Source organism: Pseudomonas sp. NyZ201, assembly GCF_049860765.1.
GTDB classification, from domain to species: Bacteria; Pseudomonadota; Gammaproteobacteria; order Pseudomonadales; family Pseudomonadaceae; genus Aquipseudomonas; species Aquipseudomonas bharatica.
Genome location: NZ_CP187557.1, coordinates 5,923,639 through 6,150,372 on the forward strand (window position 1 = coordinate 5,923,639; position 226,734 = coordinate 6,150,372).

Here is a 226,734-nt window from a genome sequence, read left to right on the forward strand (position 1 = left end):
GCCGGCAGGTACACCTCGGCATGGGCGAGGAAGGCATCGAGCACAGCCAAGTGAGTCTGCGCCTCGTTGCGGAAGATCTCCAGCAATTGCGTGTCGAGGGGCTCGGCGTGCTCGCCATCGGCGTCGGCGTCGTTCATCGCCAGCGCGTGCAGGTGGCTGGCCAGGTGCTCGACGTGGGCATGGGCATGCACCTCTCCGGTGGCGAACTCGTCGACCAGCGGGGTCATCAGGGTCATCGCCTGGCCGATCGCCTTGAGTACTTCGGCGCCGCTGCCAACGCGGCCTTCGAGCATACGGTTGAGCAAGTGCTCGCCGGCCCAGGCCAGTTCGGCCAGGACCGTGGCGCGGACCATCCGACCGCTGCCCTTGAGGGTATGGAATCCGCGGCGCAGCTCGATCAGGGCCTCGCGCGGATGGCCTTCGCCGCGCCAGCGCAGCCAGTCCTCGTCCATCTGGCCGAGGACTTCCTCGGCTTCTTCGAGAAAGACTTCGCGCAGTTCATCGTCCACCGGCTTCGGCGCAGCGATAGTGATCGGTGCCGGGTGCAGTGGCCGCGCCAGTACCGGAAAGCCCAGCGCACCGAGTGCACGCCGGGCACGGGCCAGCAGCGGCTCGACATCGGCCTGGAGATCGATGCTCAGGGACTGCAACGCATATTCCAGGCTGCCGACCACCTCGGCGAGGTGCTCCAGCGCGGCGCTGTCGGGCAGGCTCTCGGCCTGCAGGACATGGGCGTGAAGGTAGTCGGTACAGCGCTGCACCACGGCGGCCGGATGCGGCAGCATCAGCATGGCCAGGGCGCCACGGATCTGTCCGAGCAGGTCGGGTAGCGGTTGCAGGCGCACCCGATCCCAGCCGGCTTCGAGGCAATCGGCGATCAGGTCGCGGGCCTGCAGCAGCACGCCGTGGGCCTCGTCCAGGACCAGCTGGCGGATCTCGTTGATATCGGTGCCGGTAGGCGGGGTCTGGCTGCTGGTTTCGATGGCGCCGACCATGCCGCTGAGGGTTGCCTCGGCGTACTGCAAGGCGGCGGACACGTCGATCAGCAACGCCTCCTGGGGCGCTTCCTTGAGCATCGACTGCAACACCGCGACCTGGTCAAGAATCACCCGGCGCGGCTGGTTGAAGCCGAGCACGGCGAGGGTATCGGCGATTTGTCGCAACGGCGCCAGCAATGGCTCCAGGCTTTGGCCCTCGCCACGCGCGGATTGCTCGACGCGCTCCTTGATTCGCAGCAGGTCCTCGCTCAGCGCCGCCACTACCGAGCGCATACCGTCACGGTCGGGCAGGCGGCCTTGCAAGGCATCCAGCGACAATTCGAAGTTTTCCCCGCTACCCGGAGCGTTAACCCCCAGTGCGCTCTCGCCCAGGGCCTCGACGCCGCGGGCGGCACGCAACTGGTTGAGCAATGGCAGGGCCAGCAACGGCAGGTCGCGCCGGGCAATCCGCAGGCGATCCAGATACAGCGGCAGCTGGCTCAGTGCGCGGAACAGCGCCCCTTGGGCATTGGCCTGGCCGTCAGCCAGAGCCCGGGCCATGGCTTCCATTTCCTGGGCCAACAGGGCCGCCCCCTTGAACTCAAGGAGTACCAGGCAACCGTGCACCTGGTGCAGCACCTCGACACAGGCGCCCAGCGCTTCGCCTTCGCCATTGGCGAACTGCTCGAGTGCCTGCCGCGCCTGGGCGAGGCTTTCTTCGATCGCCTCCCTGACCCAGGCCAGGGCGACGAAATCATGCCGGTCAGCCATGTCTACTTCTCATAAACTCATTGGTTTACGCGGACCTTGTGGGAGCGGGTTCACCCGCGATTGCGATGGTGAACTCACCGACGTCATCGCGGGTGAACCCGCTCCCACAGGGTCCGTGTCGATTCAGCGGGACTCTGGATTCGGCGGCAAGGTAAAGCCCGAAACCGACCGCCGCATCTCGCTGGCCATGCGCGCCAGGTTGCCGATGCTTTCGGCGGTGGCAGTGGAGCCGGACGAGGTCTGCGAGGTGATCTGCTGGATGATCGCCATGGTATGGGAGATCTGCCCGGCCGACGACGTCTGCAACTGGGCGGCATCGGAAATGCTCAGGATCAGCTCGGCCAGCGTCTGCGACACCCCTTCGATCTCGGCCAGGGCCACGCCGGCGTCCTGTGCCAGGCGTGCGCCACGCACCACCTCGGCGGTGGTCTGTTCCATGGAAATGACCGCTTCGTTGGTATCGACCTGGATCGCCCGAACCAGCGCCTCGATCTGCCGGGTCGCCGAGGACGAGCGCTCTGCCAGGCGCTGCACTTCGTCGGCGACCACGGCAAAGCCGCGCCCGGCCTCGCCGGCCATGGAGGCCTGGATGGCCGCATTGAGCGCCAGGATGTTGGTCTGGTCGGCAATGTCGTCGATCAGGTTGACGATATCGCCGATTTCCTGGGAAGACTCGCCCAGGCGCTTGATCCGCTTGGCGGTGTCCTGGATCTGCTCGCGAATGTTGTCCATCCCGTGGATGGTGTTGTGCACCACCTCGTTGCCCTTGTTGGCGATGGCCACCGAACGTTCGGCCACCTTGGCCGATTCGTAGGCGTGGCCGGATACCCGGTCGATGGACTCGGCCATGTCGCCCACCGCCATGGAAGCATCGGCGATCTGCTGGGCCTGATGCTCGGACGCCTTGGCCAGCAAGTGCGCGGTGTTCTGCGTGTCTTCCACGGCGGCGGCGACCTGCTCGGCGCTGAGGTTGATGGTCGCCACCAGGTCGCGCAGCTGGTCGATGGAATAGTTGATCGAGTCGGCGATGGCCCCGGTGAAATCCTCGGTAACCGACGCGGTGACGGTCAGGTCGCCATCGGCCAGGTCTTCGATTTCGTCGAGCAGGCGCATGATCGCCTGCTGGTTGCGCTCGTTCTTCTCGGCCGTTTCACTGAGCTGGCGGTGGGTTTCACGGACCATCACCGAACCGATCAGGATGATCGATGCCAGGGCCAGCAGGCCCAGCACATAGCCGCCGACGGTGTCGAGGGTGCGTCCACCGGCGAGGTTCTCGAAGCCGGTGGCCAGGCGCGAGGCTTCATCGAGCAAGGTCTGGGACAGGCTGAAAATGTTTCCGGCGGCCTCGCGCACGCGAAACAGCTCGGGCGAGGTTTCCAGGATCTCGTCCACGGAGCCGGCGACGAACTGGAACAACTCGGCGATTTCACCGAGACGGGCGCGGGCGTCCGGGTCTTGCACGCGGGTAACCTGGATCGCCGGGTTGCCGCCGAGCATGCCCTCCAGGACCTGACCGAAGCGATTGGCGTCACGACCGAAGGCATCGGCGGCCTGCACCGAGGCGTCGTCGCCGGCCAGGACGGTATTCACCGAACCGAGGATGCGCTCGGCCAGCAATGCCTGGCGCTGGGCCACCGCCACCTGGGCGGCCGGCGCGCCGCTTTGCAGGAGGATTTCCACCACCTTCTCGTACTCGACCTGCAACTGCGGCACGGTCTCGGCCAGGGTGGCGGCGACCTGGTGCAGGGACAGCACGGTCTGTTCGCTGGCAAGGATCACGTCGGTGTTCTTGCGCAACGTCTCCCAGTCGCGCTGCACGGCCTCCATCTCGCTGCGCACCGCCGCTGGCGCCGAGGGCAGGCCGGTGGCGGGGTCGCCTTTCTTCAGGTAGCTCCAGCGCTGCTCGAAATCGTTGCGCGCCTCGCTCAGCAGGCGGAACGCCACGGTCTTGCCGGACGCCGCTTCGGTGGCGTTCTTGGCGATGCGCTGCGACAGCACGCGCAGTTCGCCGGCGTGCCCGATGTACTGCTTGTCGTGGTTGGCCTGGGTGTTGAGGTAGGCGAAGTTGGCGAACAGCAGGATGATCGACAGGATCAGCACGACGAACAACGCCGCAATCTGCGCGCTGCTGCGCGATCCTTTGAGCGAATTGACGGGCTTGGTCTGGCTCACGGTTCTGGCGTTCCTCTACTACAGCGCGACATCGAGAAAGCCCGGGGACTGGGCCAGGGCGAACGGGCTGAAAATCCCCCAGCAGTGCTCGCGCTGGAAGTGCCCCTGGATAAAGGGAGCCGCGCTGCCCAGCAAGGGCGACGGCGGCGCCAGATCGAGACCGTCGAGGGCGAAATGCTGGAGACCAAGCACTTCGTCCACCTGCAGGCCGGCGAGCAGTTCATCGTGATCCACCACCAATACCCGACGCTGCTTGCGGCCCTGGTTCGCCTCCAGGCCGAGAAAACCGCCGAGGTCGGTGACTGGCAACAACTGGCCACGCAGGTTGGTGACCCCGGCCACCCATGGCTTGACCCCGGGAATCCGGCTCAGGCGCGGGGCCGTCAGCACTTCGGCCACTTCGCCCATGGGGGCTACGAAACAATGCTCGCCCAGACGAAAGCCGATACCGCTCCAGGTCTGCAGGCGGGTTTCCTGCAACGGCAGGTCGGCGGCCAGCAGGCGGCAGCGCCGGTCGATGTCCAGCAGCAGCTCGAAGGCGGTCAGCGATTCGCCCATGGTGATGCGGTTCAACCCTTCAGGACGCTGTCGAGCACCCTGGCCAGGTCGTCTTCTTCCACCGGCTTGACCAGGTAGGCCTTGGCGCCCTGGCGAGTGCCCCAGACCTTGTCGGTTTCCTGGTCCTTGGTGGTGACGATGATCACCGGGATGTCCTTGGTCGCGGGGTCGTTGCTCAACCTGCGGGTAGCCTGGAAGCCGTTCATGGTGGGCATGACGACATCCATCAGCACCGCATCGGGCTTTTCCTGGGACGCCAGGGCCACGCCGTCGGCGCCATTGGCCGCCTTGAGCACCTGGTGCCCTTGCTTCTCGAGCATCTGGGTGAATCTGTGGGTCTCGGTCGGCGAGTCGTCGACGATAAGAATTCGGGCCATGCTGTTCCTCGTATAAGGAAAGACGCCAGCGCTTGCAGGCCGGCGTCAGGGTGCGTGTTGTTCTTCCGCCGTGAAGCCCGGCACATGGGCGCGGATGGCTTCCAGCAGTTCTTCCTTGCCGAACGGTTTGGTCAGGAACTGATCGCAGCCGACGATCCGCCCGCGGGCCTTGTCGAACAGGCCGTCGCGGGACGACAGCATGATCACCGGAATATCCTTGAAGGCGCTGTTGTGCTTGACCAGGGCGCAGGTCTGGTACCCGTCCAGGCGCGGCATCAGGACGTCGACGAAGATGATGCCGGGGCGATGATCGACGATCTTGGCCAGGGCATCGAAACCGTCGATGGCCGTGATCACCTCGCATCCCGCTTCGGCGAGCAGCATCTCGGCGGTGCGGCGAATCGTCTTGGAGTCGTCGATCACCATCACTTTCAATGCCGTGTCGGGCTGAACCATATTCGCTCTACCATTGCTGTCGGATAGCGCCATGCCGGCCACATGCCCGCATTTTTAGCATACTCAAGGGGTGCATACCATCGAGCCACGCCGGGCCCGGGCTGCGCTGCGTTTTTCCCTTGACCGCCAGCGTCCCGGGCGCCACCCTGAGCCACTTTTCCTTGCAACCACCGCGGCCCCGGGCCGCCGAGAGGATTTACCCCCCATGAGCGTTCGCCTCGGCATTGTCATGGACCCCATCGCGTCCATCTCCTACAAGAAGGACAGCTCGCTGGCCATGCTGCTGGCCGCACAGGAGCGCGGCTGGGAGCTGTTCTACATGGAACAGAAGGACCTTTACCTGGGCGCTGGCCAGGCCCGCGCGCAGATGCGTGCATTGAAGGTGTTCGCCAACCCCGAGCGCTGGTTCGAACTGGACGCCGAGCAGGACGCACCGCTGGCCGACCTCGACGTGATCCTGATGCGCAAGGATCCGCCCTTCGACATGGAGTTCGTCTACAGCACCTACCTGCTGGAGCAGGCCGAGGCCGAAGGCGTGCTGGTGGTCAACCGCCCGCAAAGCCTGCGCGACTGCAACGAGAAGCTGTTCGCCACCCGTTTCCCGCAGTGCATGGCACCGACCCTGGTCAGCCGCCGCGCGGATATCCTGCGTGAATTCGCCGCAACCCATGGCGACGTGATCCTCAAGCCGCTCGACGGCATGGGCGGCGCCTCGGTGTTCCGCCACCGTCCGGGCGACTCGAACCTGTCGGTGATCCTCGAGACCCTGACCCAGCACGGCGCCCAGCAGATCATGGCGCAGGCCTTCCTGCCGGCGATCACCGACGGCGACAAGCGCATCCTGATGATCGACGGCGAGCCGGTGCCCTACTGCCTGGCGCGGATTCCGGCCAGTGGCGAGACCCGCGGCAACCTGGCGGCCGGCGGCCGTGGCGAAGCCCGCCCGCTGACCGACCGCGACCGCTGGATCGCCGCCCAGGTCGGCCCGACCCTGCGGGAAAAGGGCCTGCTGTTCGTCGGCCTCGACGTGATCGGCGACTACCTCACCGAGATCAACGTCACCAGCCCGACCTGCATCCGCGAGATCGATGCGGCGTACAACACCAATATCGGCGGGCAGTTGATGGACGCCATCGATCGCCAGCTCAAGGCACGCTGACCGACGACAAGAGGAAAGCCTGCGCAGTGGGTTATGATGCCGGTCCCTTTTCGACCTGGCTTCCCCGCTTCGCCGGCCTTCCCCGGCTGCTGGACTACCGATGACGCTTCCCGCCGATATCCCTGCCGACTTCGTCCCGCCCCGCGTCCGCCCGGCGGACCGCCTCGGCTTTACCCTGTTCGTGGCGGCGCTGCTGCACCTGGCGCTGATTCTCGGGGTGAGCTTCAGCTTCGCCAAACCGGAGGAAATCCGTCGTTCCATGGACATCACCCTGGCGATGTTCAAGAGCGAGGTAAAGCCGCAGAAGGCCGATTTCCTTGCCCAGGAAAACCAGCAGGGCAGCGGTACCCTGGACAAGGCGGCAGTACCGAAGACCACCGAAGTAGCGCCGTTCCAGGACAGCAAGGTCAACAAGGTCACGCCACCCCCGGTATCGCGCAAGGAAGAGGTGCCGCCACCGCCGGCCAAGGCGGCGGTCACCACTGTCGCACCCAAGCCGCAGAAAGTGCAGAACGCGCCGAAGGAAGCCAAGCCACAGCCGGCTCCCAAGGCCGAAACGCCGGATTTCGACAGCTCGCAACTGTCCAGCCAGATCGCCAGCCTCGAAGCGGAACTGGCCAACGAGCAGCAGCTGTACGCCAAGCGCCCGCGCATCCACCGCATCAGCGCCGCCTCGACCGCACGGGACAAGGGCGCCTGGTACAAGGACGAATGGCGCAAGAAGATCGAGCGCATCGGCAACCTGAATTATCCCGACGAAGCCCGCCGCCAGCAGATCTACGGTAGCCTGCGGCTGATGGTGTCGATCAATCGCGACGGCTCGCTCTACGAAGTGCTGGTGCTCGAGTCGTCCGGGCAACCGCTGCTGGACCAGGCAGCGCAGCGCATCGTGCGCCTGGCGGCGCCTTTCGCACCGCTCACGGGCGACCTTGCCGACGTCGATCGCCTGGAAATCGTCCGCACCTGGCGCTTTGCCCGCGGCGACCGCCTCTCCAGCAATTAACGACGCTGCAGCTTGTCAGCCCGGCCCCTCGCCGCCACACTAGCCGGTATGAAAAATTTCAGCCCGAGTTACCTCAAGCATCAGTTCCTGATCGCCATGCCCCACATGGCGGACCCGAATTTTGCCCAGACCCTGACCTACATCGTCGAACACAACGAGAACGGTGCCATGGGCCTGGTGGTCAATCGCCCGCAGGAGCTGAACCTGGCCGATATCCTCGAACAACTGCGTCCCGAGGAAGAACCCTCGCCGCTCAGTGTCAACGTGCCGATCTACATCGGCGGGCCGGTGCAGACCGACCGGGGCTTCGTCCTGCACACCAACGACCGCACCTACCAGGCCACCATCCAGCTCGACGGCCTGGCCTTGTCCACCTCCCAGGACGTGCTGTTCGCCATCGCCGAGGGCAATGGTCCGCGGCAGAGCCTGATCACCCTGGGCTACGCCGGCTGGGAAGCCGGGCAACTGGAGGCGGAGCTGGCCGACAACGCCTGGCTCAACTGCCCGTTCGACGCGGAAATCCTCTTCGCTACCGATACCGAGCTGCGCCTGAACGCCGCCGCCACGCGCCTGGGCATCAACCTGAGCCTGCTGACCAGCCAGGCGGGGCACGCCTGATGGCCGAGCTTCGTCTGCTGCTGGGTTTCGACTACGGCAGCAAGCAGATCGGCGTCGCCGTGGGCCAGGTCATCACCGGCCAGGCCCGCGAGCTGTGCACGCTGAAGGCGCAGAACGGCGTGCCGGACTGGAACCAGGTGGAAAAGCTGATCAAGGAATGGAAGCCCGACGCCATTGTCGTTGGCCTGCCGCTGAACATGGATGGCACCCCCAGCGAGATGAGCGAGCGTGCCGAGAAGTTCGCCCGGCGCCTGAATGGCCGCTTCAACCTGCCGGTACACACCCACGACGAACGCCTGACCACCTTCGAAGCCAAGGGCGAGCGCATGGCCCGCGGCGGCCAGCGTGGCAGCTATCGCGACAACCCGGTCGATGCCATCGCCGCCGCCCTGCTGCTGCAAGGCTGGCTGGAGGCCAACGCCGCACAGTCGTAACTCCCCGATCATCGGTTATGAACCGGCCCTTTCCAGGAGCAAGCATGAGCCTACCCAATCCCGCCGAACTGATCCGGCAGATGGCCGTCGACCTACGCGCCCATCTGAGCCGCCGCGCCATCACCGAGCCACGCTACATCGGCATCCGTACCGGTGGCGTCTGGGTGGCCCAGGCCCTGCTCGACGAGCTGGGCAGCCAGGAGCCCCTCGGCACCCTGGACGTATCCTTCTACCGTGACGACTTCAGCCAGAATGGCCTGCACCCGCAGGTGCGTCCGTCGGAGCTGCCGTTCGAGATCGAAGGCCAGCACCTGGTGCTGGTGGACGACGTGCTGATGAGCGGTCGCACCATCCGCGCTGCCCTCAACGAGCTGTTCGATTACGGCCGCCCGGCCAGCGTGACCCTGGTCTGCCTGCTCGACCTCGATGCTGGCGAGCTGCCGATCCGCCCGAACGTGGTTGGCGCGACCCTGTCGCTGGCCGCCCACGAACGAGTAAAATTGACCGGCCCCGCGCCGCTCGCCCTCGAGCGCCAGGACCTCGCCCCCGCTTCCGCCCTTTAAGAGTCCCCCCGCGATGACGCCAATCGACGCCAAGCGCCCGCTGCAGCTCAATGACCAGGGCCAGCTGCGCCACTTCCTCTCGCTCGACGGCCTGCCCCGCGAGCTGCTCACCGAAATCCTCGATACCGCCGACTCCTTCCTTGAAGTCGGCGCCCGGGCGGTGAAAAAAGTCCCGCTGCTGCGCGGCAAGACCGTGTGCAACGTGTTCTTCGAGAACTCCACCCGTACCCGCACCACCTTCGAACTGGCCGCCCAGCGGCTGTCGGCGGACGTCATCACCCTGAACGTGTCGACCTCCTCGACCAGCAAGGGCGAGACGCTGTTCGACACCCTGCGCAACCTCGAGGCCATGGCCGCCGACATGTTCGTGGTGCGCCATGCCGACTCCGGTGCCGCGCACTTCATCGCCGAGCACGTGTGCCCTGAGGTGGCGATCATCAACGGCGGCGACGGCCGTCACGCCCACCCGACCCAGGGCATGCTCGACATGCTGACCATTCGTCGGCACAAGGGCGGCTTCGAAAACCTCTCGGTAGCCATCGTCGGCGACATCCTGCACTCGCGGGTAGCGCGCTCGAACATGCTGGCACTGAAGGCCCTGGGGTGCCCGGACATCCGCGTAATCGGCCCGAAAACCCTGCTGCCGGTCGGTATCGAGCAGTACGGCGTGAAGGTCTACACCGACCTCGCCCAGGGCCTGAAGGATGTCGATGTCGTCATCATGCTGCGCCTGCAACGCGAGCGCATGGCCGGCGGCCTGCTGCCGAGCGAAGGCGAGTTCTATCGCCTGTTCGGCCTGACCACCGCGCGCCTGGCCGGCGCCAAGCCGGATGCCATCGTCATGCACCCGGGGCCGATCAACCGTGGCGTCGAGATCGAGTCGGCGGTGGCCGACGGTGCCCATTCGGTGATTCTCAACCAGGTCACGTACGGTATCGCCGTGCGCATGGCGGTGCTGTCCATGGCCATGAGCGGGCAGAACGCCCAACGTCAATTCGAGCAGGAGAACGCCCAGTGACCCTCAGTATCCTCGGCGCCCGGGTCATCGACCCCAACAGCGGCCTGGACCAGGTCACCGACCTGCACGTCGAAGGCGGCAGGATCGTCGCCATCGGCGCCGCCCCGGCCGGATTCAAGGCCACGCGCAGCATCGACGCCGCCGGCCTGGTGGCCGCGCCGGGCCTGGTCGACCTCAGCGTCGCCCTGCGCGAGCCGGGCTACAGCCGCAAAGGCACCATCGCCAGCGAAACCCGCGCCGCCGCTGCCGGTGGCGTGACCAGCCTGTGCTGCCCGCCCCGCACCAAGCCTGTGCTGGACACCTCGGCCGTGGCCGAACTGGTCATCGACCGCGCCCGCGAGGCCGGGCATGCCAAGGTGTTTCCGATCGGCGCCCTGAGCAAGGGCCTGGAAGGCGAGCAACTGGCCGAGCTGGTGGCCCTGCGCGATGCGGGTTGCGTAGCCTTCGGCAATGGCCTGGAAAGCTTCGGCAACACCCGCACCCTGTGCCGGGCGCTGGAGTACGCGGCGACCTTCGACCTGACCGTGATCTTCCATTCCCAGGATCGCGACCTGGCCGCCGGCGGCCTGGCCCACGAAGGTGCCATGGCCAGCTTCCTCGGCCTGCCGGGCATCCCGGAAACCGCGGAAACAGTGGCCCTGGCCCGGGACCTGCTGCTGGTGGAACAAACCGGCGTACGGGCGCACTTCAGCCAGTTGACCAGCGCCCACGGCGCGCAACTGATCGCCCAGGCCCAGGCCCGCGGCCTGCCGGTGACCGCAGACGTTGCCCTGTACCAGCTGATTCTTACCGATGAAGCGCTGGTGGACTTCTCCAGCCTGTACCACGTGCAACCGCCGCTGCGCACCCGCGCCGACCGCGACGGCCTGCGCGAAGCGGTGAAGTCTGGAGTGATCCAGGCGATTTCCAGTCATCACCAGCCGCATGAGCGGGATGCCAAGCTGGCCCCGTTCGGCGCAACAGAGCCGGGCATCAGCAGCGTGGAACTGCTGCTGCCGCTGGCGATGACCCTGGTCGCCGATGGCCTGCTGGACCTGCCGACCCTGCTCAAGCGTTTGTCGGCCGGCCCCGCTGCGGCGCTGCGCCTGCCGGCAGGCGAGCTGAAGACCGGCGCCGCCGCCGACCTGGTGCTGTTCGACCCGCAAGCCTCCACCGTGGCGGGCGAGCAATGGCGCTCGAAGGGCGACAACTGCCCATTCATCGGCCACTGCCTGCCGGGTGCCGTGCGCTACACCGTGGTGGATGGGCATATCAGCCACGAGGGCTGATCCCAGACCTGCACATCTCCCCTGTGGGAGCGGGTTTACCCGCGATTGCGATGGTGGATTCACTACTGCAATCGCGGGTGAACCCGCTCCCACAAGGTCCGCGCCGCTCTCTTGCTCTTCAGACCAAGGTCGCACCACCCGTCCCCCAAGGTTGAAATCCTTCCCTGCACCCCCATATGAGTCTGCACAGGCATTTTCGCCCCGCTGCGTGGAGACTCTCCCTTGACCACCATCGTTTCAGTTCGTCGCCACGGCAAAGTCGTCATGGGCGGCGACGGCCAGGTTTCCCTCGGCAACACCGTGATGAAAGGCAACGCCAAGAAGGTCCGTCGCCTGTATCACGGCCAGGTCATCGCCGGTTTCGCCGGTGCCACCGCCGACGCCTTCACCCTCTTCGAGCGCTTCGAAGGGCAACTGGAAAAACACCAGGGCCATCTGATCCGCGCCGCCGTCGAGCTGGCCAAGGAATGGCGTACCGACCGTTCCCTGAGCCGCCTGGAAGCCATGCTCGCGGTCGCCAACAAGGACGCCTCGCTGATCATCACCGGCAACGGTGACGTGGTCGAACCCGAGGACGGCCTGATCGCCATGGGTTCCGGTGGCGCCTACGCCCAGGCCGCCGCCCGCGCCCTGCTGAAAAAGACCGACCTGTCGGCCCGGGAAATCGCCGAGACCGCCCTGAACATCGCCGGCGACATCTGCGTGTTCACCAACCACAACCTGACCATCGAGGAGCAGGACCTGGCCGAGTGATTCAGCTGTTCTGGCGCCCGGATACACCGCCGGGCTTTTCCACGCTGACACCACCGCCACGGGACCACCACATACCATGTCCATGACCCCCCGCGAGATCGTCCACGAACTCAACCGCCACATCATCGGCCAGGACGACGCCAAGCGCGCCGTCGCCATTGCCCTGCGCAACCGCTGGCGGCGCATGCAGCTCCCTGCCGAGCTGCGTGCCGAAGTCACCCCGAAGAACATCCTGATGATCGGCCCGACCGGCGTCGGCAAGACCGAGATCGCCCGCCGCCTGGCCAAGCTGGCCAATGCGCCGTTCATCAAGGTGGAAGCGACCAAGTTCACCGAAGTCGGCTATGTCGGCCGTGACGTCGAATCGATCATCCGTGACCTCGCCGATGCGGCGATCAAGATGCTCCGCGAGCAGGAAATGATCCGCGTGCGCCACCGCGCCGAAGATGCCGCCGAGGACCGTATCCTCGACGCCCTGCTGCCACCGGCCCGCGCCGGCTTCAACGAGGACGCCGCGCCAAGCGCCGACTCCAACACCCGCCAGCTGTTCCGCAAGCGCCTGCGCGAAGGCCAACTGGACGACAAGGAAATCGAGATCGAAGTGGCCGAAGCCATGGGCGTCGATATCTCCGCGCCGCCGGGCATGGAAGAGATGACCAACCAGTTGCAGAGCCTGTTCGCCAACATGGGCAAGGGCAAGCGCAAGAGCCGCAAGCTCAAGGTCAAGGAAGCGCTCAAGCTGGTGCGTGACGAAGAAGCCGGACGCCTGGTCAACGAGGAAGAACTCAAGGCCAAGGCCCTGGAAGCGGTCGAGCAGCATGGCATCGTGTTCATCGACGAGATCGACAAGGTCGCCAAGCGCGGCAACGTCGGCGGTGCCGATGTCTCGCGCGAAGGCGTGCAGCGCGACCTGCTGCCGCTGATCGAAGGCTGCACCGTCAACACCAAGCTGGGCATGGTCAAGACCGACCACATCCTGTTCATCGCTTCCGGCGCGTTCCACCTGAGCAAGCCGAGCGACCTGGTTCCCGAGCTGCAAGGCCGCCTGCCGATCCGCGTCGAGCTCAAGGCCCTGAGCCCGGAAGACTTCGAGCGCATCCTCAGCGAGCCGCACGCTTCGCTGACCCTGCAATACAGCGAGCTGCTCAAGACCGAAGGCCTGCATATCGAGTTCGCCCCGGAAGGCATCAAGCGCCTGGCCGAGATCGCCTGGCAGGTCAACGAGAAGACCGAGAACATCGGTGCCCGTCGTCTGCACACCCTGCTCGAACGCCTGCTCGAAGAAGTGTCGTTCAGCGCCGGCGACCTGGCCGCTGCCCACAGCGAAGCGCCGATCCGCATCGACGCCGACTATGTAAACAGCCATCTCGGTGAACTGGCACAGAACGAAGACCTGTCGCGCTACATTCTGTAAGCCTCGATACGCTGCGGGCTGGACGTCGCCGATGTCCAGCTTGTAGCGTGCGGCCCTGTAGCCAAGGAGCCCGACATGTCCCGCCTGCCCACCGCAATCAACCTGCACAAAGCCTCGAAGACCCTGAGCCTGACCTACGGCCCGGGCGAGGTCTATCACCTGCCCGCCGAGTTCCTGCGCGTGCACTCCCCTTCCGCCGAGGTCCAGGGCCACGGCAATCCCATCCTGCAATTCGGCAAGCTTGGCGTCGGCCTGGACAAGATCGAGCCCGCCGGCCAATACGCACTGAAATTGACCTTCGACGACGGCCACGACAGCGGACTGTTCACCTGGGAGTACCTCGAACAGCTGTGCCTGCGCCAGGACGAACTTTGGGCCGAATACCTCAAGGATCTCGCCGCTGCCGGCAAATCCCGCGACCCGTCCGAGTCTGTCATCAAGCTGATGCTCTAGCCCGGCACTCTGCTGTTTTAGAGCGCATTTTCTAAACCGATCTGCTTGAATGCCTGCGGCACCGGCCATCATCTGGCCGGCTTGCGCATTGATGGAAAGTCGGGTAACCAATGGACCTGGCAGGTTCCCTGCATCCTCTGCACGGAGAAAGGGAACGGGCCGGGATGCCGAGAAAGCGAGCGAAAGCAGGCAGTCTTCTCGATGCGGACAGTACCCGCAACGCTCAACGCCCCTCTCGGCCGGCCGCAGGATCGCAACTCGTTATCATTGGTCACCCGAGCAGCAGTACCGGCATTGGTCTGGTAGTCGCCAGTCGCCGAGCGGTACTCGTCTCAGGACAACGGAGCGTCGTAGATGAGCAACAAGAGTAACGATGACCTGCAGCGCCAAGCCTCGGAAAACACGCTGGGTCTGAACCCGGTCATAGGCTTGCGCCGCAAGGATCTGCTGACTTCTGCCCGCATGGTGCTGCGCCAGGCCATCCGGCAACCGCTGCACAGCGCCAAGCATGTCGCGCACTTCGGCATGGAGCTCAAGGACGTGATCTTCGGCAAATCCAGCCTGCAGCCGGAAAGCGACGACCGTCGCTTCAACGATCCGGCCTGGAGCCAGAACCCCCTTTATCGCCGCTACCTGCAGACCTACCTGGCCTGGCGCAAGGAGCTGCATGACTGGGTCGGCGCCAGCAACCTGTCCGACACCGATATCAGCCGCGCCCACTTCGTCATCAACCTGATGACCGAAGCCATGGCCCCGACCAACAGCATGGCCAACCCGACGGCGGTCAAGCGTTTCTTCGAAACCGGTGGCAAGAGCCTGCTCGACGGCCTGGCCAACCTGGCCAAGGACATGGTCAACAACGGCGGCATGCCCAGCCAGGTGAACATGGAGGCCTTCGAGGTCGGCAAGAACCTCGGCACCAGCGAAGGCGCCGTGGTGTACCGCAACGATGTACTGGAACTCATCCAGTACGGCCCGATCACCGAGCAGGTCCACGAGCGTCCGCTGCTGGTGGTGCCGCCGCAGATCAACAAGTTCTACGTCTTCGACCTCAGCCCGGAAAAAAGCCTGGCGCGCTTCTGCCTGCGCTCCACGGTGCAGACCTTCATCATCAGCTGGCGCAACCCGACCAAGGCCCAGCGCGAGTGGGGCCTGTCGACCTATATCGACGCGCTCAAGGAAGCGGTCGACGTGGTGCTGGAAATCACCGGCAGCGATGACCTGAACATGCTCGGCGCCTGCTCCGGCGGCATCACCTGCACCGCGCTGGTCGGCCATTACGCCGCGCTGGGCGAGCGCAAGGTCAATGCCCTGACCCTGCTGGTCAGCGTGCTCGACACCACCCTGGATACCCAGGTGGCACTGTTCGTCGACGAGCAGACCCTCGAAGCGGCCAAGCGCCACTCCTACCAGGCCGGGGTGCTGGAAGGCCGCGACATGGCCAAGGTCTTCGCCTGGATGCGGCCCAACGACCTGATCTGGAACTACTGGGTCAACAATTACCTGCTGGGCAACGAGCCGCCGGTGTTCGACATCCTGTTCTGGAACAACGACACCACGCGCCTGCCGGCTGCCTTCCACGGCGACCTGATCGAGATGTTCAAGAACAACCCGCTGACCCGCCCCAATGCCCTCGAGGTATGCGGAACGCCCATCGACCTCAAGCAGGTCAGCACCGATATTTTCTGCGTCGCCGGAACCGCCGATCACATCACGCCGTGGCAGTCCTGCTACAGGTCGGCGCAATTGTTCGGCGGCAATGTCGAATTCGTGTTGTCCAACAGCGGACACATCCAGAGCATTCTCAACCCGCCGGGCAACCCCAAGGCACGCTACATGACCAGCAAGGAGATGCCTGCCGACCCCAACGCCTGGCAGGAAAACTCCAACAAGCACACCGATTCCTGGTGGCTGTACTGGCAGAACTGGCTGAGCGAGCGTTCCGGCGAACTGAAACCGGCGCCGGCCGTGCTCGGCAACAAGGCCTATCCGGCGGGCGAGGCGTCGCCGGGCACCTACGTCCACGAGCGTTGAAACCGCCGCGCCGCCGGCCTGAAACCGGCGGCGCCTTATTCGCACACAGGGTCCGCGCATGCCGCAACCGTACGTTTTCCGAACCGTCGACCTGGATGGCCAGACCATCCGCACCGCGGTTCGCCCCGGCAAGCCGCACTTGACGCCGCTGCTCATCTTCAACGGCATCGGCGCCAACCTCGAGCTGGTATTTCCCTTCATCCAGGCCCTGGACCCGGACCTCGAAGTCATTGCCTTCGATGTGCCCGGGGTCGGGGGTTCGTCCACGCCCAGGCATCCCTATCGCTTCCCCGGCCTGGCCAAGCTGGCCGCGCGCATGCTCGACTATCTCGACTATGGCCAGGTCAACGCCATCGGCGTGTCGTGGGGCGGCGCCCTGGCCCAGCAGTTCGCCCACGACTATCCGGAGCGCTGCAAGAAGCTGGTACTGGCTGCCACGGCCGCTGGCGCAGTGATGGTCCCGGGCAAGCCCAAGGTGCTGTGGATGATGGCGAGCCCGCGGCGCTACGTGCAGCCTTCCCACGTGATCCGCATCGCCCCGCTGATCTACGGCGGCGCCTTCCGCCGCGATCCGGACCTGGCGCTGCACCATGCCTCCAAGGTGCGCTCGGGCGGCAAGCTCGGCTACTACTGGCAGCTGTTCGCCGGCCTCGGCTGGACCAGCGCCCACTGGCTGCACAAGATCCAGCAACCGACCCTGGTGCTGGCCGGCGACGACGACCCGCTGATCCCGCTGATCAATATGCGTTTCCTGGCTTGGCGAATCCCCAATGCCCAGCTACACATAATCGACGATGGACATTTGTTTCTGATTACCCGTGCCGAGGCGGTGGCGCCGATCATCATGAAGTTCCTCCAGGAGGAACGCCAACGCGCCGTCATGCACCCCCGGCCCGCCCCGAGCGCCTGAACCGCCCCTCATCGCCCGCACTTTCGACAGGAGCGTCGAAGCATGCGGGCGCGCTGGTCGAGGTGGAGTCGCTCATGAATCCTGGTTCAGTTTGTCGATGGCCCGACGACGGAGTGTTGCCCGATGAAAGACAAGCCCGTGAAGGCGGTAGCGCCTACCCCCTCCACCTATATCAATGTGCAGAGCGCGATCACAGGACTGCGCGGGCGCGACCTGGTCTCGACCCTGCGCAACGTCGGTCGCCATGGGCTGCGCCATCCGCTCTACACCGCACGCCACCTGCTCGAACTGGGCGGCCAACTGGGCCGCGTGCTGCTGGGCGATACCCTGCACCAGCCCGGTTCGCGGGACAATCGGTTCAAGGACCCGGCCTGGAGCCTCAACCCCTTCTATCGCCGAGGCCTGCAGGCCTACCTGGCCTGGCAGAAACAGACCCGCCAGTGGATCGATGAAAGCAGCCTGGACGAGGACGACCGCGCCCGCGCGCACTTCCTCTTCACCCTGCTCAACGATGCCGTGTCGCCGAGCAATACCCTGCTCAACCCCGAGGCGGTCAAGGAAGTCTTCAATTCCGGCGGGCTGAGCCTGGTACGCGGCCTCGGCCACCTGCTGGACGATCTGCGCCACAACAACGGCATGCCGCGCCAGGTGGCGAAGGACGCCTTCGAGGTCGGTCGCAACCTCGCCACCACCCCGGGCGCGGTGGTGTTCCGCAACGAGTTGCTGGAGCTGATCCAGTACAAGTCGATGAGCGAAAAGCAGTACGCTCGGCCGCTGCTGATCGTGCCGCCGCAGATCAACAAGTTCTATGTGTTCGACCTCGGCCCCGGCAACAGCTACGTGCAGTACATGCTCAAGAACAACCTCCAGGTGTTCATGATCAGCTGGCGCAATCCCGACCCGCGTCATCGCGAATGGGGTCTGTCGAGTTACGTGGCGGCGCTGGAGGAAGCCTTGAACGTCTGTCGCTCCATCACCGGCAGCCGCGACGTCAACCTGATGGGCGCCTGCGCGGGCGGCCTGACCATGGCGGCGTTGCAGGGTCACTTGCAGGCCAAGCGGCAACTGCGCCGGGTACACAGCGCCACGTACCTGGTCAGCCTGCTGGACAGCCAGATGGAAAGCGCCGCCAGCCTGTTCGCCGACGAGCAGACCCTCGAGGCGGCCAAGCGCCGCTCTTACCAGCAAGGCGTGCTCGACGGTGGCGAGATGAGCCGGGTGTTCGCCTGGATGCGCCCCAACGACCTGGTGTGGAACTATTTCGTCAACAACTACCTGCTCGGCAAGACCCCGCCGCCGTTCGACATCCTCTATTGGAACAACGACACCACGCGCCTGCCCGCCGCCTTGCATGGCGACCTGCTGGACTTCTTCAAATACAACCCGCTGGCCCATCCCGCCGGGCTTGAGGTATGCGGCACGCCGATCGACCTAGGCAAGATCGGCGTCGACAGCTTTCATGTCGCCGGGCACAACGACCACATCACTCCGTGGGACGCGGTGTACCGCTCGGCCCTGCTGCTCGGCGGCGAGCGACGCTTCGTGCTGTCCAACAGCGGCCATGTGCAGAGCATCATCAACCCGCCGGGCAATCCCAAGGCGCACTATGTGCTCAACGCCAAGCTCAGCAGCGACCCGAGGGCCTGGTACTACGATGCCGAAAAGACCGAGGGCAGTTGGTGGCCGCTGTGGCTGGAGTGGATCCAGGGGCGTTCCGGCGCCCTGCGTGAAACCGGCACCAGCCTGGGCAGCGCCAGCCACCCGGCCATGGACCCTGCACCGGGCCAGTACGTGCTGGTGCGCTGAGCAGAGGACCGGATGAAGACCCGCGACCGCATCCTTGAATGTGCCCTGCTGCTGTTCAACGAGCAGGGCGAGCCTAACGTCTCGACCCTTGAGATCGCCAACGAACTGGGGATCAGCCCTGGCAACCTGTATTACCACTTCCACGGCAAGGAGCCGCTGGTGCTCGGCCTGTTCGAGCGTTTCGAGGAGGAACTGACGCCACTGCTCGATCCGCCGTTGGAGGTGCGCCTGGATGCCGAGGATTACTGGCTGTTCCTGCACCTGATCGTCGAGCGCATGGCGCAGTACCGGTTCCTGTTCCAGGACCTGTCGAACCTGACCGGGCGCCTGCCCAAGCTGGCGCGGGGCATCAGGAACCTGCTCAACGGACTGAAACGCACCCTGGCCACGCTGCTGGCCAATCTCAAGGCGCAGGGGCAGGTGGTCAGCGACACCCGGGCGTTGGGGCAACTGGTGGAACAGATCACCCTGACCTTGCTGTTTTCCCTGGATTACCAGCGGGTACTGGCCAAGGAAGCGGAGGTGGGTGTGGTGGTGTACCAGGTGATGATGCTGGTGGCACCGCACCTGGAATTGCCGTCGCGGCATGCGGCGGAGCAGCTGGCCTTGAGGTATCTGGAAGGCTGATGGCCCTATCGCCGGCAACGCCGGCTCCCACAAGGTTCGCGCAGACCCCGGAAGCATCTGCAAGGTTTGATGGCCCTATCGCTGGCAGTTTCGGCACCCCACAGGATCGGGCGGTGCACGCCATACCTGTGGGAGCCGGCGTTGCCGGCGATGAGGCCCGAAAGGATAAAACAAAACGCCCGGCACTGAGCCGGGCGTTTTGTTTGCTGCCGCCTGTGATCAGGTCTGGCTGGTCGGCGTGGCCGGTGCCGATGGCGCCGGAGCGCTGCTGGCGGCCGCTGCGGCGCTGGCTGCTGGAGCCGCGCTGGCAGCCGGAGCCGCAGGCTTGGCAGCAGCAGGCTTCGGCGCCGCGGCTTTCTTCACAGCGGGCTTCTTCGCCGCAGCCGGCTTGGCTGCCGGTTTGGCCGCTGCGGGTTTCGCTGCTGGCTTGGCCGCAGGCTTGGCAGCCGGTTTCGCAGCAGCGGTTTTCGCCGCCGCCGGTTTGGCTGCCGGCTTGGCCACCGCAGGTTTCGCCGCAGCTGCCTTGGCTGCAGGTTTGGCCGCCGCGGTTTTCGCCGCAGGCTTGGCCGCTGCCTTGGGTGCAGCCTTGGCCAGCGGCTTCGCAGCAGTCGCCTTGGCCGCCGCAGGCTTGGCCGCGGAAACCGGCGTCACCGATTTACCGGTCAGCTTCTCGATCTGCTTGGTCAGCGTATCGACCTTGCTGTGCAGTGCCTTGACCTCGTTGCGGCTCGGTACGCCGAGACGCGAGATGGCACTGTTCAGGCGCTTGTCGAACGCTTCCTCCAGTTCACTCCACTTGCCCAGCGCGCGGTCCTTCACATCACCGACACGGGAGGTCGCCGACTTTGCGGTCTCCTTGGCCGTGTCGACGCTGCTCTTGGCCTGCTTCTCGGCTTTCTCGCCATCCTTGACCAGATCGTCGAAGAGCTTGGTGCCGTCCTTGTCGATCTTCGAATAAATACCCAGGCCCGCCAGCCAGATCTTGCGGGAGTACTTCTCGATTCCCCCGATCCAGGAGCTGCCTTCTTTCTCAGTAGTCTTCTTGCCAGCCATCCCGCTCTCCTTATTGTTTGCCCGCGACACGTTCGAGCAATGCCGTCAGCTCATCGAGCTTGGCGGAAAGTGTCTCCACGTCATGTTTAGACGGAATGCCGATGCGATTCAAGGCGCTGGCGACCCGCGCGTCGAAAGCCTTTTCGATTTTGTCGAGCTGAACTTCGACTTTGCCCTTGACGCTGCGCAGCTCCTGCCGGGCCGAATCGATCTCGCCGTTGGCCGCGTCGAGCTCGCGATCGATGCGTTTCTTGCCGCGTTTTTCCACGGCTTCGCCGGCCTTGATCAGGTCCTTCACGTAATCGGCACTCTCCTGGCCGACCCGGGTATAGGCGCCCAGGCCCGCCAGCCAGATCTTGCGCGCATAGCCGCGCACTTCACCCAGGCTGCCCTGGACATCGTCTTTTTTCTTCAGGATCACTTTGGCCATGTTCTGCACCTCGCACTCATTGAAAGGAATGGAAGAACTACCCACGGATCGGGGATTGCAGAGCACGTTACGGAGAAAAATTAGAATCGACACCCTAAAGACCGGGACGCATTGCACGCCCCGGTCGCAGGATTCAGGCCAGCGCCTTGTCCAGCGCCCGCTCGATCTCGGCCTTGATGGTGCCGCCCATGATCGACAGCATCATGCCCAGCTTGAGCTCCACCCGGATGCTGTCGTCGCCGATCTCCACGCTGCCATTGGCACCGCTGCGCTTGACCTCTACCCGGTCACCCTTCCATTGGGCCTTCAGGTCGTACTCGCGGGAGAGCTTTTCGACCAGGGCTTCGGCCTTCTGACGGGCGGCGTCGCGGCCGAGGCTGTGTTTACGTTCAACGCTGATCTGGGTCATTCATGAGGTCCTGGCTGCAAGGGCATACTGGCGCATTATGCCCCCGCCTCCAGCCGCGACAACCCCGCCAAGACAAATGCAGCCACACGCCCTAGAATGGCGAGTAATTTTTCCCGGTGAAGCGATATGAACGACCAGCGCAAAGGCGATAACGCCGAACCCACCACTCATTTCGGTTACCAGAGCGTCCCGGAAAGCCAGAAGGCGGAAAAAGTCGCCGAGGTCTTCCATTCGGTGGCTGCCAAATACGACCTGATGAACGACGTGCTTTCCGGCGGCATGCACCGCCTGTGGAAACGCTTCGCCATCGAGCTGTCCGGTGTGCGCAGCGGCAATCGGGTCCTGGACATCGCCGGCGGTACCGGCGACCTGACCCGCAAGTTCTCCCATCTGGTCGGCCCTACCGGCCAGGTCGTGCTGGCCGATATCAACGCCTCGATGCTCAAGGTCGGCCGTGACCGCCTGCTCGACCTGGGCGTGGCCGGCAATGTCGAGTTCGTCCAGGCCGATGCGGAAAAACTGCCGTTCCCCGACAACCACTTCGACTGCGTGACCATCGCCTTCGGCCTGCGCAACGTGACGCACAAGGACGACGCCCTGCGCTCCATGCTGCGTGTACTCAAGCCCGGCGGTCGCCTGCTGGTGCTGGAGTTCTCCAAGCCGACCAGCAAGCTGATGTCCAAGGTCTACGACGCCTACTCCTTCGCCTTCATGCCGCTGGCCGGCAAGCTGATCACCAACGATTCGGAAAGCTACCGCTACCTGGCCGAGTCGATCCGCATGCACCCCGACCAGGAAACCCTCAAGGCCATGATGGTCGACGCCGGCTTCGACCGCGTCACCTACCACAACATGACCAACGGCATCGTCGCCCTGCATCGCGGTATCAAGCCCTGATGCTGGTCGCCGGCCTTCTCGCCAGCGTCGAACACGGCATCAACCGTGTCCTGCGCCTGGACAGCACCGCGCTGCCGCGCCTGGCCCCCCTCGATGGCAAGGTGATTGCCATCGACTGCCGCCAGCCGGCCCTGCAACTGTTCATCCTGCCCAGCGACGAAGGCCTGCTCCTGGCCAGCCAGTGGGCCAATGCCCCCGACTGCACCCTGCGCGCCCCGGCCAGCAGCCTGGTGCAACTGGCCCTGAGCCAGGACAAGACCGCCGTATTGCACAGCCCGCAGGTCGAACTGGACGGCGACAGCACCGTATTGCTCGACCTGGTCGGCGTACTCCAGGACCTGGAGCTGGACTGGGAGTACGAAGTCTCCCGCTGGCTCGGCCCGGTCGCCACCCAGTTGCTCGGCAGCCACTTGCGCAGCCGCGCGCGCTGGACCCGCAGCAGCCTGTCGAGCCTGGGCCGCACCGCCTCGGAGTACCTGGCCGAGGAATCGCGCACCCTGGTCGGCCAGCGTGAAGCCGAAGCCCGCTTCGCCGAACTCGATACCCTCAAGCTCGACATTGAACGCCTCGAGGCGCGCATCGAGCGCCTTGCCCGATCCCTTGAATCCAGCGATAACGCATGAAGCTGCTCGCCGTACGCCGTCTGTTGCGCATCCAGCGCGTCGTCATCCGCTACCGTCTCGATGACCTGCTGTTCGACCTGCCCCTGCCCTGGTGGCTGGCCTCGCTACGCCTGCTGATGCCGTGGCGCTGGCTGCCGCGCCGCACGTCCGCGCTGAGCCGTGGTGCGCGCCTGCGCCTGGCCCTGCAGGACCTCGGCCCGATCTTCATCAAGTTCGGCCAGTTGCTTTCCACTCGCCGCGACCTTTTGCCGGCGGACATCGCCGACGAACTGATGCTGCTGCAGGACCGCGTCCCGCCCTTTGACCCGCAAAAAGCCGTGGCGCTGATCGAGGAGCAACTGGGCGCCAAGGTCAGCGAAGTCTTCTCGCGCTTCGACGTCGAGCCGCTGGCCTCGGCTTCGGTGGCCCAGGTCCACGCCGCGCGCCTGAAGAGCGGCGAAGAAGTGGTGGTCAAGGTGGTGCGTCCCGGCCTCAAGCCGGTGATCGCCCAGGACCTGGCCTGGCTGTTCCTGATCGCCCGCGGCGCCGAGCGGGTATCGGCCGACGCGCGCCTGCTGCACCCGGTGGACGTGGTCAGCGACTACGAAAAGACCATCTACGACGAACTCGACCTGCTCCGCGAGGCGGCCAATGCCAGCCAGTTGCGGCGCAATTTCGAGGGCTCGGACATGATGTACGTGCCCCAGGTCTATTGGGACTGGTGCCGGCCTAAAGTGCTGGTGATGGAGCGCATCTACGGCATCCAGGTTACCGACCTGGAAAGCCTGGCCGACCAGCGCACCGACATGAAGATGCTTGCCGAGCGCGGCGTGGAGATCTTCTTCACCCAGGTGTTCCGCGACAGCTTCTTCCACGCCGACATGCACCCCGGCAACATCTTCGTCAGCACGGTGAAGCCGTGGAGCCCGCAGTACATCGCCATCGACTGCGGCATCGTCGGCAGCCTGACCCCGGAAGACCAGGACTACCTGGCCCGCAACCTGTTCGCGTTCTTCAAGCGCGACTACCGCCGCGTCGCGCAGTTGCACATCGATTCCGGCTGGGTGCCGGCGCAGACCAAGCTCAACGAATTCGAAGCGGCGATCCGCACCGTGTGCGAGCCGATCTTCGAGAAGCCGCTCAAGGATATTTCCTTCGGCCAGGTGCTGATGCGCCTGTTCCAGACGGCGCGGCGCTTCAACATGGAGGTGCAGCCGCAACTGGTGCTGCTGCAGAAGACCCTGCTGAACATCGAAGGCCTGGGCCGCCAGCTCTACCCGGACCTGGACCTGTGGACCACCGCCCAGCCGTTCCTGGAACGCTGGATGCGCGAGCGGGTGAGCCCGAAGACCCTGCTGCAGAACCTGCACAGCCAGGTCGAGCAGGTGCCGCACCTGGCCAACATGACCCGCGACCTGCTCGAACGCATGTCGCAGCCGCACCTCAACGACCCGCCCGCCCCGTGGAAGCAGCAGGACCACTGGGCCCTGCGCCTGGTCGGGGCGGCCCTGCTCGCAGGCGGCGCAGTCGTCGCCAGCACGGCCGGGAACCTGGTCGCCACCAGCGTCTGGCCGGCCTGGCTGATGCTCGCCGCAGGGCTCTACCTGGTGGTGCGCCGATAGCCACGACGGCTCGCGGCTGGCACACTAGCCGCCGGCATCGGCGCGGGGCCGTGGCCTGACTTGGGAGTCGAACATGAAAGACTGGCTGGACGAGATCAAGTGGGACAGCAACGGCCTGGTACCGGCCATCGCCCAGGACCACAAGACCGGGCGCGTATTGATGATGGCCTGGATGAACCGCGAATCCCTGGCCCTGACCGCCGCCGAGCAGCGCGCCATCTACTGGTCGCGCTCGCGTGGCAAACTGTGGCGCAAGGGCGAGGAGTCCGGCCACGTGCAGAAGCTGCATGAACTGCGCCTGGACTGCGACGCCGACGTGATCATCCTGATGGTCGAGCAACTGGGCCACATCGCCTGCCACACCGGGCGCGAAAGCTGCTTCTACCGCGTCTTCGAAGACGGCCAGTGGAAAATCGTCGATCCGGTCCTGAAGGACCCGGACGCCATCTACAACGCAGGACACTGAACATGAGCGACACCCTGAGCCGCCTGGCCGAAGTACTGGAAGCGCGCAAGGGCGCGGCCCCCGACAGCTCCTACGTGGCCAGCCTGTACCACAAGGGCCTGAACAAGATTCTGGAGAAGGTCGGCGAAGAATCGGTGGAAACCATCATCGCCGCCAAGGACGCCGCCGTCAGCGGCGACTGCAGCGATGTGATCTATGAAACCGCCGACCTGTGGTTCCATAGCCTGGTCATGCTCAGTGCCCTGGGCCAGCACCCGCAGGCCGTGCTGGCCGAGCTGGAACGCCGCTTCGGCCTGTCCGGCCATGACGAAAAAGCCGCTCGCCAGCCATCGGCCTGACTGACATTCATTCGAGGAGAGCACCATGGGTATTTTTGACTGGAAACACTGGATCGTCCTGCTGGTCGTGGTCGTGCTGGTCTTCGGCACCAAGAAGCTCAAGAACTTCGGCAGCGACCTGGGCGAGTCCATCAAGGGCTTCCGCAAGGCCATGAACGAAGACGACAAACCGGCCGATCCGAACGTGCAGGCCGCGCAACCCTCCCAGCCGGTACAACCGCAGGGCACCCCGCTGAACCAGCCGCAGACCATCGACGGCCAGGCGCAGAAGGTCCAGGAACCTGCAAGGAAAGAGTGATCCCATGTTCGGCATCAGCTTCAGCGAGTTGCTGCTCGTCGGCCTGGTCGCCCTGGTGGTGCTCGGCCCCGAGCGCCTGCCCGGCGCGGCGCGTACCGCCGGCCTGTGGATCGGGCGCCTCAAGCGCAGCTTCAATTCCATCAAGCAGGAAGTGGAGCGCGAGATCGGCGCCGACGAGATCCGTCGGCAGTTGCACAACGAGCACATCCTCTCGATGGAGCAGGAAGCCCGGCGCATTCTCAATCCGCAGAGCGTGACGCCGGATCCGTCCGCCACGCCGGGCAGCCAGCCGGCCCCGGTGACTGAAGCCGCGCCCGTGCAACCCGTGACGCCTGCGCCTGAACCGGCCACCGTCACCCCGCCGTCCACCGAACCGACCCAACCGCCGCGAGCCCCATGAGCGAGATTCCGGAACACGACCAGCCCATGCCGCTGGTGTCGCACCTCACCGAACTGCGGACCCGCCTGCTGCGCTGCGTGGCGGCGGTCTTCCTGATCTTCGCCGGGCTGTTCTCCTTCGCCCAGCAGATCTACACCCTGGTCTCGGCGCCGCTGCGCGCGCACCTGCCGGCCAACGCGACGATGATCGCCACCGACGTCGCCTCGCCGTTCCTCACGCCGTTCAAGCTGACCATGATCGTTTCGCTGTTCCTGGCGATCCCGTTCATCCTGTTCCAGATCTGGGGGTTCATCGCGCCGGGGCTGTACCGCCATGAAAAGCGCGTGGCGATCCCGCTGCTGGTTTCCAGCATCCTGCTGTTCTACGCCGGCATGGCCTTCGCCTACTTCCTGGTGTTCCCGCTGATCTTCGGCTTCTTCGCCAGCGCCACCCCTGAAGGCGTGTCGATGATGACCGACATCGCCAGCTACCTCGACTTCGTCATGACCCTGTTCTTCGCCTTCGGCGTGGCCTTCGAGATTCCGGTGGCGGTGGTGCTGCTGGTCTGGATCGGCGTGGTCGATGTGCAGTACCTGCGCAAGATCCGCCCGTACGTGATCATCGGCTGCTTCGTGGTCGGCATGATCCTGACCCCCCCGGACATCTTCTCGCAGACCTTGCTGGCCGTGCCGATGTGGATGCTGTTCGAGATCGGCGTGCTGTTCGGCGGCCTGGTGCGCAAGCGCCGCCAGGAAGAAGAAGCCAGCGACGATACCCCGGACGACCAGCCGCCAGCGACCCAGCCGTGAACCTGCTGCTGCTCGAGGAGGCCGATTTCATTGCGGCCGACCGCGCGGTCCTGAGCGACCGCCGTTTCACCCATATGCAGGAGATCCATCGCGTCGCGGTGGGCGACAGCCTGCGCGTCGGCCGGATCGGCGGGCTGATGGGCCAGGCGCGGGTCGAGCGCCTGGAAGGCCATGAAGCGGAACTGTCCCTGAGCTTCGACCAGGCGCCACCGGCCAAGCTGCCGCTGACCCTGGTCCTGGCCCTGCCGCGCCCGAAGATGCTGCGCCGGGTATTCCAGACCATCGCCACCATGGGCGTGGCGAAATTGGTGCTGGTCAACAGCTACCGGGTGGAAAAGAGCTTCTGGCAGACGCCCTTCCTCGAACCCGAAACCATCCGCGAAAACCTCATCCTCGGCCTGGAGCAGGCCCGCGATACGGTGCTGCCCGAGGTCGTGATCGAGAAGCGCTTCAAGCCTTTCGTCGAGGACCGCCTGCCGGCCATCACAGCCGGCACCCTGGGCCTGGTCGGTCATCCCGGCAACCATCCGCCCTGCCCGCGCGGGGTCGAGGGGCCGGTAACCCTCGCCATCGGCCCGGAAGGCGGCTGGATTCCCTACGAAGTCGACCTGCTGGGCAAGGCCGGGCTGGCCCCGGTGCAACTGGGCGAACGCATCCTGCGCGTGGAAACTGCGGTCACCGCCCTGCTGGCGCGCCTGTTCTAACAGCGTTCATACGACTAACGGCTACCTCTTCGGCCCCCGTTTGGGCGCTTTTGCCTCCTTCAGTTTTGCCATCCCGGGCCGATTCAGACGAACAAGCAAAATAAATCTGCCTCGCCTGACAGAACCGGAGTTACCGCATGTACCGTTGGATGGCCCAGCACCTGGGGAACGTGAGCGTCAATCGCAAATTGGGGATCGGCTTCAGCATCGTTCTGCTGCTGACCCTCGCCATTACCTTCACCGGTTGGCAGGGCCTGAGTGGCGTGATCGGCCGGGGCGACAAGCTCGGCGAGATTTCCGAGGTGTACCAGGGCACCCAGGCCCTGCGGATTGCCAGGCAGACCTACGAACACAACCGTGACGCGGCTTCCACCGCCCAGGTGGAAAAGGCCCTGGCGACGCTCGGCGCGACCCTGGAGCGGGTGAGCAAGGGCGTCAAGGAGCCCGAGGACAGCCAGCGCCTGGCCCAGCAAAGCCAGGCATTGCGCGGCTACGAGAGTGCCTTCGCCGACCTCAAGCGCGCCGCCGATGCCCGCGAAGCCGCCCGCGCCATTCTCGGCAGCAGCGCCGACAAGGCCGCCGCGCTGCTCGACCAGGTGCAGCAGGGCCTGCTGCAGAACGGCGACATCGTCATCTTCAACAACGCCGTGGAAACCGCGAAGCTGCTGCAGCAGGCGCGCTTCCAGGTGCGTGGCTACACCTACAGCGGCAAGGAAGAATTCCAGGCCACCGCGCTGACCGCTATCGACGAGGCCCTGGCGCTGATAAAAGCGCTGCCCGGCAAGGTACCTGCGGACCATCAGGCCAATTTGGGCACGGCTGCCGAGGCGCTGGGCGCCTACCGGGGCGCTGTGGTCCAGATCGGCAACGCCCAGCAGGCCAGCGACAAATCCCTGGCCGAAATGGGCAAGCTGGGCAATCGCCTGCTCGACCTGAGCATGGAACTGACCCAATCCCAGACCCGGATCCGCGACGACGAGACGCAGCACGCCAAGTCCATGCTCGGCCTGGCCACGCTGCTGGCCCTGGCCTTCGGTATCCTCGCCTCCTGGGCCATCACCCGGCAGATCGTCGTGCCGCTACGGCAAACCCTGAGCGCCGTGGACCGTATCGCCAGCGGCGACCTCAACCATGACCTCACCGACCAGCGCCGCGACGAGCTGGGCCAGTTGCAGCGCAGCATGCAACGCATGACCCTGAATCTGCGCGAGCTGATCGGCGGCATCGGCGACGGCGTCACCCAGATCGCCAGCGCTGCCGAAGAACTGTCGGCGGTCACCGAGCAGACCAGTGCCGGGGTCAACAACCAGAAGGTCGAGACCGACCAGGTTGCCACTGCCATGAACGAAATGGCGGCCACCGTGCATGAAGTCGCGCGCAATGCCGAAGAGGCTTCCGAGGCGGCGAAGATGGCCGACAACCAGGCCCGCGAGGGCGACCGCGTGGTGGCCGAGGCCATCGCCCAGATCGAGCGCCTGGCCAAGGAAGTGGACAACTCCAGCGCCGCGATGAATGACCTGAAGACGGAAAGCGCGAAAATCGGCAGCGTACTGGACGTGATCAAGTCGGTGGCCGAGCAGACCAACCTGCTGGCCCTCAATGCCGCCATCGAAGCGGCCCGGGCCGGCGAGGCCGGACGCGGCTTCGCCGTGGTCGCCGATGAAGTGCGCAGCCTGGCGCAGCGCACCCAGCAGTCCACCGAGGAAATCGAGGAACTGATCGCCGGCTTGCAGAACGGCACCCAGCAGGTAGCGACGGTGATGGACAACAGCCGCAGCCTGACCGACAGCAGTGTGCAACTGACCCGCAGCGCCGGGGTTTCGCTGGAGACCATCACCAAGACCGTGTCGTCGATCCAGGCGATGAACCAGCAGATTGCGGCGGCGGCAGAGCAGCAGAGTGCGGTGGCGGAAGAGATCAACCGCAGCGTGATGAACGTGCGGGATGTATCGGATCAGACGGCGGCGGCGAGCGAGGAAACGGCGGCATCCAGCGTGGAGCTGGCGCGGTTGGGGACGCATTTGCAGTCGCTGGTATCGCGGTTCCGCCTGTAATTCCAGGCCGGACACCTGACCTGTGGGAGCGGGTTCACCCGCGATTGCAATAGTGGATTCACCACCGCAATCGCGGGTAAACCCGCTCCCACAGGATCCGCGTCGCTTTTACAGGACCTGGCGCAGGAAAGCCTGGGCCCGCAGGTCCTTCGGCGCAGTAAAGAACTGCTCCGGAGGCGAATCCTCCAGCAGCTTGCCGTGATCGAAGAACAGCACACGGTCTGCCACTTCCCGGGCAAAGCCCATTTCATGGGTCACGCAGACCATGGTCATGCCTTCCTGGGCCAGGGTCTTCATCACGTCCAGTACCTCACCGACCATTTCCGGGTCGAGCGCCGAGGTCGGCTCGTCGAACAGCATGACCTTCGGGTCCATCGCCAGCGCCCGGGCGATCGCCACCCGCTGCTGCTGGCCGCCCGAGAGCCGCGACGGGTATTCGTTGGCCTTCTGTCCGATCCCCACCTTCTCCAGCAAGGCTTTCGCCTTGGCTTCGCGCTCGGCCTTGCCGCGCTTGCGCACGACCTTCTGCGCCAGGCACAGGTTCTCCAGCACGGTCATGTGCGGGAACAGGTTGAAGTGCTGGAACACCATGCCGACTTCACGGCGATAGGCATTGATATCGGTCTTCGGGTCGGCCAGTTGCAGCCCGTCGATGGCGACGCTGCCGGCGTCGAAGGACTCCAGGCCGTTAAGGCAGCGCAGGAAGGTCGATTTACCCGAGCCCGACGGGCCGAGCACCACCAGCACTTCGCCACGGGCGACCTGGGTGGTGACGTTATCCACGGCGCGTACAACCATGCCGCGCGTATCGAAGACTTTGGTCAGATCACGGACTTCAATCACTTTGCGCAAGCCTCCGCTCGAGCCGGCTGGCGAAGTGCGACAGCGGCAGGTTGATCAGCAGGTACAGCCCGGCGACGCAGAACCAGATCTCGAAGGTGGAGAACGAGGTAGTGATCGCTTCGCGGCCGCTCTTGGTCAGTTCGGTGATGGCGATCACCGAGACCAGCGAGGTGTCCTTGACCAGGCTGATGAATTGCCCGGCCAGCGGCGGCAGCACGCGCTTGAACGCTTGCGGCAGGATCACGTGGCGCATCGACTGCGAAGCGTTCAGGCCCAGTGAACGTGCCGCCTCGCCCTGCCCCTTGGCGATGGACTGCACGCCGGCCCGGACGATCTCGGCCACATAGGCGCCGGTGAACAGCGCCAGCGCCGCCACCCCGGCGAACTCCCGGGACAGGTTGAGCACGGTGCCGATGAAGAAGTAGAAGATGAAGATCTGCACCAGCAGCGGCGTACCGCGAACCAGCTCGACATAGACGGTGGACAGGTCGCGCAGGGTCGGATTGCTCGACAGCCGGCACAGCCCGGCGAACAGGCCGATCACCAGGCCGGCGATGCCTGACGCCACGGAGATCCAGACGGTGGTCCACAGCCCCCAGGCCAGCGGGCCGGCGGCCCAATGGTGGGTCAGGCCGATCAGGTCGCCTTCGGCCACATCATCGCCTTGGGACAACTGCACGCTGGCCTGGTCGACTTCCAGCACCTGGTCGTTGCCGTCTTCGTCACGCAGGGTCACCACGGCGCTGTCGCCCTTGCGCACGATCTCCTGCACCGTGCCGTAGCCGGCAGCGCGATGGGCTTCTTCGGCCTGGTAGGCGAAGTACTGCGGTACACGGTTCCAGCGCCACTCGTAGGAAATCATCGAGGTAGCGAAATACAGACTCAGCGCCAGTCCGACCAGGACCAGCGCGGTCAGCCCGTGCCAGGGCCACTGGGCTTTCTTGTGTTTGATCACGTTGAGGGTTCCGTAAATGCGAACGCGCAGGACAAGCCTGCGCGTCGGGTTTCAAGCCTGGGCGTGGAGCCTGGGCCTTATTCCATGTCCTTCAGCCATTCGGTCTTCTTGAACCACTTGTCGTGGATCCGGTCGTAGGTGCCGTCGTGCTTGATCTGGTGCAGGAAGTTGTCGATGAAGTTGAGGCTGTCGTAGTCGCCCTTCTTCAGGCCGAAGGCCAGCGGCTCGTAGGTGAACGGCTCGTCCAGGTAGACCAGCTTGCCGTTGCCGACCTTGGTCAGGGCGACGACGTTGTAAGGCGCATCGTAGACGAACGCGTCGGCCTTGCCGTTGACCACGTCCAGCACGCCTTCCTGCTCGTTGTCGTAGCCGTGGTACTGGGCCTTGCCGATCAGTTTCTTGGCGATCATCTCGCCGGTGGTGCCCAGCTTGGAGGTCAGGCGGTATTCGGCGCTGTTCAGGTCCTTGTACGACTTGATCTTGCCTTCCAGTTCCTTGCGGATCAGCAGGGTCTGGCCGACGACGATGAAGGGCTCGCTGAAGTTCAGCTTGAGGTTGCGCTCCTGGGTCAGGGTCATGCCGCTGCCGATCATGTCGAACTTGTTGGTCATCAGGGCCGGGATGATGCCGTCGTAGGCAGTGGACACCAGCTCCAGCTTGACGCCCATGGACTTGGCCATGGCCTTGAGGATGTCCACTTCGAAGCCGATGATCTCGCCACGCTTGTTGGTCATCTCGAAGGGCATGTAGGTCGGGTCCATGCCGACGCGCAGGGTGCCGCGCTTGACCGCGTCATCGATCGCACCGGCGTGTGCCGAGCCCACCGCCAAGGTGGCCGCGACGCCGGCCAGCAGCATCGACAGATACTTTTTGAACATCACCACTTCCCCCAAAACAGGAAACCGCTCGAATTTTATTGTGCGCGCGAAAAGTCCTACAGACGACGCGCCATAGTCGGGGTGGGATGCTAACGCATGAGCGGCACGGGACCTAGCGTCCGTGAAGACTTTGTTACTCATTGATACCAGAAAACGCGAACGGGGCGACGAATGTCGCCCCGTTGCGGGTCAGGCGTTGGCCAGGGCCGGCTGCGGCGCCGGCTCGGGATGCAGCGGCAGCAGCGGCGAGTGCGGATCGCTGGCGATCGACTTGCGCCATGGGTCCAGCCAGGCCGCGTTCTGCTCGGCCCAGACCTGTTCGTGCAGGCGGGCCAGGGCCACCGGATCGCTGAGCAGGGCCAGGCGGGTATTGCCGTCCAACCCGGACGGGCCGACCTGCAGGGCCTTGGCGATACGCTCGGCGCGCAGCGCCTCGATCGGTTCGACGGTGCGATGGCGGGCAGTCGCCAGGGCACAGGCCAGGGCGTTCTGCTTCGGATCGACCACGGCGCGGACGAAACCGTCCTTCAGCGCGTGCCAGCGGTTCTCGTGGGTGTACTGGTCGGTCGCCAGCAGTTCCTGGGGCGTCGAGTACTCCTCGGGAATCAGGAACAGCTTCTCGTCCTTGGCGCGCAGCCCCAGGTTGACCCGGCTGGAGATCACCGAGACCGGAATCGACAGGGTCAGCGAACCGACGATAGGCACCAGCCACCACAGGAAGCTCGGGTTCAGCCAGGCCACCAGCAGGGCCCAGGCCACGCCCAGCAGGGTCTGCGGGCCATGCCTGCGCACCGCTTCGCTCCACGGCGTGGAATCGTCGTCACGCTGCGGCGAGTTCCAGGTCGCGGCCCAGCCGAGGAAGGCGGCGAGCACGAAACGGGTGTGGAAGATCATTCGCACCGGCGCCAGCAGCATGGAGAACAGCATCTCCAGGAACATCGACAGGGTGACCTTGATACGCCCGCCGAACTCGGTCGCGCCCTTGGCCCAGATCAGGATGACGCTGAGCAGCTTGGGCAGGAACAGCAGCACGATGGTGGTGGAGAACAGCGCGATGGCCTTCTCCGGATGCCATTGCGGCCACAGCGGGTACAACTGGCGTGGTTCGAGGAAGTACTGCGGCTCCATCAGGGTGTTGGTCGCCAGCAGTGCCGTCGACAGCACCAGGAAGAAGAACCACAACGGCGCCGACAGGTAGGACATCACCCCGGTCAGGAACACCGCGCGGTGCACCGGGTGCATGCCCTTGACCAGGAACAGGCGGAAGTTCATCAGGTTGCCGTGGCACCAGCGACGGTCACGCTTGAGCTCGTCGAGCAGGTTCGGCGGCAGTTCTTCGTAGCTGCCCGGCAGGTCGTAGGCGATCCACACGCCCCAACCGGCACGGCGCATCAGCGCGGCTTCGACGAAGTCGTGGGAGAGGATCGCACCGGCAAAGGCGCCCTTGCCCGGCAACGGCGCCAGGGCGCAGTGCTCGATGAAGGGCTTCATGCGGATGATCGCGTTGTGCCCCCAATAGTGCGACTCGCCCAGTTGCCAGAAGTGCAGGCCGGCGGTGAACAGCGGGCCGTACACGCGGGTAGCGAACTGCTGCATGCGCGCATACAGGGTGTCCATGCCCGACGCCTTCGGCGCGGTCTGGATGATCCCGGCGTCCGGGTTGGCCTCCATCAGGCGCACCAGGCTGGTCAAGCATTCGCCGCTCATCACGCTGTCCGCGTCGAGTACCACCATGTAGCGGTAGTCGCTGCCCCAGCGACGGCAGAAGTCGTCGAGGTTGCCGCTCTTGCGCTTCACGCGGCGACGCCGGCGGCGGTAGAAGATCCGCCCGAAACCGTTGGTTTCGCGGCAGACATCCAGCCACGCCTGTTGCTCGGCCACGGCGATGTCGGTGTCGTTGGTGTCGCTGAGGACGAAGAAGTCGAAACGGTCCAGGTCACCGGTGGCGGCGACGGACTCGAAGGTGGCGCGCAGGCCGGCGAACACCCGTGGTACGTCTTCGTTGCAAATCGGCATGACCAGCGCGGTGCGCGCGCCCTTCTCGATCGGCTCGTTGCCGGCGCTGCTTCCGGAAATGCGGTACTTGTCGCGCCCGGTGAGCAGTTCGAGGAAGCCCATCAGCGCGGTCCAGAAACCGGCCGAGACCCAGCAGAACAGGATGCCGAAGAGGATCAGGATGCTGGTCTGCAGGGCATACGGCCAGACCTGCGTTGCAGTCTGCAACAGCGGCTGGTGCATGACCTCTTCGAGATCGACGAAGGACCAGCCCTGGTACGGCAGGATGCCTTTCATGTACCAGCCGGCGACCAGCGTCTGGCCGATCATCAGCGCCAGCAGGATATAGCGGCGCATGGAGCCGACCCAGCGCCAGCGCGCCGCCGGCAGCTCGCGTTTTTCCGGGGCCGGGGCGTTGGTGCGCCCGGTCAGCCGGCGCCAGCCGCGCACGAGGATGTTGGTCCGCCACGGCTCGGGCACCACCCGGGTGCGCCGGATCGGCGGGGTCGCCTTGAGGCAGACCCGGCCGTTGGCGTCGAGGCCGAGCATCTCGACCTCCTCCATATCGGTAGCCGTGAGCAGGTTCAGCCGGCTGCCTACCGAACCCTGGGTGGGTTCGGCATTGGCAGGGGCCGGGTGCGCCGACAGGCGCTGGTGCAACTCGCTGAACGAGTTGCAGCTGGCGAGTTCCGCCCGCTGCTCGTCGCTCAGTGGAAGGTGGGCCAGATACTCGACGAGTGGTTCCGGCCGTGCTGAAGAGTTACTCATCGGCAGGCAACTGATAGCTCCAGGTCTCGGTCAGCACCTGTTCGGTGGTGGCCGGGGCCTCGGTGGTGGGCGCCGCTTCAGCGGCAGGCTGCTCGGCAGGTTGCTCGGCCTTGGCGGTTTTCGCCGCAGCCTTGTCATGCTTGGCAGGTTTTTCCTGTTTCTTCGGCTCTTCCTGCTTTTCAGGCTTGGCCGGCTCGACCGGTACATCACGAACCAGGGCGGCGCGCATTTCCACGGCCTTGCCCGGATCCTTGACCTTCATCCGCAGGGTCAGGCGCCAGCCCTTGATTTCAGGGTTGTAGCGCAGGTTGTTTTCCACCAGCTCGGCGTTGTCGTCGAGACTGACCTGGCTGCGCACCGCGGTGTCTTCCGGGAGCTTGGCGAGGGCGGGGCCTTCGAAATCGACCAGGAAGGCCACGCTGCCGTCAGGCTGGCGAATCAGGTTGGATTGCTTGACGTCGCCGGTGGAACGCATGGTCTGCTTGACCCAGCCGAGGTCTGGCGAGTGGAACTCCGACTCGTCCATGGTCCAGTGCAGGCGGTATTCGTATTCGATCGGGGTACCCGGCTCCGGCAGTTTTTCCGGGCTCCAGAAGGCCACGATGTTGTCGTTGGTTTCGTCGGCAGTCGGGATCTCGACCAAGTCGACGGTGCCCTTGCCCCAGTCGCCCTTCGGCTCGATCCAGGTGCTTGGACGCTTCTGGTAGTTGTCATCCAGGTCTTCGAAGAAGCTGAAAGCGCGATTGCGCTGCAGCAAACCGAAGCCACGCGGGTTTTCCACGCTGAAGTTGCTGACGGCCAGGTGTTTCGGGTTGTTCAGCGGACGCCACAGCCATTCGCCGTTGCCGGCATGGATCGACAGGCCTTCGGAGTCGTGCAGCGAAGGACGGTAGTTCGGCACGCGGGACGGCTGGTTGCTGCCGAACAGGTACATGCTGGTCAGCGGGGCGATGCCCAGGCGGCTGACGTGGTCACGCAGGAAGACTTTCGACTGCACATCGACGATGGTGTCGGAACCCGGACGCAGGATCAGCTTGTAGGCGCCGGTGGAGCGCGGCGAATCCAGCAGGGCGTAGATCACCAGGTGCTTGTCGTTGGGGTTCGGGCGCTCGACCCAGAACTCGGTGAAGCGCGGGAATTCTTCGCCGGACGGCAGCGCGGTGTCGATCGCCAGGCCGCGGGCCGAGAGGCCGTACACCTGGCCCTTGCCGACCACGCGGAAGTAGCTGGCGCCGAGCAGGGTCATGATCTCGTCCTGCTTGTCCGCCTTGTTGATCGGGTAGAGCACGCGGAAACCGGCGTAGCCCAGCTTCTCGGTGGCCTTGGCATCGAACTGCAGGTCGCCGAAGTCGAAGCGGCTCGGGTCGTACTTGATTTCTTCGACGGTGGTGGCGGTGACTTCGTTGATTTTCACCGGTGTGTCGAAGTGCATGCCCTGGTGGTAGAAGGACAGCTCGAACGGCGTCTTCTCCCCGGCCCACTCGGCCTTGTCGGCGCGGAAACGGATCTTCTGGTAGTCAGCGAACTTCATGTCGCGGAACACGGCCGGCAGATTGCTTTTCGGTGCTTCGTACTTTTGTCCGGCCAGGTCCTTCGCCTTGGCCGCGACATCGTCAAGGTTGAACGCCCAGAGCTGGCCGGAGCCGAGCAGGCACATCAGTGCCGAACCCGCGATCAGGGCCTTGCGCAGCCGGCTGGCAGGCGTTCTTGGAGCATCAAAGGGACTTACAATCACGAGCAACCCTCGCCGAATACTGATCTAAAGAACCAACGGCCAGCGACACATGCCGGGTTGGCGAGCACTGTTCGGACTCCGAAAGGGCTCAATGATTCCCCAAACGGTTCCGTACAGTTCTCGAGTCAAGGTTAAACAGGCCGTCGAATGCCGGCCCTGTGTAGCGCGCGATTATCTAGCAGGCGGCGTTACAACGCATCAGGGCCAGCCAACTATTTTTGCTGCCAAACCCCTTGTTTTCCTGCAAACAGGGGGAATTTTGTCTTCATATTTGTAACATAAATGTTACGGGGCCATCATTGACCAGATGAACCTGCATGTCGGCACCGAATCGACCGCTGCCGACAGTGCCGTGCTTGAGCCTCGCCTGGGCCAGAAGGTAGTCGAACAGCTCGGCGCCGAGTGCGGGTGGCGCGGCAGTGGAGAAGCTCGGACGCAGGCCGCTGCGGGTATCGGCGGCGAGGGTGAACTGCGACACCAGCAGCAGGCCGCCGTCGATGTCCTTGAGGGAAAGGTTCATCTTGCCCTGCGGATCGCTGAAGACCCGATAGTTGAGCAGCTTGTGCAGGAGCTTGTCGGCATGCTCCGGGGTGTCGCCGGGCTCCACCGCGACCAGCACCAGCAGGCCCTGGTCGATCGAGCCGACGATCTCCCCTTCTACCTCCACCCGGGCGCCACGCACCCGTTGCAGCAGGCCCTTCACGCTTCTTCCAGAGGCAGGTCGAGCAGGCGCCGGGCCATCTGGTCGGCGGCGCGCACCAAGGCGTCGGTGATGCCCGGCTCGGAAGCGGCATGCCCAGCGTCACGAATCACCTTCAGCTCGCTGTTCGGCCAGGCCTGGTGCAGCTCCCAGGCGTTGTCCAGCGGGCAGATCACGTCGTAGCGGCCGTGCACGATCACTGCCGGCAGGTGAGCGATCTTCGGCATGTCGCGGATCAGCTGGTTTTCTTCGAGGAAGGCGTTGTTGACGAAGTAGTGGCATTCGATGCGGGCGATGGACAGCGCGCGCTGCGGCTCGGAGAAACGGTCGACCACCAGCGGGTTCGGACGCAGCGTCGCGGTGCGGCCCTCCCAGGTGGACCAGGCCTTGGCCGCATGCATCTGGGCGATCTGGTCATTGCCGGTAAGGCGCTTGTGGAAGGCCTGGACCAGGTTGTCGCGCTCTTCCAGGGGGATCGGCGCGATGTAGTCCTGCCAGTAGTCCGGGAACAGGCGGCTGGCGCCGGCCTGGTAGAACCATTCGATTTCCTGCGGGCGACACAGGAAGATACCGCGCAGGATCAGGCCATGGACGCGCTCGGGGTGGGTCTGGGCGTAGGCCAGGGCCAGGGTCGAGCCCCAGGAGCCGCCGAACAGCACCCACTTCTCGATGCCGAGGTGCTTGCGGATGCGTTCGAGGTCTTCGACCAGGTGCCAGGTGGTGTTGTTTTCCAGGCTGGCGTGGGGCGTGGAGCGGCCGCAGCCCCGCTGGTCGAAGGTGATGATGCGGTAGACGGTGGGATCGAAGTAGCAACGGCTCTGCGCATCGCAGCCGGCGCCGGGGCCACCGTGGATGAACACCACCGGCAGACCTTCCGGTGAACCACTTTCATCGACGTACAGCACATGCGGTGCTTCGACTGCCAGATCGTGCCGGGCGTAGGGTTTGATCTGTGGGTACAAGGTCTGCATTACGCACTCCGTGTGGGAATTGTTCGGCCGTTCGGCATCATAAACCCGAAATGCGCTTTGAGCATGCCCCGTTGGGTCAAGAGATCTAGAGATCGAACAAGCGACGCGAACCCTGTGGGAGCGGGTTTACCCGCGATTGCGGTAGTGAATTCACCATAGCAATCGCGGGTGAACCCGCTCCCACAGGTTACCGGTACCGACCTTCAGCCCAGGCCAGAACCTCTTCCAGCAATCCGCGCAACACCCCCTGCGTCGGCCCCGCCAGATCCTCCCGATAGGTAAATGGCTCCACCTCCTCCATATATGTGCTCTGCGCCAGCTCCAGTTGCACTGCATGGATATCCTGCGCCGGATCGCCGTAATGCCGGGTGATGTGCCCGCCCTTGAAGCGCCCGTTCAGCACATGGGTGTACTGCCCGGCCCCGGCGCACACCGCCTGCAACCGCCCGGCCAGTTCAGCATCGCAACTCGCGCCGTTGAACGTGCCCAGGTTGAAGTCCGGCAGTTTCCCGTCGAACAGATGCGGCACATGGGACCTGATCGAATGCGCATCCCACAGCAGCGCATAGCCGAACTGCGCCTTCAACCGCGCCAGCTCGTTGCGCAGGGTGTCGTGATAGGGCCGCCAGATGCTCTCCAGGTATCCCGCCCGCTCGGCCGCCGACGGCACCTTGCCGTGCTCGAACAGCGGCTCGCCGTCGAACAGCGTCGCCGGGAACAACCCGGTGGTGGCGCCGACATACAGCGGCTGGTCATCCTCGGGCCGGTTGAGATCGATGACGAAGCGCGAATACTCCGCCGCCACCACGCTGGCGCCCATGTCGCGGACGAAGTCGTACAGCCGCGGGATGTGCCAGTCGGTATCCGGCAGGCTGCGGGCCGCCGGAACCAACCCATCGCGTACCGCCGGGGTCAGCTTCAGGCCGGCGTGGGGCATGCTGACCAGCAGCGGCAGCCTGCCCTGGTGAAAACTCAGTACCTTGTCCATCGTCATGCCTCAATCAGTCAGTTCGATGCCGTGGCGCACCACGCGCTTGTCCAGTTCGCCGCCGAGCCAGTAGGCCAGGTCGGCTGGACGCTCGATATCCCAGGCAACGAAGTCGGCGACCTTGCCCACTTCCAGCGTGCCATGGCTATCGCCCAGCCCCAGCGCCGTGGCGGCATGAGTGGTCACGCCAGCCAGCGCCTCTTCCGGGGTCATGCGGAACAGCGTGCAGGCCATGTTCAGCATCAGCCGCAGCGACAGCGCCGGCGAGGTGCCGGGGTTGAGGTCGCTGGCGATGGCGATCTTCACCCCGTGCTTGCGCAGGGCGTCCATCGGCGGCAGTTGGGTTTCCCGCAGGTAATAGAAGGCACCGGGCAGCAAAACGGCGACGGTGCCGGCAGCGGCCATGGCGATGCAGTCGTCCTCGGTCATGAACTCCAGGTGATCGGCGGACAACCCCTGATACCGCGCCGCCAGGCTGGAACCCGCCAGCGACGACAACTGTTCGGCATGCAGCTTGACCGGCAAGCCCAGTTCCCGTGCCTTGATGAACACCCGCTCAACCTGCTCCGGCGAGAACGCCAGGTATTCGCAAAAAGCGTCCACCGCATCCACCAGCCCCTCGGCGGCCAGGGCCGGGAGCATCACTCCGCAAATGTGGGCGATGTAGTCGTCGCTGCGCTCCTTGTACTCCGGCGGCAACGCGTGGGCCGCCAGGCAGGTGGCACGCACGGTCAGCGGCAGGGTTTCGCCGAGGCGGCGGGCGACCTTGAGCATCTTGCGCTCGTTTTCCAGGTCGAGGCCGTAGCCGGACTTGATCTCCAGCGTCGTCACCCCGTCGCGCATCAGCGCCCGCACCCGGCGCAAGGCGCTGGCGTACAGCTCGTCTTCGCTGGCGGCGCGGGTTGCGCGCACGGTGCTGGCGATACCGCCGCCCTGGGCGGCGATCTCGGCGTAGCTGACGCCCTGCAGGCGCTGTTCGAATTCGCCGCTGCGATTACCGCCGAACACCGTGTGGGTGTGGCAGTCGATCAGCCCGGGAGTGACCCAGGCGCCGCCCAGGTGCACCCGGCTTGCTTCGCCAATGTCCGGTAGCGAGCCGCGCGGCCCGATCCAGTCGATACGCCCGCCGGAAGTGACGATGGCCGCGTCCTCGATGATCGAGTAGCTGCCGTTGGCCATGCTCGCCACATGGCAGTGCTGCCAGAGGGTCTTCATTGCTCGTACCCCCGCTCAGTCCAGGCTCGGCAGCACGCCGCCCGGCAGCAGGCCGGTCAGGCGGCCTTCGGCCAGCAGTTCGACGGCAATCTCGATATCCGGGGCGAAGAAGCGGTCCTTGTCGTAGTGCGGTACGCGGTCGCGCAGGGTCTTGCGCGCCTGCTCCAGCTTGACCGAGGTCTTCAGCCCGGTGCGCAGGTCCAGGCCCTGGCAGGCGCCGAGCCATTCGATGGCGAGGATGCCGCGGGTGTTCTCGGCCATCTCCCACAGGCGCTTGCCGGCCGCCGGGGCCATGGACACGTGGTCTTCCTGGTTGGCCGAAGTGGGCAGGCTGTCGACGCTGTGCGGGTGGGACAGCGCCTTGTTCTCGCTGGCGAGGGCGGCAGCGGTGACCTGGGCGATCATGAAACCGGAGTTGACCCCGCCGTTTTCCACCAGGAACGGCGGCAACTGCGACATGTGCTTGTCCATCATCAGCGAGATGCGCCGCTCGCTCAGCGAGCCGATCTCGGCGATGGCCAGGGCCAGGTTGTCGGCGGCCATGGCCACCGGCTCGGCGTGGAAGTTGCCACCGGAAACCACATCGCCCTGCTCGGCGAACACCAGCGGGTTGTCGGAAACGGCGTTGGCTTCGATGGCCAGCACTTCGGCGGCCTGGCGCAACTGGGTCAGGCAGGCGCCCATGACCTGCGGCTGGCAGCGCAGGGAGTACGGGTCCTGGACCTTGCCGCAGTGTTCATGGGAAGCGGACACCTCGCTGCCTTCGCCGAGCAGGTCGCGGTAGCAGGCCGCCGCGTCGATCTGCCCGCGCTGGCCGCGGGCCGCATGGATGCGGGCATCGAACGGCGAGCGCGAGCCGAGCACCGCTTCGACGGTCAGGCCGCCGCAGGCGATGGCAGCGGCGAACAGGTCTTCGGCTTCGAACAGGCCGCGCAGGGCATAGGCGGTCGAGGCCTGGGTGCCGTTAAGCAGCGCCAGCCCCTCTTTCGCCGCCAGGGTCAGCGGCTTGAGGCCGGCGATCGCCAGTGCATCCACGGCCGAGAGCCATTCGCCCTTGTGCCGGGCCTTGCCTTCACCCAGCAACACCAACGACATATGCGCCAGCGGCGCCAGGTCGCCGGACGCACCCACCGAGCCTTTCAGCGGGATATGCGGGTAGACCTCGGCATTGACCAGGGCGATCAGCGCATCGATCACCACCCGGCGGATCCCCGAGAAGCCGCGGCTCAGGCTGTTGATCTTGAGCACCATGATCAGCCGGACCATGGCGTCGTCCAGCGGCGCGCCGATGCCCGCGGCATGGGACAGGACCAGCGAGCGCTGCAGGTTTTCCAGGTCGTGGCTGGCGATGCGGGTCGAAGCCAGCAGGCCGAAACCGGTATTGATGCCATAGGCGGTGCGATCCTCGGCGAGGATCCGCTCGACACAGGCGACGCTGGCCTCGATCTGCGCCGCAGCGCTGGCCACCAGGCTCAGGCGCGCGGGTTGTTCATAGATGCCGCGCAGTTCGGCGAGGCTGACCTGGCCGGGAATCAGGTTGAAGACTTGCATGTTCAGGCTCCTTGTATGAGGTCAGAGCAGGGTCGGCAGCACGTGCCGAGGGCCCTGCGGCTGTTTGAGCAATGCGGCCGCACGGGCGATGTCCGGCGCCAGCCAGCGGTCCTGCTGGTAGGCCGGGACCTGTTCGCGCAGCAGTTGCCAAGCGCGTTGGGTACCGGCGCCAAAGCGCTGCTCCTTGAGAAATTCGAAGGCCTGGGCCGCCAGCAGGTACTCAATGGCGAGGATCTGCGTGCAGTTTTCCAGGGCCTTGTGCAGCTTGAGCGCGGCACTGGTGCCGAGGCTCAGATGGTCTTCCTGCAGGCCGGAGGTGACGTAGTTATCCACAACTGCCGGCTGGGCCAGCTGGCGGTTTTCCGCGCACAGCGAAGCGGCGACGTACTGGACGATCATCATCCCGGAGTTGACCCCCGGTTCGCTGACGAGGAACGCCGGCAGCCCGCTGACATGCGGGTTGACCAGGCGATCGAGGCGGCGCTCGGCGATCGAGCCGGTCTCGGCCACGGCAATCGCCAGCAGGTCGGCGGCCATCGCCACCGACTGGCCGTGGGGGTTGGCCTGGGACATCACCCGGAAATTGTCCGGAGTGCCCAGCAGCAAGGGGTTGTCGGTAGCCGAGTTGAGTTCGGTTTCGATCTGCCGTGCGGCGTGGGCAAGCTGGTCGCGGGCAGCGCCGTGAACCTGGGGAATGGAACGGATGCTCAGGGCGTCCTGGGTGCGGATGCCTTTGCTGCTGGCGATCACTTCGCTGCCGTCGAGCAAGGCCCGCAGGTTGGCACCGACCTGCTGCATGCCCGGATGCGGCTTGAGCGCGATGATCTCGGCATCGAACGCGGCGATCTGCCCGCGCAGCGCCTCGAAGCTCATGGCCGAGACGATATCAGCCCATTGCAGCAGGTGGCTGGCGTCGGCCAGGGCCAGGCAGCCCAGGCCGGTCATGCACGGCGTGCCGTTGACCAGGCACAGGCCGTCCTTCGCCCCGAGGACTACCGGCTTCAGGCCCTCCTCGGCCAGGGCTTCGGCGGCCTCGACGATCTGCCCGCGATAACTGACCTTGCCCACGCCCAGCAGGCAGATGCCGACATGGGCCATATGGGTCAGGTAACCCACGGAGCCCTGGGACGGCACCTGCGGGGTGATCCCGCGGTCCAGCAAGGCCAGGAGCATTTCCACTACCGGCCGCTGGATCCCGGACTTGCCGTGGCTGTAGTTGACGATGGCGGCGCAGATGATCGCCCGGGTCTGCTCATCGGCCAGCACCGGCCCGACCCCGCAGGCATGGCTGAGCAAGGTGTTGCTCGATAGCCGGCGCAGTTGCTCGCCTTCCAGGGCGACGTTGCACAGCGCGCCCAGGCCGGTATTGACGCCATAGGCGCGCTCGCCGCTGTCGACGATGCGCCGGACGATGGCCTGGGCATTCTCGATCCGTGCCCAGGCGCCCTCGGCCAGGGTCAGGCGGGCACCGTGGCGGGCCACGGCGACGATGTCCTGCCAGCGCAGCGGGGCGTCGGCGATCACCACAGGTTCGGATTGCTGCATGACGGTCCTCATACGGTGGCGGCGCGGCGCTGGACGAAGCGATCGACGTATTCGTCGGCCGGCGAATGGAGGATCTCCCGCGGCGTGCCGACCTGGATCAGGCGGCCGTCCTTGAGGATCGCGATGCGGTTGCCGATGCGCACGGCTTCATCGAGGTCGTGGGTGATGAAGACGATGGTCTTGTTCAGGGTCTTTTGCAGCTCCAGCAACTGGTCCTGCATTTCTGCGCGGATCAGCGGATCGAGGGCGCTGAACGCTTCGTCCATCAGGATGATGTCGGTATCCGCCGCCAGGGCCCGGGCCAGGCCCACGCGCTGGCGCATGCCGCCGGACAATTGGTGCGGCCAGGACTTCTCGTAGCCCTTCAGGCCCACGGTGGTGATCCAGTGCTGGGCGCGCTCGGCGCACAGTTGCTTGCTCTCGCCACGCACCTTGAGCCCGTAGGCGACGTTTTCCAGCACGGTCTTGTGCGGCAGCAGGCCGAAGCTCTGGAACACCATGCTGATCTTGCGCCGGCGGAATTGGCGCAGGGCTTCCATGTCGTAGCCCATGATGTCCTCGCCATCCACCAGGATCGCCCCGCTGGTGGGGTCGATCAGGCGGTTGAAGTGGCGCACCAGGGTTGATTTGCCCGAGCCGGACAGGCCCATGATGACGAAGATCTCGCCGGCACCGATGGACAGCGACAGGTCGTTGACCCCGACCACGCAGCCGGTCTTGGCCAGCACCTGCTCCTTGCTGTGGGATTCGCGGATCAGTTGCAGCGCTTCGTCTGCACGCTGGCCGAAGATCTTGAATACGTTCTTCACTTCGATCTTGTTCATCGCCGCCGTACTCATTTGCTCACCTCATGCCGCGCCCGGCCGTAGGCCTGGGTAATGCGGTCGATCACCACCGCGAGAATCACGATTGCCAGCCCGGCTTCCAGGCCACGGCCGACGTTCAGGGTCTGGATGCCCACCAGCACGTCCTCGCCCAGGCCACGGGCACCGATCATCGAGGCGATCACCACCATCGACAGGGCCATCATGGTGGTCTGGTTGATCCCGGCCATGATGCTCGGCAGCGCCAGCGGCAGCTGCACGCCGAACAGCTGCTGCCAGCGGTTGGCACCGAAGGCGTTGATCGCTTCCATGACCTCGCCGTCGACCTGGCGAATACCCAGGTCGGTCAGGCGGATCAGCGGCGGCGCCGCGTAGATCACCGTGGCGAAGATCGCCGGCACCTTGCCCAGGCCGAACAGCATCAGCACCGGGATCAGGTACACGAAGCTGGGCATGGTCTGCATGATGTCGAGCAGCGGCATGAGGATCGAACGCAGGCGGTCGCTGCGTGCCGACAGGATGCCCAGGGGAATGCCGATCAGCACCGAGATCAGCGTCGCCACCAGCATCAGCGCCAGGGTCTGCATGAGCTTGTCCCACAGCCCCACGGCACCTACCAGGAACAGCAGGCCGACGATCACCAGGGTCGGCAGCGCACGGCGGGTGGCATGCCAGGCGATACCGGCGACGATCGCCAGCATCAGCCACCAGGGCGTGGCCCGCAGCAGGCCTTCGAGATTGACGATGGCCCACAGCAGGGTGTCGGAGATCTGCCGGAATACATCACCGTAGTTGGTCACCAGCGCATCGACCCAGCCGTTGACCCAGTCGGCGATGGAGAAGGTAAGTTTTTCGGGGAACATAGGGTTCACTCATCAGGTGGTCGGGTGTGCTCAGAGCGCTGCGTCGATCTTCTTCGCCGCGTCCTCGCTGACCCATGCATGCCAGATTTCAGGATGTTCCTTGAGGAAGGCCTTGGCCAGCTTCGGCGACTCGATGCGCTCCTTGCTCATGCGCGCCAGGTTCTGGTTGAGCAGGTCGAGGGGCAGGTTGACCTTCTCCAGCACCGCGACCAGTTCCGGAGCGCCTTCATGGAAGGCTTTCGACAGGCCGACCTTGATGCTCACGCTCTTGTCGACGCCGGGCTTTTCATCCAGCTTGACCAGGTCGACCTGGCCCATCAGCGGAGTCGGGGTCCAGTAGTAGAAGAGGATCGGCTCGCCGCGCTTGTAGCTCGACAGCACCGCCGCATCCAGTGCCGGGCCGGTGCCCGGACGGAAATTGGTATAGCTGCTTTCCAGGCCGTAGTCCTTGAGCATTTCGGTATTGTCCAGCTCGCAGGTCCAGCCGGCCGGGCAATTGTAGAAGCGCCCCTTGGAAGGCTCCTCCGGGTCCTTGAACAGCGCTGCGTACTGGCCGAGATCGGCGATGGCCTTCAGGTTCGGCGCCTTGGCCTCCAGCTTGCGCTTGGCGTCGCCTTCGATCACATAACGCGGCACGTACCAACCTTCGATCGCCCCCACCACCGGAGCGCCGACGCCGACCACCTTGCCGGCGGCCTCGGCCTTCTTCCAGACCTCGCTGCGGCCCACCCACTCTTCGGCGAAGACCTGGATGTCATTGGTGCCCAGGGCGTTTTCCATGGTGATGGAGTTGCCCGGCAGGCTGTCGGTCTCGCAGCCGTAGCCGTTCTTCAGGACGAACTGCATGACATCGGTCAGCAGCATGCCGCTTTCCCAGTTCAGGCCGGCGAACTTCACCGGTTTGCCGGATTCGCACCAGCCGGCGGCCTGGCTCACGCTGGACAGGCTCAACAGGCCAAGGGCACACAGCGACGCAAGCAGGGTCTTGTTGGTTTTCATTGCATGACGCTCCCAATCAGGAAAGTGGATATCGGCAGTTCATAGGCCTTCCGGTCGTCCCTTCCATGAAACGCCGCTGTTGCCGGGGCCGTGCATGGCGGCCCCGGCAACGCGGATCAGCCGGTGATCATCGGCAGGTTCAGGCCCTGCTCTTTGGCACACTCGATTGCAATGTCGTAACCGGCATCGGCGTGGCGCATCACGCCGGTGCCCGGGTCGTTGGTCAGCACGCGGGCGATACGCTCGGCCGCTTCATCGGTACCGTCGCAGACGATGACCATGCCCGAGTGCTGGGAGAAGCCCATGCCCACGCCACCGCCGTGGTGCAGCGAGACCCAGGTGGCACCGCTGGCGGTGTTCAGCAGGGCGTTGAGCAGCGGCCAGTCGGACACGGCATCGGAACCGTCCTTCATGGCTTCGGTTTCACGGTTCGGGCTGGAAACCGAGCCGGAGTCCAGGTGATCGCGTCCGATAACGATAGGCGCCGACAGCTCGCCACGACGGACCATTTCGTTGAACGCCAGGCCGAGCCTGGCGCGCTGGCCCAGGCCGACCCAGCAGATCCGCGCCGGCAGGCCCTGGAAACTGATGCGCTCGCGGGCCATGTCCAGCCAGTTATGCAGGTGGGCGTCGTCGGGGATCAGTTCCTTGACCTTGGCGTCGGTCTTGTAGATGTCCTCGGCGTTGCCGGACAGCGCGGCCCAGCGGAACGGGCCGATGCCGCGGCAGAACAGCGGGCGGATATAGGCCGGGACGAAGCCGGGGAAGTCGAAGGCATTGGCCACGCCCTCTTCCTTGGCCATCTGGCGGATGTTGTTGCCGTAGTCGAAGGTCGGGATGCCCTGTTTCTGGAACTCGAGCATGGCCTGGACGTGCACGGCCATGGATTGCTTGGCGGCCTTGACCACGGCGGCAGGCTCGGTTTTCGCGCGGTCGCGGTACTGCTCCCAGGTCCAGCCGGCAGGCAGGTAGCCGTTGAGCGGATCATGGGCGCTGGTCTGGTCGGTGACCATGTCCGGGCGCACGCCGCGCTTGATCAGCTCCGGGAGGATTTCCGCGGCGTTGCCCAGCAGGGCGATGGAGATGGCCTTGCCTTCGGCGGTGTACTGGGCGATGCGCGCCAGGGCGTCCTCGAGGTCCGTGGCCTGTTCGTCGACATAGCGACTGGACAGGCGGAAGTCGATGCGGCTCTGCTGGCATTCGATGTTCAGCGAACAAGCACCGGCCAGGGTCGCGGCCAGTGGCTGGGCGCCGCCCATGCCGCCGAGGCCGGCGGTCAGTACCCATTTGCCCTTGAGGTTGCCGTTGTAGTGCTGGCGACCGGCTTCGACGAAGGTTTCGTAGGTGCCCTGGACGATGCCCTGGCTGCCGATGTAGATCCAGCTGCCGGCGGTCATCTGGCCGTACATGGCCAGGCCCTTGGCATCCAGTTCGTTGAAGTGTTCCCAGTTGGCCCAGTGCGGCACCAGGTTGGAGTTGGCGATCAGTACACGCGGGGCGTTGGCGTGGGTCTTGAACACGCCGACCGGCTTGCCGGACTGCACCAGCAGGGTCTCGTCGTCATTCAGGTTGGTCAGGCTCTCGACGATCTTGTCGTAGCACGCCCAGTTGCGCGCCGCACGGCCGATACCGCCGTACACCACCAGCTCCTTGGGGTTCTCCGCCACTTCCGGGTCGAGGTTGTTCATCAGCATCCGCAGCGGCGCTTCGGTCAGCCAGCTCTTGGCGGTCAGCCTGGTGCCGCGCGGGGCGCGGATTTCGACGTCACGGAATTTGTTCAGGTTGTTGTCAGTCACGAAAGGGCTCCTCGAGCGATCTATCCAGTCCAAACCCAGGCAGTGGGCCAGCGGTGATACCGGTTTGCTAACGGCGTCGAGGGGATGGCCTGTCCACTCATACGCACACATCTTTACTTGTACATACAAGCATATGCAATTGAATTGCCAATCCCGGGAAACGCTTCATGAAAAAATTCCGCACAGGGCTACAGCCCTTGTGCGACAAGGCCGGGAAATCTTGCAGAGGGAGAGGGAAAAAGCTGGAGGGCGGTGCGAGAAGCAAGGTGGCGTTGCGCCACCTTGGGGCATTCAGTAACAAAATGTGCGGCGCTGGTGCGTTACCCGGAAACAGCGATCAGTTCGATCAGGCAGCAGCGCCCGGTGATATCCAGTTCGCGCAGTTGCTGGTTGTCCTTGAGATAGAGGCAGTCGTACAGGCCGAGGGCCTGCCCGGGCTGACCACTGATGCCGACCTGCAACGCCGGCTGGGCGCTGAACAACAGCACGGTGCTGGCCGAGGTAAATACGCGGGCATAGCCGCTGAACCACTGCACCCGCGCGCGGTAGCGCTGCGGTGCGTAGATCAGGTTGAAATCGCGGATCGGCCCACCCAGCAGGCGGCAACTGACCTGGCTGGCGCCGCTGAACCCGTAGGCATCGTATGGCAGCAGCACGCGGCTGGGCTGGCCATCGACTTCCAGGACCATGCCGTCACCCTGCAGCACGGTGATGATCCGCTGGTAACCGGCGAAGCTGGAGAAATCCCCCGACTCACCGATATCGGCGATCGACAGGCGCCAGCCGAATCCATCCAGGCCCTGGCCGGCGTCGCGGGTGATTTCTTCGGTACTGCCGCCACCGTTCTTCCACGGCATGCGCGGATAATCGGCGGCGCGTAACAGGGTCAACTCGGTCATTTGCTGAAGCGTCCTTCGAGGCGATGGCGGGAGCCGGGGTGGATCAGGCGCGCGGCGGTCACCGGCTGGCGGCCCGACCAGGTGCGCCGGCGGATCAGCAGGCACGGCTCGCTGTGTTCGATCTGCAACAGGCTGCATTCATAGGCATCGGCGAGAATCGCCTCGACCACGTGCTCGCCCTCGGTGAGCGGCGCGACCTGTGACAGATAGGCGTAGGGGGTCTGCCGGGTGAAGTCCTGCTTGAGGTAGTCCGGGGCGATCTGCGCGTTGACGTAGCGGTCTTCGATCTGCACCGGCACGCCGTTTTCGTAATGCACGATCAACGAATGGAACACCCGCTGCCCCTCGCGCATGTCCAGGGCCAGGGCACGCTCGGAACCGGCGGCCTCCTCGGCCAGGGTCACCACCTTGCAACTGTGCTGGTGGCCGCGGGCGGAGATTTCGTCGGCGATATTGTGCACATCGAACAACGCCGAATGGGTCTTGGGTTCCGCCACGAAAGTTCCGACGCCCTGCATGCGCACCAGCAGCCCTTCGGCGGTGAGTTCGCGCAGGGCACGGTTGATGGTCATGCGGCTGAAGCCCAGCTCGGCAACCAGTTCGCTTTCCGAAGGCACCCGATGATGCGGCGGCCAGGTGCCGCTCTCGATCTGTTGGACGATCATCTGCTTGACCCGGGCATACAGCGGCGCCGGCCCCTCGCCCATCTGGGCAACCAGCGTGGAGACAGGAGGTTTCGGCACTGGAAAAGTCCTTGTTCTATTGAATGAACGGTAGCTTGCCGGAGTTTACCGGGCAGGCAAACGTCTGTATATGTATATACAAATAACAGAACGGAGTGCCGTGTCGATGTCCGTGTACTTTGCCGAACGTGCGTTGCTGCCCAGCGGCTGGGCGAAACAGGTCCGAATCGAGGTCGACGCGAACGGCGTACTGACGTCGATCCAGGCCGGCGCTTCACCGGACGGCGCGGAAAAGCTCGGCGGCCCGCTCCTGCCGGGAATGCCCAACCTGCATTCGCATGCCTTCCAGCGCGCGATGGCCGGGCTGGCGGAAGTGGCGGGCAACCCGAACGACAGCTTCTGGACCTGGCGCGAACTGATGTACCGGCTGGTGGGCAAGATCAGCCCGGAACAGCTCGAAATCATCGCGCGCCAGCTGTACATCGAGATGCTCAAGGCCGGGTACACCTCGGTGGCGGAATTCCACTATGTGCATCACGCCCCCCAGGGCCAGGCCTACGCCGATCCGCTGGAACTGTCGCGGCGGATCAGTGCAGCGGCGAGCCACAGCGGGATCGGCCTGACCCTGCTGCCGGTGCTCTACAGCCACTCCGGCTTCGGCGGCCAGGCGCCGAACGACGGGCAGCGGCGCTTTATCAACAGCACCGACCACTACCTTGAACTGCAATCGCGCCTGAAACCCGTGCTGGCCGCACAACCGGCCCAAGCACTGGGCCTGTGCTTCCACTCGCTGCGGGCGGTGACGCCAGAGCAGATCGCCACCGTCCTGGCCGCCAGCGACAAGGCCTGCCCGGTGCATATCCATATCGCCGAGCAGCAGAAGGAAGTCGACGACTGCCTGGCCTGGAGCGGGCGGCGACCATTGCAGTGGCTGTATGAGAACGTCGAGGTAGATGAGCGCTGGTGCCTGGTGCATGCCACCCATGCCGAGGCGGACGAAGTGGCGGCGATGGCCCGGAGCCGGGCGATTGCCGGCCTGTGCCTGACCACCGAGGCGAACCTCGGCGACGGGATCTTCCCGGCCGTGGATTTCCTCGCCCAGGGCGGGCGCCTGGGCATCGGCTCGGACAGCCATGTGTCGCTGAGCGTGGTCGAGGAATTGCGCTGGCTGGAGTATGGCCAGCGTCTGCGGGATCAGCGGCGCAACCGCCTGTATGGCGCGGCGCAGCCGATGGTCGGGCGGACCTTGTTCGATGCAGCGCTCGATGGCGGCGCCCAGGCGCTGGGGCAGCCGATCGGCGAATTGGCGGTGGGCAAGCGGGCCGACTGGATCGTGCTGGACGGGCGGGATCCGTACCTGGCGGTGGCCGATGGCGACAGTATCTTGAACCGCTGGTTGTTCGCCGGTGGGGATCGGCAGGTTCGGGATGTGATGGTGAACGGGGTTTGGGTGGTGCAGCAGGGGCGGCATGCTGGTGAAGAGGACAGTGCAACTGCATTTGCTCAGGTACTAAAAGATTTGTTGGGCTGATTGGCCCCTGTGGGAGCGGGTTCACCCGCGATTGCGGAGGTGGATTCACTATAGCAATCGCGGGTGAACCCGCTCCCACAGGATCCGCGTGCCCTTGAGCTCAGGGCTTGCGCGCGATATCCCGGTCCGACACCCGCCATACCAGGCGGGTGGTGTCATACCCCTGCTGCCGCGCCTTGGCCAGCAGGCTCTCGCGCTCTACCGCCGGCAAGGTCGGCGTACGCGACAACAACCACAGGTACTTGCGATCCGGATTGCCCACCAGCGCCGTCTGGTAGTCGCTGCTGACATACAGTACCCAGTAGTTGCCCTTCGGCGCCCCGGGCAACTTCATGAACCAGTTATCGAACTGCACCCACAGCTTGTCGGTCTTGCCCGGCTCCTGTGGCGTGGCGCTGCCGCTGGCTTCCTGCCACTTGCCGTCCAGGGTCAGGCAACGATTGAGCACGCCCACGCTGCCATCGGCTCGCAGGTTGTAATGCGCTTCGGATTGCGCGCAGTCGCGCTGGAAGAACATTGGCAGCCGGGCCAGCTCGTACCACTTGCCCTGATACCGTTTCAAATCGACGTTTTCCACCGTCTTCGGCGGCATGGGCCCGACCTGCGGCGTGGCGCACCCCGCCAGCGCCAGGGCGGTACAGCATGCCAGCAAAGCGCGACGCATCATTTCAGGCCCTGCCCCGCGTACATCAGCACCTTGTCGCCAGCGTACTGGACACTGATGAAGGTCTTTTCATCCCCCCAGGTACAGCTGGACACCCCCAGGGCGCCGGAACATTCGGTCGGGCTTCCCAGCAGTTGCTCGACCTCCGCCTTGGTCATACCGGTCTTGAGCTTGGAATAGTTCTCCTGGTTGAGCTTGCTGCAGGCAGCCAGCAACACGCACAGGGACAAGAGGGCGAGGGAACGCACGGACATGGGGGGTACTCCTGGGAATGAGGTGACAGGGGCCAGACCACTGCCGACAGCTTAGAAGGCAAAACCTCACTCCGGTTCCCGAAGGCGTGCGCTTTCGGTAAGCCGCAGGATCGATGGGCCTTGCAGACGTTGACGGGAGCTAGATAGCAAAACGCCGGCTATGCCGGCGTTTTGCTTTGGGGAACCGCAGTAAGCGGGGTCAGAACCGGGAGCCAGGTTCCAGGAGGAAATCCATTTCTTCGCTGGTACTGGGTCGCCCGAGCACCAGGTTGCGGTGCGGGAAGCGCCCGAACCGGGCGATCACGCGCTGATGCTGCTCGGCATAGTCGAGGAATCCCTCGAACAGGCGGCGATCCGCCGCCGGCTGTGCTGCCAGCAGGGTCTGGTAGCGCTCGACGCAGATGTTCTGCCAGTCCAGCACTTCGGCATGCTCCAGCACCAGCAGGATGAACACCCGCTGCAATGGCAGCAGCTGGTAGTCCCAGGCCCGGTCCAGGCCCTGCATCACCAGGACCTGGGCGCGCCGGTCGCCATCGAAGGCGCGCGGCGTGTCGCGGTAGATCATCCGCGGCAACTGGTCCAGCAACAGCACCAGCCCGAGCCAGCCCTGCGGGCTTTCCAGCCACTCCTCCAGGCCTCCGGCCAGCGCCTGCTCGACCAGCGGGCCGAAGCGCTCCTGCGCCTCGGCGTCATGCTGCTTGCCGAACCACAGCGTGCTCTTCTCGTCAGCGACGTCCTGCGGGCTGGTGCCCCATCCAAACCACCATTCCAGCAGCGGCTGCCAAGGTGCGAGCATGGCGGGTTACTCCTGGTGATAACCGGTGACGCGCTGGACTTCCTCTTTCGAACCGAGGAATACCGCAACGCGCTGGTGCAGGCTGTCCGGCTGGATGTCGAGGATACGCTGCTTGCCATCGGTGGACGCACCGCCGGCCTGCTCGATGATGAACGACATCGGGTTGGCTTCGTACATCAAACGCAGCTTGCCCGGCTTGGACGGCTCGCGCGCGTCACGCGGGTACATGAACAGGCCGCCACGGGTCAGGATGCGATGCACGTCGGCCACCATCGAGGCGATCCAGCGCATGTTGTAGTTCTTCTTCAGTGGGCCGGTCTCGCCTGCCAGCAGCTCGCCAACGTAGCGGGTCACCGGCGCTTCCCAGTGACGCTGGTTGGACATGTTGATGGCGAATTCGGCGGTGCTTTCCGGAACCTTGATGTTCTCGTGGGTCAGGACGAAGCTGCCCAGCTCGCGGTCCAGGGTGAAGCCCTTGACGCCGTTGCCCAGGGTCAGGATCAGCATGGTCTGCGGGCCGTAGATGGCATAGCCGGCGGCAACCTGCTTGGTGCCCGGCTGGAGGAAGGCCTTTTCGTTGAGGCTTTCGTTCTGGCTCAGGTACTCGTTAGGGCAGCGCAGTACCGAGAAGATGGTACCGACCGAAACGTTGACGTCGATGTTCGACGAACCGTCCAGCGGGTCGAAGACCAGCAGGTAGGCGCCTTTCGGATATTTGCCCGGAATCTGGTAGGCATTGTCCATTTCTTCCGAGGCCATGCCGGCCAGGTGGCCGCCCCACTCGTTGGCTTCGAGCAGGATGTCGTTGGAAATCACGTCCAGTTTCTTCTGGACTTCGCCCTGCACGTTTTCGGTGCCCATGCTGCCCAGCACACCGCCGAGGGCGCCCTTGGACACGTTGTGGCTGATTTCCTTGCATGCACGCGCCACCACTTCGATCAGGAAGCGCAGATCGGCAGGGGTGCTGTTGCTACGGGTCTGCTCAATCAGATAGCGACTCAGGGTAACGCGGGACATGTATGGCTCCGGAGGAATGAGGGAGTAAGAAAAACCCACGCAGTTTACAGGGAGAGGCAGGCGCGGGCGAGCAGTAGGACAGCCCTGCCCGATCAGACGGCACATCCGGGATCTGGTTCCCGCCGTTCGCCGCGCCTTCCCCGGTCATTCCAGCGCCGTCCAGATTTCCCGGGCGTATTCGCCGATGGTCCGGTCCGAAGAGAACCAGCCCATGCGTGCGGTATTGAGCACCGCCGAGCGCCACCAGCGATCAGGCTCGTGCCAGAGCTCGTCGACCCGTCGCTGGGCCTCCCAATAGGCGTCGAAATCGGCGCAAAGCAGGAAGCGGTCGTAGGACACCAGCGAGTCCACCAGCCCGACGTATCGCGCCGGATCGTCAGGCGAGAACACCCCGCCACGGATCGCCTGGAGCACGTCGTTGAGCCGGTGCGACGCCCCGATGATCGGGCTGGCATCGAAATCGCCGTTGCGCTTGCGGCCTTCGACCTGCTGGGCGGTGAGGCCGAAGATGAACATGTGCTCGGCCCCGACCTGTTCGCACATTTCCACGTTGGCGCCATCGAGGGTGCCGATGGTCAGTGCGCCGTTGAGGCCGAACTTCATGTTGCTGGTGCCCGAGGCCTCGTAGCCGGCGGTGGAGATCTGCTCGGAAAGGTCCGCCGCCGGGATGATGCTTTCCGCCAGGCTGACGTTGTAGTTGGGCAGGAACACCACCTTGAGCAGGCCGCGTACCGTCGGGTCGTTGTTGACGACCTGGGCGATATCGTTGGCCAGCTTGATGATCAGCTTGGCCTGGTGATAGCTGGCTGCGGCCTTGCCGGCGAAGATCTTCACCCGCGGCACCCAGTCGGTGCCCGGCTCGGCACGGATCGCCTGGTACAGGGCGACGGTGTGCATGAGGTTGAGCAACTGGCGCTTGTACTCGTGGATACGCTTGACCTGAACGTCGAACATCGCCTCGGGATTGACGGTGATACCCAGGCGTTCCTGGATGATCGCCGCCAGTGCACGCTTGCTGTGCAGGCGCTGCTCGGCGAACTTCTTGCGGAACCCGGGCTTGTCGGCGAAGGGTTCCAGGTCTCGCAGCCTGGTTTCCGGGCTGTCCAGCAGGTCCTCGCCGAGGGCGTTGACCAGCATGGCGGTGAGCTGCGGATTGGACTGGTACAGCCAGCGGCGGAAGGTGATGCCGTTGGTTTTGTTGTTGATCCGCTCCGGGTAGAGCTTATGCAGCTCGGAAAACACCGTGCTGCGCATCAGCTTGGTGTGCAATGCCGAGACGCCGTTGACGCTGTGCGAACCGAGAAACGCCAGGTTGCCCATGCGCACCCGGCGGCCGTTGTCTTCCTCGATCAGCGACACCGCGCGCAGCACGTCGAAGTCGTGGATGCCCTTGGCCCGCAGCGAGTCGATGTGATAGGCGTTGATCAGGTAGATGATCTGCATGTGCCGCGGCAGCATGCGCTCCATCAGGTTCACCGCCCAGGTCTCCAGCGCTTCCGGGAGCAGGGTGTGGTTGGTGTAGGCCAGGGTATTGACGGTCAGTTGCCAGGCGGTGTCCCACGGCACTTCATGCTGGTCGACCAGCAGGCGCATCAGCTCGGCCACGGCGATCGACGGGTGGGTGTCGTTGAGCTGGATGGCTGCCTGTTCTGGCAGGTTGAGCAGGGTGTCATGCATGTTCAGGTGGCGGCGCAGCAAGTCCTGCAGCGAGGCCGAGACGAAGAAGTATTCCTGGCGCAGGCGTAACTCTTGCCCGGCCTCGGTGCTGTCGGCCGGGTACAGCACCCGGGAAATGCTCTCGGCCCGGGCCACTTCCGCCACCGCGCCCAGGTGGTCGCCCGCGTTGAAGCGTTCCAGGTGCAGCTCCTCCAGCGCCCTCGCCCGCCACAGGCGCAAGGTATTCACGCTCGCGCCACGCCAGCCCACCACCGGGGTGTCGTAGGCCACCGCACGCACGGTTTCCGCCGGCCACCACACCTGGCGCGGCTCGCCATCGCCACCGTGCACGGTCTCCACTCGCCCGCCGAAGCTGATCGGATAGATCACCTCGGCCCGCTCGAACTCCCAGGGGTTGCCGAAATCCAGCCAGTTCTCGGTCTGCTCCTGCTGCCAGCCATCCACCACCGCCTGGCGGAACAGCCCGTGCTCGTAGCGGATGCCATAGCCGTGGGCGGCGATACCGAGGGTCGACATGGATTCCATGAAACACGCGGCCAGGCGCCCGAGGCCGCCATTGCCCAGCGCCGCGTCGGGCTCCAGCAGGCGGATGCGCTCCAGGTCCACGTCGAGCCCCTGCAGGGCTTCGCGGGCCACCTCCAGCAGGCCGAGGTTGCTCAGGCTGTCGTAGAGCAGCCGGCCGATCAGGAATTCCAGGGAAAGGTAATAGACCCGCTTCTGGCTACTGCGGTAGATCTGCCGCGTATGGTCCATCCAGTGATCGACCATGTGGTCCCTGGCGGCCAGGGCGATGGCTTCGAACCAGTCATGGTCGAAGGCGTGTTCCGGGTCCTTGCCGACCGCATAGGTCAGTTTTTCCAGTACAGCGGTGCGAAACGCGGCCACCTCTGCGTCACGAGCGTTCGATTCCTGAGACATGCGGGGTCCTCGAGCGGGTTTGACGATTGCCGATGGTGATCTGACAGCCTAGACGCTTCGACACAGAGCGTCGGCGCGGGTTCGCCAGGGCTCGTTGCAAACCTCTGCAAAAGCGGGACCGATTGCCAGGGATTTCGCAAATGGTTGTTCACATTTTGATCAACTCCGGTATGATCGCGCGCCTTCCCATACCTATATGCCTGACCCCTGATGAAACCGACCCTGATTGCCGCCGCCGAGCTCGACCGTCTCGAAACGTGGCAGAAATACGCCAGCCACATGTGCGGCGGCTGCATGTCCACCTGTTGCACCTTGCCGGTGGAAGTGAAGTTGAAAGACCTGATCCGTATTGGCGTGGTGGACGAATTCGAAGTCGGCGAGCCGCCGAAGAATATCGCCAAGCGGTTGCAAAAGGATGGCATCGTCGAGCGCTTCAACCAGAAGTCCGGGATCTTCACCCTGACCCGCATGAGCAACGACGACTGCCTCTATCTGGACCGCAAGACCCGCCTGTGCACCATTTACGACAAGCGTCCGGACACCTGCCGCAATCACCCACGGGTCGGGCCGCGGCCGGGGTACTGTGCCTACAAGCCGAAGCCGGCTAGCCGCTAAGCCAAGGATTGATGGTGCTCCTGCCGGCCTCATCGCCGGCAACGCCGGCTCCCACAGGGATCGGCGGTGTACTCGGTCCCTGTGGGAGCTGGCGTTGCCAGCGATGAGGCCCTGAAAAACACCACAAGAACATCAGGCAAAAAAAGCCCCCGGCCTTGCGACCGGGGGCTTTTTCATTTCAAGCCGGGCTTAGTTGGCCTTGGCTTTCTTGGCAGCGCGGGTACGCTCGCCTTCGTCGAGGATCTTCTTGCGCAGACGGATCGACTTAGGCGTCACTTCGCACAGCTCGTCGTCCTGGATGAATTCCAGGGCCTGTTCCAGGGTGAAACGAACCGGCGGAACCAGGGCGATGGTCTCGTCCTTGCCCGAAGCACGCATGTTGTCGAGCTTCTTGCCTTTGGTAGGGTTCACACCCAGGTCGTTGTCACGGCTGTTCAGACCAACGATCTGACCGTTGTAGATTTCCTGGCCGTGCTCGACGAACAGCTTGCCGCGCGCCTGCAGGGTTTCCAGGGAGTAGGTCAGGGCCTTGCCGGTCTCGACCGAAACCAGTACGCCGTTCAGGCGGCCGGACATGTGGCCGGACTTCATGGTGTCGTAGCGGTCGAAGATCGAGGTCAGGATGCCTGCACCGTTGGTCAGGGTCAGGAACTGGTTACGGAAACCGATCAGACCACGGGCTGGAATGTTGTATTCCAGACGTACACGGCCCTTGCCATCCGGCGCCATGTTGGTCAGGTCGCCCTTGCGCAGGCCCATTTCTTCCATGACCTTGCCCTGGGATTCTTCAGGGATGTCGATGGTGACGTTCTCGAACGGCTCGTGCTTGACGCCGTTGACTTCGCGGATGATTACCTCGGGACGGCCTACAGCCATCTCGAAGCCTTCACGACGCATGGTTTCGATCAGGACCGACAGGTGCAGTTCACCACGGCCGGAAACCTTGAACTTATCAGCGGAGTCGCCTTCTTCAACGCGCAGTGCAACGTTGTACAGCAGCTCCTTGTCCAGACGCTCCTTGATGTTGCGGGAGGTCACGAACTTGCCTTCCTTGCCGCAGAACGGCGAGTCGTTCACCTGGAAGGTCATGGAAACGGTCGGCTCGTCGACGGTCAGCGGCTTCATCGCTTCGACTGCGTCCGGGGAGCACAGGGTGTCGGAGATGAACAGCTCGTCGAAACCGCTGATGCAGACGATGTCGCCAGCCTGGGCTTCTTCGACGTCAACGCGGTGCAGGCCGTGGTGGCCCATCAGCTTCAGGATACGACCGTTGCGGCGCTTGCCGTCGGTGTCGATGGCGACGACCGGGGTGTTCGGCTTGACGCGGCCACGGGCGATACGGCCAACGCCGATAACACCGAGGAAGCTGTTGTAGTCCAGAGCGGAGATCTGCATCTGGAACGGACCGTCACGGTCAACGGCAGGCGCTGGTACGTTGTCGACGATCGACTGGTACAGCGGGGTCATGTCTTCGGCCATTTCGGTGTGGTCCAGACCGGCGATGCCGTTCAGGGCCGAGGCGTAGACGACCTTGAAGTCCAGCTGTTCGTCGGTGGCACCGAGGTTGTCGAACAGGTCGAAGATCTGGTCCAGGACCCAGTCAGGACGCGCGCCCGGACGGTCGACCTTGTTGATCACGACGATCGGCTTCAGACCGGCTTCGAACGCCTTCTTGGTCACGAAGCGGGTTTGCGGCATAGGGCCGTCCTGGGCGTCGACCAGCAGCAGCACGGAGTCGACCATCGACATGACGCGCTCTACTTCACCACCGAAGTCGGCGTGGCCGGGGGTGTCGACGATGTTGATGTGGTAGCCATTCCAGTTGATGGCGGTGTTCTTCGCCAGAATGGTAATACCGCGCTCTTTTTCCTGGTCGTTGGAGTCCATGACGCGCTCGTCGTTGAGCTCGTTACGCTCCAGGGTGCCGGATTGGCGCAGGAGTTTGTCGACCAGGGTGGTTTTACCATGGTCAACGTGGGCGATGATGGCGATGTTGCGCAGATTCTCAATCACTGTGTGTATCTCGATCTCAGGTATTCGGTGCCGCCGCCAGGGCAGCGGGTTTCAGTAAACGGAGCAGGAAATCCGGTCGGGAGGACGATGGCGGGAACGGTCGCCATCGTGCTTCCTAGGCGGGGCGATAAACGCGCACATTGGCGTGTCCCTCACTGAGCAGGTGATGAGCATGCAGCCGGCTCATGACACCTTTATCGCAATAGAGCAAATATTGGCGGTTGCCATCCAGGTGCTTGAAGCGGCTGTTCAGGGCATAGAACGGCACGGCCTGGACTTCGATGCCGTCGAGCTGCAGGGGCTCGTCTTCCTGGGCATCGGGGTGGCGGATATCGATGACGATCTGGCCCGGCAAGGCTTCGGCAAGCTCTTCGACCTGCACGTCCTGGCCCAGTTCATCGATCACGTTGTCGATGGAGATGTAGCGGGCACGCTCCAGGGCGCGCTCCAGCACCTGCATGTCGAACTGCTTCTCTTCGTGATCGACGCGATGGCGCTTGGCGCAGGTGGTCGGGTTCACCGAGATGACACCGCAATATTCCGGCATATGCTTGGCGAACTCGGCGGTACCGATCTGGTAGGCCTGGTCGATGATGTCCTGCTTGTGACTGGCCAGCAGCGGACGCAGCACCAGCTTGTCGGTGGCCGAGTCGATCACCGCGAGGTTCGGCAGGGTCTGGCTGGACACCTGGGAAATCGCCTCGCCGGTCACCAGCGCATCGATCTCCAGGCGGTCGGCAACGCGGGCGGCAGCGCGCAGCATCATGCGCTTGAGGGTCACGCCCATATAGCTGTTGTCGACCTTGCCGAGGATCTCGCCGACCACTTCCTCGAACGGCACGCTGACGAACAGCACGCGCTGGCTGCTGCCGTATTTCTTCCACAGGTAGTGGGCGACTTCCATCACCCCCAGCTCGTGGGCACGGCCACCCAGGTTGAAGAAGCAGAAGTGCGTCATCAGGCCGCGGCGCATCATCTGGAAGGCCGCGACGGTAGAGTCGAACCCGCCGGACATCAGTACCAGGGTCTGCTCCAGCGCGCCCAGCGGGTAGCCGCCGATACCCTTGTGCTGGTTGTGGATCACGTAGAGGCGTTTGTCGCGGATCTCGATGCGCACTTCCACTTCGGGATTGCGCAGGTCGATACCGGCAGCACCGCACTGCTGGCGCAACTGGCTGCCCACGTAGCGATCGACGTCCATCGAGGTGAAATCGTGGTGGCCGCCGCGCTTGCAGCGCACGGCGAAGCGCTTGCCGGCCAGCAGGTGGCCGAAGTGGGTCTTGCACTTGGCGACGATATCGTCGAAGTCGCCCAGCGGGTATTCGTCCACCTGGAGGAAATGCGCGATGCCCGGCATGCAGGTCAGGCGCTCGGTGATCTCGCGCAGCACTTTCTCGTCCTCGACGCGGGTAACCACTTCGAGGTTGTCCCAGACACCATCGACCTTGACCTCGGGGTCGAGCTCACGCAGCACGGCGCGGATATTGCGGCCGAGCTGACGGATGAACCGCTTGCGCACCGGGCGGCTCTTGATGGTGATTTCTGGAAAGACTTTGACGATCAGTTTCATGGAAAACAGCGCGCGAGCGGCCAGCCGAAAAAGGGGGGCGCGGATTATAGCGGAAATTGCTCAAGGTTTGACCAACTTTTGTCCGACCACCTTAATGCGCACCAAATTGGTTCATTTTCCCAAATTACCGCATCTAAAGAGTGCAGAAAAAATCGACATTTCCTACAGAAACGGCTTAAACGCGAGAAAAGGGGGCATAAATCCCGTTTTCGGGCACTGGCATGCAATTTGCTCCCTTGTGAGGCAGGTTGCCTTGGTCGAGTATTCCGGCCCGGCATCACCCAAATTCAAGGGCTGCACAGGCAAGCTCTACCCCACCCGGAGGACACCATGTCGAAGTCGGTTCAACTCATCAAAGATCATGACGTTAAATGGATTGATCTGCGCTTCACTGACACCCGCGGCACCCAGCACCACGTCACCATGCCAGCCCGTGACGCGCTGGAAGACGACTTCTTCGAAGTCGGCAAGATGTTCGACGGTTCCTCCATCGCTGGCTGGAAAGGCATCGAAGCCTCCGACATGATCCTGATGCCGGTCGACGAAACCGCCGTCCTGGACCCGTTCACCGAAGAGCCGACCCTGATCCTGGTCTGCGACATCATCGAACCTTCGAGCATGCAAGGCTACGATCGCGACCCACGTGCGATCGCCAAGCGCGCCGAAGAGTACCTGAAGAGCACCGGCATCGGTGACACCGCCTTCGCAGGTCCGGAGCCTGAGTTCTTCATCTTCGACGAAGTGAAGTTCAAGTCCGACATCTCCGGCTCGATGTTCAAGATCTTCTCCGAGCAGGGCTCCTGGATGTCCGACCAGGACGTCGAAGGCGGCAACAAGGGCCACCGTCCAGGCGTCAAGGGCGGCTACTTCCCTGTTCCACCGTTCGACCACGACCACGAAATCCGTACCGCCATGTGCAACGCACTGGAAGAGATGGGCCAGACCGTCGAAGTCCACCACCACGAAGTGGCGACTGCCGGCCAGAACGAAATCGGCGTCAAGTTCAACACCCTGGTGAAGAAGGCCGACGAAGTCCAGACCCTGAAGTACGTCGTGCACAACGTTGCCGATGCCTACGGCCGCACCGCGACCTTCATGCCGAAGCCGCTGTACGGTGACAACGGCTCGGGCATGCACGTGCACATGTCGATCTGGAAAGAAGGCAAGAACACCTTCTCCGGCGAAGGCTATGCCGGCCTGTCCGACACCGCCCTGTACTTCATCGGCGGCATCATCAAGCACGGCAAGGCGCTGAACGGCTTCACCAACCCTTCGACCAACTCCTACAAGCGTCTGGTCCCAGGCTTCGAAGCACCGGTCATGCTGGCCTACTCGGCTCGCAACCGTTCCGCCTCGATCCGCATTCCTTACGTCGGCAGCCCGAAAGCCCGCCGTATCGAAGCCCGCTTCCCGGATCCGGCTGCCAACCCGTACCTGGCCTTCGCTGCCCTGCTGATGGCCGGCCTGGACGGCATCCAGAACAAGATCCACCCAGGCGACGCAGCGGACAAGAACCTGTACGACCTGCCACCAGAAGAAGCCAAGGAAATCCCGCAAGTCTGCGGCAGCCTGAAAGAGGCCCTGGAAGAACTGGACAAAGGCCGTGCGTTCCTGACCAAGGGCGGCGTGTTCTCCGACGACTTCATCGATGCCTACATCGCTCTGAAATCCGAGGAAGAAATCAAGGTCCGTACCTTCGTACACCCGCTGGAATACGACCTGTACTACAGCTGCTAATCCAGTGACGCACGCGCAAGCGGCGTAAGTACGTGAAAGGCCTCCTTCGGGAGGCCTTTTTCTTACAGGCTTCAGCTCCAGAGCTGATAGTCCAGCGTTTCCCTCTCCACCATGCTGGTCCGCTCCCACTCAGCGAGACCCTGCCATGATCAAACGTCTCTTCCTTGTCGGTTCACTGGCCCTGATCGGCGCCTGCTCCAGTGCTCCCGCCACCAAGCCCGTCGATGCACAGCTCCTGCTGCGCACCACCACCGCCTGGGACGGCTCGCCCTATACCGACTACCCCGCAGGCAGCCCCGAACTCAGCCTGCTGAAGATCCGTATCGCTCCCGACACCTCCCTGGACTGGCATAGCCATCCTGCACCCAATGCTGGCTACCTGCTGGCGGGCGAATTGCGCGTCGAAACCCGTGACGGTCGCGAAAGGCGCCTGCGCGCTGGCGAGGCCCTCGCGGAAGTTACCGGCGTAGTCCACCGCGGCCACGCCGGCAGCCGCGGCGCAGAGCTGGTCGTTTTCTATGCGGGCAGCCCGGGCCTGCCTCTTTCCGAGATCGCGGCGGAAGAGGAGCAGGCATTACCTGCACGTTGATCCCAGGCCAGCAACAAGCTTCAAGCAACAAGAAAAAGCAGTCGGCAGCGCAGCTTTTTCTTGCGACTTGCAGCTCGAAACTTGCAACTAAAGAAAAGGCCTCCCGCGGGAGGCCTTTTTTCGTACAAGCATCGGCGCTTCCACTGATGTGCAGTCTCTTCCCCCTCGCCCATGCTGGCCCGCTCACTCAAGCGAGGCTGCCCTATGCGATTTATCCTGTTACTCCCCCTTGTCGCCCTGATCGGATACAGCGCCCCATCAGTCGCTGGCGAACTGCTCTTTGACGACCTGACCCTCCACGAGGTCGCGCCTCCAGTCGACATACCACCGGAAGTGACCAGACTTATGCGCGTGATTGAGCAGCGAAACGACACCGCTCGCTTGGTGGCGATTTACAAATCGAAGGCTCGCTTGCCCCTCGAGGACCTCAAGCGTGAACAGGAAGTCATCGCCAGTGCCGTCGAGGCGGGCAAGCGTCATGGCTTGAGCGAGGACCGCGTGCGCACCTTCTTTGCCGATCAGATAAAAGCCAGCAAATTTGTCCAGTCCGCCGTCATGACCAACGGGCTATTCGAGAAGCTACCTGACCTCGCCCCCGGAGAAGATCTCGCTTCACTGCGTATCGTTCTCGACCAAATGCAGGAAGAGCTGCTGTCCAGCCTCGCTGCCTTCGATAACGCCAACTACCGGGAGCGATGCCGCATCCTGGTTGGCACCGCACTGGAAAGCAAGAAAAGAGAAAAGGGATATCCGCTGATGATGATGGCCGCAACGGCCCAAGCCACCCTCAGCCTGTGCAAAAGCGATTGAGTCCCGGTCAATGCTCTATATTGGTGCGCATAATCATGCGCACCTTCGAACTCCATCCCATTTTGGGTCACAAAATCTCCAGCAGCAGGGCTTTGTAGACTTTTTTCGGGCAAACCCAGGCGTATTACCGGGATTTCCGCTTCTTTTCGGAGCCTTGGTTTGCTTTTTGCATTTTCATCGGATCAGCGAATGACCAGCGTTCGCGCCCCTGGCCGGAGCCGGGTCCGACATGTGCCAAAAGAGGTCAAAGACGCCACATGACCATCAGCGATGCACTGCACCGATTACTACTGGACAACCTGACCACCGCTACCATCCTGCTCAACGCCGAACTGCGCCTTGAGTACATGAACCCGGCGGCGGAGATGCTGCTGGCGATCAGCGGCCAGCGTAGCCATGGCCAGTTCATCAGCGAACTCTTCACCGAGTCCAGCGAGGCCCTGAACTCGCTGCGCCAGGCGGTAGAGCACGCGCACCCCTTCACCAAGCGCGAGGCCCAGCTCACTTCGTTGACCGGGCAAAGCCTGACCGTCGACTACGCCGTTACGCCGATCCTCAGCAACGGGCGCACCCTGCTGCTGCTCGAAGTGCATCCCCGCGACCGTCTGCTGCGCATCACCAAGGAAGAGGCCCAGCTGTCCAAGCAGGAAACCACCAAGATGCTGGTGCGCGGCATGGCCCACGAGATCAAGAACCCGCTCGGCGGAATCCGCGGCGCCGCCCAGTTGCTGGCCCGCGAACTACCCGACGAAGGGCTCAAGGACTACACCAACGTCATCATCGAAGAGGCCGACCGCCTGCGTAACCTGGTGGACCGCATGCTCGGCTCGAACAAGCTGCCGATGCTGGCCCTGACCAACATCCACGAAGTGCTGGAACGGGTATGCAGCCTGGTCGAGGCGGAAAGCCAGGGCGGCATCACTTTGGTGCGCGACTACGACCCGAGCCTGCCGGACGTGCTGATCGACCGCGAACAGATGATCCAGGCGGTACTCAACATCGTCCGCAACGCCATGCAGGCCATCAGCGCGCAGAACGAGTTGCGGCTGGGGCGCATCACCCTGCGCAGCCGGGCCATGCGCCAGTTCACCATCGGCCATGTGCGCCATCGCCTGGTGGCCAAGGTCGAAATCATCGACAACGGCCCCGGCATTCCTGCGGAACTGCAGGACACCCTCTTCTATCCCATGGTCAGCGGCCGCCCGGACGGTACCGGGCTGGGCCTGGCCATCACCCAGAACATCATCAGCCAGCACCAGGGCCTGATCGAGTGTGACAGCCACCCGGGCCACACCACCTTCTCGATCTTCCTGCCACTGGAACAAGGAGCCGCTTCCTCATGAGCCGTAGTGAAACTGTCTGGATCGTCGATGACGACCGCTCTATCCGCTGGGTCCTGGAAAAAGCCTTGCAACAGGAAGGCATGAACACCCAGAGCTTCGACAGTGCCGATGGCGTCATGAGCCGCCTGGCCCGCCAGCAGCCGGACGTGATCATCTCCGACATCCGCATGCCGGGCGCCAGCGGCCTCGACCTGCTGGCACAGATCCGCGAGCAGCACCCGCGCCTGCCGGTGATCATCATGACCGCACATTCCGACCTGGACAGCGCGGTGGCGTCCTACCAGGGCGGCGCGTTCGAGTACCTGCCCAAGCCTTTCGACGTGGACGAAGCGGTGTCGCTGGTCAAGCGCGCCAACCAGCATGCCCAGGAACAACAGGGCATGGACGTCGCCCCGGCCCTGACCCGCACCCCGGAAATCATCGGCGAAGCGCCGGCGATGCAGGAGGTGTTCCGTGCCATCGGGCGCCTGAGCCATTCCAACATCACCGTACTGATCAACGGTGAATCCGGGACCGGCAAGGAGCTGGTGGCCCATGCCCTGCATCGCCACAGCCCACGCGCGAGCGCGCCGTTCATCGCCCTGAACATGGCCGCGATTCCCAAGGACCTGATGGAATCCGAGCTGTTCGGCCACGAGAAAGGCGCCTTCACCGGCGCTGCCAACCTGCGCCGTGGCCGCTTCGAGCAGGCCGACGGCGGCACCCTGTTCCTCGACGAGATCGGCGACATGCCGGCCGACACCCAGACCCGCCTGCTGCGCGTCCTTGCCGACGGCGAGTTCTACCGGGTCGGCGGGCACACGCCGGTCAAGGTCGATGTGCGCATCATTGCAGCGACCCACCAGAACCTGGAAACCCTGGTACAGGCCGGCAAGTTCCGGGAAGACCTGTTCCACCGCCTCAACGTGATCCGCATCCATATTCCGCGCCTGGCCGATCGTCGCGAGGACATCCCGGCCCTGGCCCGCCACTTCCTCGGGCGCGCCGCCCAGGAACTGGCAGTGGAACCCAAGCTGCTCAAGCCGGAAACCGAGGAGTTCATCCGCAACCTTCCCTGGCCGGGCAACGTGCGCCAGCTGGAGAATACCTGCCGCTGGATCACGGTCATGGCGTCCGGCCGCGAAGTCCATGTCGGTGACCTGCCGCCGGAGCTGCTGAGCCTGCCACAGGACGCCGCCCCGGTAACCAACTGGGAACAGGCGCTGCGCCAGTGGGCGGACCAGGCGCTGTCGCGAGGCCAGTCGAGCCTGCTCGACAGCGCCGTGCCGAGCTTCGAGCGGATCATGATCGAGACGGCTCTCAAGCACACCGCCGGCCGCCGCCGGGATGCCGCCGTACTGCTGGGCTGGGGCCGCAATACCCTGACCCGGAAGATCAAGGAACTGGGCATGAAGGTGGACGGTGCCGACGATGGGGACGACGAAGAGTCCTGAACCGACGCATCGAAATGCCGCGGGGCCGGCGCCTGGACACAGAATATCGTGCCAGGCGCCGGCCCCGCGGTCGTTTCAGCCGGGGCACGGCGCGAATGCCCCATTCATGAACCGAAATAGCCCCGCACGCACCGCCTCAAGGCAAAAATCATCGCCTTTCTCCTGAAAATCCCCCCAGATCTGCCCGAAAGCCTTGATCCGCGGCGGTTTTGAAAAGTTGGCACAGCGCCTGCATTAGTACAGACATCTCCAGTTTTGGGGGCCTTGGTACAGGCAGGCCGGGGATTCCCCTCTTTTATTCGTGCAGTCTCACCTGCACACGCCAGCGGTCCTCCACTGACTCTCCCGCCCAGCGGGCCTGCAGTGGACGGGCCGCCACCAGGCTCAGCAACAGCCCCTGATCGGTCTTGCGCAGCCGCCAGCTCACCGGCTTGTCGCCGAAGCTCAGCTGGCCCTTCCCCGCCTTTCCCTCCGCATCGAACAGCAGCGCCACGGTACCGTCGACGGTTTCGCCGTGCAGCCTGGGTTCCTCGTTGAACCAAAGGTCCAATCCGCCAGTAACCACTTCCACCTGTTCCAGCATCCGGGGCTCAGGCGCGGTCAGGCGGCCGATCATCAGGCCCACCAGCATGCCGAACAGGGCGAGGGAAAACAGGACGCGCGGCCAGGATTTCGAACGCGGGTCCGGCTCGTCGGGGGTAGAATGCGCGTCATCTTTATGCTCGGAGCCGTGCATGTTTCACGTGATCCTTTTTCAACCGGAAATTCCGCCCAATACCGGCAACATTATCAGGCTCTGCGCCAACAGCGGCTGCGACCTGCACCTGATCGAGCCGATCGGCTTCGAACTGGACGACAAGCGCCTGCGCCGGGCCGGCCTGGACTACCACGAGTACGCCACCCTGAAGCGCCATGCCGACCTCGCCTCGTGCCTGGAAAGCCTGGGCCAGCCGCGCTTGTTCGCCTTCACCACCAAGGGCTCGCAGCCCTTCCATGAAGTGGCGTTCGAGCCGGGCGATGCGTTTCTGTTCGGGCCGGAGAGCCGTGGCTTGCCGGCAGAGGTACTGGATGCGCTCGAGAGCGGCCAGCGCCTGCGCCTGCCGATGCGCCCGGGCTGCCGCAGCCTGAACCTGTCCAACACCGTCGCCGTGGCCGTCTACGAGGCCTGGCGCCAGCAAGGTTTCGCCTGACTCTATCGGCTTGCAGAGGACCTTGTGGGAGCGGGTTCACCCGCGATTACGTCGGTGAAGTCACTACCGCAATCGCGGGTGAACCCGCTCCCACAGGGACCGCGCACCACCCAAATCCCACCTGCATAAAAAAACGCCCCGAAGGGCGCTTTCTCGAACCACCATCGCTTACTGCAGCGAAGGCGCTTCGCCGGCTTCCTGCATGCGCTGCATTTCCTGCGCGTACAGGGCGTCGAAGTTGACCGGAGACAGCATCAGCGCCGGGAACGAACCGCGGGTGACCAGGCTGTCCAGCGCTTCGCGAGCGTACGGGAACAGGATGTTCGGGCAGAACGCGCCCAGGGTGTGGCTCATCGAGGCCGCATCCAGGTTCTTGATCAGGAAGATACCGGCCTGCTGGACTTCAGCGATGAAGGCCACTTCGTCACCGTTCTTCACGGTCACCGACAGGGTCAGGACGACCTCGTGGAAGTCGCCTTCCAGGCCTTTCTGCTTGGTGTTCAGGTCAAGGGAAACGCTCGGCTCCCACTGCTGACGGAAGATCGCCGGGCTTTTCGGCGCTTCGAACGACAGGTCACGCACGTAGATGCGCTGCAGGGAGAATTGCGGTGCGCTGTCTTCGGCAGCGCCGTTGTTTTGCTCGGTCATGACAGATCCTTCTTTGCAGGGTCTTTAGAGGGTTTGGGATTCACGCCTGGAGCAGGGCGTCGAGCTTGCCGGCGCGCTCCAGTGCATAAAGATCGTCGCAACCGCCGACGTGGGTTTCGCCGATCCAGATCTGCGGCACCGAGGTACGCCCGGCCTTCCGGGTCATCTCTGCGCGAACCTGGGGCTTGCCGTCGACCTTGATCTCTTCGAAGGCAATGTTCTTGCTCGCCAGCAGTTGCTTGGCACGCATGCAGTACGGGCAGTAGTCGCTGGAATAGACGATGACCGGCTTCATGTCACTTCACCAGCGGCAGGTTGTCGGCTTTCCAGCTGGACACACCGCCGGACAGCTTGGCGGCGGTGAAGCCGGCCTTGAGCAGGTCGCGGCAGATGGTGCCGGAATGCTGGCCCATGTTGTCGACGACGATCAGGGTCTTGCTGCCTTTGTGCTTTTCCAGCTCGCCGATGCGCGCTGCGAACTTGTCCTGCGGGATGTTGATCGCGCCAACGATGTGGCCTGCCGAGTAGTCCTTGCTGGGACGGATATCGATCACCACGGCCTTGTCGCCGTTGACCAGTGCGGTCAGTTCGCCGTTGCTCAGGCTGCGGCCGCCTTTGCGGGCCTCGTAGACGATCAGCAGAACCAGCAGAACCAGGAAAAGTGCAACCAGCAGGTAGTGATTTGTCGCGAATTCAATCAGATGAGCAACCATCGGAGGGTGTTCCAGGTCATTAAAAATGGCGGCCAGTATACACAGCAGCAATGGGCCGCCAAAGCCTGCTGCACGGGGTAAACGACAGTAATTCTCATCATGACGGTACTGTCTGTCGGGACGACCCGCGCACAAGGGACGCGGAATTCGTCAAGACTGGCCAATTTGCCCTAAAATGCGCACCTTTCTCATCTACAACCGTGAGTAGATTTTGATGACGAGCACGCCCAAGCCTTTGGTCCTGATCATCCTGGATGGTTTCGGTCACAGCGAAAGCCCCGAGTACAACGCCATCTTCGCCGCCAACACGCCGGTCTACGATCGCCTGCGCGCTACCCGGCCGCATGGCCTGATCTCCGGCTCCGGCATGGACGTCGGGCTGCCCGACGGGCAGATGGGCAACTCGGAAGTCGGCCACATGAACCTCGGCGCCGGCCGGGTCGTGTACCAGGACTTCACCCGCGTGACCAAGGCCATTCGCGACGGCGAATTCTTCGAGAACCCGGTGCTGACCGGTGCCGTCGACAAAGCCGTGGGTGCCGGCAAGGCCGTGCACATCCTTGGCCTGCTCTCCGACGGTGGCGTGCACAGCCATCAGGATCACCTGGTGGCGATGGCCGAACTGGCCGCGCAGCGGGGTGCCGAGCGCATCTACCTGCACGCCTTCCTCGACGGCCGCGACACCCCGCCACGCAGCGCGCAATCGTCCATCGAACTGCTCGACGCCACCTTCGCCAAACTGGGCAAGGGCCGCATCGCCAGCATCATCGGCCGCTACTACGCAATGGACCGCGACAACCGCTGGGACCGCGTCAGCGCCGCCTACAACCTGATCGTCGACAGCGTTGCCGACTACAGCGCCGACAGTGCCCTGGCCGGCCTCGAAGCCGCCTACGCCCGCGACGAGAGCGACGAATTCGTCAAGCCCACGCGCATCGGCGAAGCCGTGAAGGTCGAGGACGGCGACGCCGTGATCTTCATGAACTTCCGCGCCGACCGCGCCCGCGAGCTGTCCCGCGTGTTCGTCGAGCCGGACTTCAACGAATTCCCCCGTGCACGCCTGCCGAAGCTGGCGGCCTACATCGGCCTGACCCAGTACTCGGCGAAAATCCCGGCCCCGGCCGCTTTCGCCCCGGCCAGCCTGCACAACGTGCTTGGCGAGTACCTGGCCAACAACGGCAAGACCCAACTGCGCATTGCCGAAACCGAGAAGTATGCCCACGTCACCTTCTTCTTCTCGGGCGGTCGTGAAGAGCCGTTCCCCGGCGAAGAACGCATCCTGATCCCGTCGCCGAAGGTCGCCACCTATGACCTGCAACCGGAAATGAGCGCGCCGGAAGTCACCGACCGCATCGTCGAGGCCATCGAGCAGCAGCGCTACGACGTGATCGTGGTCAACTACGCCAACGGCGACATGGTCGGCCATACCGGCGTGTTCTCGGCTGCGGTAAAGGCCGTCGAGGCCCTGGACGCCTGTATCGGTCGCATCACCGAGGCGCTGGACAAGGTCGGTGGCGAAGCGCTGATCACCGCCGACCACGGCAACGTCGAACAGATGGAAGACGAATCCACCGGCCAGGCGCACACGGCGCACACTACCGAGCCGGTGCCCTTCATCTATTACGGCAAGCGTGACCTGAAGGTCCGCGAGGGCGGCGTGCTGGCAGACGTGGCGCCGACCATGCTGACCCTGATGGGCATGGAGATTCCGGCGGAGATGACTGGTACCTCGATCCTCGTCAAAGCCTGATTCAGCAACACGGACCTGTGGGAGCGGGTTCACCCGCGATTGCTATGGTGAATTCACTGCTGCAATCGCGGGTAAACCCGCTCCCACAGGGTCCGCGTCGCCCAATAGCGACTTGTTCCAGACAAACGCCCCATGGGGCGTTTTTTTTGCCGCCAGCGGCGGGCATACTAGGCCGGTCTCCATCCCCTGGTTATCGCCATTCCATGCTTCGCGCCCTGATCCTCCTAGCCCTGACCTGCCTGCTCGGCCCGGCTTTCGCCGACGAGCGCGCGCAAACCCAGCAGCAACTGGACGCCACGCGCCAGGACATCGCCGAGCTGAAAAAGAAGCTCGGTGCGCTGCAGGAAGAAAAATCCGGCGTGCAGAAAGACCTGCGCAGCACCGAAACCGATATCGGCAAGCTGGAGAAGCAGGTAGAGGAGCTACAGAAAGAACTAAAAAAGACCGAGGGCGAACTGGAGCGCCTCGACACTGAAAAGAAGACTCTCCAGTCCGCCCGCACCGAACAGCAACGCCTGATCGCCATCCAGGCCCGCTCCGCCTATCAGAACAACGGTCGTGAGGAATACCTCAAGCTGCTGCTCAACCAGCAGAACCCGGAAAAGTTCGCCCGCACGCTCACCTATTACGATTACCTGAGCAAGGCTCGCCTGGAACAACTGCGCAGCTTCAACGAGACCCTGCGCCAGCTGGCCAACGTCGAGAAAGACATCGCCCAGCAGCAGGCCCAACTGCTGGTCCAGCAAGGCACCCTCGACGCCCAGCGCCAGGACCTGGAAAAGACCCGCGCCGAGCGCCAGGAAATCCTCGCCAGGCTCAACAGCAACCTGAAGACCAACGACCAGAAGCTGGCAGCCCGCGAGCAGGAGCAGGCCGAGTTGGGCAAGGTGCTCAAGACCATCGAGGAAACCCTGGCGCGCCAGGCTCGCGAGGCCGAGGAAGCGCGCCAGCGCGCCCTTGCCGAGCAGGAAGCCGAGAAGAAACGCCAGCGCGAGGCCGCCCTCGCAGCCCGCGAATCGTCGCGCAACACCCAGGACGACGAGCCGAAAAAGCCGCTGCGCACGCCCGGCCCGCTGGTGTCCAGCGACGGAGCGGTCTACGGCGGCGCATTTTCTGCAGCAAGGGGCAAACTTCCGTGGCCGGTCAATGGTCGATTGTTGGCGCGCTTCGGTGAAAGCCGCGGGGACGATGCCCGGGCCAAATGGGACGGGGTGATGATCAGCGCTTCGGCCGGCAGCCAGGTTCATGCGGTACACGGTGGCCGCGTGGTATTCGCCGACTGGTTGCGCGGGGCCGGACTTCTGGTCATTCTCGACCATGGTAACGGTTACCTCAGCCTCTACGGTCATAACCAGACCCTGCTCAAGGGCGCTGGCGACATCGTCAAGGCCGGCGAAGCGATCTCCACCGTTGGCAACAGCGGTGGCCAGAGCACGCCGGCGTTGTACTTCGCCATCCGCCAGCAGGGCCAGCCGACCGACCCGACGCAGTGGTGCCGCGGTCAAGGATAGGTTTACCTTTTTTCACGCGCCTGCCGCACAGCGCGGCGCGAGGCTCCTTTCGGGGCTCACACAGGATCAGGAGTTCGTTCGACATGCTGCATTCGCCTCGCCTTACCTCGCTGGCCCTGGCCGTCGCACTGGTCAGCGGCGCGTCACCGGCTTTCGCCGCCGAGCCGGCCAAGCCCGCGCCGGCGCTGGCGCCGACCACGGTCACCGGCAAGGCTCCGCTGCCGCTGGACGAGCTGCGCACCTTCGCCGAAGTCCTGGATCGGGTGAAAGCCGCCTACGTCGAGCCCGTGGATGACAAGACCCTGCTGGAAAACGCCATCAAGGGCATGCTCAGCAACCTCGACCCGCACTCCGCCTACCTCGGCCCGGAAGACTTCCAGGAGCTGCAGGAAAGCACCAGCGGCGAATTCGGCGGCCTGGGTATCGAAGTCGGCCAGGAAGACGGCTTCGTCAAGGTCGTCTCGCCGATCGACGACACCCCGGCCTCCCGCGCCGGCATCGAGGCCGGCGACCTGATCGTCAAGATCAACGGCCAGCCGACCCGTGGCCAGACCATGACCGAAGCCGTGGACAAGATGCGCGGCAAGATCGGCGAGAAGATCACCCTGACCCTGGTCCGCGACGGCGGCAACCCGTTCGACGTGACCCTGGCCCGCGCCGTGATCCAGGTGAAGAGCGTGAAGAGCCAGTTGCTGGAATCCGGCTATGGCTACATCCGCATTACCCAGTTCCAGGTCAAGACCGGCGAGGAAGTCGGCAAGGCCCTGGCCAAACTGCGCAAGGACAACAACGGCAAGCTGCGCGGCATCGTCCTGGACCTGCGCAACAACCCGGGCGGCGTGCTGCAATCGGCGGTGGAAGTGGCCGACCACTTCCTGACCAAGGGCCTGATCGTCTACACCAAGGGCCGCATCGCCAACTCCGAGCTGCGCTTCTCCGCCGACCCGGCCGATGCCAGCGAAGGCGTGCCGCTGGTGGTGCTGATCAACGGCGGCAGCGCCTCGGCCTCGGAGATTGTCGCCGGCGCCCTGCAGGACCAGAAACGTGGCGTGCTGATGGGTACCGACAGCTTCGGCAAGGGCTCGGTGCAGACCGTGCTGCCGCTGAACAACGACCGCGCCCTGAAGATCACCACTGCGCTGTACTACACCCCCAACGGCCGCTCGATCCAGGCCCAGGGCATCGTCCCGGACATCGAGGTGCGCCAGGCCAAGGTCACCAGCGAGCAGGACACCGAGAACTTCAAGGAAGCCGACCTGCAAGGCCACCTCGGCAATGGCAACGGCGGCGCCGACCGGCCGTCCGGCAGCAAGGCAGCGGGCAAGAAGGAACGTCCGCAGGACGGTGACTTCCAGCTCAGCCAGGCCCTTAGCCTGCTCAAGGGACTGAGCATCACCCGCGACAAGTGATGCGGGCGTTCTGTCTCGCCCTTCTCTGCCTGCTGGCCGGCGTCGCCCATGGCGCGCCGGCCCAGCAGCAGCGGGCCTACCTTAGCGTGATCATCGACGACCTCGGGCAGAACCCGGCCCGGGACTCACGCACCCTCGCCCTGCCCGGCCCGGTGACCATGGCGATCATGCCGGACACGCCCCACGCCACCGACTTCGCGCGCCAGGCGCACAAGGCCGGGCGCACGGTGATCCTGCACATGCCCATGGACCCGGCCACCGGCCCCTACGCCTGGCACCCCGGCACTCCGCTGCCGGAACTGGAACAGCGCTTGAACGCCGCGCTGGCGAAGGTTCCGTACGCTGCCGGGGTCAACAACCACATGGGCAGCCGCATGACCGCGCAGCCTGAAGCCATGGCCTGGCTGATGGGCGAGTTGCAGCGGCGTGACCTGTTCTTCGTCGACAGCCGCACCAGCGCCGCTACCGTCGCGGCGGCCAAGGCCCAGGCGCTGGGTCTGGCGAGCCTGTCGCGGGATGTCTTCCTGGATGACGTGCGGACCCCCGAGGCCATTGCCGGGCAACTGCGCATTGCCGTGGAGCTGGCGCGCAAGCAAGGCACTGCGGTGGTGATCGGCCACCCTTATCCACAGACCCTGGATGTGCTGGAGCGCGAATTGCCCAAGCTCAAGGCCCAGGGCATCGAACTGATCGGCCTGCGGCAGATGATCGGCGAACGCAGCAACCGCGCCATGCCCGCCCACGGCAAGGGCGGGATCTACAGGTAGCGGGCGTAGGTGGCGTCGACGAAGCCGTCCTCGCGCATCTGTTCAAGAGCGTCCTGCAGGCGCTTCACCACCTGCTCCGGCACGCTCGGGTTGAGCGCCAGATACAGCTCGGTGCCATTGAAGCGCAACACGGTCCTGAAGTCGGTCATGCCTATCTGCCGGGCCAGGTAGCGGCCAGCCGGGTCGCCGGTGGCCCAGAGGTCGATCTCGCCGTTGGAGAGCTTCTTCGCATTGTCCTGGTCGCGCAGCACCAATACCGGCTTCAACCCCTGCTGCTGCAGGTTCTCAGCGATGGCATCACCCTTGTAGGCACCGATGCGCAGGCCCTTGGCCTGTTGCAGGTTATCCAGCCGGATCCGGCTGCTGGCGGGGGCTAGCAACACCCAGTCATCCGGGCCCAGCGGGCCGACCCACTTGAACAGCTTCTCGCGCTCGAGCGAACGGGCGAGGACGAACACGCCATGGTTCGGCGTGTCCCGGGCCTGCTGGTAGACCCGGGTCCAGGGAAAGCGCAGGGTCATGCTGTAGGGGATGTCGGCGCGGCGGAACATCTCCCGCACCAGGTCGGCAGCGATGCCCTGGATATCCGCCTCGTGGGCGAAACTCTTGCCGTCGCGGGACATGTTGTAAGGCGGGAAGTTTTCGGTCAGCAGGACCAGCGGCTCGCTGGCGTGGGCGGCGGTGGTCAGGGTGAGGAGGAAGAGGAGTCTGGTCAGCATCGGGAGGGATCTGGTTTTTTGGGTGATGCTGATGGCCCTATCGCCGGCAACGCCGGCTCCCACAAGGTCAGCGGTGCACGCAATACCTGTGGGAGCCGGCGTTGCCGGCGATGAGGCCCTGAAGGTCAGCGCACGACGATCCCGCGCTGCGCCATATAGGCCTTGGCCTCCGGCACGGTGTACTCGCCGAAGTGGAAGATGCTCGCCGCCAGCACGGCACTGGCGTGCCCTTCCAGGATCCCGTCGGCCAGGTGCTGCAGGTTGCCCACGCCACCGGACGCGATCACCGGGATGCCCAGCGCGTCGCTGATCGCCCGGGTCACGCCCAGGTCGAAACCGCTCTTCATGCCGTCCTGGTCCATGCTGGTCAGGAGAATCTCGCCAGCACCCAGGCCTTCCATCTTCTTCGCCCACTCCACCGCATCCAGGCCGGTCGGCTTGCGCCCGCCGTGGGTGAAGATCTCCCAGCGCGGTTCTTCGCCCGGGCCGGAGACCTTCTTGGCGTCGATGGCCACAACGATGCACTGCGAACCGAAATGCGCCGCCGCTTCGCCGACGAACTCCGGGTTGAACACCGCCGCGGTGTTGATCGACACCTTGTCGGCCCCGGCATTGAGCAGGTTGCGGATGTCCTGCACGGTGCGCACGCCACCGCCGACGGTCAGCGGGATGAACACTTGGCTGGCCATGCGCTCGACGGTGTGCAGCGTGGTGTCACGGCCATCGACGCTGGCGGTGATGTCGAGGAAGGTGATCTCGTCGGCACCCTGCTCGTCGTAGCGACGGGCAATTTCCACCGGGTCGCCGGCGTCACGGATGTTCTCGAACTTGACGCCCTTGACGACCCGGCCGTTGTCCACGTCCAGGCAAGGGATGATGCGTTTGGCCAGGGCCATGGCGTTCTCCTCAGCCTTGGTAGCTGTCGCAGAAGGCCTGGGCCTCGGCGACGTCAAGGGTGCCTTCGTAGATGGCACGACCGGTGATGGCGCCGATGATGCCCGGTGCCCTGGCGTCCAGCAGGGCCTTGATGTCGCCCAGGTTGTGGATGCCGCCGGAAGCGATCACCGGGATCTTCGTGGCTTCGGCCAGGGCCTTGGTGAAGGGCACGTTGCAGCCCTGCATCATGCCGTCCTTGGCGATGTCGGTGTAGACGATCGCCGAGACGCCGTCGGCTTCGAAGCGCCTGGCCAGGTCGATGACCTGCACCGAACTGACCTCGGCCCAGCCGTCGGTGGCGACGAAACCGTCCTTGGCATCCAGGCCGACGATGACCTTGCCCGGGAAGGCCTTGCACGCCTCGGCGACGAATTCAGGCTGCTTGACCGCCTTGGTGCCGATGATCACGTAGCTGACGCCGGCCTTTACGTAGTGTTCGATGGTTTCCAGCGAGCGGATGCCGCCACCGATCTGGATCGGCAGCTCCGGGTAGCGCCTGGCGATGGCGGTAACCACCTCGCCGTTGACCGGCTGGCCTTCGAAGGCGCCGTTGAGGTCGACCAGATGCAGACGACGGCAGCCACCTTCAACCCATTTGGCGGCCATGCTCACCGGGTCGTCGGAGAATACGGTGGAATCTTCCATGCGGCCCTGGCGCAGACGTACGCAGGCACCGTCCTTGAGATCGATAGCGGGGATAATCAGCATCTGGAAAACCTGTCTAATCGGTAAACGGTGAGCCCGGGAAGTCAGTTCTTCTCGAGCGCCCACAGGTCGACTTCAATGCTCTCGAAGCGCTCCTTGAGCTGCGTCTGAACATCGAAGATCGCCCGGTTGTAGTAGTGCGGCGCAATATCCCTGGCGAACAGCTCGAGCACCTCGGCCACTTCGAACGAGCCCAGTTGCAGCTCGAAACGGTCTTCGAGGAAGCGCTTGAGGGTGTCCAGCGCCTCGCGCTCCTGTTCGGGTGCGAGGGTGATGGCCGGGGTCTTGCTGCGCGAGCGGTTCATTACCAGCGGCCATCCCAGGCGGCGAAGTTCTGCAACAGTTGCAGGCCGTGGGTGTGGCTCTTTTCCGGGTGGAACTGGGTGGCGAAGCGCGAGCCTTCGGCCAGTACCGCAGCGAAATCGACGCCATAGTGACCGCGACCGACCACCTGGGACGGCTTGCCGGACTCGATGTAGTAGCTGTGCACGAAGTAGAAGCGCGCGCGGTCCGGGATATCGTGCCAGAGCGGGTGATCGATCACCTGGCTGACCTCGTTCCAGCCCATGTGCGGCACCTTCAGGTGCTCGCCGTCTTCATGCAGGTCCTTGCCGAACAGACGCACCTGGCCGGGGAACATGCCGATGCAGTCGACACCGTCGTTCTCCTCGCTGTGGTCCAGCAGGGCCTGCATGCCGACGCAGATACCGAGGAACGGGCGGTCCTGGCTGACTTCCTTGACCAGGCTGTCGAAGCCCAGGCGGCGGATCTCGGCCATGCAGTCGCGAATCGCGCCGACACCAGGGAAGACCACCCGGTCGGCTTCACGGATTACCGCAGCATCGCTGGTGATCAGCACCTTGCCGGCGCCGACGTGCTCCAGGGCCTTGGCCACCGAGTGCAGGTTGCCCATGCCATAGTCGATAACGGCGACGGTCTGCATTACAGGCATCCCTTGGTGGAAGGCATCTGCCCGGCCATCCGCTCGTCCAGCTCGACGGCCATGCGCAGCGCGCGGCCGAAGGCCTTGAACACGGTCTCGATCTGGTGGTGGGTGTTATGCCCGCGCAGGTTGTCGATATGCAGCGTGACGTTGGCGTGGTTGACGAAGCCCTGGAAGAACTCCTGGAACAGGTCCACATCGAAACCGCCCACGGTGGCGCGGGTGTAGGGCACGTGCATCTGCAGGCCGGGACGGCCGGAGAAATCGATCACCACCCGCGACAGCGCTTCGTCCAGCGGCACGTAGGCGTGGCCGTAGCGACGGATGCCTTTCTTGTCGCCGATGGCCTGGCTGAACGCCTGGCCCAGGGTGATACCGACGTCTTCGACGGTATGGTGGTCGTCGATATGCAGGTCGCCCTTGCACTCGATGTCCAGATCGATCAATCCATGACGGGAAATCTGATCCAGCATGTGCTCCAGGAAAGGCACGCCGATATCGAATCGGGCCTTGCCAGTGCCATCCAGGTTGATCGAGGCTTTGATCTGGGTTTCCAGAGTATTGCGCTCGACGGACGCCTTACGTTCGACCATCACCAGCTCCGCAAATCATTGGGCGAAAAAGGCGGTCATTATAGGCGCAGAACGTCGCATCTTGAAACGAAGATGACGTGTGGTGTGAGGGTTTTGGGCCCGCTTTGCGGGCCATCGCCGGCAACGCCGGCTCCCACAGTGCCTGCGGTGAACGCAAAACCATGGCTCGACACAAAACCCTGTGGGAGCCGGCGTTGCCGGCGATGGGCCGCAAAGCGGCCCCAAACGGCCGAATCAGTGGAACAGAACGGCCGTCTTCTGCAGCGTCGCCCACACCCCCCAGGCCAGCGGAATGCCCACGGCCAGCCAGGCCGCGATCACCAGTGGCAGGGTGCCGTCGGCAGCTTTCCACTCCAGCACGGTGGTGTTGTCGGCGCCCTTGTCATGCCCCAGCGCCTGCTCGGCGGCCAGTTGTTCTTCGGTCATGAAGTACTTGTCGGCCACCGGACGCACCATCGCGTTGCAGATAAAGCCCAGCACCAGCAGGCCGGCGAGGATGTACAAGGTGATGTCGTAGGCCGCAGCCCGCTCCACGCCGATGCTCAGCTGGTACTCGCGCAGGTAGTTGACCAGCACCGGGCCGAGCACGCCCGCCGCAGCCCAGGCCGTCAGCAGGCGACCATGGATCGCACCGACCATCTGCGTACCGAACAGGTCCGCCAGGTAGGCCGGCACGGTGGCGAAACCACCGCCGTACATCGACAGGATGATGCAGAACGCCGCCACGAACAGGGCGACGTTGCCCAGGTGGCCCATGTTCGGCACCAGCGCATACAGGGCGAAGCCCAGTGCGAAGAAGGCGAAGTAGGTGTTCTTGCGCCCGATATAGTCGGAGAACGACGCCCAGAAGAAGCGCCCGCCGATGTTGAACAGGCTGAGCAGGCCGGTGAAGCCGGCGGCGATCGCGGCGATCTGCGCCAGTTGCCCGGCGTCCAGTTCGCTGAAAGTCAGGTTGTTGCCCAGCAGCTTGCCGGCGAACACTTCCTGCAGCAGTGGCGACGCCATGCCGAGGATGCCGATACCGGCGGACACGTTCAGGCACAGTACCAGCCAGATCAGGGCGAACTGCGGGGTCTTCCAGGCCACGCTGACGTGCACGTGACGGTGGGTGATCATCGAGTTGCTGGCCTTCTTCGCCGGAGCGGTCCAGCCTTCAGGCTTCCAGCCGGTCGGCGGAACGCGGTACGACAATGCGCCGCCGATCATGAAGATGAAGTAGATCACCGCCATCACCACGAAGCTCTGCCACACGCCGACGCCTTCAGGGCTGGCGAAGTGGTTCATCAGCGCCGCCGCCAGCGGAGCACCGACCATCGCACCACCACCGAAGCCCATGATCGCCATGCCGGTGGCCATGCCGCGCTTGTCCGGGAACCACTTGATCAGGGTCGATACCGGCGAGATATAGCCCAGGCCCAGGCCGATACCACCGATCACCCCCGAGCCCAGCCACATCAGCCAGATCTGGTGGGTATACACGCCCAGCGCGGAAATCAGCAGGCCACCGCACCAGCACAGTGCCGAGACCACACCAGCCTTGCGCGGCCCGGCGTGTTCCAGCCAGCCGCCCCAGATAGCCGCCGAGCAGCCGAGGAAGATGAAGAACAGGGTGTAGATCCAGCCGAGCATGGAAATCGGCCAGTCGCAGGTCGAAGAGACCATCTGGGCGAAGAAGCCCATGTCCGGGGCGCAGGCCACCGGTGCGGTAATGCCGATCGCCTTCGACAGCGGCAGCCAGAACACCGAGAAGCCGTAGGCCATGCCGATGCACAGGTGGATGGCGAGTGCGGCCGGGGGTACCAGCCAGCGGTTGAAACCGGGTCGAGCGACGATGCGCTCCTTGGACAGGAAACCAGGCGCACTGGCGACGGCTCCCGCGGTGATGGTGCTCATTATTGTTTCCCTCGTAGATAGGTAGCCCCCGCAGGCCGAAACCGACGACCCCCGACTTTGGCGCACGCAGGCAACGAGTCGTTTTTTCGGGCAGCCGGCCCTGTCGCGACAATCCGTCGCAGCAAGACCCGGGAACGGCTGCAAGAGTAGCATTTAGCTAGCTAACAAAAACCAATCTGACATCATGGTTTTTGTTGTAACTGAGACTTTTTTCCGTGGAACCGCACGGTGCGGGCGTGTCAAACCGGCCATTCACGGCAATCGCAGTGGCGAAGGCCGCAAGGCTATACTCTGCGGCTGACTTTTCAGACATCGACTTCAAAGGACCCGCCCATGAAAGCGTTCGGCAAAATCCTGGGGCTGGTGGTTCTCGGGCTGTTGCTGATCGTGGTGGCCGGCGGCTTCGCCCTGACCCACCTCTTCGATCCCAACGACTATAAAGACGAGATCCGCCAACTGGCTCGCGACAAGGCTCACGTCGAGCTGACCCTGAACGGCGATATCGGCTGGAGCCTGTTCCCCTGGCTAGGCCTGGAGTTGCACGAGGCGAGCATTGCCACGCTGAACAAGCCGGCCGAGCCGATCGCCGACCTGCAGATGCTCGGCCTGTCGGTGCGCGTGCTGCCATTGCTGCGCCGTGAAGTGCAGATGAGCGATGTGCGGGTCGAAGGGCTGAACCTGAACCTGGTCCGTGACGAAAGCGGCCACGGCAACTGGGAAGACATCGGCAAGCCGTTGCCAACCAAGGCCCCGGCCGGCAGCACCGGTGAAACCGCGCCGGCCACCACTGCGCCGGCCGAGGGCGAAAGCAAGCCGGCCGCCAGCGAGCGCCCGCTCAAGCTGGATATCGACAGCCTCACCGTCAACAACGCCCGGGTGCAGTACAACGACGTGCGCAGTGGCCAGAGCTTCAGTGCCGAGAGCATCCAGTTGAGCACCGAAGCCGTGCACGACGGCGTGAATATCCCGCTGAAACTCACCGCCTTCCTCGGTTCTGGCCAACCCGTGCTGCGCGCGCGCATCGAGCTGGCCGGCGAAGCCCGCTTCGACCGCGCACTGCGCCGCTATCAACTGGAAGACATGAAGCTGCACGGCGAACTCTCCGGCGAGCCGCTGCAACAGAAAAGCATGACGTTCTCGGCCCAGGGCCAATTGCTCGCCGACCTGGCGGCCAATGTCGCCGAATGGAACGGCCTGAAGCTTTCGGCCAACCAGTTGCGTGCCCTCGGCGAGCTGCACGTGCGTGACCTGAACAGCGAGCCGAAGGTCAGCGGCGGTATCTCCGTCGCCCAGTTCGACCTGCGCAAGTTCCTCGACAGCGTTGGCGTCGTCCTGCCGCCGATGAAGGACCCGACCACCCTCACCGGCGTCGAACTGGTCGGCCGCATCGAAGGCACGAAGAACAGCCTCGCCCTGGAAGACCTGGCGCTGAAGCTGGACGACAGCACCTTCACCGGTCGCCTCGCGGTGGAAGACTTCGCCAAACAGGCGCTGCGCATCCAGTTGAAGAACGACAGGTTCGATGCCGACCGCTACCTGCTGGCCAAAAGCGACGACGCGAAGAACGCCAATGCTGCACGCAAGGCCGAGGTTCAGAGCACGGAAGCCAGCGCCGTCGCCGGGCCGGGTACCTCGCCGCTGCCCGACGCACCGACCCAGGTCGCCTGGAGCAGCGACAAGCTGTTGCCGGTGGACCGCCTGCGCGCCCTCGACCTGCAAGCCGACCTGAGTTTCGGCGTGCTCACCCTGGACCAATTGCCGATCCAGAATGCCGAGCTCAAGGCCAGCGGCCAGGGTGGCCTGATTACCCTGCAAGCCCTGCGTGGCGGCCTTTACAACGGCACCTTCGATAGCCGTGGCACCCTCGACGTACGCCCGGCCGTGCCGCAGCTCGGCCTCACCGCGAAGATCAACCGGGTGCCGGTCGAGCATTTCATCAAGCACGACGGCAATACCCCGCCGGTCAAGGGCCTGCTCACCCTGGACAGCGACCTGACCGCCACCGGCAACAGCCAGAAAGCCCTGGTCGATACCCTCAACGGCAAGGCCAGCTTCGTTATCAACAACGGCGTGCTGGTCAACGCCAACCTCGAACAGCAACTGTGCCAGGGCATCGCCACCCTCAACCGCAAGACCCTGAGCGGCGAGCCACGGGGCAAGGACACGCCGTTCGAAGAACTGAAAGGCAGCCTGGTGCTGAGCAACGGCGTGGCCAGCAACCCCGACCTGAAGGCGCGCATCCCGGGCCTGACCGTCAACGGCAATGGCGACATCGACCTGCGCGTGCTGGGCATGGACTACCGCGTCGGCGTCATCGTCGAAGGCGACACCCGCGAAATGCCGGACCCGGCCTGCCAGGTCAACCAGCGCTACGTCGGCCTGGAGTTCCCGCTGCGCTGCCGCGGGCCGCTGGAACTGGGCGCACGCGCCTGCCGCATCGACAAGGACGGCGTCGGCAAGCTGGCCGGCCAGGCGCTGGGCAACCGCATCAACGAAAAACTCGAAGAGAAGCTGGGCGACAAGGTGAGTCCCGAGCTGAAGGACGCACTGAAGGGCCTGTTCAAACGATGACCCCCGAGCAGTTTTCCACCGCGGTACTCGACTGGTTCGACCGCCACGGCCGCCACTACCTGCCCTGGCAACAGGGCATCACGCCCTACCGGGTGTGGGTCTCCGAGATCATGCTGCAGCAGACCCAGGTCAGCACCGTGCTCAATTACTTCGGCCGCTTCATGGACGCCCTGCCGGATGTCCAGGCCCTGGCCGCGGCGCCTGAAGACGAAGTGCTGCACCTGTGGACCGGGCTCGGCTACTACACCCGCGCGCGCAATCTGCAAAAGGCCGCCAGGATCGTCGTCGAACAGTACGGTGGCGAATTCCCCCGCGACGTCGAAAAGCTCACCGATCTGCCCGGTATCGGCCTGTCCACCGCCGGCGCCATCGCCAGCATCAGCATGGGCCTGCGCGCGCCGATCCTCGACGGCAACGTCAAGCGCGTCCTGGCACGCTATACCGCGCAGGAAGGCTATCCCGGCGAGCCCAAGGTGGCGAAGGCGCTGTGGGCAAGCGCCGAGCGCTTCACACCGCACCAGCGGGTCAACGACTACACCCAGGCGATGATGGACCTCGGCGCCACCCTCTGCACCCGCAGCAAGCCCAGTTGCCTGCTGTGTCCGCTGAAGCGTGGTTGCGAGGCCCACATGCTCGGCCAGGAGACGCGCTACCCGCTGCCCAAGCCGCGCAAGGCCCTGCCACAGAAACGCACGCTGATGCCGCTGCTGGCCAATGACGAAGGCGCCATCCTGCTTTACCGGCGCCCTTCCAGCGGACTCTGGGGCGGGTTGTGGAGCCTGCCGGAACTGGACGACCTGGACGATCTGGAACACCTCGCCGACCAGCACCGCCTGAACATCGAAACCCGCCGCGAACTGACGGGCCTGACCCACACCTTCAGCCATTTCCAGCTGGCCATCGAGCCGTGGCTGGTGCGCGTCGGCCAGCACGGCGACCACGTGGCCGAGGCCGACTGGCTCTGGTATAACCTCGCCACCCCGCCGCGCCTGGGGCTCGCCGCCCCGGTGAAGAAGCTGCTCAAACGCGCGGCCGACGAATTGATTGCAGGAGACTCGCGATGACCCGCACCGTTATGTGCCGCAAGTACAAAGAACAACTGCCTGGCCTTGAGCGTCCGCCGTATCCGGGGCCAAAGGGCCTCGACATCTACGAGCACATCTCGCAGAAGGCCTGGGCCGACTGGCAGAAGGAGCAGACCATGCTCATCAACGAGAAGCGCCTGAACATGATGAACGCCGAGGACCGCAAGTTCATCCAGGGCGAGATGGACAAGTTCTTCTCCGGCGAGGAATTCGAAAAGGCCGAAGGCTACGTTCCACCTGCCCAGTGACCCCCGAAAACCGTAAGCGTCGGTATTAATTAAAAAAATTTTGAAATTGTTGTTGACGCAATCCTGAAAAACGCTTTTAATGCGCCCCGTTGCCCAGATAGCTCAGTCGGTAGAGCAGAGGATTGAAAATCCTCGTGTCGGCGGTTCGACTCCGTCTCTGGGCACCAAGACAACGCAAAGCCCCTGAATCGAAAGATTCAGGGGCTTTTTGTTTTGCCCGGGAAAAAACTACTTCACGGCCCTTGTGGGAGTCCGCCCAGCCTTCAGGCTGCGCTGTCGCGTAGAGAACAGTTCCAAAGCACGACGCGTACCCTGTGGGAGCGGGTTCACCCGCGATGGCGTCGGCGAATCCACTTACGTCATCGCGGGTGAACCCGCTCCCACAAGGGCCGCGCGTATTGACCACCATCAATACGCCATCACTCGATCTGTGTAAGTTGTGGAGCTGGACATTCGAAGGAACAGAAGGCCCTCCCCATGAGTGAAGAAACCCCCGTCCTGCCGCTCCCAGAGCCCGGGGTAGTCCCGCATCACGTTACGCCTCCGCCAGCCGCTACCCGCCCGCACCGTCGCCCACGCAAGCCCGCGCCGATCGTCGAGACCGGTGCAATCGCCGACAGCCCCACCGCCCTCGAAATCGCCCACGCGCCCCACGGCACCAGCGAAGACAGCTCGTCGGCGAAGCTGCCGCACAACTATCCCTACAGCACCCGCATGCGCCGCGCCGAGTACGACAAGGCCAAGCACGCGCTGCAGATCGAGCTGTTGAAGGTGCAGAACTGGGTAAAGGAAACCGGCCAGCGCGTGGTCATCCTCTTCGAGGGCCGCGACGCGGCAGGCAAGGGCGGCACCATCAAGCGCTTCATGGAGCACCTCAACCCGCGTGGCGCGCGGATCGTCGCCCTGGAAAAGCCCTCGGAGCAGGAAAAGGGCCAGTGGTACTTCCAGCGCTATATCCAGCACCTGCCGACGGCGGGCGAAATGGTCTTCTTCGACCGCTCCTGGTACAACCGCGCCGGCGTCGAGCGGGTCATGGATTTCTGCTCGCCGCTGCAATACCTGGAATTCATGCGCCAGGCCCCGGAGCTGGAGCGCATGCTGTGCAACAGCGGGATCCTGCTGTTCAAGTACTGGTTCTCGGTGAACCGCGAGGAACAGCTGCGCCGCTTCATCTCGCGCCGCGACGATCCGCTCAAGCACTGGAAACTCTCGCCCATCGACATCAAGTCGCTGGACAAGTGGGGCGAGTACACCGCGGCCAAGGAAGCCATGTTCTTCCACACCGACACCGCCGATGCGCCGTGGACGGTGATCAAGTCGGACGACAAGAAGCGCGCGCGGATCAACTGCATCCGCCACTTCCTCAACGCCCTCGATTACCCGGGCAAGGATTTCCGCGTCGCCCACGAACCCGACCCGCTGCTGGTGGGCCGCGCTTCGCGGGAAATCGAGGAAGACCTGCGTGACGAGGACGAAGTGGAACTGCGGGGCCGGGTCAGCGCCCTGACGCTGCCACGCTGAAAGGACCTCACGCCGGTTCGGCCGGGTGACTGCCTGTCGCCCGTCGAGCTGGCGCCGCTCTCCCCGGCTTGGGTTTCCGGGTCAACTGCGCTTCAATACGCGTCTTTGACTGACTTCGCACCAAGGAACCCCCGATGGCCTCGAACACCAAGCAACAGAAACGCGCCAAGCGCGCCGCCGCCAAGGCCCGTGAAAACCGCATGGTGCGCAGCGGCCAGGCGGTCAAGAGCAGCGGCGAGGCTTCCAGCGCCAGCGTCCAGCAGGTGTTCGACAAGGCCATGAACTCGGGCAGCTACAACACGATGTTCGAGAAAATGAAGACGGCCCAGGAAACCAGCCTGGAAGCGATGATCGCCGTGTTCATGGTCGATCCGCTGCTGACCCTTGTGCTCAAGGGCCACAGCGAAGACCACGCCACCGACTACATCTGCATGGTGTTCTGCGCGTACCGCAAATGGCTGGACGGCACCGAGGAAGCCGAGGCGATGGCCTGGCTGGAAAGCGAGGCGTTCCAGGACGCCTATGTGGCCGCCTCGGAGATGGTGTCCAAGCAGAAGAAATTCGCCTGACTCACCCTGCCTTGGCAGACAACAAAAAACCCTGTGGGAGCCGGCTTGCCAGCTCCCACAGGGTCGGTGAGATGCTCTGGATGCTCAGTTATCCATCACCAGGCTTCCACCCTTCTCCGCCTTGCGCTTGCGCGCCACCAGCAGCCCGGCAGCCACCACGGCAATGCTCAGCAGCCCGGTGGAGATCACCTCGGCGCGGTGGTCAGGACGGATCAGCATCAGGGTCAACACGCCGACGATGAAGAAGATGGTCACCCAGGTCAGCATCGGGAAGGCCCACATCTTGAAGGCGATCTTCTCGCCCCGCGCCATGCGCTGGCGGCGCATGCGCAGTTGCGACACGGCGATCACCAGGTACACCAGCAGGGCGATCGCCCCCGAGCTGGCCAGCAGGAACTCGAACACCTGGGCCGGCGCCACATAGTTGGCGAACACGGTCAGGAACGCTGCCGCGGTAGACAGCAGCACCGCCCAGTGCGGCGTGCCGCTGGCGTTGGTGCGCTGGGCGATCGCCGGGGCGTCACCGCGCTTGCTCAGCGAGAACAGCATGCGCGACGAGGTGTACAGCGCCGAGTTGAGGCAACTGGTTACGGCGATCAGCACGACGATATCGACGATCAGCTTGGCGTGGGGGATGCCCATCAGTTGCAGCACGGTCTGGTATGAACCGACTTCCGCCAGCTCGCCGGCATTCCACGGCACCAGCGCAACGACGATGAAGATCGACACGAGGTAGAACAGGAAGATCCGCCAGATCACCGAGTTGGTCGCCTTGCTGATCTGCTTGCCCGGATCCTTCGATTCGGCGGCAGCGATGGTGACGATCTCGGTACCCATGAAGGAGAACATGGTGGTCAGCATGGCGCCGAGCACCGCGCCGAGGCCGTTGGGCATGAAGCCCTGGGTGTCGAACAGATGGCTGACACCGCTGACCTGGCTGTTCGGCATGAACCCGAAGATGGCGGCCAGGCCAAGAATGATGAAGCCGATGATCGCCACGACCTTCAGCAGGGCGAACCAGAACTCGAACTCACCGTAGTTCTTCACGCTGAACAGGTTGGTCGCGGTCAGCAGCAGGGTGATGACCAGGGTGAAAACCCAGATCGCCACGTCGGGGAACCAGGCGTTGAGGATGGTCGCGGCGGCGTTGGCCTCCAGCGGGATGACCAGCACCCAGAACCACCAGTACAGCCAGCCGATGGTGAAACCGGCCCAGTGCCCGATGGCACGGTCGGCGTAGGTGGAGAAGGAACCGGTGTCCGGCGAGGCCACGGCCATTTCGCCGAGCATGCGCATCACCAGTACCACCAGCGTACCCGCAGCGGCGTAGGCCAGCAGCACGGCCGGGCCGGCCGCGGCGATGGCATGGCCGGAACCGACGAACAGACCGGCGCCGATCACGCCTGCGATGGACAGCATGGTCACATGCCGTTGCTTGAGCCCCTGAGCGAGGTCATTGGAATTGTGCTTACCGCTCATAAAACTACCTATGCAAAGAATGGGAGATCGTCCCGCGATTGGAGCCGCATGCCCTTTTGAGGCACCCGCGTCCCGTGACAGGTGGATGGCAATAAGCGGGCCAGATCGATGACCGCTCATGTGCGCAACACCTTGAAACCACGACAGACGGGGCCTGCGGCGCTTTCCGCCAGCCATTGGCCGAAAGGTCGCCAAACTTGCCAGACTTTGCCGGATTACTGAAATACCCACTTACAATTAGAAATGGGTGCTCCATAACCGGAACTGGGTAACACCTTGTGCAACTTTATGAAGCACAAAGGTGCAACCCACTCCTCCGCCGCGATGCCTCGAAGGCGCCACCGAAATGCACCGCGACCAAATACGCCTTTCCTCCAGCGGTCAAAACTGGCACCATCGCGCCTTTTTTCATCCTGGCTCCGGCCCGTAGAACGGAACCGGCGGACCGCGACGCGACATTCCACTGCAACGATGCGACACCCGCCCTTGCCCCGGCCGCCCACCCTGCTCGCCCTTCTTGGCTGCGATCCGAGCGCTATGCTAGCGTTGCGCCTCGCCAGGACGGCCGCCAACAGCAGAACGCACAGAACATATGAGGACCGCACATGGCCCAGGCCACGCCCGCGCTGGAAATCCGCAACCTGCACAAGCGCTACGGCGAGCAGGAAATTCTCAAGGGCATCTCCCTTACCGCCCGTGACGGCGACGTGATTTCCATCCTCGGCTCCTCCGGTTCCGGCAAATCGACCCTGCTGCGTTGCATCAACCTCCTGGAAAACCCGCACCAGGGCGAAATCCTCGTCGCCGGCGAAACTCTCAAGCTCAAGGCGGCGCGCAACGGCGAGCTGATCGCCGCCGACAACAGGCAGATCAACCGCCTGCGCAGCGAGATCGGCTTCGTCTTCCAGAACTTCAACCTCTGGCCGCACATGAGCATCCTCGACAACATCATCGAGGCGCCGCGCCGCGTCCTGGGGCAGAGCAAGGCCGAAGCCATCGAGCACGCCGAAGCGCTGCTGGACAAGGTCGGCATCCATAACAAGCGCCACAGCTACCCCACCGAGCTTTCCGGCGGGCAGCAGCAACGCGCCGCCATCGCCCGGACCCTGGCGATGAAACCCAAGGTCATCCTGTTCGATGAACCGACCTCCGCGCTGGATCCGGAAATGGTCCAGGAAGTCCTCAGCGTCATCCGCGCCCTGGCCGACGAAGGCCGGACCATGCTGCTGGTGACCCACGAAATGAACTTCGCCCGGCAAGTCTCGAGCGAAGTCGTGTTCCTTCATCAAGGCCTCATCGAAGAGCAAGGATCGCCGCAGCAGGTTTTCGAAAACCCGACCTCGGCGCGTTGTAAGCAATTCATGTCCAGCAACCGCTAACGGAGCAACACGCATGCAGAACTACAAGAAGTACCTCCTGGCCGCTGCCGCCACGCTGGTGTTCTCGGCCAATGCCATGGCCGCGGAAAAACTGCGGATGGGTATCGAAGCCGCTTACCCTCCATTCAACAGCAAGGACGCCAGCGGCCAGGTGGTCGGCTTCGACAAGGACATCGGCGACGCCCTGTGCGCCAAGATGAAGGTCGAATGCGAGGTGGTCACTTCCGACTGGGACGGCATCATCCCGGCCCTGAACGCCAAGAAGTTCGACTTCATCGTCTCCTCGTTGTCGATCACCGACGAGCGCAAGCAGGCCGTCGATTTCACCGACCGCTACTACTCCAACAAGCTGCAGTTCATCGCGCCGAAGAATGTCGACTTCAAGACCGACAAGGCCTCGCTGAAAGGCAAGGTCATCGGCACCCAGCGCGCCACCCTGTCCGCCACCTGGCTGGATGACAACTACGGCAGCGATGTGGAGGTGAAGCTGTACGACACCCAGGAAAACGCCTACCTCGACCTGACCTCCGGCCGCGTCGACGCGCTGCTGGCAGACAAGTACGTGAACTATGACTGGCTGAAATCCGATGCCGGCAAGAACTACGAGTTCAAGGGCGAGCCCGTGGTGGAAAGCGACCAGATCGGCATCGCCGTACGCAAGGGTGATCCACTGAAAGACAAGCTGAACGCCGCGCTGAAGGAAATCATCGCCGACGGCACCTACAAGAAGATCAACGACAAGTACTTCCCGTTCGATATCTATTGATCCGCCCCGACCGGCACCGTCTTGCGCGGTGCCGGTCTCTTGAACCTGCCTGCCCATGAATATTGATCTACACGGATTCGGTCCGGCGCTGGCCGCTGGCACGCTGATGACCGTCAAGCTGGCGCTCGCGGCACTTTGCCTGGGCCTGGTGCTCGGCCTGCTTGGCGCCCTGGCCAAGACTTCGCCGTTCAAAGCGCTGCGCTGGATCGGCGGCACCTACTCGACCATCGTTCGCGGCGTGCCGGAACTGCTCTGGGTACTCTTCATCTATTTCGGTTCGGTCACCCTGATGAGCAAGCTGGGCGACCTGATCGGCGTTCCCGGCCTGGAACTCAGCGCCTTCGCCGCCGGCGTCATTGCCCTCGGCCTGTGCTTCGGCGCCTATGCCACGGAAGTGTTCCGCGGCGCGCTGCTCGCCATTCCCAAAGGGCACCGTGAAGCCGGCATGGCCCTGGGCCTGTCCAAGGGCCGGATCTTCTCGCGGCTGGTCCTCCCGCAAATGTGGCGTATCGCCCTGCCCGGCCTGGGCAACCTGTTCATGATCCTGATGAAGGACACTGCGCTGGTGTCGGTGATCGGCCTGGAAGAAATCATGCGCCAGGCGCAGAACGGCGTGACCACCACCAAGGAGCCCTTCACCTTCTACGCGGTTGCCGCCTTCATCTACCTGGGGCTGACCATCGTTGCCATGACCGGCATGCACTTCCTGGAAAAACGTGCCGGTCGCGGCTTTGCGAGGGCCAACTCATGAATTGGGAAGTCATCATCAAATGGCTGCCGCGTCTGGCCCAGGGCGCCACGCTGACCCTGGAACTGCTGGCCATCGCGGTCATCCTCGGCCTGATCGTCGCCATCCCGCTGGGTATCGCCCGCTCCTCGCAACGCTGGTACGTGCGGGCACTGCCGTATGGCTACATCTTCTTCTTCCGCGGAACGCCATTGCTGGTGCAGCTGTTCCTGGTCTACTACGGCCTGGCGCAGTTCGACGCGGTGCGCAGCAGCTCGCTGTGGCCCTACCTGCGTGACCCGTTCTGGTGTACCGCACTGACCATGACCCTGCACACCGCCGCCTACATCGCCGAGATCCTGCGCGGCTCGCTGCAGGCCATCCCGCGGGGCGAGATCGAAGCGGCGCGGGCGCTGGGCATGTCCCGGGCCACTGCGATGATCCACATCCTCCTGCCGCGCGCCGCACGCATCGGCCTGCCGGCGTACAGCAACGAAGTGATCCTGATGCTCAAGGCCAGCGCCCTGGCCAGCACCGTCACCCTGCTGGACATCACCGGCATGGCCCGCACGATCATCGCCCGGACCTACATGCCGGTGGAGATCTTCTTCGCGGCAGGCGTGTTCTACCTGGTGATCTCGTTCGTCCTGGTGCAGGCGTTCAAGCTGCTGGAGCGCTGGCTGCGCGTGGATGCCGCGCACGGTCGCTGATATCAAGGTCCCCGCTCCCCCAATCGTGGGAGCGGGTTCACCCGCGATTGGTCGTGCCTGCCCACCACACCTCTTCAAAAACACCCTGGCCTCAGTCCCATGTCCCACCTGGAAAACACCCAACTCCTCCCCCGCTTCCAGGCCCTGGACCAATTCCTCCGGGAACACCGCAATCTCTGGCACCCGCGCCCCTTCACCAGCCTGCAACTCCCCTGGGAGATTGATCACCCGGACCTGTCCGACTGGCTGCGCAACCAATCCCTGGACCACGCTGAATCCGTCCACAACGACCCTTGCAGCGTCCCGGCCCCAGCGCCTTATCCACAACTGGCCGCCCGCGCCCGCGAACTGGCAGCACTGGATGACTTATCCACAGTTCCCTTGCCGCCAGCCAACCCGCGCCTGAACGTCGATGTCCCCGGCCGCAAATGGCAGCAGATCGAAGCCTTTGCCGCCCACCTCGACTTTGCCCGGCGTCCTGTGCACTGGCTGGACTGGTGTTCCGGCAAAGGCCACCTCGGCCGCCGCCTGCTGGGCACCGGGCAACAGCTGGCCTGCCTCGAATACGATCCGGCCCTGGTTGCCGCAGGAGAGCACCTCAGCCAGCACCACCACCTTCCGGCCGAGCACCGTTTGCAGGACGTAATGGCCGCCAGCACCGCCGAGCACATCACCGCCGCCCACACACCGGTGGCCTTGCATGCGTGCGGCGACCTTCATGTCCGCCTGATCCAGCTCGCCGCGGCCAAGGGCTGCGCACAACTGGCCATCGCCCCCTGCTGCTACAACCGCACCGCGGGCCCGCACTACCAAGCGTTATCCACAGCCGCTCGCGCTTCGACCCTTCAACTGGACCTCGACGACCTCGGCCTGCCGCTCAGCGAAACCGTCACCGCGGGCAACCGCATCCGCCGCCAGCGTGATCAATCGATGGCCTGGCGCCTCGGCTTCGACCTGCTGCAACGGCAACTGCGCAACAGTGACGACTACCTCCCCACACCATCGCTGCCCAGTGCCTGGCTGCAAAAGCCCTTCGCCGAGTACTGCCAGCACCTCGCCGCGCTCAAGGGCATTTCCATAAAAGAGGGGACCGACTGGCCCGCACTCGAAGCTGCCGGTTGGCAACGCCTGGCCCAGATCCGCAACCTCGAACTGCTGCGCAACCTCTTCCGCCGCCCGCTGGAGCTATGGCTGGTGCTGGATCGTGCGCTCTACCTGCACGAACAGGGCTACAACGTCCGGCTCGGCACCTTCTGCCCACACTCGCTCACCCCCCGCAACCTCATGCTGCTGGCCGAACAACCTGTGGATAAGTCTGTGAGCAACTTCACGGTTTCCGCTTGATAGCACGCCGGGTTTAAGCGCAAACCCGAACTGCGCGATTTTTCCGACCCGGCCAAACACCTGAGAAAACAGCCGTTTGCGCCGGCGTCAATGCGGCGGTGTAGCGCAGCTGCATGGAAAGCAAGGAGTTGATGTGGTTTGTGCATAAGCGTTAAAGCGAATTAGGCGGGGGTTATTCAGATCGGGTTGGGCGGGAGGCCACCTGGCGCAGGCTGCGGTGTCGCGTAAAGCACAGTTCCAAGCCCGACGCGGACACTGTGGGAGCAACTGTCTTACTTAATGTCCAAAAACTGGCGCGTTCCCTGTGGGAGCTGGCTTGCCAACGAGTGCAATGCCGAATCCCCCACCAAGACCCCGCCAAGCCAGCGCCCCGCTTGACCCGAGCCCAACCTCCACAACCACCACAAACCAGGTAGGAGCGAGGCCCGCGAAGGACCGCAAAGCGGTCCCCAAACCCAACACCACCCGCACTGGAAACACCCAACCCAAAACGCCAAAAGCCCCGATCTACGGGGCTTCTATCAGGATTTCGAGGAAGTGGTTTACAGAACCAAACCGATCGCTATAATAGCGCGCCTACTGCCGGTATAGCTCAGATGGTAGAGCAACTGACTTGTAATCAGTAGGTCCCGGGTTCGATTCCTGGTGCCGGCACCATTCAAGGTTCCATAGAAAGCTTTCAAAATCTCTGGAACCCCCGAAAAACCCGCCTTCTGGCGGGTTTTTTCGTTTTGGCGTTCCGTCGGATTCCGAGGGTAGCCAGCGCTAATAAGGGTAGTTTTAAAGATAGAGGTCCGTTTCGATATCGGAGACTACCCTTATGGCCCGCACCACTGCCCCGCTTACAGACACCGCCTGTCGCACGGCAAAGCCCAGAGAGCGCGAGTACAAGCTCTTCGACGGTGACGGTCTTTACCTGCTTGTGCAACCCAACGGCCGCAAAGGTTGGCGGCTCAGGTACGTGAAACCGGATGGCCGCGAAGGCCTGACCGCCCTCGGTAGCTACCCGGTGGTCGGGCTGGGCGACGCACGCCGCAAGCGCTTCGAGATCAAGCAGCAGCTCGCCAACGGCATAGATCCCATCCAGTACAAGCAACAAACCAAGACCCAAGCCGTGATCAACGGCCGCACCTTTGAAAGCGTTGCGCTCGACTGGCACGCCAACATGGTGCCGAAGTGGGCGCCCGGCCACGCCAAGACAGTACTCAGCCGATTGAAAACTCACGTATTCCCTTTGATCGGCGCCAGAGCAATCGTTGAGTTGGACACCCACGACCTCATGCAGCCACTGGAAGCCGTGACGAGGCGCGGCACCATCGACGTGGCGCTCAGGGTCAAGAACTACCTGCAAAGCATCATGCGCGAGGCCAAACGGCTGCGACTGATCACGGCGAACCCGGCTCACGATCTCGATGGCTCGATCAAAACGCCACGGGTTACACATCGACCCGCACTACCCTTATCGCGGTTGCCTGAGCTACAGGCGCGTATCGACGGCTACAAAGGTCGTCCACTCACACGCCTTACCGTGATGCTATCGCTGCACGTGTTCGTACGCTCCAGTGAGCTGCGCTTCGCACGTTGGAACGAGTTCGACCTCAAGCGGGGAATCTGGGAGATCCCCGACACCCGCCCGGCGCTGGACGGCGTGCCGTTTTCCACAAGGGGTACAAAGATGGCCGGGGACATCCACGTTGTACCCTTATCACCGCAAGCAGTGGCTTTGCTTGAGCAGATCCACGCGATCACCGGCAAGTTCGACCTGGTGTTCGCGGGAGATGCCAAGCCGTGGAAACCGATGTCCGAAAATACGGTGAATGCCGCGCTCAGGACGATGGGCTACGACACCAAGGTGGATATCTGCGGCCACGGGTTCCGAGCCATGGCGTGCAGTGCGCTGGTCGAGTCCGGGCTGTGGTCGGAGACGGCTATCGAGCGGCAGATGAGTCACAAGGAACGCAACAACGTACGGGCCGCTTATACCCACAAGGCCGAGTTCCTAGAAGAGCGCCGGATGATCATGACCTGGTGGAGCCGGTTTCTGGAGGCGAACCGCGAGGACCATGTAACGCCGTATGAGTTTGCCAAACAGACGGGCGAGAACGTCACACGCCTGCGCAGTGCCAAGAGGACCGAGTAACCCGCCGCACCACCACCTCAACTCGCTGTGAAGTTACCCACAGCACCGCATGAAGCTCCTCCGCGCGGGTCCATTCAAACGGGGCTGCAAAGCCGCCCCGTTTGAATGGACCATACCTAAGAAAAAAACTGCTGGCACAGCTTACGTCTGTGGAAAACCACTGATGTCCACCGGGGGATAGTTTTATCCACAGACGCTAAATACCTGAAATCGCTTTGCTTGACGAATATTGTCCACAGGCGTAGACCGGGAGTTGCAAGCGCTGTCGATGACAGCACCCCAGGTGACCCGAACCTTAAAGGTCACGCCGCTCCCGTGGTGGTTCTGCCCAAGGGCGATTCGCATCCGGCAGCTCGCCCGGTCACTACCCATGTGATGGATGCTCTTACACATATAGCGCTTGTGCGCCAGATACACCGTACCTCGCTGCCCTGCAGCAACCTATCCGCTTGGCCGAATACTGCGCCAACCTGTGCCCGTCTCTTTTCCTGAAAAGAGACGGGCACTTCTACCACTGCCGCAGCCCTGATCGCACAAGGCTTTGCGGCATTCCCCCTCGTGACAATCGGCGTGACAAACGCCGATGTCACCAGCAACAGCCATGCAGATGATGGTGCCGCAGACCAAGGAATGGACTGCACCTGACTGACAGTCAGGCATGCCCCGGTCATCGCATTGCTTCTTGCACCTGGCTCAGGATCTCGCGGCACTGGTCTCGTCAGCCAATGCAGCCTCCACCCCGCCCACCGGTAACGGTGCTCAGGAGGCCAGATTATGAGATGCCCTTGCTCCCGGACGTAAGGAGCCGCCAGTCCCGCGTAGCGGACATTCCCCACAGGTCGCAGGGGCCTTGATCCCTGATAACACTCAACATTCTTGGCGGGATGACGTGGGGCGAGGATCGGAGACCAGGCGATGAGGTGATTCGACATGGCATTGGTGGGTAGACGCGATGGCTGTAATTTCGGCTACGGCAGGCAATTGAGATACGCAGGGCCGCAGGCGCTGAAAGACATGTTCGGCGGCGGCCACTACGGCACGGTGAAGGCTCACTGTGATCGGTGGCAGGCATTCGTGGAGTGGTGCCGCTCAGAACAGGGGCCGGGTATCAATGATGCGCGGCAGATTGATCGGAAGGTATTGGCCGACTATGCGGCGTATCTGCGCGACGCGGTTAGGCGCGGTGACCTTGCTGTCAGCACCGCACAAAACCGCCTATCCAGCGTTAACAGGACTATGGCAGCGCTTCGCGGTGATCAGTACGTGACATTGCCCAGCCCGAGCAAGGCGCTGGGTATGCAGCGCACCGGGGTTCGACATTTAGTGCCTCAGGGCCAAGACCGCGATCATGTTAAGCAGATAGTCGATGCGCTTCGCAGCCAACATCAGCTACGGGCCGCCGTGATTGTTCTGTTAGCGCGAGCCACTGGCATGCGCTTGCGTGAGGCCATATTGGCTGACCTGCCACGGTTATGTCGTGAGGCTAACGACCAAGGCAGGATCAACATCCAGGATGGCACCAAAGGCGGCCGCGCCGGCGCCTCAGCGCCACGCTGGATTGCGGTGGACGACCATGTTCGAGGTGTCCTTGGGTTTGCACGGCAGGTGTCGTCTGCAGGTAGCCGCAACCTAATTGCACCACACGAAAGCTATCTGAATGTCCTGCAAGAAGTCGTCCGCCCAGCGCGGGACGTCCTGCATGCACACAAGCTCAAAGGCTTCCATGAGCTACGAGCGGCTTACGCATGTGAGCGCTATGAGCAAATCACCCAACACCGAGCCCCCATCAAGGGTGGTCAATGCTACCGGTTGGATCAGCACTTTGATCGCGAGGCTCGAAGGCAAATCAGCTATGAATTGGGGCACGGGCGGGTCGATGTGCTTTCAGCCTACATTGGAGGACGGGCATGAGCAGGTCCTTCGATATGGAACTCTTTTTAGCTGGCGTGCTGACCGGATCGCACACGACACGACGACGCCATTTGCATCAGGCGAAAGTCATGCAAGCTGAAATTGCGAGGCGCTGGCAGCGAGAAACGCCGTGGGCCTGGCATAGAAAGCATGTGGTATGGTTCCTCAAGGACTGCATTGGCCACCGCAGCGAGGCTACTCGGTATTACTACGTGCTAACGGCCAGGTTGCTTGTTCTGCGCCTAGGAACGTCGTGGCTTTTCAAGCTTTGAGCGAGACCTGACCTCAGCAACCACCGGCTGCGTATAGCAAACGTCCGAATTGACTACGATACTAAGGTCGATCAGGGTATCTCAAGCTATGTTTCTGACTCTCAAAAGGTAAAAAAGGTTGATTACAATGGAGCGCCCTGCTTTCATGGCATTTTGCCACCCAGCCATGGAAAGGAACTCCAATTGAGAAACCGTAACAGTGTCCTTACACAAACTCAGAGAAACGAACTCGTAGTTGAAAATTTCATATATCACATTTTAAAATCGAGCGAGGCCGAGCCTGAGTATCTTGACGAGGTAGTTCTTTCAAGCGAATCCCAACGGCAATTTTTCAAAAAGATAATTGCTGAAACCGGTCAAGGCACTCAGTATACGTTTGTCGACAAAGCGACATCTCATCTTGTCGCTTCTTGTGAAGCCATCATTCAAAACCCCGATGACAGTTTTATTGATCACTCCAAGGAAATTGCTAGGCTTTTTTTGAGCCAGCATACCGGTCAAACTGCAGACGGCGTACTGATTGTCGCACGAGTCACAATTATAAATGGACTCGAACGCCAATCATTAATAGCACTTATAAAATTAGACTACTCAACAGTCCTAAGACAGCAGAGGGATTCTGAACAGTCAACAAAAGTTCGTCTTGAAGAAATCATAGAAGCGCTTTCGGAACAGGTCGCCGCCGTTCAGAAAAAAGCTCTAATTCAACTTGGAGAAAATTTTTCGTGGGACGTACTTGCTATAGAGAGAAAAAAATCAGGCGCAGTTCTGGATACCGAAGACGCAATCACCGACTACTTTAAACGTTTTCTTGGCGTGCAACTAAGAAAGAACGATTCCGCAATAACTAAACAAGTAGTTGTAGAATGCCACAGATGGGCAAAATCTTACGATGGCAGTTTAGATGGAAAAACCCCAGCAGACATTCGCCACTCAGTAATCACGTTGCTTGATGCATTTTCGGATGGGGAACTATCTTACACTGAACTTAGGGATCGCGTCTGCTGTCACTCTGACAATGCTCAGGCTGAAAGAATGTCAGCCAGCTTCGACGCACACATGGATGAAGTAGGTCTTGGCGGTGTAGTTTTTTCACCTAAAGCTGGATCCATTCCAAACAAGGATAGGAAAGGCGAATGGCTCACAGATGCTGGAATTAAAATCATCTGGCAGGGCGAGAGAAATCCTAATATTCTGGATAAAAAGAAACAGGCTGATGGATCATTCATAATCACCATCAAGGCTAGCACTATCGAAGAGAGAGATTAGAAATGCCTCTTGACCTTGATCTGACTTGTGATTTACTCACACGCCTTGGAAAGCGCGAGGGTTCAACGTACTCCGAAAATACGTTCGCTGCGACCTGCTCCGGCAGCATGAACGATCATGTTCGTAAAGATCTAGCATCATTAGCTAAGCTGGTCAACGGTTCAAACTTAGAGTCTATTCGGTTAAAACTTGAGGGATTTGATGAATCATGGGACGAAGTAGACTTCTCATCCTCACAACTTTGTGAATGGTCAATAACGGTTACCGACAAGAAGAAGCTATTAGAGGCCGCATCGGCAATAAGCATAGATTTAGATGCAATGCTATTCCTCAGCTTAGACTATTTTTTAAAAACTTGGCTTCCAGACGTATCGGGCATGATTGGCGGCGATCTTGACACCGCATTTAAAACAGAGCGTCCTCTAAAAATATTTCTTCATGGGTTAAAAGCACCATTCGGCGGACCGAAGGTGGCCATAATCCCAACTAGGAGCTACGAGGAGCCTCTACCTATTGAATGGCTGGCCTCTACAAAACTTCCTCAACTAGATAAAATATTGAAGCAAGTTCACTTTGTTACTGGCAGTGCCGTGATGGTATCTCCCGAAAAGTTCTTCTTGACTTGGGGCGAAAAAAACCCAGAGATATCATTATATTTTGACAGGGCCTTTGCCACCTATGCTTTAATTTCGCTATCTCAAGAATTTTATGGCTGGGATAAAATTGTCTTAAAAGGTAAACGAAAGCTTGAGATTCCAGCGATCGAAAAGCAGCCAGGCAATATAACAAATAATGAGATAGACGCATTAACTAAGTGCGTAGAGTGGTGCTATGCCGAAAGCGACGAAGAAACAAGAATTTTATTAGTTGTAGACAGGCTAAGCTTAGACATAAAGGATGGCGAATCGCTAACCAAGGCTATCCACTTAATCGCACCGTCATTTATCGAAGCAAAGTCAAGATATAAGTATGTTGTTCTTGATAGAAAAAAAGACTACACAAAAGAACTTTCTGACATACAAAAAGACTTGTCTGGCGTGGTAGACAAATTTGTGACTGCAAGCAATCAGTTTGTTGGTAGTCTATTAACCGACGTACTGGCTCTGGCGTTTGTATTAACTGCCGGAGTAGTGTCGCGAAGATTCATTGCGGAAGATGCTCTCAGAAGCCCTGAAGCCGTGATCTTGTTCAGATCCTTTGCTGTGTATTTAGCTGTAGCTGTATCTTTGAGAATCTGGGGCGCCATTGCAGTAAGCTTAATATCCACAAAACTCTTCACTGACTGGAAGAGCATTGTCAGATCGCATATGTCGGCTAATGAACTCCAAGCAATGATCGACAACTCATTATTTCCAGTAAAAGTTAATTTTTGGGCCTCATGCATCGTCATCGTAGCAATTTATGTAGTTATGGCTCTGGCTTGCTGGAACGCTGAGCTTACTCTTAACTTATTTGGCGTATTAGAGCGAAGTTAGTACTTCTCGCATTACTACAAGGCACTCTCGCAGAGCAGAGCCATGCTACTTCACACATATTATTTCTCCCACTAATGATCCCAGCATGAACTCTCGCGACGACTTTACTGAAGCCACCAAAATTAAACTTCTAGCTCTTGCCGCAAACCTTTGTTCTAGATGCCGGGTGATGACTGTAGGCCCTACTCACTCCGGAGATCAGCGTAACAGTATCGGCGTGGCTGCTCACATTTGTGGCGCGGCTTCTGGTCCCGGCTCTAAACGGTATGATCCCAATCAAACAACAGAGCAAAGAAAGCATTATGACAATGGAATTTGGCTTTGCTACTCTTGCTCCAAGCTCATAGATAATGAAGAAACCTTCCATGATGCCAATCGCCTTAAAACGATGAAAGCCAATCACTTAGCTTACGCATCTACATTGGTCGGCGTTGCTCTTATGGCACCATTCGAAGTAAAAAATGAAATTCGGGCAGGCATAATTGAAGCTACGCTAGCTCTTTGTGGCAGTGGTGCTGGAAAATTAGATTTGACTGCCGTTTTGGAGGGATATGAAGACCATTTAAAATCAATTGACCCAAATTACGAAGTTGAAATAACAACAACAAATCGAAAAGTGAGATACGACATAACCGCTAAAGAAGGGTTTGTTCCAAGTATTTCTATTATCCCTAGCGCCGAAACTCGGTCGTTACTTTTTGAAAAATTCGAAAACCTCCGACTCACAGGTGAGGACATAGTCATACCGTCAGAAGGCATTGACTTCGTTGGCATAGACATCTTCCAAGAGTTGAAAAAAACAAACCCTAAATCTGTAATAATACTCAAGTCAAAAAAACACAAAATTGAAAGCGAACTATTTCTGGAGTCCGACAAAGGGATTTTCTCCCTAGGCTCCTTTCAATCATTATTGAAGGGAGGCAAACGAGTTCAAGACTATTCAGGCCGCGCCTTAAACGGTTTATTTCAGTACAACTTCATAGTCGACCTAGAAAATGAAAAAGGAACAATGGAGTTTGGTAGCACGATAGCGTCTTGGATTGGCAAGAAGTTATTAGACATCAAACATTTGCCTAAACTTTTAAAAGCTCATAAATTTCTAGAACAGACTAGCAGCTATAAATTTACAGTTGAGTGCGAAATTGGAAATACGACACTTAAAATTCCGAAGGGCATTCAGAATCAACCCGAGAACGTATTATATTTTTTTAGAAGAAATATAAAAGCGCTTTACCTTTTAAATGAGATATCGAAAACCCTTCCCATCAAAGTCTCTATAATCAGCCCAGTTACCACTGATAACTCCATCGAGATAGCAGATTTTTCTTTGCTGCTAGCCTCTAAGCCACAGCCGGAACGTTTAGAACCTGGCACGCTTTTGTTTAATTCTCGACTAGATGAGCTCCCTACTCCACTTGCTATTGATCTATGGTGTCAGCGAGAAAATCTCTATCTTTCAGTAACTGAACAATACAATAGGACCTCTGACCTTTACGGCAATTTGATATCTTTTCCACGCTGGAACTTTGGCTTTGAAAATTTCACCCCCGTGCTTTACAGCTCCATAGATGAGAATGACCGAAACTATATCTTTGTCAATATTTACTCTAACGAAAACACCACTGTAGCATTCGGCTTGGAGAACGGTAACTTTGAATTACTTTAGCGCTCTAACTAGCCCGTTATACGACCCTGCGAAGTAGTAATTATTGACACCGAGCATTAGCTATGCAACTCATCATAAGAAATAGTTAAAATCCTGCACGATCTATCATCTAAGACGGTTGACCTGCACTGGATAGTCGCGCCCAACCAATTCACATATTAAATAATTCTAGCTTTCGGTCCAGTTTTGCGCTCCCTAATCAGGAATGGATTGTAGCGATCATATCGAAAATCTAGCAGCGCTCCAATGACTGACTGAGAGAGAGCAAAAGGATATTTTTAGAGATAGCGGATTTAAATTCAAAACTAAAATTCATATAAACCATACAGTTATGACTAATTTCGACTCCTGGTGCGCCATACGCAGTACTCAAAAGGCTCACCGAAAGGTGGGCCTTTTTTGTTTTTGCTGTTGAGAAGACTCAGATGGTGAACCCTTCCAGCCTTGCGCAAGACGTTGTGCTTTCAGCTATGACGTTCTCAAACGCGTTCCGGCAGCGCCCTCCGCAAGAGTTTGCGTTCGGCCTGTTTTCCAGGTTTCCCACGGCTTGCTGTGAGCTCGCGAGTTTGCTGCTGGCGTGGTTTCTGTCTGAAGAACATGAGGGCATCACCATCGAGGTGGTGACTGGCGAGTTAAAAGAAGATTTGAGGCAACGGCACATCTGGCTGAGGCTCGATGGGCACAACCTAGATATCACTGCTGACCAGTTCGATGCAGCGCTCCCTCATGTGCTCATCACCCAAGCCGGAGGGTGGCACGAGAGATACTTCGGGATTCGCACAGAGCCATTCCAAAGAGGCTTCTATGAAGACTACGGGGATGATTGTAGGCAGGACATCATCGACGACTATAGGGCACTGGTCCATATGACACGACAAAAGGGGAATGATTTATTTCCTGAGAAATAGGACGGAGAAATAAATCAGTCCCATTTCTGAGTTCACCATTTCTGTCCTCCCCCTATTCAACAAAAACAATCTCTCGTTTATAAATTCGACTTCTGCGGCCGCACCAAGGTGGCAAGCCCCGCTAATGGGGACTTATCGTTTCCGACGCCCCGCCAGACATCTTTACTCTCAAACCTTCAACAACCACCCAGCCCTTGGTCGACTAAAATCGACGCACCTCCGTCGCAGGGCTCCACGATCATGCTTCACCTCCAAACCCCTCTATCCCAGGCGATCCAACGTCTCTTCGAGCGAGCCGTACCCCTTGTCGAAGGCATGGCCCCCGGCACACTGAAGATCTACGTCTTCGGCGGCTGTGCGCTGCACATACTGACGAACGCCCGAGGCAGTGCCGACGTGGATGCGGAAATACAAGCCACTGAGCGTTTGCTCAGAGAGGAAGTAAAAGCGCGGTTCCAGGCACCCGAGGACTACGAAGACGATGGGCAGGATCTGTCTGTCGTTTTCGACCAAGGCTTCAATAACTCACTATGCCCCCTTCATGAGGACTATGACCAGCGCGCAATCCCCCTACCCGGTCAGGAAGGCTCTTCGATGCAGGTGTTCATCGCGAGCCCGTACGATCTGGCCATCTCCAAACTGGGGCGCTTTACCGATCGCGATCAGGAAGACATCCTGACACTTATCCGTAGCCTGAAGCTTGATCTCGAAACCTTTGATAGGCTTGCCAGAGAAGCCATCGACTACTACCCCTGCGACAAGACGACGGTGATCAGTTATTTGAAGGTCATTCTCGACGGAGCCTGAGAGCGAGATGAAACGTGCTGAAGCGACCAAGGTAACAAGACAGCCTCACGGGAAAGACCGGCCTGTCCCTGCCAAAGGCAAACGCGCTGCATGCGTCGCCGACACCGGTAAAGCCTCGGTCCAGCCCCCCAAGCCAGCAGTACCCATGATGGAAAGCGCCCCTAAGGGGGACAAATTCCATCATCTCGTGGTCGCTGCGACAAAGGGCTCGCTGGAGCGACTTCCAAAAGATGCAGCCTCTCAGTTCGCCTATGCGTTTTGGTATGAAAACGATGCCATGTGCGAGTCCGTCGAAAAAAGGCTGAACACGCCCGGTCTGCCCCAAGTCCGGAAACGCCGGCTTATGTATCTGGTTGACCGGCTACGCCGCTTCCCCTGCCTGACACCTGAACAAGCCTCCAGAATGAAGGACTTCGTTTCCCGCTGGAGCAAACTCTCACAGGATGTCAGCCGCAAGGTTTCGAAAAGAGCCGCAGCCACCAACCCTTATGACAAGCTCGCGGCTACCTGGGGACTGGAAGAGAAGGTAAGCCATGTCATGAACATGGTTCTTGAGCTTCAAACCCGACACTTCGTCGATGAGCATAATTTACCGAGCGGGTACTCCAAGCTGGAAAAGCATTAGTCCTGCTTGTCTGGGCACCTATCCAGCAACACGGTGCCTGCACCTATCTGAATAGCCAGCGTCTGCCACTCGACAGCCCACCCCTTAGGCCCTTCCACTTGAACTAATCGACCACGCCCAGGGCTAACTCAGTATCCACAGCCTCTCAGCCCAGAAAAATGACCGCTTTCGACTGGCCCCGCATGCTCCTCGACGACCACCCCCTGCCCTTCCTCGGCGAAGTAATGGTCCGCACCCTGCTGGCCTACGCAGTGGTGTTCATCTTCCTCAAGGTCGCCGGCCGCCGTGGCGTGAAGCAGCTGTCCCTATTCGAACTGGTGGTAATCCTGACCCTGGGCTCGGCCGCCGGCGATGTGACCTTCTATCACGACGTGCCGATCCTGCCGGTGCTGATGGTGTTCGTCGCCATGGGCATCGCCTACCGACTCACTACCCGCCTGTTGAGTCGCTATCACCGCCTGCAATGCTGGTTGGAAGGCGAGCCTTTCATCCTGATCCGGGACGGACGCTTCGAACTGGAGACATTGAACAAGGGCAATATCGCTCACGACGAATTCCTCATGGAACTGCGCCAGGGCGGCGTGGAACACCTGGGCCAGGTGCGCCTGGGAATCGTCGAGATCAACGGCGGCGTCAGCCTGTATTTCTACGAAAAGGACGAAACCCGCCCCGGCTTGCCTGTTCTGCCGCCGAGCTTGAAGGCCGTGCATCGTCAGCCCAAGCACGACGGCTTGCATGCCTGCTTCCATTGCGGGGAGTTGGCGACGCTGCAAGCAGGCCAGAACCTCCCATGTCCTCGCTGCTCAGATCAGTGCTGGGTGCAGGCGTTGAGCAATGCTAGAGCCTGAAGAAGCCCAAACGCCAGAGCGCTTTGACAACCTGCTCCTTGGCGGATAACCTTTTATCTTAAATTTTAGATAATTCAGGTGGGCCGCCCAATGGCGCTTCAATTCCACGAAAGTCCTTTCCACGTCACTCATGACGAAAAAACGGCCAGCAAAATGGCCTTGAAGATGGACCTGTCGATCTTCATCACTGACTGCATCAAAAAAATGGGCCTCAAGCAGAGTGAGGCCGCAACCAGGCTAAACGTGACCCAGTCTCGTGTATCCGAACTGGCCAATGGCAAAATCGAGAAATTCACGCTGGACGCCATGATGGACATGCTCGACAAGCTCGGATTCCGAACCAGCTTCACCGGCCCTGATGACGCGGGGTCCTCCCCTCGAATCATCATCGCCCAAGCCCAGAACAGCTAAACCTTGAAGCCCATGTTTCTGAGCTCCTGCTTGAGTTCCTTCATCCGGTCCTCAGCAACCTGCATTGCATGACGGTCGGATCGGTTCGTGGTCTTCACGAACGAATGCAGCACAACCACCATTTCAGCGTACTTCGCAACGTACACGCACCTGTTGTGCGGGGCTGCCATTGATGATTAGCTCAATTACCCCTGCGCCTACTGAGGCCAAGGACTTGATCGGCAGCTCGGGGTCCTGCCCATACTGAATGCGCCGCAGATCCTTGCCGAACTCGTCCTGTATGTCTTCGGGGAGGTCCTTGTACTCACGCTCGGCAGCAGCGCTTACAAAAGCAAACTTTCTCAAAGTGACGCCTCGGGGCAGTTGCTGGGGTGCGGCTCCATTATTGAAAACCTGCCGAATAGCCTAGGTCAGGCCATATCTGCCAGACCCGCCAAATCGTCACGAGATGTCACCTGACTCAACGCCAGAAAATCCCGGAACTTAATCCCCCTCCAACCGGGCTAACTGAGTACCGACACCGCGATTGTCCCGGACCTGCAAGCGAGCCCCCAAAGTGAGCGAATCCCCCCTCCTCCCCGCCGGCCTTCACTACGTCGATGACACCACCCCCGGCCTTACCCGCCGCATGTTCCGTGGCAAGTTCGCCTACTTCACCCCTGCCGGCGAGCGCGTGCGTGCGGCTGAGGAGATTGCCCGGATCAACGCGCTGGCCATCCCGCCGGCCTACACCAACGTCTGGATCTGCCCCGACCCCGACGGCCATCTGCAGGCGACCGGCCGCGATGCCCGGGGCCGCAAGCAGTATCGCTACCACCCGCGCTGGCGCGAGATCCGCGATGCCGACAAGTACGGCAGCCTGCTGGCCTTCGGCAAGGCCTTGCCCAAGCTGCGCGCTACCCTGCAACGCCACCTGGCCCGCCCCGAGCACAGCCGCGAGAAGGTGATGGCGACCGTTATCCATCTGCTCGACGAAACCCTGATCCGCATCGGCAACGCCCGCTATGCCGAGCAGAATCGTTCCTACGGCCTGACCACCCTGCGCAACCGCCATGTCGAGGTGAGCGGCAGTACCATCCGTTTCCATTTCCGTGGCAAGAGCGGCATCGAGCATGAGGTGAGCGTCAACGACCGACGCCTGGCGCGCATCATCAAGAGCTGCCTGGAGCTTCCCGGCCAGCAGCTGTTCCAATACCTGGACGACAACGGCGAGCGCCATAGCGTGACGTCGAGCGATATCAATCGTTATTTGCAGGAGCTGACCGGTGCCGAGTTCACCGCCAAGCATTACCGCACCTGGGCCGGCAGCGCCCTGGCCCTGACCCTGTTGCGCGAGTTGGAGTGGCAGCCGGAAAGTGCTGCGAAGAAGCATGTGGTGGCAATCATCAAGGAAGTGGCGGCGGAACTGCGCAATACTCCGGCCGTATGCCGCAAGTGCTATATCCACCCGGCGGTGATCGAGGCCTTCCACGCAGGCGAACTGGCGAACCTGCGCATGGCTGCGCCCCGCAAGGGCCTGCGGGCCGAAGAAAGCCTGCTGATGCGCTTCCTGGAAAAGCTGACCGCCAAGGAAGCTTCAGAAAAGCCCACCGAGGGGTGAGCCTTCCCGTATCGCGCGGCTAGGCGCTAACCCTCAGCCGCCCCATTTCGATCCCGTCGATCACCGCATCCACCAGGCCCTTGGCCATTTCCGCCGAGTACAGCGACGAGAAGAGCAGCCCGTTCTTGGGCACGTCTTCGGCGAATTCGGTGAGTTGCTGGAGGGTGTCGTAGATCCCTTTCATCAACAAGGATGCATGGACCAGGGCGTCTTCCGTGTCGATTTCCGCACGGACAGTGAACATCGGGGTATGACCGGCCTTGCAGTGCCCGAAGGCGACCATGGCGGTTTTGCCGAAGATGGCGTGGGGTGGGTCTGGAACGATCTTGTTCATGGTGAAGCTCCCTACTGTGGTTCGATTCGCCACCCGCTTGCGACCAAACAATAGGGTGGCAACTGTACGCAGGTTGGTCGACCGGACACAGTAGGAACCCGGCAGGGCCGAAGCCCTCCTACGCACAGCTGCCATAACACGGCATTGCCCGCGTTGAAAAACGCGAGCAAAGGGAAAGTCAGGCATCTGCACGACTACTGTGAAAATCCAGGCGACCAAACCTGGGCCGCCTAACCGCAGCGACCGCGAAAGCCTACATTTCATACCGGGATCAGGCAAGGGCAGCCAACGCATACCCTGTGGGAGCGGGTTTACCCGCGATTGCTATTGTGAACCCACTACCGTAATCGCGGGTAAACCCGCTCCCACAGGATATGCGTCGTGCCCTGGAACTGTTGTTCGCGCGACAGCGCAGCCTGAAAGGCAGGGCGTCCCACACTGATCGCATCGGCACTTGCCATCCTCTGTGAGCCGAATAGACTACTTATTCGGCTCACCAAATGAGCCGATTAGCCCTCCTATTCGGCTCAGAGGCAAACATGGCCCCTACCTGGATCTGGCAACACCCCCAATGGCCAGGCTTCACCTGGCAAGCAGATCAACTCACCGACCTGCTGCGCCAATGCGTCTATCACCAGGGCCTTCTCCTGGGCAAGATGGGCTCGGTAGACGACGAGCAAAGCCGCCAGAGCATGCTCGACGCCCTCCTGCAAAACATCCTCACCTCCTCCGCCATCGAAGGTGAAGCCCTCAACGCTGGTTCGGTGCGCTCCTCTCTTGCGCGACGCCTCGGTGTAGACGAGCCCGGGCCGACCACCGCCCGCAGCGAGGGCCTGGCGGAACTCATGCTCGACGCCATCGACCATGCCGATCAGCCCTTGACGCTGGAGCGCTTGCTGAATTGGCACGAATTGCTTTTCCCGAACCCCGGGAATCCTCTGGCACACCGCCCTATGCACATCGGCAGCCTGCGCGGCGACGAGCCCATGCAGGTTGTCTCAGGCCGCCTGGACCGCCCCACCGTGCATTTCGAGGCACCACCGCGCTTCGGTCTCGAGGAGCAACTGGCAACCTTCATCGACTGGTTCAACACCGACTCGAACACCCTCGACCCGCTGCTGCGCGCCGGCATCGCCCACCTGTGGTTCGTCACCCTGCATCCCTTCGACGACGGCAATGGCCGCCTGACGCGAGCACTTACCGACCTGGCGCTAGCCCACGGTGACCAGCAGGCGATCCGCTTCTACGCCATGTCGGCGAGCATTCTCGAACACCGCCCAGGCTACTACCGCATCCTCGAGCAAACCCAGAAGGGCACGCTGGATATCAGCAAGTGGCTGGTGTGGTTTCTGCAGATCCTCCTGGATTCGATAGGCCAGGCGCTGGGCACCATCGATCGGGTACTGCACAAAACCAGATTCTGGCAGGCGCACCGCGCAACGCCGCTGTCCGCCGAACAGTTGAAGGTGATCAACCGGCTTCTGGACGGTGGCGCCAGGGGCTTCGAAGCCGGGATCAACGCGGCGCAGTACCAGGCGGTGGCCAAGGTGAGCAAGGCCACCGCGACCCGGCATCTGGTAGATCTGCTGGAAAAGGGTGTGCTGGAGAAACTGCCGGGCGGAGGTCGGAGCACACGCTATCGGATAGCCGGGGAAGGCTGATCAACCGGGTACACGAACTTGTAGGCGCTGGCTTGTCGGTCTCAAAGGCTGGACTCAGAACCCGAAAACCAGCAACAACTGTCCGTATAGGTTCCCACCTGCCGTCCCCAGCTGACTCCCCCCCGCCTCGGCACTGGGCGTCGGCTTGTAATACCCCACCAACGGCAACACGCTCCAATGCTCGTCGATCGCCCATTCGGCATACACATCCAGCTCCTGCGCATCTCGATTGCCCAGGCTGCGGTCGATCGTGTCGAAGTCGTAGAACAGCGCGCCGATCTTCACGCTGTCGCTGACCGATGCCTTCACGCCAAGGTGGTGCACCCGGGTGTTGCTGTTGAACGGCCCGGCATAGTTGGACGCGACCTCGCCCTGGAACCAGGTCCCCAGCGCCCGGCCGTTGCCGTAGAACAGCGGGTCGTAGCCCTCCGAGAAGCGGCTGTAGCGGTAGTTGACGGCAGGCTTGCCGGGCAGTTGCGAGAAGGTCCAGCCCGCTTCCAGGTACCAGGCGCTTTCCTGGCTGCCGGATTTACGCTCCCAGGCATGCTCCCCGGCCAGGAACAGCTCGCTGACCCCGACATTGCCCTGTGCGCGAACGCTGTACAGCTTCATGCCCTTGCGCTCGGGATAGAGAATGTCGGCCAGTTGCTGGTCGGTATCGCTGACCTTGATCGCGGTGAGCCCGACGGTGCCGGCCTCGGCCACATGCTCCAGGGTTGCCACGGATAACTCGGGGCTGGCCTGGGCCGGGTTGTCGGACTTGAGCCACATCAGGTCGCCGCGCCAGCCCTGCTGCCCGCCCCAGCGCAGGATGGCCGTCTGGTCGAAGGCCTTGCGCCCGGTCAGGTAGTAGGCGCCGCCGCGATTGGTTTCGCCATCCAGCAGGCCCTTGCCAATGTTCAGCGCGTCGCCGGAAATCAGGAAGCCGTCCCCGACCACCACGTTCTGCCGGCCCCCGGACACCTCCAGCGACTCGCCGCGCCACCCGAGGTAGGCGTTCTCGATCTTGGTGGTGCGCTCGTCACCCACCGTCCAGCCCGCCGCATCGCCGTCGCCGAAGCTGGCACTGCTGACCCAGTCGAGCCCACCGAAGACCTCGCCCGTGGCGATCCCCCGTCGCTTGAATTCAAGCCCGTATTGCAGCGTGGCCTCCTGCCAATCGACACTGCCGGCCTCGCGCACACCGGTTTGTGCATAACTTTCCCGGCTGTGGAAAACCCCGACAGCGCCCTGCACCTTGGCGGACAGTTCGGTATCGGCGTCCTCGTACAGTGTCACCGCACCCGCCATGGGCGACAGCGCCAGCAGCAGCGGCAGGGATGCTTGTAGTTGTTGTTTGCGCATCGTCAGCCCCCAGGAAAGGTCAGGCAGGAATTTCGCCTTCGGCGTACATGTCGGCGACCACACGCCACTCGCCCTCGACCAGGCGCCAGACGAACAGGCTCTTCATCGAAAACGCCTCGCCTTCCAGCGGCAGCACGCGCCAGGTCACCCAGGTGTAGGCGGCGCTTTCGCCCAGCCCGGTGACACGGTCGATACGGATCGAGGCACCACGCGAGTCATTGACCAGCGCAGCCAGCAGTTCTTCCAGTTGCGCGGTACCGTGGTACAGCGCGTCGCTGCCGGCGCCGGTGATTTCGGTGTGCTCCGTGTACAGCTCGCGGACGATGGCATTGCCGTCGCGGCGTTCCCACAGGTGTTGCAGCAGGTCGAGACGGGCTTGCAGGGCATTTCTCAAGGCGACAGCAGGCATATTCGAATCCTCTCGGTCGAAGTGGGGGCTCCCTTGTGGGAGCGGTCGGAAGAAAACGTCGGCGGTCAGCGACGGCCGTTGCGGTAGCCGGCGAGCTGGTGGCTGACCTTGCCAAAGGTGCAGATCAGGTTGCGCAGGCTGTCCTTGCCGGGAATGCGCGTACGCGGGATCGCACGCATCACGTCCCAATGCCGCGAGCCGCTGGTCATGCCGTCTGCCACCACCTGGCTGATGACATGGCTCGGGGTCACGCCGAAGCCCGAGTAGCCCTGGACGAAGTAGGCGTTGGGGCGTCCGGGCAGGGTGCCGATCTGCGGAAACAGGTTGGCCGTGCACTCCATCGGCCCGCCCCAGGCCAGGTCGATGCGGACCGGTTCCAGGTAGGGGAACACCTTGAGCATCAACTGTCGGTTCCACTCCTTGAGGTCGTTGGGGATGTACTCCAGCAACCGCGTGGCCGAGCCGAACAGCAGGCGGTTCTCGTTGGTTACCCGGTAATACTCGATGACCGGCCGGATATCGCTGAACGCCCCGCGGATCGGGCTGATCTGCTGGATCAGTGCCTCCGGCAGCGGCTCGGTGACCAACTGGAAGGCATAGGTGTTGATCATGCTTTTGTGCAGCTCCGGCTCCAGGCGATCGAGGAAGGCGCCGCAGGACCAGAGGATCTTCCTTGCCCGAACCGACCCCTTGGCCGTACGGATATGGATGCTGTCGCCGTAGGTGACCTCAAGCACCGGGGTGTTCTCGTAGATCCGTCCGCCCAGCCCCACCAGCGCCTTGGCCGAGCCCAGCAGCATGTTCAGCGAATGCAGGTGGCCGTTGCCCATGTGCTTCAGGGCACAGGTGTAGGCGTCCGAGCCGACGATGCTGCGCACTTCGCTGCCTTCCAGGTAGGCAATGTCATGGTTGGGGCTGAGTTGCTTGAACTCCTTTTCCCAGGCTTGCAACAGCTTCCCCTGACGCTTGTTGAAGCCGAGATAGCCGTAGCCGTGACGGAAGTCGGCGTCGATGCCGTACTTGGCAATGCGTGACTGGATAATGCTCGACCCCAGGTCGCTGATCTCGAACACCGCCTGCAAGCCCTCGTCGCCGACGCTCTTGCGGATCTTCTCCAGATCGTGGCCGATGCCGGCCATGATGTGTCCGCCGTTGCGCCCCGAGCCGCCGAAGCCCAGGTAACGCGCCTCTAGCACGACGACATCGGTGACACCCCGCTCGGCCAGTTCCAGGGCGGTGTTGATCCCGGAAAAGCCGCCGCCGATCACTACGACTTCGGCGTCCAGATCCTCCTCCAGATCGGGAAACTTCAGGTCATATTTGCGGGTTGCGGTGTAGTAGGTGGTAGGAGTTTCGACGGACAGCATGGGTTCACCTTGTTCTTGTCATGCAGCAAAGGGTTATCGGGACATCGCACCCTGGCCGGCCTGGCGATCCTGCAGGCGGCGAATGGCGTAGAGCACCAGCGAGAGCAGCAGCACACCGATGCCGGTGGCCACTTCCTTGAGCCCGCCATAGCCGGCCAACTCGGCGGAGGCGGTGCCGACCACCACCACGACGCCGGTGAACAGGCTGAGCACCCAGGCCAGCGGGATCCAGCCACGGCCCAGGCGCACGGGTCGCGGCAGGTCCGGAGCGTCGTGGCGCAGCAGGATGAAGCCGGAAAGCGCAAAGAAGATCGCCACCAGGTAGCCGATATTGGCCGTGACCAGCATGGCCAGCGGTGACGACAGCAGGAAGATCATCGCCAGATTGAGCACCACCGCCACGCTCATGCAGCGCCCCGGCACCTGGTGCTTGTTGAGGGTACCGAGCTGACGGATGGTCAGGCCTTCCAGGGCCATGCCGTAGAGGGCGCGGGAGCCGTCGGCCAGGGCCGCATTGAGGCCCATGAACAAGCCGACCAGCAGGGCGACGATGAAGAAGTCGCTGAAGCCGCTGCCGACCACGGCATTGAAGGCATCGATGTAGAAACCGCTGGGGTTGGCCAGGGCGGTTTCCCGGTCCACCAGCCCGCCGAGGCCGAAAGCGACGGCGGCGAACACCAGCACGGTATAGGTGCCGGAGGTCAGCAGGGCCAGGCGCATATCGCGCTGGCTGCGATACTCGGGGCCGAAGGCCGCGCACATCTCGGTGCCGTAGGCGCTCCAGCTGACCAGGAACAGCCAGACCAGCGCAGTGCGCCAGAAACCCCAGTCCAGCATCAGCGGCTCGTCCAGCGCGTGGCGGAAACGCTCGAAGCTCCAGCCGTCGCCGAATACCGGCGACACCGCCAGCACCAGGATCGGCACCAGCAACAGCGCGCCCATGTACCTGGACACCGACGCCGCCATATGTACGCCGAGGCGGTTGAACTGCCAGAACACCAGCAGCAGGCCGGCACCGATCAGTTGCGCCAGGCCGACACTGAGCGGGCCGAAGCTGTAGCTCCAGGTCTGGCTGGCGAACCACTGCGCCTGGATCAGCGCACCGGCACTGACGCTGACGATCGACAGCACCGCCGACCAGCCCAGCCAGTAGCCGAAAGAGGCCAGCGGGCCGACCAGGGTGCAGCGCCGGCGCCAGCCTTCGGTGGCGATCATGGCGATGCCGCCGGGTTTGTCCGGGAACATCGCCGTGACTTCAAGGAAGATCCAGTTCTGGCAGGCGCCGATGGCTGCCGAACCGACCCACAGCGCCAGGGCGCCCAGCGGGCCAAGAACGCCGAGGGCGAAGCCGAAGGACGCGAAAATGGAGCCGGACACCGCCATCGACAGGGCGAAGGCGTCGGTCCAGCGCAAGGTTTGCTGCAAATGCTGGCTGTTGTTGTTATTCATGACCGATTACGCAGTGACGGAAGATGAGCCCCGATTAAAGGCCCTTCGCCGCGTTGCCACCACTGCTCACAGCGCCAGACGCTTGGCTTGCCGTGCCAGCGGTCGTGGCGCGCGGCAGCCGGCTTGCCAAAACAATTAACATGTTAGTAAATGTGAAAAAGCTTCGGCGCCAGCCCGGACGGCGCACCACAAGAAAAACACCGGTTCCAGCCGGCCCGAGGTGAAGCATGAATCTGCAGCACGCCAATCTGTTCCAGGGGCGCGAGGGTTTCGAGGTCTGGCACGGTGATCTTGCCAGCAGCTGCGGGACCTTTCACGTCGAACCGCCCGCGGCCCCCATCAACCGCTTCCGCGGTGCGGTGACAGCGCTGGACAGCCAGCGCAGCCACATCGAAGGTGCGCGCATCACCAGCAACTGCTCCCACGTGCACCGCTCACTGCGGGATATCCGCGGCGACGACAAGGACTTCTTCTACCTGGTGATGCAACTGAGCGGCGAAGCACTGATCCGTCACTGCGACCAGGAAACCCGCCTGGGCCGTGGCGACCTGGTGCTGCTGGACGTGGCGCGCCCCAGCGACTTCTACTTTCGCGGGCTGAGCGACCAGGTCTCGGTGATCCTGCCGCGCGCCGAGGTATTGCAGCGCTTCAGGGAACCACGCCTGCGCCTGAACCAGCGCATCGACGCCAGGTCGGCAATCGGTGGCATGAGCGCGATGCTGATGAGCCAACTGATGGACAACCGCGACCTGGCCAGCACCGAGGCGGAAGCGGTGCTGGACGCCATCCTAGCCCTGCTGCGTCCGGTGCTGGCGCCGCGCCAGGACGCGCCGCTCATTGCACCGCCACCGGCATTGATGACCAAGGCCAAGGCCGTGATCGAACGGCATCTGGCCGATGAAAGCCTCAGCCCGGAACGCATCGCCACGGCGGCGGGAACCTCGGTGCGCAATCTGCACCGGCTATTCGCCCAGCACGAGACCAGCGTCGGCCGCTACATCCTCGAACGGCGGCTGAGCCGCTGCGCGCAGGCGATCCTGCAGAGCGAGGTGAAGATCACCCATATCGCGCTGAGCTGGGGATTCAAGGACCTGAGTCACTTTTCCCGGGCGTTCAAGAGTGCGTTCGGGGTGTCGCCGAGTGAGTACCGGGGGCGGCGGGGGTAGAAGGACGTAACCGCTGCGGTCGGTGAGGCCCTGTGGGAGCTGGCTTGCCTGCGATGGACCGCGCAGCGGTCCCAAAATCTGCCACACCGGATATTCTGGATTGATGCGATATCCGGTACATCGAATCCGAGACCGGATATGGCGCTGAACTCGTGCTGGATGGTTTGGGGACCGCTGTGCGGTCCATCGCAGGCAAGCCAGCTCCTACAGGTATTGCGTCGAATCAGAAATAAAAAAGGGGCCGCATCAGCGGCCCCTTTCCTACCCAAAAATCAGAATCAGAAGATGCTGATCGGGTACTCGACGAAGATACGGACTTCGTTGCCGTCTTCCATGTACTTACCGTAGTCACGCAGGCTGTCGGAGGTACGTACCCACGAACCACGCAGTTTCACGCTCAGGTCCTTGGCAGGGCCTTCCTGTACTACGTATTTGACCTGGTTGAAGATCTCGCGCTCGGTGCCTTCGCCGAAGCCGTGGGTGTTGATGTTGTCACCACGCACGTAGGCGATGTTGTAGGTCAGGCCCGGTACGCCGACGGCGCTGAAGTCGAAGCCGTAGGCGATCTGCCAGGAACGCTCGTCTTCGGCGTTGAAGTCGGACCAGTAGGAGTTGGCCAGGTAGATGGTCGAGCCACCGTCACCCACGCCATAGTCATTCTGGTACCAGCCGTACTGGTAGCCGGTGCTGCCGGTGCTGCGCTGGTGCGCCAGGGTCACCGAGTGAGGGCCGAAGGCGTAGGTGGCCGCCAGGCTCCAGATGGTGTTGTCGTCACCGGTCAGGCCGGCCTTCTGCACGTACTTCTTGTCGATGTCAGACTTGTAGCCGTTGAAGTCCAGAGTCAGCGACTGGTCCTTGGCGATGGCGTGAACGTAGTTCAGGCCCAGGTAGTGCTTCTTCAGCACGTCTTCGACATCGGAGGTGTACAGCGAGGCGGTCAGGTTCGGCAGGAACTTGTAGCTACCGCCGAACACGTTGATCGACTTCAGGCCGCTGTCACGCTGCTCGGTGGACTTGCGCGCTTCGCGGGTATAGCGACCGGCGTTCAGCTCCAGGCCTTCGATTTCCTTGGAGTTGATCGAGGTACCGGTGTAGCTCTCTGGCAGCAGACGGGCATCGTCGTATTGCAGGACCGGCAGCGATGGCATCTGGTCGCCGTACTTCAGCACGGTGTTGGACACGCGGAACTTGACCGCTGCGCCGCCACGGGCGATGTCGTGCTGGGCGTTGCCGCTGTCGCCACGCTTGAAGAAGTCGATACCGCCGCCGCTGTTGTGACCGCTACCGCCGTCCAGGCGCACGGCGTACAGGCCGAAGGCATCAACGCCAACGCCGACGGTGCCCTGGGTGAAGCCGGAGGAGAACTTGCCGATGAAGCCTTGGCCCCACTGCATTTGGTCAGGGCTGCCGTGCTTCTTGTCACGGTTCATGTAGGCATTGCGCAGCAGCAGGGTAGCGCTGCTGTCTTCGACGAAGCCCTTGGAAGCTTCCTGATCGTTGGCCATTGCTTGGGTAGCGGCCATGAGCCCCAGTGCGAGCAGACTGATCCGGGTTTTCAACATCTTGTTTTCCTTATTACGTGATTTGGTACGCACTGCAGCCAAACGCCAGAACCACGCCCCCTGCGTGGGTTGACGCTCACGGACTGAAAATGAAAGGCCCGCATGCGAGTGATCGCAGCGGGCCTTTTATTATTAGTGTCTTGGCCGAACGGCCTGCAGGCGCAGGGGCCGAATCCTAGCCGCGGGCGGAATGCCATGTCAAAAGTTCGTGAAGAGCTGATGACAAAATTCATGTTTTCCGCCGTTTTTCTCGGAATTTCCGTGATAACAGACGTGGAATTCGCCACAGGGTCCGTCAGAAATCGCCGTTGCGGATTGGCTCAGGACGCCCATGAAAAAGGGCGATGCCTCCCCGGCATCGCCCTTTCTTCCTGCTGCAAACCGCGCCCTTCAGCCGTGCCAGATACCCGCCAGCGCATCGAGCTCCGCTTCGCTGATCAGGCCGGCGGGATAACGCTCCGCCAGCAGCCGCCGTGGATCGGTCTTCCTGACCCGGATTGGTCCATTGTGTTTCAACCACTGCGCAAGTACCTGGAGCGCTTCATGGTTCATGACTGTCGGGTGCGAAGCCAACTCACGTGCAGTATTCATTTCACACGTACTCCCCAGAGCGTGAGTTGAGCAAACTACTCAAGATTTATGACAAATCCGTGGGACACCACGGGCCGTCCATCTTGTTACCGCTTTCCAGCTTTTGAATTAATACAAAAGCTATGCCACGCACTAAAGCCGCCTGTCGCCCAGGCATAAAAAAACCCGTCGTAAGACGGGTTTTTTCTAACGTCGAATCAGCGACGTGCCGGTGCCGGCTGTTGCTGGGTCAGGCAGTGGATGTTGCCACCGCCCAGCAGCAGCTCACGGCCAGGCACCATGACGACCTCGTGTTCCGGGAACAGGCGCGCCAGGATCGTCCGGGCCTCGGCATCGGCCGGGTCGTCGAAACTCGGGGCAATGATGCCGCCATTGACTATCAGGAAGTTCACGTAGGAACCGGCCAGCCGCGAGGACGGGCTGCGCTCCTGGCTACCCGCAACCATGTCTACGCCATCGCACTCGTCCTGGGTGGCGTACATCGGCCCCGGAATAGGCATCTTGTGCACCACGAACGAACGCCCCTTGGCATCGCGCTGGCTTTCCAGCACCGCCATGGCCGCACGGCAACGGCTGTAGTTGGGGTCATTGGAATCATCGGTCCAGGCCAGTAACACTTCGCCCGGGCTGACGTAACAGCAGAAGTTATCGACGTGGCCGTCGGTTTCATCGTTGTACAGACCGTCCGGCAGCCAGACGATGGTGTCCACCGCGAGGTTGTCGCGCAGGATGGTTTCGATCTGCTCGCGGTTCAGGTGCGGGTTGCGGTTGGCATTGAGCAGGCATTCCTCGGTAGTGATCAAGGTGCCTTCGCCATCGACGTGGATCGAGCCGCCTTCGAGCACGAAGCCCTCGGTGACATACCGCGCGGTGCGCTCCAGCCCCATGATCTTGCCGGCGACCTGCTCGTCGCGGTTCCAGGGCGCATAGAGGCCGCCGTTGAAGCCGCCCCAGGCGTTGAAGCCCCAGTCCACGCCACGCACTTCGCCGCTGTCGTTGATAACGAAGGTGGGGCCGGTGTCACGCACCCAGGCGTCGTCGTTGCTCAGTTCGACCACACGAATATTCGGCTCGTCGCCCAGGCGCGACACGGCATTCTCGTACTGCGCAGCGGACACGCCGACGGTCACCGGCTCGAAGCGGGCGATGGCCTTGGCCACGGCAGTGTGGGCAGCCTGGGCCGGCTTGCCGCCCAGGCGCCAGTTATCCGGACGCTCGGGCCAGATCATCCAGACCTGGGTTTGCGGTGCCCATTCGGCAGGCATATGGAAGCCATCGTCACGGGGGGTAGAGGTCAAGGTCTTCATGGGGCGCACCTGGGTGGATGATCGAGTGAGCGAATTTATATCCGATAAATATCGATAATGAAAGCCATGAAACAAAATCAACACACATAAAAAAGCCGGTTAAACCGATAAGAATCGGCTTAATCGGCTGCGATTCACGCTCTAGAGGTCTTCTGACAACACCCGGGCAATGCTGTCCACGAAGAAGTCGACGCTTTGACGAGTGGTGCACATCGGCGGCTTGATCTTGAGGATATTCAGGTAATCCCCCGTGGGCTGCATGAAGATCCCCAGGTCACGCAGGCGATTGCATAGGGTCATGGTCTCCTCGGTAGCCGGTTCCAGGGTGTCGCGGCTGCGTACCAGTTCCAGGCCGAGATAGAAACCGGAACCATGCACTGCGCCAGCCAGCGGATATTCATCGACCAGTTGCTGCAGCCGCGCCTTGAAGTATCCGCCCACGTCACGGGCGTTTTCCCACAGCCCCTCCTCGGCCATCACATCCAGCACTGCCATGCCGATGCGGCAGCTCACCGGGCTGCCGCCGGCGGAGGAGAAGAAGTAGCCCTCGGCTTCCAGTGCTTCGGCGATGGCCCGGGTGGTGATCACCGCACCCAGCGGATGACCGTTGCCCATGCCCTTGGCCATGGTGATGATGTCCGGCACCACGCCCTGCTCCTCGAAGCCCCAGAAATACTCGCCCATGCGCCCGTAGCCGACCTGCACTTCGTCGGCGATGCATACCCCGCCACGCTCGCGCACCCGGGCGTAGACCTGTTGCAGGTAGCCCGGCGGCAGCGCGATCCCGCCCGCATTGCCATACACCGGCTCGCAGATGAAGCCGGCCAGCTGGCGGCCGGTGGCGTCCACTTCGGCCAGGGTCGCCTCGACGTCGCGCACATAGTCGGCGGTGCTGTCGCTGCCTCGGTACTTGCCACGGTAGGTGTTCGGCGCGGTGACCGGGTGCACCCACTGCGGCCGGGTGGTGAGGGCCTGCGGGTTGTCGGCGATGGACGTCGAGATGGCATCGGTAGCCACCGACCAGCCGTGGTACGCCTCGAGCACGCTGAGCATGTCGCGCCCGCCGCTGGCGGCCCAGGCCAGGCGGATCGCCAGGTCGTTGGCTTCGGTGCCGCTGTTGACCAGGAACACCCGGTCCATGCCCTTGGGCGCCAGGGCCAGCAGGCGTTCGGAGAACTCGGCGATGGCTGCGTAGTGGAAGCGCGAGTTGGTATTGAGCAGCGACCATTGCCGGGCCGCCTCGCTGACCATGCGCGGATGCCCGTGGCCAAGTACCGCGACGTTATTGAGCATGTCCAGGTAAGACCGGCCCTGCAGGTCGATCAGGTAGTTGCGCCAGCCGCGCTCGATCTGCGGTGGCTGCTGGTAATAATGCTTCTGCGAGCGGGCGAAGCTGGCGTCGCGGCGCGCCAGCAGGGCCTGCGGATCGCCAGGCGACGGGGCATCGCAATCGAAGCCGAGCAGCGCCGCCGGCGAGGGGCAGACAGCCCGCCAGGCGCTGGCCCGGGACGGCACGACAAACGCCGGCGGACGCAGGCCGGGAACCCGGCACAGCTGCACGGTGAGCGTACCTTCGACCTGGCCCAGCGGCTGGCCGGCTTCGACCACCTGCCCATCGCTCAGCCCATTGCCACAGCCCCACAGCCACAAGCCGGCCTGCGCGCCTTGCAGGCAGCCGGCATTCGGCCCGCCGACCTGCCAGGTCCCGGCGAACGGGGCCCGCACCTCGGCACCCGGCTCCAGGAGCAACTCCACCTGCAAGGCGAAGGTTTCCGGCTCGCGCGGGTCGTCGATATGGGTGCGGGACAAGCGGTACTGGCCATACAACGACGAGGCCGGTGCCGGCTGTTGCAGCAGCAGTTGCCGGTCGATACCCGGTGTTTCCCAGTTGCCGGCGCTGTAGTGCTCGCTGAGCACGCCAAGGTCGAGGCGAGTCACCGCCTGGCCGACCAGGCCAGGCAGCAGCGGCGTGCAGCCTTCCAGGTCGAGCCCCACCGGCTCCAGGCCCACGCTCTGCAGGATCGCCGCCTCCATCAGCTCGAAGGGTACGCTGTCGGCGACATCGAAGATTTCCCACTCATGGGCCAGGTTGTCGCGGATATAAGCATTGCCCGGCTCCACGCCCAGTTGCTGCTCGCTGCTCAGTACCAGCACGGCGGCACGGGCGACCACCAGCGGCCAAAGCGCCTTGAGCTCGGCCTCGGTCAACGGGTTGATGGCGTGATAGGCGGCCACCGCTGGAAGGATGCGCAGCGGGTCGCCCTCGGCATGATGCAGCAGCGCCGCGCAGGTCACCGACAGGTCGGCGATTCGCCAGGTATGCAGCAGATCGCCGAAGTCGATCACGCCTTGCAGTTGCCACTGCCGCTCGGCATCACGCTGCCAGACTACATTGTCGTCGGTGATATCCAGGTGCACGGCCTGCGCCGGCAAGTCGTCCCGGACCTGCGCCAGCACCTCGTGCGCCCGGGCCGACGCGGCCTGCAGGCGCGCCTTGCGCGGCCCCTCGGCCAGTACCGGCAACAGGTGACCGACCAGAGCCTGGGCATGCCGTGGATCCCATTGCAGGGTGCGATCCAGCCCTGGGTGGCTGAAACCGGCCAGGGCCTGGCCGACACGGGCGCACAGCGCGCCCAGTTCTGCGACCAGGCGCGGGTCGATGTGCTTGAGGCGGGTGAGGGTCTGGCCGTCGATGTAGTCCAGCAACCGGGCACGCACCTTCTGGCCGTCGATATCCAGCGACAACAACTGCTCGCCGGACACCGCAGCACGCACCCCGGGCACCGGCACGCCACGCTCGCGCAGGTAGCCCAGGGCCGCGTGCTGGGCCTCCAGCTCCTGCGCCGAGTATTCGCCGTGGCAAACCTTGAGCACAAAGCGCCCCTGGCCGCTATCGACCCGGAAGTTCAGGTCCTGCTGGCTGCCCAGCGCCTGCAACCCACCGTCCAGCCCATAGTGCTGGTTGAGCAAGGCGCGGGCCTGGCGTTCGCTGAGGGTCGGGCAAGGTTGGCTGGCGCGTTGGACGAGCGTGCTGAGGGGCATGGCGGAGACCTCGGTTTTTTTGCGGCTTATATCGCCATTTGCACTGACATTACGCAAGGGGGGTGGTTAAAATTCCGCACAATTTAGCGCCCTTCGTTGAATAAAACGCGACAAAGCGGTTATCCAGCGCAATGTGCTTGCACGGATCGGTGCCTGCACACAAGCTATGCACCTTTTGCTCAAGTCAGTTATGGAAGAAAGGCAGCCCGGCATGCGAATTCTCATCACCGGTGGAGCCGGTTTCATTGGCTCGGCACTCGTGCGTCACCTGATCAACGATACCGACCATGAAGTGCTCAACCTGGACAAGTTGACCTACGCGGGCAACCTGGAGTCGTTGAACAGCATCGCCACCAATACCCGCTATGAATTCGTCCAGGCGGATATCGTTGACCAGGCAACGGTCAGCGCGGTCCTGGAGCGCTTCCAGCCCCATGCGATCATGCACCTGGCGGCCGAGTCGCACGTCGACCGTTCAATCGACGGCCCCTCGGACTTCATCCAGACCAATATCGTCGGCACCTACAGCCTGCTGGAAGCAGCTCGTGGCTACTGGTCGAAACTACCGGCCGGCGAACGCGAAGCCTTCCGTTTCCACCACATCTCCACCGATGAGGTCTATGGCGACCTGCACGGCGTCGACGACCTGTTCACCGAGACCACACCCTACGCGCCAAGCTCACCGTATTCGGCGAGCAAGGCCGCGTCCGATCATCTGGTCCGCGCCTGGCACCGCACCTATGGCCTCCCGGTTCTGCTGACCAACTGCTCGAACAACTACGGGCCGTTCCACTTCCCGGAAAAGCTCATTCCGCTGGTCATCCTCAACGCCCTGGCGGGCAAGCCGCTGCCGGTCTATGGCAATGGCCTGCAGGTACGCGACTGGCTGTTCGTCGAGGATCACGCCCGCGCCCTGTTCAAGGTAGTGACCGAGGGTGTGGTCGGCGAGACCTACAACATCGGCGGGCACAACGAACAAAGGAACATCGACGTGGTGCGCGGCATCTGCGCCCTGCTCGAAGAACTGGCGCCACAGCGTCCGCAGGGCGTGGCCAGCTACGCCGACCTGATTACCTACGTTCAGGACCGTCCCGGCCACGACCAGCGCTACGCGATCGACGCCAGCAAGATCGAACGCGAGCTGGGCTGGGTTCCCGAAGAAACCTTCGAGACCGGCCTGCGCAAGACCGTCCAGTGGTACCTGGATAACCTGGAATGGTGCCGCCATGTGCAGGACGGCAGCTACCAGGGACAACGCCTGGGCACCACCGACTTCAAGGATTTGATTGCATGACCAAAGGTATCGTCCTGGCGGGTGGCTCCGGCACCCGTCTGCACCCCATTACCCTCGGCGTTTCCAAGCAACTGCTGCCGATCTACGACAAACCGATGATCTACTACCCGATCTCGGTGCTGATGCTGGCCGGCATACGTGAAATCCTGCTGATCTCCACGCCGCAGGACCTGCCGCAGTATCGACAGCTGCTGGGTGACGGCAGCCAGTTCGGCGTTTCCATCAGCTACGCCGAACAACCCAAACCCGATGGCCTGGCCCAGGCCTTCCTGATTGGCGAAGCATTCATCGGCAAGGATCCGGTCTGCCTGGTGCTCGGCGACAACATTTTCCATGGCCAGGGTTTCACCGCGCAGTTGCTCAAGGCTGCCAGCCATGTCCATGGCGCCACTGTCTTCGGTTACTGGGTCAACGGTCCCGAGCGCTTCGGGGTGGTTGAATACGACAGCGAAGGCAAGGTGCTTTCCATCGAAGAAAAGCCTGCGGTGCCGAAATCCAACTACGCGGTCACCGGCCTGTACTTCTACGACAACGACGTGATCGAGATCGCCAGGGCGGTGAAACCCTCGGCCCGGGGCGAGCTTGAAATCACCGACGTCAACAACGCCTATCTCAAGCGTGGCGACTTGCGGGTCGAGCGCTTCGGTCGCGGCTTCGCCTGGCTCGACACCGGCACCCACGACAGCCTCCTTGAAGCTTCGCAGTACGTGCAGACCATCGAGCATCGCCAGGGCCTGAAGGTCGCTTGCCTGGAAGAAATCGCCTTCCAGCAGGGATGGATCGACGAAGCGCAACTGACCGCGCGTGCCGAGGCATTGAGCAAGACCGGCTACGGTCAATACCTGCTTGGACTGATGAGCAAGACACGATGAAGGTGATCGCAACCACGCTCCCCGAGGTGCTGATCCTCGAGCCTCGGGTGTTCGGCGACGCGCGCGGGTTTTTCTATGAAAGCTTCAACGAACGCGTCTTCATGGAGAGCACCGGGGTCCAGGCGAATTTCGTCCAGGACAACCACTCGCGCTCGCAAAGGAACGTGCTGCGCGGCCTGCATTACCAGGTGGAAAACGCGCAGGGCAAACTGGTGCGGGTAGTGGCTGGCGAAGTCCTCGATGTCGCCGTTGACCTGCGCCGCAGCTCTGCGCATTTCGGACGCTGGGCAGCGGTGCGCCTGTCGGCCGACAACAAGCGGCAGCTATGGATTCCGCCAGGATTCGGCCACGGTTTCGTGGTGCTCAGCGACGTTGCGGAGTTCCTCTACAAAACCACCGACTACTACAACCCCGAAGCCGAGCGCTGCGTGCGCTGGGACGATCCGACCCTGGCCATCGACTGGCAGATCGAGGGCGCGCCGCTGCTCTCGGCCAAGGACCAGAATGGCAAGCTGCTGGAAGAAGCGGACCTGTTCCCATGAGGATCCTTATCAGCGGTCGCAACGGCCAGCTCGCCCAGGCACTGCAACAGGCGCTGGGCGACCTCGGCGAGCTGCACGTGCTCGGTCGTGACCAGCTCGACTTGGCCTATCCCGAGCGCATTGCCGAAAAGGTCCGCGCCATCGGCCCCGACCTGATCATCAACGCGGCCGCACACACGGCGGTGGACCAGGCCGAAAGCGAGCCGCAAGCGGCCTTCGCGATCAATGCCACGGCGCCGGGCATCTTCGCCGAAGAAGCCGCGCGCCTGGGCGTGCCGCTGATCCACTACTCCACCGACTATGTCTTCGACGGCAGCAAGCAAGGCCGCTACACCGAGGACGATGCGACCAATCCGCTGGGCGTCTATGGCCAGAGCAAACTGGCGGGCGAACAGGCGATTGCTGCGGTCGGCGGGCAGCACCTGATCCTGCGCACCAGTTGGGTCTACTCGACCCATGGGCGCAACTTCCTGCTGACCATGCAGCGCCTGCTGCAAGAGAAGCCGGAACTGCGCGTGGTCGCCGACCAGATCGGCGCGCCGACCTGGGCCGGAACCATCGCCGCAAGCACCCGCCAGCTCATCCAGCGCTGGCAGGCCGGCCAGGCCGGTGCCTGGGGCCTGTACCACCTGACCGCGCAGGGTGAAACCTCGTGGTTCGGCTTCGCCCAGGCCATCGGCGAACAGCTCAAGGCCCAGGGCAGGCCCTGTGCCAACCTGGTGCCGATCCCGTCCAGCGAGTACCCGACGCCCGCCCGCAGGCCGTTGAACTCGCGCCTGGATTGCAGCCGCCTGCAACGTGAGTGGAACGTCAGCCAGCCCGACTGGCACCAGGCGCTGATCGACTGCCTGAAGTAGCGCATAATGCGCCAGATCCTTCTGGCGCATTTTCGCGATGACCATGACCCCCAGCCTTCCCCGCCGCCCCCGCTGGCGCAGCCTCGCCCTTCTGGCCCTGTGCCTGGCGCCGCTGCTCTGGCCGCTGAACCGCCTCGCCGAGCACTATTACCAGGACGAACTGGCCAGCCAGAACCGCCAGACCCTCGACCTGTACGTCGCCAACCTGCTCGGCACCCTGCGCCGCTTCGAAGCCCTGCCGCAGATCCTCGGCGACCTGCCGACCCTGCGCGCCGTGCTGGCCGACCCGCTGCGCCTGGAATTCCAGACCAACGCCAACCGCAGGCTCAAGGAAATCAGCACCCAGACCGGCGCCGAAGTCATCTACCTGATGGACGCCAAGGGCAACACCCTGGTCGCGTCCAACTGGGACAAGAAGGACAGCTTCATCGGCCGCAACTTCTCTTTCCGCCCGTACTTCAGCGACGCCACCGCCGGGCGCCTGGGGCGCTTCTTCGGCCAGGGCACCACCTCGGCCAAGCGCGGCTATTTCTTCGGCGCGCCAGTCTGGGACAACGGCCAGGTGATCGGCGTCCTGGTGGTCAAGGTCGATCTCGACCATACCGAAACCCTTTGGGGCAAAAGCCCGGAACAACTGCTGCTGACCGATAGCAACGGCGTCGTGGTGCTGACCTCGCGCCCTGAATGGCGCTTCCGTGCCACCCGGCCGCTCAGTGATGAGGAGCGCCAGTCGATCACCGCGATCCAGCCCTACCCGACCCAGGAACCGCAGCCGCTCAACCTCGACCGCAAGGCCTGGCTGGTGCAGACCCGCTCGATTCCGGAGACCGGCTGGGAAGTGAACATCCTTGCCCCGCGGGTGCTGGTAGACCGCTCGGTAAGCACCGTGATGGCCGTCGGCGCCGCCACCCTGCTGGTGGTGATGCTGCTGGTCGGCCTGGTGATGCAGCGTCGTCGCCACTACATGGACCGCATCGACTTCGAAGCCCATGCCCGCCACGACTCGGAAAAACGCGTGGCCGAACGTACCGCCGACCTCGAAGGCCTCAACCGGCGCCTGAAAACCGAGGTACTGGAGCGCGAGCAGGCCCAGCAGGAGGCCGCCCGTGCCCAGGACGAGCTGGTCCAGGCCGGCAAGCTGTCGGTGCTCGGGACCATGTCGGCGAGCATCAGCCACGAGCTCAACCAGCCACTGGCGGCAATCCGCAGCTACGCGGAAAACGCCGAGATCCTCCTCGACCATCAGCGCATCGACGACGCACGCGGCAACCTCAAGCTGATCAACGAACTGACCGGGCGCATGGCCTCGATCATTGCCCACCTGCGTGCCTTTGCCCGCCGCGACCGCCATGCACCGGAAAGCGTGGCGCTGCAACCGGCGCTGGACGATGCCCTGGCCCTGCTGGCCAAGCGTCGCCGGGCCATGGCCGTGGAGCTGATCCGCGATTTGCCGGAAGCCACCCTGTGGGTCCAGGCCGGCGAGACGCGCTTGCGCCAGGTGCTCGGCAACCTGCTGGCCAACGCCCTCGACGCCCTCACCGAAAAGGCCAACCCGCGCAAGCTCTGGCTAAGTGCCGAACGCCGCGATGATTACGTCTACCTGACGATCCGCGACAACGGTCCCGGCTTTACCAGCCAGGCCATGGCCCACGCCCGCGAGCCGTTCTTCACCACCAAAACCCGCACCCAGGGCCTTGGCCTGGGCCTGGCGATCTGCGACACGCTGATGCGTGCGCTGGGCGGCGAGCTGCTGCTGGCCAACCACCCGGAGGGCGGTGCGCTGCTGACTCTGCAACTGCGCGTGGCCAAGCCCGGCGCCAATCTTCAGACTTCGGAGGACTCCTTGGCATGACCGAGCCCCTGATCGACAGCCGCACCCAGGTGATCCTGGTCGACGACGACCCGCACCTGCGCCAGGCCCTCAGCCAGACCCTCGACCTCGCCGGCCTGCGCGTCCTGCCGCTGAGCGATGCCCAGGGCCTGGCCGGGCGCATCGAGGCCGACTGGCCAGGCGTGGTGGTCAGCGATATCCGCATGCCCGGCATCGACGGCCTGCAATTGCTCGAGCAACTGCACGGCCAGGACCCGGACCTGCCGGTGCTACTGATCACCGGCCACGGCGACGTGCCGCTGGCGGTCCAGGCCATGCGTGCCGGGGCCTACGATTTCCTGGAAAAGCCGTTCGCCAGCGATGCCCTGCTCGACAGCGTGCGCCGTGCCCTTTCGTTGCGCCGCCTGGTGCTGGACAACCGCAGCCTGCGCCTGGCCCTGAGCGACCGCCAGGAACTGAGCGGTCGCCTGGTCGGCCATTCGCCGTCGATCCAGCGCCTGCGCGAACAGATCGGCGCCCTCGCTGGCACCCGCGCCGACGTGCTGATCCTCGGCGAAACCGGCGCCGGCAAGGAAGTAGTGGCCCGTGCCCTGCACGACCTGTCCAGCCGTCGCGACGGTCCGTTCGTAGCGATCAACGCCGGCGCGCTGGCCGAGTCGGTGGTGGAAAGCGAACTGTTCGGCCACGAGCCCGGCGCCTTTACCGGCGCGCAGAAAAGGCGCATCGGCAAGTTCGAATTCGCCAACGGCGGCACCCTGTTCCTCGACGAAATCGAAAGCATGAGCCTGGACGTGCAGGTCAAGCTGCTGCGCATGCTCCAGGAGCGGGTGCTGGAGCGCCTCGGCGGCAACCAGCAGATCCCCCTGGACATCCGGGTGATCGCAGCAACCAAGGAGGACCTGCGCCAGGCCGCCGACCAGGGCCGCTTCCGCGCCGACCTGTATTACCGCCTGAACGTCGCGCCCCTGCGCATTCCGCCACTGCGCGACCGCGGCGACGACATCCTCGTGCTGTTCCAGCATTTCGCCGATGCCGCCAGCGCGCGTCACGGCCTGCCGGCCCACGAGCTGCAACCGGCGCAGCGGGCCATGCTGCTGCGCCACGACTGGCCGGGCAACGTGCGCGAACTGCAGAACGCCGCCGAACGCTTCGCCCTCGGCCTGGAACTGGCCCTCGACGGCCAGGCCGAAAGCAGCACCGCGCCGCAGGACCTGCCGCCGGCGCAGGGCAACCTCAGCGAGCAGGTCGAGCACTTCGAGCGCTCGCTGATCGCCGCCGAGCTGACCCGCCCCCACGGTTCCATGCGCAGCCTCGCCGAAGCCCTCGGCATTCCGCGCAAGACCCTGCACGACAAGTTGCGCAAGCATGGCCTGAGCTTCGCCGACAGCCATGTCGCCGATGACCCCGAGGACACCCGCTGATGAGCAGCGACAGCCACTACCTGGAAAACATCCTGCACCACGACATCCCGCTGACCCGCGAGATGGGCATGGGCGTACTGGACTGGCAGGCACGCTGCCTGCGCCTGCGTCTGCCGCTGGAGCCCAACGTCAACCACAAGAGCACCATGTTCGGCGGCAGCCTGTACTGCGGCGCGGTGCTGGCGGGCTGGGGCTGGCTGCACCTGCGCCTGCGCGAGGCGGGGGTCGATGACGGGCATATCGTCATCCAGGAAGGCACGATCAGTTATCCGCTGCCCGTGACAGGCGCGGCCATCGCAGTGTGCGAGGCGCCGGAGGAAAAGATCTGGGAGCGCTTCATCAAGACCTATGAACGCCATGGCCGGGCACGCTTGAGCCTGCATACCCGGGTGTTCAACGAAAACGCCGAAAAGCCTGCCGTGGAGTTCGACGGGCAGTACGTGCTACACCGCTGAGGCCAGCGCCAGCAGCTTGCCGCGCCACGGGGCGGCGGCTGGCAGGCCGAGGAAGAACGGATTGAGCAACGACTCGCGAGGCGGATAGACGAACGCCTCGCCATCCAGGCCCAGCACTTCGCCGCCCGCCCCTTCCAGCACGCCCTGGGCGGCGGCGGTATCCCATTGCGAGGTCGGCGCCAGGCGCGGGTAGCAGTCTGCGGCGCCTTCGGCCAGCAGGCAGAACTTCAGGGAACTGCCGACATTCGCCAGTTCCAGCTCGCCCAGCGCTTCGCCCAGGCCGGCCAGCAGGCGCTCCTGCTGCGGGCTGGAATGACGGCGACTGGCAACCACGGTGAATGCCTCACCCGAGGGCGGCGCCAGGCGTACCCGGATCGCCTCCACCGAACCATCGGCCTCGGCACGCCAGGCGCCGATGCCCTGGCCGCCGTAGTAGCAACGGCCATTGACCGGCATCGCCACCACCCCGAACACCACCCGGCCCCGTTCGACCAGGGCGATATTCACGGTGAATTCCTCGGTGCCAGCGATGAATTCCTTGGTGCCGTCCAGCGGGTCCACCAGCCACCAGCGCTGCCAGGCCTGGCGCTGTTGCAGCGGGATGTCGCAATCCTCTTCCGACAGCACCGGGATCTCCGGCGCCAGCGCCTGCAAACCTTCGGCGATGACCTTGTGCGCGGCCAGGTCGGCGGCGGTCACCGGGGAGTCGTCGGCCTTGGCAACCACCGCGACGTCGGCGCGCCAGAACGGCAGGATGGCCTCACCTGCGCGGCGGGCCAGGGCCACCACCTGTGGCATAAGGTCGACAGGGTTCATACCGGGAAGACTCCACGCTGGGTCAGCAGATCACGCACCAGGTACAGCGCCGCCAGCGCCCGGCCTTCGGAGAACTGCGGATGCTGGGCCAATGCCGACAGCTCGCGCAGGCTGACGCGGTCGACGCGCATCGGCTCCGGTTCGTCGCCCGGCAGGCTTTCTTCGTAGAGGTCGGTGGCCAGCACCACCTGGATCTTCTGGCTCATGTAGCCGGGAGACAGCGACAGCTCGGTGATGTGCTCCAGTTGCCGGGCGCCATAGCCGGCCTCTTCCTTCAGCTCGCGGTTGGCCGCCGCCAGCACGTCCTCGCCCGGCTCGATCAGGCCCTTGGGCAGGGACAGCTCGTATTCGTCGGTGCCGCCGCAATACTCCTCGACCAGCACCGCATGCTCGCTGTCGAGCATCGCCACGATCATCACCGCGCCATAGCCGTTGCCGCGCCCGACCAGGCGTTCATAGGTGCGCTCGGTGCCGTTGGCAAAGCGCAACTGCACGGCTTCGACACGGAACAGGCGGCTGCTGGCGACGATCTCGCTGGAGAGGACAGTGGGTTTCTGGCGCATGAGGGGGCGGCTCCTTGGCGGTAACGGGGTACTATACCGCCCACCACGGCCTGACCGAACGAGAATCTTGCACATGCTTCCCCTCGCCTGGCGCGATATAGACACCGTCCTGCTGGACATGGACGGCACCCTGCTCGACCTGCACTACGACAACCACTTCTGGCTGGAGCTGTTGCCCCAGCGCTATGCCGAGCACCACGGGATCAGCCGGGCCATGGCCGAGCTGGAAATCCAGCCGTTGTTCGAGCGGCACGCCGGGTCGCTGACCTGGTATTGCCTGGATTTCTGGACCCGGGAACTGAACCTGCCGATTCGCGAACTGAAGCAGCAGAGTGCCGACCTGATCGCCTTGCGACCGGATGCCGATACGTTTCTGGCCGCGCTGCGTGAAGCCGGCAAACGGGTGATCCTGATCACCAACGCCCACCGCGATTCCCTGTCGCTGAAACTGGAGCGGGTGGCGCTGGCGCCGTACTTCGAACGGATGATCAGCTCGCACGACTATGGTTTCCCCAAGGAGAACCAGCAGTTCTGGAGCGCCTTGCGCGCCGATACCGGCTTCGATCCGTCGCGCAGCCTGTTCATCGACGACACCCTGGCGATCCTGCGCAGCGCCCGCGCCTTCGGTGTCGCCCACCTGCTCGCCGTACGCCAGCCGGACAGCCGCAAGCCTGCGCGCGATACCGAGGAGTTCGCGGCGCAGGAAGACTACCGGGTGCTTCTACAAGGCCTGTAGGAACGACGCGTACCCTGTGGGAGCGGGTTCACCCGCGATTACGGTAGTGAGCCCACCGACGCAATCGCGGGTGAACCCCGCTCCCACAAGGTACGCGTAAAGCCTTGGCTCGGGGATTACTCCGGAATACGCAGCACCTGCCCCGGATAGATCTTGTCCGGATGGCTCAACAGCGGTTTGTTGGCCTCGAAGATCTTGTTGTATTTATTGGCATCGCCGTACTCGGCCTTGGCAATCGCGCTGAGGGTGTCGCCCTTTTTCACCGTCACGAACCGCGCCGCCTGGGCCACCGGCCCGGCCACGGTGATCTGGTCATCTACCGACGCCACGCCCTGGATATTGCCCAGGGCCAGAAGAATCTTCTCCTTCTCTTCCTGGCTGCTCACTTCACCGGTGACGATAACCTTGTCGCCTTCCACCGTGGCCTGCACATTGGGGTTGCCGAGCCCCACCTTGGCCACATGCTCCTTGAGCTGCTCACCGGCATTGGCATTGCCGGGCGTCAGCAGATCGATGAGTTTTTCCCCCGCTTCTTTCACGAAACTGAACAGACTCATAGCGCTCTCCCTGATAAAGGAATCTCGGAGCCCAAAGTCTAGGACAGGTTAGAATGCCCCGCCCGCCAGCCCCGAGACGACGATGGACATCAAACAGCTGAAATTCCTCATCGCCCTGGATGAAACCCGCCATTTCGGCCAGGCCGCCGCGCTGTGCCACGTGACCCAGCCGACCCTGTCGATGCGCCTGCGCAACCTGGAGCGCGAGCTGGGGCTGGAACTGGTCAACCGTGGCCAGCGCTTCGAGGGTTTTACCGCCCAGGGCGAACGGGTGCTGGCCTGGGCCCGCTCGGTGCTCGCCGCCTACGACGGACTGCAGGCCGAGGCCGCCGCCTGTCGCGGGCACCTGGCCGGTACCCTGCGCCTGGGCATGGTGCCGCTGTCCAGCTTCGATCCGCTGCCGCTGCTGCAACGCCTGCACCGCCAGCACCCGGACCTGGCCTTCGAACTCAGCGCCCTTAGTTCCGAGCAGATCCTCGAACAGCTCACCAGCAACCGCCTCGACCTCGGCCTGTCGTACCTGGAGCGCCTCGACCAGGAGCGTTTCGAAGCCCTGCCGCTGGGTGAGTCGCCCATGGGCCTGCTCTACGACCCGGCGCATTTCCAGTTCGACGATGCACCGCTGCACTGGGAAACCCTGGCCGGACTGCCCCTGGGCCTGCTTACCGCCGGCATGCATTTCCGCCAGTCGGTGGACCACAATTTCCATAGCCGCGGCATCACCCCGCGCCTGCTGTTGCAGACCGACGCTGTCCATCAGTTGGTCCAGGCCGTGCACGGCGGCCTGTGCTGCGCGGTGATGCCGCTGGGCAGCGGCCTCGAAGCAGTAACCGGCGGCTTGCGCCTGCACCCCATCGAACAGGCCGCCACCCTCGCTCCGCTGGGCCTGATCATGCGCCGTACCGCGCCGCGCTCGGCCCTGGCCGAAGCCTGCCTCGGCGAATACCGCAAACTGCTCGACGAAGCCTGATCGACGGCCTCTATCGGCACATCGGCACAAGCGATTAGACGATACCCGAGCGCAGGCCTAGGCTTAAAGCCTGATCAGCCTTGCCGGTATTCCAATAAATGAGCAGCAAACCCCCGGTTTGCGCGGCCTCCACCAGCCTGGAAGCCCCTGCCGCCAGCGTGCGTTACGACTACAGCCAGCTCGAAGACCAGTCTCCCGCCAGTGCCGACCTCGCCGAGGAAGTGGCCCTGGCCATCGCCTACAACGGCATCAGCCAGGCGGTGATGCTGGTCAGCCCCACCGATCTCGACGATTTCGTGGTCGGGTTCAGCATTGGCAGCGGCATCGTCGACAGCGCCGACGAGATCTACGACATCAAGCTCGCCGGCAGCGGTTCGGCGCTGCACGCCCAGGTGGAAATCGCCAGCCGCGCGTTCTGGAACCTCAAGACCCAACGCCGCCAGTTAGCCGGCACCAGCGGCTGCGGCCTGTGCGGCGTGGAAGCCGTGGAACAGGCCCTGCCCGACCTCAAGGTGCTGCCAGGCGCAGCGCTGCCGCCGCCTGAATGGCTGGTCGGCCTGCGCCAGCGTATTGGTGCCTTCCAACCCCTCGGCCAGCACTGCGGCGCGGTCCACGCGGCGGCATTCATGGACGCCAGCGGTGAACTGCTCTTTGGCCGCGAGGATATCGGCCGGCACAACGCCCTCGACAAACTGATCGGCGCCCTGGTCCGCCAGCGCATCGACACCCGGGGCGGCCTGGCCGTGGTCACCAGCCGCTGCAGCCTGGAACTGATCCAGAAAGTCCTGCGCGCCGGCATCCAGACCCTGGTCAGCCTGTCGTCGCCCACCGGCCTGGCCCTGCAATGGGCCCGGCGCCATAACCTGAACCTCATCCACCTGCCGCAGCACAGTGCACCAAGGGTCTACAGCCCTGCACGGGAGAACAGATCGTGAGCCTGCATCATCAAGCCGACCAGAAACCCGTTCCGCGCTACAAACCCTACAACGGCGCTGCCGGAGGCTGGGGCGCGCTACGCAGCGTGGTACAGGCGTGGGTCGGTAGCGACAACGCCCTGAAGAACATCCGCGCCCTGCTCAAGACCAACCAGAACGGCGGTTTCGACTGCCCGGGCTGTGCCTGGGGCGACTCGCCGGAACACGGCATGGTCAAGTTCTGCGAGAACGGCGCCAAGGCGGTGAACTGGGAAGCGACCAAGCGCCGCGTCGACCCGACCTTCTTCGCCCGCCACAGCGTCACCTCGCTGCTCGCGCAGAGTGACTACTGGCTCGAATACCAGGGCCGATTGACCGATCCGATGGTCTACGACCCGGTGGGTGACCGTTACCGGCCGATCGCCTGGGACGACGCCTTCGCCCTGATCGCCCGCCACCTGAACGCGCTGGAAAGCCCGGACCAGGCCGAGTTCTACACCTCGGGCCGGGCCAGCAACGAAGCGGCCTATCTCTACCAACTGTTCGTCCGCGCCTACGGCACCAACAACTTCCCGGACTGCTCGAACATGTGCCACGAGGCCAGCGGCGTGGCCCTGAGCCAGAGCGTCGGGGTCGGCAAGGGCACGGTCACCTTCGACGACTTCGAGCACGCCGATGCGATCTTCGTCTGGGGCCAGAACCCGGGAACCAACCACCCGCGCATGCTCGAACCGTTGCGCGAGGCCGTGCAGCGCGGCGCCCAGGTGGTATGCATCAACCCGCTCAAGGAGCGCGGCCTGGAGCGCTTCCAGCACCCGCAGCACCCGATCGAGATGCTGACCAACGGCGACAAACCGACCAACACCGCCTTCTTCCGCCCGGCCCTGGGTGGCGACATGGCGATGATGCGCGGCATGGCCAAGTTCCTCCTGCAGTGGGAGCGCGAGGCGCTGGCCAAGGGTGAAGCGCCGATCTTCGACCACGATTTCATTGCCGAGCACACCGCCACCGTCGACGACTACCTGGCGGTAGTCGATGCCACCTCGTGGGAACAGATCCAGACCCAATCCGGCCTGCCCCTGGGCGAGATCGAACTGGCCGCGCGGATGTACGTGAAGGCCAGCAAAGTCATCATGTGCTGGGCCATGGGCATCACCCAGCACCGCCACTCGGTGCCGACCATCCAGGAAATCGCCAACCTCATGCTGCTGCGCGGCAACCTCGGCCAGCCGGGCGCCGGCCTGTGTCCGGTGCGCGGCCACAGCAACGTGCAGGGCGACCGCACCATGGGCATCAACGAACGCCCGCCGGTGGCGCTGCTGGATTCGCTGGAGCGTCGTTTCGGCTTCCCGGTGCCGCGGCACAACGGCCACAACACGGTCGAGGCGATCCACGCCATGCTCGCTGGCCGGGCCAAGGTGTTCATCGGGCTGGGCGGCAACTTCGCCCAGGCCACTCCCGACACCGAGCGCACCGCCCAGGCCCTGCGCAACTGCGACCTGACCGTGCATATCAGCACCAAGCTCAACCGCAGCCACCTGGTCCACGGCAAGGAAGCGTTGATCCTGCCCTGCCTTGGCCGTACCGATATCGACCAGCAAGGCGAAGGCCCGCAGGCCGTGACCGTGGAAGACTCGTTCAGCATGGTCCACGCCTCCAACGGCCAGCTCAAGCCGCTGTCGTCGCAGATGCGCTCGGAACCTGCGGTGATCGCCGGTATCGCGGCGGCGACCGTGGGCAACCATCCGGTGGACTGGAACTGGCTGATCGCCGACTACGACCGCATTCGCGACCTGATCGCCGAAACCATCCCCGGCTTCGACCGCTTCAACGAACGGCTCAAGCACCCGGGTGGTTTCTACCTCGGCAACAACGCCGGCCAGCGCATCTGGAAAACCGCCAGCGGCAAGGCCAACTTCAAGGCCAACCGCCTGCCGGACGACCTGATTCACGAAGGCGTGCGGGCCAGCGGCAAACTGCCGGACCTGATCATGCAATCGATGCGCTCGCACGATCAGTACAACACCACCATCTATGGGCTGGACGACCGTTATCGCGGGGTGCGCGGGCAGCGCAACGTGCTGTTCGCCAACGAGGCGGACATCCTTCGCCTGGGCTTCAACCCCGGTGACAAGGTAGACATCGTGTCGCTGTGGGGGGATGGCCTGGAGCGTCGGGTCACCGGCTTCACCTTGCTGGCGTTCGATATCCCGGCGGGGCAGGCGGCGGCCTACTATCCGGAGGTGAACCCGCTGGTGCCGCTGGAGAGCGTGGGGGATGGCAGCCATACCCCGACCTCGAAGTTCGTCGCGATCCAGCTGAAGCCGGCCAGCTTTGAGGCCCGGATCATCTAGGTTGTTGCTGATGGCCTCTTCGCCGGCAACGCCGGCTCCCACAAGGTTCGGCGGTGTACGCGATTCCTGTGGGAGCCGGCGTTGCCGGCGATGAGGCCCTCAAATCCACCACAGAACTGTCAGAAGGGCACATCCCCCAGGATGGTCGCCCGATGCATCACCCGCCGCTGCGGCCGGTAATCATCCACCGCGTAATGCTGGGTCACGCGGTTGTCCCAGAACGCCACGTCACCCACCTGCCAGCGCCAGCGGATGGTGAATTCCGGGCGCGTAGCGTGGGCGAACAGCAGCGTCAGGATCGCCTCGCTTTCCTGCTCGCTCAGCTCGTTGATCCGGGTGGTGAACCCGTCACTGACGAACAACGACTTTCTGCCACTCACCGGATGCGTGCGGATCACCGGATGGGAGATCGGCGGGTTGGCCTTGCGCGTGGCTTCCCAGCGCGCCAGGTCCTCCGGTGTGCTGCCGAAGCGCGCCAGGGGGAACGACTTGGTGAAATCATGGGTCGCCGTCAACCCGTCCAGCAGGCGCTTCAACGGCTCGGACAGCGCCTCGTACGCCGCGATCCCGCTGGCCCACAAGGTATCCCCGCCAAACGTCGGCACCTGCTTTGCCGCCAGCACCGCTCCCAGCGCCGGGGTCGGCAGGAAGGTCACGTCGGTGTGCCAGATGGCGTTGTCGCGCACATCGGTGACCGCAGTGTCGAGTACCAGCACCTGCGGGGTTTCCGGAATGTTCGGGTAGATCGGGTGAATATGCAGGTCGCCAAAGCGCGCCGCGAAATTGGCCTGTTGCTGCGGGGTGATCGATTGCTCGCGGAAGAACAGCACCTGGTGCGCGAGCAGGGCTTGCTCGATGGCATCGCGGGTGGTGGCGTCGATCTCGCGGCTGAGGTCCACGCCGCTGATGTGTGCGCCGAGCGCCGGGCTCAGCGGGGTAATGATCAGGCTCATGTCTGTCTCACTGATGAATTCGTTTCAATGGCTCTGGCCGTGCCACGGCACCAGCTTGCGTTGCAGGGCGCGCAGGCCCATTTCCAGGGCGAAGGCGATCAGGGCGATGACCAGGATGCCCAGCACCACCACATCGGTGACCAGGAACTGCGCCGCCGACTGGACCATGAACCCCAGGCCGCTGGTGGCCGCGATCAGCTCGGCGGCGACCAGGGTCGACCAGCCCACGCCCAGCCCGATACGCACACCGGTAAGGATGTCGGGCAACGCGCTGGGCAGGATCACGTGGCGGATCAACTGCGCCTTGCTCGCCCCCAGCGACTGCGCGGCACGCAGTTTCGCCGGATCGACGGTGCGCACGCCGGTGGCGGTGGCAATGGCGATCGGGGCGAAGATCGCCAGGTAGATCAGCAGCACCTTGGACAACTCGCCGATACCGCACCAGATCACGATCAGCGGCAGATAGGCCAGCGGCGGGATCGGCCGGTAGAACTCAATCAGCGGATCGAGCACGCCTCGGGCGATACGGTTGCGACCGATGGCAATGCCGATCGGGATCGCGGTGAGGATCGCCGCTCCCAGGGCCAGGCCGATACGGCTCAGGCTGGCGCCGAGGTGCTGCCAGAGGGTCGATTCCATATAGCCCTGGGTCAGCAGCAACCAGGCCTTGCCCAGTACCGCTTGCGGCGAGGGCAGGAACAGTGGCTCGATCCACTCCGCCGCAGTCACCAGCCACCACAGCGCCAACAGGCCGCCGAGGGTCAGGCCGCTGATCCAGCGGGTGCTCAGGGTGCGCCGCGCACGGTGGGCGCTGGCTACCGGTTTGGCCGTTACCGGCAGGTCGAGGCTGCTCATGCGAACTCCTGCCGGCCAGCGGCGCTACGTTGGGAAAAGACCCGCGCCAGCACATGCTCCCGGGTTTCGATAAAGCGCGGGTCGGACTTGATCGAACGCGCCGATTCACCGGCCGCGTAGCGCTGGCCGAAGTCCAGGTGCAGGCGCTCCACCACCCGGCCCGGGTTGGGCGCGAGGAGGATCAGGTCGGTGGCGAGGAACACCGCTTCCTCGATGTCATGGGTAATCAGGAATACCGGCTTGGCGGTACGCTGCCAAACCTGCAGCAGCAATTCCTGCATCTGCTCGCGGGTGAAGGCGTCGAGGGCGCCGAAGGGTTCGTCCATCAGCAGCACCCGAGGGTCGGCCGCCAGCGCCCGGGCCAGGCCGACGCGCTGTTTCTGCCCGCCGGAAAGCTGCCAGATACGCCGTTCGGCGAAGCCGGCGAGGTCCACCAGGGCCAGCATTTCCCGCGCCTTCTGCTCGCGCTGCGGGCGCGGCACGCCGGCCAGTTCGAGGCCGAAGGCGACGTTGGCCAGCACGTCCTGCCAGGGCAGCAGGGCATCGTCCTGGAACACCACGCCACGCTCGGCACTCGGGCCTTGCACCGGCACCCCATCGAGGGTGATGCGTCCGGCGCTCGGGCTGACGAAGCCGGCGATCAGGTTGAGCAGCGAGGTCTTGCCGCTGCCGGAAGGGCCGAGGGCCACCAGCAATTGCTGCGGGCCCAGGCTCAGGGAGATGTCGGCGAGCACCGGTTCGGCGGCGCCGGGATACTGTGCGCTGATGCGCTCCAGCTGTAACAGGGCCATGACGACTCCGGGAATCAGTTGGTGATGAACGAGGAACTGACGTACGGCGAGTAATCCGGCAGCACCGCCTCGACCTTGCCCTGCTCCTTGAGGAACTTCGCGGTCTCGGTGATCGCCTGGGTGGTCGGTGCGCCGAGGGCAGCGATCTGGTCGGCGGCCAGCGGGAACACGTTGCCTTGCAGGAGGCCGGGGATATCGCTGGTCTTGGCGCCGGACAGCTTGGCCAGCTTGTCGACGTTGGCCTTGTCGGCCAGCCAGGCTTGCGGGTCCTTGCGGTAGTCGGCGTAGGCGTCGAGGGTCACCTTGGCGAAGGCCTTGACCACGTCCGGGTGCTTGTCGGCGAAGTCCTTGCGCACGATCCAGGCATCGAAGGTCGGCGCGCCTTTCTTGGCCAGCTCGCCGGAGGTGATCAGCACCTTGCCGTTTTCCTTGGCTACACCGAGGGCCGGGTCCCAAACGTAGGTGGCATCGATATCGCCACGCTTCCAGGCGGCGATGATCGCCGGCGGGGCAAGGTTGAGGATCTGTACCTTGGACGGGTCGATATTCCACTGCTTCAGTGCAGCCAGCAGGCTGTAGTGGCCGGTGGAGACGAAGGGCACGGCGACTTTCTTGCCGATCAGGTCCTGCGGCGAATTGATTCCCGAACCTTCACGGGCGACCAGGGCTTCGGCAGCGCCGATCTGGGTAGCGATGAGGAAGGTTTCCACGGGCAGCTTGCGGGTCGCGGCGGCGGCCAGGGGGCTGGAGCCGAGGTAGCCGATCTGCACGTCGCCGGAGGCAACGGCGGTGATCACATCGGCACCGTTATCGAATTTGCGCCAATCGATGCTGGCCTTGCTGGCCTGCTCGTAACGGCCATCGACCTGGGCCACCTTGGCCGGATCGACGGTGGTCTGGTAGGCCACGGTCAGGTCGGCGGCCTGGGCGAAAACGGCAGCACCGGCCAGGGCCAGGGCGGAAAACAGGCGCAGCGGGGCGAAGAAGGTCATGTTGCACTCCTGGCGGGACGGTGGTGTGGTGAATGGGATGAAGATTAATTGATCTAAGAAAACAGAAATAAATAACTTTTTAGAATTAGCTTAGGAGACAAAGCTCCAAGGCTATATGCGGACCCTGTGGGAGCGGGTTCACCCGCGATTACGGTGGTGGATTCACTGACGCAATCGCGGGTGAACCCGCTCCCACAAGCTCCGCGGCGCTGTTGAATCTGTGTTGCTCCAGCAACAACCCGCTGTCTATTCATATTCCCAATCGTTAGTTCAAATATTTTTTATACACGATTACGGTATATGCACCGGACCACCGGACCCCAACGCTTTTCTGTCGAGTTCCCAGAAGATGAGGTCAGGTCATGTCCAATCTCGCCACTACCACCGTCCATAGCGATCTGGACACCGCGCCGCTGCTGTTGCCCGCCAAGGTCCTGCGCAGCGACGCCGAGGCCATCCAGGCCGCCCACGAACTGGCCGCCATCGCCCGCCCCCAGGCCGGCAAGCGCGACCAGCAACGCAAGCTGCCCTGGGCCGAGGTCGAGCAGTTCACCCGCAGCGGCCTGGGCAGCATCAGCATTCCCCGTGAATACGGCGGACCAGGGCTGTCGTTCGCCGCCCTGGCCGAAGTGTTCCGCATCGTCAGCGCCGCCGATCCGGCGCTGGGGCAGATCCCGCAGAACCAGGTCGGTATCCTGCAACTGATCCGCGGTGCCGCCACCGAACAGCAGAAAGAAGTGCTGTTCCAGTCCGTGCTGGACGGCTGGCGCATCGGCAACGCCGGCCCCGAGCGCGGCACGAAAAACACCCTGGAACTCAAGGCTCGCATCACCCGTCAGGGCGACGGCTATGTCATCAGCGGCCAGAAGTTCTACTCCACCGGCGCCCTGTTCGCCCATTGGGTGGCGGTCAAGGCGCTGAACGACGAAGGGCGCCAGGTCATGGCCTTCGTCCGCCGCGGCAGCCCGGGGCTGCGCATCGTCGATGACTGGTCCGGCTTCGGCCAGCGCACCACTGCCAGCGGCACCGTGCTGCTGAACGAAGTGCCGGTAGAGGCCGATCTGGTGATCGAGAACTGGCGCATCGGCGCTACCCCGAATATCCAGGGCGCCGTGTCCCAGCTGATCCAGGCCGCCATCGACGCGGGGATCGCCGAAGCGGCCATCGAGGACACCATCGCCTTCGTCCGTGAGCGCGCCCGCCCGTGGATCGATGCCGGCGTCGAGCGGGCCAGCGACGACCCCTACGTGATCGCCGATGTCGGCCGCCTCAAGCTCGAACTGCATGCCGCCAATGCCCTGCTGGCCAAGGCCGCCAAAGTACTGGACGAGGTGGATGCCGCCCCGGTGACCGTCGAATCCGCCGCCCGTGCCTCCATCGCCGTGGCCGAGGCCAAGGTGCTGACCACCGAGATTTCCCTGCTTGCCAGCGAGAAGCTGCTGGAGCTGTCCGGCAGCCGCGCGACCCTGGCCGAATTCAACCTCGACCGCCACTGGCGCAACGCCCGGGTGCACACCCTGCACGACCCGGTGCGCTGGAAGTACCACGCCGTCGGCGCCTACCACCTCAACGGCACCCTGCCTGCCCGGCACTCCTGGATTTGACCAGACCACTGGAGCCCCTTCGATGAGCCATGTTTCCCTTCCGCACCACGATGTGCCGGTGATCGCCGACGACGCCCAGGCACTCGCCATTGCCGAGCAGATCGCCGGTGCCTTGCAACAGGACAGCGTCCTGCGCGACCGTGAACGCCGCCTGCCCCATGCCGAACTGGAGCTGTTCTCGCGCTCCGGGCTGTGGGGCATCAGCGTGCCCAAGGCCTACGGCGGCGCGGGCGTATCCAACGTCACCCTGGCGAAAGTCATCGCCCGCATCGCCCAGGCCGACAGCTCCCTGGGGCAGATTCCGCAAAACCATTTCTACGCCCTCGAAGTGCTGCGGGTGAACGGCAGCGAAGCGCAGAAGCAGCGGCTCTACGCCGAGGTGCTGGCCGGTGTGCGCTTCGGCAACGCCCTCGCCGAACTGGGCACGAAAACCGCCCATGACCGCACCACCCGCCTGACCCGCGACGGCGAGCAATTGCGTATCAACGGTCGCAAGTTCTATGCAACCGGCGCCATCTACGCCCAGCGCATCCCTACCTCGGTAGGCGATGAAAGCGGCGTGCAGCAGTTGGCCTTCGTGCCCGCCGACAGTGCCGGCCTCAAGGTGATCGACGACTGGAGCGGCTTCGGCCAGCGCACCACCGGCAGCGGCTCGGTGGTGTTCGACAACGTGCCGGTCGATGCCGACGACGTGGTGCCCTTCCAGAGCGCCTTCGAGCGGCCGACACCGGTCGGCCCGCTGGCACAGATCCTCCACGCCGCCATCGACACCGGCATCGCCCGCGCCGCCTACGAGGACGCCCTGCACTTCGTGCGCACCCGTACGCGCCCGTGGATCGACTCGGGCAACGACAAGGCCAGCGAAGACCCGCTGACCCTGAAATCCTTCGGCCACCTGGCAATCCGCCTGCATGCCGCCGAAGCCCTGCTGGAACGTGCCGGCGAATTCCTCGACCGCGCCCAGGCCGAACCGAATGCCGACAGCGTGGCCGCCGCGTCCATCGCCGTGGCCGAGGCCCGCGCCATCAGTACCGAGATCTCCCTGGCCGCCGGCAGCACCCTGTTCGAACTGGCGGGTAGCCAGGCCACCCTCGCCGAGCACGGCCTCGACCGCCACTGGCGCAACGCACGCACCCATACCCTGCACGACCCGGTGCGCTGGAAATACCACGCCATCGGCAACTACTACCTGAACGAGCAGAACCCACCGCTGCGGGGGACCATCTGATGGCGAAGAAGAAGATCCTGCTCAACGCCTTCAACATGAACTGCGTCGGGCATATCAATCACGGCCTGTGGACCCACCCGCGGGACACCTCGAGCCAGTACAAGACGATCGAATACTGGACCGAGCTGGCGAAGCTGCTGGAGCGCGGGCTGTTCGACGGCCTGTTCCTGGCCGATATCGTCGGCGTCTACGACGTCTACCAGCAGTCGGTGGAGGTGCCGCTGAAGGAGTCGATCCAGTTGCCGGTCAACGACCCGCTGCTGCTGGTCTCGGCCATGGCGGCAGTAACCCGCAACCTTGGTTTCGGCCTGACCGCCAACCTCACCTACGAGCCGCCCTACCTGTTCGCCCGGCGTCTTTCCACCCTCGACCACCTGAGTCGTGGCCGGATCGGCTGGAATATCGTCACCGGCTACCTCGACAGCGCGGCCAAGGCCATGGGCCTGGACGAGCAGCCCGAGCATGACCGGCGCTACGACCAGGCCGACGAGTACCTGGAAGTGCTCTACAAGCTGTGGGAAGGCAGCTGGGAAGACGGCGCGGTCGTCGAGGACCGGCAGCAGCGGGTCTACGCCCGGCCCGACAAGGTGCACAAGGTTCGCCATCACGGCGAGTTCTACAAGGTCGAGGGCTACCACCTGTGCGAGCCCTCGCCGCAACGCACGCCGGTGCTGTTCCAGGCCGGCGCTTCCGAGCGTGGCCTGGGCTTCGCCGGGCAGCACGCCGAGTGCGTGTTCATCAGTGGCCAGACCAAGGCCGCGACCCGCGCCCAGGTCGACAAGGTGCGTGCCGCCGCCGTGGCCGCCGGGCGCGATCCGCAGGCGATCAAGGTATTCATGGGCATCACGGTGATCGTCGCCGACAGCGAAGAACAGGCCCGGGCCAAGCATGCCGACTACCTGCGCCATGCCAGCGCCGAAGCCGGCGTTGCGCATTTCTCCAGCTCCACCGGCATCGATTTCTCCGCGTACGAACTGGACGAACCGATCCAGTACGTCAAAAGCAACGCCATCCAGTCGGCAACGAAGAACCTGCAAAGCAACGACTGGACCCGCCGGCGCCTGCTCGACCAGCACGCCCTGGGCGGACGCTACATCACCCTGGTCGGCTCGCCCGGGCAGGTTGCCGACGAGCTGGAAAGCTGGGTCGCCGAGACCGGCCTGGACGGCTTCAACCTCGCCCGCACCGTGACCCCGGAAAGCTACGAGGACTTCATCGACCTGGTCATTCCCGAGCTGCAAAAACGTGGCTCGTACAAGACCGCCTACGACAACGGCAGCCTGCGGGAAAAACTCTTCCCCGCCGGCACGGCGCACCTGCCCGCCGAACACCCCGGCGCCCGCTATCGCCATTCGCACACCACCACCGCCCAGCAGAACGGAGCGCTCCAGCATGCTTAAGACCCTTATCGGCCGCCCCGTCGCGGCCCTCGCCCTGTCCCTCGGCCTGATCGGCGCCAGCCACGCCGCCGATGCCCTGAAAGTCGGCACCACCGCAGCCTTTGCCGTACCACTGGAAGCCGCGGTCAGCGAAGCCAGGAAGCAGGGGCTGGACGTGGAGCTGATCGAATTCAGCGACTGGATCGCACCGAACGTCAGCCTCAATGCCGGCGATATCGACGTTAACTACTTCCAGCACATCCCCTTCCTGGAAAACGCCAAGGCCGCCGCCGGCTTCGACCTGGTGCCCTATGCACCGGGGATCATCAACAACGTCGGCCTGTACTCGAAGAAGTACAAGAGCTTCGACGAGCTGCCGCAAGGCGCCACCGTGGCCATCGCCAACGACCCGATCAACAGCGGGCGCGGCCTGCAACTGCTGGCCAAGGCCGGGTTGATCACCCTCAAGGACGGTGTCGGCTACAAGGCCACCGAAGAAGACATCATCGCCAACCCGAAGAAGATCAAGATCCTTCAGGTCGAAGCCGTGCAACTGGTGCGCGCCTACGATGATGCCGACCTGGTGCAGGGTTACCCGCACTACATCCGCCTGGCCAAGACCTTCGATGCCGAATCCGCGCTGCTGTTCGACGGCATCGACCATAAGGAATACGTGATCCAGTTCGTGATCAAGCCCAAGAGCAAGGACGACCCGCGCCTGGCGAAGTTCATCGACATCTACCAGCACTCGCCGGTAGTCCGCGCGGCACTCGACAAGGCCCACGGCAAGCTCTACCAGCCGGGCTGGGAGAGCTGAGATGGGTATCGCCAACGCCCGCGTGGCGCTGGATGCGCCGCCGCTCGAAGCGGTGCGCCGGGTGCTGCACCCGGAGCTGAACAGCGCCCATGTACGCTTCATCGGCCTGCACAAGACCTACCCGGGGCAGGATGCCCCGGCCCTGGCCGATATCGACCTGACCATCCAGCACGGCGAGATCTTCGGCATCATCGGCCGCAGCGGTGCCGGCAAGTCGTCGCTGATCCGCACCATCAACCGCCTGGAGCAGCCCAGCGGCGGGCGGGTACTGATCGACCAGGTGGATATCGCCGGGTATGACGAGGACCAGCTGGTCGCCCTGCGCCGGCGCATCGGCATGATCTTCCAGCACTTCAACCTGATGTCGGCCAAGACCGTCTGGCAGAACGTCGAGCTGCCGCTGAAGGTCGCCGGCGTGCCCAAGGCCGAGCGACGGCGCAAGGTGGAAGCGCTGCTGGAGCTGGTCGGCTTGCAGGAAAAGCATCACGTCTACCCGGCGCAGTTGTCCGGCGGACAGAAGCAGCGTGTGGGGATTGCCCGGGCGCTGGTGCATGACCCGGCGATCCTGCTGTGCGACGAAGCGACCTCGGCCCTGGATCCGGAAACCACCGAATCGATTCTCGGGCTGCTGCGGGATATCAATCGGCGGCTGGGGCTGACCATCGTCCTGATTACCCATGAGATGGCGGTGATTCGCGACATCTGCCACCGCGTGGTGGTGCTGGAGCGCGGGCGGGTGGTCGAGCAGGGCGAAGTCTGGGAAGTCTTCGGCGACCCTCGGCACGACGTCAGTCGCACCTTGCTCGCGCCATTGCAGCCAGCCCTGCCGCCGTCGCTGCTGGAGCGCTTGCTGCCCACGGCCCCGGATGCAAACGCGGCACTGGTGCTGCGCTTGCGCATCAGCGGCCAGGACCGCGAGGCACCGGACCTGGCCGCGTTGTTCGCAGCGCTGGGTGGCAAGGTCAGCCTGTTGCAGGGCGGGATCGAACCGATCCAGGACCGGGCCTTGGGGCAGTTGGTGGTGTCGGTTTCCGGCTCGCCGCACGCGCACGAGGCGATTATCGAACGTGCCCGTCACTGGGCCGCGCAGGTGGAGGTGCTGGGCTATGTGGTTTGATCGCTTGTTGCAGGGGGTGATCGACACCCTGCTGATGGTCGGCGTGTCGTCGCTGATCGCCTTGCTGGTCGGGATTCCGCTGGCGGTGATCCTGGTCACCAGCGGCAAGGGCGGGATCTTCGAAGCACCCACTGTAAACCGCGTGCTGGGCGCGTTCGTCAACCTGTTCCGCTCGATTCCGTTCCTGATCCTGATGGTGGCGCTGATTCCCTTTACCCGGCTGATCGTCGGCACCACCTATGGCGTCTGGGCTGCGGTGGTGCCGCTGACCATCGCGGCAACGCCGTTCTTCGCACGGATTGCCGAGGTGAGCCTGCGCGAGGTCGATCACGGCCTGATCGAAGCGGCGCAGGCGATGGGTTGCCGGCGTTGGCATATCGTCTGGCATGTGCTGTTGCCAGAGGCGCTGCCGGGGATCGTCGGCGGCTTCACCATCACCCTGGTGACCATGATCAACTCCTCCGCCATGGCCGGAGCCATCGGTGCCGGCGGGTTGGGAGACATTGCCTACCGCTACGGCTACCAGCGCTTCGACAGCCAGATCATGTTGACGGTGATCGTCATGCTGGTGGTGCTGGTGGCGTTGATCCAGGTGAGTGGGGATCGGTTGGCGCGCAGGTTGAACAAGCGCTGATCTTGAAGCGACGCGCACCCCTGTGGGAGCGGGTTCACCCGCGATTACGTCAGTGACGCCACCACCGTAGTCGCGGGTGAGCCCGCTCCCACAGTGTCCGCGATCCGCTTCCAGACATGTGGTGAATCACACGCCTGGTGTCACAGAAAGAAGGGTTTACTACCTTGAAAGTTTCGACTTTCAAGGGCTCCACCATGTCCTATCCTGCTTCCAAGCGCTTGCGCATTGGCCGTTACTCTGAACCTGGACGGTTTTATTTTCTCACTTGTTCTGTAGAAAACCGGGAGCCTCTATTCCAAGACCTGTGGCTCGCCCGTGCCGTCGTGCGACAGTTTCGTCTGGCACAGGAAGAGGGCGCTGGCACCTCGCTTGCCTGGGTGGTGATGCCCGATCACATCCACTGGCTGGTCGAACTACACGAGACACCGCTGGATGTTCTGATGAGGCGTTTCAAATCCCGCAGTGCCTATGCCATCAACCGACTTCGACAGACCCGCGGACGAATATGGCAGGCAGGGTTTTATGATTTTGCACTCCGACGGGAAGACAACACTCGGGATGTGGCCCGGTACATCATTGCCAATCCGATCAGGGCGGGGTTAGTGGAGAAAGTCAGGGATTATCCACACTGGGATGCCGTGTGGGTCGCAGGAGGTTGATTCAACGCGTCTACCCTGTGGGAGCGGGTTCACCCGCGATTGCGGTAGTGAATCCACCATAGCAATCGCGGGTGAACCCGCTCCCACAAGGTTATGCGGTGTGCTCCGGCTCCTTGATCCTGTACCACGCCACATACAACGCCGGCAGGAACAGCAGCGTCAGCAAGGTGGCGACGATGATCCCGCCGATCATGGCGTAGGCCATCGGCCCCCAGAATACTTCGCGGGCGATGGGGATCATGCCCAGGCTCGCCGCCGCCGCCGTGAGCAGGATCGGCCGGCGCCGGTGGTTGGTGGCCTCCACCACCGCATCCCATGGCGTGTACCCCTGCGCTTCGTATTCGTCGATCTGCGTCACCAGGATCACCGAGTTGCGGATGATGATGCCGATCAGCGCGAGAATCCCGAGGATCGCCACGAAGCCCATGGGCGTGCCCGTCGGCACCAGCGCCAGGACCACGCCGATCAACCCCAGCGGCGCGACGCTGGCAACCAGGAACAGCTTCTGCACGCTGTGCAACTGGATCATCAGGAAGGTCGCCATGAGGAACAGCATCAGCGGGATCACCTTGCTGATCGGCCCTTGGGCCTTGGCGCTCTCCTCCACCGTACCACCGGTGGCGACTTCGTAGCCTGCCGGCAGCTTGCTGGCGAACTCGTCGATCTTAGGCTTGAGCTGCGCCACCAGGTCGGTGGGCTGGATTTCGTCCCGCACCGAGGCCTTGATGGTGATGGTCGGCTTGCGGTCCCGGCGCCAGACCAGCGGCTGCTCCAGCTCGTAACGCACCGTGGCGAATGCCAGCAGCGGGATCGAAGTGCCATTGGGGGTGACGATCTGCAGGTTCTGCAAGGTCTGCGGCGAACCCCGCTCGCTGTCCTCGGCCCGCGCTACCACATCGATCAGGTAGATGCTGTCATTCACTTCGGTAACCGGCGCGCCGCTGACGATGGCCTGCATCACGTTGGCCACGTCCTCCGACGAAAGGCCGAGCTGGCGCGCCTTGTCCTGGGCGATGTCCACCCGCAGCACCTTACCCGGCTCGTTCCAGTCGTAGATCATGTCGCCGATATGCGGGTTGCTGTCGAGCAGGGTCGCCAGGTCGATCGCGTGCTTGCGCACCAGGTCGATGTCCTTGCCGCTGACCCGGTACTGGATCGGCCGCCCCACCGGCGGGCCCATTTCCAGCGACTGGACGTTGCTGCCGATACCGATGAAGTCATCGCGCAAACGCTTCTGCAGCCGCGCCTTGAGCGCCTCACGCGACTCCAGGCCCTTGCTCACCACCACCAGTTGCGCGTAGTACGGGTTCTGCAACTGCTGGTCGAGCGGCAGGTAGAAACGCACCGCACCCTGGCCGATATAGGAGCTCCAGTGGACCACGTCCGGGTCGTCCTTGAGGGTGGCTTCGAGGCGATCCACCGCCTTGCGTGTCTCGGCGATCGAGGCGTTCTGTGGCAGGTTGAGGTCCACCAGCAATTCCGGACGGTCCGACGCCGGGAAGAACTGGTTCTGCACGAAACGGAAGCAGAAGATCGACAGGGCGAAGATCAGCACCGTGCCGACGATGGTCAGCCAGCGATGGCGCATGCACCAGACCAGGCCGCCATGGAAGGCATTGGCCAGGCGTCCGGGCTTTTCCTCGTGCTTCTTGAGCTTGGTGCTCAACAGGTGCACGCCCAGTACCGGGGCGAACAGCACCGCGACGATCCACGAGACAATCAGCGCCACGGCGATCACCGCGAACAGGGTAAAGGTGTACTCCCCCGCCGAGCTGGCATTGAGGCCGATGGGCACGAAGCCGGCCACGGTGACCAGGGTCCCGGTGAGCATCGGGAAGGCGGTGGAGGTGTAGGCGAAGGTCGCCGCCTGGTCCTTGCTTTCGCCCATTTCCAGGCGGGTGACCATCACCTCCACGGTGATCATGGCATCGTCCACCAGCAGGCCGAGGGCAATGATCAGGGCGCCGAGGGAGATCCGCTGCATGGTGATGCCGCTGTATTCCATGAAGACGAAGACCATCGCCAGCACCAGCGGGATCGAGCAGGCCACCACCAGACCGGCGCGCAGGCCGAGGCTGACGAAGCTCACCAGCAGCACGATCACCACCGCCTCGAACAGCGCACTGGTGAAGCCGCCGACCGCCTCCTTCACCACCACCGCCTGGTCGGACACGGTGTAAACGCCAACGCCCACCGGCAGCTCGGTGATGAGCTGGTCCATGCGATCCTGCAATTGCTTGCCGAACACCTGCATGTTGCCGCCGGCCTTCATGCCGATGGCCAGGCCGATGGCGTCATGCCCGTTGTAGCGGAACTGCACCGTCGGCGGATCGACGTAGCCACGACGGATTTCGGCTATATCGGCCAGGCGATAGAAGCGATCGTCGAGGCGCAGGTTGACCTCGGCCAGATCCTTTTCCGAGGCGAACTGGCCGCTGGTGCGCACGGAAATCCGCTCCGGCCCGGCTTCGATCACCCCCGCCGGGGTCACCGCATTCTGTGCCTGCAGGGCCTGGACCACTTGCCGCTGGTCGATGCCCAGCGCCGCCAGCTTGCGGGTGGAGAAGTTGAGGTAGAGCACTTCGTCCTGGGTGCCGATCATCTCGATCTTGCCCAGGTTGGGCACGGTGCGGATCTCGGCACGGACCTGTTCCACATAATCGCGCAGCTCGCGCATGCTCAGGCCGTCGGCGGTGAAGGCGTAGATCGAACCGTAGACGTCGCCGAACTCGTCGTTGAACCCCGGGCCCTGGATGCCCTGGGGGAACTCGCCGCGGATGTCCTGGACCTTCTTGCGCACCTGGTACCAGATCTGCGGAATGTCCTCGGCCTTGGTGGTGTCGCGCAGGTACACGTAGACCGTCGATTCGCCCGGCCGGGTGTAGCTTTTCACGTAGTCGAGAGAGTCCAGTTCCTCGAGCTTCTTTTCGATGCGGTCGGTGACCTGCAACAGGGTTTCGTCCTGGGTCGCGCCGGGCCAGCGCGTCTGGATGACCATGGTCTTGATGGTGAAGGACGGGTCTTCCTCACGCCCCAGGTTCAGATAGGAAAACACCCCCATCAACAGGGCAACGAACATCAGGTACCAGACGAACGATTGATGGCGCAGGGCCCATTCGGAGAGGTTGAAGCTTCCTTTCATCGCGTCCCTTCCTCATCGACCATGACCTTCTGCCCCGGCTTGAGGCTGTTCACCCCGGCAGTAACGACCCGCTCGCCGGGCTGCACCCCCGACGCCAGCAATACCGAATCCTGTCCTCGTTGCAGCACCTGAACCTCCCGCGGATTCACCACTTTCTGCCGGGTATCGACGATCCACACCTGGCTCTTGCCTTCGACTTCCTGCAGGGCGCTGGCCGGAATCTCGCTGCGCGGATTCACTGCCGAACTCAGGCTGACGCTGATCGAGGTGCCGAGGCGGAAGGCCTCCGGGGTTTCCCGCAGGGTCAGGCGCGCACGCCGGGTGCGGGTGCTGGCATCGGCCTGGGGTTCGATCTCACGTACCACCGCACTGGTATGAATGCTGTTGTCGAGTTGCGCCATCACGGTGAATTCAACGCCCTGGGCCAGGTCATCGGCGAGGTAGGTGGGCAGGTCGATCACCGCCTCCCTGACGTCCGGGCGGGCCAGGGTGACCACCGCCTGCCCCGCCGCCACGGTCTGCCCGGCCTCGGCCTGCCAGTCGGTCACCACGGCAGCGTGATCGCTGCGCAATTCCGCGTAGCCGAGCTGGTCCCTGGCCTGCTGCACCGCCGCCCGGGCCTGCTCGCGGCTGGCAGCGGTGGTTTTCAGGTCGGTCTGGGCGATGTCCAGTTGCGCCTGGGCGCCGACACCGCGGTCGTACAGTTGCTGCTGGCGACGGGCATTGGCCTGGGCGTTGATCCACTGCGCCTCGATCTTCGCCAAGTCGCCTTCGGCGGCGCGCAACTGGTTGCGCTGGTCGGTGGGGTCAAGGCTCGCCAGCACGTCGCCCGCCTTCACCGTGGCGCCGACATCGACCCAGCGCCGCGCGATGCGTCCGCCCACGCGAAAGCCCAGGGTACTTTCATAGCGGGCCTGGATAGTGCCCGCAAAACGCCCGAGGTCGAGTGCATCCTGGGTCTTCACCTCGGCCGACAGCACCGGGCGGATCGGCTCGGGCTTTTCTTTCTCACCGCCGCAGGCCACCAGCAACAGGCAGCCCGCCAGCATCACGGATGTTCTCATTGACCCAACCCTGCCTTGGCCTCATCGACGACTTCCACCTGCATGCCGGGGTGCAGCAACTGGGCGCCGAGCACCACCACCTGCTGGCCGGCCTCAAGGCCCTCGCTGATCACTACTTCGCCGGTCAGGTAACGCCCGACCTTGACCTTCTGCAGGCGCACCTTGCTGTCCTCCTCCACCAGCCATACCGCCGGCTCGCGCAGTTCCTTGGTCAGCGCCGACCAGGGCAGCTCGATGCCCGGCTTGCCCTGGGCATTGCCGGCGGCACTGACCGCCGAACCGAGGTCCATGCCCGGCGGTACCTTGTCCAGGGCGATCTTGATCTGCACCGTGCCGCTCTGGGCGGACACCGTCGGGGTGATCTCGCGCACATGCCCGGTGGCCTGCACCTTGGGGTCGTCGATCAGGCTGACGGTGATCGCCTGCTCGCTCTCCGGCGCCAGCAGCAACGATTCATAGACATTGAACACCGCGTCACGCCCGCCATCCCGGGCCAGGCTGAAGATCGGCACCGTGGCCTGGACCACCTGGCCGACCTCGGCCTGGCGCTCGGTGATGACCCCGGCGGCATCGGCCACCAGCGCGGTGTAGCTCAGCTGCTCCTTGGCGTTGGCCAGTTGCGCCTCGGCGGCTTTCAGGGCGCTCTGGCTGCTGCGCAGTGCGGCCTGGGCCGAGTCGTACTCGCTCTGGCTGGTGTAGCCCTTGGGCAGGAGTTTCTGCTGGCGCACGAAGGCCGCCGAGCTTTGCGTCACCCGCGCACGCGCGGCCAGCACCTCGGCATTGGCCGAATCGACATTGGTTTGCAGGTCCTTGGGGTCCAGGCGCGCCAGCACCTGGTTGGCCTTGACGTGATCGCCCACGTCGACGCTGCGGGAAATGATCTTGCCGCCCACCCGGAACGACAGGTCGCTATGTACCTGGGCCTGAACATCACCGGTGAGGGTGACCCGCGGGGAGAAATCGCCAGTCTCGACCTTCTGCACCGTCACGCGCGGATGCTGCGGCTCTTCGGCCGGCTTGTCGCGGCAACCCGTCAACCCCAGCGCCAGCCCCAGGAAAATCAACGAACAAGAACGCGACAACTTCATGCGGGCTCCTTTGCATGGGCCGGTTCGGAGGGGAATGTGATTAATGCGATTGTTAGCGTAGATCAGGCTTTGATTACTGCCCACGCAACAATGAGAACTCTCTTACAGAGCCCTGAGGTAAATCAGTCAACCGCGGGGGGTGATTGGTTCAATTGGCTATTGGCGTCGAGGTCCGGCACCCATGGAGTCAGCGCGAGGTATCGCGAATCCCCAGCACGCGGTTGACTTTGCGTACCGCAAATTTGCGCAGCCGTTCCATCTTGCCCGCCTTGGGCGGATGCAGCACCAGGCCCGCCTGGTAGAACCTGGTGCCGTCCGAAGTGGTCAGGAATGGTGTCTTATCGGTCGGATACAACATCGTAACGGGCGGCTCGTCAGGCGCTTTCGGCTCTTCGACGGGTTTGTCGGATCCGGGATCAGGCACTTTGCTTTTCCGTGCTTCCTTGGTGCGCTGGGCAAGCGCCGCAAGTTCGTCAAGCGAGGAAAGACTGTCGGAGCGGCTCACTCTTTTCCCGTTCACGTAATGCTCATGGTAAGGCGGAGTAAACACCCCGCCTTTCGGCATTGGGGCCATCTTATGGGTGGGATACCCGCTGCGCTTTGACGCGTAAAGCAAAAGCGCCGACAGAGGAGCATGCCCGTCGGGATCGATCCTGTTGACAGGATCACCCAGGCAATACCCATAGGCATTCAAGCCACCGCGCTCGAAAGGGCTCTTGCTGTCCGGCGCGTTGAAGCGCATGAGCACCGGGTTATAGGCGCGGTAGCCGAGACCCAGCAGGTAATGGCCGGTGCGGGGCTCGATGCGCTCGCCATTGAACCCGAGGCTTGCGGCGGGCGGTACCGAGCCCGACAGTGAAGCTATCAATCTGTCCATCAGCTTGATCTCATAACCATCCGTCTGGATTCATTTCCGAATCATTCGTGCGGATCACGTTGCGAACGCTACCTACACGATCGACGTTCCTTTTGTTGGGCTTGCCAGGGTTTTGCCCTAAGCGAGCGCTCTTGCTCCGTGTTGATTCCCGAGGGACCAAACGGCTATCGATCCACGCCTGTGTCCGTGCGCCTTGTGCGGACTCTGCCTGTGGGTTCGGGTGAATACGCACCCCCTGACTCGATAGATGTACGGGCCCGTCTTCCACGGCATCTGCAGGATCAATACTCCGGGACGACGATGCTGGTGAATCTGGAGGCTCAGGTAGTTTTCTCCCCCGCATGGACGCAACCGGATGTTTAGCTTTGCTAGTTGTTCCCAAGGCATTCGCCCCACCCGAAGACGGCACGGGAGGCAACGCTTTTGGAGGAGTGGTCTTGGAAAATGGTCTGAAGAGTTTTCTAAACTGCGTCATCAACCAACCCGCTCGTCCATCAGGATCCAGCAGATTGACCGGATCCCCCAGGCAATAGGCATAGCCATTCAACCCACCCCGGGCAAAAGGGCTCAGCGCGTCGGGGTTGTTGAAGTGCATCAGCACCGGGTTATAGGCGCGGTAGCCGCTTCCGAGCAGGTAGTGACCGGTGCGGGGCTCGAGGAGTTGGCCATTGAAGCCTGACCACCCGCCTCCGGCATTGCGCTGGGTACGAGGACGAGGCGGTTCGGTCGGCGTGGACATGGTCGGTGCCTGAAGCGGATACATACGCCACAGGATAAAGACCCGAGGCCTGCCGCGAACCTGACAGAACTATCAGGTTCGACGAGCGGCAGGCCCCGGCGGGTATCAACCCTGCCACTTGCCCCCTTCGACGATCACGCTTTCCGGCTTGGTGTCGTCGCTCAGTTCCTTGCGCACGTACTGGTCATACAGCTTGTGCAGGAATTTCTCCTCGCCCAGGCGCGCCAGCTCGGCGTTGACCCAGTCGCGCAGTTCGATGTTGCCTTTCTTCACCGCCGGGGCGATCGGTGCTTCTTCGCCGAGGAACTCCGGAAGCACGCGGTAGCCCGGGTTCTGCTTGGACCAGCTGAACAGGATCAGGTTGTCCTGCGCGTAGGCATCACCACGGCCATTGGCCAGGGCCTGCAGCGACTCGCTGTTCTTTTCGAACTTGAGCAGTTTCCAGTCCGGATGGTTCTTGGTCAGCCAGATATCGGCGGTGGTGCCGGTGGTGACGATGGTGGTCTTGTCGGCCAGGTCATCGAGCTTCTTCACGCTGCTGCCATCGGCCACCAGTGCCTGCACCGCAACGCGCAGGTTGGGGTTGGTGAATTCCACCGCCTCCTTGCGCTCCGGGGTGACGGTCATGTTGGCCAGGATCAGATCGACCTTGTCGCTTTGCAGGAAGGGAATGCGGCTGGCCGGCTCGACCGCAACGAATTCCACCTTGTTCTCGTCGCCCAGCAGCGACTTGGCGAAGGCGCGACCGATATCGGTATCAAAGCCGACATAGCGGCCGGTTTCATCGACGAAGCCGAACGGCGGCTTGTCGGTGAATACGCCGACGATCAGCTTGTCCCGGGCCTTGATGGTGTCCAGGTAGCTGGCGGTGGCCGGGGCCGGCGCGGCGGCGGTCGCGGTTTTCGGCGCTTCGGCGGCCTTGTCGCAGCCAGCCAGCAGGGCCAGGCCGAACAGTGAAAGCAGGAGCTTGGACGTCTTGGCAGTTTTCATATCAGTTCCTTTTGAGGTTTCTCGGGCAGGCTTTCGACATAGGAGAATTTCTCCAGGAACTGCTGCGCGCGTGCGGTCTGCGGGTTCGTAAAGAAGCTCTCGGGGGAGCGTTGTTCAAGGATCCTGCCGGCTTCCATGAACACGATGCGGTCGGCCACCGCGCGGGCGAAGGCCATTTCGTGGGTGACGATGAGCAGGGTCATGCCGTCCCGGGCCAGGCCCTGGATCACCTGTAGCACTTCCTTGACCATTTCCGGATCGAGGGCGGCGGTCACCTCGTCGAACAGCATCACCCGCGGGTTCATGCACAGCGAGCGGACGATGGCGATACGTTGCTGCTGGCCGCCGGACAGCTGGCGCGGATAGGCATCACGCTTGTCCAGCAGGCCGACCCGGGCCAGCAGCGCCTCGGCCTGGGCCACGGCCTCGGCGCGCTGGCGCTTCTGCACCTTGAGCGGGCCGAGCAGCAGGTTGTCGAGCACGGTCATATGGCCGAACAGGTGGTAGCTCTGGAACACCATGCCGACCTGCTGTCGGATCTCGCGCCAGTCGGTCTTCGGGTCGAGCAGTTCGCGCCCCTCCAGTTTCAGGCTGCCGCCGTGGGCGGATTCCAGGCCATTGAGGCAGCGCAGCAAGGTGCTTTTGCCGCAGCCGCTCGGCCCGAGGATGACCACCACTTCGCCGGCCCGTACCGACAGGTCGATGTCGTTGAGCACCCGGTGCTCGCCGAAGAACTTGTTGAAACCCTTGAACTCGATCAATGCGCTCATGCGTGCGTCCAGCGCCGCTCCAGCGCGCGGGAAGCGGCCGACAGCGGGTAACAGATAAAGAAGAAGAACAGGAACAGCGCGCCGTAGATCAGCACCGACTCATAGGTGCGCTCGATGATCTGCTGGCCGACCTTGATCACATCCACCACACCGATCAGCACCGCCAGCGAGCTGGTCTTGATGATCCGCGTGTAGACGTTGATGGTTGGCGGGGTCATGCGCTTCAGGGCCTGGGGCAGCAACACGTAGCCGTACAACTGCCAGCCGGACAGGCCGATGGACAACCCCGCCTCGCGTTGGCCACGGGGCAGCGACAGCAACGCGCCGCGCACCACCTCGCCCACTTCGCTGGCGCCCCACAAGGCCAGCACCAGCACCGCGCACCAGAAGCTTGGCAGGCTGACACCGAGGAAGATCGGCAAGCCGAAGAACAGCAGGTACAGCCAGACCAGCACCGGGATGGCGCGGAACAGCTCCAGGTAGATGCGCAGGACGATGTTCACCCCGTGCTTGCCTAGCGTCGCCAGCACGCCATAGAGCACGCCGCCGAGGGTTGCGAACAGAATTCCCAGCCCTGAGATCGCCAGGGTTTGCGCGGCGCCCTTGCCCAGTTGCGGCAGGGACACCAGCAACAGCTCAAGACCCGAACTGGCCATGTTGCAGCCTCCGTTCCAGGCGGCTCAACAGCAGCGATAGCGGAAGGAACAGCAGGATGCAGATCAGCGTCATCACTGCGAGCATTTCGTAGGTCTTGTAGTACAGGGCGATATAGCTCTTGGTGGTGTAGAGAATCTCCGGCACCGCCACCGCCGAAACCACGGTGGTTTCCTTGAGCAGGAAGATGAAGTTGGCGAACAGCGCCGGCAGGCTCAGCAGGCCGGCCTGGGGCAGGATCACATGGCGCAGCAGCTGCAGTTCGGAAAGGCCGATGGAGCGGCCAGACTCCAGTTGCGCTGCCGGTACCGCCTCGACACCGGCCCGCAGGACCTCGGTGAGGTAGGCGCCGCCGAGGAAGGTCATGGTGATGATGGCGGCAGCGAAACCGGAAATCTTCACGCCCAGGGCGGGCAGGGCGAAATACACGAAGAACAGCTGGATCAACAGCGGTGTATTGCGCGCCAGCTCCACGTAGAGGGCGACCAGGCGGTGCAGAACGGGGATACGGTAAAGCAGGATCGGCGCATTGATCAGCGCCACCACCAGCGAGGTGGCGATGGCAATCAGGCCCACCTGCAGGGTAACGCCCACGGCCTTGAGAAAAGCCGGGAGCGTGCTGAGGATGAACGCGAAATCGAAGGTCATGAACTGGTCTTTCCCGGACCGGCCCGGGGTAGACGGGCGCTTGCTGACTTGGGGCGAGGCGGGTAGCCTCCGTAGGAAAGACTCTAAGGGTATAAAAATAAATTTTTAAATACCGTTATCGAATATGTATAGCACTCAAATCGCGCCCTTACCGCGCCCCCCCAGTGAGACCGGACTCACCCGCGATACGTCCGGTGAATTCACTATCTTGATCGCGGGTAAACCTGGACGGTCCAAGCGCTTGGCAGCATGAACGGCTAGCGCAGGTAGCGGTAAATACCCTGGAGAAACTGGCGCAAGTTCGGGTCCTGGCTCGAGAGAGGCTCTATCAGCCCGTAATCCCGTAATATATTGTAATCCCCCCTTTGGAACGCTGCGTCTCGCATCAGCCCATGAGGACGCTGATCACGCATTGGCATCATTTCATTCATGATCCTGCGAAAAGATGTTACGCCACCGCGCTCCTTGACTATCACGTCAACCGCCGCGTCGTTCCTCTGCTTGATCGCTTTCCTCAACTTCCTCTCATTTCTCAACGAAAGTTGGTTTACACGGCGCACCCGGGATGTGCTGAGCCGAGGAGATCGCCGGGGTTGAGCCACTGGAGAACGCTCGCGGACAGGTGGGAACCCAGGCGACAATGCGCCCGTATTGGAGCCGGGTTCATGTCCCGCAGACAAGTTCAAGGGCTCCTGCTGCTCCGGTACAGACAGCAACCTGTCGGATCGCGATGCGATCTGTGTCGCCGAGGGCTGGACAGTGGCTCGTCTGGAAAGATCGAGAAGTACACCGGGACTTGAATGGCGGGCTATATGCACAGTCGGCGCGGGTAGATACGTCCTTTGACGCCACATACCCGGCAAGATCGGCACGTGACCGCTAGGGTCGGCAAGATTGACAGGGTCCCCCTCGCAGTAAGCGTAGGCATTGAGCCCACCCGCCCCGAACGGGCTCCAGCTGTCCGGCTGGATGAAGATCATCAACAACGGGCTGTAGGCACGATAACCTTTGCCCAAAAGACAGTGACCGGTCCACGACTCGAACAACTCGCCATTGAAAGCGAGCGAAGCCTTGGGCAGATGCCGTGTGCCCGGTTTTTTCATCGTCATGATCCATCACCTGACTGGAGAATGGCCCAAGCGTATAACAATGTGGCTGCGTTCATAACTGGTAGAAGTGTCAGGTCGCGTCGACTTCACGTTGAAGTGCTGTTCATTGCACGACTGAAACATGGCAGGCAGAAATTTCCATCTGTTTAAGCCGGCCAGAAATAGTTACGCAGCGCCCGATAGAAAACCATATCGCGCTGATCACTTCTAAGTGCATTATTCTCCAGCCATGTGAGATGCCATGTTTGAAGCGTGATCCGCCCATGTGCACGACGTGTATGATTACGCACGCCCTCTGTAAGCGGTAGATTCGCATACAACTCCTGCAAAACCGCTGTTCTTCTTTCGTAATTGCCAGCAGCAAGGTCTTGGATACCCGCCGCGTTTCTTGAATCAATCATGTCGGGGATTGCCTTCGCTATGTGTTCTTTCATCTCCTGCCTCGCGACTTTATGCTTCTCTATCTGTCTCCTGTAACTGGCGGTACCCAAGCGCTTCCTGCGTACGTTCGAAGATGCCAAGGCCGGACTCGATGGAGAGGACAGATGCGAAGGTTGGGGCGAAGGAGCTGTGGAACGAGAAGGCGAAACGGGAGCCGAAGCAAGACCTACCGGCGACCCCACCGCGACCACGGGCGGTATCGTCGCGGGTTCTCCAATGAAATCCGCGAGGTATCGGGAGGCTTGTGCACTCGCAGTGAAAGGGCTGCCGGGTCGGCTGCCATAAGGGCTGAAAGCCGGCGCCTTGAATCCGCCATTCAACCGCATCGGGCCCAGGAATGGCATATGGCCGGTAGGATCGGCAGCATTGACCGGATCCCCCTTGCAATAAGCATAGGCATTGAGCCCACCCGCCCCGAACGGGCTCCAGCTGTCCGGCTGGATGAAGATCATCAACAACGGGCTGAACACCCGGTAACCGTTGCCCAGGAAATAAACGCCTGTGGATGACTCGAGCAATTCGCCATTGAACGCCAGCCGTGCCGAAGGCGAACCTCCAGGGGCTGGCCTGTGCTGAACCGGGCTATTCATTTCTTCTCAGCTTCGCGATTGCCCGCTCGAGCATTGTTCGAGCCAACCGTTTCGCAGATTCGTCGGACACTTCAAGACCATACAACCGGCGTACTGCATCTTTCATGGCACGCGTCGTCTGTTGCGAAGTCCCAGGCTGCGGCGGGCTCGAACCCTGGCCATTATTGCCTTGCATCGAAGGGCCGATAGCCACGGGGGCAGCACTGCCCTGGGGCGTGCCCGCCTCTGCACCGGGGTTTGGTGCTCGGGAAACCGACACATGCTGTTGCACGGGTGATGGCGGCATCACCTGAAACGATGCGACTGAAGCGGGGGATGGCGGCGGAGTGACCGGAGGGAGCGTCCAGGCCTCAGGCGTAACCGCTTCCGGCACCCTGTCGGACGAAGGCACCTGCACAGGCACATCAGCAACGTTTCGCCCATTTGCTCGGCTGCTACCACCTGCGACAGCAGCAGGAACCGGCACCCTTGGCATCGTTGGCGTCCTGCGCAGTGAATGACTTTGTGGCGAAATCCTCGCTAACGGCCATGATCGGTTGGGAGGCAAGCCACCTCCCCAGGGAAAATGACCGGAAGAATCACGATAATTGACCGGATCGCCAACGCAATAACAGTAAGGGTTGAGCCCACCAGCCCCGAACGGGCTCCAGCTGTCCGGCTGGCTGAAGATCATCAGCACCGGGCTGAAAGCGCGGTAGCCGCTGCCTAGCAGGTAATGGCCGGTGCCGGGCTCGAACAGCTCGCCGTTGAAACCGAGCAAGGTCTTTAGCGTATGCATGATGCCCTGGCCTCTCACCGTTAGGTTCCCCGAAATGGAGATTCGCCCAAGCGTATAACAGCGTGGCTGCGTCCATAACTGGCAGAACTATCAGGTACGGCCTGCCAGGAAAAAAGTGGGGCCGCATTGCGGCCCTACCTCGGTTCAGCTTGACCGACGTATCAGAGCACCGGCAGCACCGCCCTGCTGTATCTCTTCTCGACGGAAGCCCCTAATCGTTGCGACGACTTCTACGATTCTGCTCCCTAAAACTGTTTCGCAAACGTACATAGAATCGCGCTTTTCTAATAGCGCCGTTAAGCATGGCTTGATCTGCCAGCTTCGAGAGATCAGTTTGTTTGATTTGTGGCGCTAGCTCCCTTGTGGCGTACTGGGGCCTAGGCTCGCCCGGGCGCCGCAGCAATTGCCAGTGCAGCTCCTTTAAAACGGGAATTCTGCTGAATTTTTCTTTGGACAGGCGAATGATACCCCTTGCGTCGTAAGCGGGAACCATGCGTTCAATCTCCTGCTCAAGGCGCCGGTAATCGACGTCGTGACGATGAGACGCCCGTACGCCCCCAGATGGTCCTGCGCTTCCCGCGGGAGTGGGCGACGCTGAACTCGGTTGAGGGGCCGCAGGTGCAGTTCCAGTCAGGATAGGAGGAGGCGAAAACCTTGCCGAGGGCCAGACAGGCTCAGGCGATACCCTCCCCGCAGACGAGCCGGGCACCGGATGTGACGCAAGACCCGCAAGGATTTCAGCGACCTCACTTCCCGACAGTTCAGGGAGAACGGCCGGTATGTTATAGCGGGGAGGGGACGGCGGCCCACTCACGCGAGCGGACGGAAACAAGAGACGAAACGGCATATGGCCAGTCGGATCGGCGGCATTGACCGGATCCCCCTCGCAATAAGCATAGGCATTGAGCCCACCTGCCCCGAACGGGCTCCAGCTGTCCGGCTGGATGAAGATCATCAGCACCGGGCTATAGGCGCGATAACCGTTGCCGAGCAGGTAGTGGCCGGTCATGCATTCCAGCAGCTCGCCATTGAAGCCAATGCGCCCAGATTGCCTACATGAGGGTTGTGCGGCGTCAGTTGAGGGGGCCATCGCTTATCTCTCCGGCATCCGTCAGGAAATGCCACGGATTGTATAACCCCACCCATCAGCCCGTAACTGACAGAACTATCAGGTGCCGCAGAACAAGAAAGACCGCCTCGACGGCGGTCTTTCAGTAACGGACAGTGCTGTGGCGAATCAGAATGCCGGCAGTACCGCACCGCTGTACTTCTTCTCGATGAAAGTCTTAACCTCGGGTGAAGTCAGGGCCTTGGCCAGTTTCTGGATGGCGTCGCTGTCCTTGTTGTCCGGGCGGGCTACCAGGAAGTTGACGTAAGGCGAGTCGCTGCCTTCGATCACCAGCGCGTCTTTCGCCGGGTTGAGGCCGGCTTCCAGGGCATAGTTGGTGTTGATCATGTCCAGGTCGACCTGGTCCAGCACACGCGGGAGCATGGCCGATTCCAGTTCGCGGAATTTCAGCTTCTTCGGGTTCTCGGCGATGTCTTTCGGGGTGGCCAGGGCGTTCTTCGGATCCTTCAGGGTGATCAGGCCAGCCTTCTGCAGGAGCAACAGGGCGCGGCCGCTGTTGCTGCCCTCGTTCGGGATGGCGACGGTGGCGCCTTCCTTCAGCTCGGACAGGCTCTTCACTTTCTTCGAGTAGCCACCGAACGGCTCGACATGCACGCCGATCACGGTTTCCAGGTGGGTGCCCTTGCCTTCGTTGAAGTTCTTCAGGTACGGCAGGGTCTGGAAGTAGTTGGCGTCCAGACGCTTCTGGTCAACCTGGACGTTGGGCTGCACGTAGTCGGTGAAGACCTTGATTTCCAGGTCCACGCCTTCCTTGGCCAGGGTCGGCTTGATCAGTTCAAGAATCTCGGCATGGGGAACCGGGGTGGCGGCCACCACCAGTTTCTCGCCTGCCTGGGCAAACCCGGCGACCGTCAGCGCAGCGGCCAGGGCAGAGAACAACAGAGCCTTCTTCATGTGCAGTCCTTATTGGTATTGCGCGCCTCGTGGGCGACGATCAGTGTTGGTTGGCCGGGCCCGTGTTGCCCGGCGTGAGGCGGACAATACCGAGATTTTTTATTCCAGAACAATATCTTTTGCTTAGCTGCTTATACCTTTTTGCAATGCGCAGCTTGCAACGCTCTAGCTTGCGACTTGCGCGAGACGCAACAGGGTCTGTTCCAACAGTTTGCGTAGCGCCTGCCGTTCCTGTTCGTCCGCCAGTTCGGCAAGACGGTCCAGGCGCTGGGCCAGGGCGTGAAGGGGGGTCGGCAGGTTCAGATGTTCCGGCAGGATCTCGTCACCGCTGCCCTGGAGCAGGGCGAAGTGGATAACGTTCTCGAGCTCCCGGGTATTGCCCGGCCAGTCGTGCAGCTCCAGCACGCGCTGGGCTTCCTCGCTGAGCAACGGCACCGGGCGGTTGAGTTTGGGGCTGTAGATGCCAACGAAGTATTCGGCCAGCGGCAGGATATCGCCGACCCGTTCGCGCAGGGCCGGCAGCTCCAGCCGGCCCTCATGAAGGTAATCGTAGAGCCGCGGATGGAAATGCCCGGCCGCGACCGCCTCGGCCAGGTCGATGCTGGAGGCGGCGACCAGGCGCACATCCACCGGATGCGGTTGCTGCGCACCGACGCGGTAGACCTCGTGGTTTTCCAGGGCCGCCAGCAGCTTGACCTGGATCGGCAGCGGCAGGTCGGCGATTTCATCGAGGTACAGGGTGCCGCCATTGGCCGAGCCGAACCAGCCGGCGCGACTGCTGGCGCTGCCGCTGTGGGCGCCGGCGGCGTAGCCGAAGAGTTCGGCGTCGGCGTAGGTCGGGCTGATCGCCCCGCAGTTGACCGAGACGAACAGGCCGCCGCGATCGCTGGCGCGGTGGATCTGCCGCGCCAGCAGCTCCTTGCCGGTACCGCTCTCGCCACGGATCAGCACGGGCAAGGCCAGCGGCGCGAGGATTTCCAGTTCTTCGCGCAGCCGGCGCGAGCGCGGATCGACGAACACCAATGCCTTGGCGCGGATGCTCAGCGGGCTCTTGTCGAGTTCGGGGAAGGTCAGCAGCGGTTGGCCGAAGGTGTCTTCGAGTTTCATGGCAAAGCTCCCGCCCGGGCTCCTGGCCCGGGCGTTGATAAAAGGCAGTAAGGAAAGCGGTACGTGAATCAGGCGCGGCGCAGGGCGCCCTGTTCCATTCGGTTCTGCAGGCGGTACAGGTAAGCGAAGCCCTGCTCCCAGCGGTTATGGCCAGACTTCACGTTGATATGCCCGGCGCCACCGAGCACCCCGGCTTCGGCGCCCCAGGCGCGGGCCAGTTGCATGGCACGCGGCGCGCTCACGGCCGGGTCGTTGTCGGACGTCACTACCTGGCTTGGGAACGGCAACTGGGCCATGGGAATCGGCGCGAAATTGCGCAGCGCGGGCGAGCAGGCTGGCCGCTCCACATCGGCCGGGGCCACCAGCAGCGCCCCGCGCACCCGCCGGCGCAATGCCGGGGTGGCCTGGGCGGCCCAGTGGGCGACGGTGATGCAGCCCAGGCTATGGGCGATCAGGATCACCGGCGACTCATCGGCGGCAATCGCCTCTTCCAGCGCCGCAACCCAATCCCCGCGCTTGGGCGTCACCCAATCGGCCTGCTCGACACGGGCGCTATTGGGCAGCGTGTTGTGCCAATGGCTTTGCCAGTGCTCGTCTGGCGAACCCTGCCAGCCCGGCACAATCAGGTAACGGATCGACTCGTTGCGCATGGGGAATTGCCTCCTGCTGCGGTTTGCGTGCATGACGGCAAGTATTGGTGCTGGGGTTATATTCGTAAAGGAATAAGAAGCTATTTATTAATAACCAAAACTCAATAGGGACCGCTACGCGGTCCCGTTCCGATTTCAGCGCCCGGTTTGTTGCCAGCTAGCGGTTTCATGGCCTTCGAGGAGCGCGTCGACCAGGCCCTTCGCGGCTTCCACGGCGTGCATGGTCAGCCAGGGGAAGGCGCTGGTATTGGCTTCCGGGGCCAGGGAATGCTGGGCGGATTCATAGGCGCAGCGCAGGAACATCGAGGCGTGGACCAGGGCGCTGTGCGGGTCGATGCCGGCGTTCACCGAGAACAGTGGGGCGTGGGTGGAGGCGCAGTCGCCGAAGGAGCGGGTGCAGGTTGGGGACAGGGGTGGGTCGGGGACGAGTTTTTTCATTGCAGTAACTCCATTGCGGTTTATGGGGCTGCACCTCGCCGTTTCCACACGAAGGGGTGGCAGCTGTACGCGGGGTGGAAAACCGAGCGAATGGAGAAACCCGGCAGGCCAAAGGCCTCCCGCGCACAGCCGCCATAAAAGCGGTCTCACATTCGCAACGCTTAGGTTTCCACGCCTAAATCACCAATTGCTCGGCGACCGCAGAAGACTAGAAGGAGTGGTTTCCATGGGCAAGGAAGACAGGACCGACAGACTTCGTAGGTTACGTCCTAGGATTCCCATCTTCCATAAACTTTATGTTTGCAGGTGTCTGGAACGCGGTCTCTGTGGGAGCTGGCTTGCCAGCGATGGCGTCAGACCAGACACCATCAGTGGCCCTGCTGGCCTCATCGCTGGCAGCTCCCACAGGGGTCCGTGTCGGCTTCAAGGAAGGTGGCGGTTGCATGCAGAGTGGAAACCGGACAAAGAGGCATACAGCGGCCATGAGGACGGGAACGTTATCCCTGGCAATCGCCGCAGGTGGGCGGCTTTGTGTTTGTAAATCTAAGTCTGGCCCCCCCCTGTAGGAGCTGGCCTGAGATGGACCGCATAGCGGTCCCCAAACCTGCCGCGCCGAGCATCTGGATGAATGGGGTCAGGCAGGCGCTGTGAGTCTGACATGTCACTTGGCTGAGGTTCGTGCCAGATGGTTTTGGGACCGCTGTGCGGTCCTTCGCAGGCAAGCCAGCTCCTACCTCGAGCACGTAATGCCGATAGAACCCGCCTGAAACAAGAACAAAAAAAGACCAGCCCCTGCCACAGGACTGGTCTCAAGTTTGCCTGAGTTGCGTGTTGCTCAGCGGGCGGTGATCACCGAGAGCTTGGTAATCCCCGCGCGTTCGATCGAGGCCATGGCACGCGCCACTTCCCCGTAGTTCACTCCATCGTCCGCCTGCAGTTGCACCCGTACCTCGGGGTCCTTGGCTTTCGCCGCCTGCAGGTTGGTTTCCAGCAAGTCCGGCTGGATTTCATCCTTGTTGATGAACAGCTTCCCTGCCCCGTCGATGCTGACCACCAACGGATCCTTTTGCTCCACCGGGGCCACGGCCTCGGTCTTGGGTAGGTTGATCGGGATGGCGTTGGTCAGCAGCGGCGCGGTGACGATGAACACCACCAGCAGCACCAGCATCACATCCACCAGCGGCGTTACGTTGATCTCGCTGAGAACCTCGTCGCTGTCCTGGGTCGAGAAGGCCATGTCACACCGCCTCTTTCACAGGCTGGCCCGCGGCGTTACCGGCCTTGAGCAGCGTAGGGTGGGCAATGACGCGGAAGGCACTCTTCTGCGCGAGGCTGTAGAAGTCGTGGGCGAAGTCGTCGAGGTCGGCCGCGGTCAGTTTCAGGCGGCGCAGGAAGTAGTTGTAAACCAGTACCGCAGGAACCGCGACGGCAATACCCACGCCGGTGGCGACCAGCGCCGCACCGATAGGGCCGGCCACGGTTTCCAGGCTCGCCGAGCCTGCCGCGCTGATGCCCTTGAGCGCTTCCATGATGCCCCAGACCGTACCGAACAGGCCGATGAAGGGCGAGGTGCTGCCGATACTGGCGACGACGGCGAGGCCGGTTTCCAGCGAGCGGCGCTCACGGACGATCTGCTGGCGCAGGGCGCGTTCGAGACGGTCCTGGTGATTGATCGAGTGGCTCAGGTCGGTGGCCTGGCCAGGCTCGCCAACGGCGATCGCGGCATAGCCGGCCTGGGCGACGCGGGCAGCGGAGCCTGGCTGGGTGTGGGCCAGGTCGGCCGCCGAGTCGAGACTGGAAGCGGCCCAGAATTGCTTGTGGAACCGCTTGTCCTGGTTCTTCAGGCGGACGAACTGCACGGTCTTTACCAGGGCCAGGCCCCAGGTGACCACGGAGAAGCCGACCAGCAGCCAGATCACCGCGCTTTCGATGGATTCAAGGGGGGAGGCCAATAAGCTCATGATGTGTTCTCTCTGTCGTTGCGCGAATTTGGGTTAGCGAATCTTGAAATCGATGGGCACGCTCACCCAGCCTTCCTGGGGTACATCGCCCTGCTTGGCCGGTACGAAACTCCAACGCTTCACCGCGGCCAGCGCGGCGTCATCGAGTTGCTGGCGACCACTGCTCTTCTGGATCTGGATCTCGCCGGGCTTGCCGGTGGCGAGCACCTTGACCCGCAACAGCACCGTGCCTTCCCAGCCGCGACGCTGGGCCAGCGACGGGTATTCCGGCGCCGGGTTCTTCAGGTACGCCGCGTTGGCCGAAGCCGGGGTCACCGGGGCGGGCGCTGGCGGAGCCGGCGGCGCGGGTGGGGCTGGCGTCGGCGGGGTCGGCGCTGGCGGCTGCTCCACCGGTTTCGGTGCGGGCTTGGGCGTCGGCTTCGGTACCGGCTTGGGTTTGGGCTTGGGCACCGGCTTGGGCGGTGGCGGCTTCACGGCCAGCTCGTCCTCGACCGGTGGCGGTGGTTCCACCACCGGCGGCGGCGGCTCGACCACCGGTGGTGGCGGCTCTACCACCGGCGGCGCCGGCTGGGAGAATTCGATGGTCATCGGTGGAATTTCCGGCGGCACTACCGGCAACACCGGCGTCGGCGCCTGGCTGACCCAGTACGCGGCAGCGCCATGCAGGACCAGGGCGAACACTCCCAGCAGGACTTTCTCGCGACGGTTCAGAGCACTGCGCGGCGTACGCTGCAAACGCTGTTGCCCAAGCGGCGAACGGTGCGGCCGGCCGAGGTCGACCAGTTCGCCCGGCGTCGGGCGCCACAGCACATCAGCGGCACTGGCGGCGGTCTGGACATTACCCATTGATCAACTCCTGGGGGTTCGGTGCATGCTTCGAAGGCGCTGTTGGATTTCGCCTTCGTTTGGCCGAATGATCCGCGCCAGACGCTTATCTCTGAAAGTAATCTTTAAAGTTATGGATAGAATTTTCAGATATATTAAATTTATCCACAGGCCTGAAAGCCTTGTAGATCAAGGGCTGCAGCGAAGCGGGCAAATCGCCATGCCTTTGCTGCATTGAAAATATTCCCCAAAGGCATGGGAAATCCGCATCAAAGCGCGGGCGCAGCGCGTCGATCGCCACGGGTGGGCGTGGTCAACGGGTGCAGGAGGGTATCGGGAGAGGGGATGGAGCTGGGCAGTTCGATGGATTTTGAGTGGGCTCAAGGGCCCTATCGCGGGTGAACCCGCTCCCACAAAGGCTCCGTAACCTGTGGGAGCGGGTTCACCCGCGATGAGGCCCTCAAGGCCTCAGATATTCTCGACCTTCTGCCAGACCTTCGGCTTGAAGAACAAGGTCTCGCCACGTGCCAGGCCGGCCAGGCTGTCGTGATCCTTGACCACCTCGGCCTCGATCAGCTCGCTTTGCCCTTCCACCTTCAGGGTCACCCGGGTGGTCGCGCCCAGCGGCCGGATATCCCGCACCTCGGCAACGTGATGGCCTTCCACTTCATGCCGCGACAGCGACACTTCATGCGGGCGGAACAGCACGTGCTGGTTCTCGCTCAGGTGCAGGCGGTTGGAATCGCCGAGGAAGTGGTAGACGAAATCACTCGAAGGATTTTCGTAGACGTCTCCCGGCGAGCCGATCTGCTCGATCACGCCTTTGTTCATCACCACGATGCGGTCGGCCACTTCCATGGCTTCCTCCTGGTCGTGGGTGACGAACACGGAGGTCAGGTTGATGTCTTCGTGCAACCGCGCCAGCCAGCGGCGCAGCTCCTTGCGAACCTTGGCATCCAGGGCGCCGAACGGCTCGTCCAGCAGCAGCACCTTGGGCTCCACCGCCAGGGCGCGGGCCAGGGCGATACGCTGGCGCTGGCCACCGGACAACTGCTCCGGATAACGATCCGACAGCCAGTCCAGTTGCACCATGTTCAGCAGCTCATGGACCTTCTCGGCGATCCTGCTTTCGCTCGGACGCTCGCCCTTGGGCTTCATGCGCAGGCCGAAGGCGACGTTGTCGAACACGCTCATATGGCGGAACAGCGCGTAGTGCTGGAACACGAATCCTACGTTGCGATCACGCACGTCGTGGCCGGACACGTCTTCGCCGTGGAACACGATGTTGCCGTTATCCGGGGTTTCCAGGCCGGCGATGATGCGCAGCAGGGTGGTCTTGCCGCAGCCGGACGGGCCCAGCAGGGCCACCAGCTCGCCGCTGTTGATATCCAGGTTGATGTTGTCCAGGGCCTGGAAGCTGTTGAAGCGCTTGCTGACGTTACGAACTTCGATCGACATGAATTATTCCTCCGCCGCACTTTGGCGCAGACGGTTAATGCGGTTCTCGCTCCACTGCTTGAGCAGCAGGATGAAGAGCGCCAGGATCAGCAGCAGGCTGGCTACGCTGAACGCCGCGACGTGGTTGTATTCGTTGTAGAGGATCTCGACATGCAGTGGCAGGGTGTTGGTCACGCCACGGATGTGGCCGGAGACCACCGACACCGCGCCGAACTCGCCCATCGCCCGCGCAGTACATAGCACCACGCCATAGATCAGGCCCCATTTGATGTTCGGCAGGGTCACGTGCCAGAACATCTGCCAGCCGTTGGCGCCGAGCAGGCGCGCGGCCTCCTCTTCCTGGGTGCCCTGCTCCTGCATCAGCGGGATCAGTTCACGGGCAACGAAGGGCACGGTGACGAAAATGGTCGCCAGCACGATGCCCGGCAGGGCGAAGACGATCTGGATATCGTGGTCCTGCAGCCAGGGGCCGAACAGGCCCTGGGCACCGAACATCAGCACGTAGACCAGGCCGGCGATCACCGGCGAGACCGAGAACGGCAGGTCGATCAGGGTGACCAGGATGCTCTTGCCACGGAAGTTGTACTTGCTCACGCACCAGGCCGCGCTGACACCGAACACCAGGTTCAGCGGCACCGAGACGGCCACGGCGATCAAGGTCAGCTTGAGGGCGGACAGGGCATCGGCTTCGAAGATGGCTTCGAAGAAGGTACCCACGCCCATCTTCAGGCCTTGGGACACCACGATCACCAGCGGCAGCAGCAGGAACAGGGCGAAGATCAGCCAGCCAAGGCCGATCAGGATGCGCCGGGCGGTAGCGCTGCCACGGCGGGCGGCGTTGGCCGAAGCGGCCGCGCCAATTGCGGATGCAGACATGCTCAGGCCTCCTTCAAGGGGTTTCGATACGCCGCTGCAGCAGGTTGATCAGCAGCAGCAGGATGAAGGAAACCACCAGCATCAGCACGCCGATGGAGGTCGCGCCGGTGTAGTCGTACTGGTCGAGCTTGACCATGATCAGCAGCGGCAGGATCTCGGTCTTCATCGGCATGTTGCCGGCGATGAAGATCACCGAACCGTACTCGCCGACACCACGGGCGAAGGCCAGGGCGAAGCCGGTGAGCCAGGCCGGCAGCAGCGCCGGAGCCAGCACATGGCGGAACACCTGCAGCGGCTTGGCACCCAGGCAGGCGGCGGCTTCCTCGACTTCACGGGGAATATCCGCCAGCACCGGCTGCACCGTGCGCACCACGAACGGCAGGGTGACGAAGGTCAGTGCCAGGGTGATGCCCAGCGGGGTGTAGGCGATCTTGAAGCCAAGGTCGGTGGCGAACTGCCCGACCCAGCCCGACGGGGCGTACAGGGCGGTCAGGGCGATACCGGCAACGGCGGTGGGCAGGGCGAACGGCAGGTCGATCATCGCCTCGATGATCTTGCGCCCCGGGAAGGTGTAGCGCACCAGTACCCAGGCCAGCAGGGTGCCGATCACGCCATTGATGATAGCGGCGAAAAGGGCGGTACCGAAACTCAGCTTCAGTGCAGCGAGGACTCGCGGCGCGCTGACGATGTTCCAGAACTGTTCCCAGGTGAGTTGGGAGGCGTGGACGAACATGGCCCCCAGCGGTATGAGCACAATCAGGCTGAGGTACACCAAGGTGTAGCCCAGCGTCAGCCCGAAGCCGGGTATGACGGGGGATATACGACGAGACATAAAGGTCCTTGGTCTAGCTGGTTTTCACACTGCGCATTCGGGGGCTGCCTTGCAGCCCATGCAGGAAAGCCAGCGCCTGCAGGGTCGTGGTGAACCCTGTAGGAGCTGGCTTGCCTGCGATGGACCGCGAAGCGGTCCCAGGGTCACTGTGCAGAATAGATCTGGTCGAACACGCCGCCATCGTTGAAGAACTTGGGTTGGGCAGTCTTCCAGCCACCGAAGTCTTTGTCGATAGTCACCAGGTCAAGTTTCGGGAACTGGTTGGCGTACTGCGCGGCCACTTTCTCGTCACGCGGACGGTAGAAGTTGTCGGCGGCGATCTTCTGGCCAACCGGGCTGTACAGGTACTTGAGGTACTCCTCGGCGATCTTCTCGTTGCCCTTCTTCTCGGCGTTCTTGTCGACCACGGCCACCGGTGGCTCGGCGAGGATCGACAGCGATGGCACGACGATTTCGAACTTGTCGCTGCCGCCGTCTTCCTTCAGCGCCAGGAAGGCTTCGTTTTCCCAGGCCAGCAGGACATCGCCCTGGCCGTTGTTGACGAAGGTGATGGTCGAGCCGCGGGCACCGGTGTCCAGGACCGGAACGTGCTTGAACAGCTCCTTCACGTATTCCTGGGCCTTGGCTTCGCTGCCGCCGGCCTTCAGGCCGTAGGCCCAGGCGGCGAGGAAGTTCCAGCGGGCGCCGCCGGAGGTTTTCGGGTTCGGGGTGATGACCGAGACGTCCTTCTTGATCAGGTCGCCCCAGTCCTTGATGCCTTTCGGGTTGCCCTTGCGCACCAGGAACACGATGGTCGAGGTGTACGGCGTGCTGGCATCCGGCAGGCGGGTCTGCCAGTTTTCAGGCAGGGTCTTGCCAAGCTTGGCCACTTCATCGATGTCGCCGGCCAGGGCCAGGGTCACCACGTCGGCGCGCAGGCCGTCGATCACCGCACGGGCCTGTTTGCCCGAGCCGCCGTGGGATTGCTGGATCTTCACCTTGTCGCCTGGGTTGGCCTGTTGCCAATGCTTGATGAACTCGGCGTTGTACTGCTGGTACAGCTCACGGGTCGGGTCGTAGGACACGTTCAGCAGTTCGTAGTCCTTGGCGATGGCGGAACCGGCAAAAACAGCACTGGCCAGCGCGGCCAGGGCATAACGGCGGATAGACATGGTGAAGCTCCCGATTGGCTTTTTTCTAATTAGGTAGACCAGGGCGCGCGAGCTTCAGCTCGGCTTGTTGCCCGAGTTTTGCAGGCGGAATTTTTCCTTGCGTTCGATCTGTACGACTTGCGCGTTGTGCACGGTGATCTCTACCGCGCCGAAACGCAGGTCGCGCAGGGCGCTCTGGATTTCTCGCAGGATGGTGGCTTCGTCCTGACCGTCAACGCTACGCAGAGATGCGCTCATGCTCGTGCTCCTGAAAATGAGGTGGCCCGGGAGCAGCATGTAGGAACGTGACTGCGCCTGGTGTGGGAGCAATCTTATGAGGCGCTGAATATTCTTAAAAATACTATTTAAGAATTTTTATATAACTGAATTATCTGGAGCTCTTTCGGGCCCCATCGCTGGCAAGCCAACTCCCACAGGGTCCGCGTCGCACAAGACTCTGTGGGAGCTGGCTTGCCACCGATAGGGCCCTGACTACCAGCGAAGATCCCGAGCCGGCACCGGTCGTCCATACCAGTATCCCTGCCCCATGTCGCACTGGTGCTCCAGCAGGAAACGCGCCTGTTCCGACTGTTCGATGCCCTCGGCATGGATCGCCATGCCCATGCTCCGGGCCAGGGCGATGATCACCCGGACGATCGCCACGTCATCGTCATCCCCGGGCAGCCCGGCGACGAAGCCCTGGTCGATCTTCAGTTTCTGCACCGGCAGGCGCTTGAGCCGCAACAGCGAGGAATAGCCGGTACCGAAGTCGTCGATGGCCAGGCGCAGGCCCAGGTCGCGCAGGCGATGGAGTTGCTCCAGCGCCACTTCGTGGTCATCCATCACCGCGCTTTCGGTCACTTCGATTTCCAGGCGCGCCGGTTCCAGGCCGGTGTCGTCCAGCACCTGGGCGACCTGCTGGTACATCTCGCGATGGGCGAACAAGCGGCTGGAGACATTGCAGGCGACGAAGTCGAGCACCCTGCCCTCGCCCAGCCAGCGCACCATCTGCTGGCAGGCCTGGCGCATGACCCACATGTCGATGTCGGCGATCAGCCCGGTGCGCTCGGCGATGGGAATGAACTCACCCGGCGAGACCATCCCGCGTTGCGGGTGCTGCCAGCGCACCAGAGCCTCCAGGCCGATCATCCTGCCGCTGAACAGGTCGTGCACCGGCTGGTAGTACACCTGCAACTCGCCCTGTTCCAGGGCCCGGCGCAGCTCGCTGGCGGTTTCCACCCGCTGCTGGGCGTGGGCGGTGAGCTCCTCGGTGTACAAGGCATAACCGGAACGGCCATTGCTCTTGGCCTTGAACAGCGCCGCATCGGCGTTGCGCAGCAGTTGCTCGGCACTCTGAGCGTCGCCGGGAAACAGGCTGATGCCAATGCTGACGGTGCTGAACAGCCGATGGTTTTCCAGCTCGTAGGGTTCCTTCATCACGTTGACGATGAGTTGCGCAAGATCGGCCGCCTGCCCGACCTGCGCGCAGTTCTCGCTGAGGATGGCGAACTCGTCGCCGCCCAGGCGGGCCAGGGTCACGCCGGGGTCGATCACCAGCTTGAGACGGTCGGCCACGGCCTTGAGCAACTGGTCGCCGATGTTATGGCCCAGGCTATCGTTGATGTTCTGGAAATGATCGAGATCGAGCAGCAGCAAGGCGCAGCCGCGCTTGTTGGTTTGCGCCGCGGCCAGGGCCTGCTCGGCCCGGTCATTGAACAGCAGGCGGTTGGGCAGGTTGGTCAGCGGGTCGTGGTGGACCAGGTGGGCCAGCTCGCGCTCGGTGTGCTTGATCGCGCTGATATCGCTGAAAACTGCAACATAGTGTGTCAAACGGCCGCTATCGTCGCGAATTGCGCATATGGTTTGCCATTGCGGGTACACTTCGCCGCTCTTGCGCCGGTTCCAGACTTCGCCACTCCACTCGCCCTTGTCATGCAGGGCGCTGTACATGGCCTGGTAGAACGCCTGGTCGTGCCGTCCGGACTTGAACTTGTTGGGGCGCTGGCCGATGACTTCGTCACGGCTGTAGCCGGTGATGTTGATGAAGGCACGGTTGACGTGGACGATGATCCCGTCGCCATTGCTCACCAGCACGCCCTCCAGGGTGCTGTCGAACACTGCGGCGGCCATGCGCAGGCGCTCGCGGTCCTCGCGCCTGAGGCGCGCGCCGACACCGATGAAGTTGAGCAGGCGTACCCGGGAAACGAAGATGAGAAAGGCGCTGCAGCCCGCCCACACATAGGCATTGACCAGCTGCCAGGCGGCCTTTTCAGACGGATCATCGAAAACACTGCTTAATATTTGATCAGAAACAACCAGCCACAGTAGCGACAGCACCAGGTACAGCGCGGCCATGCGCAAGGCTTCTCGTGCGGAAACAGACATAGCGTCCCAGATGCCCACATCAAAAGATGGGGCATTATAGGGATAGTTTTCCCGGTTGACCTCCTATCTAAAAGGCCGACTGGTTTTATTTGACATGGTGGTAATAATGTCCATCGCTGTTCAACCGCTCTAAGAGGGCACTCCCACCTATGTGGTATTACGGTTTACTCGACCTGTCGGCCTGGCAACTGCTGGCGGTCACCCTGCTGATGACCCACGTGACCATCGTTGCGGTCACGATCTACCTGCACCGCTATTCGGCGCATCGCTCGCTGGAGCTGAACGCCGGGCTCAAGCACTTCTTCCGCTTCTGGCTGTGGCTGACCACGGCGCAGAACACCCGCGAGTGGACCGCCATCCACCGCAAGCACCACGCCAAATGCGAAACCGAGGACGATCCGCACAGCCCCGTGATCAAGGGCCTGTCCACCGTGCTGCGCAAGGGCGCCGAGCTGTACCGCGCCGAGGCGCAGAACCCGGACACCCTGCGTATCTATGGCAAGAACTGCCCCGAGGACTGGATCGAGCGCAATCTCTATTCGCGCTACAAGCTCGGCGGTATCGCCCTGATGGCAGTGATCGACCTGCTGCTGTTCGGCACCATCGGCATCACCATCTGGGCCGTGCAGATGATGTGGATTCCATTCTGGGCCGCCGGCGTGATCAACGGCCTGGGCCACGCGGTGGGCTATCGCAACTTCGAGTGCCGCGACGCCGCTACCAACCTGGTGCCCTGGGGCATCGTGATCGGCGGTGAGGAACTGCACAACAATCACCACACCTACCCCAACTCGGCGAAGCTGTCGGTGCGGCGCTGGGAGTTCGACATGGGCTGGGCCTGGATCAAGCTGTTCACCTGGCTGCGCCTGGCCAAGGTGCAGCGGGTCGCACCGATCGCCCACCGGGTCGAAGGCAAGGGCCATCTGGACATGGACACCGCCATGGCGATTCTCAACAACCGCTTCCAGATCATGGCCCAGTACCGCAAGCTGGTGATCGGCCCGCTGGTCAAGCAGGAGCTGGCCAGGGTGGACGACTCGGTGCGCCACCAGTTCCGCCGCGCCAAGCGCCTGCTGTCGCGGGAAACCAGCCTGCTGGAAGACCGCCATCACCAGCGCATCCAGACCCTGCTCGAACACAGCCATGCACTCAAGGTGATCTACGAGAAGCGCCTGGCCCTGCAGCAGATCTGGGCCCGCACCAGCGCCAACGGCCACGATATGCTCGCGGCGATGAAGGACTGGGTGCACGAGGCCGAAGCCAGCGGTATCCACTCGCTGCGCGAGTTCGCCGCGCAACTGAAAACCTACTCGCTGCGCCCTGCCCTGGCCTGACAGCCCCGTCCATCGCAGCGCCCCTATACGGGGTGCTGCGACCGGAACTTCCCTCCCGAATCAAGTTCTTACCAGATATGTCGCCCGCCTGGCGGGCCGGGCCGTGGCTGCCCCCAGCGCCTTACTAGAAGTACTGCGAACATGGTCGAGAACACCCCGCCGTTCAACCCGCCTCCCGAGGCTGCCCAGACATTGCTGGCCCTGATGCATGCACAAGGCGAGGTTGCCCGCCTGAGCGAGCGCGAGCAGCTGTTCAACTCGCTGCTGGACAGCGTCAACGCCGTGCTCTGGGCCTTCGATTGGGAAACCCGCCAGGTGCTGTATGTCAGCCCGGCCTACGAGCGTATCTTCGGACGTTCCGCCAGCCTGTTGCTGGCCGACTACAACCAATGGCGCGACGCGATCTACCCTGACGACCTCGACCATGCCGAGCGCACCCTGGCCGACGTGCTGGTCAAGGGCGCCGTGGAGGATCGCGAATACCGCATCATCGCCGCCGACGGCCAGGTGCGCTGGCTCAGCGACAAATGCTTCATCAACCAGCAAAGCGAAGGCCAACGGGTGATCGTGGTCGGCATGGCCGAGGACATCACCGAGAAGAAACAGCTCGAAGGCGAGCTGCAGCGCCTGGCGACCACCGACGTGCTGACCCAGAGCAGCAACCGCCGGCACTTCTTCGAATGCGCCGGGCAAGCCTTCGAGCGCGCACGGGTCGAAGGGACGCCGTTGTCCTTCCTGTTGCTGGATATCGATGACTTCAAGCAGGTCAACGACACCTACGGCCATCCGGAAGGTGACCAGGTATTGCAACGCATCGCCGACAGCGGCAAGGCCGCGCTCAGGCGCGGGGACCTGTTCGGACGCATCGGTGGCGAGGAGTTCGCAGCGGTGTTCCCGGGATGTCCGCCGGAAATGGCGATGCAGGTGGCCCAGCGCCTGCAGCGGGAGATCCAGCGCCTGAGCTTCAGCCATGAAGGGCAGACCTACGGGATCACGGTGAGCCAGGGGCTGACCGGGCTCAATGGCGAAGACAGCGACCTGGATGACCTGTTCGCCCGGGCGGACGCGGCGATGTACCAGGCGAAGCGACAGGGGAAGAACCAGATCGTCCTGGGCTGAAGCCGAGCTTGCCTGTCAGGGCCTCATCGCCGGCAACGCCGGCCCCTACAGGTATTGAGTCCACCACCACCTTGTGGGAGCCGGCGTTGCCGGCGATTGGCCCTCAAGGCTGGCACAAACCGTCTATTCCTTGCGCAACCGCGCCAGCTCCGCCCGTCCTACCTTGAGCAACCGCGCGGTCTTCCCGGCCGCCAGCTCCTCCAATCCGTCCTCCGTCGCCAGCCGCGCCATCTGCCCGGCCAGGTTCATTACCAGGTCCTCCCGGGAATACACCCCGCCGCCCAGTTGATAAACCGCCGCGATCAGCTCACGCAGCTCCAGCGGCAGGCGCCAGCGCGTGCGCAGGGCCGAGCCATAAGCAGCACCCGCCTGGTTCAGCGCCACCTCGACCTCGTTCTCGTCCAACTCGCCACCGGCCAGCCGCCATTCCTGAAGGCAGCGCAGCAGCGCCAGGTCACCCAGGCAATGCAGCAACCCAGCGCAATAGCAGCGCTCGTAATCCAGTTCGAGCATTTGCGCCAGCTTGCGCCCGTATTCCGCGGTGCGTAACGAAAGCTGCCAGTACTGCTCGGCGTAACGCCCCAGCAGCGGGTCGCTGAGCCTGGCACTGCGCTTGAGGGTCAGGCCGAGGATCAGGTTCATGCTTTGGGTGGTGCCGAGCTTGTTCAGCGCCTGCAGCAGCGTCTGCACCCCGCCTTCGCGATGCAAGGCTGCACTGTTGGCCGCGGCGATCAGCACGGCGGTGATCTGCGGGTCGCTGCGCACTTCCTCTTCCAGCAATCGCAGGTCCAGGCCCTGCGGATTCAACGCGCGCTTGATCGCCTGCTGCACATCGGCGAACAGCGGCCCGCCGTCGGCCACCGCGCGGTGCTCCTCGATGAAGCGCGACAGCGTCACCCCGGCGCGCAACGGCGGCACTTCGCAGGCAATCGGCCCGCTGCCCTTGAGCAGCTGTTCTTCAAGACGCTGGCGCAGCGCATCGAGGTTGAGCGGCTTGGTCAGGTAGGCGGTCGGCGCCAGCGGCAGTGCCTCGCGCACACTGGTCACGTCGCTGCGGCTGCTGATGATGATGAACGGCAACGCCGGCGTGCGCGGCCGCGAGCGCACCTTGCGCAGCAGTTCCAGGCCGTCCAGGCCGGGCAGTTCGCGGGCGGCGATAATCAGGTCGGGCTTGCCCGAGAGGCCTTCCAGCGCTTCGTTGCCATTGGCGCAGACCTTCACTTCGGCGTCACAGCGCACACTGAGCAGCATCTGGGTCAGCATGTCCCGCACCCATGGGTCTCCCTCGGCGATCATCACCTTGGGCGAGGTGGCGGGGTCTACAGCAGTCATTGGAATCTCCTTACGGCCATCACGCGTTCCAGCGTACCTTCCAGGACATCTCCTGTAATCCTTAGAAACCTTAGCGTTCAAAGTTCATCACGCAGGCGAAAAAAACCCGCCGAAGCGGGTTTTTTCTCTAGCGCATCACAAATCAGGCAAGTTCGGCGAAGCACTCTTCGATGATCGCCAGGCCTTTGTCCAGCAGCGCGTCTTCGGCGGTCAGCGGAACCAGGATCCGCAGGACGTTGCCGTAGGTGCCGCAGGACAGCAGGATCAGGCCCTTGTCACGCGCCTTGGCGACCACTGCGTTGACGGCAGCGGCGTTCGGGGTGTGGGTGCCTTTTTCGAAGACTTCGATGGCGATCATCGAGCCCAGGGCACGCACGTCACCGATGATCGGGTGCTTGGCCTGGATAGCCTTCAGGCCGGTAACCAGACGCTCGCCAACAGCCTGGCTGCGCTCCAGCAGTTTCTCTTCCTCGAACACTTCGATCACGGCCAGGGCCGCGGCGCAAGCGATCGGCGAACCGGCGTAGGTGCCACCCAGGCCGCCCGGGGCGATGGCATCCATGTACTCGGCCTTGCCGCACACACCAGCCAGCGGGAAGCCGCCAGCGATGGATTTGGCGAAGGTGGTCAGGTCAGGCGCGACGCCCATCTGTTCCATGGCGAAGAAGGTGCCGGTACGGCCAGCGCCGGTCTGCACTTCGTCGGCGATCAGAAGGATGCCGTGCTGGTCGCACAGGGCGCGCAGGCGCTTCATCAGCTCTTTCGGAGCAGGCAGGAAACCGCCTTCGCCCTGTACCGGCTCGATGATGATGGCAGCGATGTCACGCGGCTCGGCGTCGTTCTTGAAGATGCGCTCGATGGAGGCGATCGACTCGTCGACGCTCACACCGTGCAGCTCGTTCGGGAACAGCGCGCGGAAGATGCCGCCTGGCATCAGGCCCATGCCTGCGGAGTAAGGCACGACCTTGCCGGTCAGGCCCAGGGTCATCATGGTGCGGCCGTGGTAGCCGCCGGTGAAGGCGATCACGCCAGCGCGGCCGGTGGCGGCACGGGCGATCTTGACGGCGTTCTCGACGGCTTCGGAGCCGGTGGTGACCAGCAGGGTCTTCTTGGCGAAGTCGCCTGGCACGCGCGCGTTGATCTTCTCGCACAGCTCGACGTAAGGCTCGTAGGCCAGGACCTGGAAGCAGGTGTGGCTGACCTTGGTCAGTTGTTCCTGGACCGCTGCGACCACTTTCGGGTGCAGGTGGCCGGTGTTCAGTACTGCGATGCCGCCGGCGAAGTCGATCAGTTCGCGGCCTTCAACGTCGACCACGGTCGCGTTCTTCGCGGTATCGACGAAGATCGGGTGGATCTGGCCTACGCCACGTGGAACGGCGTTGACGCGACGCTGCATCAGGGATTCGTTGGTCTTGCTCATAGAGTCCTCAATTCGCCGATTGGGCGGCGAGTTCAAGAGGGTGGCCGGGAGTCATTGCAGGCAGCATGCGTTGATCGACTGCTGCAATGGCCCGGCCGCCGGGTGTTCCTGTGTAAAAAAGGCCAGCGAGACGTCGCTCTCGCGCCCCGCTGGCAGAGGTAAAGCCTTAACCGCGACTCAGATGCTGAGGCACAGGTATTTGATTTCCAGGTAGTCCTCGATGCCGTACTTGGAGCCTTCACGGCCCAGGCCCGACGCCTTGATACCACCGAACGGCGCGACCTCGTTGGAGATCAGGCCGGTGTTGATGCCGACCATGCCGTATTCCAGCGCTTCGGCGACACGGAACACGCGGCTCATGTCACGGGCGTAGAAGTACGATGCCAGGCCGAATTCGGTGTCGTTGGACATGGCGATGACTTCGGCCTCGTCCTTGAAACGGAACAGCGGCGCCAGCGGGCCGAAGGTTTCTTCCTTGGCGACGGCAGCGGTCTTCGGTACATCGACCAGGATGGTCGGCTCGAAGAAGTTGCCTTCGATCAGCTTGCCACCGGACAGCACCTTGGCGCCCTTGGAGACGGCGTCGTCGATGTGCTCCTGGACCTTGGCCACGGCCTTGCCGTCGATCAGCGGGCCGGTGGTGGTGCCTTCTTCCAGACCGTTGCCGATCTTCAGCTTGGCGACCGCGGCTTTCAGCTTCTCGGCGAAGGCGTCGTAGACACCGTCCTGCACGTAGATGCGGTTGGCGCAGACGCAGGTCTGGCCGTTGTTGCGGTACTTGGAGATGATCGCGCCTTCGACGGCCTTATCCAGGTCGGCGTCGTCGAACACGATGAACGGTGCGTTACCGCCCAGCTCCAGGGAAACCTTCTTGATGTCCTTGGCGCACTCTTCCATCAGCTGGCGGCCGATTTCGGTCGAACCGGTGAAGGACAGCTTGCGCACCAGCGGGTTGCCGGTCAGTTCCGAGCCGACTTCGCCGGCGCTGCCGGTGATCACGCTCAGCACGCCAGCCGGGATGCCGGCACGGGTAGCCAGCTCGACCAGGGCCAGGGCGGAGTAAGGGGTCTGCGAAGCGGGCTTGAGCACCATGGTGCAGCCAGCGGCCAAGGCCGGGCCGGCTTTACGGGTGATCATCGCCGCCGGGAAGTTCCACGGGGTGATGGCGGCGGTGACGCCGATCGGCTGCTTGATGACGATCAGGCGCTTGTCCGGCTGGTGGCCAGGAATGACGTCACCGTAGACGCGCTTGGCTTCTTCGGCGAACCACTCGATGAAAGAGGCCGCGTAGGCGATCTCGCCCTTGGCTTCGGCCAGCGGCTTGCCCTGCTCGGTGGTCATCAGGCGAGCCAGGTCGTCCTGGTTCTCGATCATCAGCTCGAACCAGCGGCGCAGCTTGCTGGCGCGCTCCTTGGCGGTCAGGGCACGCCAGGCCGGCAGCGCCTTGTCGGCGGCTTCGATGGCACGGCGGGTTTCGGCAGCGCCCATTTTCGGCACGGTACCGATGACTTCACCAGTGGCCGGGTTGGTCACCTTGATGGTCTGGCCGCTGTCCGCATCCAGCCACTCACCGTTGATGAAGGCTTGCTGACGGAACAACTGAGCGTCTTTGAGCTGCATGTCGACTTCCCTTGAACACCGTGCACGGACGGCGCGAATTATTGGTAGTTGAGTAAGCACCCTGCGGGGCGCTTGCCTGTAGGAATGAGGCACCGGATCCGGGCCAATGTTCCACTCGCAGGCGTCGAGCGTTTGAAATCTCGAACGAGATCCTAGGAGCAACCCGATAAAAGGACAAGAGGGCGTTCGAAAAAAAGAACGATTGACGGAATGGGTGGTAGGGGCAGGCGACCGGCGGTGGTGATTGAAGGAGCGACGCGGGCCTTGTGGGAGCGGGTTCACCCGCGATTGCGGTGGTGAATTCACTGACGTAATCGCGGGTGAACCCGCTCCCACAGGGTCCGCGTACGTTCGTCAGCCCAGCTCCTTCAGGTAGGCCCAGGGATAGATCCCCCGCTCATGCCCATCACTGAACACCAGCTGGACACCATAGCCCTGCCCTTCCACACGCTCCACCCGCACAGTGTCGCTGACCAGGTCGATCCGCCCGCCCAGCCGCCCTGCTCGACATTGCGAACAGGGGCATGCGCCCCGCAGCCGCGCATGGCTGATCACCTGCTCGCCATCGCGCCATTGCAGGACCAGTTCGCCTGCCTCGCGCCGGTTGCGCACCGCGCTCGGGGCGATCATCAGGCGGCGCCTTGCAACTGGACCAGGGCGATGCGCACCGCCTTGCGCACTTCCGGATCGCTGTCGGCCTCAGCCTCACGCAGGGCCGGCAAGGCCGCCGCATCGCCCAGTTCGCCAAGCGCCAGCGCCGCTTCCTTGCGCAGGTTGGCGATGGCATGCCCGAGCAATTCGGCCAGACCACCCAGCGCCGGACGATGACGCAAACGCCCCAGCGCACGCGCCGCGCGCAGGCGAACCTGCCAATAGCCGTCCTGCAAGGCGTCGATCAATGCCGCACCGGCCTCTGCCTGCCCTACCTTGCCCAGCGTGGTCGCCGCCTCTTCGCGCACTTGCCAGGCGTCGTCCTTCAAGGCGGCGGTAAGCGCTGCCAGCACCGCAGCATCGCGGCCAAGCCCGAGAGCACCGATGGCCGCACGCCGCACCTCGGTATCCGGCTCCTCGGCGGCCAATCGCGCCAGCGCCGGCAAGGCCGGCTGATGCTTGAGCCACCCCAGGATGCCCACCGCTTCGCGACGCACCGCCGCCTCCGGGTCCGCCAGCGCCAGCAAGGCCGGGCCGGCCGCCTCTTCAAGACGCAGTTCGCGCAAGGCGCGCAAGGCACTGGCCCGAACGAAGGCATCGGCATGCGTGGCCCAGGGCAGGATCAGTTGCCCTGCTTCCAGGCTTTTCAATTCGCTAAGGCTTTGTGCTGCCGCCAGGCGCACCGGCTCGGCAGTGTCTGCCAGCGCGGCGCAGAGCGCCTGCACCACTTCAGGTTCTTCCCACGCCTCCAGCAGCCGCGCGGCCTCGGCGCGCACCTCGGGCGCCGGGTCGACCAGCAGCGCATCGGTCAGCCAGGGCAGGCCGTCGGGTTCTTCCAGGTCCGCCAGATCGATCAGGGCGATGCGGCGCACGGCGGCGTCCGCGTCGTTGATTCGCGGCAGCAACTCGCGGATTTCGGGGTTGTCGCTGGTTCTTTCGCTCATAGGGCAATCCGTAACGGTGGGTGATCGCTGTCCGGCAGGCCCAGCGGGGTCAGGCGCGGCAACTCGCGGCCCTCCTCGTGGCGCAGCAGGGCCAGGCAGTGACGCTTGAGATGAGTGAATTCCGGGCTGGTCAGCAGGCTGGCGCGGCGCGGGCGGGAGAAGGTCAGGCGCAGGTCTTCGATAAAGCGCCCGGGGCGCGGGCTCATCACCAGGATGCGGTCGGCGAGGAACAGCGCCTCGTCGATGTCATGGGTGACAAAGACCACGGTGGTGCGGATGCGCGTCCAGATATCCAGCAGCAGTTCCTGCATGCGTGAACGGGTCTGGGCATCGAGGGCTCCGAAGGGCTCGTCCATCAACAACAAGCGGGGACGGTTGATCAGCACCCGGGCGATCTCGGCGCGCTGCTGCATGCCGCCCGACAATTGGCTCGGCCAGCGCTCGGCGAAATCGGCAAGGCCGACCAGTTGCAGCATCTCCAATGCTCGACGTTGCCGCTCGGCCTTGCCCTGGCCCTGCATCTTCAGGCCGAAGGCGACGTTGTCCAGCACACTGCGCCACGGCAGCAGGGTGTGGTGCTGGAAGACCATGCCACGTTGCGGCGAAGGCCCGTCCACAGCCAGGCCATCCACCTGAAGTTGCCCGCCGCTGGGCACCAGATGCCCGGCCAGGGCGCCGAGCAAGGTGGACTTGCCGCACCCCGATGGCCCGAGAATGCACACGAACTCTCCCGGCTCGATGGTGAAATCCAGCGCCTGTACCGCCTCGAAGGCCTGGTTGCCTTGCCCGAGGCGGATGGATACGCCGCGGGCATCGATCCGCCCCGGCTCCGGGGCTTGTTGATAACTGCTCATCACGAGGCCCTCCGCACGCGATACCAGGGCGTCGCCAACGCGCCGAGGCGCTTGACCAGGGCGCTGCTGCCCATGCCCAGCACACCGATCAGGAGCATGCCGACGATGATGTCCGGGTAGTTCTGCAAGGTGTAGGACTCCCAGGTGTAGTAACCGATGCCGAACTGCCCGGAGATCATCTCGGCGGTGACCAGGCAGAACCACGAGGTGCCCATGCCGATGGCAAGGCCGGTGAAGATGCTCGGCAGTGCGCCGGGCAGCACCACTTCCCGCAGGATGGCGAAGCGCCCGGCACCGAGGCTGCGGGCCGAGGCCAGCAGGCGCGGGTCCACCGCCTCGACGCCGTGCACGGTATTGAGCAGCACCGGGAACAGCGCGCCGGTGAAGGTGATGAACACCATGGACAGCTCGGACGACGGGAACATCAGGATCGCCAGCGGAATCCAGGCTACAGCCGGAATCGGGCGCAGCACTTCCAGGGGCGGCAGCAGGGTGTCCTCGGCCCATTTCGAGCGGCCGATCAGCAAACCGAGGCCGACACCCAGCACCGCCGCCAGCAGATAGCCGGCGAACACCCGCGACAGGCTGCTGACGAGGTGCGCGACCAGGGTGCTGGAGGTGAACAGTTGCCAGGCCGCATCGAGCACCGACCTGGGCGTGGGCACGTAGGTGAAAGTGAACAGGCCGAAATCCAGCTTGCTGCTCGCCGCGACATGCCAGAACAGCAGGCAGGCCAGCAGCGACAGCACGCGAACCGGCCAGCGCTTGAAGGTACTCGTCATGCGGGGTCTCCAAGGTCAGGCCCCTTGCGGGGCCTACCGATCAGCGCTGGGCGACCAGCCTGCGGCTGGCATCGACGAAGTCAACGGCCTCGCCACCATGGACCTTGGCGTACTGCTCGGCCTGGTCCTTGAGCAGGAAGGCAGACAGTTCGCCCTGGCCGTTGCGCACGAACCAGGCCTGGTTGGCCAGCAGCTTGATGCCGCTGTCCGCCGCCTGGGCGTAGATGGCGCGGATGTCCTTGCCCTCCTGCTCCAGCTGGGCCAGGGCGCCGAGCGCGGCTTGCGGCGAAGCGTAATGACGGACCTTGTCCTCGCCACGCACCCAGATCTGCGCCAGGCGGCTGAAATCGGTGATCGGCTTGCCGGTCAGCGCGTCGTTGGCCTTGAGCGGCAGCGGCGCGTAGTTCTTCAGGGCGACGTCATAGTCCTGGCCGGCCTGCTTGAAGGCGGCGCGGATGTAGTGGTCGTCGATGAACGTGTCGGTGTCGAGGCCGCGATCGGTCTTCTTCAGCAACTTGAGGGTATCGATGGAGGTAGCGACCGCCTGGCGATATTCGGGTTTCCACGTCAGGTCACGGGTCTGCAGGCCGAGCGGGCCGTGGAACAGGTAGTTCACCTCGGCCTCGATGCCGGTGACCTTCTCGATCAGCTCGCTGTACTTCTCAGGCTCCGCGGCGATCAGGCGGTCGGCTTCGAGGCTGGCACGCAGGTAGGCAGTGACCACTTCCGGGTATTTCTTCGCGTAGTCGGCATCGACCAGCGCTCCGTGGAAGGTCGGTGCGTTGGCCTGGGCGCCGTCGTAGATCTTGCGGGCGAAGCCGCGGTTGGGGAACAGCTCGGCGAACGGCACGAAGTCGGCATGGGCCTCGATGCGGTTGCTGCGCAGGGCCGAACCGGCAATCTCCGGGGCCTGGGCGATGATCCGCACGTCTTTCTGCGGGTCCCAGCCCTGGGCAGCGATGGCGCGCAGGAGCATGCCGTGGGCGGTGGAGGCAAAGGGCACGGAGATGGTCTTGCCCTTGAGCTCGGCCAGCGACTGCACGCTGGACGCCGCCGGCACCACGATGCCGTTGCCGCTGCCGTGCACGCTGCCGGACAGCACGCTGATGAACAGGCTGCGCTTGCCGGCATCGAGGTGCGCGACGCCGTTGAACGAGCCGGGGAAGTCGGCCATGGCGCCGAAGTCCAGCTTGCCGGCGACCATCTCGTTGGTCAGCGGGGCGCCGCTGGTGAAGTTCTTCCACTCGATCTGGTACTTGGCGTCCTTGTACTTGCCGTCGTGGGGCAGGTACTTGTCGAGCAGGCCCAGCTCGCGGATCAACAGGCCGCCGGTAGCGCAGTTGATGGTGGTGTCCTGGGTGCCGATGGCGACGCGGATGGTTTCGGCCTGGGCGTTCAGCCCGGCGATCGCCAGCGCAAGGCCGGCCACGGTTGTTGCAAGGCGCATGGTGTTTCCCCTCGAATCATCTAGGTATTGGAATCGTCTCCGCCACCGGGCTGGGTGGTGGGAAACGAGGGGGCAGTGTCAGGGCGTCCGGTGGTTGGGCCGGATGGCGTTTCGCTTGGCGGATCAGCGCAGCAGGTAGGGGATTTCCACCTTGACCGCGCCGGTGGGGCAGTCCTTCTCGCAGGGCATGCAGTACCAGCACTCGTCGAAGGCCATGTAGGCCTTCTGCGTGGCCGGGTTGATCGCCAGAAGGTCCATGGGGCAGACCTCGACGCACACGGTGCAGCCTTTCTCGGCGATGCACTTGTCCTCGTCGATGGTCACCGGGGCGCTGCTGCGAAAGAAGATGTCCTGGGCTTGATAGGCCATTTCACGGTGTCCTTGGAGCCTGTGGCTCTCTTTATCTGTGGCTGACAATGGGGCTTGTGGTGTGGCTGATGGCCTCATCGCCGGCAACGCCGGCTCCCACAAGTTTCGGCGGTGCACACAGATCCTGTGGGAGCCGGCGTTGCCGGCGATGAGGCCACCACAAAATCAGGCGGCGTCGACCCGCACGCGCAGGCGCTCATAGGCCGTCTGCTCGTCGGCATCCAGTGCAATCAGGTAAGGCTCGACCGCTTTCTTGAAACTGGTCATCGCCCCGTCCTCACCCTTCTTCAGATGGCAATGGCAGAACCATTCGCCGTCATTGCGCTCGGGGAAATCGACCCGGTGGTGATACAGGCCCCAGCGGCTTTCCTCGCGGAACAACGAGGCCCGGGCGGCCATTTCGGCGCAGTCGCGGATCACCGCCACTTCCATCGCCCGCATCAGCTCGTGGGGGTTGTGCGCCTTCATCTGCGCCAGGTCGCGCTCGATCTCGGCAAAACGCGCCAGGCCGATTTCCATCTTCTTGGTTACCTTGGGCGGCTGCAGGTAGTCGTTGACCATGCGTCGCAGCTTGTACTCGACCTGGGCCGGCGGCAGGCCGTGCTCGCGGTGCAGCGGCGCGAAGACCCGCTCGCGCTCACGCTCGACCTGCTCCAGGTCCACCTCGGCGAATTCACGCTCAGCGACATAGCTCGCCGCGTTGACCCCGGCGAACCAGCCATAGGTAAAGGCGCCGAGCATGTAGTTGTGCGGCACCGCCGCCATGTCGCCGGCAGCGTATAGGCCCTTGACGCTGGTCTCGGCCTTTTCGTTGACCCACACCCCCGACGCCGAATGCCCGGAGCAGAAGCCGATCTCGGAGATATGCATCTCGACCATGTGCTGGCGGTAGTCGGTACCGCGATTGGCGTGGAACTGCCCGCGACTCGGCCGCTCGTTGCTGTGCAGGATTTCCTCGATGTTCTGGATGGTTTCCTCGGCCAGGTGATCCAGCTTGAGGAACACCGGCCCGTTGCCGCCCTCCAGCTCCTGGTGGAACTCCCACATCATCTGGCCGCTCCAGTAGTCGCACTCGATGAAGCGCTCGCCCTTGCTGTTGGCGGTGTAGCCACCCAGCGGACCGGTGACGTAGGCGCAGGCCGGGCCGTTGTAGTCCTTGATCAGCGGGTTGATCTGGAAGCACTCGAGATTCGCCAGCTCGGCCCCGGCGTGATAGGCCATGGCATAACCGTCGCCGGCATTGGTCGGGTTCTCGTAGGTGCCCATCAGGTAACCCGAGGACGGCAGGCCGAGGCGCCCGGCCGCGCCGCAGGCAAGTACCACGGCCTTGGCGCGGATCACCCGGAACTCGCCGCTGCGGCAGTCGAAACCCAGTACCCCGGCGGCGGCGCCTTCGCCATCAAGGAGGATGCGGGTGCAGACCATGCGGTTGCTGATCTCGACCCGGGCGCGCTTGAGCTGGCGGTAGAGCACCTTCTTGATGTCATGCCCTTCCGGCATCGGCAGCACGTAGGCGCCCATGTGGTGGACCTTTTTCACCGCGTAGTCGCCGGTCTCGTCCTTCTCGAACTTCACACCCCAGCGATCCAGTTGCTCGATGGTTTCGAAGCTGTGGGTGGCATAGGCGTGCACGGCGGCCTGGTTGACGATGCCGTCGTTGGCCACGGTGATTTCCTTGGTGTACTGCTCTGGCGTGGCATGCCCGGGGATGATGGCGTTGTTCAGGCCGTCCATGCCCATGCTGATGGCGCCGCTGCGCTTGACGTTGGCCTTGTCCAGCAGCAGCACCCGCAGCGCCTTGTTCTGCTCCTTGGCCTTGATCGCGGCCATGGGCCCGGCGGTGCCGCCGCCGATGATGACGATGTCGTAGTCCTGGGTCTCGATGCTCATGCCTTGGGCCCCTTCTGGCGGTCGATGCGCAGGCGATACTGGAAGGCGTCGCCACGGTAATAGAGGTGTTCGAAGTCCAGCGGCGTACCGTCGGCGGCGTGGGTCAGGCGTTCGATGCGCATGATCGGCGAGCCCTCCTCGACCTCGAGGGCCTGGGTCAGGTCGCTGTCGGCCAGCACGGCATCGATCGCCAGGTCGGCGTGGCCGAGGGCGATGCCGCAATCGTTCTCCAGCACCAGGAAAATGTCGCGGGTGACCAGGTCGGCCTTCTCCAGCTTCTCGCCGACGGCGCGGGGCAGCCAGGTCAGCTCCAGCGACACCGGCTCGCGGTTGATCAGGCGCACGCGGCGGATCTCGGTCACCGGCGCGCCCTCCTCGATCTGCAAGCGCGCCGCCACCAGGGCACTGGCCGGCACATGGCGCAGGCTGCGCAGGCGGTTGATCACCTCGTACCCCATCTGCGTCATGGATTCGGCCAGGCCCTGCAAGGTGCTGACGTTCTGGAAAGCCTTGGGCTTGGCGACGAACGTGCCCTTGCCGTGGATCTTGAAGATCAGCCCTTCCTTCTGCAGGTCCCCCAGCGCCTGGCGCACGGTGATCCGGCTGACCTCGAACGCCTTGCCCAGCTCGCTCTCCGACGGCATGCGGCTGTGCGGTGGGTAGGTGCCATCCAGAATGCGTTCGCGCAACACTTCCTTGAGCTGGGAATACAGCGGTACCGGGGACAGGGGGAGCAATTCGGCCATGGTTCTCTTCGCTTGTTCGGTTACTTGTTATAACAAGTTGTGACGAGAGGTTAGGCGATCTAAGACCGGATGGTGAAATACCGTTATCGAATATGGATAGTCCGTGGTGCTGGGGAAAACGGCCTAAGATCAAGGCGATGGACGCCATACCCCAAGATGGGTATCATGGCGCCCGCGTTGCACTCGTAGCTCAGCTGGATAGAGTACTGCCCTCCGAAGGCAGGGGTCGTGGGTTCGAATCCCGCCGAGTGCGCCATCTTCCCTAAGTGCTTGTCAGGCATGAAAATACTGACGATCACTGCTCCGGAATCGCTGGTGTGACACTGAGTGGTGCTCGTAGGTGGGGCATCGCAGAGGTGCGAACCCATGCCAGCACAGCCCGCTTATATCACCCGGAACCGTCACGGAACCTTCTACTTCCGTATCGTCGTTCCGCTGCCTTTGCGCAGCGCATTGGGCTTCCAGCGAGAAATTCGGCGCTCCCTCAAAACAGACAGCCAGCGGCTGGCGCTTCGCCGTGCTCGACAGTTCGCCGCCCGCTATGAGGCTGCCTTTGACAAGGTGCTTACTATGGTTGAGCGCGACGATTACCAAATCACAGACGAAGATATCGAAGCCTGGGCGGCTGAGATTGAGGGAGCTGGCAGCTCGGAGCCGTGGGGATCGTGGAGCAGTCCCTCAACGGAGCAGCCCGAGCAGTCGGACTCACCTATTACCGATGCAGAACGCCGCGAAGACGACGAGCAGCAGCGACGGGCATTGATTGCAAAAGTGCTCACCGGAAGCAGCAAGCGGACGATCCCTAACCATCAGCAGGAGCTTGCGGGACAGCTCTTCGACTTCGGTCGAAGCCTGCCCTATCGGCTCTTTGCGAAACTGCTTCCGGAGCGGCTCAAGGCGCTGGCGCTTGAACAAGGGCGAGCAAACACACCACAACCGGTCAACACGGCGCGCCCAGCAGAACCAGCCGGCCCTACGCTGTATGAGCTGTGGAGCCTTCAGTGGGAATCCGAATCAAAACTGGCCTTAGCCTCCAACAAGAAGCCAAAGCCGGTGCGCACTAAAAACGCAGAGCGCGCGCACGCCTGCCGTCTCAACATCCTGAGCGGAAATAAGCCAATCAGCCAGCTTAGCCTGGACGACTTCAATGATATCTATCTGCGAATTTCCCAGATCAAAGTTAGTCCTGGCAAAAAGCTACCCGACCCAAGCGCGCCGATTGACTCAATTCTGGCTCAGGCGGGAGAGCGAAGAATCGAGCCGGCGACAGCTGACAAGATCGCTATTCGATTGGGGGTGCTACACAAGTTCGCTCATAAGCGAGGGCTGACCACGATTCCGCCAGACCTACCCGATAAACCCAGCTTTGACCAAAAGCAATCGGGAGCCGAACCGCAGGAGCGCGCCTTCACGAAGAGTGATCTTGAATCAATTTTCAGCGGTTGGCTTTACACAGGCTTGAAGGTGAATCATCGGCAGAAGGTATTTCCGTACCAGTTCTGGCTACCGCTTCTCGCCCTCTACACTGGTGGGCGGCTAAACGAGCTTTGTCAGCTTGATACCGAGGACATAAGGGAAGTCAGCGGTATATGGACAGTGACCATAGTGGACGACCCGACTGAAAGTCCCTTGCCTAAATCAGTCAAGAACGACTCCAGCCGAAGAGTCTTACCTCTCCATACGGCGCTACTCAAAGCCGGTTTTCTTGACTTCTGGAAGCAGGCAGTTGCTGAGGGGCGTAGGAAGCTATTTTCAGACGGACTGGTATTCAACATTCAGAAAGGCTGGGGCGGAATCGCTACGCATTTCTTTTGCCGCATGCCGACTGGGAGTACGCCCACTGGAGGCTACCTCTTCAACGTGGGAGTGCGGAAACGTAACGATGATGGGAGGACGGACGGCAAAAACTTCCACAGCTTCCGTCACACATTCGTCGATCTGGCCCGAGACGCCGGGGCGGAAACCTATCTGGTCATGCCAGACCTGACTGGTCACTCTCGTAAGAAGTCCGAAGGCCAGTGGGTCGACTACGGTAACGGCTTCTCACTTGAGAAGAAGCAGCTGGCTATCGAGAGCCTGCCGTTCCCTTTCGATCTATCCAACGTGACCTATGCGGATTTCGAAAGGCGGCTGGGTTCCTATCTCGAAACGTGGATCACACGCCATCGAAAGGAACATGGGCTAAACCAAGCGGAATAGCTCTAGTTGATTAGTCACGCAGACCCGCCTGCACATGTGCGTTCGGCCTGACCAGTCCTTAGGGGCAGACTAGGCCGGAACGCTCCTTGGTCATGACAGGCAGAAGTCGCATTCAGCCTGATATGCTCGGGACTTCGTTGAGTTGATAACTGGATAGCTAAGATGGGTTTTATCCCGAGCTGTGACCACAGAGAAGATGCGATCATATCGCTGTCGCAAATCTATGCGGTTCCCGTAGGTGAAATTGAGAGGGTTCTTAACGCTTCAGAAGTGCGAGAAATCGCCGAGGTGTATTCTGAAATTGATTCGCCTGGATTCCACTTCGTGGTTTGTCACCTGCTTAAAGCTTCTCCTTGCACAGACATTACCCATGCTTATTACTACCATTCGACAAGCTACGATGGCAGCCCTTCATGGTTTGAAGAAGGGCTCCTAGGCTCGTCACAAGGTGTGGAGCGCTTTCTAGACAAGATCACCGAGTGGCTACCACCTGACAAGCAGCTACTTGCGAAGCAGTCGGCTATGAGAATCGTGCAGCTCCGCAGCGAGTATGAAGGCTCCAAAGCCGAAATGTGTGGCCCATACGCATGGAACACCTTCACCGCCGCCAGCTCTAGCCCAAGCGGTATTCGTTATCGGGTTCCAGAGGCTATACAGGATCTTTGGTCTCCCAGCTTTTGCGGTAACGGAGGTTTAGTCGATCTGAAAGGAATTATCGAAGAGCGACTAAAACCTGTAGTTGTTAAGTTCAAGGGAAAGACTTCGAACATTGATGACTACTGCGCCACCCTATGGGCCTATTTACTATCAGATGAGGGTGAATGCCACCTTAGGCATACCTTTAGAGGTAATGGACTCGCTATACCGCGAGAAGACATCGCTGCGCTGATGGACGTCACTCATGATTGCCTGAGCGAAGCCTCTACTACGCCAGTAGAGGTCTAAGGAGCCGTCGACTCTCGATGAAGGCTTGAGGGCATCTGAAAAGTTGAGTTAGTCCGGTCAGGTGCTAGCTCAAAAAGTACACCTTCTGAGCCCTTCTGATTGCGGCGAGCATCGGCCGAACAATGGGGCTCTCACGATGGATCAGAAGTGTTGATTTTCATTGAGCCACACCTCATAATCTGATCCAGCTTTATGAGCCAATCAGGTGGAACAATGTCAGCAATCCTCGCCTACTCCCGTGTAAGTACCGATGGTCAATCAATCGAAGCCCAGAGGCACGCTATCAGCCAACGCTACAACGTGGCCAAGTGGTTTAGCGATGAAGCCACTAGCGGAGCGACCAAGGCGCTTGACCGAAACGGCTTCAAAGAGCTGCACAAATACGCCCGGGAAGGTGACACCGTTGTAGTTGCTGCCGTTGACCGGCTCGGACGCAATACCATTGACGTGCTTGAAACCGTTGAAGCCCTAAAAGCCAAGGGAGTATCAGTTGTTTCTTTGCGAGAAGGCTTTGACCTTTCCAGCGATGTTGGAAAGATGATGCTGACTATGTTGGCTGCCGTTGCAGAGCTGGAACGGGCCAACATCAAGGCTCGTCAGATGGCAGGAATAAACCGGGCAAAGGATGAAGGGCGCAAGCTGGGGGCGCCTAAAAGAATTAATGATGCAGAAGTAGCCGCCTGGAGAAGAAGCAACGCAGCCACTATCAGCGCAACAGCAGCAGAGTTTTCAATCTCAACTGCTGCGGTCAAGCGCGCCTGCCAGAAGTTCCAGCATATGGACGACCAGCAACTCCAGCCAGCAAGCTAGACGCGAAACACAACACACGATAAAATTTTGGCGCTGATTTTTTTGATCAGCGCCATCAACCAAAAACATGCGAGGTAACCCTATCGAAGAGCCGAATTCATACACCGTTACTTAGGAGTAACAAATGCACAACCTAGTAGAAGCTGCCCGCAAGTTCATGCAATACGACAACGGCAGTTATTCCCGCCTAGCTGACCACCTCAATAACATCGCCCCACGCTCCGACGGTTCACGTTGGACAAAAGACGCCGCTTACCACCTCTGCCGGACTCACGGCATCAAATCCAATCGCCCTTGTAAGAATCAGCCTGCTGCCGGATGCGCTCAACGCGCCAGAACTCGGCAGAGCATCATTAACGCCACGCTTGAAGCCTTGTCCAGAAAGGGCCAAACCATTCATGACATCGCCCCGGTACAGCTCAAGAACATCGTCATGCTGTCCCGCTCCCCGCTCTACAACGTGCGCAACAACTGGCACGAACTCTCGAACGAGCTAAACGCCCTGGCCGGTCTCCCGAAAGCGCTCCGCATCATCGAGGACTGACCAGCCATGAGCCGCAAGACAAAGCCAGACATTGAGGCTCAGGCCGTGATCCTGCGCGAAGCTGGTTACTCGTGCCCGGCAATAGCAGCCCAACTTGACCTATCCCTCTCGACCACCAAGCGGATACTCAAGCGGCGAGGCGCTGTTGCTGGCGCTGCAACCGAAGCCCTCATTGAGCAAGCGCGGCAGAACATGCTCAATGCCGCCTTTGATTTGGAAACGGTGCAAGGGCAAGCCGCAGCGCTAGCCCTGGAGGACATCGCCCTTGCCCGACTGATCAGGGAAAAGACGGTGGAAACGCTCGAAGCGCTCGACCCCAGCACCAGCACGCCCTATCAGATGATGCGCACGACCGTAGCAGCGGCAACGGCCCTCGACCTTACGCAGAAGGTCAGCCGTCGCGCCCTACCTCTTGAAAGGCTGGCAGAGGCTACCCACGTTGAGCAGCTTTCCGAGCTACGCATTCGGATCATGACCGATGAGGACGTTCGGGTAATGCGAGAGCAGCAACGCAGGGAGGCAGCAGAACGCATCACGGGCAATCCCCTACTGAATGAGCGAAGCCCCGAGGACGATGAGGTGGTGGAGCTGGTGCACGAGTAGCGAGACACCGACCCGACACCGGGCCGAACCTGACACCACAGGCCCGGTTGTCAAAACCCTAGAAGAACGAAGATGACTCGACCCCATAGCGCTTTCTGCGGACGACCCGAAATTGAAAATCGGGCAGAGGGAAGAGCACAACGAGAATTGGACAGATGCAGCACATTACGACCCGAGAGCTAAGCCCGGTTGAGATAGAGGCTTTTAAGCAGCGCCTGATCGAAGAAGCTGAGGAATCGCGGCGAGCCCAGCTTCAAGACCGACGACGAATGGAAACGATGTTTGACGGTTTCAGGGACTGTGAGCCGGTAGACGAAGAGCTAGAAGCCGAACTGGCGGCGTTAGATAGCCTGCTGCCTGATATTCAGGTTCGAAAGGAAGGCAGCCGGGCGGTAGCAAAACCAGCCTCGCAGGAAGAGCACGAGCCAAGCTTTTTGCCAGTAAACGCTTCTAAGCCCAAAGATTGGGGAGCCTTCTCCTCCCTCGATTCAGGCAGCAGAAAGCGCTCTCTTGCAAAAAAATCTGCTGAGCCAGCGACTGCCCCATCTGGAGTAGATGCAAAAAGTAGCAAGCGACGCGCCGGCTCCATACGACTCTCAAACGCCCATAAAGCAGGGCTTCTAGCGAATTTCCAAGGCATGCGGGAGCGAAACGTAGCAGCTATTAGCGAACTAGACCCAGACCTTGACCATGAGCAGATAGCTCAGATTGAATCCAAGATCAGTTTCATCGACCAAGTGGCTCAGTCATACGCAGGGAAAGACTCCGGCAAGCTGGCTGACTGGTCGAAGCATGTGCCGGCAGAAATCAAACAGTTCTTCCGGCTGCTCTGGCTGGCACGCCAACCTGACGCAGTTGCCGTGACCATTCGCCTAGATCATCGCACAGCGACAAAGGCGCTCGATGCGAAGCGAGGCCCGGCTAACCACCTTGCAGCGATCATCCAGCGAACGCTAGCAAAACTGGGGATCAGCACTGACCTCGCCTTCAATCTGGAGTACACACACGGCGCCAGCACTGAGAACCACCCGCTTCACTTACACGGGATTGTGCGCATCCCGGTTGACCGCATCGAAGAGGTTAGGCTGACGCTCAGGTCGGCACTTGCTGAGGGATACCGGCAACGCTTCAACAACCTAGCCGTCCATATCGAGGCAATCAGCAATCCACGGTGGTGGGCTGGGTACTGCACCAAGGAGCACAAAATATCCGCCGACATCCTCAAGAAGGCCCGGAGGAAGCGTACGGTTCCGGACTACGCCAGCGACTCGGCGAGAGATGGCGGTAAAACGCTCTACGAGCGCGTAGGAGAGCTTTTCAGCGATGAAAGCTGGTCACGTAGCACTTGCCCTTTACATCGCGCTTAGCGGGCTCCCAGGAGCGAGCGCGGACGATCAGAGACCATCCTTCTCGGGCGATGACTTGAGGATCGACGAAGACGGGCCGGAGCAAGACAAACTGTACGACGAAGACGACCAGCTATACGACGAAGCAGACGACTATGAAGACCATGAGGACGGGGAGGAATGAAAAGAGCCAGCGGATTAGTCAAAGTAACTAACCGCTGACTTAATTACGAGCTTGGACAGCGTAAATTATACAACGCCAGCCCGAGTTTAGGCAGATTTAAATATCTCCTGCCCCGGAGGCTTGACAAAATGCGGGCAAAGATCAGAAACAATTAAAAGAATGCGTAAGGCCATAATAAACATTCAAGTATGAAAGAAATAAAACAGGACTAGCTTTATGCCCTCAAAACCTTCAAGCCTAGACTTAGCAGAGCGCATTTTTTTTGAGGAGCATGCTCGCTACCCCAGGTATAGAATCCACTATTTCATCCCGCACTACAGAGAAGACTGCGAATCCCCATCGATATTTATGGCGTACTGGCCAGGAATACTATTCTCGGCTGATTTGATAGAGCTCTCACTGATATTGCCGTTTGATATTAGAGAGCTAAAATCAAAACGAGAGAGCATCGCAGTATCGAGGGCTATTGGAATTACCTCTCCCACTATCAACCCCATAACTATTGAGTCACTGGCAGAAAATGCTTTAGCCTTCAACGCGATTGCCTATAAGTGCATTCTTTCAAATGACAGAACCTATGAAGCAGTGGCCGACTTCATGCAGAAAAGCGGAGAAGGCTGGCTTCACATTTCAACATCAAGTAGTGCTGACAAAGAAACCAGTGCAACAAGCATAGAACGTTTCTGCATCCATATCGCCCAACAAACCAATCGACTATTAGAGTCCGGTGAGATTGATACAATCTTCTCTGACTCAGTACATGAATTACTTAACCCTAAGCGCCCACCATGGAAAAGACTTATCTTCCCAGGATACGCTCATGGAATTACTCGACCAAATGAGTTAATTGCAGCATCACTTAATTCAGAGATAAACCTAGAAAAGCCTTTAAGGCCAGATCACCCCAATGATTATATATCTGCAGTAACTAAATCATGTAAAGCTGTTTTCGGCTTGCGAAGAAAGTTAGCAACAGACGCTCCGTTTGAGAATGACCTCTGCCTAACCACAGAGCCAATAATCTGGAACTTATACAAGGCCAACGTAGACAGAGAGCTATTCGAAAACATACCAGAGAGCAAAGAGATCGTTACCGCCTTGCGCCGCTTTGTTAAGGCAATTAGAAAGCCTGGCGGATACACTAAAATTCACATGGCCGAAAGCGAAGAAAGCTTTGAAGAGCTACTTAAAAATGAATCAGTACGAGCCTTCATGAGAAGCTATCGATTGGAGCTCCGAACATACAGCGCTTGCCTATCAATCCTTAACGCCTCCAGCATTACACCTACGCTCAGAATAGAGTCGAGGATCAATGGTATAAAAGGGGGCCTTGTAAATTTGGCAGCATGCGTCAGGGGTAGTAATCCTCACGTTAAATTCAAAGCATGCAAACTCGCGCTGACCATACAAAATAAAATGGAATCATTATTAGCGCCTGAGCATAGAAAGCTAATAGACAACTCCACCCCAGAATTCTCGGGAGTTACTTTATTTGGAGACATCCCTCTTGAATGGTTTCCCGTTCGAGGGCTACCACTCACGCTGAGGTGCGACGTAAGCCGAATTTCTGCAACGCCAGGAAATCTTAGCCTGCAGCAATGCTTACGAAGCCAATATACAAGCATCGCGCTGAAAGATTTTGAAGAAATATTAATAATCAGATCCTTCGACAAGAAGGACAAGATAAGAAACGTATTAGAAAACGCACTTTACAAACTATCCACCACACACAAAGATTACCCAAAATACAAATTTGTCGATGTTGAAAACGCCGAACAATTTGCCAGCGCTGTTAATGAGTTTGAAGGCGCATTGATGATATTCGACGGGCATGGCGCTCTAACTGACAGCACCGGTGTAGGTTCTATAGTTGTAGGTGGAAAGGCGCTTGACGTTTGGGAACTACGAAATTCTATAAGAATGCCACCGATTGTCCTGCTAAGCGCCTGCGATACGCTCCCCATTGATGGAGGGCATGGGTCGTCTGCTAACGGGATGCTAGCAATGGGCGCGGTCACAGTATTAGGCACGGTGTTACCCGTTGACTCCATACGATCTGCAATATTTATTGGTCGCTTGCTGCATCGAATACAAGAGTTCTTGCCAATTGTAGTTAATCGATCTAGCTATATGCCTTGGCGCTCATTTATTAGCGGAATGCTTAGAATGACATTTTGCACCGAGCTCGTCATATCCCTGATCGAAGACGCCAAAATAATATCTTTCGATGACTATCCAAAAATCCAAATGAGAGCAAATGTCGCGATTAACGCTTTAGACCCAAACTGGTACGAAGAAATTATATCTGAAATTTGCAGCTGCTCAGGCTTAGAAAGAAGTATCATTCTAGAGAAATGTCGATTCTGGGGCTCACTTGTCGACTCACTTAAATACATCCAACTCGGTAGACCTGAAAAAATCAGGCTCAGATCAAAGAGCCTTAATGAAGCCATTGAAACACTAATGCAAAGCAAATCAGTTCCGCTGGATTCAATACCCACCATGCAGGCATACCCAAGCTTATTTCATCACTCAGATCAGTTTGGCTATCGGCAAACTTAGCGCCTGTACTTGAGAATCAAAAAGGGTCGCATAAAGCGGCCCTTTTTACACCCTTCGATGCAAAGACAATAGTAATCCCGCCGAAAGCACATATAGATTGCGCCGGAATAGCAACGCCGAGAGAACCAACAATAGATACAACCCAAACCAAACGTACGGGAAGAAGACTCCTGGCGTTAGACCGCTATCCTCCGGAATGAGCAGCCTAAGAGACTTGACCACAAGCTCCCCTGAAAAGGTATTAGCGATCATCCATTCCCCATCCTGGCAATACTTTCCCTCGAAGCTCAGCCCTTCGCCTTTAGGGTCATAGTAACTTTCCTCTCGACAAAGCCAATCAGTAGTCCCCCCGGCCCACATAACCCAATTCGCAAAGAGAAACCAAAACAGCAGAGAAGCATATCTTGCCATCTTCATTACGTAGCCTTACTCACACGCGCCAGACTGAAGCCTGTTCAGAAATTTCTTTGAAATAGGAGTCTTCCATTTTTCCTGAGAAACAAGCCGTAGCTCCGTAGCGCCATCCTCAGTTTTAGTGCCGAGAACTATGTCAGATGGAAGCGATGCGCCAAAGAAGCCCGGGAAGGAATACCTGACGACGAAACTGTCGTCATACGCATCGTACTGACCATCCACAAGCCATCCGGTGCCACAGTACGGATGGGCCTTCATTCCTTCATAAGCCTGCCTGACCGGCATATCTACGACGATGACTTGGTAGGGTTCCCGATGCTCCATCGGCTGACCAGCACACCCGGCAAGCGCTATACCCCCTATGCTCCCCAGTAGTAACAACCTCACGCTCATCAATGCTCTTCTACCTTCCAGTGCTTTTCTGTGATTCGGCGAGTGAAGACATTTAGCCACCTCGACGCGGAGCGCTAATCATAGTATGTAGAATCATGGTATGCATACGCTGACATTAGGCAAATGCCCGTCAAACCTCAGCAATGCGCCCTTGTCACCGTCTTCGCCGCCAATGTGCGGCGTAGGCGCCTTGAGCTCGGCCTCTCGCAAGAAGAGCTAGCCGAAGCAGCCGGTGTGCATCGTACCTATGTGGGGATGCTGGAGCGGGGGGAGAAGAACGTGACGATTTACAACATCGAGCGCATTGCCATTGCCCTCGGCGTAAGACCTTCAGCCCTTCTTGAGGGTGATCCAAGCTAGTCGCTTTGATAACTATGCGCTGGTTGGCTACATACGAATGGAGTCGAGAATGACTGAATATAAAGAATTTCAAGTCGGTCTTGAGAAGGATCACTTAGCAAAAATTAGCCGAGCCACCCCGGTGTCGGCATTAGCTGAGCTAGTTTGGAATGCTCTCGATGCCGACGCATTTAATATTGAGATTTATCTCAATAGCAATGATTTAGGTCTGTATGAAATAGTAATCAGAGACGATGGTCATGGCATTCCTTATCCTCAAAGCGAAAAGCTTTTTGGTTACTTGGGGGGCTCATGGAAGGCTAGCAACAAGCAGTCGCCACTAGGGCGATACTTGCATGGCCAGGAAGGGCAAGGAAGGTTCAAATCGTTCTCGGTAGGTCGAGTTGTAGAATGGATCACCACCTATAAAGATGGCGACAACTACAAGTCCTATACGATGCTTGGCACAGCAGAAAACCCTAAGAAAGTCCGCTGCACAAATGAAGTCGCTGCCGAAAGAAAGAAAACCGGTACAACCGTTAAGATTACCGAGCCACATAAAGAATTTCGACTTTCAAACGAAAAAACGCTTGAAAGCTTGTCCTCCATATTTGCGATTTATCTTTCAAAGTATCCAGGGATAAAGATTTCCGTCGATGGACAAGAAGTCGATCCAGAGTCTCAGATAGAGCAGAGAAAGGAGATCGATCTTGATCCTGTAATGTTCAAGGAGAACCTATACCCCTATAAGCTTGAGCTTATAGAGTGGAAAAGCTCTGACTCAAATGAGTTCTTCTTGTGCAACCAGAATGGCTTCCCGTTAATGCCGATTGATAAGCGCGTGCGCGGCGCAAACGGCATTAATTATTCTGCTTACTTGAAATCGGAGCACCTTAGTCAACTCAATAAATCCGGCCTTCTTGGGCTTGGCGATTTGGAAGAGTCGCTGAGAACCGCAGTTGATCGTGCAGTTGTCGCAATAAAAGACTATTTCATAAAGAGAAAACTTGAAAAATCTTCTGACAAAATCAGAAAGTGGAAGGAGGAAAAAGTATATCCATATAGCGGGGACGCATTCACTCCTGTTGACATGGCCGAAAGGCAAGTATTTGATATCTTAGCGCTAAATGTCAGCGAGCAACTTTCTGAATTCGAGAAGCAAGATATAAGCTCCAAGAAATTTCAGCTAAGGCTTCTTAAGCAAATAGTTGAGCAGAGTCCGAAAGAGCTTCAAAAAATAATGAATGAAGTTCTAGATCTCTCGACTGAAAAACAGCGGGAGCTTGCTGAGCTTTTAGAAGAAACCTCAATCTCCGCCATAATTTCCGCATCCAAACTAATTTCCGATAGGCTTAAATTTATCTCTGGACTTGAAGAAATAATTTTTCAAACGGAAATGAAGCAGGCGCTGAAGGAAAGAAGCCAGCTACATAAAATATTGGCGGAGAATACATGGATATTCGGAGATGAATTCTCGCTTTCAGTGAGCGATAAATCCCTGACAGAGGTGCTCAGAAAGCACCTTGGAGCATCAAATAGTAAGCTGGCCATTGATGAGCCAGTTAAGCGAATAGACGGCACCGTTGGCATCATAGACTTGATGCTAACAAAGAGCATTCCTTGCAATCATGCAGATGAGCGTGAGCATCTTGTTGTTGAGCTAAAGGCTCCAAAAGTTCCAATTGGTCATGAAGAGACCACACAAATTAAATCTTATGCCTTTGCCGTACACAAAGATGAAAGATTCAAGCATCTGAAAACTCGCTGGCATTTTTGGATTATTTCTAATGACGTCACAGAACATACTGCAATAGAACTAAAAGCTGACAGGACAGGCAAAGGAATACTTTATCAAACGGACGAAATAACTATCTGGGTCAAGACTTGGGCGCAAGTAATTCAAGAGTGCAAGCACAGGCTCGATTTTGTTAGGCAGCAACTGAATATAACTCTGGACAGCTCTAGTGGCTTGGACTATTTGCGTGAAAAGTACTCTGAATATACTCAGGGAGTGATTGTGGAAGTTGAGGCTGAGACTGAGGCTGAAGCCGTGGAATGACGCCGGACGAGGTAGCCCAGGGTGATTGCCTTCGTGGGTATACCATGTGAAGCTGTAGTGAGACATCAACCACTCCCACGAGAGTGATCCACTCAGCTAGCGCGAAGCTAGAAGGCCGGCAAAAAAGGCGCTTCTCAGGTCGTGGGTTCGAATCCCGCCGAGTGCGCCATATACGAGAAGGCCCAGGTGAAAGCCTGGGCCTTTTTCATTTTCAGCGCGATTACCGCAAGGCTGCACGTGTGGGAACGTCGTTCTATTACCAGCTACCCCTTCACCAACCGCGTATCCAGCCCAAACCGCTCCTGCTGCACCAGCCGATACTTCCCCGCCGCCAGCTCGCAGCTCATCAGCAGATTCCACGAATGCCGGCTCACCGCCGACGGAATCAGCACGAAGGCGTGCTCTGCCAGCAAGGCATCGACGAATTTCTGCTGATTGGGCGAAGCCGCCGCACTGCTGAGCCAGACCGGGTTGGGCACGTCCTCGGGCTGTACGACCTTGATCAGGCCGGGATCGAGTACTTCGAAACAGGTGAGCACGTGGCGCACCGTGTCCAGCGCGTCGAAGCCAAGATGCACCGCCACTTCGAGAATGGCGGTCGAAGGGTCCGCCGCGGCGTACACCACCTTGCGCCCCGGCGGATTCCAGCGCCCGCCGAGCTTGTGCGCACCGATGCCGCTGTCCCAGGAATCCTTGTATACCTCACGATCGAGGCGCCATGCGTACCAGCCACCGGACCATGGCAACGGATTCACTGATAGACCCCGTGCTCGATGCGCTCCAGGTAATCCTCCACCGCCTGGAATCCGACCGGGTTGTCGATGACATCCAGCGGCACATCGCCGTCGAGGTACTTGCACGGACGCCCGAGCCATTCCTCGGCAAGCCTCAACGAACCGAACACTTCGATGGCACGCTCCAGCACCCGGGCGAACTGGAAGGCCACGGCACTTTGCTGGGCATTGAGGTGGGCGGACTCCTTGCTGCCCTGGCGCTGCAAGGTGCGCACAGACTTGCCGACGATGCGGCTCATGATCTTGCGCGTCGAATACAGCTCGGACAGCGCCAGCATCGCCTGTACATCCTTCAGGTCAAACCCCTTGGCTGTAAGGCGGTAGACCATGACAGGACTGAGCAGCCCGGCCTCTTCTCGAAGCAGGTACTCCGTCGGCCGGCGACTGGCACGGAGGGACTTGCGGGCATAGGTGTCGGCGACGGCCATGGCGTACTCCTTGAGGTGCGACAAGTGACGCAAGCATAGCGCCATTTGTCGCGATCTACACCAACAGCCCGTCGCCTTCCATTCGTTGTCCACCAGAGCGAGACAGTCATACCGTTTTCACCCGATTTATCCCGTTTCGAGAACACCCTAATCTGGCCACACCTAGCGGCAACCACCCAAAACAAACTTCTCGAACAAAAGGATTTCCACCATGACCAGCGCCACCTACACCTACAACCGCCTGAACAAAGACGACGCCGTAGTCCTGCTGGTTGACCACCAGACCGGCCTGATTTCCCTGGTGCAGGACTTCTCGCCGAACGAGTTCAAGAACAACGTGCTGGCGCTTGCCGACCTGGCGAAATTCTTCGAGCTGCCGACCATCCTCACCACCAGCTTCGAACAAGGCCCGAACGGCCCGCTGGTGCCGGAGCTGAAAGAGATGTTCCCGAACGCCCCGTACATCCCGCGCCCAGGCCAGATCAACGCCTGGGACAACGAAGACTTCGTCAAGGCGATCAAGGCCACCGGCCGCAAGCAACTGATCATCGCCGGCGTGGTAACCGATGTGTGCGTGGCCTTCCCGACCCTGTCGGCACTGGCCGAGGGCTTCGACGTGTTCGTGGTGACCGACGCTTCCGGCACCTTCAACACCACCGTGCAGCAGGCCGCGTGGAACCGCATGACCCAGGCCGGCGCGCAGATGATGAACTGGTTCTCGGTGGCCTGTGAGCTGCACCGCGACTGGCGCAACGATATCGAAGGTCTGGGCAACCTGCTGTCGCAGCGGATTCCCAACTACCGCAACCTGATGAACAGCTACGCGGCATTGACTGCCAAGTGATCGCTGAATGAAGAAAGCCCGCTCGCACTGAGCGGGCTTGCTATTGCGCTTCTTTTTCACCGCCCCGACGGAAGCCATTCGGCGATTGTCCGGTCAGGCGACGGAAGAACCGCGAGAAATACGCCGGGTCGGCAAAGCCCAGGTTGTCCGAGACCTGGGCCACGGTCATGTTGGTGTAGACCAGGTTGCGCCGCGCCTCCAGCAGCAGGCGCTGGTGGATGATCTGCAGCGCGGTCTGCCCGGCGAGCTGACGGCACAGGTTGTTCAGGTGCACTGCCGACATGCCCAGGCGATGGGCGAAGGTTTCCACGGTCAGGTGCTCGCGATAGTGCTGTTCCACCAGCTTGATGAACCCGCCGAGCGACTGCCGGTTGCGCTCGGCGCGTCCGCTGGCGGCCTTGTTCTGCTGGCGCGTGCGGCTTATCCACACCATCAGCACATTGACCAGCGAGCCCAGCACCAGGTCGCGGGACACGGCGCTGCCTTCGTATTCCTTGAGCAAGGCTTCGAACAGGGTGTTGATGAAGGCGTGATCCTCGCCGAGCGCATAGCAACCGGCCGACGCCAGCACCGCCAGGGGCGCGCCGAGACGCGCTTCCAGTTGTGCCACCAAGGGGGCGCCGAGGGTCAGCACGTAGCCCTCGATATCCTCGGAAAACTGGAAACCATGCACGCACAGCGGCGGCGTGACCTGGATCGAAGGCTCGACGATCCTGCTGCGCCGCCCTTCCACTTCCACCGTCGCCTGGCCATGTTGCACGTAGAGCAACTGGAACAGGTCGGCGTGGCGGTGGGGTTTGATCTCCCAGTGGTACAGGCTGCTGCGCTTGGGGATGGACTCGCAATGCAACAGGTCCGGGGTCGGCCAGGCCTGGCTTTCGCCGTAGAGCTTGAAGACGGGGACGGGTGGTTGGGTTGCTTTCATCTGGAACGCCAGGCTCATGGGTTTCGCGGGCCTGTGGGAGCGGGTTCACCCGCGATTGCTATGGTGGGTTCACCACCGCAATCGCGGGTGAACCCGCTCCCACAGGGTCCGCATTGCCCCAAAAAAGGTGATCGATAATCGGACATATTTTTCAAAAGTGCAATTTACCGGCAACAAATCACCTTCTGTTTCCGGTTTGTTCGGCAAAAAATACAGGCGATCTCACACCTAAAAACAAACACGAGACAACCGCCATGAACACTCAGGTCGCCATCATCGGCGCCGGTCCGTCCGGCCTTCTGCTCGGCCAGCTTCTGCACAAGGCTGGCATCGACAACATCATCATCGAACGCCAGACCCCGGACTATGTCCTGGGCCGTATCCGTGCGGGCGTCCTCGAACAAGGCACCGTCGATATGCTTCGCGAAGCCGGGGTCAGCGCCCGCATGGACGCCGAGGGCCTGGTCCACGAAGGCGTCGAGCTGGTGTTCGACGGCAAGCGCGTACCGATCCACCTGACCGAACTCACCGGCGGCAAGAGCGTGATGGTCTACGGCCAGACCGAAGTCACCCGCGACTTGATGGACGCCCGCAGCGCCAGTGGCGCACCGATCATCTACTCGGCCAGCGACGTGCAACTGCACGAAGTGAAAGGCGAGCGCCCCTACGTGACCTTCGAAAAGGACGGCGAGCGCCAGCGCATCGATTGCGACTACATTGCCGGCTGCGACGGTTACCACGGTGTATCGCGCAAGACCATTCCCGCAGGCGTGCTGACCGAATACGAGCGGGTCTATCCGTTCGGCTGGCTCGGCCTGCTGTCCGACACACCGCCGGTCAACGAAGAGCTGATCTACGCCCAGCATGAGCGCGGCTTTTCCCTGTGCAGCCAGCGCTCGCTGACCCGCAGCCGCTACTACCTGCAAGTGCCGCTGACCGACAAGGTCGAGGACTGGAGCGACGAGCGCTTCTGGGACGAACTGAAGGCACGCCTGCCGCAAGACGTCGCCGCGCGCCTGGTCACCGGGCCGTCGTTGGAAAAGAGCATCGCCCCGCTGCGCAGCTACGTCGTCGAACCGATGCAGTACGGCAAGCTGTTCCTGGTCGGCGATGCTGCCCATATCGTCCCGCCTACCGGGGCCAAGGGCCTGAACCTGGCGGCGTCAGACGTCTGCTATCTGTACCGCATCCTGGTCAAGGTCTACCGCGAGGGGCGCACCGACCTGCTGGAGAAATACTCCGAGCTGGCCCTGCGCCGGGTGTGGAAAGGCGAGCGCTTCAGTTGGTTCATGACCAACCTGCTGCATGACTTCGACGGCGAGAAGGACGCCTGGGACCGCAAGATGCAGGAGGCCGATCGCGAGTACTTCCTCAATTCCCGTGTGGGCCTGGCGAATATCGCGGAGAACTATGTCGGCCTGCCTTACGAAGAGGTGTGCTGATGCAGGAACGCGGCCGCCCAAGGGCAGCCGCGATGATTGCTACTGGACGAATTTCGCGCTGACGAAGGGCGCGTAGTCCGGCAGCACGGTTTCCACCTTGCCCTGCTCCTTGAGGAATTTTGCCGTCTCGGCGATCGCCGCCGGGGTTTGGCCTTGCAGCAGCCCGGCCTGGGCCTGGGCGTCGGGGAAGGCGGAGCCTGCGAGCAGTTCAGGCACATCGGCGGGATTGGAGCCGGTCAGCCTGGCGATCTTCTGTACCGGCACCGAGTCGGCAGTCCACTGCGCCTTGTTCGCCGCATAGTCGGCGAAGGATTGCAGGGTCACCTTGGCGAACTTCGCCACGACGTCCGGGTGCTTCTCGGCGAAGTCCTTGCGCGCGACCCACACTTCGAAGGTCGGCGCGCCCCAGCCGCCGACTTCGGCGGCGTCGGTGAGGGTCTTGCCGGTCTTGCGGATCTCCCCCAGCGCCGGCGACCAGACGAAGGCGCCATCGATATCCCCACGCTTCCATGCCGCGGCGATTTCCGCCGGCTGCAGGTTCACCACTTTCACCTGACGCGTATCGAGCCCCCAGTGTTTGAGGGCACCGAGCAGGCTGTAGTGGGAGGTGGAGACGAACGGGGTGGCGATGGTCTTGCCGACCAGGTCCTTCGGACTGTCGATACCACTGCCATTGCGCACCACCAGCGCTTCGGCGGCGTTGATCTGCGCCGAAACGATGAAAGCCACGATCGGTAGCTTGCGCGAGGCGGCAGCGGCCAGCGGGCTGGAACCGAGGTTGCCGATCTGCACGTCGCCGGAGGCAATCGCGGTGACCACTTCCGGGCCGCTGTTGAAGCGGCGCCAGTCGATCTTCTCGCCAATCGCCTGCTCGTAGGCACCATCGGCCTGGGGCACCTTGCTGGGATCGATGCCGGTCTGGTAGCCCACGGTGAGACCGGCGGCATGGCTGACCAGGGTCAAGCCGGTGAGGGCCAGGGCGGTAAATACTTTGAGCGGACGGGACGGCTTCATGGCGGGGAATTCCGGAAGGGGAAAGCCATGAATCTAAATGATCTAAAAAACCAACCAGAAATAATTTATGGGCATTAGCTTATGTGCCCGAAGCGATGTGAAATTTTTGTTGGTTATGTCAAAAAAATCTTAAAAAAACACAAATAATTCTTTTTAGGTTTATCGAATTGTAATTATCCTTCGCCCCCAGCATGGCGCATTAGACCAAAGTCTTGAAACGACTGGTTACGATTGACTCGATGGTCATCCATTGGTGCTAATCGCCCATCGACAACGAGCCGGGCGCAAGACCCGACCGTTAACGAACCACAAGAATTAGAAACAGAGAGGAGCAATTCATCCATGAAGAAGTCGACCCTGACTCTTGCCGTCGCCCTTGGGGTACTGGCCCAGCAAGCAGGCGCTGCCGGTTTTATCGAAGATAGCAAGGCTACGTTGAAGCTGCGTAACTTCTATATCAACACCGATAACCGTGACACCCGCGCCACTTCCAACTACTCGGAAGAGTGGGGCCAGGGCTTCCAGATCGACTATACCTCGGGCTTCACCGAAGGCACCGTCGGTTTCGGCGTTGACGCCATCGGCCTGCTGGGCATCCGCCTGGACTCGGGCAAGGGCCGTCACGGCAACCCGACCAGCGCCTCCTACGGCGGTACGGTCTTCCCGACCGACAGCGACGGTCGCGCAGTCAACGACTTCTCCAGCCTGGGCGCCACCGCCAAGGCCAAGATCTCCCAGACTGAATTGCGCTACGGCACCTTGCTGCCGAAGACTCCGGTCATTTCGTACAACGACGGTCGCCTGCTGCCGCAAACCTTCGAAGGCGGCCAGATCGTCTCGAACGAGATCAAGGACCTGACCCTGACTGCCGGCCAGATCGAGCACGTCAAGGGCCGTAACTCCTCGAATACCGAAGGCTTGTCCATCGCTGGCGCGAACAACGCCCGTACTGGCTCGTTCAGCAACCAGTTCCGTTATGCCGGTGCCGACTACAAGCTGACCAAGGACCTGCTGGTTCAATACTGGTACGGCGGCCTGGAAGACTTCTACAAACAGCACTTCCTGGGTGCAGTGCATAACTGGGCAATCGGTGGCGGTACGCTGAAGTCCGACTTCCGTTACTTCCACAGTACCGACGACGGCGCCAACAGCAACGACCCGGCCTACTACACCAGCGGCTACTACGGTGGCACCACCACCAAAGGCAAGGTCGACAACGATCTGTGGAGCGCCCTGTTCCTCTACTCGATCAATGGTCACACCTTCGGCGGCGGCTACCAGAAGAGCCGCGGCGACAGCGACTTCCCTTGGCTGAACCAGGGTGACGGCTCGTCCAACTACACCATCACCGACTCGCAGATCCAGAAGTTCGGCCGTGCCGGTGAGTCCACCTGGCAGGCTCGCTACTCCTACGATTTCGCCAAGGTTGGCGTGGCTGGCCTGACCGCCGGCGTGGTCTACCTGAAAGGCGACAACATCGACGCTGCCATCGGCGACCGCTCCGAGTGGGAACGCGACATCACCGTTGCCTACGTGGTGCCTGAAGGCCCGCTGAAGAACTTCGGCGTGATGTGGAAAAACGCCGTATGGCGCAGCGACCTGACCAGCGCCAACCACGCACAGGACGAAAACCGCCTGATCCTCAGCTACTCCATCCCGCTGCTGTAACCCGCCGCGAGATTACCCAACGCCCGCCCGGCCCCGTGCCGTGCGGGCGTTGTTTTGTCCGCTATTTGTTATCTCTTTACGATCTAAATAAATCGATATTTATTCTTTTTAATTTGCTCGGCCTACAGGCACAGTTGAGTCCATCAACGAACAGCCAAGGAGCCGCACCATGAGCCTCAGACTCGGCGATATCGCCCCCGACTTCGAACAGGATTCCAGCGCCGGCAAGATCCGCTTCCACGAGTGGCTCGGCGACAGCTGGGGCGTGCTGTTCTCGCACCCGGCCGACTTCACCCCGGTGTGCACCACCGAGCTGGGCTTCACCGCCAAGCTGAAAGATCAGTTCGCCGAGCGCGGCGTCAAGGCCATCGCCCTGTCGGTGGACCCGGTGGACTCCCACCACCGCTGGATCGACGACATCAACGAAACCCAGAACACCACGGTCAACTTCCCGATCCTGGCCGATGCCGATCGCAAGGTTTCCGACCTGTACGACCTGATCCACCCCAACGCCAACGACACCCTCACCGTGCGTTCCTTGTTCGTGATCGACCCGAACAAGAAGATCCGCCTGACCATCACCTATCCGGCCAGTACCGGGCGCAACTTCCACGAGATCCTGCGGGTGATCGATTCGTTGCAGCTCACCGACAACCACAAGGTGGCCACCCCGGCCAACTGGCAGGACGGTGACGAAGTGGTGATCGTGCCGTCGCTGAAGGACGAGGAAGAGATCAAGCGCCGCTTCCCCAAGGGCTACCGCGCGGTCAAGCCTTATCTGCGCCTGACCCCACAGCCGAACCGTTGATTCTGATTTAGCCATCGCAGGGATTTTCGGGCCGTTTCGACGGCCCTTTTTTTTGCCTGCTTCCAAGCTGTACACGGCCCCTGTGGGAGCGGGTTCACCCGCGATGCTGTAGTGGATTCACTATCGCAATCGCGGGTGAACCCGCTCCCACAGGGGCCGCATACAACCCCAAAACGCATATCTCCAATTCATATAAACAAATGAAAAAATATGATTTCTAGATATATGCAAGCACCTGTTAATGTCACCCCATTCCAGCGAGCCACCTAACTCGCGGGCCTTTCGAACAGTTCCAAGGATGCGCATTCAATGTTGGTCGTTTCTATCGGTGGAAGTCCCAGCCTGCGTTCACGGTCCGGCGTGCTGCTCGAACGCGCACGCGATTGGCTGCAAGGCCAGGGCGTGGAAGTGGTGACGTTCCAGGTGCGGGACTTCCCGGCCGAAGATCTGCTTCATGCCCGTTTCGACAGCCCTCAGGTCCAGCATTTCCAGCAGCTGGTGGAACAGGCCGACGGCCTGATCGTTTCCACCCCGGTGTACAAGGCGTCGTTCGCCGGTGCCCTGAAGACCCTGCTCGATCTGCTGCCCGAGCGCGCCCTGAGTCACAAGGTGGTGCTGCCCATCGCGACCGGCGGCAGCATCGCCCATATGCTGGCGGTGGACTACGCCCTGAAACCGGTGCTCTCGGCCTTGAAGGCGCAGGAGACCCTGCAAGGGATCTTCGCCGACGACAGCCAGGTCGCCTACGGCCAGGGCAATGTCCCGGCCCATCTGGCGCCCGCCCTGGAGCAGCGCCTGAACGAATCCCTGGAGCTGTTCCACAGCGCCCTGGCCCGTCGCCCGAAACCCCTGGCGCCCGGCCTGCTCAACGAACGCCTGATCAGTGCCCGCTGGAGCATCTGATCCCGTAGCACCCGTTTCATCGTGCAACCCCCACCTTACTGGCCCGACAACGAGGCAAGCAGGTGCAGCCCGAATCCCAACACTGCAAAAGGAGAGCGCTATGCGCACTGTCGTTTTGCGTCGTGGTCTGGCCGCTCTGTTCGCTGCGGCTGTTACCTTCGGCGCCATCACTCAAGCCCAGGCCGAAACCCTGCGTATCGGCTACCAGAAGTACGGCACCCTGGTTCTGCTCAAGGCCAAGGGCAGCCTGGAAAAGCGCCTCGCCGCCCAAGGCGTGCAGGTGCAATGGACTGAATTCCCCGGCGGCCCGCAACTGCTGGAAGGCCTTAACGTCGGCTCCATCGATTTCGGCGTGACCGGCGAAACCCCGCCCGTCTTCGCCCAGGCCGCCGGCGCCGATCTGCTGTACGTGGCCTACGAGCCGCCAGCGCCGCACAGCGAAGCGATCCTGGTGCCGAAGGGTTCGCCGATCCAGTCGGTCAAGGAACTCAAGGGCAAGAAGGTCGCCCTGAACAAGGGCTCCAACGTGCATTACCTGCTGGTCCGCGCCCTCGAGGACGCTGGCCTGAAATACAGCGATATCCAGCCGGTGTTCCTGCCGCCCGCCGATGCCCGCGCCGCCTTCGAGCGTGGCAGCGTCGATGCCTGGGTGATCTGGGACCCGTACCAGGCCGCCGCCGAGCAACAGCTGCAAGCCCGCACCCTGCGCGATGGCCAGGGCATCGTCGACAACCATCAGTTCTACCTGGCCACCAAGCCTTATGCGCAGAAGCACCCTGAAGTGATCAGCGCCCTGGTGGACGAGGTGCGTGCCGTGGGCGAATGGTCCAAGGCCAACCCGCAGGAAGTGACCGACCAGGTCGCGCCGCTGCTCGGCCTGCCCGCCGATATCACCCTGACCTCGGTCAAGCGCCAGGGCTACGGTGCCGGCTTCCTGACCCCGGAAGTGGTCGCCGCGCAGCAGAAGATCGCCGACACCTTCACCAGCCTGAAGCTGATCCCCAAGCCGCTGAGCATCAAGGACGTGATCTGGACGCCACCGGCCAAGGTCGCCACCGCACCTTGACGTTTCGCCCGAGCCGGGGCACCGCCCCGGTCTGAGCCACCCTTAGGAGACAACTCCAATGAGCCTCAACGTTTTCTGGTTTCTTCCGACCCATGGCGACGGCCATTACCTTGGCACCGCCGAAGGCGCTCGCGCCGTCGATCACGGTTATCTGCAGCAGGTGGCACAGGCGGCCGACCGTCTTGGCTTCGGCGGCGTGCTGATCCCCACCGGGCGTTCCTGCGAGGACTCCTGGCTGGTGGCCGCGTCGCTGATCCCGGTGACCCAGCGCCTGAAGTTCCTCGTGGCCCTGCGCCCGGGGATCATTTCGCCGACCGTGGCGGCACGCCAGGCCGCGACCCTCGACCGGCTGTCCGGCGGGCGCGCGCTGTTCAACCTGGTGACCGGTGGAGACCCTGACGAACTGTCCGGCGACGGCCTGTTCCTCAGCCATGAAGAACGCTATCAGGCATCGGTGGAATTCACCCGCATCTGGCGTCGGGTGCTGGAAGGCGAGACGGTCGACTACGACGGCAAGCACATCACCGTGAAGGGCGCCAAGCTGCTCTATCCACCGATCCAGCAACCGCGTCCGCCGCTGTATTTCGGTGGCTCTTCCGACGCCGCACAGGACCTGGCCGCCGAGCAGGTCGAGCTGTACCTGACCTGGGGCGAACCGCCGAGCGCGGTGGCCGAGAAGATCGCGCAAGTCCGCGAGAAGGCCGCCAGGCTGGGCCGTACCGTGCGCTTCGGTATCCGCCTGCATGTGATCGTCCGCGAAACCAACGACGAGGCCTGGAAAGCCGCCGAACGCCTGATCTCCCATCTGGACGACGACACCATCGCCCGTGCCCAGGCTTCCCTGGCGCGCTTCGATTCGGTCGGCCAGCAACGCATGGCCGCCCTGCACGGCGGCAACCGCGACAACCTGGAAGTCAGCCCCAACCTGTGGGCCGGCGTCGGCCTGGTGCGTGGCGGTGCCGGTACCGCGCTGGTCGGCGATGGCCCGACCGTGGCAGCGCGGGTCAAGGAATACGCCGAGCTGGGCATCGACACCTTCATTTTCTCCGGCTACCCGCACCTGGAAGAGTCGTACCGCGTGGCCGAACTGCTGTTCCCGCACCTGGATATCGAACGTCCGGCCCTGCCGCAGGAGCGTGGCTACGTCAGCCCGTTCGGCGAGATGGTGGCCAACGACATCCTGCCCAAAGCCGCGGCGCAGCGTTGAGGATCACGCCATGAGTCGTTCTTCTTCCAACTCCTGGGTCCAGCGCCTGGCGCCCTGGGCCCTGCCGGTAGCGCTGCTGGCGATCTGGCAACTGGCGGTCAGCGCCGGTTGGCTGTCGACCCGCATCCTGCCGGCGCCAAGCGCGGTGATTTCCGCGGGCGTCGAACTGGTGCGCAGCGGCGAAATCTGGACCCACCTGGCAATCAGCGGCTGGCGTGCCGGGCTGGGCTTCTTGATCGGCGGCAGCATCGGCCTGGTGCTCGGCTTCATCACCGGCCTGTCGCGCTGGGGTGAGCGCCTGCTGGACAGCTCGGTGCAGATGATCCGCAACGTGCCGCACCTGGCGCTGATCCCGCTGGTGATCCTGTGGTTCGGCATCGACGAGTCGGCGAAGATCTTCCTGGTCGCCCTCGGCACGCTGTTCCCGATATACCTGAACACCTACCACGGCATCCGCAACGTCGATCCGGCGCTGGTGGAAATGGCCCGCAGTTACGGCCTCAGCGGCTTCGCCCTGTTCCGCCAGGTGATCCTGCCGGGTGCGCTGCCATCGATCCTGGTCGGCGTGCGCTTCGCCCTCGGCTTCATGTGGCTGACCCTGATCGTCGCCGAGACCATCTCGGCCAACTCCGGCATCGGCTACCTGGCGATGAACGCCCGCGAGTTCCTGCAGACCGACGTGGTAGTGCTGGCGATCGTGCTGTACGCGGTGCTCGGCAAGCTGGCCGACCTCGCTGCCCGCGGCCTGGAACGTGTCTGGCTGCGCTGGCACCCGGCCTATCAAGTGAGCAAGGGAGACCGCGCATGACCGTTCTCAAGGAACAGCCGCCGCGCCTGCTGCGTGGCATCCCGCTGGCGGTGCAGAAGGTCGAGAAGACCTTCGGCCAACGCAAGGTCCTGCGCAATATCGACCTGCACATCCCGGCCGGCCAGTTCGTCGCCATCGTCGGTCGCAGTGGCTGTGGCAAGAGCACCCTGCTGCGTTTGCTGGCCGGCCTCGACCAACCGACCGGTGGTGAATTGCTGGCTGGTAGTGCGCCACTGTCGGACGCTCGCGAAGACACCCGCCTGATGTTCCAGGAAGCGCGCCTGCTGCCGTGGAAGCGGGTGATCGACAACGTCGGCCTGGGTCTCGAAGGCAAGTGGCAGGAACGTGCCAGGCAGGCACTGGAAGCGGTAGGCCTGGCCGACCGTGCCAATGAATGGCCGGCAGCCCTGTCCGGTGGGCAGAAGCAGCGCGTGGCCCTGGCCCGCGCCCTGATCCACCAGCCGCGCCTGCTGCTGCTCGACGAGCCGCTGGGCGCCCTGGATGCCCTGACCCGGATCGAAATGCAGCAATTGATCGAAGACCTCTGGCGCAAGCACGGCTTCACCGTGCTGCTGGTGACCCACGACGTCAGCGAAGCGGTAGCGGTCGCCGACCGGGTGATCCTGATCGAGGACGGCGAAATCGGCCTCGACCTGCACGTGGACCTGCCGCGCCCACGGGTACGTGGCTCGCACCGCCTGGCCGCGCTGGAAACCGAAGTACTCAACCGTGTTCTCTCGATCCCTGGCACTCCGCCCGGGCCCGAACCCGTAGCACCCTTGCCTACGCAACTGCGCTGGGCTCATTGACCTCAGAACCTACGAAGGAAGCAAGCAGATGACTATCAAAGCGATCAACGTACGTAACCAGTTCAAAGGCACCGTGAAAGAAATCCTGGAAGGCCCGGTACTGTCGGAAATCGACGTGCAGACCGCCTCGGGCATCGTCACTTCGGTGATCACCACCCGTTCGGTCAAGGAGCTGGAACTGACCATCGGCAGCGAAGTGATTGCCTTCGTGAAATCGACCGAGGTTTCCATCGCCAAGCTGTGATGGACCTGCGCGGACCTTGTGGGAGCGGTCGGCCTTTGATCAGTGTTTGGGCAGGAACGGCGGTAGATACAGCCCCACATACGCTTCGAACACCCGCATCCCCTCCTCCGCCATGCGCGGCGTGATCTGCCCGTGCACCTGCACCGAACGGGCATACACCCGGTCGCTCAGCTCCATCGCCAAGGCAAATACATCCACATCACGCGGCAGCTCCGGCAAGCGGAAATGCTGCTCGAACAGCTTGTGCATCAGGTCGCCCAGCTCGATATCGTGCTGGCGGTCGGCCTGGGTCACTTCGCTCAGGCCATGCTGGGCGAGGATCAGTTGCCGGGCGGCGGCGTCCTGTTGATAGATCTCCAGCATCCGCGCTTCCACCAGCCGCGCCAGGTCCCGCCAGCCGGTCAGGCTCGCGCTATCGATGGGCGCCTGCAGGCAGGCGCGAAACGCGCCGTGTACATCCGCCGTCAGCGCCTCGAGCAAGGCCGGGACGCTGGCGAAGAAGTGATAGACCGACGACGGCGGGATCTGCGCGCGCTCGGCGACGCTGTAGATCGACAGGCTGGCCACGCCCTCGCTGGCCAGCAAGGTGCGGGCCGCGTCGAGGATCGAGTCGATCCGCGCCTGGCTGCGGGCGCGGGGTTTGCGAGGGGTGCTGCCGCGGCTCATGTCAGTTGCTGATCGCCAGGATGCTGGCCTGGTAGGCGCCGACGAACAGGTCGAAGTCGCCGACTTCCTGCTGCTCCAGACGCGCCTGCTCTTCCAGCGAAGCACGGGCCAGGCTTTCGAAACGCGCCTGCTCTTCAGCCGGCAGCGGCTCCTTGCGCAGGTAGTCGGCATGCAGCTGACTCTGGCGCAGGGCGAAGGCGGCGAAGCTTTCCTGGTGCGCGGTCATGCTGGCGAGCACCTGGGCCGACGGGGTCAGCGCCGGGTCGTCGACCTTGGCCGCCTGGGTGGCGAGGGCACGGGCGTGCTCATCGCTGCCCTGGCTGCGGTCGAGCAGTTCGGCCAACGGTGCGATACGCGCCAGCAGCTCGGAGGCCCAGGCCTTGAGTTCGACCGGCTGACCGTCGCGGTGCAGTTGCAGGCCCGGACGCCGGCCTTCCTTGACCACCTTGAGGAAGTTGTCGGTGCACTGGCCGCACTCGCCGTTTTGCAGCAGCGGGCTTTCTTCCAGCGCGCAGAACAGCAGGAAGGCATCGAGGAAACGCGCCTGCGGCAAATCGATGCCGGTCGGCAGGAACGGGTTGATATCCAGGCAGCGCACTTCGATGTACTGGATGCCCCGGGCCACCAGCGCCTGGATCGGCCGCTCGCCGGTATAGGTCACGCGCTTGGGACGGATGTTCGAGTAGTACTCGTTCTCGATCTGCAGGATGTTGGTGTTGAGCTGCACCCACTCGCCATCCTTGTGCGTACCGATCTCGACATAGGGCGCGTAGGGCGTGGCCACGGCGCGGCGCAGGCTGTCGGTGTAGCTGGCGAGGTCGTTGTAGCAGGGGGTCAGGCCGGCCTGGGCGTTGCTCTGGTAGCCCAGGTCGCTCATGCGCAGGCTGGTGGCCCACGGCAGGAACAGGGTGTCGGCGTCGAAGGATTCGAGCTGGTGCGGGCGGCCACGGAGGAACCCTGCGTCCAGCGCCGGCGAGGCACCGAACAGGTACATCAGCAGCCAGCTGTAGCGGCGGAAATTGCGGATCAGGGCAATGTAGGCCGACGACTGGTAGTCACGGTCGTCACCGCTGCCGCCTTCGGCATCACGCAGCAGCGGCCAGAGCTTTTCCGGCAGCGAGAAGTTGTAGTGGATACCGGCGATGCACTGCATGGTCCGGCCGTAGCGCAGGGCCAGGCCCTTGCGGTAGACGTACTTGAGCTGGCCGATGTTCGAGGTGCCGTACCAGGCGATCGGGATGTCCTCTTCCGCCGGCAACGGGCACGGCATCGACGGACTCCACAGGTACTCGCTGCCGAGCTTGCTGACGGCGAAGCGGTGGATGTTCTCCAGGCTTTCGAGGGTCTGCGCCGGGTCGGCCAGGGCCGGGGTGATGAATTCCAGCAGCGACTCGGAATAATCGGTGGTGATGGATTCGTGCGTCAGCGCCGAGCCCAGGGCCTCGGGGTGCGGTGTCTGGGCCAGGCGACCGTCCTCGGTCACGCGCAGGCATTCACGCTCGATGCCGTGCAGGCACTGCTTGAGCAGGGAGAGGTTGTCGCCTTGGCCAAGCAGGCTCAGGCGGCGGTTGAGAAGTTCGCTCAAGATGGATTCCTTCACACATCAGTCGCCCCGATATGGGGGTGGAAATGACGGTCTACAAGGGTGGACAGGAGGAACTGGCGTTGTCGCCTGGTTTTCGCAGGGAATCGGCAGCGCCCAGCGCACTGCCGAAAGTACCGCAGATGGCCTTTTGCGGCTAGAGCGCCGCGAAGGTGCCTTGGGCCTTGGCGACGAGTTTGTCGTCCTGGAATACGTCGGCGTCCAGTACGAGCGTGCGGCGCCCGGCGTGCAGGACGCGGGCGATACACAGCACTTCACCTTCGCTGACCGCACGAACGTAGTTGATCTTGCACTCCAGGGTGACGCTGCGCCGATCGAAGCCGTGGCTGCTGGAGCAGGCCAGGCCCATGGCGATGTCCACCAGGCTGAAGATCGCCCCGCCATGCAGGAAACCGCCGCGATTGCGCAGGTGCGGCTCCAGGGCCAGGGCCACCTCGGCAACGCCCGCTTCGAGGCGTTGCAGACGGCAGCCCAGCAACTGGCTAAAGGCGCTCTGGACGATGTCTTCAGGCGCGCCCGTCACTTCTTCTTCAACTGCTTGGCGTTGGCGAACAAGGAGGCCATGGCGTTGTTGACCGGTGGCGGGGTGTCCTTGACCCGCGCTGGCGCGCCTTGCTGGCGACCACCCGAACCCTGGCGACCGCCGCGGGCACCCTCGACCTTCTCGCCCGGGGTGTCGCTCATGCGCATGGACAGGCCGACGCGCTTGCGCGGGATGTCCACTTCCATGACCTTGACCTTGACCACGTCGCCGGCCTTGACCGCTTCACGCGGGTCCTTGATGAACTTCTCGGACAGCGCCGAGATGTGCACCAGGCCGTCCTGGTGCACGCCGATATCGACGAAGGCACCGAAGTTGGTGACGTTGGTCACCACGCCTTCGAGGATCATCCCCGGCACCAGGTCCTTGAGGTCTTCGACGCCTTCCTGGAACTCGGCGGTCTTGAACTCGGGGCGCGGGTCGCGGCCGGGCTTGTCCAGCTCCTGGAGGATGTCGGTGACGGTCGGCAGGCCGAAGGTCTCGTCGGTGAACTTCTTCGGATCGAGACGCTTGAGGAAGCCGCTGTCGCCGATCAGCGAACGGATATCGCGGCCGGTGTCGGCGGCGATGCGCTGTACCAGCGGGTAGGCCTCGGGGTGGACGGCCGAGGCGTCCAGCGGGTCGTCACCGTTCATCACACGGAGGAAGCCGGCGGCCTGTTCGAAGGTCTTCTCGCCGAGGCGGCTGACTTTCTTCAGGGCGGCGCGGGTCTTGAAGGCGCCGTTGGCATCACGGTGGCTGACGATGTTCTGTGCCAGGGTCGCGTTGAGGCCGGAGATACGTGCCAGCAGGGCCACGGAGGCGGTGTTGACGTCGACGCCGACGGCGTTCACGCAGTCCTCGACCACCGCGTCCAGGCCACGGGCCAGCTTGAGTTGGGAGACGTCGTGCTGGTACTGGCCGACGCCGATGGATTTCGGGTCGATCTTCACCAGCTCGGCCAGCGGGTCCTGCAGGCGGCGGGCGATGGACACGGCGCCACGGATCGACACATCGAGGTCGGGGAATTCGCGGGCGGCCAGTTCGGATGCCGAGTACACCGAAGCGCCAGCCTCGGAAACCATGACCTTGGTGATCTTCAGCGCCGGGTATTTCTTGACCAGCTCGGAGATCAGCTTGTCGCTTTCACGGCTGGCGGTGCCGTTGCCGATGGCGACCAGCTCCACCGAGTGCTTGGCGCACAGGGCAGCGAGGATGGCGATGGTGCGATCCCAGTCGTTCTTCGGCGCGTGCGGGTAGACCGTGGTGTGGTCGAGCAGCTTGCCGGTGGCATCGACCACCGCGACCTTGCAGCCAGTACGCAGGCCCGGGTCGAAGCCCAGGGTCGCGCGCGGGCCGGCCGGAGCGGCCAGCAGCAGGTCGTGCAGGTTGTGGGCGAACACGTTGATCGCCTCGCCTTCGGCATTGTCGCGCAGCTCGCCGAACAGGTCGGTTTCCAGGTGGCTGTAGAGCTTGACCTTCCAGGTCCAGCGCACCACTTCGGCCAGCCATTTGTCAGCCGGACGGCCCTGGTTGGCCAGGCCGAAGCGCTCGGCGATCATCAGTTCGCACGGGTGCAGGGTGCCCGGAAGTTCTTCGCCGACCTTGAGCGAGGCGGACAGCACGCCTTCGTTGCGCCCGCGGAAGATCGCCAGGGCACGGTGCGACGGCACGCCCTTGAGCGGTTCGTCATGTTCGAAATAGTCGCGGAACTTGGCGCCCTCTTCCTCCTTGCCCGGCACCACGCGGGCCGACAGGGTGGCTTCCTGGGTCAGGAAGTTGCGCAGCTTGTCGAGCAGGGCAGCGTCTTCGGCGAAGCGCTCCATGAGGATGTACTTGGCGCCTTCCAGCGCAGCCTTGACGTCGGCAACGCCTTTTTCGGCATCGACGAAGCGCGCGGCCTCGCTTTCGGGGGACAGTTGCGGATCGGCCAGCAGGCCGTCGGCCAGTTCGCCGAGGCCGGCTTCCAGGGCGATCTGGCCTTTGGTGCGACGCTTCTGCTTGTACGGCAGGTACAGGTCTTCGAGGCGGGTCTTGGTGTCGGCGAGCTTGATCTCGCGGGCCAGTTCCGGGGTCAGCTTGCCCTGCTCCTCGATGCTGGCCAGGATGCTGGCGCGACGCTCGTCGAGTTCGCGCAGGTAGCGCAGGCGCTCTTCGAGGGTGCGAAGCTGGGTGTCATCCAGGCTGCCGGTCACTTCTTTGCGGTAACGGGCGATAAAAGGCACCGTGGAGCCTTCATCAAGTAGAGCCACGGCCGCCTCGACCTGTTGCGGGCGGACGCCGAGTTCTTCGGCGATGCGGCTGTTGATGCTGTCCATAAAACCACCTGACAAATTGTGAATGCTTGGCCGCAGGGGCCGGCGCCAGAGGGCGTCGGGGCATGGCGGCGCGCGGTGAAAAGCGGCGCATTATACCCAGCGCAAAAGGCTTGCGGTGATAGCGGCTGGCCAGCCTGACAGACCATTCCGCTGGCACACGGGGAAAAATCTGCTAACAATGAGCTCGGCACCCGCAAATGGCGGCTAAGCCATAATGCGCGCCGAGATTAAAGGAGCTACCCATGAGCAGCACTGCACAAACAGCCGAAGGCGAAAAGATCCTCATCGTCGATGACGACCCGGGCCTGAGCAGCCTTCTCGAGCGTTTCTTCACCAGCAAGGGCTATCGCGCACGGGCAGTACCCAATGTCGAACAGATGGACCGCCTGCTGGCGCGCGAGGTGTTCAACCTGGTCGTCCTCGACCTGATGCTGCCCGGCGAGGATGGTCTTTCCGCCTGCCGGCGCCTGCGCGCAGCGAACAACCAGGTACCGATCATCATGCTCACCGCCAAGGGCGACGAGCTGAGCCGGATAAAGGGCCTGGAACTGGGCGCCGACGACTACCTGGCCAAGCCGTTCAACCCCGACGAGCTGGTCGCGCGGGTCAAGGCCGTACTGCGCCGCCAGGCGCCGACGGTGCCGGGCGCACCGGGCAGCGAGGACGAAACCGTCACCTTCGGCGACTACGAGCTGTCCTTGGCCACACGCGAACTCAAGCGCGGTGACGAAGTGCACATGCTCACCACCGGCGAGTTCGCCGTGCTCAAGGCATTGGTCATGCACGCCCGCGAGCCGCTGACCCGCGACAAGCTGATGAACCTGGCCCGTGGCCGCGAATGGGATGCGCTGGAGCGCTCCATCGACGTGCAGATTTCGCGCCTGCGCCGCATGATCGAGCCTGACCCGTCCAAGCCGCGCTACATCCAGACTGTCTGGGGCGTGGGCTACGTGTTCGTGCCGGACGGCAATGCCGGCAAGTGATGGCACGTGTTACCGATGAGTCATCGAAAGCAGGGCCACCGCAAGGTTGCCCTGCTTTTGCTTGGATCACCTCCTGCCCTGCCCGCGAGCCGCGCTCGCACCTGCCAAGCGTGTAGCCGTCGTCCATGAAAACGCCACTGTGGTTTCCGCAAAGCTTCTTCGCCCGCACCCTGTGGCTGGTGTTGATCGTCGTCCTGTTTTCCAAGGCGCTGACCCTGGTCTACCTGCTGATGAACGAGGACGTGCTGGTCGATCGCCAGTACAGCCACGGCGTCGCCCTGACCCTGCGTGCGTACTGGGCAGCGGACGAGGAGAACCGCGACAAGGTCGCCGAAGCCGCCGGCTTGATCCGCGTCACCGGCAACGGCGTGCCCGAGGGCGAGCAGCACTGGCCCTACAGCGAGATCTACCAGCGCCAGATGCAGGCCGAGCTGGGCGAGGACACCGAGGTCCGCCTGCGCGTCCATTCGCCTCCGGCGCTCTGGGTCAGGGCGCCGAGCCTGGGCGACGACTGGCTCAAGGTGCCGCTGTACCCGCACCCGCTGCGCGGCCAGAAGATCTGGAACGTGCTTGGCTGGTTCCTCGCCATCGGCCTGCTGTCCACCGCCTCGGCGTGGATCTTCGTGCGCCAGCTCAACCAGCCGCTCAAGCGCCTGGTGTTCGCCGCCCGGCAACTGGGCCAGGGCCGCAGCGTGCGCCTGCCGATCAGCGACACACCGAGCGAGATGACCGAGGTATACCGCGCCTTCAACCAGATGGCCGAGGACGTGGAACAGGCCGGCCGGGAGCGCGAACTGATGCTGGCCGGGGTCTCCCATGACCTGCGCACGCCCCTCACCCGCCTGCGCCTGTCGTTGTCCATGCTGCCCAGCGAAAGCGACCTCACCGACGACATGGTCCGCGACATCGAGGACATGGACGCCATCCTCGACCAGTTCCTCGCCTTCATCCGCGACGGCCGCGACGAGCCCGTCGAGGAAGTGGACCTGAGCGACCTGGTGCGCGAAGTGGTCGCGCCGTTCAACCAGCCGAAGGAACAGGTGCGCCTGTGCCTGGAGCCGATTCCGCCCTTCCCGCTGCGCCGTGTCTCGATCAAGCGCCTGCTCAACAACCTGATCGGCAACGCGCTGCATCACGCCGGCAAGGGCGTTGAAGTGGCCGCTTATGTCTCGGGTGACGCCAACGCGCCATACGTGGTGCTGAGCGTGCTGGACCGCGGTGCGGGGATCGATCCCGCCGAGCTGGATGCCATTTTCAACCCGTTCATTCGCGGCGATAAGGCCCGCAGCGGCAAAGGCACCGGGCTGGGCCTGGCGATCGTGCGGCGGATCGCGGCCCAGCATGGCGGCAACGTGGAATTGCGCAATCGCTCCGGTGGCGGGATCGAGGCCCGGGTGCGCTTGCCACTGGGCCTGCTGCTACCGCGCGACGCCGTCTAGCCCTTTCCTTTGGTGCGGGTCTGGTTGGGCCCGCCGTTCTTTTCCAGATGCTCGATGATCATCCCGGCGACATCCTTGCCGGTGGTGACCTCGATGCCTTCCAGACCGGGTGACGAGTTCACCTCCATCACCAGCGGGCCGTGGTTGGAGCGCAGGATATCCACACCCGCCACGCTCAGGCCCATGACCTTGGCCGCACGAATGGCGGTCATGCGCTCTTCAGGGGTGACCTTGATCAGGCTGGCGGTGCCACCGCGGTGCAGGTTGGAGCGGAACTCCCCCGGCTTGGCCTGGCGCTTCATCGAGGCGATCACCTTGTCGCCGACCACGAAGCAGCGGATGTCCGCACCACCGGCTTCCTTGATGTACTCCTGGACCATGATGTTCTGCTTCAGGCCCATGAACGCCTCGATCACCGATTCGGCAGCCTTGGTGGTTTCGCACAGCACCACACCGATGCCCTGGGTGCCTTCCAGCACCTTGATCACCAGTGGCGCACCGTTGACCATCTGGATCAGGTCGGGAATATCGTCCGGCGAGTGGGCGAAGCCGGTGACCGGCAGGCCAATGCCACGGCGCGACAGCAATTGCAGCGAGCGCAGCTTGTCCCGCGAGCGGGCGATGGCCACGGATTCGTTGAGCGGGTACACGCCCATCATCTCGAACTGGCGCAGCACCGCGCAGCCGTAGAAGGTCACCGAGGCGCCGATGCGCGGAATCACCGCATCGAAGCCTTCCAGTGGCTTGCCGCGATAGTGGATCTGCGGCTTGTGGCTGGCGATGTTCATGTAGGCACGCAAGGTATCGATCACAACCACTTCATGGCCCCGTTGCGTCCCGGCCTCGACCAGACGACGGGTGGAATACAGACGCGGGTTACGCGACAGCACAGCGATCTTCATGCAGCACCTGTGGAAGGGGTAATGGTTGCCGGGAACGCCGGCTTGTCCTGTACATACTTGAGCCCTGGGTTGACCACCAGCTGGCCGTGCACCAGGGCCTTGGAGCCTAGAAGCAGCCGATAACGCATGGCCTTGCGACAGGCCAGGGTGAACTCCACTTCCCAGACCCTGTCGCCCAGCGCAAGTGCCGTGCGAATGACGTAACGCACCTGGGCGTGACCATTGGAGCTCTTGATGGTCTTCATCGCGACCAGCGGCGCTTCGCAGCGGCGGTGACGCATTTGCACTACCGAACCCAGGTGGGCGTTGAAGCGCACCCAGCGTTCACCATTGCGCGTGAACGGCTCGACCTCGGTGGCATGCAGGCTGGAGGTGCTGGCGCCGGTATCGATCTTGGCGCGCAGGCCGGCCAGGCCGAGGTCGGGCAAGGCCACCCACTCGCGCAAACCGATAACGCTCAGATGATCAAATGTCTTCACGATGGGCAACCCGGGAAAATTCGGTGAACTGTAAGCAGGCAGCGGACTTTTTGCATCCGTCAGTTACGGTAGTACAGTTCCATGACCGCAATTCAACGGAGCTGTGTCATGGCTTATCAGGAAGACGACGATAAGGTTCGTCTGGACAAATGGCTCTGGGCCGCGCGTTTCTACAAGACCCGCGCCCTGGCCAAGGCCGCCATCGAGAGCGGCAAGGTGCACTGCCGCGGCGAGCGCTGCAAGCCCGGCAAGGAGCCGCGTATCGGCGACGAGTTCGTCCTGCGTACCGGTTTCGACGAAAGGACCGTGGTGGTCAAGGCGCTGTCCATCGTGCGCCGGGGCGCGCCGGAGGCACAGACGCTATACGAGGAAACCGCAGACAGCATCCGCCGCCGCGAACAGGCGGCGGAGCTGCGCAAGGCCGGCGCGCTGGGCGTGACCACCGATGGCCGGCCGACCAAGAAACAGCGTCGGCAGATCCATCAATTCCAGGGCAATTACGACTGACCGCTGACCACGCTCAATTGCCGGATCACCGGCAGGCGGGTGGCGAAGGCGAACAACGGCGCGGTCCAGCGCATCAGCGCGGCGCTGGCCCTTGCAGCCAGTGGCGTGAAGCAGCTCCAGCCGAGTGCCAGCACGGCCATCAGCAAGCCACCGATGTAATCGTCCTGGCCCCAGTGAGCCCCCGCGACCAGGCGCGGCAGCATGAACAGCACGGCCAGGCCCCAGACCACCAGGTTCTGCCAGAGCCCCCGGGTAAACAGGGTCATGAACAGCGCCCAGACCAGCAGGACCGAGGCGTGGTCACCCGGGAAACTCTTGCTGGAACGGTCCTTCAGTTCCCAGGTGGCTTCCAGGTGCGGGTAGAAATCGCTGAGGCGAATGGCATCCTCGAACACCATGGACGGGCTGTGATGCTGCCAGCCGGCAGCGTCCACCCACTTGGAAAACAGCGCGCGAACCACCACTAAGAGGAGCAGCGTGACGAAGAAGCCCAAGAAGGCTTCGCGCACCTGGTGCGCCTTGAACACCCAATTGCCACGGATCAGCACGGCCAGCAGGATCAGGCCGACGACGATATCGAAGGGACGCAGGCTGCCGAGGGTCCAGATATAGCGCCAGGCGGCGTTGTCGGCCAGCGGCGCATTGAGGCTGTGGAACAGCCACTCGTCGAAAGTCAGGCAGAGGATCTGGCCAAAAGGCCATAACCAGAAACACAGTAGCGCAATGGGTAGCAGCGTACAGGCTGCCAATGGGCCCCAGGACCACCTCGCTTGGAACAGTGGTCGATTGTCCATAAGATACCTCTCCAGAAAAATTGCCATGCGAGCACCTTCAGGTGCTCTGCCATAGGGGTTTCGAAACCCTTGTAATTATCTTGTCACATTTACAGACAGCAGATTCCCAATGAGCGACGTGCCGGATACAGACTTCACCCAACGCTTCATCTTCGACGAGCGCGACGTGCGCGGCGAACTCGTCAGCCTTGAAACCAGCTACGCCCGGGTGCTGGAAAAGCACCCCTACCCGCAACCGGTCGCACAACTGCTCGGCGAATTGATGGCCGCCGCCGCGCTGCTGGTCGGCACCCTCAAGTTCGATGGACTGCTGATCCTGCAGGCGCGTTCCGATGGTCCGGTGCCGTTGCTGATGGTCGAGTGCTCCAGCGAGCGCGAGATCCGCGGTATCGCCCGCTATGACGGCGACGCGCTCGGTGTTGACGCCGGCCTGCGCGAGCTGATGCCCAACGGGGTACTGGCGCTGACCATCGATCCGCACCACGGCAAGCGCTACCAGGGCGTCGTCGAACTGGATGGCGCCGACCTGGCCGAGTCCTTCACCAACTACTTCGTCATGTCCGAGCAGCTGGGCACCCGGTTCTGGCTCAGCGCCGACGGCAAGCGCGCCCGTGGCATGCTGCTGCAGCAACTGCCGGTGGACCGCCAGCCGGATGCCGATGAGCGCGCCGACAGCTGGGCCCACGTTTCGGCCATCGCCAACACCCTCAGCCGCGACGAACAGCTCGGCCTGGACAGCGAAACCCTGCTGCATCGCCTCTACCACGAAGATGCCGTGCGCCTGTTCGATATTCAGCCGCTGCAATTCCGTTGCAGTTGCTCGCGGGAGCGTTCCGGCAACGCGCTGGTCAGCCTCGGGCTCGAAGACGCCCGCGAGCTGCTGGTGGAACATGGCGGCGAGATCGAGGTCGATTGCCAGTTCTGCAACGAGCGCTATCGCTTCGATACGGCGGATGTGGAGCAGCTGTTCGCTGGAGGCGGCGTGGACTCGCCGTCAGATACTCGTCACTGAAACGTTTCCGCTCAGGGAATTCTCCTGTCGAATGCGCTTAAGAAGCAGTTCTGACAGGAGGGCCCTACTTTTTTTGGGCGTTTCTGGCATAATCCGGCCACTTTTTTCGCTGTAGTAGTTCGTAAAGATCTACTACAAATCGTTTGGAGCACTCGGCCACCGGGCCGGATGGGGAATCTCATGACGCAAGCCAACAACGCCGTGTTCACCGATCTGAGCGTCGACGAGCTGGTAAAAGAAGCACTGAAACGCGGTGAAGGCGAGCTGGCCGACACCGGCGCGCTGGTCGTGAAAACCGGTCACCGTACCGGTCGTTCGCCGGTTGACCGTTTCATCGTCGAAGAGCCGAGCACCCAGGACGCCATCGCCTGGGGCCCGATCAACCGCAAATTCCCCGCCGACAAGTTCGACGCCCTCTGGGCCCGTGTCGAGGCGTTCAACAACGCCCAGGAACACTTCGTTTCCCACGTTCACGTAGGTGCAGCCGAAGAGCACTACCTGGCCGTCAAGATGACCACCCAGACTGCCTGGCAGAACCTGTTCGGCCGTTGCCTGTTCATCAACCCGGCCCAGTACAACCCGGCTGGCCGCGAAGAGTGGCAAGTGCTGAACGTCGCCAACTTCGAGTGCGTGCCAGAGCGTGACGGCACCAACTCCGATGGCTGCGTGATCCTCAACTTCGCCCAGAAGAAAGTCCTGATCGCGGGCATGCGCTACGCCGGCGAAATGAAGAAAGCCATGTTCTCGGTGCAGAACTTCCTGCTGCCGGCCGCCGACGTACTGCCAATGCACTGCGCCGCCAACATCGGCGAAGAAGGCGACGTGACCCTGTTCTTCGGTCTGTCCGGCACCGGCAAGACCACCCTGTCGGCCGACGAAAGCCGTTACCTGATCGGTGACGACGAGCACGGCTGGGGCGAAGGCGTTGTCTTCAATATCGAAGGCGGCTGCTACGCCAAGTGCATCGACCTCTCCGAGAAGAACGAGCCGGTCATCTGGAAAGCCATCAAGCACGGCGCAGTGCTGGAAAACGTCGTCCTCGACGACGCCAAGCACGCCGACTACGCCGATGGCAGCCTGACCCAGAACAGCCGTGCCGCGTACCCGCTGGAGCACGTCGAGAAGCGTTCCGAGAAGAACCTCGGCGGCGAGCCAAACGCGGTCATCTTCCTGACCTGCGACCTGACCGGCGTCCTGCCGCCAGTGTCGATCCTGAACAACGAGCAGGCGGCCTACCACTTCCTGTCCGGCTACACCGCGCTGGTCGGTTCCACCGAAATGGGCTCGGGCGGCGGCATCAAGTCGACCTTCTCCACCTGCTTCGGCGCGCCGTTCTTCCCGCGTCCGGCCGGCGAATACGCCGAGCTGCTGATCAAGCGCATCAAGGGCTTCGGCTCCAAGGTCTACCTGGTCAACACCGGCTGGACCGGTGGTGGCTACGGCGTCGGCAAGCGCTTCAGCATCCCGACCACCCGTGCGGTGATCGCCGCGATCCAGAGCGGCGCGCTGATCGGTGCCGAGACCGAGCACCTGGACATCATCAACCTGGACGTGCCGAAGGCCGTTCCGGGTGTCGATACCGAACTGCTGAACCCGCGCAACACCTGGGCCGACAAGGCCGCCTACGACGAAGCAGCCAAAGGCCTGGCCTCGCTGTTCATCGAGAACTTCAAGAAGTTCGAAGTTTCCGACGCGATCAAGGCTGCCGGTCCTCAGCTGTAAGCTGACAGGCGCTGTGCAAAAAGCCCCGGCTTGTGAGAGTCGGGGCTTTTTTGTGGGCGCCTGTACCATCAACTTCTGGATGCAGCTCTTCCTAAGCCAGCAGTGCTTTAACTGCAGCCAGCAACTCTTCTGCGCTAACCGGCTTTACGAGCACCTTGTCGGCACGCGATTTCAGCAGCGGTGGTGGGCTCATCAAGCGGGCCGAACCACCACGATTACGTAGATGAATCCAGTACCGCTATTTGACCCAGATACCCTTGTTGATCTCGGCGAGTGGATCCTTCACGGCTGCGAGTGTCGTGCCGGTATTCGAGGGCACTTCAAGGATAAAAGTCGATTCTGGTGCATGGTTCTTTACGGACAGGTCTTCGAAACCATCTATGAGAGTAGCCACTGGTCGTTCCTCCTCATAGCCGACGGAATATCGACACAGCCATTTGAGGGGCATCGGGCAACCGGCACAACTGGCATTTTTATCAGGTGGCGAAGTGCAAGTTTCACAAACAGTTGATCTGCTTGTGGATCGCAGCAAGAAGCTCACAGGGCGGAAATGGCCTCACCAACACCCCACGGGCGCCGCTGGCCCAGGCGACCTGTTCTTCACTACGATCGATCAATAACAGGCTTGCTGCCGGATAAAAACAACTGACCAGTTCCCGATAATTCGAGCGCAGGTGCAGGTCGGCGACGACCAGGTCATAGCTGTTCACCTTCAGAAGTTCCAGCGCGCCCAAGGTCATGAGCCTGCGTCGCCTGGAAGCGACTGTCCATCAGGCAGGTCATGGTGAAGATGGTGGTTGCCTGGCTGTCGCTGAAAAGCAGGACCGTGCTCATGCCCTGCCCTCTTCATCAGAAGATTTGGAGCCATTGAAGCCCTGGGCCCTTCTGTGGACAACTGGCATTTTTGTCAGGTGCCGACCAGTGGTAGTTGGCTCATCGGGCCGCCGAAGCACAACGATTACGTCGGTGAGTTCACCGCCGCAATCGCTGGCAAGCCAGCTCCCACAGGGTCCTGTGTCGTTCGCAGAATTCCGCCGCGGCTCGGTCAACTGTGGGAGCTGGCTTGCCAATGATTGCTATGGCGATCCGCCAACAAATCCTTCAGCATTCCTCGTTCCTCCCACTAGAGAACGCCCATGTCCGAAGACCTGCAGATCGACCACTTCCCCCACGCCGGCTTCATCTCCACC

212 protein-coding genes, 3 tRNA genes and 6 pseudogenes (2 of these 221 cut by a window edge) are annotated in these 226,734 nt (G+C 62.6%); 109 read left to right on the forward strand and 112 right to left on the reverse strand.

The window, feature by feature from the left end; translation table 11 throughout:
• The 5 genes from ACPFMA_RS26600 to pilG all read right to left on the reverse strand — a co-directional run.
• Nucleotides 1–1,748 carry the 5' portion of an Hpt domain-containing protein gene (locus ACPFMA_RS26600; protein WP_425929225.1) on the reverse strand. It extends 3,502 nt beyond the left edge of the window, so only the first 1,748 of its 5,250 coding nucleotides appear in the window; the start codon lies at nt 1,746–1,748; its stop codon lies beyond the left edge, outside the window.
• 123 nt (nt 1,749–1,871) lie between these two features.
• Nucleotides 1,872–3,920, reverse strand: a complete 2,049-nt coding sequence (locus ACPFMA_RS26605; protein WP_064302593.1) for a methyl-accepting chemotaxis protein — start codon at nt 3,918–3,920, stop codon at nt 1,872–1,874.
• 18 nt (nt 3,921–3,938) lie between these two features.
• Nucleotides 3,939–4,478, reverse strand: coding sequence for a chemotaxis protein CheW (locus tag ACPFMA_RS26610; protein ID WP_064302594.1), 540 nt, complete (start codon nt 4,476–4,478; stop codon nt 3,939–3,941).
• Between the two features lie 11 nt (nt 4,479–4,489).
• On the reverse strand, nt 4,490–4,855 hold the full coding sequence (gene pilH / locus ACPFMA_RS26615; protein ID WP_064302595.1) for a twitching motility response regulator PilH: 366 nt from the start codon (nt 4,853–4,855) through the stop codon (nt 4,490–4,492).
• A 45-nt stretch (nt 4,856–4,900) separates the two neighbouring features.
• Entirely contained in the window at nt 4,901–5,311 is a 411-nt protein-coding gene (gene pilG, locus ACPFMA_RS26620) for a twitching motility response regulator PilG (RefSeq protein ID WP_009397797.1), read from the reverse strand.
• A gap of 205 nt (nt 5,312–5,516) precedes the next feature.
• Between pilG and gshB the strand changes: the two genes are divergently transcribed.
• The 14 genes from gshB to ACPFMA_RS26690 all read left to right on the forward strand — a co-directional run bounded on the left by gshB (nt 5,517) and on the right by ACPFMA_RS26690 (nt 19,371).
• On the forward strand, nt 5,517–6,470 hold the full coding sequence (gene gshB / locus ACPFMA_RS26625) for a glutathione synthase (RefSeq protein ID WP_425929228.1): 954 nt from the start codon (nt 5,517–5,519) through the stop codon (nt 6,468–6,470).
• 100 nt (nt 6,471–6,570) lie between these two features.
• Entirely contained in the window at nt 6,571–7,473 is a 903-nt protein-coding gene (locus ACPFMA_RS26630) for an energy transducer TonB (RefSeq protein ID WP_420059561.1), read from the forward strand.
• A gap of 48 nt (nt 7,474–7,521) precedes the next feature.
• Entirely contained in the window at nt 7,522–8,091 is a 570-nt protein-coding gene (locus ACPFMA_RS26635) for a YqgE/AlgH family protein (protein ID WP_064302598.1), read from the forward strand.
• Nucleotides 8,091–8,525, forward strand: coding sequence for a Holliday junction resolvase RuvX (gene ruvX, locus ACPFMA_RS26640; RefSeq protein WP_009397793.1), 435 nt, complete (start codon nt 8,091–8,093; stop codon nt 8,523–8,525). Before ACPFMA_RS26635 ends, ruvX begins: the two co-directional genes overlap by 1 nt.
• 44 nt (nt 8,526–8,569) lie before the next feature.
• Nucleotides 8,570–9,088 (forward strand): bifunctional pyr operon transcriptional regulator/uracil phosphoribosyltransferase PyrR, encoded by a 519-nt coding sequence (gene pyrR / locus ACPFMA_RS26645; protein WP_009397791.1) that lies wholly within the window; start codon nt 8,570–8,572, stop codon nt 9,086–9,088.
• A gap of 13 nt (nt 9,089–9,101) precedes the next feature.
• The gene (locus ACPFMA_RS26650) at nt 9,102–10,106 is read left to right on the forward strand and encodes an aspartate carbamoyltransferase catalytic subunit (protein ID WP_064302600.1); all 1,005 of its coding nucleotides are present in this window, start codon (nt 9,102–9,104) and stop codon (nt 10,104–10,106) included.
• Nucleotides 10,103–11,374: a dihydroorotase gene (locus ACPFMA_RS26655; protein WP_425929232.1), complete on the forward strand. Its 1,272-nt coding sequence runs from the start codon at nt 10,103–10,105 to the stop codon at nt 11,372–11,374. The genes ACPFMA_RS26650 and ACPFMA_RS26655 overlap by 4 nt, the downstream gene beginning before the upstream one ends.
• Nucleotides 11,375–11,596: 222 nt before the next feature.
• Entirely contained in the window at nt 11,597–12,127 is a 531-nt protein-coding gene (gene hslV, locus ACPFMA_RS26660) for an ATP-dependent protease subunit HslV (protein WP_009397786.1), read from the forward strand.
• A 76-nt stretch (nt 12,128–12,203) separates the two neighbouring features.
• Nucleotides 12,204–13,541 carry an ATP-dependent protease ATPase subunit HslU gene (hslU, locus tag ACPFMA_RS26665; RefSeq protein ID WP_279896700.1) on the forward strand — a complete coding sequence of 446 codons (1,338 nt, stop codon included), beginning with the start codon at nt 12,204–12,206 and terminating at the stop codon, nt 13,539–13,541.
• Between the two features lie 75 nt (nt 13,542–13,616).
• Nucleotides 13,617–13,994 (forward strand): gamma-butyrobetaine hydroxylase-like domain-containing protein, encoded by a 378-nt coding sequence (locus tag ACPFMA_RS26670; RefSeq protein WP_009397784.1) that lies wholly within the window; start codon nt 13,617–13,619, stop codon nt 13,992–13,994.
• A gap of 354 nt (nt 13,995–14,348) precedes the next feature.
• Nucleotides 14,349–16,028: a class II poly(R)-hydroxyalkanoic acid synthase gene (gene phaC / locus ACPFMA_RS26675; protein WP_425929235.1), complete on the forward strand. Its 1,680-nt coding sequence runs from the start codon at nt 14,349–14,351 to the stop codon at nt 16,026–16,028.
• A 58-nt stretch (nt 16,029–16,086) separates the two neighbouring features.
• Nucleotides 16,087–16,938: a poly(3-hydroxyalkanoate) depolymerase gene (gene phaZ, locus ACPFMA_RS26680; RefSeq protein ID WP_009397782.1), complete on the forward strand. Its 852-nt coding sequence runs from the start codon at nt 16,087–16,089 to the stop codon at nt 16,936–16,938.
• Between the two features lie 123 nt (nt 16,939–17,061).
• Nucleotides 17,062–18,744: a class II poly(R)-hydroxyalkanoic acid synthase gene (gene phaC / locus ACPFMA_RS26685; protein WP_425929237.1), complete on the forward strand. Its 1,683-nt coding sequence runs from the start codon at nt 17,062–17,064 to the stop codon at nt 18,742–18,744.
• Nucleotides 18,745–18,756: 12 nt separating this feature from the next.
• On the forward strand, nt 18,757–19,371 hold the full coding sequence (locus ACPFMA_RS26690) for a TetR/AcrR family transcriptional regulator (RefSeq protein WP_064302603.1): 615 nt from the start codon (nt 18,757–18,759) through the stop codon (nt 19,369–19,371).
• Between the two features lie 219 nt (nt 19,372–19,590).
• Here ACPFMA_RS26690 and ACPFMA_RS26695 read toward each other — a convergent pair whose 3' ends face one another.
• The 3 genes from ACPFMA_RS26695 to ACPFMA_RS26705 form a co-directional block, all read right to left on the reverse strand.
• Nucleotides 19,591–20,424 carry a phasin family protein gene (locus ACPFMA_RS26695; RefSeq protein WP_420058761.1) on the reverse strand — a complete coding sequence of 278 codons (834 nt, stop codon included), beginning with the start codon at nt 20,422–20,424 and terminating at the stop codon, nt 19,591–19,593.
• Between the two features lie 10 nt (nt 20,425–20,434).
• Nucleotides 20,435–20,854: a phasin family protein gene (locus ACPFMA_RS26700; protein WP_420058762.1), complete on the reverse strand. Its 420-nt coding sequence runs from the start codon at nt 20,852–20,854 to the stop codon at nt 20,435–20,437.
• Between the two features lie 133 nt (nt 20,855–20,987).
• On the reverse strand, nt 20,988–21,263 hold the full coding sequence (locus tag ACPFMA_RS26705) for a polyhydroxyalkanoic acid system family protein (RefSeq protein ID WP_009397773.1): 276 nt from the start codon (nt 21,261–21,263) through the stop codon (nt 20,988–20,990).
• Nucleotides 21,264–21,389: 126 nt separating this feature from the next.
• On the opposite strand from ACPFMA_RS26705, the gene ubiE reads away from it, so the two are divergent.
• From ubiE to ACPFMA_RS26760, 11 genes and pseudogenes are all read left to right on the forward strand, one after another.
• Nucleotides 21,390–22,160, forward strand: coding sequence for a bifunctional demethylmenaquinone methyltransferase/2-methoxy-6-polyprenyl-1,4-benzoquinol methylase UbiE (ubiE, locus tag ACPFMA_RS26710; protein ID WP_064302606.1), 771 nt, complete (start codon nt 21,390–21,392; stop codon nt 22,158–22,160).
• Complete coding sequence (locus ACPFMA_RS26715) at nt 22,160–22,783, forward strand: ubiquinone biosynthesis accessory factor UbiJ (RefSeq protein WP_064302607.1); 624 nt, start codon at nt 22,160–22,162, stop codon at nt 22,781–22,783. The genes ubiE and ACPFMA_RS26715 overlap by 1 nt, the downstream gene beginning before the upstream one ends.
• Nucleotides 22,780–24,384, forward strand: coding sequence for a ubiquinone biosynthesis regulatory protein kinase UbiB (gene ubiB, locus ACPFMA_RS26720; protein ID WP_064302608.1), 1,605 nt, complete (start codon nt 22,780–22,782; stop codon nt 24,382–24,384). The genes ACPFMA_RS26715 and ubiB overlap by 4 nt, the downstream gene beginning before the upstream one ends.
• A 73-nt stretch (nt 24,385–24,457) precedes the next feature.
• The gene (hisI, locus tag ACPFMA_RS26725) at nt 24,458–24,850 is read left to right on the forward strand and encodes a phosphoribosyl-AMP cyclohydrolase (protein ID WP_009397765.1); all 393 of its coding nucleotides are present in this window, start codon (nt 24,458–24,460) and stop codon (nt 24,848–24,850) included.
• Nucleotides 24,851–24,852: 2 nt separating this feature from the next.
• A complete protein-coding gene (locus ACPFMA_RS26730; RefSeq protein ID WP_009397764.1) occupies nt 24,853–25,188 on the forward strand; it encodes a phosphoribosyl-ATP diphosphatase in 336 nt (111 codons plus the stop codon).
• 25 nt (nt 25,189–25,213) lie between these two features.
• Nucleotides 25,214–25,486 carry a twin-arginine translocase TatA/TatE family subunit gene (locus tag ACPFMA_RS26735; RefSeq protein WP_064302609.1) on the forward strand — a complete coding sequence of 91 codons (273 nt, stop codon included), beginning with the start codon at nt 25,214–25,216 and terminating at the stop codon, nt 25,484–25,486.
• A gap of 4 nt (nt 25,487–25,490) precedes the next feature.
• The gene (gene tatB, locus ACPFMA_RS26740; protein ID WP_425929243.1) at nt 25,491–25,886 is read left to right on the forward strand and encodes a Sec-independent protein translocase protein TatB; all 396 of its coding nucleotides are present in this window, start codon (nt 25,491–25,493) and stop codon (nt 25,884–25,886) included.
• On the forward strand, nt 25,883–26,674 hold the full coding sequence (gene tatC / locus ACPFMA_RS26745; protein WP_009397754.1) for a twin-arginine translocase subunit TatC: 792 nt from the start codon (nt 25,883–25,885) through the stop codon (nt 26,672–26,674). The genes tatB and tatC overlap by 4 nt, the downstream gene beginning before the upstream one ends.
• Entirely contained in the window at nt 26,671–27,378 is a 708-nt protein-coding gene (locus tag ACPFMA_RS26750; protein ID WP_425929245.1) for a 16S rRNA (uracil(1498)-N(3))-methyltransferase, read from the forward strand. The genes tatC and ACPFMA_RS26750 overlap by 4 nt, the downstream gene beginning before the upstream one ends.
• A gap of 149 nt (nt 27,379–27,527) precedes the next feature.
• Nucleotides 27,528–28,577: pseudogene (locus ACPFMA_RS26755) on the forward strand (methyl-accepting chemotaxis protein); the annotation flags it as partial.
• A gap of 141 nt (nt 28,578–28,718) precedes the next feature.
• Nucleotides 28,719–29,432 carry a methyl-accepting chemotaxis protein gene (locus tag ACPFMA_RS26760; RefSeq protein WP_425930631.1) on the forward strand — a complete coding sequence of 238 codons (714 nt, stop codon included), beginning with the start codon at nt 28,719–28,721 and terminating at the stop codon, nt 29,430–29,432.
• 108 nt (nt 29,433–29,540) lie between these two features.
• On the opposite strand, the gene ACPFMA_RS26765 is transcribed toward ACPFMA_RS26760, so the two are convergent.
• The 17 genes from ACPFMA_RS26765 to hutC all read right to left on the reverse strand — a co-directional run bounded on the left by ACPFMA_RS26765 (nt 29,541) and on the right by hutC (nt 49,664).
• A complete protein-coding gene (locus ACPFMA_RS26765; RefSeq protein WP_064302684.1) occupies nt 29,541–30,275 on the reverse strand; it encodes an amino acid ABC transporter ATP-binding protein in 735 nt (244 codons plus the stop codon).
• The gene (locus tag ACPFMA_RS26770; RefSeq protein ID WP_009397750.1) at nt 30,268–31,230 is read right to left on the reverse strand and encodes an amino acid ABC transporter permease; all 963 of its coding nucleotides are present in this window, start codon (nt 31,228–31,230) and stop codon (nt 30,268–30,270) included. Before ACPFMA_RS26770 ends, ACPFMA_RS26765 begins: the two co-directional genes overlap by 8 nt.
• Before the next feature lie 77 nt (nt 31,231–31,307).
• The gene (locus tag ACPFMA_RS26775; protein ID WP_064302614.1) at nt 31,308–32,108 is read right to left on the reverse strand and encodes a transporter substrate-binding domain-containing protein; all 801 of its coding nucleotides are present in this window, start codon (nt 32,106–32,108) and stop codon (nt 31,308–31,310) included.
• 189 nt (nt 32,109–32,297) lie between these two features.
• A complete protein-coding gene (gene mdoH, locus ACPFMA_RS26780; protein WP_425929247.1) occupies nt 32,298–34,871 on the reverse strand; it encodes a glucans biosynthesis glucosyltransferase MdoH in 2,574 nt (857 codons plus the stop codon).
• Nucleotides 34,864–36,606 carry a glucan biosynthesis protein G gene (locus ACPFMA_RS26785; RefSeq protein ID WP_311985864.1) on the reverse strand — a complete coding sequence of 581 codons (1,743 nt, stop codon included), beginning with the start codon at nt 36,604–36,606 and terminating at the stop codon, nt 34,864–34,866. The genes mdoH and ACPFMA_RS26785 overlap by 8 nt, the downstream gene beginning before the upstream one ends.
• Nucleotides 36,607–36,871: 265 nt before the next feature.
• Nucleotides 36,872–37,309, reverse strand: a complete 438-nt coding sequence (dtd, locus tag ACPFMA_RS26790) for a D-aminoacyl-tRNA deacylase (protein ID WP_064302615.1) — start codon at nt 37,307–37,309, stop codon at nt 36,872–36,874.
• A complete protein-coding gene (gene pip, locus ACPFMA_RS26795; RefSeq protein WP_009397744.1) occupies nt 37,306–38,277 on the reverse strand; it encodes a prolyl aminopeptidase in 972 nt (323 codons plus the stop codon). The genes dtd and pip overlap by 4 nt, the downstream gene beginning before the upstream one ends.
• A gap of 187 nt (nt 38,278–38,464) precedes the next feature.
• On the reverse strand, nt 38,465–39,265 hold the full coding sequence (hutG, locus tag ACPFMA_RS26800) for an N-formylglutamate deformylase (protein WP_420058768.1): 801 nt from the start codon (nt 39,263–39,265) through the stop codon (nt 38,465–38,467).
• A gap of 9 nt (nt 39,266–39,274) precedes the next feature.
• Nucleotides 39,275–40,480, reverse strand: coding sequence for an imidazolonepropionase (hutI, locus tag ACPFMA_RS26805; protein ID WP_425929251.1), 1,206 nt, complete (start codon nt 40,478–40,480; stop codon nt 39,275–39,277).
• A gap of 15 nt (nt 40,481–40,495) precedes the next feature.
• Complete coding sequence (gene hutH, locus ACPFMA_RS26810; protein ID WP_064302618.1) at nt 40,496–42,031, reverse strand: histidine ammonia-lyase; 1,536 nt, start codon at nt 42,029–42,031, stop codon at nt 40,496–40,498.
• Between the two features lie 21 nt (nt 42,032–42,052).
• Nucleotides 42,053–43,576: a histidine ammonia-lyase gene (gene hutH, locus ACPFMA_RS26815; protein ID WP_425929253.1), complete on the reverse strand. Its 1,524-nt coding sequence runs from the start codon at nt 43,574–43,576 to the stop codon at nt 42,053–42,055.
• A gap of 8 nt (nt 43,577–43,584) precedes the next feature.
• Complete coding sequence (locus tag ACPFMA_RS26820) at nt 43,585–44,415, reverse strand: quaternary amine ABC transporter ATP-binding protein (RefSeq protein ID WP_009397736.1); 831 nt, start codon at nt 44,413–44,415, stop codon at nt 43,585–43,587.
• On the reverse strand, nt 44,412–45,263 hold the full coding sequence (locus tag ACPFMA_RS26825) for an ABC transporter permease (protein ID WP_009397735.1): 852 nt from the start codon (nt 45,261–45,263) through the stop codon (nt 44,412–44,414). The genes ACPFMA_RS26820 and ACPFMA_RS26825 overlap by 4 nt, the downstream gene beginning before the upstream one ends.
• 30 nt (nt 45,264–45,293) lie before the next feature.
• Nucleotides 45,294–46,262: an ABC transporter substrate-binding protein gene (locus ACPFMA_RS26830; RefSeq protein ID WP_064302620.1), complete on the reverse strand. Its 969-nt coding sequence runs from the start codon at nt 46,260–46,262 to the stop codon at nt 45,294–45,296.
• A 116-nt stretch (nt 46,263–46,378) separates the two neighbouring features.
• Complete coding sequence (gene hutU / locus ACPFMA_RS26835; protein WP_425929256.1) at nt 46,379–48,058, reverse strand: urocanate hydratase; 1,680 nt, start codon at nt 48,056–48,058, stop codon at nt 46,379–46,381.
• Between the two features lie 320 nt (nt 48,059–48,378).
• Entirely contained in the window at nt 48,379–48,957 is a 579-nt protein-coding gene (locus ACPFMA_RS26840; RefSeq protein WP_420058772.1) for a HutD/Ves family protein, read from the reverse strand.
• Nucleotides 48,954–49,664: a histidine utilization repressor gene (gene hutC, locus ACPFMA_RS26845; protein WP_167654034.1), complete on the reverse strand. Its 711-nt coding sequence runs from the start codon at nt 49,662–49,664 to the stop codon at nt 48,954–48,956. Before hutC ends, ACPFMA_RS26840 begins: the two co-directional genes overlap by 4 nt.
• 142 nt (nt 49,665–49,806) lie before the next feature.
• Here hutC and ACPFMA_RS26850 point away from each other — a divergent pair, with 142 nt between their 5' ends.
• The gene (locus ACPFMA_RS26850; RefSeq protein WP_420058773.1) at nt 49,807–51,171 is read left to right on the forward strand and encodes a formimidoylglutamate deiminase; all 1,365 of its coding nucleotides are present in this window, start codon (nt 49,807–49,809) and stop codon (nt 51,169–51,171) included.
• Between the two features lie 100 nt (nt 51,172–51,271).
• Here ACPFMA_RS26850 and ACPFMA_RS26855 read toward each other — a convergent pair whose 3' ends face one another.
• The 5 genes from ACPFMA_RS26855 to ACPFMA_RS26875 all read right to left on the reverse strand — a co-directional run bounded on the left by ACPFMA_RS26855 (nt 51,272) and on the right by ACPFMA_RS26875 (nt 56,497).
• Nucleotides 51,272–51,835: a lipocalin family protein gene (locus tag ACPFMA_RS26855; protein ID WP_009396125.1), complete on the reverse strand. Its 564-nt coding sequence runs from the start codon at nt 51,833–51,835 to the stop codon at nt 51,272–51,274.
• Entirely contained in the window at nt 51,835–52,089 is a 255-nt protein-coding gene (gene bamE / locus ACPFMA_RS26860) for an outer membrane protein assembly factor BamE domain-containing protein (RefSeq protein WP_009396124.1), read from the reverse strand. Before bamE ends, ACPFMA_RS26855 begins: the two co-directional genes overlap by 1 nt.
• Before the next feature lie 199 nt (nt 52,090–52,288).
• Nucleotides 52,289–52,885, reverse strand: coding sequence for a DUF924 family protein (locus ACPFMA_RS26865; RefSeq protein ID WP_009396123.1), 597 nt, complete (start codon nt 52,883–52,885; stop codon nt 52,289–52,291).
• 6 nt (nt 52,886–52,891) lie between these two features.
• Nucleotides 52,892–53,902 (reverse strand): class 1 fructose-bisphosphatase, encoded by a 1,011-nt coding sequence (locus tag ACPFMA_RS26870; RefSeq protein WP_064302625.1) that lies wholly within the window; start codon nt 53,900–53,902, stop codon nt 52,892–52,894.
• A gap of 144 nt (nt 53,903–54,046) precedes the next feature.
• On the reverse strand, nt 54,047–56,497 hold the full coding sequence (locus tag ACPFMA_RS26875) for a glycogen/starch/alpha-glucan phosphorylase (RefSeq protein ID WP_279896744.1): 2,451 nt from the start codon (nt 56,495–56,497) through the stop codon (nt 54,047–54,049).
• Nucleotides 56,498–56,707: 210 nt separating this feature from the next.
• Here ACPFMA_RS26875 and ACPFMA_RS26880 point away from each other — a divergent pair, with 210 nt between their 5' ends.
• Nucleotides 56,708–57,112, forward strand: coding sequence for a YkgJ family cysteine cluster protein (locus ACPFMA_RS26880; protein WP_009396120.1), 405 nt, complete (start codon nt 56,708–56,710; stop codon nt 57,110–57,112).
• Nucleotides 57,113–57,301: 189 nt separating this feature from the next.
• Here ACPFMA_RS26880 and typA read toward each other — a convergent pair whose 3' ends face one another.
• Together typA and thiI are read right to left on the reverse strand one after the other, a co-directional pair.
• Nucleotides 57,302–59,125, reverse strand: coding sequence for a translational GTPase TypA (gene typA / locus ACPFMA_RS26885; protein ID WP_009396119.1), 1,824 nt, complete (start codon nt 59,123–59,125; stop codon nt 57,302–57,304).
• Between the two features lie 115 nt (nt 59,126–59,240).
• Nucleotides 59,241–60,695 (reverse strand): tRNA uracil 4-sulfurtransferase ThiI, encoded by a 1,455-nt coding sequence (thiI, locus tag ACPFMA_RS26890; RefSeq protein ID WP_064302626.1) that lies wholly within the window; start codon nt 60,693–60,695, stop codon nt 59,241–59,243.
• A 330-nt stretch (nt 60,696–61,025) separates the two neighbouring features.
• Here thiI and glnA point away from each other — a divergent pair, with 330 nt between their 5' ends.
• From glnA to ntrC, 5 genes are all read left to right on the forward strand, one after another.
• Entirely contained in the window at nt 61,026–62,432 is a 1,407-nt protein-coding gene (gene glnA, locus ACPFMA_RS26895) for a type I glutamate--ammonia ligase (protein ID WP_009396117.1), read from the forward strand.
• Between the two features lie 145 nt (nt 62,433–62,577).
• Nucleotides 62,578–63,021: a cupin domain-containing protein gene (locus ACPFMA_RS26900; RefSeq protein ID WP_425929262.1), complete on the forward strand. Its 444-nt coding sequence runs from the start codon at nt 62,578–62,580 to the stop codon at nt 63,019–63,021.
• Nucleotides 63,022–63,225: 204 nt separating this feature from the next.
• Nucleotides 63,226–63,831, forward strand: a complete 606-nt coding sequence (aroQ, locus tag ACPFMA_RS26905; RefSeq protein ID WP_425929264.1) for a gamma subclass chorismate mutase AroQ — start codon at nt 63,226–63,228, stop codon at nt 63,829–63,831.
• A gap of 257 nt (nt 63,832–64,088) precedes the next feature.
• Nucleotides 64,089–65,174, forward strand: coding sequence for a nitrogen regulation protein NR(II) (gene glnL / locus ACPFMA_RS26910; protein ID WP_009396106.1), 1,086 nt, complete (start codon nt 64,089–64,091; stop codon nt 65,172–65,174).
• Entirely contained in the window at nt 65,171–66,607 is a 1,437-nt protein-coding gene (gene ntrC / locus ACPFMA_RS26915) for a nitrogen regulation protein NR(I) (protein WP_009396104.1), read from the forward strand. Before glnL ends, ntrC begins: the two co-directional genes overlap by 4 nt.
• Nucleotides 66,608–66,902: 295 nt before the next feature.
• Here the strand turns inward: ntrC and ACPFMA_RS26920 are convergent, their stop codons facing one another.
• On the reverse strand, nt 66,903–67,343 hold the full coding sequence (locus tag ACPFMA_RS26920) for a hypothetical protein (RefSeq protein WP_425929266.1): 441 nt from the start codon (nt 67,341–67,343) through the stop codon (nt 66,903–66,905).
• Between ACPFMA_RS26920 and trmL the strand changes: the two genes are divergently transcribed.
• Nucleotides 67,342–67,797 (forward strand): tRNA (uridine(34)/cytosine(34)/5-carboxymethylaminomethyluridine(34)-2'-O)-methyltransferase TrmL, encoded by a 456-nt coding sequence (gene trmL, locus ACPFMA_RS26925; RefSeq protein WP_064302627.1) that lies wholly within the window; start codon nt 67,342–67,344, stop codon nt 67,795–67,797. The two genes, ACPFMA_RS26920 and trmL, sit on opposite strands and share 2 nt — an antisense overlap.
• 168 nt (nt 67,798–67,965) lie before the next feature.
• On the opposite strand, the gene secB is transcribed toward trmL, so the two are convergent.
• The 3 genes from secB to ACPFMA_RS26940 are packed head-to-tail and all read right to left on the reverse strand — an operon-like array spanning nt 67,966 to nt 69,158.
• Nucleotides 67,966–68,445 carry a protein-export chaperone SecB gene (gene secB, locus ACPFMA_RS26930; RefSeq protein ID WP_009396097.1) on the reverse strand — a complete coding sequence of 160 codons (480 nt, stop codon included), beginning with the start codon at nt 68,443–68,445 and terminating at the stop codon, nt 67,966–67,968.
• A gap of 40 nt (nt 68,446–68,485) precedes the next feature.
• A complete protein-coding gene (gene grxC, locus ACPFMA_RS26935) occupies nt 68,486–68,740 on the reverse strand; it encodes a glutaredoxin 3 (RefSeq protein WP_009396096.1) in 255 nt (84 codons plus the stop codon).
• A gap of 1 nt (nt 68,741) precedes the next feature.
• Nucleotides 68,742–69,158 carry a rhodanese-like domain-containing protein gene (locus ACPFMA_RS26940; RefSeq protein WP_420058778.1) on the reverse strand — a complete coding sequence of 139 codons (417 nt, stop codon included), beginning with the start codon at nt 69,156–69,158 and terminating at the stop codon, nt 68,742–68,744.
• Between the two features lie 214 nt (nt 69,159–69,372).
• Here ACPFMA_RS26940 and gpmI point away from each other — a divergent pair, with 214 nt between their 5' ends.
• From gpmI to ACPFMA_RS26960, 4 genes are all read left to right on the forward strand, one after another.
• Entirely contained in the window at nt 69,373–70,908 is a 1,536-nt protein-coding gene (gene gpmI / locus ACPFMA_RS26945; protein ID WP_425929269.1) for a 2,3-bisphosphoglycerate-independent phosphoglycerate mutase, read from the forward strand.
• A 203-nt stretch (nt 70,909–71,111) separates the two neighbouring features.
• The gene (locus ACPFMA_RS26950) at nt 71,112–72,419 is read left to right on the forward strand and encodes a murein hydrolase activator EnvC family protein (RefSeq protein WP_064302628.1); all 1,308 of its coding nucleotides are present in this window, start codon (nt 71,112–71,114) and stop codon (nt 72,417–72,419) included.
• 83 nt (nt 72,420–72,502) lie between these two features.
• A complete protein-coding gene (locus tag ACPFMA_RS26955) occupies nt 72,503–73,828 on the forward strand; it encodes a S41 family peptidase (RefSeq protein ID WP_064302629.1) in 1,326 nt (441 codons plus the stop codon).
• The gene (locus tag ACPFMA_RS26960; RefSeq protein WP_425929274.1) at nt 73,828–74,595 is read left to right on the forward strand and encodes a divergent polysaccharide deacetylase family protein; all 768 of its coding nucleotides are present in this window, start codon (nt 73,828–73,830) and stop codon (nt 74,593–74,595) included. Before ACPFMA_RS26955 ends, ACPFMA_RS26960 begins: the two co-directional genes overlap by 1 nt.
• On the opposite strand, the gene ACPFMA_RS26965 is transcribed toward ACPFMA_RS26960, so the two are convergent.
• The 7 genes from ACPFMA_RS26965 to ACPFMA_RS26995 all read right to left on the reverse strand — a co-directional run bounded on the left by ACPFMA_RS26965 (nt 74,586) and on the right by ACPFMA_RS26995 (nt 80,384).
• Nucleotides 74,586–75,314 (reverse strand): substrate-binding periplasmic protein, encoded by a 729-nt coding sequence (locus ACPFMA_RS26965; protein ID WP_420058782.1) that lies wholly within the window; start codon nt 75,312–75,314, stop codon nt 74,586–74,588. The two genes, ACPFMA_RS26960 and ACPFMA_RS26965, sit on opposite strands and share 10 nt — an antisense overlap.
• Before the next feature lie 125 nt (nt 75,315–75,439).
• A complete protein-coding gene (hisF, locus tag ACPFMA_RS26970) occupies nt 75,440–76,210 on the reverse strand; it encodes an imidazole glycerol phosphate synthase subunit HisF (protein ID WP_009396083.1) in 771 nt (256 codons plus the stop codon).
• A 10-nt stretch (nt 76,211–76,220) separates the two neighbouring features.
• Nucleotides 76,221–76,958, reverse strand: coding sequence for a 1-(5-phosphoribosyl)-5-[(5-phosphoribosylamino)methylideneamino]imidazole-4-carboxamide isomerase (gene hisA / locus ACPFMA_RS26975; protein WP_064302632.1), 738 nt, complete (start codon nt 76,956–76,958; stop codon nt 76,221–76,223).
• A gap of 41 nt (nt 76,959–76,999) precedes the next feature.
• Nucleotides 77,000–77,260 carry a DUF2164 domain-containing protein gene (locus ACPFMA_RS26980; protein WP_009396079.1) on the reverse strand — a complete coding sequence of 87 codons (261 nt, stop codon included), beginning with the start codon at nt 77,258–77,260 and terminating at the stop codon, nt 77,000–77,002.
• Nucleotides 77,260–77,898, reverse strand: coding sequence for an imidazole glycerol phosphate synthase subunit HisH (gene hisH, locus ACPFMA_RS26985; RefSeq protein WP_064302633.1), 639 nt, complete (start codon nt 77,896–77,898; stop codon nt 77,260–77,262). Before hisH ends, ACPFMA_RS26980 begins: the two co-directional genes overlap by 1 nt.
• Nucleotides 77,898–78,491: an imidazoleglycerol-phosphate dehydratase HisB gene (gene hisB / locus ACPFMA_RS26990; RefSeq protein WP_009396076.1), complete on the reverse strand. Its 594-nt coding sequence runs from the start codon at nt 78,489–78,491 to the stop codon at nt 77,898–77,900. The genes hisH and hisB overlap by 1 nt, the downstream gene beginning before the upstream one ends.
• Before the next feature lie 234 nt (nt 78,492–78,725).
• Nucleotides 78,726–80,384, reverse strand: a complete 1,659-nt coding sequence (locus tag ACPFMA_RS26995) for an OFA family MFS transporter (protein WP_064302634.1) — start codon at nt 80,382–80,384, stop codon at nt 78,726–78,728.
• A gap of 333 nt (nt 80,385–80,717) precedes the next feature.
• On the opposite strand from ACPFMA_RS26995, the gene ACPFMA_RS27000 reads away from it, so the two are divergent.
• From ACPFMA_RS27000 to ACPFMA_RS27025, 6 genes are all read left to right on the forward strand, one after another.
• Nucleotides 80,718–82,955 (forward strand): AsmA family protein, encoded by a 2,238-nt coding sequence (locus ACPFMA_RS27000; RefSeq protein WP_425929279.1) that lies wholly within the window; start codon nt 80,718–80,720, stop codon nt 82,953–82,955.
• A complete protein-coding gene (mutY, locus tag ACPFMA_RS27005; RefSeq protein ID WP_425929281.1) occupies nt 82,952–84,019 on the forward strand; it encodes an A/G-specific adenine glycosylase in 1,068 nt (355 codons plus the stop codon). The genes ACPFMA_RS27000 and mutY overlap by 4 nt, the downstream gene beginning before the upstream one ends.
• Nucleotides 84,016–84,288, forward strand: a complete 273-nt coding sequence (locus ACPFMA_RS27010) for an oxidative damage protection protein (RefSeq protein ID WP_009396072.1) — start codon at nt 84,016–84,018, stop codon at nt 84,286–84,288. Before mutY ends, ACPFMA_RS27010 begins: the two co-directional genes overlap by 4 nt.
• A 91-nt stretch (nt 84,289–84,379) precedes the next feature.
• Nucleotides 84,380–84,455: transfer RNA gene (locus ACPFMA_RS27015), tRNA-Phe, on the forward strand.
• A gap of 310 nt (nt 84,456–84,765) precedes the next feature.
• On the forward strand, nt 84,766–85,809 hold the full coding sequence (ppk2, locus tag ACPFMA_RS27020; RefSeq protein ID WP_064302637.1) for a polyphosphate kinase 2: 1,044 nt from the start codon (nt 84,766–84,768) through the stop codon (nt 85,807–85,809).
• A 134-nt stretch (nt 85,810–85,943) separates the two neighbouring features.
• Nucleotides 85,944–86,378, forward strand: a complete 435-nt coding sequence (locus ACPFMA_RS27025; protein WP_064302638.1) for a hypothetical protein — start codon at nt 85,944–85,946, stop codon at nt 86,376–86,378.
• A gap of 84 nt (nt 86,379–86,462) precedes the next feature.
• Here ACPFMA_RS27025 and gabP read toward each other — a convergent pair whose 3' ends face one another.
• Nucleotides 86,463–87,857, reverse strand: a complete 1,395-nt coding sequence (gene gabP / locus ACPFMA_RS27030) for a GABA permease (RefSeq protein WP_425929285.1) — start codon at nt 87,855–87,857, stop codon at nt 86,463–86,465.
• Nucleotides 87,858–88,462: 605 nt separating this feature from the next.
• On the opposite strand from gabP, the gene ACPFMA_RS27035 reads away from it, so the two are divergent.
• The 17 genes from ACPFMA_RS27035 to ACPFMA_RS27115 all read left to right on the forward strand — a co-directional run bounded on the left by ACPFMA_RS27035 (nt 88,463) and on the right by ACPFMA_RS27115 (nt 105,115).
• Nucleotides 88,463–89,236 carry an ABC transporter ATP-binding protein gene (locus ACPFMA_RS27035; RefSeq protein ID WP_064302639.1) on the forward strand — a complete coding sequence of 258 codons (774 nt, stop codon included), beginning with the start codon at nt 88,463–88,465 and terminating at the stop codon, nt 89,234–89,236.
• 13 nt (nt 89,237–89,249) lie between these two features.
• The gene (locus ACPFMA_RS27040; protein WP_420058785.1) at nt 89,250–90,002 is read left to right on the forward strand and encodes an ABC transporter substrate-binding protein; all 753 of its coding nucleotides are present in this window, start codon (nt 89,250–89,252) and stop codon (nt 90,000–90,002) included.
• Between the two features lie 55 nt (nt 90,003–90,057).
• Entirely contained in the window at nt 90,058–90,753 is a 696-nt protein-coding gene (locus ACPFMA_RS27045) for an ABC transporter permease (protein WP_009396064.1), read from the forward strand.
• Nucleotides 90,750–91,439 (forward strand): ABC transporter permease, encoded by a 690-nt coding sequence (locus tag ACPFMA_RS27050; RefSeq protein WP_064302641.1) that lies wholly within the window; start codon nt 90,750–90,752, stop codon nt 91,437–91,439. The genes ACPFMA_RS27045 and ACPFMA_RS27050 overlap by 4 nt, the downstream gene beginning before the upstream one ends.
• Nucleotides 91,440–91,538: 99 nt before the next feature.
• Entirely contained in the window at nt 91,539–92,783 is a 1,245-nt protein-coding gene (locus tag ACPFMA_RS27055) for a methyltransferase (protein ID WP_425929288.1), read from the forward strand.
• 581 nt (nt 92,784–93,364) lie between these two features.
• Nucleotides 93,365–93,440 (forward strand) — tRNA-Thr (locus tag ACPFMA_RS27060).
• A gap of 163 nt (nt 93,441–93,603) precedes the next feature.
• The gene (locus ACPFMA_RS27065) at nt 93,604–94,923 is read left to right on the forward strand and encodes a tyrosine-type recombinase/integrase (protein WP_425929290.1); all 1,320 of its coding nucleotides are present in this window, start codon (nt 93,604–93,606) and stop codon (nt 94,921–94,923) included.
• A gap of 930 nt (nt 94,924–95,853) precedes the next feature.
• Entirely contained in the window at nt 95,854–96,834 is a 981-nt protein-coding gene (locus tag ACPFMA_RS27070; protein ID WP_425929292.1) for an integrase domain-containing protein, read from the forward strand.
• Nucleotides 96,831–97,106 carry a hypothetical protein gene (locus tag ACPFMA_RS27075; RefSeq protein ID WP_070087140.1) on the forward strand — a complete coding sequence of 92 codons (276 nt, stop codon included), beginning with the start codon at nt 96,831–96,833 and terminating at the stop codon, nt 97,104–97,106. Before ACPFMA_RS27070 ends, ACPFMA_RS27075 begins: the two co-directional genes overlap by 4 nt.
• Before the next feature lie 183 nt (nt 97,107–97,289).
• A complete protein-coding gene (locus tag ACPFMA_RS27080; RefSeq protein ID WP_070087139.1) occupies nt 97,290–98,375 on the forward strand; it encodes a nucleoid-associated protein in 1,086 nt (361 codons plus the stop codon).
• 2 nt (nt 98,376–98,377) lie between these two features.
• Nucleotides 98,378–99,850, forward strand: coding sequence for a hypothetical protein (locus ACPFMA_RS27085; RefSeq protein WP_425929295.1), 1,473 nt, complete (start codon nt 98,378–98,380; stop codon nt 99,848–99,850).
• Nucleotides 99,851–99,935: 85 nt separating this feature from the next.
• The gene (locus tag ACPFMA_RS27090) at nt 99,936–101,516 is read left to right on the forward strand and encodes a hypothetical protein (protein WP_425929297.1); all 1,581 of its coding nucleotides are present in this window, start codon (nt 99,936–99,938) and stop codon (nt 101,514–101,516) included.
• Between the two features lie 425 nt (nt 101,517–101,941).
• Entirely contained in the window at nt 101,942–102,424 is a 483-nt protein-coding gene (locus ACPFMA_RS27095; RefSeq protein WP_425929299.1) for a hypothetical protein, read from the forward strand.
• A gap of 240 nt (nt 102,425–102,664) precedes the next feature.
• Complete coding sequence (locus tag ACPFMA_RS27100; protein WP_425929300.1) at nt 102,665–103,231, forward strand: DUF6036 family nucleotidyltransferase; 567 nt, start codon at nt 102,665–102,667, stop codon at nt 103,229–103,231.
• A 7-nt stretch (nt 103,232–103,238) separates the two neighbouring features.
• Nucleotides 103,239–103,856 (forward strand): hypothetical protein, encoded by a 618-nt coding sequence (locus ACPFMA_RS27105; RefSeq protein ID WP_425929302.1) that lies wholly within the window; start codon nt 103,239–103,241, stop codon nt 103,854–103,856.
• A gap of 158 nt (nt 103,857–104,014) precedes the next feature.
• Nucleotides 104,015–104,704, forward strand: coding sequence for a DUF421 domain-containing protein (locus ACPFMA_RS27110; protein WP_425929304.1), 690 nt, complete (start codon nt 104,015–104,017; stop codon nt 104,702–104,704).
• Nucleotides 104,705–104,794: 90 nt separating this feature from the next.
• On the forward strand, nt 104,795–105,115 hold the full coding sequence (locus tag ACPFMA_RS27115; RefSeq protein WP_064302682.1) for a helix-turn-helix domain-containing protein: 321 nt from the start codon (nt 104,795–104,797) through the stop codon (nt 105,113–105,115).
• On the opposite strand, the pseudogene ACPFMA_RS27120 reads toward ACPFMA_RS27115, so the two are convergent.
• Nucleotides 105,112–105,460, reverse strand: a pseudogene (locus ACPFMA_RS27120) (type II toxin-antitoxin system RelE/ParE family toxin). The gene ACPFMA_RS27115 and the pseudogene ACPFMA_RS27120 sit on opposite strands and share 4 nt — an antisense overlap.
• A gap of 283 nt (nt 105,461–105,743) precedes the next feature.
• On the opposite strand from ACPFMA_RS27120, the gene ACPFMA_RS27125 reads away from it, so the two are divergent.
• Nucleotides 105,744–106,715: a DNA topoisomerase IB gene (locus ACPFMA_RS27125; protein ID WP_064303822.1), complete on the forward strand. Its 972-nt coding sequence runs from the start codon at nt 105,744–105,746 to the stop codon at nt 106,713–106,715.
• Between the two features lie 19 nt (nt 106,716–106,734).
• Here ACPFMA_RS27125 and ACPFMA_RS27130 read toward each other — a convergent pair whose 3' ends face one another.
• The gene (locus tag ACPFMA_RS27130; RefSeq protein ID WP_009396051.1) at nt 106,735–107,049 is read right to left on the reverse strand and encodes a DUF3077 domain-containing protein; all 315 of its coding nucleotides are present in this window, start codon (nt 107,047–107,049) and stop codon (nt 106,735–106,737) included.
• A 539-nt stretch (nt 107,050–107,588) separates the two neighbouring features.
• Here ACPFMA_RS27130 and ACPFMA_RS27135 point away from each other — a divergent pair.
• Nucleotides 107,589–108,710 carry a Fic family protein gene (locus ACPFMA_RS27135; protein WP_425929307.1) on the forward strand — a complete coding sequence of 374 codons (1,122 nt, stop codon included), beginning with the start codon at nt 107,589–107,591 and terminating at the stop codon, nt 108,708–108,710.
• Between the two features lie 54 nt (nt 108,711–108,764).
• On the opposite strand, the gene ACPFMA_RS27140 is transcribed toward ACPFMA_RS27135, so the two are convergent.
• The 4 genes from ACPFMA_RS27140 to ACPFMA_RS27155 all read right to left on the reverse strand — a co-directional run bounded on the left by ACPFMA_RS27140 (nt 108,765) and on the right by ACPFMA_RS27155 (nt 113,279).
• Complete coding sequence (locus ACPFMA_RS27140; protein WP_425929309.1) at nt 108,765–110,054, reverse strand: hypothetical protein; 1,290 nt, start codon at nt 110,052–110,054, stop codon at nt 108,765–108,767.
• Between the two features lie 19 nt (nt 110,055–110,073).
• Nucleotides 110,074–110,463 carry a nuclear transport factor 2 family protein gene (locus ACPFMA_RS27145; protein ID WP_064303818.1) on the reverse strand — a complete coding sequence of 130 codons (390 nt, stop codon included), beginning with the start codon at nt 110,461–110,463 and terminating at the stop codon, nt 110,074–110,076.
• 65 nt (nt 110,464–110,528) lie between these two features.
• Nucleotides 110,529–111,830: an NAD(P)/FAD-dependent oxidoreductase gene (locus tag ACPFMA_RS27150; protein ID WP_425929311.1), complete on the reverse strand. Its 1,302-nt coding sequence runs from the start codon at nt 111,828–111,830 to the stop codon at nt 110,529–110,531.
• A gap of 33 nt (nt 111,831–111,863) precedes the next feature.
• Complete coding sequence (locus ACPFMA_RS27155; protein ID WP_420058798.1) at nt 111,864–113,279, reverse strand: APC family permease; 1,416 nt, start codon at nt 113,277–113,279, stop codon at nt 111,864–111,866.
• Between the two features lie 227 nt (nt 113,280–113,506).
• Between ACPFMA_RS27155 and feaR the strand changes: the two genes are divergently transcribed.
• Complete coding sequence (gene feaR / locus ACPFMA_RS27160; protein ID WP_064303815.1) at nt 113,507–114,445, forward strand: transcriptional regulator FeaR; 939 nt, start codon at nt 113,507–113,509, stop codon at nt 114,443–114,445.
• Nucleotides 114,446–114,723: 278 nt separating this feature from the next.
• Here feaR and ACPFMA_RS27165 read toward each other — a convergent pair whose 3' ends face one another.
• The 4 genes from ACPFMA_RS27165 to ACPFMA_RS27180 all read right to left on the reverse strand — a co-directional run bounded on the left by ACPFMA_RS27165 (nt 114,724) and on the right by ACPFMA_RS27180 (nt 120,947).
• Nucleotides 114,724–116,007, reverse strand: coding sequence for an OprD family porin (locus tag ACPFMA_RS27165; protein ID WP_425929314.1), 1,284 nt, complete (start codon nt 116,005–116,007; stop codon nt 114,724–114,726).
• 390 nt (nt 116,008–116,397) lie between these two features.
• Nucleotides 116,398–116,598, reverse strand: coding sequence for a hypothetical protein (locus ACPFMA_RS27170; RefSeq protein WP_037059064.1), 201 nt, complete (start codon nt 116,596–116,598; stop codon nt 116,398–116,400).
• A gap of 197 nt (nt 116,599–116,795) precedes the next feature.
• Nucleotides 116,796–117,905, reverse strand: coding sequence for an agmatine deiminase (gene aguA / locus ACPFMA_RS27175; RefSeq protein WP_279900327.1), 1,110 nt, complete (start codon nt 117,903–117,905; stop codon nt 116,796–116,798).
• A 141-nt stretch (nt 117,906–118,046) separates the two neighbouring features.
• On the reverse strand, nt 118,047–120,947 hold the full coding sequence (locus tag ACPFMA_RS27180) for an aminotransferase (RefSeq protein WP_425929317.1): 2,901 nt from the start codon (nt 120,945–120,947) through the stop codon (nt 118,047–118,049).
• A 211-nt stretch (nt 120,948–121,158) separates the two neighbouring features.
• Between ACPFMA_RS27180 and rfbB the strand changes: the two genes are divergently transcribed.
• The 7 genes from rfbB to ACPFMA_RS27215 are packed head-to-tail and all read left to right on the forward strand — an operon-like array spanning nt 121,159 to nt 128,219.
• Nucleotides 121,159–122,241, forward strand: a complete 1,083-nt coding sequence (rfbB, locus tag ACPFMA_RS27185) for a dTDP-glucose 4,6-dehydratase (RefSeq protein WP_064303812.1) — start codon at nt 121,159–121,161, stop codon at nt 122,239–122,241.
• Nucleotides 122,238–123,113: a glucose-1-phosphate thymidylyltransferase RfbA gene (gene rfbA / locus ACPFMA_RS27190; protein ID WP_425929319.1), complete on the forward strand. Its 876-nt coding sequence runs from the start codon at nt 122,238–122,240 to the stop codon at nt 123,111–123,113. Before rfbB ends, rfbA begins: the two co-directional genes overlap by 4 nt.
• Nucleotides 123,110–123,655, forward strand: a complete 546-nt coding sequence (gene rfbC, locus ACPFMA_RS27195; protein WP_064303810.1) for a dTDP-4-dehydrorhamnose 3,5-epimerase — start codon at nt 123,110–123,112, stop codon at nt 123,653–123,655. Before rfbA ends, rfbC begins: the two co-directional genes overlap by 4 nt.
• Nucleotides 123,652–124,512 carry a dTDP-4-dehydrorhamnose reductase gene (gene rfbD, locus ACPFMA_RS27200; protein ID WP_425929322.1) on the forward strand — a complete coding sequence of 287 codons (861 nt, stop codon included), beginning with the start codon at nt 123,652–123,654 and terminating at the stop codon, nt 124,510–124,512. Before rfbC ends, rfbD begins: the two co-directional genes overlap by 4 nt.
• Before the next feature lie 37 nt (nt 124,513–124,549).
• Entirely contained in the window at nt 124,550–126,364 is a 1,815-nt protein-coding gene (locus tag ACPFMA_RS27205; protein ID WP_420058807.1) for a sensor histidine kinase, read from the forward strand.
• Nucleotides 126,361–127,764: a sigma-54-dependent transcriptional regulator gene (locus ACPFMA_RS27210; RefSeq protein WP_420058808.1), complete on the forward strand. Its 1,404-nt coding sequence runs from the start codon at nt 126,361–126,363 to the stop codon at nt 127,762–127,764. Before ACPFMA_RS27205 ends, ACPFMA_RS27210 begins: the two co-directional genes overlap by 4 nt.
• The gene (locus ACPFMA_RS27215; protein WP_425929324.1) at nt 127,764–128,219 is read left to right on the forward strand and encodes a YiiD C-terminal domain-containing protein; all 456 of its coding nucleotides are present in this window, start codon (nt 127,764–127,766) and stop codon (nt 128,217–128,219) included. Before ACPFMA_RS27210 ends, ACPFMA_RS27215 begins: the two co-directional genes overlap by 1 nt.
• On the opposite strand, the gene cysQ is transcribed toward ACPFMA_RS27215, so the two are convergent.
• Together cysQ and nudE are read right to left on the reverse strand one after the other, a co-directional pair.
• Nucleotides 128,208–129,035, reverse strand: a complete 828-nt coding sequence (gene cysQ, locus ACPFMA_RS27220; protein ID WP_064303805.1) for a 3'(2'),5'-bisphosphate nucleotidase CysQ — start codon at nt 129,033–129,035, stop codon at nt 128,208–128,210. The genes ACPFMA_RS27215 and cysQ overlap by 12 nt on opposite strands.
• Complete coding sequence (gene nudE, locus ACPFMA_RS27225; RefSeq protein ID WP_009396011.1) at nt 129,032–129,598, reverse strand: ADP compounds hydrolase NudE; 567 nt, start codon at nt 129,596–129,598, stop codon at nt 129,032–129,034. Before nudE ends, cysQ begins: the two co-directional genes overlap by 4 nt.
• 73 nt (nt 129,599–129,671) lie before the next feature.
• Between nudE and yrfG the strand changes: the two genes are divergently transcribed.
• Nucleotides 129,672–130,334, forward strand: a complete 663-nt coding sequence (gene yrfG / locus ACPFMA_RS27230) for a GMP/IMP nucleotidase (protein ID WP_425929327.1) — start codon at nt 129,672–129,674, stop codon at nt 130,332–130,334.
• 116 nt (nt 130,335–130,450) lie between these two features.
• Here the strand turns inward: yrfG and lysM are convergent, their stop codons facing one another.
• Complete coding sequence (gene lysM, locus ACPFMA_RS27235) at nt 130,451–130,891, reverse strand: peptidoglycan-binding protein LysM (protein ID WP_420058811.1); 441 nt, start codon at nt 130,889–130,891, stop codon at nt 130,451–130,453.
• Nucleotides 130,892–130,973: 82 nt separating this feature from the next.
• Between lysM and ACPFMA_RS27240 the strand changes: the two genes are divergently transcribed.
• From ACPFMA_RS27240 to ACPFMA_RS27250, 3 genes are all read left to right on the forward strand, one after another.
• On the forward strand, nt 130,974–131,861 hold the full coding sequence (locus ACPFMA_RS27240; protein ID WP_425929329.1) for a LysR family transcriptional regulator: 888 nt from the start codon (nt 130,974–130,976) through the stop codon (nt 131,859–131,861).
• Nucleotides 131,862–131,959: 98 nt separating this feature from the next.
• A complete protein-coding gene (gene fdhD / locus ACPFMA_RS27245) occupies nt 131,960–132,796 on the forward strand; it encodes a formate dehydrogenase accessory sulfurtransferase FdhD (protein WP_420058813.1) in 837 nt (278 codons plus the stop codon).
• Entirely contained in the window at nt 132,793–135,129 is a 2,337-nt protein-coding gene (locus tag ACPFMA_RS27250; protein WP_064303801.1) for an FdhF/YdeP family oxidoreductase, read from the forward strand. The genes fdhD and ACPFMA_RS27250 overlap by 4 nt, the downstream gene beginning before the upstream one ends.
• A gap of 119 nt (nt 135,130–135,248) precedes the next feature.
• On the opposite strand, the gene tauD is transcribed toward ACPFMA_RS27250, so the two are convergent.
• From tauD to tauA (ACPFMA_RS27270), 4 genes are read right to left on the reverse strand one after another with little or no spacing between them, the layout of a single operon-like run.
• Nucleotides 135,249–136,082, reverse strand: a complete 834-nt coding sequence (tauD, locus tag ACPFMA_RS27255; RefSeq protein ID WP_420058815.1) for a taurine dioxygenase — start codon at nt 136,080–136,082, stop codon at nt 135,249–135,251.
• 24 nt (nt 136,083–136,106) lie between these two features.
• Entirely contained in the window at nt 136,107–136,937 is an 831-nt protein-coding gene (gene tauC, locus ACPFMA_RS27260; RefSeq protein WP_064303799.1) for a taurine ABC transporter permease TauC, read from the reverse strand.
• The gene (gene tauB, locus ACPFMA_RS27265) at nt 136,934–137,728 is read right to left on the reverse strand and encodes a taurine ABC transporter ATP-binding subunit (protein ID WP_009396003.1); all 795 of its coding nucleotides are present in this window, start codon (nt 137,726–137,728) and stop codon (nt 136,934–136,936) included. The genes tauC and tauB overlap by 4 nt, the downstream gene beginning before the upstream one ends.
• 14 nt (nt 137,729–137,742) lie before the next feature.
• Nucleotides 137,743–138,720 (reverse strand): taurine ABC transporter substrate-binding protein, encoded by a 978-nt coding sequence (gene tauA / locus ACPFMA_RS27270; RefSeq protein ID WP_420058816.1) that lies wholly within the window; start codon nt 138,718–138,720, stop codon nt 137,743–137,745.
• Nucleotides 138,721–139,082: 362 nt separating this feature from the next.
• Here tauA (ACPFMA_RS27270) and ACPFMA_RS27275 point away from each other — a divergent pair, with 362 nt between their 5' ends.
• From ACPFMA_RS27275 to ACPFMA_RS27305, 7 genes are all read left to right on the forward strand, one after another.
• Complete coding sequence (locus tag ACPFMA_RS27275) at nt 139,083–140,324, forward strand: SfnB family sulfur acquisition oxidoreductase (RefSeq protein ID WP_009396001.1); 1,242 nt, start codon at nt 139,083–139,085, stop codon at nt 140,322–140,324.
• A gap of 22 nt (nt 140,325–140,346) precedes the next feature.
• On the forward strand, nt 140,347–141,552 hold the full coding sequence (locus ACPFMA_RS27280; protein WP_425929334.1) for an SfnB family sulfur acquisition oxidoreductase: 1,206 nt from the start codon (nt 140,347–140,349) through the stop codon (nt 141,550–141,552).
• The gene (locus ACPFMA_RS27285; RefSeq protein ID WP_425929336.1) at nt 141,552–142,952 is read left to right on the forward strand and encodes an LLM class flavin-dependent oxidoreductase; all 1,401 of its coding nucleotides are present in this window, start codon (nt 141,552–141,554) and stop codon (nt 142,950–142,952) included. Before ACPFMA_RS27280 ends, ACPFMA_RS27285 begins: the two co-directional genes overlap by 1 nt.
• Nucleotides 142,945–143,748 carry a MetQ/NlpA family ABC transporter substrate-binding protein gene (locus ACPFMA_RS27290; protein WP_420058820.1) on the forward strand — a complete coding sequence of 268 codons (804 nt, stop codon included), beginning with the start codon at nt 142,945–142,947 and terminating at the stop codon, nt 143,746–143,748. The genes ACPFMA_RS27285 and ACPFMA_RS27290 overlap by 8 nt, the downstream gene beginning before the upstream one ends.
• Nucleotide 143,749: 1 nt before the next feature.
• Nucleotides 143,750–144,865 carry a methionine ABC transporter ATP-binding protein gene (locus tag ACPFMA_RS27295; protein WP_420058821.1) on the forward strand — a complete coding sequence of 372 codons (1,116 nt, stop codon included), beginning with the start codon at nt 143,750–143,752 and terminating at the stop codon, nt 144,863–144,865.
• Complete coding sequence (locus tag ACPFMA_RS27300) at nt 144,855–145,499, forward strand: methionine ABC transporter permease (RefSeq protein ID WP_279900833.1); 645 nt, start codon at nt 144,855–144,857, stop codon at nt 145,497–145,499. Before ACPFMA_RS27295 ends, ACPFMA_RS27300 begins: the two co-directional genes overlap by 11 nt.
• 194 nt (nt 145,500–145,693) lie before the next feature.
• Entirely contained in the window at nt 145,694–146,158 is a 465-nt protein-coding gene (locus ACPFMA_RS27305; protein WP_081263222.1) for an REP-associated tyrosine transposase, read from the forward strand.
• Between the two features lie 91 nt (nt 146,159–146,249).
• Here the strand turns inward: ACPFMA_RS27305 and ACPFMA_RS27310 are convergent, their stop codons facing one another.
• From ACPFMA_RS27310 to dibA, 26 genes and pseudogenes are all read right to left on the reverse strand, one after another.
• Nucleotides 146,250–149,300 (reverse strand): efflux RND transporter permease subunit, encoded by a 3,051-nt coding sequence (locus ACPFMA_RS27310; RefSeq protein ID WP_064303793.1) that lies wholly within the window; start codon nt 149,298–149,300, stop codon nt 146,250–146,252.
• Nucleotides 149,297–150,364: an efflux RND transporter periplasmic adaptor subunit gene (locus ACPFMA_RS27315; RefSeq protein WP_425929340.1), complete on the reverse strand. Its 1,068-nt coding sequence runs from the start codon at nt 150,362–150,364 to the stop codon at nt 149,297–149,299. The genes ACPFMA_RS27310 and ACPFMA_RS27315 overlap by 4 nt, the downstream gene beginning before the upstream one ends.
• Nucleotides 150,361–151,452, reverse strand: coding sequence for an efflux RND transporter periplasmic adaptor subunit (locus ACPFMA_RS27320; protein WP_425929342.1), 1,092 nt, complete (start codon nt 151,450–151,452; stop codon nt 150,361–150,363). The genes ACPFMA_RS27315 and ACPFMA_RS27320 overlap by 4 nt, the downstream gene beginning before the upstream one ends.
• Nucleotides 151,453–152,068: 616 nt before the next feature.
• Nucleotides 152,069–152,275: pseudogene (locus ACPFMA_RS27325) on the reverse strand (RHS repeat-associated core domain-containing protein); the annotation flags it as partial.
• A 529-nt stretch (nt 152,276–152,804) separates the two neighbouring features.
• Nucleotides 152,805–153,029, reverse strand: a pseudogene (locus tag ACPFMA_RS27330) (RHS repeat-associated core domain-containing protein); the annotation flags it as partial.
• Between the two features lie 144 nt (nt 153,030–153,173).
• Nucleotides 153,174–154,058, reverse strand: a complete 885-nt coding sequence (locus ACPFMA_RS27335; RefSeq protein ID WP_009395985.1) for a transporter substrate-binding domain-containing protein — start codon at nt 154,056–154,058, stop codon at nt 153,174–153,176.
• A complete protein-coding gene (locus ACPFMA_RS27340; protein WP_064303790.1) occupies nt 154,055–154,828 on the reverse strand; it encodes an amino acid ABC transporter ATP-binding protein in 774 nt (257 codons plus the stop codon). The genes ACPFMA_RS27335 and ACPFMA_RS27340 overlap by 4 nt, the downstream gene beginning before the upstream one ends.
• On the reverse strand, nt 154,825–155,484 hold the full coding sequence (locus ACPFMA_RS27345; RefSeq protein ID WP_009395983.1) for an amino acid ABC transporter permease: 660 nt from the start codon (nt 155,482–155,484) through the stop codon (nt 154,825–154,827). The genes ACPFMA_RS27340 and ACPFMA_RS27345 overlap by 4 nt, the downstream gene beginning before the upstream one ends.
• Nucleotides 155,465–156,130, reverse strand: coding sequence for an amino acid ABC transporter permease (locus ACPFMA_RS27350; protein ID WP_064303788.1), 666 nt, complete (start codon nt 156,128–156,130; stop codon nt 155,465–155,467). The genes ACPFMA_RS27345 and ACPFMA_RS27350 overlap by 20 nt, the downstream gene beginning before the upstream one ends.
• A 257-nt stretch (nt 156,131–156,387) precedes the next feature.
• Nucleotides 156,388–157,239, reverse strand: a complete 852-nt coding sequence (locus ACPFMA_RS27355; protein WP_425929346.1) for an RHS repeat-associated core domain-containing protein — start codon at nt 157,237–157,239, stop codon at nt 156,388–156,390.
• A gap of 146 nt (nt 157,240–157,385) precedes the next feature.
• Entirely contained in the window at nt 157,386–158,270 is an 885-nt protein-coding gene (locus ACPFMA_RS27360; protein ID WP_425929348.1) for an RHS repeat-associated core domain-containing protein, read from the reverse strand.
• A 562-nt stretch (nt 158,271–158,832) separates the two neighbouring features.
• Nucleotides 158,833–159,027: pseudogene (locus tag ACPFMA_RS27365) on the reverse strand (RHS repeat-associated core domain-containing protein); the annotation flags it as partial.
• Between the two features lie 868 nt (nt 159,028–159,895).
• Nucleotides 159,896–160,105: pseudogene (locus tag ACPFMA_RS27370) on the reverse strand (RHS repeat-associated core domain-containing protein); the annotation flags it as partial.
• A gap of 180 nt (nt 160,106–160,285) precedes the next feature.
• The gene (locus tag ACPFMA_RS27375; RefSeq protein ID WP_009394008.1) at nt 160,286–161,071 is read right to left on the reverse strand and encodes a MetQ/NlpA family ABC transporter substrate-binding protein; all 786 of its coding nucleotides are present in this window, start codon (nt 161,069–161,071) and stop codon (nt 160,286–160,288) included.
• A gap of 165 nt (nt 161,072–161,236) precedes the next feature.
• Nucleotides 161,237–162,178 carry a sigma 54-interacting transcriptional regulator gene (locus ACPFMA_RS27380; protein ID WP_420059532.1) on the reverse strand — a complete coding sequence of 314 codons (942 nt, stop codon included), beginning with the start codon at nt 162,176–162,178 and terminating at the stop codon, nt 161,237–161,239.
• A 68-nt stretch (nt 162,179–162,246) separates the two neighbouring features.
• Nucleotides 162,247–162,828, reverse strand: a complete 582-nt coding sequence (locus ACPFMA_RS27385) for an alpha/beta hydrolase (RefSeq protein ID WP_420059529.1) — start codon at nt 162,826–162,828, stop codon at nt 162,247–162,249.
• Nucleotides 162,829–162,963: 135 nt separating this feature from the next.
• Entirely contained in the window at nt 162,964–163,266 is a 303-nt protein-coding gene (locus ACPFMA_RS27390; RefSeq protein WP_425929351.1) for a DUF3077 domain-containing protein, read from the reverse strand.
• Between the two features lie 835 nt (nt 163,267–164,101).
• Nucleotides 164,102–164,503 (reverse strand): ExbD/TolR family protein, encoded by a 402-nt coding sequence (locus tag ACPFMA_RS27395; protein WP_009041659.1) that lies wholly within the window; start codon nt 164,501–164,503, stop codon nt 164,102–164,104.
• A 1-nt stretch (nt 164,504) separates the two neighbouring features.
• Nucleotides 164,505–165,227: a MotA/TolQ/ExbB proton channel family protein gene (locus ACPFMA_RS27400; RefSeq protein ID WP_009402778.1), complete on the reverse strand. Its 723-nt coding sequence runs from the start codon at nt 165,225–165,227 to the stop codon at nt 164,505–164,507.
• A 33-nt stretch (nt 165,228–165,260) separates the two neighbouring features.
• A complete protein-coding gene (locus ACPFMA_RS27405; protein ID WP_420059524.1) occupies nt 165,261–166,073 on the reverse strand; it encodes an energy transducer TonB in 813 nt (270 codons plus the stop codon).
• A gap of 447 nt (nt 166,074–166,520) precedes the next feature.
• Nucleotides 166,521–167,510: a sulfate/molybdate ABC transporter ATP-binding protein gene (locus ACPFMA_RS27410; protein WP_279900675.1), complete on the reverse strand. Its 990-nt coding sequence runs from the start codon at nt 167,508–167,510 to the stop codon at nt 166,521–166,523.
• Between the two features lie 3 nt (nt 167,511–167,513).
• Complete coding sequence (cysW, locus tag ACPFMA_RS27415) at nt 167,514–168,386, reverse strand: sulfate ABC transporter permease subunit CysW (RefSeq protein WP_009402772.1); 873 nt, start codon at nt 168,384–168,386, stop codon at nt 167,514–167,516.
• 13 nt (nt 168,387–168,399) lie between these two features.
• On the reverse strand, nt 168,400–169,218 hold the full coding sequence (cysT, locus tag ACPFMA_RS27420; RefSeq protein ID WP_009402770.1) for a sulfate ABC transporter permease subunit CysT: 819 nt from the start codon (nt 169,216–169,218) through the stop codon (nt 168,400–168,402).
• Nucleotides 169,219–169,361: 143 nt separating this feature from the next.
• The gene (locus ACPFMA_RS27425) at nt 169,362–170,369 is read right to left on the reverse strand and encodes a sulfate ABC transporter substrate-binding protein (RefSeq protein ID WP_064303151.1); all 1,008 of its coding nucleotides are present in this window, start codon (nt 170,367–170,369) and stop codon (nt 169,362–169,364) included.
• 54 nt (nt 170,370–170,423) lie between these two features.
• The gene (gene oscA / locus ACPFMA_RS27430; RefSeq protein WP_009400195.1) at nt 170,424–170,606 is read right to left on the reverse strand and encodes a sulfur starvation response protein OscA; all 183 of its coding nucleotides are present in this window, start codon (nt 170,604–170,606) and stop codon (nt 170,424–170,426) included.
• A 234-nt stretch (nt 170,607–170,840) separates the two neighbouring features.
• The gene (dibA, locus tag ACPFMA_RS27435; RefSeq protein WP_064303159.1) at nt 170,841–172,733 is read right to left on the reverse strand and encodes a phosphodiesterase DibA; all 1,893 of its coding nucleotides are present in this window, start codon (nt 172,731–172,733) and stop codon (nt 170,841–170,843) included.
• A 149-nt stretch (nt 172,734–172,882) separates the two neighbouring features.
• Here dibA and desA point away from each other — a divergent pair, with 149 nt between their 5' ends.
• Together desA and ACPFMA_RS27445 are read left to right on the forward strand one after the other, a co-directional pair.
• Entirely contained in the window at nt 172,883–174,067 is a 1,185-nt protein-coding gene (desA, locus tag ACPFMA_RS27440; protein WP_064303150.1) for a delta-9 fatty acid desaturase DesA, read from the forward strand.
• A 141-nt stretch (nt 174,068–174,208) separates the two neighbouring features.
• Nucleotides 174,209–175,186, forward strand: coding sequence for a GGDEF domain-containing protein (locus ACPFMA_RS27445; protein ID WP_009400186.1), 978 nt, complete (start codon nt 174,209–174,211; stop codon nt 175,184–175,186).
• Between the two features lie 123 nt (nt 175,187–175,309).
• Here the strand turns inward: ACPFMA_RS27445 and ACPFMA_RS27450 are convergent, their stop codons facing one another.
• From ACPFMA_RS27450 to ACPFMA_RS27500, 11 genes are all read right to left on the reverse strand, one after another.
• Nucleotides 175,310–176,518 carry a response regulator gene (locus tag ACPFMA_RS27450; RefSeq protein ID WP_064303149.1) on the reverse strand — a complete coding sequence of 403 codons (1,209 nt, stop codon included), beginning with the start codon at nt 176,516–176,518 and terminating at the stop codon, nt 175,310–175,312.
• A 142-nt stretch (nt 176,519–176,660) separates the two neighbouring features.
• Nucleotides 176,661–177,938 carry a 4-aminobutyrate--2-oxoglutarate transaminase gene (gene gabT / locus ACPFMA_RS27455; protein WP_420059032.1) on the reverse strand — a complete coding sequence of 426 codons (1,278 nt, stop codon included), beginning with the start codon at nt 177,936–177,938 and terminating at the stop codon, nt 176,661–176,663.
• A 177-nt stretch (nt 177,939–178,115) separates the two neighbouring features.
• Nucleotides 178,116–179,558 (reverse strand): NADP-dependent succinate-semialdehyde dehydrogenase, encoded by a 1,443-nt coding sequence (gene gabD / locus ACPFMA_RS27460; RefSeq protein ID WP_009400182.1) that lies wholly within the window; start codon nt 179,556–179,558, stop codon nt 178,116–178,118.
• Nucleotides 179,559–179,912: 354 nt separating this feature from the next.
• The gene (locus ACPFMA_RS27465; protein ID WP_064303148.1) at nt 179,913–180,188 is read right to left on the reverse strand and encodes a DUF971 domain-containing protein; all 276 of its coding nucleotides are present in this window, start codon (nt 180,186–180,188) and stop codon (nt 179,913–179,915) included.
• A complete protein-coding gene (locus tag ACPFMA_RS27470; protein WP_425929361.1) occupies nt 180,188–181,153 on the reverse strand; it encodes a HEAT repeat domain-containing protein in 966 nt (321 codons plus the stop codon). Before ACPFMA_RS27470 ends, ACPFMA_RS27465 begins: the two co-directional genes overlap by 1 nt.
• Nucleotides 181,150–182,007 carry an ABC transporter ATP-binding protein gene (locus ACPFMA_RS27475; protein ID WP_420059034.1) on the reverse strand — a complete coding sequence of 286 codons (858 nt, stop codon included), beginning with the start codon at nt 182,005–182,007 and terminating at the stop codon, nt 181,150–181,152. Before ACPFMA_RS27475 ends, ACPFMA_RS27470 begins: the two co-directional genes overlap by 4 nt.
• Complete coding sequence (locus ACPFMA_RS27480) at nt 182,007–182,789, reverse strand: ABC transporter permease (protein ID WP_064303146.1); 783 nt, start codon at nt 182,787–182,789, stop codon at nt 182,007–182,009. The genes ACPFMA_RS27475 and ACPFMA_RS27480 overlap by 1 nt, the downstream gene beginning before the upstream one ends.
• Before the next feature lie 40 nt (nt 182,790–182,829).
• Entirely contained in the window at nt 182,830–184,236 is a 1,407-nt protein-coding gene (locus ACPFMA_RS27485; protein ID WP_064303145.1) for an ABC transporter substrate-binding protein, read from the reverse strand.
• A gap of 123 nt (nt 184,237–184,359) precedes the next feature.
• Nucleotides 184,360–184,605: a 4Fe-4S dicluster domain-containing protein gene (locus ACPFMA_RS27490; protein WP_009400169.1), complete on the reverse strand. Its 246-nt coding sequence runs from the start codon at nt 184,603–184,605 to the stop codon at nt 184,360–184,362.
• A 165-nt stretch (nt 184,606–184,770) separates the two neighbouring features.
• Nucleotides 184,771–186,495, reverse strand: a complete 1,725-nt coding sequence (locus ACPFMA_RS27495; protein WP_425929365.1) for a fumarate reductase/succinate dehydrogenase flavoprotein subunit — start codon at nt 186,493–186,495, stop codon at nt 184,771–184,773.
• Nucleotides 186,492–187,241, reverse strand: coding sequence for a GntR family transcriptional regulator (locus tag ACPFMA_RS27500; RefSeq protein WP_009400167.1), 750 nt, complete (start codon nt 187,239–187,241; stop codon nt 186,492–186,494). Before ACPFMA_RS27500 ends, ACPFMA_RS27495 begins: the two co-directional genes overlap by 4 nt.
• A gap of 179 nt (nt 187,242–187,420) precedes the next feature.
• Between ACPFMA_RS27500 and ACPFMA_RS27505 the strand changes: the two genes are divergently transcribed.
• The 8 genes from ACPFMA_RS27505 (at nt 187,421) to ACPFMA_RS27540 (ending at nt 196,434) form a co-directional block, all read left to right on the forward strand.
• Nucleotides 187,421–187,497 (forward strand) — tRNA-Arg (locus ACPFMA_RS27505).
• Nucleotides 187,498–187,607: 110 nt separating this feature from the next.
• Nucleotides 187,608–189,440: a DUF6538 domain-containing protein gene (locus ACPFMA_RS27510; RefSeq protein ID WP_425929368.1), complete on the forward strand. Its 1,833-nt coding sequence runs from the start codon at nt 187,608–187,610 to the stop codon at nt 189,438–189,440.
• Between the two features lie 162 nt (nt 189,441–189,602).
• The gene (locus ACPFMA_RS27515) at nt 189,603–190,385 is read left to right on the forward strand and encodes a hypothetical protein (protein WP_375098948.1); all 783 of its coding nucleotides are present in this window, start codon (nt 189,603–189,605) and stop codon (nt 190,383–190,385) included.
• A gap of 213 nt (nt 190,386–190,598) precedes the next feature.
• Entirely contained in the window at nt 190,599–191,195 is a 597-nt protein-coding gene (locus ACPFMA_RS27520; protein WP_209450924.1) for a recombinase family protein, read from the forward strand.
• 124 nt (nt 191,196–191,319) lie between these two features.
• Nucleotides 191,320–191,739 carry a hypothetical protein gene (locus ACPFMA_RS27525; RefSeq protein ID WP_209450923.1) on the forward strand — a complete coding sequence of 140 codons (420 nt, stop codon included), beginning with the start codon at nt 191,320–191,322 and terminating at the stop codon, nt 191,737–191,739.
• 6 nt (nt 191,740–191,745) lie between these two features.
• Nucleotides 191,746–192,342, forward strand: a complete 597-nt coding sequence (locus ACPFMA_RS27530; RefSeq protein ID WP_425929371.1) for a helix-turn-helix domain-containing protein — start codon at nt 191,746–191,748, stop codon at nt 192,340–192,342.
• A 155-nt stretch (nt 192,343–192,497) separates the two neighbouring features.
• Nucleotides 192,498–193,709, forward strand: a complete 1,212-nt coding sequence (locus tag ACPFMA_RS27535; protein WP_425929373.1) for a hypothetical protein — start codon at nt 192,498–192,500, stop codon at nt 193,707–193,709.
• A 379-nt stretch (nt 193,710–194,088) separates the two neighbouring features.
• The gene (locus ACPFMA_RS27540; protein WP_375098951.1) at nt 194,089–196,434 is read left to right on the forward strand and encodes a hypothetical protein; all 2,346 of its coding nucleotides are present in this window, start codon (nt 194,089–194,091) and stop codon (nt 196,432–196,434) included.
• Between the two features lie 426 nt (nt 196,435–196,860).
• Here the strand turns inward: ACPFMA_RS27540 and ACPFMA_RS27545 are convergent, their stop codons facing one another.
• Nucleotides 196,861–197,241 carry a hypothetical protein gene (locus ACPFMA_RS27545; protein ID WP_375098952.1) on the reverse strand — a complete coding sequence of 127 codons (381 nt, stop codon included), beginning with the start codon at nt 197,239–197,241 and terminating at the stop codon, nt 196,861–196,863.
• A gap of 123 nt (nt 197,242–197,364) precedes the next feature.
• Here ACPFMA_RS27545 and ACPFMA_RS27550 point away from each other — a divergent pair, with 123 nt between their 5' ends.
• Nucleotides 197,365–197,601 (forward strand): helix-turn-helix domain-containing protein, encoded by a 237-nt coding sequence (locus tag ACPFMA_RS27550; protein ID WP_375098953.1) that lies wholly within the window; start codon nt 197,365–197,367, stop codon nt 197,599–197,601.
• A 49-nt stretch (nt 197,602–197,650) separates the two neighbouring features.
• Nucleotides 197,651–199,639: an ATP-binding protein gene (locus ACPFMA_RS27555; protein WP_425929376.1), complete on the forward strand. Its 1,989-nt coding sequence runs from the start codon at nt 197,651–197,653 to the stop codon at nt 199,637–199,639.
• 263 nt (nt 199,640–199,902) lie between these two features.
• Here the strand turns inward: ACPFMA_RS27555 and ACPFMA_RS27560 are convergent, their stop codons facing one another.
• A complete protein-coding gene (locus tag ACPFMA_RS27560) occupies nt 199,903–200,394 on the reverse strand; it encodes an RES family NAD+ phosphorylase (protein ID WP_425929378.1) in 492 nt (163 codons plus the stop codon).
• Complete coding sequence (gene parS, locus ACPFMA_RS27565) at nt 200,391–200,861, reverse strand: type II RES/Xre toxin-antitoxin system antitoxin (protein ID WP_064303140.1); 471 nt, start codon at nt 200,859–200,861, stop codon at nt 200,391–200,393. The genes ACPFMA_RS27560 and parS overlap by 4 nt, the downstream gene beginning before the upstream one ends.
• A 211-nt stretch (nt 200,862–201,072) precedes the next feature.
• Here parS and ycaC point away from each other — a divergent pair, with 211 nt between their 5' ends.
• The gene (gene ycaC, locus ACPFMA_RS27570) at nt 201,073–201,705 is read left to right on the forward strand and encodes an isochorismate family cysteine hydrolase YcaC (RefSeq protein WP_425929380.1); all 633 of its coding nucleotides are present in this window, start codon (nt 201,073–201,075) and stop codon (nt 201,703–201,705) included.
• Nucleotides 201,706–201,745: 40 nt separating this feature from the next.
• Here the strand turns inward: ycaC and ACPFMA_RS27575 are convergent, their stop codons facing one another.
• Complete coding sequence (locus ACPFMA_RS27575) at nt 201,746–202,630, reverse strand: helix-turn-helix domain-containing protein (protein WP_425929381.1); 885 nt, start codon at nt 202,628–202,630, stop codon at nt 201,746–201,748.
• A gap of 254 nt (nt 202,631–202,884) precedes the next feature.
• On the opposite strand from ACPFMA_RS27575, the gene pobA reads away from it, so the two are divergent.
• On the forward strand, nt 202,885–204,072 hold the full coding sequence (gene pobA / locus ACPFMA_RS27580) for a 4-hydroxybenzoate 3-monooxygenase (protein ID WP_420059037.1): 1,188 nt from the start codon (nt 202,885–202,887) through the stop codon (nt 204,070–204,072).
• Between the two features lie 39 nt (nt 204,073–204,111).
• On the opposite strand, the gene tauA (ACPFMA_RS27585) is transcribed toward pobA, so the two are convergent.
• Nucleotides 204,112–205,086: a taurine ABC transporter substrate-binding protein gene (tauA, locus tag ACPFMA_RS27585; RefSeq protein ID WP_009400148.1), complete on the reverse strand. Its 975-nt coding sequence runs from the start codon at nt 205,084–205,086 to the stop codon at nt 204,112–204,114.
• A 342-nt stretch (nt 205,087–205,428) separates the two neighbouring features.
• On the opposite strand from tauA (ACPFMA_RS27585), the gene ACPFMA_RS27590 reads away from it, so the two are divergent.
• The 8 genes from ACPFMA_RS27590 to ACPFMA_RS27625 all read left to right on the forward strand — a co-directional run bounded on the left by ACPFMA_RS27590 (nt 205,429) and on the right by ACPFMA_RS27625 (nt 212,599).
• Nucleotides 205,429–206,754 carry an OprD family porin gene (locus tag ACPFMA_RS27590; protein WP_425929384.1) on the forward strand — a complete coding sequence of 442 codons (1,326 nt, stop codon included), beginning with the start codon at nt 205,429–205,431 and terminating at the stop codon, nt 206,752–206,754.
• A gap of 169 nt (nt 206,755–206,923) precedes the next feature.
• The gene (locus tag ACPFMA_RS27595; protein WP_064303137.1) at nt 206,924–207,562 is read left to right on the forward strand and encodes a peroxiredoxin; all 639 of its coding nucleotides are present in this window, start codon (nt 206,924–206,926) and stop codon (nt 207,560–207,562) included.
• Nucleotides 207,563–207,871: 309 nt separating this feature from the next.
• The gene (ssuE, locus tag ACPFMA_RS27600) at nt 207,872–208,465 is read left to right on the forward strand and encodes an NADPH-dependent FMN reductase (protein ID WP_009400143.1); all 594 of its coding nucleotides are present in this window, start codon (nt 207,872–207,874) and stop codon (nt 208,463–208,465) included.
• Nucleotides 208,466–208,565: 100 nt separating this feature from the next.
• Nucleotides 208,566–209,531 carry a sulfonate ABC transporter substrate-binding protein gene (locus tag ACPFMA_RS27605; protein WP_009400141.1) on the forward strand — a complete coding sequence of 322 codons (966 nt, stop codon included), beginning with the start codon at nt 208,566–208,568 and terminating at the stop codon, nt 209,529–209,531.
• Nucleotides 209,532–209,589: 58 nt separating this feature from the next.
• Nucleotides 209,590–210,738, forward strand: a complete 1,149-nt coding sequence (gene ssuD, locus ACPFMA_RS27610; protein ID WP_420059039.1) for an FMNH2-dependent alkanesulfonate monooxygenase — start codon at nt 209,590–209,592, stop codon at nt 210,736–210,738.
• Nucleotides 210,739–210,748: 10 nt separating this feature from the next.
• Nucleotides 210,749–211,546: an aliphatic sulfonate ABC transporter permease SsuC gene (gene ssuC / locus ACPFMA_RS27615; protein WP_009400136.1), complete on the forward strand. Its 798-nt coding sequence runs from the start codon at nt 210,749–210,751 to the stop codon at nt 211,544–211,546.
• The gene (gene ssuB, locus ACPFMA_RS27620; protein ID WP_009400134.1) at nt 211,543–212,355 is read left to right on the forward strand and encodes an aliphatic sulfonates ABC transporter ATP-binding protein; all 813 of its coding nucleotides are present in this window, start codon (nt 211,543–211,545) and stop codon (nt 212,353–212,355) included. The genes ssuC and ssuB overlap by 4 nt, the downstream gene beginning before the upstream one ends.
• Nucleotides 212,356–212,383: 28 nt before the next feature.
• Entirely contained in the window at nt 212,384–212,599 is a 216-nt protein-coding gene (locus tag ACPFMA_RS27625) for a TOBE domain-containing protein (RefSeq protein WP_009400132.1), read from the forward strand.
• A 39-nt stretch (nt 212,600–212,638) separates the two neighbouring features.
• Here ACPFMA_RS27625 and ACPFMA_RS27630 read toward each other — a convergent pair whose 3' ends face one another.
• The 4 genes from ACPFMA_RS27630 to ACPFMA_RS27645 all read right to left on the reverse strand — a co-directional run bounded on the left by ACPFMA_RS27630 (nt 212,639) and on the right by ACPFMA_RS27645 (nt 217,706).
• A complete protein-coding gene (locus ACPFMA_RS27630; protein WP_420059040.1) occupies nt 212,639–213,265 on the reverse strand; it encodes a TetR/AcrR family transcriptional regulator in 627 nt (208 codons plus the stop codon).
• A 1-nt stretch (nt 213,266) separates the two neighbouring features.
• A complete protein-coding gene (gene gshA / locus ACPFMA_RS27635; protein ID WP_009400128.1) occupies nt 213,267–214,850 on the reverse strand; it encodes a glutamate--cysteine ligase in 1,584 nt (527 codons plus the stop codon).
• A gap of 154 nt (nt 214,851–215,004) precedes the next feature.
• Nucleotides 215,005–215,391, reverse strand: coding sequence for a PaaI family thioesterase (locus ACPFMA_RS27640; RefSeq protein WP_009400126.1), 387 nt, complete (start codon nt 215,389–215,391; stop codon nt 215,005–215,007).
• Entirely contained in the window at nt 215,388–217,706 is a 2,319-nt protein-coding gene (locus ACPFMA_RS27645; RefSeq protein WP_425929389.1) for a Tex family protein, read from the reverse strand. Before ACPFMA_RS27645 ends, ACPFMA_RS27640 begins: the two co-directional genes overlap by 4 nt.
• Nucleotides 217,707–217,948: 242 nt before the next feature.
• Between ACPFMA_RS27645 and ompR the strand changes: the two genes are divergently transcribed.
• Together ompR and ACPFMA_RS27655 are read left to right on the forward strand one after the other, a co-directional pair.
• Complete coding sequence (gene ompR, locus ACPFMA_RS27650; RefSeq protein ID WP_009400122.1) at nt 217,949–218,689, forward strand: two-component system response regulator OmpR; 741 nt, start codon at nt 217,949–217,951, stop codon at nt 218,687–218,689.
• A 125-nt stretch (nt 218,690–218,814) separates the two neighbouring features.
• On the forward strand, nt 218,815–220,128 hold the full coding sequence (locus tag ACPFMA_RS27655; RefSeq protein ID WP_064303132.1) for an ATP-binding protein: 1,314 nt from the start codon (nt 218,815–218,817) through the stop codon (nt 220,126–220,128).
• Here the strand turns inward: ACPFMA_RS27655 and rimK are convergent.
• Both rimK and ACPFMA_RS27665 read right to left on the reverse strand, forming a co-directional pair.
• Complete coding sequence (rimK, locus tag ACPFMA_RS27660; protein WP_009400116.1) at nt 220,125–221,030, reverse strand: 30S ribosomal protein S6--L-glutamate ligase; 906 nt, start codon at nt 221,028–221,030, stop codon at nt 220,125–220,127. The genes ACPFMA_RS27655 and rimK overlap by 4 nt on opposite strands.
• On the reverse strand, nt 221,027–221,509 hold the full coding sequence (locus tag ACPFMA_RS27665; RefSeq protein WP_009400114.1) for an ATP-dependent zinc protease family protein: 483 nt from the start codon (nt 221,507–221,509) through the stop codon (nt 221,027–221,029). Before ACPFMA_RS27665 ends, rimK begins: the two co-directional genes overlap by 4 nt.
• Nucleotides 221,510–221,617: 108 nt before the next feature.
• On the opposite strand from ACPFMA_RS27665, the gene ACPFMA_RS27670 reads away from it, so the two are divergent.
• Nucleotides 221,618–222,016, forward strand: a complete 399-nt coding sequence (locus ACPFMA_RS27670) for an RNA-binding S4 domain-containing protein (protein ID WP_064303131.1) — start codon at nt 221,618–221,620, stop codon at nt 222,014–222,016.
• On the opposite strand, the gene ACPFMA_RS27675 is transcribed toward ACPFMA_RS27670, so the two are convergent.
• A complete protein-coding gene (locus ACPFMA_RS27675) occupies nt 222,007–222,810 on the reverse strand; it encodes a phosphatase PAP2 family protein (protein ID WP_425929394.1) in 804 nt (267 codons plus the stop codon). The two genes, ACPFMA_RS27670 and ACPFMA_RS27675, sit on opposite strands and share 10 nt — an antisense overlap.
• A gap of 109 nt (nt 222,811–222,919) precedes the next feature.
• On the opposite strand from ACPFMA_RS27675, the gene hslO reads away from it, so the two are divergent.
• Nucleotides 222,920–223,822, forward strand: a complete 903-nt coding sequence (hslO, locus tag ACPFMA_RS27680; protein ID WP_420059043.1) for an Hsp33 family molecular chaperone HslO — start codon at nt 222,920–222,922, stop codon at nt 223,820–223,822.
• 180 nt (nt 223,823–224,002) lie between these two features.
• Nucleotides 224,003–225,544 carry a phosphoenolpyruvate carboxykinase gene (locus ACPFMA_RS27685; RefSeq protein ID WP_009400106.1) on the forward strand — a complete coding sequence of 514 codons (1,542 nt, stop codon included), beginning with the start codon at nt 224,003–224,005 and terminating at the stop codon, nt 225,542–225,544.
• 497 nt (nt 225,545–226,041) lie between these two features.
• On the opposite strand, the gene ACPFMA_RS27690 is transcribed toward ACPFMA_RS27685, so the two are convergent.
• Both ACPFMA_RS27690 and ACPFMA_RS27695 read right to left on the reverse strand, forming a co-directional pair.
• Nucleotides 226,042–226,254 carry a hypothetical protein gene (locus tag ACPFMA_RS27690; protein WP_425929397.1) on the reverse strand — a complete coding sequence of 71 codons (213 nt, stop codon included), beginning with the start codon at nt 226,252–226,254 and terminating at the stop codon, nt 226,042–226,044.
• Nucleotides 226,241–226,378, reverse strand: coding sequence for a hypothetical protein (locus ACPFMA_RS27695; protein ID WP_425929399.1), 138 nt, complete (start codon nt 226,376–226,378; stop codon nt 226,241–226,243). Before ACPFMA_RS27695 ends, ACPFMA_RS27690 begins: the two co-directional genes overlap by 14 nt.
• A gap of 302 nt (nt 226,379–226,680) precedes the next feature.
• On the opposite strand from ACPFMA_RS27695, the gene ACPFMA_RS27700 reads away from it, so the two are divergent.
• Nucleotides 226,681–226,734, forward strand: partial view of an acyl-CoA thioesterase gene (locus tag ACPFMA_RS27700; RefSeq protein ID WP_009400091.1) — the beginning only. It continues 372 nt past the right edge of the window; 54 of the gene's 426 nt are visible here — the first part of the coding sequence; its start codon is at nt 226,681–226,683; its stop codon lies beyond the right edge, outside the window.

Coding starts and splice junctions, on each gene's coding strand:
- ACPFMA_RS26610 (WP_064302594.1), bottom strand. CDS start 4,478: ATGGGCGAATCGCTGACCGCCTTCGAGCTGCTGCTGGACATCGACCGG.
- pilH (WP_064302595.1), bottom strand. CDS start 4,855: ATGGCCCGAATTCTTATCGTCGACGACTCGCCGACCGAGACCCACAGA.
- pilG (WP_009397797.1), bottom strand. CDS start 5,311: ATGGTTCAGCCCGACACGGCATTGAAAGTGATGGTGATCGACGACTCC.
- gshB (WP_425929228.1), top strand. CDS start 5,517: ATGAGCGTTCGCCTCGGCATTGTCATGGACCCCATCGCGTCCATCTCC.
- ACPFMA_RS26630 (WP_420059561.1), top strand. CDS start 6,571: ATGACGCTTCCCGCCGATATCCCTGCCGACTTCGTCCCGCCCCGCGTC.
- ACPFMA_RS26635 (WP_064302598.1), top strand. CDS start 7,522: ATGAAAAATTTCAGCCCGAGTTACCTCAAGCATCAGTTCCTGATCGCC.
- ruvX (WP_009397793.1), top strand. CDS start 8,091: ATGGCCGAGCTTCGTCTGCTGCTGGGTTTCGACTACGGCAGCAAGCAG.
- pyrR (WP_009397791.1), top strand. CDS start 8,570: ATGAGCCTACCCAATCCCGCCGAACTGATCCGGCAGATGGCCGTCGAC.
- ACPFMA_RS26650 (WP_064302600.1), top strand. CDS start 9,102: ATGACGCCAATCGACGCCAAGCGCCCGCTGCAGCTCAATGACCAGGGC.
- hslU (WP_279896700.1), top strand. CDS start 12,204: ATGTCCATGACCCCCCGCGAGATCGTCCACGAACTCAACCGCCACATC.
- ACPFMA_RS26670 (WP_009397784.1), top strand. CDS start 13,617: ATGTCCCGCCTGCCCACCGCAATCAACCTGCACAAAGCCTCGAAGACC.
- phaC (WP_425929235.1), top strand. CDS start 14,349: ATGAGCAACAAGAGTAACGATGACCTGCAGCGCCAAGCCTCGGAAAAC.
- phaZ (WP_009397782.1), top strand. CDS start 16,087: ATGCCGCAACCGTACGTTTTCCGAACCGTCGACCTGGATGGCCAGACC.
- phaC (WP_425929237.1), top strand. CDS start 17,062: ATGAAAGACAAGCCCGTGAAGGCGGTAGCGCCTACCCCCTCCACCTAT.
- ACPFMA_RS26690 (WP_064302603.1), top strand. CDS start 18,757: ATGAAGACCCGCGACCGCATCCTTGAATGTGCCCTGCTGCTGTTCAAC.
- ACPFMA_RS26695 (WP_420058761.1), bottom strand. CDS start 20,424: ATGGCTGGCAAGAAGACTACTGAGAAAGAAGGCAGCTCCTGGATCGGG.
- ACPFMA_RS26700 (WP_420058762.1), bottom strand. CDS start 20,854: ATGGCCAAAGTGATCCTGAAGAAAAAAGACGATGTCCAGGGCAGCCTG.
- ACPFMA_RS26705 (WP_009397773.1), bottom strand. CDS start 21,263: ATGACCCAGATCAGCGTTGAACGTAAACACAGCCTCGGCCGCGACGCC.
- ubiE (WP_064302606.1), top strand. CDS start 21,390: ATGAACGACCAGCGCAAAGGCGATAACGCCGAACCCACCACTCATTTC.
- ACPFMA_RS26715 (WP_064302607.1), top strand. CDS start 22,160: ATGCTGGTCGCCGGCCTTCTCGCCAGCGTCGAACACGGCATCAACCGT.
- ubiB (WP_064302608.1), top strand. CDS start 22,780: ATGAAGCTGCTCGCCGTACGCCGTCTGTTGCGCATCCAGCGCGTCGTC.
- hisI (WP_009397765.1), top strand. CDS start 24,458: ATGAAAGACTGGCTGGACGAGATCAAGTGGGACAGCAACGGCCTGGTA.
- ACPFMA_RS26730 (WP_009397764.1), top strand. CDS start 24,853: ATGAGCGACACCCTGAGCCGCCTGGCCGAAGTACTGGAAGCGCGCAAG.
- ACPFMA_RS26735 (WP_064302609.1), top strand. CDS start 25,214: ATGGGTATTTTTGACTGGAAACACTGGATCGTCCTGCTGGTCGTGGTC.
- tatB (WP_425929243.1), top strand. CDS start 25,491: ATGTTCGGCATCAGCTTCAGCGAGTTGCTGCTCGTCGGCCTGGTCGCC.
- tatC (WP_009397754.1), top strand. CDS start 25,883: ATGAGCGAGATTCCGGAACACGACCAGCCCATGCCGCTGGTGTCGCAC.
- ACPFMA_RS26760 (WP_425930631.1), top strand. CDS start 28,719: ATGAACGAAATGGCGGCCACCGTGCATGAAGTCGCGCGCAATGCCGAA.
- ACPFMA_RS26775 (WP_064302614.1), bottom strand. CDS start 32,108: ATGTTCAAAAAGTATCTGTCGATGCTGCTGGCCGGCGTCGCGGCCACC.
- mdoH (WP_425929247.1), bottom strand. CDS start 34,871: ATGAGTAACTCTTCAGCACGGCCGGAACCACTCGTCGAGTATCTGGCC.
- pip (WP_009397744.1), bottom strand. CDS start 38,277: ATGCAGACCTTGTACCCACAGATCAAACCCTACGCCCGGCACGATCTG.
- hutG (WP_420058768.1), bottom strand. CDS start 39,265: ATGGACAAGGTACTGAGTTTTCACCAGGGCAGGCTGCCGCTGCTGGTC.
- hutI (WP_425929251.1), bottom strand. CDS start 40,480: ATGAAGACCCTCTGGCAGCACTGCCATGTGGCGAGCATGGCCAACGGC.
- hutH (WP_064302618.1), bottom strand. CDS start 42,031: ATGCAAGTCTTCAACCTGATTCCCGGCCAGGTCAGCCTCGCCGAACTG.
- hutH (WP_425929253.1), bottom strand. CDS start 43,576: ATGCAGCAATCCGAACCTGTGGTGATCGCCGACGCCCCGCTGCGCTGG.
- ACPFMA_RS26820 (WP_009397736.1), bottom strand. CDS start 44,415: ATGAGTACGGCGGCGATGAACAAGATCGAAGTGAAGAACGTATTCAAG.
- ACPFMA_RS26825 (WP_009397735.1), bottom strand. CDS start 45,263: ATGTTCCCCGAAAAACTTACCTTCTCCATCGCCGACTGGGTCAACGGC.
- ACPFMA_RS26830 (WP_064302620.1), bottom strand. CDS start 46,262: ATGAAAACCAACAAGACCCTGCTTGCGTCGCTGTGTGCCCTTGGCCTG.
- ACPFMA_RS26840 (WP_420058772.1), bottom strand. CDS start 48,957: ATGACCGAGTTGACCCTGTTACGCGCCGCCGATTATCCGCGCATGCCG.
- hutC (WP_167654034.1), bottom strand. CDS start 49,664: ATGGGCGAGGGGCCGGCGCCGCTGTATGCCCGGGTCAAGCAGATGATC.
- ACPFMA_RS26850 (WP_420058773.1), top strand. CDS start 49,807: ATGTCCGTGTACTTTGCCGAACGTGCGTTGCTGCCCAGCGGCTGGGCG.
- ACPFMA_RS26855 (WP_009396125.1), bottom strand. CDS start 51,835: ATGCGTCGCGCTTTGCTGGCATGCTGTACCGCCCTGGCGCTGGCGGGG.
- bamE (WP_009396124.1), bottom strand. CDS start 52,089: ATGTCCGTGCGTTCCCTCGCCCTCTTGTCCCTGTGCGTGTTGCTGGCT.
- ACPFMA_RS26865 (WP_009396123.1), bottom strand. CDS start 52,885: ATGCTCGCACCTTGGCAGCCGCTGCTGGAATGGTGGTTTGGATGGGGC.
- ACPFMA_RS26870 (WP_064302625.1), bottom strand. CDS start 53,902: ATGTCCCGCGTTACCCTGAGTCGCTATCTGATTGAGCAGACCCGTAGC.
- ACPFMA_RS26875 (WP_279896744.1), bottom strand. CDS start 56,497: ATGTCTCAGGAATCGAACGCTCGTGACGCAGAGGTGGCCGCGTTTCGC.
- ACPFMA_RS26880 (WP_009396120.1), top strand. CDS start 56,708: ATGAAACCGACCCTGATTGCCGCCGCCGAGCTCGACCGTCTCGAAACG.
- thiI (WP_064302626.1), bottom strand. CDS start 60,695: ATGAAACTGATCGTCAAAGTCTTTCCAGAAATCACCATCAAGAGCCGC.
- glnA (WP_009396117.1), top strand. CDS start 61,026: ATGTCGAAGTCGGTTCAACTCATCAAAGATCATGACGTTAAATGGATT.
- ACPFMA_RS26900 (WP_425929262.1), top strand. CDS start 62,578: ATGATCAAACGTCTCTTCCTTGTCGGTTCACTGGCCCTGATCGGCGCC.
- aroQ (WP_425929264.1), top strand. CDS start 63,226: ATGCGATTTATCCTGTTACTCCCCCTTGTCGCCCTGATCGGATACAGC.
- glnL (WP_009396106.1), top strand. CDS start 64,089: ATGACCATCAGCGATGCACTGCACCGATTACTACTGGACAACCTGACC.
- ntrC (WP_009396104.1), top strand. CDS start 65,171: ATGAGCCGTAGTGAAACTGTCTGGATCGTCGATGACGACCGCTCTATC.
- trmL (WP_064302627.1), top strand. CDS start 67,342: ATGTTTCACGTGATCCTTTTTCAACCGGAAATTCCGCCCAATACCGGC.
- ACPFMA_RS26920 (WP_425929266.1), bottom strand. CDS start 67,343: ATGCACGGCTCCGAGCATAAAGATGACGCGCATTCTACCCCCGACGAG.
- secB (WP_009396097.1), bottom strand. CDS start 68,445: ATGACCGAGCAAAACAACGGCGCTGCCGAAGACAGCGCACCGCAATTC.
- grxC (WP_009396096.1), bottom strand. CDS start 68,740: ATGAAGCCGGTCATCGTCTATTCCAGCGACTACTGCCCGTACTGCATG.
- ACPFMA_RS26940 (WP_420058778.1), bottom strand. CDS start 69,158: ATGGTTGCTCATCTGATTGAATTCGCGACAAATCACTACCTGCTGGTT.
- gpmI (WP_425929269.1), top strand. CDS start 69,373: ATGACGAGCACGCCCAAGCCTTTGGTCCTGATCATCCTGGATGGTTTC.
- ACPFMA_RS26950 (WP_064302628.1), top strand. CDS start 71,112: ATGCTTCGCGCCCTGATCCTCCTAGCCCTGACCTGCCTGCTCGGCCCG.
- ACPFMA_RS26955 (WP_064302629.1), top strand. CDS start 72,503: ATGCTGCATTCGCCTCGCCTTACCTCGCTGGCCCTGGCCGTCGCACTG.
- ACPFMA_RS26960 (WP_425929274.1), top strand. CDS start 73,828: ATGCGGGCGTTCTGTCTCGCCCTTCTCTGCCTGCTGGCCGGCGTCGCC.
- ACPFMA_RS26965 (WP_420058782.1), bottom strand. CDS start 75,314: ATGCTGACCAGACTCCTCTTCCTCCTCACCCTGACCACCGCCGCCCAC.
- hisF (WP_009396083.1), bottom strand. CDS start 76,210: ATGGCCCTGGCCAAACGCATCATCCCTTGCCTGGACGTGGACAACGGC.
- hisA (WP_064302632.1), bottom strand. CDS start 76,958: ATGCTGATTATCCCCGCTATCGATCTCAAGGACGGTGCCTGCGTACGT.
- ACPFMA_RS26980 (WP_009396079.1), bottom strand. CDS start 77,260: ATGAACCGCTCGCGCAGCAAGACCCCGGCCATCACCCTCGCACCCGAA.
- hisH (WP_064302633.1), bottom strand. CDS start 77,898: ATGCAGACCGTCGCCGTTATCGACTATGGCATGGGCAACCTGCACTCG.
- hisB (WP_009396076.1), bottom strand. CDS start 78,491: ATGGTCGAACGTAAGGCGTCCGTCGAGCGCAATACTCTGGAAACCCAG.
- ACPFMA_RS26995 (WP_064302634.1), bottom strand. CDS start 80,384: ATGAGCACCATCACCGCGGGAGCCGTCGCCAGTGCGCCTGGTTTCCTG.
- ACPFMA_RS27000 (WP_425929279.1), top strand. CDS start 80,718: ATGAAAGCGTTCGGCAAAATCCTGGGGCTGGTGGTTCTCGGGCTGTTG.
- mutY (WP_425929281.1), top strand. CDS start 82,952: ATGACCCCCGAGCAGTTTTCCACCGCGGTACTCGACTGGTTCGACCGC.
- ACPFMA_RS27010 (WP_009396072.1), top strand. CDS start 84,016: ATGACCCGCACCGTTATGTGCCGCAAGTACAAAGAACAACTGCCTGGC.
- ppk2 (WP_064302637.1), top strand. CDS start 84,766: ATGAGTGAAGAAACCCCCGTCCTGCCGCTCCCAGAGCCCGGGGTAGTC.
- ACPFMA_RS27025 (WP_064302638.1), top strand. CDS start 85,944: ATGGCCTCGAACACCAAGCAACAGAAACGCGCCAAGCGCGCCGCCGCC.
- gabP (WP_425929285.1), bottom strand. CDS start 87,857: ATGAGCGGTAAGCACAATTCCAATGACCTCGCTCAGGGGCTCAAGCAA.
- ACPFMA_RS27035 (WP_064302639.1), top strand. CDS start 88,463: ATGGCCCAGGCCACGCCCGCGCTGGAAATCCGCAACCTGCACAAGCGC.
- ACPFMA_RS27040 (WP_420058785.1), top strand. CDS start 89,250: ATGCAGAACTACAAGAAGTACCTCCTGGCCGCTGCCGCCACGCTGGTG.
- ACPFMA_RS27045 (WP_009396064.1), top strand. CDS start 90,058: ATGAATATTGATCTACACGGATTCGGTCCGGCGCTGGCCGCTGGCACG.
- ACPFMA_RS27050 (WP_064302641.1), top strand. CDS start 90,750: ATGAATTGGGAAGTCATCATCAAATGGCTGCCGCGTCTGGCCCAGGGC.
- ACPFMA_RS27055 (WP_425929288.1), top strand. CDS start 91,539: ATGTCCCACCTGGAAAACACCCAACTCCTCCCCCGCTTCCAGGCCCTG.
- ACPFMA_RS27065 (WP_425929290.1), top strand. CDS start 93,604: ATGGCCCGCACCACTGCCCCGCTTACAGACACCGCCTGTCGCACGGCA.
- ACPFMA_RS27070 (WP_425929292.1), top strand. CDS start 95,854: ATGGCATTGGTGGGTAGACGCGATGGCTGTAATTTCGGCTACGGCAGG.
- ACPFMA_RS27075 (WP_070087140.1), top strand. CDS start 96,831: ATGAGCAGGTCCTTCGATATGGAACTCTTTTTAGCTGGCGTGCTGACC.
- ACPFMA_RS27085 (WP_425929295.1), top strand. CDS start 98,378: ATGCCTCTTGACCTTGATCTGACTTGTGATTTACTCACACGCCTTGGA.
- ACPFMA_RS27090 (WP_425929297.1), top strand. CDS start 99,936: ATGAACTCTCGCGACGACTTTACTGAAGCCACCAAAATTAAACTTCTA.
- ACPFMA_RS27095 (WP_425929299.1), top strand. CDS start 101,942: ATGGTGAACCCTTCCAGCCTTGCGCAAGACGTTGTGCTTTCAGCTATG.
- ACPFMA_RS27100 (WP_425929300.1), top strand. CDS start 102,665: ATGCTTCACCTCCAAACCCCTCTATCCCAGGCGATCCAACGTCTCTTC.
- ACPFMA_RS27105 (WP_425929302.1), top strand. CDS start 103,239: ATGAAACGTGCTGAAGCGACCAAGGTAACAAGACAGCCTCACGGGAAA.
- ACPFMA_RS27110 (WP_425929304.1), top strand. CDS start 104,015: ATGACCGCTTTCGACTGGCCCCGCATGCTCCTCGACGACCACCCCCTG.
- ACPFMA_RS27115 (WP_064302682.1), top strand. CDS start 104,795: ATGGCGCTTCAATTCCACGAAAGTCCTTTCCACGTCACTCATGACGAA.
- ACPFMA_RS27125 (WP_064303822.1), top strand. CDS start 105,744: ATGTTCCGTGGCAAGTTCGCCTACTTCACCCCTGCCGGCGAGCGCGTG.
- ACPFMA_RS27130 (WP_009396051.1), bottom strand. CDS start 107,049: ATGAACAAGATCGTTCCAGACCCACCCCACGCCATCTTCGGCAAAACC.
- ACPFMA_RS27135 (WP_425929307.1), top strand. CDS start 107,589: ATGGCCCCTACCTGGATCTGGCAACACCCCCAATGGCCAGGCTTCACC.
- ACPFMA_RS27140 (WP_425929309.1), bottom strand. CDS start 110,054: ATGCGCAAACAACAACTACAAGCATCCCTGCCGCTGCTGCTGGCGCTG.
- ACPFMA_RS27145 (WP_064303818.1), bottom strand. CDS start 110,463: ATGCCTGCTGTCGCCTTGAGAAATGCCCTGCAAGCCCGTCTCGACCTG.
- ACPFMA_RS27150 (WP_425929311.1), bottom strand. CDS start 111,830: ATGCTGTCCGTCGAAACTCCTACCACCTACTACACCGCAACCCGCAAA.
- ACPFMA_RS27155 (WP_420058798.1), bottom strand. CDS start 113,279: ATGAATAACAACAACAGCCAGCATTTGCAGCAAACCTTGCGCTGGACC.
- feaR (WP_064303815.1), top strand. CDS start 113,507: ATGAATCTGCAGCACGCCAATCTGTTCCAGGGGCGCGAGGGTTTCGAG.
- ACPFMA_RS27165 (WP_425929314.1), bottom strand. CDS start 116,007: ATGTTGAAAACCCGGATCAGTCTGCTCGCACTGGGGCTCATGGCCGCT.
- ACPFMA_RS27170 (WP_037059064.1), bottom strand. CDS start 116,598: ATGAATACTGCACGTGAGTTGGCTTCGCACCCGACAGTCATGAACCAT.
- aguA (WP_279900327.1), bottom strand. CDS start 117,905: ATGAAGACCTTGACCTCTACCCCCCGTGACGATGGCTTCCATATGCCT.
- ACPFMA_RS27180 (WP_425929317.1), bottom strand. CDS start 120,947: ATGCCCCTCAGCACGCTCGTCCAACGCGCCAGCCAACCTTGCCCGACC.
- rfbB (WP_064303812.1), top strand. CDS start 121,159: ATGCGAATTCTCATCACCGGTGGAGCCGGTTTCATTGGCTCGGCACTC.
- rfbA (WP_425929319.1), top strand. CDS start 122,238: ATGACCAAAGGTATCGTCCTGGCGGGTGGCTCCGGCACCCGTCTGCAC.
- rfbC (WP_064303810.1), top strand. CDS start 123,110: ATGAAGGTGATCGCAACCACGCTCCCCGAGGTGCTGATCCTCGAGCCT.
- rfbD (WP_425929322.1), top strand. CDS start 123,652: ATGAGGATCCTTATCAGCGGTCGCAACGGCCAGCTCGCCCAGGCACTG.
- ACPFMA_RS27205 (WP_420058807.1), top strand. CDS start 124,550: ATGACCATGACCCCCAGCCTTCCCCGCCGCCCCCGCTGGCGCAGCCTC.
- ACPFMA_RS27210 (WP_420058808.1), top strand. CDS start 126,361: ATGACCGAGCCCCTGATCGACAGCCGCACCCAGGTGATCCTGGTCGAC.
- ACPFMA_RS27215 (WP_425929324.1), top strand. CDS start 127,764: ATGAGCAGCGACAGCCACTACCTGGAAAACATCCTGCACCACGACATC.
- cysQ (WP_064303805.1), bottom strand. CDS start 129,035: ATGAACCCTGTCGACCTTATGCCACAGGTGGTGGCCCTGGCCCGCCGC.
- nudE (WP_009396011.1), bottom strand. CDS start 129,598: ATGCGCCAGAAACCCACTGTCCTCTCCAGCGAGATCGTCGCCAGCAGC.
- yrfG (WP_425929327.1), top strand. CDS start 129,672: ATGCTTCCCCTCGCCTGGCGCGATATAGACACCGTCCTGCTGGACATG.
- lysM (WP_420058811.1), bottom strand. CDS start 130,891: ATGAGTCTGTTCAGTTTCGTGAAAGAAGCGGGGGAAAAACTCATCGAT.
- ACPFMA_RS27240 (WP_425929329.1), top strand. CDS start 130,974: ATGGACATCAAACAGCTGAAATTCCTCATCGCCCTGGATGAAACCCGC.
- fdhD (WP_420058813.1), top strand. CDS start 131,960: ATGAGCAGCAAACCCCCGGTTTGCGCGGCCTCCACCAGCCTGGAAGCC.
- tauD (WP_420058815.1), bottom strand. CDS start 136,082: ATGAGCCTGATCATTACCCCGCTGAGCCCGGCGCTCGGCGCACACATC.
- tauC (WP_064303799.1), bottom strand. CDS start 136,937: ATGAGCAGCCTCGACCTGCCGGTAACGGCCAAACCGGTAGCCAGCGCC.
- tauB (WP_009396003.1), bottom strand. CDS start 137,728: ATGGCCCTGTTACAGCTGGAGCGCATCAGCGCACAGTATCCCGGCGCC.
- tauA (WP_420058816.1), bottom strand. CDS start 138,720: ATGACCTTCTTCGCCCCGCTGCGCCTGTTTTCCGCCCTGGCCCTGGCC.
- ACPFMA_RS27275 (WP_009396001.1), top strand. CDS start 139,083: ATGTCCAATCTCGCCACTACCACCGTCCATAGCGATCTGGACACCGCG.
- ACPFMA_RS27280 (WP_425929334.1), top strand. CDS start 140,347: ATGAGCCATGTTTCCCTTCCGCACCACGATGTGCCGGTGATCGCCGAC.
- ACPFMA_RS27285 (WP_425929336.1), top strand. CDS start 141,552: ATGGCGAAGAAGAAGATCCTGCTCAACGCCTTCAACATGAACTGCGTC.
- ACPFMA_RS27290 (WP_420058820.1), top strand. CDS start 142,945: ATGCTTAAGACCCTTATCGGCCGCCCCGTCGCGGCCCTCGCCCTGTCC.
- ACPFMA_RS27295 (WP_420058821.1), top strand. CDS start 143,750: ATGGGTATCGCCAACGCCCGCGTGGCGCTGGATGCGCCGCCGCTCGAA.
- ACPFMA_RS27300 (WP_279900833.1), top strand. CDS start 144,855: ATGTGGTTTGATCGCTTGTTGCAGGGGGTGATCGACACCCTGCTGATG.
- ACPFMA_RS27305 (WP_081263222.1), top strand. CDS start 145,694: ATGTCCTATCCTGCTTCCAAGCGCTTGCGCATTGGCCGTTACTCTGAA.
- ACPFMA_RS27310 (WP_064303793.1), bottom strand. CDS start 149,300: ATGAAAGGAAGCTTCAACCTCTCCGAATGGGCCCTGCGCCATCAATCG.
- ACPFMA_RS27315 (WP_425929340.1), bottom strand. CDS start 150,364: ATGAGAACATCCGTGATGCTGGCGGGCTGCCTGTTGCTGGTGGCCTGC.
- ACPFMA_RS27320 (WP_425929342.1), bottom strand. CDS start 151,452: ATGAAGTTGTCGCGTTCTTGTTCGTTGATTTTCCTGGGGCTGGCGCTG.
- ACPFMA_RS27335 (WP_009395985.1), bottom strand. CDS start 154,058: ATGAAAACTGCCAAGACGTCCAAGCTCCTGCTTTCACTGTTCGGCCTG.
- ACPFMA_RS27340 (WP_064303790.1), bottom strand. CDS start 154,828: ATGAGCGCATTGATCGAGTTCAAGGGTTTCAACAAGTTCTTCGGCGAG.
- ACPFMA_RS27345 (WP_009395983.1), bottom strand. CDS start 155,484: ATGGCCAGTTCGGGTCTTGAGCTGTTGCTGGTGTCCCTGCCGCAACTG.
- ACPFMA_RS27350 (WP_064303788.1), bottom strand. CDS start 156,130: ATGACCTTCGATTTCGCGTTCATCCTCAGCACGCTCCCGGCTTTTCTC.
- ACPFMA_RS27355 (WP_425929346.1), bottom strand. CDS start 157,239: ATGACGATGAAAAAACCGGGCACACGGCATCTGCCCAAGGCTTCGCTC.
- ACPFMA_RS27360 (WP_425929348.1), bottom strand. CDS start 158,270: ATGAATAGCCCGGTTCAGCACAGGCCAGCCCCTGGAGGTTCGCCTTCG.
- ACPFMA_RS27375 (WP_009394008.1), bottom strand. CDS start 161,071: ATGAAGAAGGCTCTGTTGTTCTCTGCCCTGGCCGCTGCGCTGACGGTC.
- ACPFMA_RS27380 (WP_420059532.1), bottom strand. CDS start 162,178: ATGAAACTCGAAGACACCTTCGGCCAACCGCTGCTGACCTTCCCCGAA.
- ACPFMA_RS27385 (WP_420059529.1), bottom strand. CDS start 162,828: ATGCGCAACGAGTCGATCCGTTACCTGATTGTGCCGGGCTGGCAGGGT.
- ACPFMA_RS27390 (WP_425929351.1), bottom strand. CDS start 163,266: ATGAAAAAACTCGTCCCCGACCCACCCCTGTCCCCAACCTGCACCCGC.
- ACPFMA_RS27395 (WP_009041659.1), bottom strand. CDS start 164,503: ATGGCCTTCTCGACCCAGGACAGCGACGAGGTTCTCAGCGAGATCAAC.
- ACPFMA_RS27400 (WP_009402778.1), bottom strand. CDS start 165,227: ATGAGCTTATTGGCCTCCCCCCTTGAATCCATCGAAAGCGCGGTGATC.
- ACPFMA_RS27405 (WP_420059524.1), bottom strand. CDS start 166,073: ATGGGTAATGTCCAGACCGCCGCCAGTGCCGCTGATGTGCTGTGGCGC.
- ACPFMA_RS27410 (WP_279900675.1), bottom strand. CDS start 167,510: ATGTCGATCGAAGTTCGTAACGTCAGCAAGCGCTTCAACAGCTTCCAG.
- cysW (WP_009402772.1), bottom strand. CDS start 168,386: ATGTCTGCATCCGCAATTGGCGCGGCCGCTTCGGCCAACGCCGCCCGC.
- cysT (WP_009402770.1), bottom strand. CDS start 169,218: ATGTCTCGTCGTATATCCCCCGTCATACCCGGCTTCGGGCTGACGCTG.
- ACPFMA_RS27425 (WP_064303151.1), bottom strand. CDS start 170,369: ATGTCTATCCGCCGTTATGCCCTGGCCGCGCTGGCCAGTGCTGTTTTT.
- oscA (WP_009400195.1), bottom strand. CDS start 170,606: ATGAGCGCATCTCTGCGTAGCGTTGACGGTCAGGACGAAGCCACCATC.
- dibA (WP_064303159.1), bottom strand. CDS start 172,733: ATGTCTGTTTCCGCACGAGAAGCCTTGCGCATGGCCGCGCTGTACCTG.
- desA (WP_064303150.1), top strand. CDS start 172,883: ATGTGGTATTACGGTTTACTCGACCTGTCGGCCTGGCAACTGCTGGCG.
- ACPFMA_RS27445 (WP_009400186.1), top strand. CDS start 174,209: ATGGTCGAGAACACCCCGCCGTTCAACCCGCCTCCCGAGGCTGCCCAG.
- ACPFMA_RS27450 (WP_064303149.1), bottom strand. CDS start 176,518: ATGACTGCTGTAGACCCCGCCACCTCGCCCAAGGTGATGATCGCCGAG.
- gabT (WP_420059032.1), bottom strand. CDS start 177,938: ATGAGCAAGACCAACGAATCCCTGATGCAGCGTCGCGTCAACGCCGTT.
- gabD (WP_009400182.1), bottom strand. CDS start 179,558: ATGCAGCTCAAAGACGCTCAGTTGTTCCGTCAGCAAGCCTTCATCAAC.
- ACPFMA_RS27465 (WP_064303148.1), bottom strand. CDS start 180,188: ATGATCGCCCCGAGCGCGGTGCGCAACCGGCGCGAGGCAGGCGAACTG.
- ACPFMA_RS27470 (WP_425929361.1), bottom strand. CDS start 181,153: ATGAGCGAAAGAACCAGCGACAACCCCGAAATCCGCGAGTTGCTGCCG.
- ACPFMA_RS27475 (WP_420059034.1), bottom strand. CDS start 182,007: ATGAGCAGTTATCAACAAGCCCCGGAGCCGGGGCGGATCGATGCCCGC.
- ACPFMA_RS27480 (WP_064303146.1), bottom strand. CDS start 182,789: ATGACGAGTACCTTCAAGCGCTGGCCGGTTCGCGTGCTGTCGCTGCTG.
- ACPFMA_RS27485 (WP_064303145.1), bottom strand. CDS start 184,236: ATGCGCCTTGCAACAACCGTGGCCGGCCTTGCGCTGGCGATCGCCGGG.
- ACPFMA_RS27490 (WP_009400169.1), bottom strand. CDS start 184,605: ATGGCCTATCAAGCCCAGGACATCTTCTTTCGCAGCAGCGCCCCGGTG.
- ACPFMA_RS27495 (WP_425929365.1), bottom strand. CDS start 186,495: ATGAGCATCGAGACCCAGGACTACGACATCGTCATCATCGGCGGCGGC.
- ACPFMA_RS27500 (WP_009400167.1), bottom strand. CDS start 187,241: ATGGCCGAATTGCTCCCCCTGTCCCCGGTACCGCTGTATTCCCAGCTC.
- ACPFMA_RS27510 (WP_425929368.1), top strand. CDS start 187,608: ATGCCAGCACAGCCCGCTTATATCACCCGGAACCGTCACGGAACCTTC.
- ACPFMA_RS27515 (WP_375098948.1), top strand. CDS start 189,603: ATGGGTTTTATCCCGAGCTGTGACCACAGAGAAGATGCGATCATATCG.
- ACPFMA_RS27520 (WP_209450924.1), top strand. CDS start 190,599: ATGTCAGCAATCCTCGCCTACTCCCGTGTAAGTACCGATGGTCAATCA.
- ACPFMA_RS27525 (WP_209450923.1), top strand. CDS start 191,320: ATGCACAACCTAGTAGAAGCTGCCCGCAAGTTCATGCAATACGACAAC.
- ACPFMA_RS27530 (WP_425929371.1), top strand. CDS start 191,746: ATGAGCCGCAAGACAAAGCCAGACATTGAGGCTCAGGCCGTGATCCTG.
- ACPFMA_RS27535 (WP_425929373.1), top strand. CDS start 192,498: ATGCAGCACATTACGACCCGAGAGCTAAGCCCGGTTGAGATAGAGGCT.
- ACPFMA_RS27540 (WP_375098951.1), top strand. CDS start 194,089: ATGCCCTCAAAACCTTCAAGCCTAGACTTAGCAGAGCGCATTTTTTTT.
- ACPFMA_RS27545 (WP_375098952.1), bottom strand. CDS start 197,241: ATGAGCGTGAGGTTGTTACTACTGGGGAGCATAGGGGGTATAGCGCTT.
- ACPFMA_RS27550 (WP_375098953.1), top strand. CDS start 197,365: ATGCCCGTCAAACCTCAGCAATGCGCCCTTGTCACCGTCTTCGCCGCC.
- ACPFMA_RS27555 (WP_425929376.1), top strand. CDS start 197,651: ATGACTGAATATAAAGAATTTCAAGTCGGTCTTGAGAAGGATCACTTA.
- parS (WP_064303140.1), bottom strand. CDS start 200,861: ATGGCCGTCGCCGACACCTATGCCCGCAAGTCCCTCCGTGCCAGTCGC.
- ycaC (WP_425929380.1), top strand. CDS start 201,073: ATGACCAGCGCCACCTACACCTACAACCGCCTGAACAAAGACGACGCC.
- ACPFMA_RS27575 (WP_425929381.1), bottom strand. CDS start 202,630: ATGAAAGCAACCCAACCACCCGTCCCCGTCTTCAAGCTCTACGGCGAA.
- pobA (WP_420059037.1), top strand. CDS start 202,885: ATGAACACTCAGGTCGCCATCATCGGCGCCGGTCCGTCCGGCCTTCTG.
- tauA (WP_009400148.1), bottom strand. CDS start 205,086: ATGAAGCCGTCCCGTCCGCTCAAAGTATTTACCGCCCTGGCCCTCACC.
- ACPFMA_RS27590 (WP_425929384.1), top strand. CDS start 205,429: ATGAAGAAGTCGACCCTGACTCTTGCCGTCGCCCTTGGGGTACTGGCC.
- ACPFMA_RS27595 (WP_064303137.1), top strand. CDS start 206,924: ATGAGCCTCAGACTCGGCGATATCGCCCCCGACTTCGAACAGGATTCC.
- ssuE (WP_009400143.1), top strand. CDS start 207,872: ATGTTGGTCGTTTCTATCGGTGGAAGTCCCAGCCTGCGTTCACGGTCC.
- ACPFMA_RS27605 (WP_009400141.1), top strand. CDS start 208,566: ATGCGCACTGTCGTTTTGCGTCGTGGTCTGGCCGCTCTGTTCGCTGCG.
- ssuD (WP_420059039.1), top strand. CDS start 209,590: ATGAGCCTCAACGTTTTCTGGTTTCTTCCGACCCATGGCGACGGCCAT.
- ssuC (WP_009400136.1), top strand. CDS start 210,749: ATGAGTCGTTCTTCTTCCAACTCCTGGGTCCAGCGCCTGGCGCCCTGG.
- ssuB (WP_009400134.1), top strand. CDS start 211,543: ATGACCGTTCTCAAGGAACAGCCGCCGCGCCTGCTGCGTGGCATCCCG.
- ACPFMA_RS27625 (WP_009400132.1), top strand. CDS start 212,384: ATGACTATCAAAGCGATCAACGTACGTAACCAGTTCAAAGGCACCGTG.
- ACPFMA_RS27630 (WP_420059040.1), bottom strand. CDS start 213,265: ATGAGCCGCGGCAGCACCCCTCGCAAACCCCGCGCCCGCAGCCAGGCG.
- ACPFMA_RS27645 (WP_425929389.1), bottom strand. CDS start 217,706: ATGGACAGCATCAACAGCCGCATCGCCGAAGAACTCGGCGTCCGCCCG.
- ompR (WP_009400122.1), top strand. CDS start 217,949: ATGAGCAGCACTGCACAAACAGCCGAAGGCGAAAAGATCCTCATCGTC.
- ACPFMA_RS27655 (WP_064303132.1), top strand. CDS start 218,815: ATGAAAACGCCACTGTGGTTTCCGCAAAGCTTCTTCGCCCGCACCCTG.
- rimK (WP_009400116.1), bottom strand. CDS start 221,030: ATGAAGATCGCTGTGCTGTCGCGTAACCCGCGTCTGTATTCCACCCGT.
- ACPFMA_RS27670 (WP_064303131.1), top strand. CDS start 221,618: ATGGCTTATCAGGAAGACGACGATAAGGTTCGTCTGGACAAATGGCTC.
- ACPFMA_RS27675 (WP_425929394.1), bottom strand. CDS start 222,810: ATGGACAATCGACCACTGTTCCAAGCGAGGTGGTCCTGGGGCCCATTG.
- hslO (WP_420059043.1), top strand. CDS start 222,920: ATGAGCGACGTGCCGGATACAGACTTCACCCAACGCTTCATCTTCGAC.
- ACPFMA_RS27685 (WP_009400106.1), top strand. CDS start 224,003: ATGACGCAAGCCAACAACGCCGTGTTCACCGATCTGAGCGTCGACGAG.
- ACPFMA_RS27695 (WP_425929399.1), bottom strand. CDS start 226,378: ATGAGCACGGTCCTGCTTTTCAGCGACAGCCAGGCAACCACCATCTTC.